The sequence below is a fragment of the Streptomyces sp. R33 genome (genome assembly GCF_041200175.1).
Classification (GTDB): domain Bacteria; phylum Actinomycetota; class Actinomycetes; order Streptomycetales; family Streptomycetaceae; genus Streptomyces; species Streptomyces katrae_B.
The window spans coordinates 3,114,006-3,341,046 of sequence record NZ_CP165727.1 but is presented as its reverse complement, the minus strand read 5'-3'; the positions used below and the strand labels follow the sequence as shown (position 1 = coordinate 3,341,046).

207 protein-coding genes, 1 tRNA gene, 1 pseudogene and 1 riboswitch (2 of these 210 only partly in view) are annotated in these 227,041 nt (G+C 71.9%); of the genes and pseudogenes, 117 read left to right on the top strand and 92 right to left on the bottom strand.

All coding sequences use genetic code 11. From position 1 onward, the window contains the following. Positions 1-133, top strand: the final stretch of a protein-coding gene (locus AB5J51_RS15030; protein WP_053784603.1) for a TetR/AcrR family transcriptional regulator. The gene continues 440 nt to the left of window position 1, outside the view; only the last 133 of its 573 coding nucleotides appear in the window; its start codon lies off the left edge, out of view; it ends in the stop codon at positions 131-133. Here AB5J51_RS15030 and AB5J51_RS15025 read toward each other — a convergent pair. The 4 genes from AB5J51_RS15025 to AB5J51_RS15010 form a co-directional block, all read right to left on the bottom strand. Continuing rightward, positions 99-422, bottom strand: coding sequence for a multidrug efflux SMR transporter (locus AB5J51_RS15025; protein WP_030291266.1), 324 nt, complete (start codon positions 420-422; stop codon positions 99-101). The two genes, AB5J51_RS15030 and AB5J51_RS15025, sit on opposite strands and share 35 nt — an antisense overlap. 91 nt (positions 423-513) lie before the next feature. Beyond that, positions 514-1,524 (bottom strand): ribosome small subunit-dependent GTPase A, encoded by a 1,011-nt coding sequence (gene rsgA, locus AB5J51_RS15020; protein ID WP_053784604.1) that lies wholly within the window; start codon positions 1,522-1,524, stop codon positions 514-516. A gap of 9 nt (positions 1,525-1,533) precedes the next feature. Continuing rightward, positions 1,534-2,871 (bottom strand): 3-phosphoshikimate 1-carboxyvinyltransferase, encoded by a 1,338-nt coding sequence (gene aroA, locus AB5J51_RS15015; protein WP_133896931.1) that lies wholly within the window; start codon positions 2,869-2,871, stop codon positions 1,534-1,536. A 75-nt stretch (positions 2,872-2,946) separates the two neighbouring features. Continuing rightward, positions 2,947-3,660, bottom strand: coding sequence for a M50 family metallopeptidase (locus AB5J51_RS15010; RefSeq protein WP_053784606.1), 714 nt, complete (start codon positions 3,658-3,660; stop codon positions 2,947-2,949). A gap of 80 nt (positions 3,661-3,740) precedes the next feature. Here AB5J51_RS15010 and AB5J51_RS15005 point away from each other — a divergent pair, with 80 nt between their 5' ends. From AB5J51_RS15005 to def, 8 genes are all read left to right on the top strand, one after another. Then, positions 3,741-4,556, top strand: coding sequence for an SOS response-associated peptidase (locus AB5J51_RS15005; protein ID WP_136224909.1), 816 nt, complete (start codon positions 3,741-3,743; stop codon positions 4,554-4,556). A gap of 18 nt (positions 4,557-4,574) precedes the next feature. After that, positions 4,575-5,231, top strand: coding sequence for an alpha/beta family hydrolase (locus AB5J51_RS15000; protein ID WP_136224910.1), 657 nt, complete (start codon positions 4,575-4,577; stop codon positions 5,229-5,231). A 291-nt stretch (positions 5,232-5,522) separates the two neighbouring features. Then, positions 5,523-6,167 (top strand): sigma-70 family RNA polymerase sigma factor, encoded by a 645-nt coding sequence (locus AB5J51_RS14995; protein ID WP_008741505.1) that lies wholly within the window; start codon positions 5,523-5,525, stop codon positions 6,165-6,167. Next, a complete protein-coding gene (gene rsrA, locus AB5J51_RS14990; protein WP_053784609.1) occupies positions 6,164-6,466 on the top strand; it encodes a mycothiol system anti-sigma-R factor in 303 nt (100 codons plus the stop codon). Before AB5J51_RS14995 ends, rsrA begins: the two co-directional genes overlap by 4 nt. A 178-nt stretch (positions 6,467-6,644) precedes the next feature. Continuing rightward, positions 6,645-8,231, top strand: coding sequence for an HD-GYP domain-containing protein (locus tag AB5J51_RS14985; RefSeq protein WP_369777881.1), 1,587 nt, complete (start codon positions 6,645-6,647; stop codon positions 8,229-8,231). Beyond that, positions 8,228-9,517 carry an HD-GYP domain-containing protein gene (locus AB5J51_RS14980; protein WP_369777880.1) on the top strand — a complete coding sequence of 430 codons (1,290 nt, stop codon included), beginning with the start codon at positions 8,228-8,230 and terminating at the stop codon, positions 9,515-9,517. Before AB5J51_RS14985 ends, AB5J51_RS14980 begins: the two co-directional genes overlap by 4 nt. Positions 9,518-9,622: 105 nt before the next feature. After that, complete coding sequence (locus AB5J51_RS14975; protein ID WP_053784612.1) at positions 9,623-10,624, top strand: hypothetical protein; 1,002 nt, start codon at positions 9,623-9,625, stop codon at positions 10,622-10,624. Positions 10,625-10,690: 66 nt separating this feature from the next. Further along, positions 10,691-11,326 (top strand): peptide deformylase, encoded by a 636-nt coding sequence (gene def / locus AB5J51_RS14970; RefSeq protein WP_030291282.1) that lies wholly within the window; start codon positions 10,691-10,693, stop codon positions 11,324-11,326. Between the two features lie 46 nt (positions 11,327-11,372). On the opposite strand, the gene AB5J51_RS14965 is transcribed toward def, so the two are convergent. The 6 genes from AB5J51_RS14965 to AB5J51_RS14940 form a co-directional block, all read right to left on the bottom strand. Further along, positions 11,373-12,341, bottom strand: coding sequence for a helix-turn-helix domain-containing protein (locus AB5J51_RS14965; protein WP_369777879.1), 969 nt, complete (start codon positions 12,339-12,341; stop codon positions 11,373-11,375). A 183-nt stretch (positions 12,342-12,524) separates the two neighbouring features. Continuing rightward, positions 12,525-12,911 (bottom strand): DUF3703 domain-containing protein, encoded by a 387-nt coding sequence (locus AB5J51_RS14960; protein WP_369777878.1) that lies wholly within the window; start codon positions 12,909-12,911, stop codon positions 12,525-12,527. A gap of 65 nt (positions 12,912-12,976) precedes the next feature. After that, entirely contained in the window at positions 12,977-13,687 is a 711-nt protein-coding gene (locus AB5J51_RS14955) for a helix-turn-helix domain-containing protein (RefSeq protein WP_136224913.1), read from the bottom strand. Positions 13,688-13,773: 86 nt separating this feature from the next. Further along, complete coding sequence (locus AB5J51_RS14950) at positions 13,774-14,787, bottom strand: ribonucleotide-diphosphate reductase subunit beta (RefSeq protein ID WP_053691818.1); 1,014 nt, start codon at positions 14,785-14,787, stop codon at positions 13,774-13,776. Next, positions 14,787-17,186 (bottom strand): ribonucleoside-diphosphate reductase subunit alpha, encoded by a 2,400-nt coding sequence (locus AB5J51_RS14945; protein WP_053784615.1) that lies wholly within the window; start codon positions 17,184-17,186, stop codon positions 14,787-14,789. Before AB5J51_RS14945 ends, AB5J51_RS14950 begins: the two co-directional genes overlap by 1 nt. 142 nt (positions 17,187-17,328) lie before the next feature. Continuing rightward, positions 17,329-17,460: riboswitch (cobalamin riboswitch) on the bottom strand. Between the two features lie 44 nt (positions 17,461-17,504). After that, positions 17,505-18,005 (bottom strand): GNAT family N-acetyltransferase, encoded by a 501-nt coding sequence (locus tag AB5J51_RS14940; protein WP_136224914.1) that lies wholly within the window; start codon positions 18,003-18,005, stop codon positions 17,505-17,507. 78 nt (positions 18,006-18,083) lie between these two features. On the opposite strand from AB5J51_RS14940, the gene AB5J51_RS14935 reads away from it, so the two are divergent. Then, positions 18,084-18,668 carry a Uma2 family endonuclease gene (locus AB5J51_RS14935; RefSeq protein ID WP_369777877.1) on the top strand — a complete coding sequence of 195 codons (585 nt, stop codon included), beginning with the start codon at positions 18,084-18,086 and terminating at the stop codon, positions 18,666-18,668. Positions 18,669-18,719: 51 nt separating this feature from the next. On the opposite strand, the gene AB5J51_RS14930 is transcribed toward AB5J51_RS14935, so the two are convergent. The 3 genes from AB5J51_RS14930 to AB5J51_RS14920 all read right to left on the bottom strand — a co-directional run bounded on the left by AB5J51_RS14930 (position 18,720) and on the right by AB5J51_RS14920 (position 22,429). Further along, entirely contained in the window at positions 18,720-18,917 is a 198-nt protein-coding gene (locus AB5J51_RS14930) for a YbdD/YjiX family protein (protein WP_030153574.1), read from the bottom strand. Next, positions 18,914-21,067 carry a carbon starvation CstA family protein gene (locus AB5J51_RS14925; RefSeq protein WP_369777876.1) on the bottom strand — a complete coding sequence of 718 codons (2,154 nt, stop codon included), beginning with the start codon at positions 21,065-21,067 and terminating at the stop codon, positions 18,914-18,916. Before AB5J51_RS14925 ends, AB5J51_RS14930 begins: the two co-directional genes overlap by 4 nt. Positions 21,068-21,664: 597 nt before the next feature. Next, a complete protein-coding gene (locus AB5J51_RS14920; RefSeq protein ID WP_030153577.1) occupies positions 21,665-22,429 on the bottom strand; it encodes a GntR family transcriptional regulator in 765 nt (254 codons plus the stop codon). A gap of 291 nt (positions 22,430-22,720) precedes the next feature. Here AB5J51_RS14920 and AB5J51_RS14915 point away from each other — a divergent pair, with 291 nt between their 5' ends. The 4 genes from AB5J51_RS14915 (at position 22,721) to AB5J51_RS14900 (ending at position 27,541) form a co-directional block, all read left to right on the top strand. After that, complete coding sequence (locus AB5J51_RS14915) at positions 22,721-24,004, top strand: extracellular solute-binding protein (protein WP_369777875.1); 1,284 nt, start codon at positions 22,721-22,723, stop codon at positions 24,002-24,004. A gap of 103 nt (positions 24,005-24,107) precedes the next feature. Continuing rightward, complete coding sequence (locus AB5J51_RS14910; RefSeq protein WP_369777874.1) at positions 24,108-25,124, top strand: carbohydrate ABC transporter permease; 1,017 nt, start codon at positions 24,108-24,110, stop codon at positions 25,122-25,124. 62 nt (positions 25,125-25,186) lie between these two features. Next, the gene (locus tag AB5J51_RS14905) at positions 25,187-26,023 is read left to right on the top strand and encodes a carbohydrate ABC transporter permease (RefSeq protein WP_053784790.1); all 837 of its coding nucleotides are present in this window, start codon (positions 25,187-25,189) and stop codon (positions 26,021-26,023) included. A 6-nt stretch (positions 26,024-26,029) separates the two neighbouring features. Next, entirely contained in the window at positions 26,030-27,541 is a 1,512-nt protein-coding gene (locus tag AB5J51_RS14900; RefSeq protein ID WP_133896920.1) for a glycoside hydrolase family 3 protein, read from the top strand. 105 nt (positions 27,542-27,646) lie between these two features. On the opposite strand, the gene nagB is transcribed toward AB5J51_RS14900, so the two are convergent. Both nagB and AB5J51_RS14890 read right to left on the bottom strand, forming a co-directional pair. After that, positions 27,647-28,432, bottom strand: coding sequence for a glucosamine-6-phosphate deaminase (nagB, locus tag AB5J51_RS14895; protein WP_053784621.1), 786 nt, complete (start codon positions 28,430-28,432; stop codon positions 27,647-27,649). A gap of 138 nt (positions 28,433-28,570) precedes the next feature. Continuing rightward, entirely contained in the window at positions 28,571-29,332 is a 762-nt protein-coding gene (locus AB5J51_RS14890) for an SDR family NAD(P)-dependent oxidoreductase (RefSeq protein ID WP_369777873.1), read from the bottom strand. Positions 29,333-29,417: 85 nt separating this feature from the next. On the opposite strand from AB5J51_RS14890, the gene AB5J51_RS14885 reads away from it, so the two are divergent. Together AB5J51_RS14885 and AB5J51_RS14880 are read left to right on the top strand one after the other, a co-directional pair. Further along, positions 29,418-30,011: a TetR/AcrR family transcriptional regulator gene (locus AB5J51_RS14885; protein ID WP_136224919.1), complete on the top strand. Its 594-nt coding sequence runs from the start codon at positions 29,418-29,420 to the stop codon at positions 30,009-30,011. 409 nt (positions 30,012-30,420) lie between these two features. Next, on the top strand, positions 30,421-31,890 hold the full coding sequence (locus tag AB5J51_RS14880) for a PAS domain-containing sensor histidine kinase (RefSeq protein WP_365952757.1): 1,470 nt from the start codon (positions 30,421-30,423) through the stop codon (positions 31,888-31,890). Between the two features lie 137 nt (positions 31,891-32,027). Here AB5J51_RS14880 and AB5J51_RS14875 read toward each other — a convergent pair whose 3' ends face one another. Beyond that, entirely contained in the window at positions 32,028-32,285 is a 258-nt protein-coding gene (locus AB5J51_RS14875) for a WhiB family transcriptional regulator (RefSeq protein ID WP_004937597.1), read from the bottom strand. A gap of 321 nt (positions 32,286-32,606) precedes the next feature. Further along, complete coding sequence (locus AB5J51_RS14870) at positions 32,607-33,572, bottom strand: diacylglycerol kinase family protein (RefSeq protein WP_053784624.1); 966 nt, start codon at positions 33,570-33,572, stop codon at positions 32,607-32,609. A gap of 84 nt (positions 33,573-33,656) precedes the next feature. Between AB5J51_RS14870 and AB5J51_RS14865 the strand changes: the two genes are divergently transcribed. After that, positions 33,657-34,094 carry a hypothetical protein gene (locus AB5J51_RS14865; protein ID WP_369777872.1) on the top strand — a complete coding sequence of 146 codons (438 nt, stop codon included), beginning with the start codon at positions 33,657-33,659 and terminating at the stop codon, positions 34,092-34,094. Between the two features lie 96 nt (positions 34,095-34,190). On the opposite strand, the gene AB5J51_RS14860 is transcribed toward AB5J51_RS14865, so the two are convergent. The 3 genes from AB5J51_RS14860 to AB5J51_RS14850 form a co-directional block, all read right to left on the bottom strand. Then, positions 34,191-35,213: a SigB/SigF/SigG family RNA polymerase sigma factor gene (locus AB5J51_RS14860; protein WP_078987089.1), complete on the bottom strand. Its 1,023-nt coding sequence runs from the start codon at positions 35,211-35,213 to the stop codon at positions 34,191-34,193. 17 nt (positions 35,214-35,230) lie between these two features. Continuing rightward, complete coding sequence (locus tag AB5J51_RS14855; protein WP_030291315.1) at positions 35,231-35,644, bottom strand: anti-sigma regulatory factor; 414 nt, start codon at positions 35,642-35,644, stop codon at positions 35,231-35,233. A gap of 205 nt (positions 35,645-35,849) precedes the next feature. Beyond that, positions 35,850-36,110: a UBP-type zinc finger domain-containing protein gene (locus AB5J51_RS14850; protein WP_053784626.1), complete on the bottom strand. Its 261-nt coding sequence runs from the start codon at positions 36,108-36,110 to the stop codon at positions 35,850-35,852. Positions 36,111-36,185: 75 nt separating this feature from the next. On the opposite strand from AB5J51_RS14850, the gene AB5J51_RS14845 reads away from it, so the two are divergent. After that, positions 36,186-37,763: a Na+/H+ antiporter gene (locus AB5J51_RS14845; RefSeq protein ID WP_136224920.1), complete on the top strand. Its 1,578-nt coding sequence runs from the start codon at positions 36,186-36,188 to the stop codon at positions 37,761-37,763. A 118-nt stretch (positions 37,764-37,881) separates the two neighbouring features. Here the strand turns inward: AB5J51_RS14845 and AB5J51_RS14840 are convergent, their stop codons facing one another. The 4 genes from AB5J51_RS14840 to AB5J51_RS14825 all read right to left on the bottom strand — a co-directional run bounded on the left by AB5J51_RS14840 (position 37,882) and on the right by AB5J51_RS14825 (position 41,469). Continuing rightward, entirely contained in the window at positions 37,882-38,790 is a 909-nt protein-coding gene (locus AB5J51_RS14840) for a 1-aminocyclopropane-1-carboxylate deaminase/D-cysteine desulfhydrase (protein ID WP_369777870.1), read from the bottom strand. Positions 38,791-38,928: 138 nt separating this feature from the next. Beyond that, positions 38,929-39,519 (bottom strand): N-acetylmuramoyl-L-alanine amidase, encoded by a 591-nt coding sequence (locus tag AB5J51_RS14835; RefSeq protein WP_206310721.1) that lies wholly within the window; start codon positions 39,517-39,519, stop codon positions 38,929-38,931. Between the two features lie 152 nt (positions 39,520-39,671). Then, a complete protein-coding gene (locus AB5J51_RS14830) occupies positions 39,672-40,892 on the bottom strand; it encodes a globin domain-containing protein (protein WP_369777869.1) in 1,221 nt (406 codons plus the stop codon). Positions 40,893-41,013: 121 nt separating this feature from the next. Further along, positions 41,014-41,469: an Rrf2 family transcriptional regulator gene (locus AB5J51_RS14825; protein ID WP_136224923.1), complete on the bottom strand. Its 456-nt coding sequence runs from the start codon at positions 41,467-41,469 to the stop codon at positions 41,014-41,016. Between the two features lie 250 nt (positions 41,470-41,719). Between AB5J51_RS14825 and AB5J51_RS14820 the strand changes: the two genes are divergently transcribed. From AB5J51_RS14820 to AB5J51_RS14805, 4 genes are all read left to right on the top strand, one after another. Then, the gene (locus AB5J51_RS14820) at positions 41,720-43,126 is read left to right on the top strand and encodes a family 2B encapsulin nanocompartment shell protein (RefSeq protein WP_369777868.1); all 1,407 of its coding nucleotides are present in this window, start codon (positions 41,720-41,722) and stop codon (positions 43,124-43,126) included. A gap of 42 nt (positions 43,127-43,168) precedes the next feature. After that, positions 43,169-44,221, top strand: a complete 1,053-nt coding sequence (locus AB5J51_RS14815) for a family 2 encapsulin nanocompartment cargo protein polyprenyl transferase (RefSeq protein WP_136224924.1) — start codon at positions 43,169-43,171, stop codon at positions 44,219-44,221. A gap of 186 nt (positions 44,222-44,407) precedes the next feature. After that, on the top strand, positions 44,408-45,031 hold the full coding sequence (locus AB5J51_RS14810) for a GNAT family N-acetyltransferase (RefSeq protein ID WP_053784633.1): 624 nt from the start codon (positions 44,408-44,410) through the stop codon (positions 45,029-45,031). Positions 45,032-45,102: 71 nt separating this feature from the next. Then, the gene (locus AB5J51_RS14805; RefSeq protein ID WP_053784634.1) at positions 45,103-45,333 is read left to right on the top strand and encodes a hypothetical protein; all 231 of its coding nucleotides are present in this window, start codon (positions 45,103-45,105) and stop codon (positions 45,331-45,333) included. Between the two features lie 4 nt (positions 45,334-45,337). Here AB5J51_RS14805 and snpA read toward each other — a convergent pair whose 3' ends face one another. Continuing rightward, positions 45,338-46,009 carry a snapalysin gene (snpA, locus tag AB5J51_RS14800; RefSeq protein ID WP_053784635.1) on the bottom strand — a complete coding sequence of 224 codons (672 nt, stop codon included), beginning with the start codon at positions 46,007-46,009 and terminating at the stop codon, positions 45,338-45,340. A 206-nt stretch (positions 46,010-46,215) separates the two neighbouring features. Between snpA and AB5J51_RS14795 the strand changes: the two genes are divergently transcribed. The 3 genes from AB5J51_RS14795 (at position 46,216) to AB5J51_RS14785 (ending at position 49,312) form a co-directional block, all read left to right on the top strand. Continuing rightward, positions 46,216-47,148 (top strand): LysR substrate-binding domain-containing protein, encoded by a 933-nt coding sequence (locus AB5J51_RS14795; RefSeq protein WP_369777867.1) that lies wholly within the window; start codon positions 46,216-46,218, stop codon positions 47,146-47,148. A 300-nt stretch (positions 47,149-47,448) separates the two neighbouring features. Continuing rightward, positions 47,449-48,363, top strand: coding sequence for a DUF4097 family beta strand repeat-containing protein (locus AB5J51_RS14790; RefSeq protein ID WP_053784637.1), 915 nt, complete (start codon positions 47,449-47,451; stop codon positions 48,361-48,363). A 1-nt stretch (position 48,364) separates the two neighbouring features. Next, a complete protein-coding gene (locus AB5J51_RS14785; protein WP_369777866.1) occupies positions 48,365-49,312 on the top strand; it encodes a helix-turn-helix transcriptional regulator in 948 nt (315 codons plus the stop codon). A gap of 40 nt (positions 49,313-49,352) precedes the next feature. Here the strand turns inward: AB5J51_RS14785 and AB5J51_RS14780 are convergent, their stop codons facing one another. The 3 genes from AB5J51_RS14780 to AB5J51_RS14770 all read right to left on the bottom strand — a co-directional run bounded on the left by AB5J51_RS14780 (position 49,353) and on the right by AB5J51_RS14770 (position 52,253). Further along, on the bottom strand, positions 49,353-49,562 hold the full coding sequence (locus AB5J51_RS14780; protein WP_008741547.1) for a helix-turn-helix domain-containing protein: 210 nt from the start codon (positions 49,560-49,562) through the stop codon (positions 49,353-49,355). Positions 49,563-49,620: 58 nt separating this feature from the next. Then, positions 49,621-50,583, bottom strand: coding sequence for a quinone oxidoreductase (locus tag AB5J51_RS14775; protein ID WP_053784639.1), 963 nt, complete (start codon positions 50,581-50,583; stop codon positions 49,621-49,623). A gap of 467 nt (positions 50,584-51,050) precedes the next feature. Continuing rightward, entirely contained in the window at positions 51,051-52,253 is a 1,203-nt protein-coding gene (locus tag AB5J51_RS14770; protein WP_030291341.1) for an NADP-dependent malic enzyme, read from the bottom strand. 523 nt (positions 52,254-52,776) lie between these two features. Here AB5J51_RS14770 and AB5J51_RS14765 point away from each other — a divergent pair. From AB5J51_RS14765 to AB5J51_RS14755, 3 genes are read left to right on the top strand one after another with little or no spacing between them, the layout of a single operon-like run. After that, positions 52,777-53,736, top strand: coding sequence for an ABC transporter substrate-binding protein (locus AB5J51_RS14765; protein WP_053784641.1), 960 nt, complete (start codon positions 52,777-52,779; stop codon positions 53,734-53,736). Positions 53,737-53,775: 39 nt separating this feature from the next. Next, positions 53,776-54,717, top strand: a complete 942-nt coding sequence (locus tag AB5J51_RS14760) for an amino acid ABC transporter permease (RefSeq protein WP_053784642.1) — start codon at positions 53,776-53,778, stop codon at positions 54,715-54,717. Further along, the gene (locus tag AB5J51_RS14755) at positions 54,717-55,481 is read left to right on the top strand and encodes an amino acid ABC transporter ATP-binding protein (protein WP_166663123.1); all 765 of its coding nucleotides are present in this window, start codon (positions 54,717-54,719) and stop codon (positions 55,479-55,481) included. Before AB5J51_RS14760 ends, AB5J51_RS14755 begins: the two co-directional genes overlap by 1 nt. 99 nt (positions 55,482-55,580) lie before the next feature. Here AB5J51_RS14755 and AB5J51_RS14750 read toward each other — a convergent pair whose 3' ends face one another. Then, positions 55,581-56,336 (bottom strand): trans-aconitate 2-methyltransferase, encoded by a 756-nt coding sequence (locus AB5J51_RS14750; protein WP_136224927.1) that lies wholly within the window; start codon positions 56,334-56,336, stop codon positions 55,581-55,583. 81 nt (positions 56,337-56,417) lie between these two features. Between AB5J51_RS14750 and AB5J51_RS14745 the strand changes: the two genes are divergently transcribed. Further along, positions 56,418-57,047 (top strand): CGNR zinc finger domain-containing protein, encoded by a 630-nt coding sequence (locus AB5J51_RS14745; RefSeq protein WP_053784645.1) that lies wholly within the window; start codon positions 56,418-56,420, stop codon positions 57,045-57,047. Here the strand turns inward: AB5J51_RS14745 and AB5J51_RS14740 are convergent. Next, the gene (locus tag AB5J51_RS14740) at positions 56,951-57,310 is read right to left on the bottom strand and encodes a S24 family peptidase (protein WP_106974973.1); all 360 of its coding nucleotides are present in this window, start codon (positions 57,308-57,310) and stop codon (positions 56,951-56,953) included. The genes AB5J51_RS14745 and AB5J51_RS14740 overlap by 97 nt on opposite strands. A 243-nt stretch (positions 57,311-57,553) precedes the next feature. Between AB5J51_RS14740 and sodN the strand changes: the two genes are divergently transcribed. Further along, a complete protein-coding gene (sodN, locus tag AB5J51_RS14735; RefSeq protein ID WP_008741558.1) occupies positions 57,554-57,949 on the top strand; it encodes a superoxide dismutase, Ni in 396 nt (131 codons plus the stop codon). A gap of 115 nt (positions 57,950-58,064) precedes the next feature. Here sodN and AB5J51_RS14730 read toward each other — a convergent pair whose 3' ends face one another. Continuing rightward, positions 58,065-58,250, bottom strand: a complete 186-nt coding sequence (locus AB5J51_RS14730) for a DUF6104 family protein (protein ID WP_010061466.1) — start codon at positions 58,248-58,250, stop codon at positions 58,065-58,067. A 132-nt stretch (positions 58,251-58,382) separates the two neighbouring features. Between AB5J51_RS14730 and AB5J51_RS14725 the strand changes: the two genes are divergently transcribed. From AB5J51_RS14725 to fxsT, 7 genes are all read left to right on the top strand, one after another. Then, entirely contained in the window at positions 58,383-60,464 is a 2,082-nt protein-coding gene (locus tag AB5J51_RS14725; RefSeq protein ID WP_369777864.1) for a trypsin-like peptidase domain-containing protein, read from the top strand. A gap of 25 nt (positions 60,465-60,489) precedes the next feature. Further along, a complete protein-coding gene (locus tag AB5J51_RS14720; protein WP_136224928.1) occupies positions 60,490-61,548 on the top strand; it encodes a MoxR family ATPase in 1,059 nt (352 codons plus the stop codon). A 6-nt stretch (positions 61,549-61,554) separates the two neighbouring features. After that, positions 61,555-64,800 carry an SAV_2336 N-terminal domain-related protein gene (locus tag AB5J51_RS14715; protein WP_369777863.1) on the top strand — a complete coding sequence of 1,082 codons (3,246 nt, stop codon included), beginning with the start codon at positions 61,555-61,557 and terminating at the stop codon, positions 64,798-64,800. Between the two features lie 94 nt (positions 64,801-64,894). Continuing rightward, entirely contained in the window at positions 64,895-65,089 is a 195-nt protein-coding gene (gene fxsA / locus AB5J51_RS14710; protein WP_030291354.1) for an FxSxx-COOH cyclophane-containing RiPP peptide, read from the top strand. A 126-nt stretch (positions 65,090-65,215) separates the two neighbouring features. Next, positions 65,216-66,622: an FxsB family cyclophane-forming radical SAM/SPASM peptide maturase gene (locus AB5J51_RS14705; RefSeq protein ID WP_369777862.1), complete on the top strand. Its 1,407-nt coding sequence runs from the start codon at positions 65,216-65,218 to the stop codon at positions 66,620-66,622. After that, complete coding sequence (locus tag AB5J51_RS14700) at positions 66,619-67,875, top strand: HEXXH motif domain-containing protein (RefSeq protein WP_369777860.1); 1,257 nt, start codon at positions 66,619-66,621, stop codon at positions 67,873-67,875. Before AB5J51_RS14705 ends, AB5J51_RS14700 begins: the two co-directional genes overlap by 4 nt. Positions 67,876-67,939: 64 nt before the next feature. Further along, complete coding sequence (gene fxsT / locus AB5J51_RS14695) at positions 67,940-70,948, top strand: FxSxx-COOH system tetratricopeptide repeat protein (protein ID WP_136224932.1); 3,009 nt, start codon at positions 67,940-67,942, stop codon at positions 70,946-70,948. Between the two features lie 11 nt (positions 70,949-70,959). Here the strand turns inward: fxsT and AB5J51_RS14690 are convergent, their stop codons facing one another. From AB5J51_RS14690 to AB5J51_RS14675, 4 genes are all read right to left on the bottom strand, one after another. Then, entirely contained in the window at positions 70,960-71,634 is a 675-nt protein-coding gene (locus AB5J51_RS14690) for a CPCC family cysteine-rich protein (RefSeq protein ID WP_078987111.1), read from the bottom strand. Further along, positions 71,634-71,864 (bottom strand): hypothetical protein, encoded by a 231-nt coding sequence (locus AB5J51_RS14685; protein WP_369777859.1) that lies wholly within the window; start codon positions 71,862-71,864, stop codon positions 71,634-71,636. The genes AB5J51_RS14690 and AB5J51_RS14685 overlap by 1 nt, the downstream gene beginning before the upstream one ends. 165 nt (positions 71,865-72,029) lie before the next feature. Further along, positions 72,030-72,746 carry a hypothetical protein gene (locus tag AB5J51_RS14680; RefSeq protein ID WP_053784651.1) on the bottom strand — a complete coding sequence of 239 codons (717 nt, stop codon included), beginning with the start codon at positions 72,744-72,746 and terminating at the stop codon, positions 72,030-72,032. 183 nt (positions 72,747-72,929) lie between these two features. Beyond that, entirely contained in the window at positions 72,930-73,283 is a 354-nt protein-coding gene (locus tag AB5J51_RS14675) for an HD domain-containing protein (protein WP_369777858.1), read from the bottom strand. A gap of 113 nt (positions 73,284-73,396) precedes the next feature. On the opposite strand from AB5J51_RS14675, the gene AB5J51_RS14670 reads away from it, so the two are divergent. From AB5J51_RS14670 to AB5J51_RS14660, 3 genes are all read left to right on the top strand, one after another. Further along, positions 73,397-74,359, top strand: a complete 963-nt coding sequence (locus AB5J51_RS14670) for an XRE family transcriptional regulator (protein WP_369777857.1) — start codon at positions 73,397-73,399, stop codon at positions 74,357-74,359. 93 nt (positions 74,360-74,452) lie between these two features. Further along, positions 74,453-74,674, top strand: a complete 222-nt coding sequence (locus AB5J51_RS14665; RefSeq protein WP_136224936.1) for a hypothetical protein — start codon at positions 74,453-74,455, stop codon at positions 74,672-74,674. Continuing rightward, positions 74,674-74,844, top strand: a complete 171-nt coding sequence (locus AB5J51_RS14660; RefSeq protein ID WP_166663122.1) for a hypothetical protein — start codon at positions 74,674-74,676, stop codon at positions 74,842-74,844. The genes AB5J51_RS14665 and AB5J51_RS14660 overlap by 1 nt, the downstream gene beginning before the upstream one ends. 16 nt (positions 74,845-74,860) lie before the next feature. Here the strand turns inward: AB5J51_RS14660 and AB5J51_RS14655 are convergent, their stop codons facing one another. The 5 genes from AB5J51_RS14655 to AB5J51_RS14635 form a co-directional block, all read right to left on the bottom strand. After that, on the bottom strand, positions 74,861-75,223 hold the full coding sequence (locus AB5J51_RS14655) for a hypothetical protein (RefSeq protein WP_369777855.1): 363 nt from the start codon (positions 75,221-75,223) through the stop codon (positions 74,861-74,863). Between the two features lie 245 nt (positions 75,224-75,468). Continuing rightward, positions 75,469-79,368, bottom strand: coding sequence for a multifunctional oxoglutarate decarboxylase/oxoglutarate dehydrogenase thiamine pyrophosphate-binding subunit/dihydrolipoyllysine-residue succinyltransferase subunit (locus tag AB5J51_RS14650; RefSeq protein ID WP_369777854.1), 3,900 nt, complete (start codon positions 79,366-79,368; stop codon positions 75,469-75,471). 259 nt (positions 79,369-79,627) lie between these two features. Next, on the bottom strand, positions 79,628-80,707 hold the full coding sequence (locus AB5J51_RS14645; protein WP_369777853.1) for an ATP-binding protein: 1,080 nt from the start codon (positions 80,705-80,707) through the stop codon (positions 79,628-79,630). After that, positions 80,704-81,444, bottom strand: coding sequence for a response regulator transcription factor (locus tag AB5J51_RS14640; RefSeq protein ID WP_030303523.1), 741 nt, complete (start codon positions 81,442-81,444; stop codon positions 80,704-80,706). Before AB5J51_RS14640 ends, AB5J51_RS14645 begins: the two co-directional genes overlap by 4 nt. 214 nt (positions 81,445-81,658) lie before the next feature. After that, a complete protein-coding gene (locus AB5J51_RS14635) occupies positions 81,659-83,428 on the bottom strand; it encodes a glycoside hydrolase family 3 protein (protein ID WP_369777852.1) in 1,770 nt (589 codons plus the stop codon). 138 nt (positions 83,429-83,566) lie between these two features. Between AB5J51_RS14635 and AB5J51_RS14630 the strand changes: the two genes are divergently transcribed. Further along, a complete protein-coding gene (locus AB5J51_RS14630; protein WP_053784656.1) occupies positions 83,567-84,229 on the top strand; it encodes a TetR/AcrR family transcriptional regulator in 663 nt (220 codons plus the stop codon). Positions 84,230-84,698: 469 nt separating this feature from the next. Here the strand turns inward: AB5J51_RS14630 and AB5J51_RS14625 are convergent, their stop codons facing one another. After that, positions 84,699-85,067 (bottom strand): hypothetical protein, encoded by a 369-nt coding sequence (locus AB5J51_RS14625; protein ID WP_053784657.1) that lies wholly within the window; start codon positions 85,065-85,067, stop codon positions 84,699-84,701. A gap of 16 nt (positions 85,068-85,083) precedes the next feature. Here AB5J51_RS14625 and AB5J51_RS14620 point away from each other — a divergent pair, with 16 nt between their 5' ends. Then, a complete protein-coding gene (locus AB5J51_RS14620) occupies positions 85,084-86,757 on the top strand; it encodes a hypothetical protein (RefSeq protein ID WP_369777851.1) in 1,674 nt (557 codons plus the stop codon). 102 nt (positions 86,758-86,859) lie between these two features. On the opposite strand, the gene AB5J51_RS14615 is transcribed toward AB5J51_RS14620, so the two are convergent. Together AB5J51_RS14615 and AB5J51_RS14610 are read right to left on the bottom strand one after the other, a co-directional pair. Further along, the gene (locus tag AB5J51_RS14615; protein ID WP_136224939.1) at positions 86,860-87,387 is read right to left on the bottom strand and encodes a GNAT family N-acetyltransferase; all 528 of its coding nucleotides are present in this window, start codon (positions 87,385-87,387) and stop codon (positions 86,860-86,862) included. A 9-nt stretch (positions 87,388-87,396) separates the two neighbouring features. Next, positions 87,397-87,816 (bottom strand): hypothetical protein, encoded by a 420-nt coding sequence (locus tag AB5J51_RS14610; RefSeq protein ID WP_369777850.1) that lies wholly within the window; start codon positions 87,814-87,816, stop codon positions 87,397-87,399. Positions 87,817-87,900: 84 nt separating this feature from the next. Here AB5J51_RS14610 and AB5J51_RS14605 point away from each other — a divergent pair. Further along, positions 87,901-88,746 (top strand): annotated as a pseudogene (locus AB5J51_RS14605) (sulfurtransferase); the annotation flags it as partial. Beyond that, the gene (locus AB5J51_RS14600; RefSeq protein ID WP_240805378.1) at positions 88,738-89,280 is read left to right on the top strand and encodes a DinB family protein; all 543 of its coding nucleotides are present in this window, start codon (positions 88,738-88,740) and stop codon (positions 89,278-89,280) included. The pseudogene AB5J51_RS14605 and the gene AB5J51_RS14600, both read left to right, overlap by 9 nt. 179 nt (positions 89,281-89,459) lie before the next feature. On the opposite strand, the gene AB5J51_RS14595 is transcribed toward AB5J51_RS14600, so the two are convergent. Then, a complete protein-coding gene (locus tag AB5J51_RS14595) occupies positions 89,460-89,603 on the bottom strand; it encodes a hypothetical protein (protein WP_369777849.1) in 144 nt (47 codons plus the stop codon). Positions 89,604-89,806: 203 nt separating this feature from the next. Here AB5J51_RS14595 and lon point away from each other — a divergent pair, with 203 nt between their 5' ends. The 3 genes from lon (at position 89,807) to AB5J51_RS14580 (ending at position 94,251) form a co-directional block, all read left to right on the top strand. Continuing rightward, positions 89,807-92,203 carry an endopeptidase La gene (gene lon, locus AB5J51_RS14590; protein WP_053784659.1) on the top strand — a complete coding sequence of 799 codons (2,397 nt, stop codon included), beginning with the start codon at positions 89,807-89,809 and terminating at the stop codon, positions 92,201-92,203. A gap of 114 nt (positions 92,204-92,317) precedes the next feature. Further along, positions 92,318-92,770, top strand: a complete 453-nt coding sequence (locus AB5J51_RS14585; protein ID WP_030303537.1) for a MarR family winged helix-turn-helix transcriptional regulator — start codon at positions 92,318-92,320, stop codon at positions 92,768-92,770. 266 nt (positions 92,771-93,036) lie between these two features. Next, entirely contained in the window at positions 93,037-94,251 is a 1,215-nt protein-coding gene (locus AB5J51_RS14580) for an IS110 family transposase (protein ID WP_369776508.1), read from the top strand. Between the two features lie 74 nt (positions 94,252-94,325). On the opposite strand, the gene AB5J51_RS14575 is transcribed toward AB5J51_RS14580, so the two are convergent. Beyond that, positions 94,326-95,099, bottom strand: a complete 774-nt coding sequence (locus tag AB5J51_RS14575; RefSeq protein ID WP_053784660.1) for a protein phosphatase 2C domain-containing protein — start codon at positions 95,097-95,099, stop codon at positions 94,326-94,328. 472 nt (positions 95,100-95,571) lie between these two features. On the opposite strand from AB5J51_RS14575, the gene AB5J51_RS14570 reads away from it, so the two are divergent. From AB5J51_RS14570 to AB5J51_RS14550, 5 genes are all read left to right on the top strand, one after another. Continuing rightward, positions 95,572-98,724, top strand: a complete 3,153-nt coding sequence (locus AB5J51_RS14570; protein ID WP_369777848.1) for a nitrate- and nitrite sensing domain-containing protein — start codon at positions 95,572-95,574, stop codon at positions 98,722-98,724. After that, positions 98,721-99,200 (top strand): roadblock/LC7 domain-containing protein, encoded by a 480-nt coding sequence (locus AB5J51_RS14565; RefSeq protein WP_030303544.1) that lies wholly within the window; start codon positions 98,721-98,723, stop codon positions 99,198-99,200. The genes AB5J51_RS14570 and AB5J51_RS14565 overlap by 4 nt, the downstream gene beginning before the upstream one ends. Further along, complete coding sequence (locus tag AB5J51_RS14560; RefSeq protein ID WP_053784662.1) at positions 99,197-99,673, top strand: DUF742 domain-containing protein; 477 nt, start codon at positions 99,197-99,199, stop codon at positions 99,671-99,673. The genes AB5J51_RS14565 and AB5J51_RS14560 overlap by 4 nt, the downstream gene beginning before the upstream one ends. Beyond that, positions 99,654-100,277, top strand: a complete 624-nt coding sequence (locus tag AB5J51_RS14555) for an ATP/GTP-binding protein (protein ID WP_369777847.1) — start codon at positions 99,654-99,656, stop codon at positions 100,275-100,277. Before AB5J51_RS14560 ends, AB5J51_RS14555 begins: the two co-directional genes overlap by 20 nt. A 63-nt stretch (positions 100,278-100,340) precedes the next feature. Then, the gene (locus tag AB5J51_RS14550) at positions 100,341-101,615 is read left to right on the top strand and encodes a styrene monooxygenase/indole monooxygenase family protein (RefSeq protein WP_053784664.1); all 1,275 of its coding nucleotides are present in this window, start codon (positions 100,341-100,343) and stop codon (positions 101,613-101,615) included. On the opposite strand, the gene AB5J51_RS14545 is transcribed toward AB5J51_RS14550, so the two are convergent. From AB5J51_RS14545 to AB5J51_RS14535, 3 genes are all read right to left on the bottom strand, one after another. Further along, the gene (locus AB5J51_RS14545; RefSeq protein WP_369777846.1) at positions 101,552-103,195 is read right to left on the bottom strand and encodes an NlpC/P60 family protein; all 1,644 of its coding nucleotides are present in this window, start codon (positions 103,193-103,195) and stop codon (positions 101,552-101,554) included. The two genes, AB5J51_RS14550 and AB5J51_RS14545, sit on opposite strands and share 64 nt — an antisense overlap. 607 nt (positions 103,196-103,802) lie before the next feature. Beyond that, positions 103,803-104,150, bottom strand: a complete 348-nt coding sequence (locus AB5J51_RS14540; protein ID WP_369777845.1) for an SHOCT domain-containing protein — start codon at positions 104,148-104,150, stop codon at positions 103,803-103,805. Then, entirely contained in the window at positions 104,150-104,539 is a 390-nt protein-coding gene (locus AB5J51_RS14535; RefSeq protein WP_053784666.1) for a DUF6325 family protein, read from the bottom strand. Before AB5J51_RS14535 ends, AB5J51_RS14540 begins: the two co-directional genes overlap by 1 nt. Positions 104,540-104,676: 137 nt before the next feature. Between AB5J51_RS14535 and AB5J51_RS14530 the strand changes: the two genes are divergently transcribed. Further along, complete coding sequence (locus AB5J51_RS14530) at positions 104,677-106,077, top strand: FtsW/RodA/SpoVE family cell cycle protein (protein WP_369777844.1); 1,401 nt, start codon at positions 104,677-104,679, stop codon at positions 106,075-106,077. Continuing rightward, on the top strand, positions 106,074-107,552 hold the full coding sequence (locus AB5J51_RS14525; RefSeq protein WP_136224947.1) for a penicillin-binding transpeptidase domain-containing protein: 1,479 nt from the start codon (positions 106,074-106,076) through the stop codon (positions 107,550-107,552). The genes AB5J51_RS14530 and AB5J51_RS14525 overlap by 4 nt, the downstream gene beginning before the upstream one ends. A 70-nt stretch (positions 107,553-107,622) precedes the next feature. Here AB5J51_RS14525 and AB5J51_RS14520 read toward each other — a convergent pair whose 3' ends face one another. Continuing rightward, positions 107,623-108,777, bottom strand: coding sequence for a ferritin-like domain-containing protein (locus AB5J51_RS14520; protein ID WP_053784669.1), 1,155 nt, complete (start codon positions 108,775-108,777; stop codon positions 107,623-107,625). 169 nt (positions 108,778-108,946) lie between these two features. Between AB5J51_RS14520 and AB5J51_RS14515 the strand changes: the two genes are divergently transcribed. From AB5J51_RS14515 to AB5J51_RS14505, 3 genes are read left to right on the top strand one after another with little or no spacing between them, the layout of a single operon-like run. Next, positions 108,947-109,876: a diiron oxygenase gene (locus AB5J51_RS14515; RefSeq protein ID WP_053784799.1), complete on the top strand. Its 930-nt coding sequence runs from the start codon at positions 108,947-108,949 to the stop codon at positions 109,874-109,876. Between the two features lie 29 nt (positions 109,877-109,905). Continuing rightward, positions 109,906-110,622 carry a TetR/AcrR family transcriptional regulator gene (locus AB5J51_RS14510; RefSeq protein WP_053784670.1) on the top strand — a complete coding sequence of 239 codons (717 nt, stop codon included), beginning with the start codon at positions 109,906-109,908 and terminating at the stop codon, positions 110,620-110,622. Between the two features lie 10 nt (positions 110,623-110,632). Further along, the gene (locus tag AB5J51_RS14505) at positions 110,633-110,908 is read left to right on the top strand and encodes a hypothetical protein (RefSeq protein ID WP_053784671.1); all 276 of its coding nucleotides are present in this window, start codon (positions 110,633-110,635) and stop codon (positions 110,906-110,908) included. A 20-nt stretch (positions 110,909-110,928) separates the two neighbouring features. On the opposite strand, the gene AB5J51_RS14500 is transcribed toward AB5J51_RS14505, so the two are convergent. The 3 genes from AB5J51_RS14500 to AB5J51_RS14490 all read right to left on the bottom strand — a co-directional run bounded on the left by AB5J51_RS14500 (position 110,929) and on the right by AB5J51_RS14490 (position 113,682). Beyond that, complete coding sequence (locus AB5J51_RS14500) at positions 110,929-112,197, bottom strand: HAMP domain-containing sensor histidine kinase (protein WP_133896881.1); 1,269 nt, start codon at positions 112,195-112,197, stop codon at positions 110,929-110,931. Next, positions 112,197-112,967, bottom strand: coding sequence for a hypothetical protein (locus tag AB5J51_RS14495; protein WP_369777843.1), 771 nt, complete (start codon positions 112,965-112,967; stop codon positions 112,197-112,199). Before AB5J51_RS14495 ends, AB5J51_RS14500 begins: the two co-directional genes overlap by 1 nt. Before the next feature lie 112 nt (positions 112,968-113,079). Then, positions 113,080-113,682, bottom strand: coding sequence for a hypothetical protein (locus tag AB5J51_RS14490; protein WP_369777842.1), 603 nt, complete (start codon positions 113,680-113,682; stop codon positions 113,080-113,082). A 182-nt stretch (positions 113,683-113,864) separates the two neighbouring features. On the opposite strand from AB5J51_RS14490, the gene AB5J51_RS14485 reads away from it, so the two are divergent. Next, on the top strand, positions 113,865-114,749 hold the full coding sequence (locus tag AB5J51_RS14485; protein WP_369777841.1) for a nuclease-related domain-containing protein: 885 nt from the start codon (positions 113,865-113,867) through the stop codon (positions 114,747-114,749). A 206-nt stretch (positions 114,750-114,955) separates the two neighbouring features. Here AB5J51_RS14485 and AB5J51_RS14480 read toward each other — a convergent pair whose 3' ends face one another. Continuing rightward, entirely contained in the window at positions 114,956-116,050 is a 1,095-nt protein-coding gene (locus AB5J51_RS14480; RefSeq protein WP_136224952.1) for a Ku protein, read from the bottom strand. A 31-nt stretch (positions 116,051-116,081) separates the two neighbouring features. Here AB5J51_RS14480 and ligD point away from each other — a divergent pair, with 31 nt between their 5' ends. Next, the gene (ligD, locus tag AB5J51_RS14475; RefSeq protein WP_369777840.1) at positions 116,082-116,981 is read left to right on the top strand and encodes a non-homologous end-joining DNA ligase; all 900 of its coding nucleotides are present in this window, start codon (positions 116,082-116,084) and stop codon (positions 116,979-116,981) included. Continuing rightward, entirely contained in the window at positions 116,981-117,895 is a 915-nt protein-coding gene (locus tag AB5J51_RS14470; protein ID WP_053784800.1) for a hypothetical protein, read from the top strand. The genes ligD and AB5J51_RS14470 overlap by 1 nt, the downstream gene beginning before the upstream one ends. A gap of 94 nt (positions 117,896-117,989) precedes the next feature. Here AB5J51_RS14470 and AB5J51_RS14465 read toward each other — a convergent pair whose 3' ends face one another. Continuing rightward, a complete protein-coding gene (locus AB5J51_RS14465; protein WP_053784677.1) occupies positions 117,990-118,391 on the bottom strand; it encodes a DUF6479 family protein in 402 nt (133 codons plus the stop codon). Positions 118,392-118,531: 140 nt separating this feature from the next. Between AB5J51_RS14465 and AB5J51_RS14460 the strand changes: the two genes are divergently transcribed. Then, positions 118,532-118,855: a plasmid stabilization protein gene (locus AB5J51_RS14460; RefSeq protein ID WP_136224954.1), complete on the top strand. Its 324-nt coding sequence runs from the start codon at positions 118,532-118,534 to the stop codon at positions 118,853-118,855. Positions 118,856-118,889: 34 nt separating this feature from the next. Here AB5J51_RS14460 and AB5J51_RS14455 read toward each other — a convergent pair whose 3' ends face one another. Beyond that, on the bottom strand, positions 118,890-119,870 hold the full coding sequence (locus tag AB5J51_RS14455; protein ID WP_369777839.1) for an XdhC family protein: 981 nt from the start codon (positions 119,868-119,870) through the stop codon (positions 118,890-118,892). A gap of 250 nt (positions 119,871-120,120) precedes the next feature. Between AB5J51_RS14455 and AB5J51_RS14450 the strand changes: the two genes are divergently transcribed. After that, a complete protein-coding gene (locus tag AB5J51_RS14450) occupies positions 120,121-121,386 on the top strand; it encodes an alpha/beta family hydrolase (protein WP_369777838.1) in 1,266 nt (421 codons plus the stop codon). A 273-nt stretch (positions 121,387-121,659) separates the two neighbouring features. Beyond that, complete coding sequence (locus AB5J51_RS14445; protein WP_369777837.1) at positions 121,660-122,292, top strand: hypothetical protein; 633 nt, start codon at positions 121,660-121,662, stop codon at positions 122,290-122,292. Positions 122,293-122,360: 68 nt separating this feature from the next. Here the strand turns inward: AB5J51_RS14445 and AB5J51_RS14440 are convergent, their stop codons facing one another. The 3 genes from AB5J51_RS14440 to AB5J51_RS14430 form a co-directional block, all read right to left on the bottom strand. Then, on the bottom strand, positions 122,361-123,635 hold the full coding sequence (locus tag AB5J51_RS14440; RefSeq protein WP_369777836.1) for a glycosyltransferase: 1,275 nt from the start codon (positions 123,633-123,635) through the stop codon (positions 122,361-122,363). Continuing rightward, positions 123,632-124,087, bottom strand: a complete 456-nt coding sequence (locus tag AB5J51_RS14435; protein WP_369777835.1) for a tetratricopeptide repeat protein — start codon at positions 124,085-124,087, stop codon at positions 123,632-123,634. Before AB5J51_RS14435 ends, AB5J51_RS14440 begins: the two co-directional genes overlap by 4 nt. Positions 124,088-124,670: 583 nt before the next feature. Beyond that, a tRNA-Arg gene (locus tag AB5J51_RS14430) sits at positions 124,671-124,742 on the bottom strand. Positions 124,743-124,841: 99 nt separating this feature from the next. Between AB5J51_RS14430 and AB5J51_RS14425 the strand changes: the two genes are divergently transcribed. From AB5J51_RS14425 to AB5J51_RS14305, 25 genes are all read left to right on the top strand, one after another. Next, the gene (locus tag AB5J51_RS14425; RefSeq protein WP_369777834.1) at positions 124,842-125,318 is read left to right on the top strand and encodes a response regulator; all 477 of its coding nucleotides are present in this window, start codon (positions 124,842-124,844) and stop codon (positions 125,316-125,318) included. Between the two features lie 68 nt (positions 125,319-125,386). Further along, positions 125,387-126,388, top strand: coding sequence for an ArgS-related anticodon-binding protein NrtL (gene nrtL / locus AB5J51_RS14420; RefSeq protein WP_136224959.1), 1,002 nt, complete (start codon positions 125,387-125,389; stop codon positions 126,386-126,388). A gap of 19 nt (positions 126,389-126,407) precedes the next feature. After that, complete coding sequence (lysA, locus tag AB5J51_RS14415; protein WP_369777833.1) at positions 126,408-127,799, top strand: diaminopimelate decarboxylase; 1,392 nt, start codon at positions 126,408-126,410, stop codon at positions 127,797-127,799. Between the two features lie 125 nt (positions 127,800-127,924). Further along, a complete protein-coding gene (locus AB5J51_RS14410) occupies positions 127,925-129,217 on the top strand; it encodes a homoserine dehydrogenase (protein WP_053784687.1) in 1,293 nt (430 codons plus the stop codon). 6 nt (positions 129,218-129,223) lie between these two features. Continuing rightward, positions 129,224-130,294 carry a threonine synthase gene (thrC, locus tag AB5J51_RS14405; protein WP_053784688.1) on the top strand — a complete coding sequence of 357 codons (1,071 nt, stop codon included), beginning with the start codon at positions 129,224-129,226 and terminating at the stop codon, positions 130,292-130,294. A 321-nt stretch (positions 130,295-130,615) separates the two neighbouring features. Next, positions 130,616-131,542, top strand: coding sequence for a homoserine kinase (gene thrB, locus AB5J51_RS14400; RefSeq protein ID WP_030295292.1), 927 nt, complete (start codon positions 130,616-130,618; stop codon positions 131,540-131,542). A gap of 422 nt (positions 131,543-131,964) precedes the next feature. Next, positions 131,965-134,055 (top strand): transcription termination factor Rho, encoded by a 2,091-nt coding sequence (gene rho / locus AB5J51_RS14395; RefSeq protein WP_369777832.1) that lies wholly within the window; start codon positions 131,965-131,967, stop codon positions 134,053-134,055. Positions 134,056-134,406: 351 nt separating this feature from the next. After that, entirely contained in the window at positions 134,407-135,513 is a 1,107-nt protein-coding gene (locus tag AB5J51_RS14390) for an LCP family protein (RefSeq protein WP_030295289.1), read from the top strand. Between the two features lie 183 nt (positions 135,514-135,696). Then, on the top strand, positions 135,697-135,915 hold the full coding sequence (gene rpmE / locus AB5J51_RS14385) for a 50S ribosomal protein L31 (protein ID WP_030153765.1): 219 nt from the start codon (positions 135,697-135,699) through the stop codon (positions 135,913-135,915). Between the two features lie 111 nt (positions 135,916-136,026). Beyond that, a complete protein-coding gene (prfA, locus tag AB5J51_RS14380; RefSeq protein WP_053784690.1) occupies positions 136,027-137,106 on the top strand; it encodes a peptide chain release factor 1 in 1,080 nt (359 codons plus the stop codon). 77 nt (positions 137,107-137,183) lie between these two features. Further along, on the top strand, positions 137,184-138,029 hold the full coding sequence (prmC, locus tag AB5J51_RS14375) for a peptide chain release factor N(5)-glutamine methyltransferase (protein ID WP_053784691.1): 846 nt from the start codon (positions 137,184-137,186) through the stop codon (positions 138,027-138,029). A gap of 49 nt (positions 138,030-138,078) precedes the next feature. Continuing rightward, positions 138,079-138,726: an L-threonylcarbamoyladenylate synthase gene (locus AB5J51_RS14370; protein ID WP_053784692.1), complete on the top strand. Its 648-nt coding sequence runs from the start codon at positions 138,079-138,081 to the stop codon at positions 138,724-138,726. After that, positions 138,723-139,412, top strand: a complete 690-nt coding sequence (locus tag AB5J51_RS14365) for a protein-tyrosine-phosphatase (RefSeq protein WP_369777831.1) — start codon at positions 138,723-138,725, stop codon at positions 139,410-139,412. Before AB5J51_RS14370 ends, AB5J51_RS14365 begins: the two co-directional genes overlap by 4 nt. Positions 139,413-139,598: 186 nt before the next feature. After that, entirely contained in the window at positions 139,599-140,828 is a 1,230-nt protein-coding gene (gene glyA / locus AB5J51_RS14360) for a serine hydroxymethyltransferase (RefSeq protein WP_369777830.1), read from the top strand. Between the two features lie 104 nt (positions 140,829-140,932). After that, positions 140,933-142,267, top strand: a complete 1,335-nt coding sequence (locus AB5J51_RS14355; RefSeq protein WP_199827952.1) for an MraY family glycosyltransferase — start codon at positions 140,933-140,935, stop codon at positions 142,265-142,267. Positions 142,268-142,540: 273 nt separating this feature from the next. Next, positions 142,541-142,978, top strand: coding sequence for a hypothetical protein (locus AB5J51_RS14350; protein ID WP_053784694.1), 438 nt, complete (start codon positions 142,541-142,543; stop codon positions 142,976-142,978). A gap of 225 nt (positions 142,979-143,203) precedes the next feature. Further along, the gene (atpB, locus tag AB5J51_RS14345) at positions 143,204-144,028 is read left to right on the top strand and encodes a F0F1 ATP synthase subunit A (RefSeq protein ID WP_133896869.1); all 825 of its coding nucleotides are present in this window, start codon (positions 143,204-143,206) and stop codon (positions 144,026-144,028) included. Positions 144,029-144,104: 76 nt separating this feature from the next. Then, positions 144,105-144,341: an ATP synthase subunit C gene (locus AB5J51_RS14340; protein ID WP_030295275.1), complete on the top strand. Its 237-nt coding sequence runs from the start codon at positions 144,105-144,107 to the stop codon at positions 144,339-144,341. Positions 144,342-144,382: 41 nt separating this feature from the next. Next, positions 144,383-144,922 (top strand): F0F1 ATP synthase subunit B, encoded by a 540-nt coding sequence (locus AB5J51_RS14335; RefSeq protein ID WP_053784696.1) that lies wholly within the window; start codon positions 144,383-144,385, stop codon positions 144,920-144,922. Further along, positions 144,919-145,734 carry a F0F1 ATP synthase subunit delta gene (locus tag AB5J51_RS14330; protein WP_053784697.1) on the top strand — a complete coding sequence of 272 codons (816 nt, stop codon included), beginning with the start codon at positions 144,919-144,921 and terminating at the stop codon, positions 145,732-145,734. The genes AB5J51_RS14335 and AB5J51_RS14330 overlap by 4 nt, the downstream gene beginning before the upstream one ends. 129 nt (positions 145,735-145,863) lie before the next feature. Next, positions 145,864-147,459 carry a F0F1 ATP synthase subunit alpha gene (gene atpA, locus AB5J51_RS14325; protein ID WP_136224962.1) on the top strand — a complete coding sequence of 532 codons (1,596 nt, stop codon included), beginning with the start codon at positions 145,864-145,866 and terminating at the stop codon, positions 147,457-147,459. Between the two features lie 20 nt (positions 147,460-147,479). Continuing rightward, positions 147,480-148,397, top strand: a complete 918-nt coding sequence (locus AB5J51_RS14320; RefSeq protein WP_136224963.1) for a F0F1 ATP synthase subunit gamma — start codon at positions 147,480-147,482, stop codon at positions 148,395-148,397. Then, positions 148,397-149,839: a F0F1 ATP synthase subunit beta gene (gene atpD, locus AB5J51_RS14315; RefSeq protein WP_136224964.1), complete on the top strand. Its 1,443-nt coding sequence runs from the start codon at positions 148,397-148,399 to the stop codon at positions 149,837-149,839. Before AB5J51_RS14320 ends, atpD begins: the two co-directional genes overlap by 1 nt. A gap of 128 nt (positions 149,840-149,967) precedes the next feature. Continuing rightward, a complete protein-coding gene (locus tag AB5J51_RS14310; protein WP_008738187.1) occupies positions 149,968-150,342 on the top strand; it encodes a F0F1 ATP synthase subunit epsilon in 375 nt (124 codons plus the stop codon). A 130-nt stretch (positions 150,343-150,472) separates the two neighbouring features. Beyond that, positions 150,473-150,919, top strand: a complete 447-nt coding sequence (locus AB5J51_RS14305; protein ID WP_030295266.1) for a DUF2550 domain-containing protein — start codon at positions 150,473-150,475, stop codon at positions 150,917-150,919. Positions 150,920-150,986: 67 nt separating this feature from the next. On the opposite strand, the gene AB5J51_RS14300 is transcribed toward AB5J51_RS14305, so the two are convergent. From AB5J51_RS14300 to AB5J51_RS14290, 3 genes are all read right to left on the bottom strand, one after another. Beyond that, entirely contained in the window at positions 150,987-152,831 is a 1,845-nt protein-coding gene (locus AB5J51_RS14300; protein ID WP_369777829.1) for a glycosyl hydrolase family 18 protein, read from the bottom strand. 168 nt (positions 152,832-152,999) lie between these two features. Next, positions 153,000-153,653 (bottom strand): response regulator transcription factor, encoded by a 654-nt coding sequence (locus AB5J51_RS14295; RefSeq protein ID WP_053784700.1) that lies wholly within the window; start codon positions 153,651-153,653, stop codon positions 153,000-153,002. Next, positions 153,650-154,879: a sensor histidine kinase gene (locus AB5J51_RS14290; RefSeq protein WP_369777828.1), complete on the bottom strand. Its 1,230-nt coding sequence runs from the start codon at positions 154,877-154,879 to the stop codon at positions 153,650-153,652. Before AB5J51_RS14290 ends, AB5J51_RS14295 begins: the two co-directional genes overlap by 4 nt. 178 nt (positions 154,880-155,057) lie before the next feature. Here AB5J51_RS14290 and AB5J51_RS14285 point away from each other — a divergent pair, with 178 nt between their 5' ends. Next, positions 155,058-155,627, top strand: a complete 570-nt coding sequence (locus tag AB5J51_RS14285; protein WP_369777827.1) for a hypothetical protein — start codon at positions 155,058-155,060, stop codon at positions 155,625-155,627. On the opposite strand, the gene AB5J51_RS14280 is transcribed toward AB5J51_RS14285, so the two are convergent. Continuing rightward, positions 155,624-156,196, bottom strand: a complete 573-nt coding sequence (locus tag AB5J51_RS14280) for a cob(I)yrinic acid a,c-diamide adenosyltransferase (RefSeq protein WP_369777826.1) — start codon at positions 156,194-156,196, stop codon at positions 155,624-155,626. The genes AB5J51_RS14285 and AB5J51_RS14280 overlap by 4 nt on opposite strands. Positions 156,197-156,475: 279 nt before the next feature. On the opposite strand from AB5J51_RS14280, the gene AB5J51_RS14275 reads away from it, so the two are divergent. The 3 genes from AB5J51_RS14275 (at position 156,476) to AB5J51_RS14265 (ending at position 160,460) form a co-directional block, all read left to right on the top strand. After that, a complete protein-coding gene (locus tag AB5J51_RS14275; RefSeq protein WP_030295254.1) occupies positions 156,476-157,324 on the top strand; it encodes a 3-hydroxyacyl-CoA dehydrogenase family protein in 849 nt (282 codons plus the stop codon). Positions 157,325-157,511: 187 nt separating this feature from the next. Then, entirely contained in the window at positions 157,512-157,835 is a 324-nt protein-coding gene (locus AB5J51_RS14270; RefSeq protein WP_030153791.1) for an STAS domain-containing protein, read from the top strand. A gap of 189 nt (positions 157,836-158,024) precedes the next feature. Continuing rightward, positions 158,025-160,460, top strand: a complete 2,436-nt coding sequence (locus tag AB5J51_RS14265; protein ID WP_369777825.1) for an ATP-binding protein — start codon at positions 158,025-158,027, stop codon at positions 160,458-160,460. 25 nt (positions 160,461-160,485) lie between these two features. Here the strand turns inward: AB5J51_RS14265 and AB5J51_RS14260 are convergent, their stop codons facing one another. Next, on the bottom strand, positions 160,486-161,307 hold the full coding sequence (locus AB5J51_RS14260; RefSeq protein WP_168724282.1) for a DUF4190 domain-containing protein: 822 nt from the start codon (positions 161,305-161,307) through the stop codon (positions 160,486-160,488). Positions 161,308-161,490: 183 nt separating this feature from the next. Then, a complete protein-coding gene (gene nucS / locus AB5J51_RS14255) occupies positions 161,491-162,162 on the bottom strand; it encodes an endonuclease NucS (protein ID WP_030295252.1) in 672 nt (223 codons plus the stop codon). Positions 162,163-162,382: 220 nt separating this feature from the next. Here nucS and AB5J51_RS14250 point away from each other — a divergent pair, with 220 nt between their 5' ends. Continuing rightward, positions 162,383-162,775: an SCO5389 family protein gene (locus AB5J51_RS14250; RefSeq protein ID WP_030153794.1), complete on the top strand. Its 393-nt coding sequence runs from the start codon at positions 162,383-162,385 to the stop codon at positions 162,773-162,775. Positions 162,776-162,872: 97 nt separating this feature from the next. On the opposite strand, the gene AB5J51_RS14245 is transcribed toward AB5J51_RS14250, so the two are convergent. Further along, positions 162,873-163,892 (bottom strand): LLM class flavin-dependent oxidoreductase, encoded by a 1,020-nt coding sequence (locus tag AB5J51_RS14245; RefSeq protein WP_133896863.1) that lies wholly within the window; start codon positions 163,890-163,892, stop codon positions 162,873-162,875. A gap of 229 nt (positions 163,893-164,121) precedes the next feature. On the opposite strand from AB5J51_RS14245, the gene AB5J51_RS14240 reads away from it, so the two are divergent. After that, a complete protein-coding gene (locus tag AB5J51_RS14240; RefSeq protein ID WP_053784706.1) occupies positions 164,122-164,448 on the top strand; it encodes a hypothetical protein in 327 nt (108 codons plus the stop codon). 12 nt (positions 164,449-164,460) lie between these two features. Here AB5J51_RS14240 and AB5J51_RS14235 read toward each other — a convergent pair whose 3' ends face one another. From AB5J51_RS14235 to mce, 7 genes are all read right to left on the bottom strand, one after another. After that, a complete protein-coding gene (locus AB5J51_RS14235) occupies positions 164,461-165,294 on the bottom strand; it encodes an ABC transporter permease (protein WP_136224970.1) in 834 nt (277 codons plus the stop codon). Then, the gene (locus AB5J51_RS14230) at positions 165,291-166,418 is read right to left on the bottom strand and encodes an ABC transporter ATP-binding protein (protein ID WP_136224971.1); all 1,128 of its coding nucleotides are present in this window, start codon (positions 166,416-166,418) and stop codon (positions 165,291-165,293) included. The genes AB5J51_RS14235 and AB5J51_RS14230 overlap by 4 nt, the downstream gene beginning before the upstream one ends. A 179-nt stretch (positions 166,419-166,597) precedes the next feature. After that, entirely contained in the window at positions 166,598-167,368 is a 771-nt protein-coding gene (locus AB5J51_RS14225; protein ID WP_369777824.1) for an ABC transporter permease subunit, read from the bottom strand. 2 nt (positions 167,369-167,370) lie between these two features. Next, on the bottom strand, positions 167,371-168,393 hold the full coding sequence (locus AB5J51_RS14220; RefSeq protein ID WP_369777823.1) for an ABC transporter ATP-binding protein: 1,023 nt from the start codon (positions 168,391-168,393) through the stop codon (positions 167,371-167,373). A gap of 137 nt (positions 168,394-168,530) precedes the next feature. Further along, a complete protein-coding gene (locus AB5J51_RS14215; RefSeq protein WP_030153801.1) occupies positions 168,531-169,469 on the bottom strand; it encodes a cellulose-binding protein in 939 nt (312 codons plus the stop codon). A gap of 193 nt (positions 169,470-169,662) precedes the next feature. Further along, a complete protein-coding gene (scy, locus tag AB5J51_RS14210; protein WP_369777822.1) occupies positions 169,663-174,198 on the bottom strand; it encodes a polarized growth protein Scy in 4,536 nt (1,511 codons plus the stop codon). Between the two features lie 193 nt (positions 174,199-174,391). After that, entirely contained in the window at positions 174,392-174,820 is a 429-nt protein-coding gene (mce, locus tag AB5J51_RS14205) for a methylmalonyl-CoA epimerase (RefSeq protein WP_053784712.1), read from the bottom strand. Positions 174,821-174,957: 137 nt separating this feature from the next. Here mce and AB5J51_RS14200 point away from each other — a divergent pair, with 137 nt between their 5' ends. Together AB5J51_RS14200 and meaB are read left to right on the top strand one after the other, a co-directional pair. Continuing rightward, a complete protein-coding gene (locus AB5J51_RS14200) occupies positions 174,958-176,160 on the top strand; it encodes an acetyl-CoA C-acetyltransferase (RefSeq protein WP_053784713.1) in 1,203 nt (400 codons plus the stop codon). 53 nt (positions 176,161-176,213) lie between these two features. Continuing rightward, entirely contained in the window at positions 176,214-177,173 is a 960-nt protein-coding gene (gene meaB / locus AB5J51_RS14195) for a methylmalonyl Co-A mutase-associated GTPase MeaB (RefSeq protein WP_053784714.1), read from the top strand. Positions 177,174-177,285: 112 nt separating this feature from the next. Here meaB and AB5J51_RS14190 read toward each other — a convergent pair whose 3' ends face one another. The 6 genes from AB5J51_RS14190 to AB5J51_RS14165 all read right to left on the bottom strand — a co-directional run bounded on the left by AB5J51_RS14190 (position 177,286) and on the right by AB5J51_RS14165 (position 180,820). Beyond that, positions 177,286-177,360: a 50S ribosomal protein bL37 gene (locus tag AB5J51_RS14190; protein ID WP_099895366.1), complete on the bottom strand. Its 75-nt coding sequence runs from the start codon at positions 177,358-177,360 to the stop codon at positions 177,286-177,288. Between the two features lie 94 nt (positions 177,361-177,454). Continuing rightward, positions 177,455-178,024 carry a PepSY domain-containing protein gene (locus AB5J51_RS14185; RefSeq protein ID WP_136224973.1) on the bottom strand — a complete coding sequence of 190 codons (570 nt, stop codon included), beginning with the start codon at positions 178,022-178,024 and terminating at the stop codon, positions 177,455-177,457. A 140-nt stretch (positions 178,025-178,164) separates the two neighbouring features. Continuing rightward, the gene (locus AB5J51_RS14180) at positions 178,165-178,641 is read right to left on the bottom strand and encodes a MarR family winged helix-turn-helix transcriptional regulator (RefSeq protein ID WP_053784716.1); all 477 of its coding nucleotides are present in this window, start codon (positions 178,639-178,641) and stop codon (positions 178,165-178,167) included. Positions 178,642-178,704: 63 nt separating this feature from the next. Continuing rightward, complete coding sequence (locus tag AB5J51_RS14175) at positions 178,705-179,517, bottom strand: AIM24 family protein (RefSeq protein ID WP_133899710.1); 813 nt, start codon at positions 179,515-179,517, stop codon at positions 178,705-178,707. 14 nt (positions 179,518-179,531) lie between these two features. Beyond that, complete coding sequence (locus tag AB5J51_RS14170) at positions 179,532-180,182, bottom strand: AIM24 family protein (protein WP_053784718.1); 651 nt, start codon at positions 180,180-180,182, stop codon at positions 179,532-179,534. Then, complete coding sequence (locus AB5J51_RS14165) at positions 180,182-180,820, bottom strand: AIM24 family protein (protein WP_078987099.1); 639 nt, start codon at positions 180,818-180,820, stop codon at positions 180,182-180,184. Before AB5J51_RS14165 ends, AB5J51_RS14170 begins: the two co-directional genes overlap by 1 nt. A 202-nt stretch (positions 180,821-181,022) precedes the next feature. Between AB5J51_RS14165 and AB5J51_RS14160 the strand changes: the two genes are divergently transcribed. The 4 genes from AB5J51_RS14160 to AB5J51_RS14145 all read left to right on the top strand — a co-directional run bounded on the left by AB5J51_RS14160 (position 181,023) and on the right by AB5J51_RS14145 (position 185,534). After that, positions 181,023-181,373: a DUF3817 domain-containing protein gene (locus AB5J51_RS14160; RefSeq protein WP_030295226.1), complete on the top strand. Its 351-nt coding sequence runs from the start codon at positions 181,023-181,025 to the stop codon at positions 181,371-181,373. Continuing rightward, positions 181,370-181,663, top strand: a complete 294-nt coding sequence (locus AB5J51_RS14155) for an MTH1187 family thiamine-binding protein (protein WP_053784721.1) — start codon at positions 181,370-181,372, stop codon at positions 181,661-181,663. The genes AB5J51_RS14160 and AB5J51_RS14155 overlap by 4 nt, the downstream gene beginning before the upstream one ends. A gap of 88 nt (positions 181,664-181,751) precedes the next feature. Then, a complete protein-coding gene (locus tag AB5J51_RS14150; RefSeq protein ID WP_136224974.1) occupies positions 181,752-183,527 on the top strand; it encodes a glycosyltransferase family 2 protein in 1,776 nt (591 codons plus the stop codon). A gap of 3 nt (positions 183,528-183,530) precedes the next feature. After that, positions 183,531-185,534, top strand: coding sequence for a galactose oxidase-like domain-containing protein (locus tag AB5J51_RS14145; RefSeq protein ID WP_369777821.1), 2,004 nt, complete (start codon positions 183,531-183,533; stop codon positions 185,532-185,534). Positions 185,535-185,544: 10 nt separating this feature from the next. Here AB5J51_RS14145 and AB5J51_RS14140 read toward each other — a convergent pair whose 3' ends face one another. Beyond that, on the bottom strand, positions 185,545-186,570 hold the full coding sequence (locus AB5J51_RS14140) for a glycoside hydrolase family 6 protein (RefSeq protein WP_053784724.1): 1,026 nt from the start codon (positions 186,568-186,570) through the stop codon (positions 185,545-185,547). 128 nt (positions 186,571-186,698) lie between these two features. Beyond that, on the bottom strand, positions 186,699-187,694 hold the full coding sequence (locus AB5J51_RS14135) for a DUF5937 family protein (protein WP_369777820.1): 996 nt from the start codon (positions 187,692-187,694) through the stop codon (positions 186,699-186,701). A gap of 248 nt (positions 187,695-187,942) precedes the next feature. Between AB5J51_RS14135 and AB5J51_RS14130 the strand changes: the two genes are divergently transcribed. From AB5J51_RS14130 to AB5J51_RS14115, 4 genes are all read left to right on the top strand, one after another. Next, a complete protein-coding gene (locus AB5J51_RS14130; protein ID WP_369777819.1) occupies positions 187,943-189,196 on the top strand; it encodes an MFS transporter in 1,254 nt (417 codons plus the stop codon). 21 nt (positions 189,197-189,217) lie between these two features. Beyond that, complete coding sequence (locus AB5J51_RS14125; RefSeq protein WP_030295217.1) at positions 189,218-189,727, top strand: MarR family winged helix-turn-helix transcriptional regulator; 510 nt, start codon at positions 189,218-189,220, stop codon at positions 189,725-189,727. Between the two features lie 71 nt (positions 189,728-189,798). Then, positions 189,799-190,128, top strand: a complete 330-nt coding sequence (locus AB5J51_RS14120) for a DUF3817 domain-containing protein (protein ID WP_053784726.1) — start codon at positions 189,799-189,801, stop codon at positions 190,126-190,128. 87 nt (positions 190,129-190,215) lie between these two features. Then, positions 190,216-191,916, top strand: coding sequence for a methylmalonyl-CoA mutase (locus AB5J51_RS14115; protein ID WP_030295213.1), 1,701 nt, complete (start codon positions 190,216-190,218; stop codon positions 191,914-191,916). A 100-nt stretch (positions 191,917-192,016) separates the two neighbouring features. On the opposite strand, the gene AB5J51_RS14110 is transcribed toward AB5J51_RS14115, so the two are convergent. Beyond that, on the bottom strand, positions 192,017-192,643 hold the full coding sequence (locus AB5J51_RS14110) for a TetR/AcrR family transcriptional regulator (protein WP_133896851.1): 627 nt from the start codon (positions 192,641-192,643) through the stop codon (positions 192,017-192,019). Positions 192,644-192,903: 260 nt separating this feature from the next. Here AB5J51_RS14110 and AB5J51_RS14105 point away from each other — a divergent pair, with 260 nt between their 5' ends. The 4 genes from AB5J51_RS14105 to AB5J51_RS14090 all read left to right on the top strand — a co-directional run bounded on the left by AB5J51_RS14105 (position 192,904) and on the right by AB5J51_RS14090 (position 197,118). Beyond that, complete coding sequence (locus AB5J51_RS14105) at positions 192,904-193,908, top strand: tetratricopeptide repeat protein (RefSeq protein WP_053784727.1); 1,005 nt, start codon at positions 192,904-192,906, stop codon at positions 193,906-193,908. A gap of 608 nt (positions 193,909-194,516) precedes the next feature. Continuing rightward, the gene (locus tag AB5J51_RS14100) at positions 194,517-195,155 is read left to right on the top strand and encodes a DUF6230 family protein (protein WP_053784728.1); all 639 of its coding nucleotides are present in this window, start codon (positions 194,517-194,519) and stop codon (positions 195,153-195,155) included. Between the two features lie 114 nt (positions 195,156-195,269). Beyond that, complete coding sequence (locus tag AB5J51_RS14095; RefSeq protein ID WP_133896849.1) at positions 195,270-195,851, top strand: DUF6114 domain-containing protein; 582 nt, start codon at positions 195,270-195,272, stop codon at positions 195,849-195,851. Then, positions 195,841-197,118, top strand: a complete 1,278-nt coding sequence (locus tag AB5J51_RS14090; protein WP_053784730.1) for a hypothetical protein — start codon at positions 195,841-195,843, stop codon at positions 197,116-197,118. The genes AB5J51_RS14095 and AB5J51_RS14090 overlap by 11 nt, the downstream gene beginning before the upstream one ends. Positions 197,119-197,245: 127 nt before the next feature. Here AB5J51_RS14090 and pyk read toward each other — a convergent pair whose 3' ends face one another. The 3 genes from pyk to pta form a co-directional block, all read right to left on the bottom strand. Then, a complete protein-coding gene (pyk, locus tag AB5J51_RS14085) occupies positions 197,246-198,676 on the bottom strand; it encodes a pyruvate kinase (protein ID WP_053784731.1) in 1,431 nt (476 codons plus the stop codon). Between the two features lie 61 nt (positions 198,677-198,737). Then, entirely contained in the window at positions 198,738-199,955 is a 1,218-nt protein-coding gene (locus AB5J51_RS14080; protein ID WP_369777818.1) for an acetate kinase, read from the bottom strand. A gap of 61 nt (positions 199,956-200,016) precedes the next feature. Then, the gene (pta, locus tag AB5J51_RS14075; RefSeq protein WP_136226149.1) at positions 200,017-202,101 is read right to left on the bottom strand and encodes a phosphate acetyltransferase; all 2,085 of its coding nucleotides are present in this window, start codon (positions 202,099-202,101) and stop codon (positions 200,017-200,019) included. Between the two features lie 308 nt (positions 202,102-202,409). Between pta and AB5J51_RS14070 the strand changes: the two genes are divergently transcribed. After that, positions 202,410-203,435 (top strand): ATP-dependent 6-phosphofructokinase, encoded by a 1,026-nt coding sequence (locus AB5J51_RS14070; RefSeq protein WP_053784734.1) that lies wholly within the window; start codon positions 202,410-202,412, stop codon positions 203,433-203,435. Between the two features lie 22 nt (positions 203,436-203,457). Here AB5J51_RS14070 and AB5J51_RS14065 read toward each other — a convergent pair whose 3' ends face one another. Continuing rightward, on the bottom strand, positions 203,458-204,141 hold the full coding sequence (locus tag AB5J51_RS14065) for a helix-turn-helix transcriptional regulator (RefSeq protein WP_199920433.1): 684 nt from the start codon (positions 204,139-204,141) through the stop codon (positions 203,458-203,460). A 359-nt stretch (positions 204,142-204,500) separates the two neighbouring features. Here AB5J51_RS14065 and AB5J51_RS14060 point away from each other — a divergent pair, with 359 nt between their 5' ends. Together AB5J51_RS14060 and AB5J51_RS14055 are read left to right on the top strand one after the other, a co-directional pair. Next, a complete protein-coding gene (locus AB5J51_RS14060; protein ID WP_369777817.1) occupies positions 204,501-204,896 on the top strand; it encodes a MerR family transcriptional regulator in 396 nt (131 codons plus the stop codon). 17 nt (positions 204,897-204,913) lie between these two features. Next, the gene (locus AB5J51_RS14055) at positions 204,914-205,210 is read left to right on the top strand and encodes a thioredoxin family protein (protein ID WP_369777816.1); all 297 of its coding nucleotides are present in this window, start codon (positions 204,914-204,916) and stop codon (positions 205,208-205,210) included. On the opposite strand, the gene glgB is transcribed toward AB5J51_RS14055, so the two are convergent. The 4 genes from glgB to AB5J51_RS14035 form a co-directional block, all read right to left on the bottom strand. Then, positions 205,200-207,527: a 1,4-alpha-glucan branching enzyme gene (gene glgB, locus AB5J51_RS14050; RefSeq protein WP_369777815.1), complete on the bottom strand. Its 2,328-nt coding sequence runs from the start codon at positions 207,525-207,527 to the stop codon at positions 205,200-205,202. The two genes, AB5J51_RS14055 and glgB, sit on opposite strands and share 11 nt — an antisense overlap. Then, positions 207,524-209,047 carry a phosphotransferase gene (locus AB5J51_RS14045; protein WP_369777814.1) on the bottom strand — a complete coding sequence of 508 codons (1,524 nt, stop codon included), beginning with the start codon at positions 209,045-209,047 and terminating at the stop codon, positions 207,524-207,526. The genes glgB and AB5J51_RS14045 overlap by 4 nt, the downstream gene beginning before the upstream one ends. Before the next feature lie 153 nt (positions 209,048-209,200). Beyond that, positions 209,201-210,895 carry a maltose alpha-D-glucosyltransferase gene (treS, locus tag AB5J51_RS14040; RefSeq protein ID WP_053784738.1) on the bottom strand — a complete coding sequence of 565 codons (1,695 nt, stop codon included), beginning with the start codon at positions 210,893-210,895 and terminating at the stop codon, positions 209,201-209,203. Further along, positions 210,892-212,886, bottom strand: coding sequence for a maltotransferase domain-containing protein (locus tag AB5J51_RS14035; protein ID WP_369777813.1), 1,995 nt, complete (start codon positions 212,884-212,886; stop codon positions 210,892-210,894). The genes treS and AB5J51_RS14035 overlap by 4 nt, the downstream gene beginning before the upstream one ends. Before the next feature lie 750 nt (positions 212,887-213,636). On the opposite strand from AB5J51_RS14035, the gene glgP reads away from it, so the two are divergent. Continuing rightward, entirely contained in the window at positions 213,637-216,291 is a 2,655-nt protein-coding gene (gene glgP, locus AB5J51_RS14030) for an alpha-glucan family phosphorylase (protein WP_053784739.1), read from the top strand. Between the two features lie 19 nt (positions 216,292-216,310). Here glgP and AB5J51_RS14025 read toward each other — a convergent pair whose 3' ends face one another. Then, positions 216,311-217,315: an Lrp/AsnC family transcriptional regulator gene (locus AB5J51_RS14025; RefSeq protein ID WP_369777812.1), complete on the bottom strand. Its 1,005-nt coding sequence runs from the start codon at positions 217,313-217,315 to the stop codon at positions 216,311-216,313. A 158-nt stretch (positions 217,316-217,473) separates the two neighbouring features. On the opposite strand from AB5J51_RS14025, the gene AB5J51_RS14020 reads away from it, so the two are divergent. Together AB5J51_RS14020 and AB5J51_RS14015 are read left to right on the top strand one after the other, a co-directional pair. Beyond that, entirely contained in the window at positions 217,474-219,027 is a 1,554-nt protein-coding gene (locus AB5J51_RS14020; RefSeq protein WP_369777811.1) for a DHA2 family efflux MFS transporter permease subunit, read from the top strand. Positions 219,028-219,192: 165 nt separating this feature from the next. Next, positions 219,193-219,828 carry a hypothetical protein gene (locus tag AB5J51_RS14015; RefSeq protein WP_136226155.1) on the top strand — a complete coding sequence of 212 codons (636 nt, stop codon included), beginning with the start codon at positions 219,193-219,195 and terminating at the stop codon, positions 219,826-219,828. Between the two features lie 116 nt (positions 219,829-219,944). Here AB5J51_RS14015 and AB5J51_RS14010 read toward each other — a convergent pair whose 3' ends face one another. Continuing rightward, positions 219,945-222,212, bottom strand: a complete 2,268-nt coding sequence (locus AB5J51_RS14010; protein ID WP_136226156.1) for a M4 family metallopeptidase — start codon at positions 222,210-222,212, stop codon at positions 219,945-219,947. A 380-nt stretch (positions 222,213-222,592) separates the two neighbouring features. Here AB5J51_RS14010 and AB5J51_RS14005 point away from each other — a divergent pair, with 380 nt between their 5' ends. Beyond that, the gene (locus AB5J51_RS14005) at positions 222,593-224,080 is read left to right on the top strand and encodes a sugar transferase (protein WP_133896838.1); all 1,488 of its coding nucleotides are present in this window, start codon (positions 222,593-222,595) and stop codon (positions 224,078-224,080) included. 25 nt (positions 224,081-224,105) lie between these two features. On the opposite strand, the gene AB5J51_RS14000 is transcribed toward AB5J51_RS14005, so the two are convergent. Beyond that, complete coding sequence (locus tag AB5J51_RS14000; RefSeq protein WP_369777810.1) at positions 224,106-225,050, bottom strand: GDP-L-fucose synthase family protein; 945 nt, start codon at positions 225,048-225,050, stop codon at positions 224,106-224,108. 285 nt (positions 225,051-225,335) lie between these two features. Between AB5J51_RS14000 and gmd the strand changes: the two genes are divergently transcribed. Beyond that, entirely contained in the window at positions 225,336-226,349 is a 1,014-nt protein-coding gene (gmd, locus tag AB5J51_RS13995; RefSeq protein WP_053784745.1) for a GDP-mannose 4,6-dehydratase, read from the top strand. Between the two features lie 245 nt (positions 226,350-226,594). After that, on the top strand, positions 226,595-227,041 hold the 5' end (the start) of the coding sequence (locus AB5J51_RS13990) for a LamG-like jellyroll fold domain-containing protein (RefSeq protein ID WP_369777809.1). 2,331 nt of this gene lie beyond the right edge of the window; the window shows 447 of its 2,778 coding nt (coding positions 1-447); its start codon is at positions 226,595-226,597; its stop codon lies beyond the right edge, outside the window.

Below are 227,041 nucleotides of genomic sequence, written 5' to 3'. Positions count from 1 at the left end.
ACAGCGGTGCGAGCTCGCCGTGCGCCTCGCGCTGTCGTACGTGATAGCCCCGGGCGAGGAGCCGGGGCTCGGGGAGCTGATGCGGCTGCTGCGCCTGCTCAGTGAGCCGAACCGGACAGCTGGAGACCGATGACGCCCAGGATGACCAGCGAGATCGAGACGAGTTTGAGCGTCGACACCAGATCGCCGAGGAAGACCATGCCGTAGATGGCCGTCCCGGCGGCCCCGATGCCCGTCCACACCGCGTAGGCCGGGCCCACGTCCAGCTTCTTCAGGGCCAGGGTGAGCAGCCCGAAGCTGCCGAGCGCGAACGCGGCGAAGGCGATGGTCGGCCACAGCCGGGTGAACCCGTGGGACAGCTTGAGGCAGACCGCGAAACCGGTCTCCAGCATTCCGGCGACGACCACCAGCAGCCACGCCATGGCGCATGCCTCCCCGCGTCAGGTGACGTCGTGTCACGTGGTGCGATTATGCATTTACCAGACGTGGTACCCGGCAAACCCCGCCGGACGATCAGTCTCCCTCGCGGCGCTCGCGGGTCTGGAGCAGCCGCCGCAGCGAGTACAGGCGCGCCGGATCCGCATGGCCGTCCTCCACCCACTTGTCGAGCGCGCAGTCCTGCTCGTCGTGGCTGCAGGCCCGCGGGCAGCCCTCCGTACCGGGAACCAGTTCCGGGAAGGCCAGGATCACCCGGGACGGGTCCACGTGGTGCAGGCCGAACGAGCGCACGCCCGGGGTGTCGATGACCCAGCCGTCACCGCCCGGCAGCGGCAGTGCGAGCGCGGAGGTGGTGGTGTGCCGGCCGCGGCCGGTCACCGCGTTGACGTGCCCGGTGGCGCGCTGGCGGCCCTCGGCGACCAGCGAGTTCACCAGGGTGGTCTTGCCGACGCCCGAGTGGCCGACGAAGGCGGTGATCCGGCCGTTCAGGCGCTCGCGCACCCGGTCGGCCGCGTCGCCGCTCGCCAGCTCCTCACGGTTGGTGACCACGTAGTTCAGGCCGAACGTGGAGTAGATCTCCAGGATCTTGTCCGGGGAGGTCAGGTCCGACTTCGTGAGCACCAGCAGCGGCTCCAGCCCGGCGTCGTACGCGGCCACCAGACAGCGGTCGATCATCCGGGGCCGCGGCTCCGGGTCGGCCAGCGCCGTGACGATCGCCAGCTGGTCCGCGTTGGCGACGACCACCCGCTCGTACGGATCGTCGTCGTCCGCGGTGCGCCGCAGGACGGACTTGCGCTCCTCGATCCGCACGATCCGCGCGAGGGTGTCCTTCTTGCCCGTCAGGTCGCCCACGATCCAGACCCGGTCGCCGACCACCGCCGCCTTGCGGCCCAGCTCGCGGGCCTTCATGGCGGTGATCGAGCGGCCGTCGACCAGGCAGGTCAGCCGGCCGCGGTCGACGGTCAGGACGAAGCCCTCGGCCGCGTCCTCGTGCTTGGGCCGGATGGTGGTCCGGGGCCGGTTGCCCTTGGGGTTGGGCCGCTGGCGGATGTCGTCCTCGTCGGTGTGCTTGCCGTACCTGCGCATGACGGGGCCCTACGCTCCCGCTCCCGAAAGCATTCGAGCCCACATCTTCGGGAAGTCCGGCAGGGTCTTCGCGGTCGTCGCCACGTTCTCGATCTGCACGCCCTCCACCGCCAGGCCGATCACCGCGCCCGCGGTGGCCATCCGGTGGTCGTCGTACGTGTGGAAGACACCGCCCTGCAGCGGGCGCGGGCGGATGTGCAGGCCGTCCGCCGTCTCGGTGACCTCGCCGCCGAGGCCGTTGATCTCCGCGGTCAGCGCCGCCAGCCGGTCCGTCTCGTGCAGCCGCAGGTGCGCCACCCCGCGCAGGGTGGACGGGGAGTCGGCCAGCGCCGCCACGGCCGCGATGCCGGGGGTGAGCTCGCCGACCTCGCTCAGGTCCACGTCGATGCCGTGGATCTTGCCGCTGCCGCTGAAGACCAGGCCCGCGTCGGTCAGCTCGCAGGAGCCGCCCATCTCGGTGAAGATCCGGCGCAGCTCGTCGCCCGGCTGGGTGGTGCGGCGCGGCCAGTCCGGGATCGTGACCGTGCCGCCGGTGATCAGGGCCGCAGCCAGGAACGGCTGCGCGTTCGACAGGTCCGGTTCCACGACCATGTCGCGGCCCAGCAGCGCGCTCGGCGCGACCCGCCACACGTTCGGCTCGCCGCCCGCCTCGGGGGTGTCGACCTGGGCGCCCGCCGCGCGCAGCATCTCCACGGTCATCCGGATGTGCGGCATCGACGGCAGGGCGGTGCCGGTGTGCCGGACCTCGACGCCCTGGTTGAAGCGCGGGCCGGAGAGCAGCAGCGCCGAGACGAACTGCGAGGAGTTGGAGGCGTCGATCTCGACGACGCCGCCCTCCAGGGCCCCGCCGCCCTGGACCGTCAGCGGCAGCGCGCCCCGGCCGTCGTCGTCGATCCGCGCGCCGAGGGTGCGCAGGGCGCTGATGACCTGGCCGAGCGGGCGCTCGTAGGAACGCGGGTCGCCGTCGAAACGGATGTCGCCGGAGGCCAGGGTGGCGACGGGCGGCAGGAAGCGCATGACCGTGCCCGCGTTGCCGACGTCGACGGTGGCCGGGCCGTGCAGGGCGGCCGGGATGATGCGCCAGGCCTCGCCGCCGGAGCCGTCGCCGGAACTGGAGGATGCCGTCTCCTCGATGCCGACGCCCAGCGCGCGCAGCGCGTCCGCCATCAGCTGGGAGTCGCGCGAGCGCAGCGGGCGGCGCACCCAGCCCGGCTCGGCGGCGAGCGCGGCGAGGACGAGGGCGCGGTTGGTGACCGACTTGGACCCGGGCACGGTGACGGTGGCGTGGACGGTGCCGTCGGCGAGCGGAGCGGGCCAGAGGGCGTGGAGCGCGGGGGTCTCGGTCATGGCCCCCACTTTAGTGGCTCCTCCCGGGCCCAGATCTTGATCGCGCCGCCGCAGCGGGCCCGCGCGGGATCCGTCTCAGAGGTTGAGAAGCCAGCGCCCGCCGCCGATGAGCGAGCACAGCGCGACCGCGTGGAACAGGAGCAGCCAGGCCACCGGGTGGACGTGGGTGAGCCGCCCCAGCTGGTCCGCGTCGGAATCCGGCGCCCCGCCGTGCCGGCGCTGGGCCCCCAGCTCGAAGACCGGCCGTACGGCACCCATCAGCAGGAACCACACCACCAGGTACGCGAAGGCCGCCTGGACCTCGGCCGTGGCGAGCCAGGAGACCAGGACGAACGCGGCGCCGGCCAGCACCACCATCAGGGCCCCGTACGCGTTGCGGATCATCACCAGCATCGCGAGGAGCAGTACGGTGGCCGCCCACAGCAGCAGCGTGATGCGGTGGGCCGACAGCAGTGCGGCCCCGCCGAGCCCGAGCAGCGCGGGCGCCGGGTACCCGGCGGCGGCGGTCAGGATCATCCCGGGCCCGGTCGCCTTGCCGACGCTGACGGTGACGCCGCTGGTGTCGGAGTGCAGCCGGATCCCGTCGAGCTTGCGTCCGGTCAGCCGGGCCACCAGCCCGTGGCCCCCCTCGTGGGCGATGGTCACGGCGTTGCGGGACAGCCGCCACAGCGGGCGCGGCCCCACGGCGGCCAGCGCGACCACGCCCGTCACGATCACCAGCCACAGGGGCGGCGGGGTCTGTATGCCGGTCAGCCGGTCCCACAGGCCGGCGGTCGTGGTGCTGTCCATAGAGTGGCGGACTCCTTGTGGTGGTGGGCTGGGGGTACCCCCAGCGGTAGCCGGGGGAGTGAGATGGCAGTGTGGCAGCCATGTGCGGAAGGTATGCAGCGAGTCGCAGACCCGAGGACCTGGTGGAGGCCTTCGGCATCGAGCGGTGGGAGCCGGAGGAGACGCTGGCCCCCGACTGGAACGTGGCGCCGACGAAGGAGGTCCACGTCGTCCTCGACCGTCCTGTGAAGGACGCTCCGGATCCGCGTCCGGTTCGTCAGCTGCGCACCCTGAGGTGGGGGCTCGTCCCCTCCTGGGCCAAGAACCCCGACGGCGCCGCCCGGATGATCAACGCCCGCTCCGAGACGCTGGCCGAGAAGCCGTCCTTCCGCAGGCCCTTCGCGCAGCGCCGCTGCATCGTCCCCGCCGACGGCTACTACGAGTGGGTCACCGCCCACGACGAACGGCAGCTCGAGGTCGAGGGCAAGAAGAAGCGGGCACGCAAGCAGCCCTACTTCGTGCTCCCCGCCGACGGCTCCGTCTTCGCCATGGCCGGGATATACGAGTTCTGGCGCGACCCGGCCCTCCCCGGCGATCACCCCCAGGCCTGGTGGGCGACCTGCTCGGTGATCACCGCCGAGGCCGAGACCGGGCCGCTGGCCGTGGCTCCCGCCGAGGGCCCGGCCTCGCTCGCCGAGATCCACCCCCGGATGCCGCTGATGCTGACCCCGGACCGCTGGGACGCCTGGCTGGACCCGGCCCGCACCGACACCGGCGAACTCCAGGCCCTGCTCGCGCCGCCGCCGGGCGGGCTGATGCGCGCGTACCCGGTGTCCACGGCCGTCAGCAACGTGCGCAACAACGGGCCCGAGCTGCTCGACGAGCTGGCCGCGCCGGAGGAGTGCACGCTGTTCTGACCCGTGCAGGATGGGTCCATGACCACGCGTACGGAGAGCGTCGACACCCCGGCGGGCGAAGCCCGCATCACCTGGCACCCCGCCCCCGCCCGTACGGCCCGCCTCGTGCTGGCCGTGAGCCACGGCGCCGGCGGCGGGATCGAGGCCCGCGACCTGCGGGCCCTGGCCGCCGCCCTGCCCGCGCAGGGGGTCACCGTGGCGCTGGTCGAGCAGCCGTGGCGGGTCGCCGGGAAGAAGGTGGCCGCCGCGCCCAAGGTGCTCGACGAGGGCTGGCGCGGCCTGTGGCCGGCGCTGGCCGGGCCCGGGCTGCCCGTGGTGGCGGGCGGGCGCAGCGCCGGGGCCCGGGTGGCCTGCCGGACCGCCGCCGAGCTGGGGGCGGCCGGGGTGCTGGCCCTCGCCTTCCCGCTGCACCCGCCGGGCCGGCCCGAGAAGTCCCGGGCCGGGGAACTGACCGGCGCCGGGCGGCCCACCCTGGTCGTCCAGGGCGGCCGGGACCCCTTCGGGCGGCCCGAGGAGTTCCCGCCGCCGACCGCGCAGGCGGCGTACGAACTGGTGGAGGTCCCGCACGCCGATCACGGCTTCGCGGTGCCCAAGAAGGCCGGTCCGACCCAGGAGGAGACCCTCGAGGTGATCACCGGGGCGGTCAGCGCGTGGCTCGCCGGGCTACCCCTCTGATGTGAATCCGATCACCTTTCGGCGGCTGCCCGGCAGAGGCCGCAAACCCCGGGAATGCACGGCCCGGCCCTTCTGTTGTGCCGGATGTCGGAAACGCACGGGAAATCGTCGGAGGAGAGGGAGCGCATGACCCAGGTCATCAGCCAGCACCGTCCGCAGGCGGCAGGCCTGGACTGGACGGTCCTGCCCGGGCCCAAGCGCAGCCAGCTTCAGGCGGCGGAAGGCCGGGATGGTCGACTATTCTCCGATTCGAGCGGGTCCGCTTTCGGAGCCGTCACGCAGTCGGAGGAGGTGGGTCCTGTCGCTGGGACCGACGAAGGCCACGCGGAGGAGACGACCCCGGAGCGCAATGCGCGCTTCGAGAGGGACGCCCTCGGCTACCTCGACCAGATGTACTCGGCCGCACTGCGCATGACGCGCAATCCGGCCGACGCCGAGGACCTGGTCCAGGAGACGTACGCGAAGGCATACGCGTCCTTCCACCAGTTCCGCGAGGGCACCAATCTCAAGGCGTGGCTCTACCGCATTCTGACCAACACGTTCATCAACTCCTACCGCAAGAAGCAGCGTGAGCCGCAGCGCAGCGCGGCGGAGGAGATCGAGGACTGGCAGCTGGCGCGCGCCGAGTCGCACATGTCGACGGGACTGCGTTCCGCCGAATCACAGGCGCTTGACCACCTGCCCGATTCGGATGTGAAGGAAGCGCTTCAGGCCATTCCCGAGGAGTTCCGCATCGCGGTCTATCTTGCCGACGTAGAGGGCTTTGCGTACAAGGAGATCGCGGACATCATGGGTACACCCATCGGTACGGTCATGTCGCGACTGCACCGTGGCCGCCGTCAACTCCGCGGAATGCTGGAGGACTATGCCCGCGAGCGCGGGCTGGTCCCCGCCGGCGCGGGAGAGTCGAACGACCTGAAAGGCTCGGGCTCATGAGCTGCGGAGAGCCGCACGAGACGGAGTGCTCTGAGGTCCTGGACCACCTGTACGAGTTCCTGGACCACGAGATGCCGGACAGCGATTGCACGAAGTTCGAGACGCACTTCGGCGAGTGCAATCCCTGTCTGGAGAAATACGGCCTCGAGCAGGCCGTGAAGAAGCTGGTGAAGCGCTGCTGCGGTTCGGACGACGTGCCGACCGATCTGCGCTCGAAGGTCATGGGCCGGATCGAGCTGATCCGTTCGGGCCAGGCCGTCCCCGATCACGACGTGACCGCGGACCCCGCCACCGGCTGATCGAACAACTGCCCCTGGAAACCCACTTCGTTCACCCGAAGGCGCTAATCCGGGGGCGCCCGTACGGCGCAATACGAAAATGTGGCCCGCTGCACCAGGGGCCACACCTATTCTCCCCAGACGGTGCCGGTGCGATCCGGCGGTACCGGGTGCGCACGGCACAGGGGAGGAGAGCGCCATGCGGGTACTTCCGCCGGCGGCGCGCCCTTCCCTCATGCGGGCCGTCGTCCTGTGCGCCGTCCTCACGGCATGCGCCTGCACCGCCCCGGCCTTCGCCGATTCCGGCACCCCCTGGCCGGTCGTAGGACTGCTCACCCTCCTCTGCCTCGGCTGCGAACTCGTCAAGCTGTGCCCGCTGCCGGGCAGGCGCAGCCGGGTCCCCGAGGGCATCGGCTCCTTCTTCCCCGTGGTGCTCGCCGCCGTCTTCCTGCTGCCGCCGGCCGCCGCCGCGCTCGTCGCGCTGCCCGGCGGGTTCGCCCAGGCCGTGGTCCAGCGGCCCGCCCCGGTGCGCCGGGTGTGGCACGCGGCGCAGCAGGCCACGGCCGCCTGGGCCGCGGGATGGACGTTCGCCCTGCTGGGCGGGCCGGCCGCGCTCGGCGGAAGCCCCTTCGGGGGGTCGTTCGGCGCGGCCTTCGGGGGGTCGGGGCCGCCCGCTGCGGCCGGCCGGCTCGCGGACTTCCCGTACGCGATGCTCCCCGCGGCGGCCGCGGCCGCCGCCTTCTGCCTCGTACTGACCGCCCTCGACGCGGGCATCCTCGCCGCCGCCGAGGGACGGCCCGCGCGGACCGCGTGGCGCGGACTGCTCGCCCTCTCCCTGGCCCCGCACTGCGTGCACGGCCTCGCCGGGCTGATGATGGCCGTCATGTGGCGCAGCCCCTACGGGCTCCCGGCCGCACTGCTCGTCCTGCTGCCGATGTACATCTCCTGCTGGGTCTTCGCCCAGTACCACCGCGAACGGGCCGCCCACCAGGCCACGATCCGGGCGCTCGTCCAGGCCGTCGACCTCAAGGACCGCTACACGCGCGGCCACAGCGAGCGCGTCGGCCAGGCCTCGGCGATGATCGCCCGCGAGCTGGGCATGGCCGGGGACCGCCTCGAGGTCGTCCGGATCGCCGGGATCCTGCACGACGTCGGCAAACTCGGCGTCCCGACCCGGCTGCTGCGCAAGGACGGGCCGCTGACCCCCGAGGAGCGCCGGGTCATCGAGCTGCACCCCGAGTACGGGCACGAGATGGTGCGCGGCATCGGCTTCCTGGGGGAGGCCCGGTCCGCGATCCTGCACCACCACGAGCGGATCGACGGCACCGGCTATCCGTACGGGCTGGCCGGCGAGCAGATCCCGGTGCTGGCCCGGGTGGTGGCAGTGGCCGACGCCTTCGACGCGATGACCTCGACCCGCTCCTACAGCCGGGCGCGGCCGGTGCCGGTGGCCCTGGCCGAGCTGCAACGGTGTGCGGGGGCGCACTTCGACCCGGCGATGGTGCACGCGCTGGTGGAGGCGATCGGCCGGGACGGCTGGCACCCGGTGGTCACCGCGGACGACGACGTGCAGGTGATCCCGGCCGGTTCCGCTTCCGCTCCGGGCCGTGCGGCGGCGGCCGTTGCCGCAGCCGCCGCGGCACCCGTGGCGGCCGTACCTGCCGCGGCCGCGGCGGACCCCGCCGGCTCCGCGCTGTCCGGGCTCCCCGCGCAGGGCGCCCGCCTGGGCGCACGGACCGTGGACCCGCGCGCCGGGCAGGAACCGGACGGCGGGGGCGGGGCATGAGGGTCCCGGTCGTGTGGACGGTGCGCGGGGCCGCGGGGGTGCTCACCCTCGCCGGGCTCGGGCACACCCTGTGGTACGGCGTCGTCGAGCCGGGCACCGCCCTGGCCTTCGGCGTCCTCATCGCCTGCGGAGAGCTCGCCCGCCGCGACACGGGCGACACCCGTGACCGCCCGGCCGACCGGGACGCGGCCGAGGACCGCCAGCCCGCACCGCTGGGCTCCGCCGGCGCCCTCGCGTACGCCCTGCTCGGCCCGAACGCGGCCCAGTCCACCCACCACGGGGTGCTCCAGATCGTCGCGGTCGTCGTCGCCGGGGCGCTCGCCGGGATCGTCCCGCACATCGCCCGGGGCCGCGGCCCCGCCGCCGACCACCTGGCCCGCCGGGTCCTCACCGTCGCCTTCGCCGCCGTCTGCTTCCAGCCGCTCTACAACTCCGGCCGGCTGGAGCACGGCATCGGGCAGGGCCCGTACCTCGTCCTCTTCCTGCTCTTCCTGCTCGGCCTCACCACCCTGTGCGACGCCGTGCTCGCCGCCGCGCCGGCCGGCGCCCGCACGGGGCGGCCGTACGGGCCGCTGCTGCGCGACGAGCTGCGCGCCCGGCTCGGCATCGGCTCGGCGATCTGCGCCACCGGGGTCGTCATGGCCTTCGGCGTGGCCGTCGCCGGCCTGTGGGCGCTGCCCGTCCTCTGCGTGCCGCTGCTGCTGACCCAGCTGTCCTTCCACCGGATCACCGCGATCCGCACCACCTACCGCCAGACCATCACCTCCCTGGCCCGGGCCACCGAGATCGCCGGCTGCACCCGCCCGGGGCACTCCCGCCGCGTCGCCGCGCTGAGCTGCGCCGTCGGCCGGGAGCTCGGCCTGTCGGAGCGGGAGCTCACCGTGCTGGAATACGCCGCCCTCATGCACGACATCGGCCAGCTCTCCCTCGTCGACCCGGTCCGGGCCGGGGCCACCGCCGGGCTGCCCGCCGCCGAGGCCCGCCGGATCGCCGTGCTCGGCGGGGAGGTCGCCCGCCAGACCGGGGTGCCCGCCGAGGTGGCCGTGGTCGTGGAGCGGCAGGCCGACCCGTACCGGGACCAGCCCGTCGCAGCGCGCATCGTACGGGCGGTCAACGCGTACGACGACCTGCTGGGCGGGACCCGTCACCCGGGCGGCTCACTGGCGGTGCTGGAGCAGCTCCGGCTGGGCGCCGGGCGCGACTATCAGCCAGAGGTCGTGGAGTGTCTTGCAAGGGTTCTGGCCAGGGGCGGACGTGACAGAGTCGGTCAAGTCCCACTTGGGTAACCCATGGGTAATGAGCGGCCGTCCGAGTGGGCATGGTTGGATGCCAGTAGGAGTGTCCGTGAGGGTGTCCGCAAGGCTGCACCGTGGGACCGGCAGGCGGGAATCGTGAGGATCTTCGGGAAGGTACGGCATCGGCCCTCCGCTTCGTGGCGGCAGGCCACCGACCGCGCGTTCACGCTGATCGGCGACGGGCGGTACGAGGACGCGGGCGCGCTGCTGACCAGAGCCGCCGACCTGGAGCCCTGGCTGTCCGAGTCCTGGTTCAACCTGGCCCTGCTGCACAAGTTCCGGCACGACTGGGAGCAGGCGCGGGCCGCCGGACTGCGCGCCGTGGCCCTGCTGGACCGCGAGACCGGCGCCCCGGACTGGTGGAACGTCGGCATCGCCGCGACCGCGCTGCAGGACTGGCCGCTGGCCCGCCGGGCCTGGCAGGCGTACGGGCTGAAGGTGCCCGGGGACGCCGCCGTCGGCGGGAAGAAGAACAGCGGCGAACCGGTCGGCATGGAGCTCGGCAGCGCCGCCGTACGGCTGTCCCCCGAGGGGGAGGCCGAGGTGGTCTGGGGCCGCCGGCTGGACCCGGCCCGCATGGAGGTCCTGTCGATCCCGCTGCCCTCCTCGGGACGCCGCTGGGGCGAGGTCGTCCTGCACGACGGGGTCCCGCACGGGGAGCGGGTCACCGCGGCCGGCCCCTCGTACCCGGTCTTCGACGAGATCGAGCTGTGGGCGCCCTCGCCGGTGCCGACCTGGGTGGTGCTGCTCGAGGCGGCCACCGAGGCGGACCGCGACGCCCTGGAGCAGCTGGCCTCGGACGCGGGCTTCGCCGCCGAGGACTGGTCGTCGTCGGTACGGCTGCTGTGCCGGACCTGCTCGGAGAGCGTGATGCCGAGCGGCGAGGGCGACGGCGAGCACCTCGACCCGCACGACCACAGCGAACCGGGGCATCCCGGACCGCTCGGGCACCGTACGAACGGTTCCGGCCCGCTGTGGGTGCCGGAGCGGGAATGCGGCATCGCGGCGCCGGCCGGCCTGGTGCGCGGACTGCTCGACGGCTGGGTCGCGGACAGCCCGGAGACCCGGGAGTGGCGGGATCTCGAGGAAGTCTGCTGACCGGGCACCGTAGGCTGTACCGGCACATTGGTGAACGGGTGGACTTACGGAAGGCGTACGGCGGACATGGCGCAGCAGGAGAACGAGGTCGTCGAGCTTGTGAACGACGGGTACGTCGTGGACACCGAGGACTGTGCGGAGCGCGAGCTCGCCCACCGCGAGCGCGGCACCGCCCGCCCGATCACGGTCGTCGGCAACCCGGTCCTCCACCACGAGTGCAAGGACGTCACCGAGTTCGGCGACGAACTGGCGCAGCTGATCGACGACATGTTCGCCAGCCAGAAGGCCGCCGAGGGCGTGGGCCTGGCCGCGAACCAGATCGGCGTCGACGCCAAGGTCTTCGTCTACGACTGCCCCGACGACGACGGCGTGCGCCACACCGGCGTCGTGGTCAACCCGAAGCTGGTGGAACTGCCGGCCGGCTCCCGCGTGCTCGACGACTCGAACGAGGGCTGCCTGTCGGTCCCGACCGCGTACGCCTCGCTGGCCCGCCCGGACTACGCCGAGGTGACCGGCCAGGACGCGCAGGGCAACCCGATCAAGGTGCGCGGCACGGGCTACTTCGCGCGCTGCCTGCAGCACGAGACGGACCACCTGTACGGGTACCTGTACATCGACCGCCTCTCGAAGCGCGACCGCAAGGACGCCCTGCGCCAGATGGAAGAGGGCACCCCGCGCTACGAAACGGTCCCGAACGCCTGAGCCTTCGTGGCCCGCAGCCCGCGGCCCGCAGCCCGCGGGCTGCGGCCTAAGCCACGGCCTGCGGGCCCCGGAACGTGCGGCGGAAGGCGTTCGGGGTCGTGCCGAGGGCGCGCAGGAAGTGGTGGCGCAGGGCTGCCGCGTTGCCGAAGCCGCTGCGGCCCGCGATCGCGTCGACCGTGTCGTCCGTGGCCTCCAGGAGCTCCTGCGCCAGCAGGACGCGCTGCCGCAGCACCCACTGGTACGGGGTCGTCCCGGTCTCCTGGAGGAAGCGGCGGGCGAAGGTGCGCGGTGACATGTGCGCGCGCTCCGCGAGCTGCTCGACGGCGATCTCCTCGTCCAGGTGGCGGGCCATCCAGCCGATCACCTCGCCCACCGTGTCGCACGCCGTGCGCGGCAGCGGCCGCTGGATGAACTGCGCCTGGCCGCCGTCCCGGTGCGGCGGGACGACCATCCGCCGGGCGATGGTGTTGGCCACCTCGGCGCCGTGCTCCTGGCGGACGACGTGCAGGCACGCGTCGATGCCCGAAGCAGTGCCCGCGGCGGTGATCACCGGGCCCTCGTCCACGTACAGCACGTCGGGGTCCACCCTCGCCTCCGGGAAGCGCCGGGCCAGGGCCGGCGAGTGCATCCAGTGCGTGGTGCAGCGCCGGCCGTCCAGCAGCCCGGCGGCGCCGAGGACGAAGGCCCCGCTGCACACGCTCAGCACCCGCGCACCCCGGTCGACGGCCCGGCGCAGCGCCTCCAGCAGCGGCTCGGGGTACTCCCGGGTCACCGCCGCGCGGTCGGCGGGCACGCAGATCAGGTCCGCGCTCTCCAGCCGCTCCAGCCCGTGCGGGACGACGACGTCGAAGTGCCCGTCGCCGGTGCGGGAGTGCCGGTCCTCCGCCGCGCACACGGCGAAGTCGTACACCGGCAGCCCCATCTCACTGCGGTCGATCCCGAAGACCTCGCAGAAGATCCCCAGTTCGAAGGGGGCGACGCCGTTCACCAGGGCTACGGCCACGTTGTTCAGCATGCCCCCAGTGTGGCAGTAATTCGTACTTCCATGACAGTCCTGCCACTGTCCGGTTTTCGGCGCACTGGCGACAGTGGAGTCATGAACACGTTCCTCGAACTCCTCGTCGTCCTCGCCATCGCCGCCCTGCTGCTGGGGCCCGCGCTCTACGGGGCCCTGCGCGACCGCCGCATCGACCGGCAGCTACGCGCGGCCAAGCAGCGCACGCAGGTCATCCGGGAGGGGCAAGGGAGTGAGCAGCCCCGCCGCCGTACGCCCCGTGTTGCCGTACGGCACGCGCCCGGTCACTGACCCGGCCCCCGCGACCAGGATCCGCACCACCTGCCCCACCGTCTCCGCCCGGTCCCGGCAGCGCACCGCGAGCCGGAACATGTGCCAGTGCGCGCGGGTGTGGGGCCAGGCCCAGGCCTGGGAGATGATGTGGGCCCGTTCCAGGGCGGTCCACATGGCGTCGGTGTCGGGCGCGGCGTCGCGGGCGCGGCGCAACTCGGCCTCGAAGGCCTCGCGCACGGCGGGCGGCATGGTCTTCGGCGAGCACACGGCGACGCATTTCTTCATCATCTTTCGCATGCGTCCACGGTGCGGCCGAGGGCCCCGCCCGCGCTTGAACGAACCTGCTGCATCCCGCGACCCGCTCACATCCACTGGATGGTGCGGGTGAAGTCCGACGGCGGGATCCCGAACATCCGCCGCCACACCCGGCTGAGATGCGCCCCGTCGGCGAAGCCCGCGCCGTGCGCCGCGTCCGTCAGGGAGTGCCCCTGGGAGGCGAGTTCGGCGGCCCGCATCAGCCGCAGCCACAGGACGTAGGGGCGGAACGGCAGCCCGAGCTCCGCCCGGAACAGGTGCGCGAGGCGGCTCTCCGACAGGCATGCCACCGCGGCCGCCTGGGACAGCCGTACGTGCTCCCGCCCGGGCAGCCAGTCCAGCACCCGCACCAGCCCCGGATGCGGCGCCGCACCCGGCAGTGGCCCCTGCGGCAGTACGGAGTCCAGCGCGCAGGCCGCCTCGAAGGGGTCGGCGGGCAGCGCATCCGGTACGAGGTCCCCCGCGTCCCCCGCCAGCGCCGCGAGCCGGCGCCCGGCGGTGGAGAGCGGGTCGTAGTGCAGCACCACCCCACGCGGAACCCCGCCCAGCACGGAATGCCGTACCCCGGACGGGACCACGTACGCCCGGCACCGGAACGGCTCCCCGGCCGGCCCGGCCATCAGCAGCTCGTCCCCGCCGAGCGCGACGATGACCTGCACGGAGTGGTGCGCGTGCGCGGTGGCGGACCCGACGGCGCCCCCGTACACCACGCCCCCCGGCCGCAACCGCGCCCGCCCGGCCCACCCGGTCACGGACACGGCGAAGCGCCCCCGCCCAGGACCTCGGTCACCCGAGTCGTTCTCCCCATGGGCGGGGACGCTATCAAGCCATCGGAGCAGGCGACTTAGAAGTCCTCGTCCAGGTCGACCGTGCCCTCGACCGCGACCTGGTAGGCCGACGGGCGGCGCTCGAAGAAGTTCGTCAGCTCCTGGACGCCCTGGAGCTCCATGAAGGAGAACGGGTTCTGCGAGCCGTACACCGGCGGGAAGCCGAGGCGGACCAGGCGCTGGTCGGCGACGCACTCCAGGTACTCGCGCATCGACTCGGTGTTCATGCCCGGCAGGCCGTCACCGCACAGGTCGCGGCCGAACTGCAGCTCCGCCTCCACGGCCTCCTTCAGCATGTCGGTGACCTGCTGCTGGAGCGCGTCGTCGAAGAGCTCCGGCTCCTCCTTGCGGACCGTGTCCACGACCTCGAACGCGAAGTTCATGTGCATGGTCTCGTCCCGGAACACCCAGTTGGTGCCGGTGGCCAGGCCGTGCAGCAGGCCGCGCGAGCGGAACCAGTAGACGTACGCGAAGGCGCCGTAGAAGAACAGGCCCTCGATACACGCCGCGAAGCAGATCAGGTTCAGCAGGAAGCGGCGGCGGTCGGCCTGCGTCTCCAGCCGGTCGATCTTCTCGACCGAGTCCATCCACTTGAAGCAGAACTGCGCCTTCTCGCGGATCGACGGGATCTCCTCGACCGCGTCGAAGGCGGCCGCGCGGTCGTCCGGGTCGGGCAGGTAGGTGTCGAGCAGCGTCAGATAGAACTGGACGTGCACGGCCTCCTCGAACAGCTGGCGCGACAGGTACAGGCGCGCCTCCGGGGAGTTGATGTGCTTGTAGAGCGTCAGCACCAGGTTGTTCGAGACGATCGAGTCGCCCGTCGCGAAGAACGCGACGAGGCGGCCGATCATGTGCTGCTCGGCGGGCGTGAGCTTCGCGAGGTCGGCGACGTCCGAGTGGAGGTCGACCTCCTCGACGGTCCAGGTGTTCTTGATCGCGTCCCGGTAGCGTTCGTAGAAGTCCGGGTAGCGCATGGGGCGGAGCGTGAGCTCGAAGCCCGGGTCCAGGAGGTTCTTGTCGGTGGAGCTCATTACTGGCAGGCCTCGCAGGACTCGGGGTTCTCAAGGGAGCAGGCCAGCGCCTCGGCATCGGCGACCGCCTGGGGCAGCGCGACGGGGGTGGCCGCCTGCGCGGCGCGGGCGATCTTCGTCGCCGGGCGCGAGCGCAGGTAGTACGTGGTCTTCAGGCCCTGCTTCCAGGCGTACGCGTACATCGACGACAGCTTGCCGATGGTGGGCGTCTCCAGGAACAGGTTCAGCGACTGCGCCTGGTCCAGGAACGGCGTACGGGCCGCCGCCATGTCGATCAGACCGCGCTGCGGGATCTCCCACGCCGTGCGGTACAGCTCGCGCACCTCGGCCGGGATCCAGCCGAAGCCCTGGACGGAACCGGAGGACTCGCGCAGCGCCTCACGGGTCTGCGCGTCCCACACGCCGAGCTTCTTCAGCTCCTCCACCAGGTAGGCGTTGACCTGGAGGAACTCACCGCTCAGCGTCTCGCGCTTGAACAGGTTGGAGACCTGCGGCTCGATGCACTCGTACACGCCGGCGATCGAGGCGATCGTCGCCGTCGGGGCGATGGCCAGGAGCAGCGAGTTGCGCATGCCGGACTTCGCGATCCGGGCGCGCAGGGCGTCCCAGCGCTCGGGCCAGTTCAGCTCCACGTCGAAGTGGTCGGGGTGCAGGACGCCGCGGGCGGTGCGGGTCTGCTCCCAGGCCGGGAGGGGGCCGCTGCGCTCGGCGAGGTCGCAGGAGGCCTCGTACGCGGCCAGCATGATGCGCTCGGAGAGCTTGGTGGACAGGGCCTTCGCCTCGGGGGAGTCGAAGGGCATCTTCATCTTGAAGAAGACGTCCTGGAGGCCCATCGCGCCGAGGCCCACCGGCCGCCACCGGGCGTTGGAGCGGCCCGCCTGCTCGGTCGGGTAGAAGTTGATGTCCACGACGCGGTCGAGGAAGGTCACCGCGGTGCGGACGGTCTCGTCCAGGCGCTCCCAGTCGATGTCGCGACCGTCGGCGGTGTCGATGACGAACGCGCCCATGTTGACCGAACCGAGGTTGCAGACGGCCGTCTCGCCGTCGTTGGTGACCTCGATGATCTCGGTGCACAGGTTGGAGGAGTGGACGACCGTGCCCGGCTCGGCGGTCTGGTTCGCCGTGCGGTTGGAGGCGTCCTTGAAGGTCATCCAGCCCTGGCCGGTCTGCGCGAGGGTGCGCATCATCCGGCCGTAGAGGTCGCGGGCGGGCATGGTCTTGCGGGCCAGGCCGTCCGCCTCGGCCTTGCGGTAGGCGGCGTCGAACTCGTCGCCCCACAGGTCGACCAGCTCGGGCACGTCGGCCGGGGAGAACAGCGACCAGTCGGCGTCCGCGTTGACGCGGCGCATGAACTCGTCCGGGACCCAGTGCGCGAGGTTCAGGTTGTGCGTACGGCGCTGGTCCTCGCCGGTGTTGTCGCGGAGCTCCAGGAACTCCTCGATGTCCGCGTGCCAGGTCTCCAGGTAGACGGCGGCGGCGCCCTTGCGGCGGCCGCCCTGGTTCACGGCCGCGACGGAGGCGTCGAGGGTCTTCAGGAACGGCACGATGCCGTTGGAGTGGCCGTTCGTACCGCGGATCAGCGAACCGCGGGCGCGGATGCGCGAGTACGAGAGGCCGATGCCGCCGGCGTGCTTCGACAGGCGGGCGACCTGGTGGTAGCGGTCGTAGATCGAGTCGAGCTCGTCCAGCGGGGAGTCCAGCAGGTAGCAGGAGGACATCTGCGGGTGCCGGGTGCCGGAGTTGAAGAGCGTGGGGGAGGACGGCAGGTAGTCGAGGCGGCTCATCAGCCGGTAGAGCGAGGCCACTTCCTCGACGGCCTGGACGCTGTCGTTCTCGGCGAGGCCGCAGGCCACGCGCAGCATGAAGTGCTGCGGGGTCTCGACGACCTGGCGGGTGATCGGGTGGCGCAGCAGGTAGCGGCTGTGCAGGGTGCGCAGGCCGAAGAACCCGAAGCGGTCGTCGGCGCCCTCCGCGAGGGTGTGCTCGACCAGTGCGTCCAGGCGGCTCGCGTGCAGCGCGACGAACTCGGCGGTCCGGTCGGCGATCAGGCCCTCGCGGTGGCCGACCGCGACGGAGGCGGAGAACGAGGTGGCCCCCTGGCCGGCGGCCTCCTCGGCGACGGCCAGCGTCAGCAGCCGGGCGGCGAGCCGGGAGTACGCCGGATCCTCGGAGATGAGACCGGCGGCGGCCTCCGTGGCCAGCCCGCGCAGTTCGGCCTCGTCGGCGGCGGCGCTGCGCCCGCGGAGCGCGGCGGCGGCGACCCGGCCCGGGTCGGTGTCGGGGAGGTCGGCCGTCAGCTCGGTGAGGGTACGCAGCAGCGCGGCCCCAGGTCCCCCGGTCTCGATTCCGGTGTCGGACGGGTCGGACTCGGCGCGCGGTGCGGAAGGCGCGATGGTCACGGGGGGAGCTCTCCCTCGCTCGGCTCCGGGACACCTGCGGTGCGGGCACGAGCGGGCGCGCGCGGGCTCGGCCTCGGGGGCACACCGCGCGGCGTCCACCGGCCCAACCGCGGGGCCCGGACGTGTCGGCACCCGGTTCGGTCGAGCCGGGCGCACTGTCGGCAGGTCCTCGGACTTGCGGTGACACCAATGGGTGTACTTCATACCGTTGCGGGACAGTTCCGGATTCGCACCGGATTCCCCTGCGACGACAGCGAGCATGAGCATACATGTGGGGGCCGCTTCCTGTGCGACCCCCTAGATGTTGTGTCGGCGTGGCTACAGGGCGAGACCGTACGTGAGCAGAGTGAGGCCGGGGACGGGCTCCCAGTCCCGTTCGGGCGTGCGGACGAAGCCGAGTCGCTCGTAGATCCGGTGGGCGCCGACCATGTCCTGCGTGGTGGACAGGACGAGGCGCCGCACGCCCTCGATGGCCCGCGCCCGCTCCATGCAGGCCCGTACGAGCGCTTCCCCGGCGCCCCGCCCCCGGCCCTCCCGGGCGACGGCCAGCATCCGGAACTCGGCCTCGCCGGCGCCGGCGATGTCGCACAGCGGGCTCCCGGGCGCGGCGAACGCCACCCCGCCGAGGAGCTGTCCGTCGCTCGCGGCGGCGACGAGTATCACCCCGTCGCGCGCCCGCCCGGCCACGTCCCGCAGCCGCGCGAGGTACGGGTCGTCCTCGCCGAAGGTGAGCAGCCCGTCCCCGAGGTACGCCTGCGCGGTGATCTCCCCGAGCGTCCCGTACTCCGCCGCCAGCGCTTCCCTGATCACGATGTCCATGCGGTCGAGTGTGCCGGACGGCTGTCGGTGCCCGGCGCTATCGTCGTAGACAGCACCGTCGAGAAAGGCGAGCGAGGCATGACCGTGACGACAGACCGGCCCCACATGCTGACAGAGGACTTCGAAGCCGTGGCGCGTATAGCCGCTCGCGAGAGGGTGGGGACACGGCTGGAGTTCATCGACGGAGTCATCAGGAGCAAGGCCATGCCGGACGGCGACCACGGGATGATCATCCAGTGGCTCACTCGGATCTGTATGCAGCACCGCCCCGAGCTGTGGCTGCATTCGGGGCAGGGCATCAAAGCCCAGGAGTACCGGGCCGGTCGGGCGATTCCGGATGCGGTGCTCGCGCCGTCCGAGGCGTTCGTCGGCCAGGGTGACTGGGTCGACCCCGATCGGATCCTCATGGCCGTCGAGGTGACCTCGTGGGACTCGGACACCCACCGGCGGGACCACGTCGAGAAGCCACGCGCCTACGCGGAGACGGGTATCCCCGTCTATCTGCTCATCGACCGGGCCAAATGTGAGATCTCCGTCTACACCCAGCCCAACGGACGAAGGTACGAGAACACCCGCGTCGTGGCGTACGGCAAGGATGTCGAGCTCCCCGACCCCGTCGGCATCACCCTCCAGACCGAGGTCCTCAAGGACTGGGTGCGCTGAGAACGCCCGAGGGCCCCGCCTGATCGGCGGGGCCCTCGGGTGGGTCAGGGCTCAGCAGCAGCGGAAGCCCTCGCGGGGGTCCGCCTCGCGGGAGTCCGTACGGGCGCGTTCGAAGGCGCGGCGGGTCATGACCTCCGCGTCCGGGTCGTGCGTACGGGCGTGGGCCACGTAGCGGTCGTACGCGGCCTCGCCCGAGAACTCCCGTACGAAGAACCGTGCCTTCGCCAGCGCCGCGCGGACGCCGCTCACGCCACCGGCTCCTTCACGCGGCCGCCGCCCGAGTCCAGCCCCGCGGCGGCGAGCTCCGCCCGCTCCTCGGGCGTCGCGATGAGCCCGGCCGGGGCGATGATCTTCGACTCGGTCCACGGGACCTCGGACAGCCTGACCGTCTCGGGGGAGGCGATCGCCTTGAAGCAGGTCCGCGCCGCGTCCAGCAGGACGATGATGATCAGGATCGCGAACAGCGCCGACAGCGCGCCGTCGACCGTGGCGTTGGTGACCACGGTGTGCATCTCGTCCATGTTCTTGGCGGGCGGCAGCACCTTCCCGGCGTCGATCCCGGTCTGGTACTTGTCGCGCTGCGCGAAGAAGCCGACCTTCACGTCGTCGGAGAACACCTTCTGGTAGCTCGCGGTGAGCGTGACCGCCACGTCCCAGGCCAGCGGGACGCCGGTCACCCAGGCCCACTTGAGCCGGCCGGACTTGACGAGCAGCGTGGTGCAGACGGCCAGGGCCACTGCCGCGAGCAGCTGGTTCGCGATCCCGAACAGCGGGAACAGCTGGTTGATGCCGCCCAGCGGGTCCTTGATGCCGACCCACAGGAAGTAGCCCCAGCCGCCGACGACGAGCGCGCTCGCGAGCCACACGCCCGGCTTCCAGCTGACGTCCTTGAAGGACTTGTGCACGTTGCCCAGGGTGTCCTGGAGCATGAACCGGCCGACGCGGGTGCCCGCGTCGAGGGTCGTCAGGATGAACAGCGCCTCGAACATGATCGCGAAGTGGTACCAGAACGCCTTCATCCCGGCGCCGCCGACCACGGAAGAGAAGATCTCCGACATTCCGAGTGCGAACGTCGGCGCGCCGCCCGTACGCGACAGCAGGCTGGCCTCCTCGACGTCCTTCGCGGCCTGCGCGAGGTACTCGGGCGACACGGCGAAGCCGAAGTGGGTCACGGCCTGCGAGGCGCTCTCGACGGTGGTACCGACGATGCCGGCGGGGGAGTTGACCGCGAAGAACAGGCCGGGCTCGATGATGGTGGCCGCGATGATCGCCATGACGGCGACGAAGGACTCCGTCAGCATGGCGCCGTAGCCGATGACCCGGACCTGGGTCTCCTTCTGGATCATCTTCGGGGTGGTGCCCGAGGAGACCAGCGCGTGGAAGCCGGACAGGGCGCCGCAGGCGATGGTGATGAACACGAAGGGGAACATCGACCCGGCGAAGACCGGCCCGTCCCCGCGGGCGGCGAAGTCGGTGACGGCGGGCATCTTCAGCGTCGGCATCGCCAGCACCACGCCCACCGCCATCAGCGCGATGGTGCCGACCTTCATGAAGGTGGACAGGTAGTCGCGGGGCGCGAGCAGCATCCACACCGGCAGCACCGAGGCGACGAAGCCGTACGCGACCATCCAGAGGACGAGCGTCTCCTTCTCCAGCGTGAAGGTGCTCGCCAGCGAGGACTCGGCGACCCAGCCGCCCGCGACGATGGCGAGCAGCAGCAGGGCGACGCCGATGACGGAGATCTCGGTGACCCGGCCCGGCCGCAGGACGCGCAGGTAGAAGCCCATGAAGAGGGCGATCGGGATGGTCATGCCGATGGAGAAGACGCCCCAGGGGGAGTGCGCCAGGGCGTTGACGATGACCAGGGCGAGCACGGCCAGCAGGATGATCATGATGGCGAACACGGCGACCAGGGCGGCGGCTCCGCCGACGGGGCCGATCTCGTCCCGGGCCATCTGGCCCAGGGAGCGGCCGTCGCGGCGGGTGGAGAAGAAGAGGGTGACCATGTCCTGGACGGCGCCGGCGAAGATGACGCCCGCGACGATCCAGATGGTGCCCGGCAGGTAGCCCATCTGTGCGGCGAGCACGGGGCCGACCAGCGGACCGGCGCCGGCCACGGCGGCGAAGTGGTGGCCGAAGAGCACCCGGCGGTCGGTGGGGTGGAAGTCGACACCGTTGTCAAGGCGTTCGGCCGGGGTGGCCCGCGTCTTGTCCACCTTCAGGACCTGGTGGGAGATGAAGCGGGCGTAGAAGCGGTAGCCGATGGCGTACGAGCCCAGCGCGGCGGCGAGCAGCCAGGCGGCCGAGATCTCCTCGCCGCGCGAGAGCGCGAGGATGCCCCAGCCGAGGGCCCCGACGAGACCGACGAGCACCCAGACGGCGACCGCCTTCGGGGTCATGCCCCCCGACGCCGTGCCGCCCGACGCCATGTCCCCTGATGCGGAAGGCGAGTCCGCCGCCGTGCCCGGACTCGCCGCGTTCCGTTCTGTACCTGTTGCTTCCGGTTCCGGCATGATCCTCTTCCCCTCGTTGATCATCTGCTTAAGCGCAGGGAATCTACGGGGGCCGCCCGGTGAACGTAAGCCCCCGTCCGTATAGCGGAACGAGAGTCAAGCACGGACCAGTTGGTCTGGCCCAGAGCCGAGCGACGAACTTTTGACGCGACCCTGGTCCATGCGACCCGAAGAAGGCCCTGAACGCTGCGTCCAGGTCCCGAAGCGACTGCTGGAGCACCACGGCTGACGCGGCCGCGAGCCACGCCCGCGCCTCGGCGCGCTTGGCCTCCGTTAAATGCGGTAGTTGTAGCGCAGTCGCACGTGGGCGACCCTAGAGTCGCCAAATGGGGGCATGCGGGGTAAGGCGACGAGATCGCATGAATGGCACGGAATCGGCCGAATTGAGTCGAATGTGACCGAATGGTGTGGGGGTGGGACTGGACGGACCGGTCCGCCTGTGTCAGGCGGGGCCCGTCCACAAGCACCGTGGTCGCCGCTGCGTCAGACGGCGGGGCGCTGGAGCCGCGCGACGAACTTGTAGCGATCTCCGCGGTACACCGAGCGGACCCACTCCACCGGTTCGCCGTCGGCGTCCAGGGAGTGGCGGGAGAGCATCAGCATCGGCAGGCCGACGTCGGTGCCCAGCAGGCCCGCCTCGCGCGGGGTGGCCAGGGAGGTCTCGATGGTCTCCTCGGCCTCCGCCAGCCGTACGTCGTACACCTCCGCGAGGGCGGTGTAGAGGGAGGTGTACTTGGCCAGTGAGCGGCGCAGTGCGGGGAAGCGCTTGGCCGAGAGGTGGGTGGTCTCGATGGCCATCGGCTCGCCGCTGGCGAGGCGCAGCCGCTCGATGCGCAGTACCCGCCCGCCCGTGGCGATCTTGAGCAGCCCGGCCAGGGTGTCGTCGGCCGTCACGTAGCCGATGTCGAGGAGTTGGGACGTGGGCTCCAGCCCCTGGGCCCGCATGTCCTCGGTGTACGAGGACAGTTGGAGCGGCTGGGAGACCTTCGGCTTCGCGACAAAGGTGCCCTTGCCCTGAATCCGCTCCAGCCGGCCCTCGACGACGAGCTCCTGGAGCGCCTGGCGCACGGTGGTCCGCGAGGTGTCGAATTCGGCCGCGAGCGTGCGCTCCGGCGGTACCGGCGTGCCGGGGGGCAGCGTCTCGGTCATGTCGAGCAAGTGCCGCTTGAGTCGGTAGTACTTGGGCACGCGCGCCGTGCGAGTGGCTGCCCCGCCTTCCGGCTCCGTGGTCGCCCCTTCGGTGGACATCGCCGCCCGCCTTCCCGACTCCAGTTTCGCTGCCGTCACCGGCTCCTCCGATATGTGCGGTCACATCGTGACACGGGTGGGAGGGCAGGCCTCCTCCCTCCCCCAGGTGTCGGTCCGGTAACGGACCGATCACCCGCTCATTAGACCCTTGACACCCCTAAAGGTCTAGGCCAAGCTCCGGTTACTGGTCTAAACCAATATGGATCAGATCCCGGCCCCACGGGCAGTACTTGGTGCATGTCACCGCGGCGGGCGAGGGAAGTTGCAGGCAGCATCCCTGAGGAGGGTGGCGTGAAGCGCAAGCTCATCGCGGCGGTCAGTGTCGCGGGCATGATGGTCGGAGTCGCGGCGTGCGGCAACGGCGGCGACGACAAGGGGAAGACCGACGCGGGCGGCGCCAAGGAGATCACCGTCTGGGTGATGGACGGCTCCGCGCCCAAGGCCTGGATCGACGCGGTCAACGCGGAGTTCTCGGCCAAGCACCCGGGTGTCACCGTCAAGGTCGAAGAGCAGCAGTGGAAGGGCATCCAGGAGAAGGTCACCACGGCCCTCTCCGAGAACACCCCGCCGGACGTCCTCGAGCTCGGCAACACCCAGACCTCCGGCTACGCGGTCACCGGCGGCCTCGCCGACCTGACCAAGGACAAGTCCAAGCTCGGCGCGGACGCCTGGCAGAAGAGCATGCTCGCCTCCGCCGAGTACGACGGCAAGCTGTACTCCGCTCCCTGGTACGCGGCCAACCGCGTCGTCGTGTACGACAAGAAGGCCTTCGCGAAGGCCGGCGTCACCCCGCCGACCACCCGCGACGAGTGGATCGCCGGCCTCGACAAGCTGAAGGCCGCGGACCCGTCCTCGCAGCCGATCTACCTGCCCGGCCAGAGCTGGTACGTCCTCGCCGGCTTCGTCTGGGACGAGGGCGGCGAACTCGCGGTCAAGGACGGCGGCAAGTGGAAGGGCGGCCTCGGCTCCCCCCAGGCCGCGTCCGCGATGGAGTTCTACAAGAAGCTCCAGTCCTACTCCACCGCCCCGAAGGACAAGGACGAGGCCACCCCGCAGCAGTCCACCGACGTCGTTCCCAAGGGCGGCGTCGCCTCCTGGATCGGTCTCGGCTGGGAGGCCGGCGGTGCGGAGAAGGCCCTGAAGGAGGCGGGCAAGGAAGCCGACTTCGGCTACTTCCCGATCCCGGGCAAGACCGCCGACAAGCCGGGCACCGTCTTCCTCGGCGGCTCGAACCTCGCCGTCGCCGAGCGCTCCAAGAACAAGGAGCTCGCCAAGGAGTGGCTGGCCCTCGCCGCCGGCAAGGACCAGATGACGAAGTACGCCGCCGAGACCAAGGGCGCGCTGCTCCCGAACCAGGCCGGCGCGAACTTCACCCCCGCCGCGGGCTCCTTCGCCGAGGCGATGGGCAAGGGCGGCGTCAACGGCCGCATCACCCCGGTCACCCCGGGCTGGGCGAACGTCGAGACCGAGCCCAACCCGCTCAAGGAGTTCATGACCAAGGTCCTGAAGGGTGAGGACGCCGCCAAGGCGGGCGCGGACGCGGACAAGGAAATCGCGAACCGCATCAACAAGTAGCACCCAGCACCGGGGGTGCGGCGGCGCCCACGCGCCCGCCGCACCCCCGGTCGCGCATCGACAGACCTGTGCGACGCCCGACCGCAGCCGAGGTAACCAAGACATGACCGTGCACTCCCAGGGAGCGGCGACCGCTCCACAGGACGCACCACCGAAGTCCGCCGGACGGCAGCAGAAGCCGCCCACCACCACCGGGACCGCTCCCTCGTCTCCGCGCCGGGGCAGAACGTCGCTCCCCTCGGGCTGGCTGCCGTACCTCCTGATCGGGCCGGCGGTCCTCAGCCTGGCCACGCTGCTGCTGTACCCGCTGGCCAAGAACGTGATCCTGTCGTTCCAGAAGGTCGACAAGATCGAGTTCATCCAGCGGAAGGCGCCCTTCAACGGCGTCGAGAACTACACCCAGCTGCTGGGCGACGCGCACTTCTGGACCGTCGTCGTACGCACCTTCGCCTTCACCGCGGCCAACGTCGCGCTGATCATGCTGATCGGCAGCCTCGTCGGCATCCTGCTGAACCGGCTCGGCACGTGGATGCGCCTGGTCCTGTCGATGGCCCTGGTGATGGCCTGGGCCATGCCGATCGTCGCGTCCGTCACCGTCTTCCAGTGGCTGTTCGACGAGCAGTTCGGCGTCATGAACTGGGTCATGCGCACCCTCGGGTTCTCCGGCTACGAGCAGCACAACTGGTTCGAGTCCGGTTTCTCCACCCTGGCGATCGTCACCGTCCTGGTGGTCTGGGGCTCCGTCCCCTTCGTCGCCCTCAACATGTACGCCGGCCTGACCACCGTCAGCGGCGAGCTGTACGAGGCCGCGCGGATGGACGGCGCGAACGGCTGGCAGACGTTCTGGCAGGTCGTCTTCCCGAACCTCAAGCCGTTCTTCCTCGTCACCACGTTCCTCGAGGTGATCTGGGTCTTCAAGGCCTTCACCCAGGTCTACGCGATGAACCGCGGCGGCCCCGACCGCGCCTCCGAGACCCTGCCCGTCTTCGCATTCGTCGAGGGCCAGAGCCAGGGCCACTACGCGCTCGCGGCAGCGATCTCCGTCCTGACGATCATGATGCTCGTGATCGTCATGTCCTTCTACTTCCGCCTGATCCTGAAGCAGGAGGAGGAGCAGTGAGCACCACCACCGCGCCGAAGCCCGCACCCGCCGCGCCCCGGCACCCGAAGCCCGCGCAGCAGCTGCGCACGCGCCGCCCGCTCCGCCCGGGCACGGTGGCGAAGAACCTGGGCGCCCTCGTCCTGGCCGTGGTCTTCGTCTTCCCGGTCTACTGGATGTTCTCCTCGGCCCTCAAGCCGTCCGGGCAGATCCTCTCCAAGGACCCCGTCTTCGTCTTCACCCCGACGCTGGACAACTTCACCAAGGCCACCGGCGTCGAGCTGTTCTGGACGTACGTGACGAACAGCCTGCTCGTCACCGTCGGCGCCGTCGTCCTCGCCCTGGCCGTCGCGCTCGCCGCGAGCTTCGCCATCGCCCGCATGAAGTTCAAGGGCCGCAAGGGCCTCGTACTCGGCGTGATGATGGCGCAGATGGCCCCCTGGGAGGTCATGGTCATCGCGATGTACATGATCGCCCGCGACGCCGAGATGCTGAACAGCCTCCCGCTGCTGACCGCGATCTACTTCGTGATGGTCCTGCCCTTCACCATCTGGACCCTGCGCGGCTTCATCGCCGCCGTCCCGGTGACGCTGGAGGAGGCCGCCCAGATCGACGGCTGCACCCGCGGCCAGGCCTTCCGCAAGGTGATCTTCCCGCTGCTGGCCCCCGGCCTGATGTCCACCTCGCTCTTCGGCTTCATCACCGCCTGGAACGAGTTCGCGATGGTCCTGATCCTCAACAAGGACAAGACCGCCCAGACCCTGCCCCTGTGGCTGACCCAGTTCCAGACCGCCTTCGGCAACGACTGGGGCGCCACCATGGCCGCGTCCTCGCTGTTCGCCGTCCCGGTCCTGGTGATCTTCGTCTTCCTCCAGCGCAAGGCCGTCGGCGGCATGACCGCCGGCGCCGTGAAGGGATAACGGCCCATGACTGTCCTTGCGCACCGCGTCACCGCGTCCGATTCGAACGATCAGCTCACCCGCGACGCCCTCGCGGTCCTCCAGCCCGGCTTCGAGGGCACCACCGCCCCGGCGTGGCTGCTGCGCCGGGTCGGCGAAGGTCTCACCGCCGTCGGCCTCTTCGGCCGCAACATCGCCTCGCCCGAGCAGCTCGCCGCGCTCACCGCGCAGCTGCGCGCCGAGCGCGACGACGTCCTCGTCGCCATCGACGAGGAGGGCGGCGACGTCACCCGTCTGGAGGCCCGCGGCGGCTCGTCCTTCCCCGGCAACCTGGCCCTCGGCGCCGTGGACGACACCGCGCTGACCCGGGACGTCGCCCGCGAGCTCGGCCGGCGCCTCGCCGAGTGCGGGGTCAACCTCAACTGGGCCCCGTCCGCCGACGTCAACTCCGACCCGGACAACCCGGTCATCGGCGTGCGGTCCTTCGGCGCCGACACCCACCTCGCCGCCCGGCACACCGCCGCCTACGTCGAGGGTCTGCAGGCCGCCGGCGTCGCCGCGTGCACCAAGCACTTCCCGGGCCACGGCGACACCAACGTCGACTCGCACCACGCCCTGCCGCGCATCGACGTGGACCTGGACACGCTGGTGGCCCGCGAGCTGGTCCCGTTCAAGGCGGCCATCGCGGCCGGCACCAAGGCCGTGATGAGCGCGCACATCCTGGTGCCCGCCCTCGACCCGACCCGCCCGGCCACGCTCAGCCCGCAGATCCTGACCGGACTGCTGCGCAAGGAGCTCGGCTACGAGGGCCTGATCGTCACCGACGGCATGGAGATGAACGCCATCGCCGGGACGTACGGCATCGAGCGCGGCTCGGTCCTCGCCATCGCGGCCGGCGCCGACGCGATCTGCGTGGGCGGAGGGCTCGCCGACGAGGCCACCGTGCTGCGGCTGCGCGACGCGCTGGTCGCGGCCGTACGGGAGGGCACGATTCCGGCGGAGCGGCTCGCCGACGCCGCTGCCCGGGTACGGGCGCTGGCCGCATGGACCCGGCAGGCCCGGGCCGCCGCCGCGCCGGGCGCGCCGCAGGAGGGGAGCGCGCCCGGCATCGGCCTGGCGGCGGCCCGCCGCGCCGTGGTCGTGTCCGGCACCGCCGCGCCCGTGTCCGCCGCCCCGTACGTCGCCACGCTCGCGCCCGTCGCGAACATCGCCGTGGGGGACGAGACCCCGTGGGGCGTGGCCGCCGAACTGGCCGCGCTGGTACCGGGGACGGGGTCCGGGGTGTTCCCGGAGGGCGCCACGGCCACGGACATCCTGACGGCGGCAGGCGGACGCACCGTCGTGGCGGTGGTCCGCGACGCGCACCGCCACCCGTGGATGGCGCAGGCCCTGGACGCGCTGGTCGCTGCGCGGCCGGACACGGTCGTGGTGGAGATGGGCGTACCGCAGGCTGCGCCGCGGGGTGCACTGTACATCGCAACGCACGGCGCTTCCCGGGTCTGCGGTGCCGCTGCCGCGGAGATCATCGCGGGGGCTTAGCCGCCGTTCGGGAGGCTCCGCGCAGCGGCCACCGTGCGGCGACAACGAAGGGCCGGGCCCCCTGGACGGGAGCCCGGCCCTTCGTGCGCGTGGGGGAGGTGCCGCCTAAAGCCCCTGCCACGCGGGCTTGTTGGCGTAGGCGTGGCGGAAGTAGTCCGCCAGCTTCAGCTTGGACGCCGCGGCCTCGTCCACGACCACCGTCGCATGCCGGTGCAGCTGCAGCGCAGACGCCGGGACCAGCGCCGACAACGGCCCCTCGACGGTCTGCGCGACGGCCTCCGCCTTGCCCTCGCCGGTGGCGAGCAGGACCAGGTGGCGGGCGTCCAGGATCGTGCCGATGCCCTGGGTGATGACGTGGTGCGGGACCTGGGCCATGTCGTCGTCGAAGAAGCGCGCGTTGTCGACGCGCGTCTGCTCCGTCAGCGTCTTGATGCGGGTGCGGGAGGCCAGCGAGGAGCAGGGCTCGTTGAAGCCGATGTGACCGTCGGTGCCGATGCCGAGCAGCTGGAGGTCCACGCCGCCGGCCTCCGCCAGTGCGCGGTCATACGCCTCGCACGCCGCGACGACGTCCGCCGCGGAGCCGTCGGGGCCCATGAAGGCGGCCTCCGACAGGCCGAGCGGCTCGACGACCTCGCGGAGCACGACGGCACGGTACGACTCCGGGTGCCCGGCCGGCAGGCCGACGTACTCGTCGAGCTGGCAGATGCGGGCCCGGGAGGCGTCGACCTCACCGGCCTTCACCTTGGCGGCCAGGGCTTCGTAGACGGGCAGCGGGGTGGAGCCGGTCGCCACGCCGAGCAGGGCGTCGGGCTTGCGCCGGACCAGGGCGGCCATGGCCTCCGCGATGAGCTCGCCGCCTGCTTTGGCGTCCGGGACGATGACAACTTCCACGCGGGGCCTGCCGATCTGGAGTGGGACGGTGTGGTATAGACCAATCTAGCAGAGCCGGGCCCGCCCCAGGCCGGTCTCCGCCCACTCCCCTCCCTCCCATGGTGATCCGGTTCCCCGCCCCCGGCCCGTCGGCTCCGCTCAGAGCAGCGCGAGCTGCAGCCCGCCGGTGGCGTCCAGATGCTGACCGGTCACCCAGCGGGAGTCCGCCGAGGCCAGGAACGCCACCACGTCGGCGACTTCACCGGCCGTGCCCACCCGCCCGAAGACCGAGCGCGAAGACGCGTGCGCCCGCGCCGCCGGGTCCGCCAGCCAGCCCGCGTTGAGGTCGGTGTCCGTGATGCCGGGGCCCACCGAGTTCACGGTGATCCCGCGCGGGGCCAGCTCGGCCGCCAGGGACCGGGTCAGCGCGTTCACCGCGCCCTTGGCCGTGATCGTGGCCAGGATCGCGGGCAGGGCGATCTCCGGGGTGCCGGTCACGTTGACGATCCGGCCCCCGTCCCCCATCCGCGCCAGCCCGTGCCTGATCACGAAGAACGGCGCCTTCGCGTTGAGCGCGTGCACCCGGTCGTACGTCTCCTCGTCGGTGTCCGCGATGCCGGCGAACGTGGCGGCGCCCGCGTTGTTCACCAGGATGTCGACCGTGTCGGTGTGCAGCGGGTGCGCCTCGTACGCCGCCCACAGGGCCTGCGCGTCACCCGGAACCCCGAGCTCGGCCCCGATGGCGAACGCCCGTCCGCCGGCCGCCCCGATGGCCGCGACCGTTTCGTTCGCCGCCTCCGCGTTCCGCCCGTAGTGCACGGCGACCAGCGCCCCGTCCCGGGCCAGCCGCTCGGCCACCGCCCGCCCGATGCCCCGGCTGCCGCCCGTGACCAGTGCCGTCTTCCCCTTGAGCACGCCCATGACGCGCCCCCCTTCAGAATTTGATAGCGGTCGCTACAAAAAGGGACCGTACCAGATTCCATAGCGGCCGCTATAGAATGAGCGCATGGTGACCGGACAGCGCGGCAGGCCCCGCTCCTTCGACCGCGGCGCCGCCCTCGACAAGGCGATGCTCGCTTTCTGGGAGCGTGGCTACGAGGCGACGTCGATCTCCGACCTGACCGCCTCGCTCGGCATCAGCGCGCCCAGCCTGTACGCCGCCTTCGGCGACAAGCGCAAGCTGTTCGACGAGGTCGTGGTGGTCTATGGCGGCCGCTACGCCGACTTCGCGGGCGCGGCCCTGGCCGAGGAGCCCACCGCCCGGGCCGGCCTGCGGCGCGTTCTGCGCGAGGCGGCCGAGATCTACACGGACCCGGCCCACCCGCCGGGCTGCCTGGTGATCAGCGCGGCCGTCAACACCACCTCGCAGGAGGTGGCCCAGGCCCTGCGTGAGCGCCGCAACGCCAGCCTGGAGATGTTCGAGCGCAGGATCCGGGCGGACGTCGCCTCCGGCGCACTGCCGGCCGGCACGGACCCGCAGGCGCTGGCCCGCTACGCCCTGGCGGTGCTCGTGGGGATGTCCCAGCAGTCGCGCGACGGGGCGAGCCGGGAAGAACTGGAAGCGGTGGCGGAAGTGGCGATGGAGGCCTGGCCGCAGTAAGCGGTCGCGGAGAGCGGGCGAACACGCCCGGGGGCTGCGCCCCGAAAGGAATTCCGCTCGAAAATTCCTCTGGGCCACGGTGCCGGGACGGGACCCTCAGCCCGTCCGGCACCGTAGCCCGGAGTACTTACGGCCACAGGGTGTGCGGTTCCCGGCGGCCGGTGGGAGGTGCCTGCGCAGTCAGGGCAGAGTGCGCGGCTTACCTCGATCCGTCCTCCTGTGCGGGGAGGGCGGAAGCTTACGCCAATTGTGGACTAGACCATTCTGTTCTGTCCATCCAATGTCGGGCTCTGCCATCCCGTCACTTCCTCCAACAGTACGCGGACGGAGCCCCTCCTGGATACTCCTGAGTAGTCGCCGTGGGGAAAGTCATGGCCCCTACCCGGGGTACGCTCGCCCCGTGCCCTCCATGAACGACCTCGTACGCCAGCACACCGCTCTCAGTGAAACCGACCTGGAGTGGCTCCACCTGCTGGTATCGGAGTGGCAGCTGCTCTCCGACCTCTCCTTCGCCGACCTCGTGCTGTGGGTTCCCACCCTCGACGGCACCCGGTACGTCTCGGTCGCGCAGATGCGCCCCAACACGGGCCCCACCTCGTACCAGGACGACATGGTCGGCCACCTGGTGCCGCGCGGCCGCCGCCCGCTGCTGGACGCCGCGCTCGACGAGGGCCGGATCGTGCGCGAGGGCGACCCGGAGTGGCGCGAGGAGGTGCCCGTACGCGTGGAGTCCATCCCGGTGCGCCGCGAGGGCCGGGTACTCGGAGTGATCGCCCGGAACACCAACCTGCTCACTGTGCGTACACCAAGCCGGCTGGAGCTCACCTACCTCCAGTCCGCCTCGGACCTGGCCCAGATGATCGCCGCCGGAACCTTCCCGTACCCCGGCCAGCAGGTGGACATGGACGCCTCCCCGCGGGCGGGTGACGGCCTGATCCGGCTCGACGCCGACGGCGTGGTCACGTACGCCTCCCCGAACGCGCTCTCCGCCTACCACCGGCTCGGCCTCGCCGCCGACCTCGTCGGCCAGCACCTCGGCACCACGACCGCCGAACTCGCCCCCTCCCGCGGCCCCGTGGACGAGGCGATCGTCAAGCTCGCCAGCGGCTGGGCCCCGCGCGAGACCGAGATCGAGGGCAACAGCGGGGTCATCCAGCTGCGCGCCATCCCGCTCAAGCCCAAGGGCATCCGGATCGGCTCCCTCGTCCTGTGCCGGGACGTCACGGAACTGCGCCGTCGCGAACGCGAATTGATCACCAAGGACGCGACCATCCGGGAGATCCACCACCGGGTGAAGAACAACCTGCAGACCGTGGCCGCGCTGCTGCGGCTGCAGGCCCGCCGGATGGATTCCGAGGGCGGCCGCGAGGCGCTCAACGAGGCCGTGCGCCGTGTCGGTTCGATCGCGATCGTGCACGAGACGCTCTCTCAGAACCTGGACGAGCGCGTCGAGTTCGACGAGATCGCCGACCGCGTCATCGCGATGGTCGCCGAGATCTCGCCGGGCAAGGTGGAATGCCGGCGTACCGGCCGGTTCGGGATCCTGGACGCGGAGGTCGCCACCCCGCTGTCGATGGTGCTGACCGAGATCCTCCAGAACGCCCTGGAGCACGCCTTCACCCAGGGGGAGGGCGGCCGGGTGGAGGTGTCCGCGACCCGCACCGGCACCGGCCGCGCCGACGGCCGGCTGCTGATCACGGTGCTCGACGACGGCTCCGGTCTGCCCGAGGGCTTCGACCCGCAGCGTGCCGGCAACCTCGGCCTGCAGATCGTACGGACCCTCGTGGAGGGCGAGCTCGGCGGCACGTTCGACATGCTCCGGGCCGAGCCGCGCGGCACCAAGGTCGTCCTCGACGTACCGGTCAGCCCGCAGAAGTAGTCACGCTGTGTGACGGGCTGTGCCCCGGACAGCACTGAGCCCCGGACCGAAGGTTCTCGGTCCGGGGCTCAAGAGCACGTTGCTGAGCGCTTGTCAGGTGTTGCTACGCGCTGCGGCTCGAGGCTCGAAAGTCGATGTCAGGCGGTGGCGTTGCGCGCCCGATTGCGAGCGGCGCGGCGCTTCATCGCGCGGCGCTCGTCCTCGCTGAGACCGCCCCAGACGCCGGAGTCCTGACCGGACTCGAGCGCCCACTGCAGGCACTGCTCCATGACGGGGCAGCGGCGGCAGACGGCCTTGGCTTCCTCGATCTGCAGCAGCGCAGGACCGGTGTTGCCGATGGGGAAGAAGAGTTCCGGGTCTTCCTCGCGGCAAACGGCGTTGTGACGCCAGTCCATGGCTGCTCCATCTCCTTGTATTGCGGGCAGGTTGCTTGTGAATGTGAACGCTTTCACGAATCCCCCCGTGAGGGAAGGGCGACCGGCCAGTTTCCTGGAAGGTCAGTCAGGGACTCGTGAGGGGTTCTGGCGGTCTGTGTGGGTGCCGGGTTCTGCGGGCTGTCCCGATCGCCATGAAGAGATTCGCAAACCTCGGACGGGGATACAACCCCTTCCGGAAAGTTTTTTTTGATTCGTCGGTGTCTACTAGGTCACAGCCCTACATCGTGAGGGTGGACCGGCGTGTAAACGTTCGAGTGAAAGGACTTTAGGCCCTTCTACTCACACAATCACACGCAGTGCACGGCGTACGCCTGTGAACCGAACGCTGGTCCGCAGACCGAGGTGGTCTCCGTCCATCTGGAACGGAAGGGGAACCTTCGAATGCAAGGTGAAGTCGGTCAGATCGTGCAGAGACACCGCGTGCTTGCCGTGCGGACCGCGCTCAGGAGTCGAGGTCAGGAGCTGTGTGGCGTAGCGGGCGACGGCCGGAGTTGACAAACGGTTGAGTGCCAATACGTCAAGCGCAGTATCGAACGACGCCTCCGGAGAGGCGTAAAGCGGACGATTGCCCAGATACGTCCACGGCGAGGTGTTGCAGACTATCGACAGGACCAGACCGGTGACGGGATCCGCGCCGGGGCGCTCCAGCGTCACCGTCCCGTGGCGCCGGTTCGGGTCGTCCCAGAACTGACGCATCAGCTGTCGTACGTACAGGGCGTGCGTCGAACGCTTGCCGCGCTCGCGCTGCTGTTCGACGCGGCCCACCACCCCCGCGTCGAAACCGAAGCCCGCGCAGAACGTGAACCAGCGCGCCGGAACCGACTCGTCCTCCGTCCCCGGGGTGCCGGCCGCCAGGCCGAGGCCCACCGTCCGCTCGCGCTGCTCCCGCAGCGCGTCCAGCAGGGCGCCGGTCGCCTCGACCGCGTCGTTGGGCAGCCCGAGCGCGCGGGCGAACACATTGGTCGAGCCACCGGGCACCACCGCCAGCCGGGGCAGCCGCTCCGGATCCGGCCCGTTGTGCAGCAGCCCGTTCACGACCTCGTTGACCGTGCCGTCGCCGCCGAGCGCCACGACGAGATCGATGCCGTTCTCGGCAGCCGTGCGGCCCAGGTCCCGGGCGTGCCCGCGGTACTCGGTGGTCACCGCCTCCAGCTTCATCTCGCTGGCCAGGGCGTGGGTCAGGACGTCGCGCGTGCGCGCACTGGTGGTCGTCGCTGCTGGATTGGCCACGAGAAGTGCACGCATGACCGCCAGCCTACCGACCCGTTCATATGCAGCCCATACTGCCCGTCCCCTCCGGGGCTGCGGGCGCGCGGCTACCCTGCTGTGGTGAGTACGAAGCCCACCCCCGCCACGCCCCAGCCCGCCGCCCCGCTGCCCCGGCGGCTCACCGCCGCCGCCGCGCTGACCGCCCTGGAGGGCCTGGCGCTTGCCGGCCTCGGCGTCTACATGCTGTTCGTGGGCATCGCCGGCGACCCCGACTCCCCGCAGCAGGCCGAGACCGGCGGGATCACCCTGTTCGCGCTGGCCGCGCTGCCGCTGATCGCGGCCCGCGGGCTCCGCCTGGGCCGCCGCTGGAGTCGCGGGCCCGCGCTGATCACCCAGCTGATGGCGCTGCCGGTGGCGTGGACCCTGTACTCCACGGGCGGGGCGATGATCGCCGCCGCCGTGGCGCTGGCCGTGGCCGCGGTGGCCGTCGTGGCCCTGCTGGTGAACCCGGCGGCGACCGAGGCGCTGGGAATCGGGCCCGGCGAGCAGACCCGATAGCCCCGGCAGGCCCGATGGCCCCGATGGACCGGGCAGTCCGTGCGGGCGCCCCGGGCCCAGCGGCCCGTACGCGTACCCGTACCCGTACTCCCGCTCCTACTCCTCGACCAGGAGCTTCTCGCGCAGCTGGGCCAGGGTGCGGGCCAGCAGGCGGGAGACGTGCATCTGCGAGATGCCGACCTCCTGCGCGATCTGCGACTGGGTCATGTTGCCGAAGAACCGCAGCAGCAGGATCCGCTTCTCCCGCGGAGGCAGCCCCTCCAGCAGCGGCTTGAGCGACTCGCGGTACTCGACGCCCTCCAGCGCCTCGTCCTCCGCGCCCAGCGTGTCCGCGACGGCCGGCGACTCGTCGTCGGTGTCCGGGACGTCCAGCGAGAGCGTGCTGTAGGCATTGGCCGATTCCAGCCCCTCCAGCACCTCCTCCTCGGAGATCCCGAGCCGCTCGGCGAGCTCGTGGACCGTGGGGGAGCGGCCGTGCTGCTGGGACAGCTCCGCCGTGGCCGTGGTCAGCGAGAGCCGCAGCTCCTGCAGGCGCCGCGGTACGCGCACCGCCCAGCCCTTGTCGCGGAAGTGCCGCTTGATCTCGCCGACCACGGTGGGCGTCGCGTACGTGGAGAACTCGACCCCGCGGTCGGGGTCGAACCGGTCCACCGACTTGATCAGGCCGATCGTGGCGACCTGCGTCAGATCGTCCAGCGGCTCACCGCGGTTGCGGAACCGCCGGGCGAGGTGCTCGACCAGCGGCAGGTGCATCCGCACGAGCCGGTTGCGCAGCTCCGCCTTCTCCGCCGAGCCGTCGGGCAGCGCCCGCAGCTCGATGAACAGTGCCCGCGCCCCGCTGCGGTCGCGCGGATCGGGCAGGGCCGTGGGCACCGGCAGGACCGGCAGCGCCGGCGCCGGTTCCGGTTCCGTCTCCGGGGCCGTGGCAGCGGCCCCGGGTGGCTGTGAGGATTGTGGTTCTTCGTGCTGGTTCTCGCTCATAGGGCCCGCCCGTCGCTCCGCCGAGTCCAAAAAGCCGTCTTCCGCATCCGCGTCAGCCGGGTGCGGCCGGGCGTGCTGCTGCTCCGGGATGCCGCCGTCGACCTCGTGCCGTACCCGGCGCCGATCCCCGCCCCGCACCGGGATCTCCCCGCCGCTCACGCCGGGCCTGGACCCGCGCCGCGCTGTTTGTAGAGGCTGATGCTCACCGTCTTGTCCTCCTCGACGGTCGACTCGACCTTGCCGGCCAGCGCCGACAGGACGGTCCAGGCGAACGTGTCGCGCTCGGGCGCACGCCCGTCCGTGGTCGGCGCCGAGACGGTCACCTCGAGCGAGTCGTCGACCAGCCGGAACACGCAGCTGAGGACGGAGCCCGGCACGGCCTGCTGAAGCAGGATCGCGCAGGCCTCGTCCACCGCGATGCGGAGGTCCTCGATCTCGTCGAGGGTGAAGTCCAAACGTGCCGCGAGGCCGGCCGTGGCCGTCCGCAGCACCGACAGGTAGGCACCCGCAGCGGGCAGCCGGACTTCCACGAAGTCCTGGGTCCCGGGCTCGCCTGCGATCTGGGACACCCTCACCTCCAAGGTGGTACGAGCTCTGTTCGCCGGTGACGCTACCGCGATCCGGGCGATCGTGTCGCGGCACCCCTGATGACGCCCGTTACCGGACACCCCCACCCACGGCCAGTGACTGATGGTAAGCCTATGGGTACGCACAGTGGCTAGGGGTCTGCGGGCCCAAATAAGGGGAACCGGCGGAGGGTTGACCTACCCCGCTTCAGACGATCGAACCGTCGACATAACACCACCGCCACGTCTCGCCCGGCTCGAAGCTTCGCATGATCGGATGGCCGGTGCTCTGATGGTGCGCCGTGGCGTGCCGGTGCGGCGAGGAGTCGCAGCACGCGACGTACCCGCACCCCAGGCACATCCGCAACTGCACGGGATGACTTCCGAGCACCTGACATTCAGGGCAGGTCAGGGCAGTCGGGACGGGCTCGGGGCGCGGCAGTTCGGGAACGTGGGTGCACTCGCTCATGATGGCCAGCGTACTGACGTGCGGGCGCCGCAGGACGAATGCCGATCAGCGACGACGAGCGAGGGTGGATCTTCGATGGAGGTATTGCCGCTGGTGGCGCTGGTGGCGGTCAGCGCGGTCGTCGCGGGCGCCGCCCGCTGGACCCGGGTGCCCGCGCCCCTGCTGCTGGTCGCCGCCGGGCTGCTGGCCTCGTACGTCCCGGGCGTGCCCTCGTACGCCCTCGACCCGCACATCGTGCTGCCGCTGCTGCTCCCGCCGTTGCTGTACACGGCCGCGGTGGACAGCTCGTACCTGGACCTGCGGGCGAACGTACGGCCCGTCGCGCTGCTGTCGGTCGGTTACGTGCTCTTCGCGACGCTCGCCGTGGGGTACGCGGCGTACCTGGTGGTGCCGGGGCTGTCGCTGCCGGTGGCGCTGGTGCTGGGCGCGGTGATCGCGCCGCCCGACGCGGTGGCCGCGACGGCGATCGCCCGCAAGCTGGGGCTGCCGAACCGGATCACCACCATCCTCCAGGGTGAGTCGCTGGTGAACGACGCCACCGCGATCACCGCGTACAAGGTGGCACTGGCCGCGGCGATCGGGGTCAGCGCCGGCTGGGCGGGCGGGATCGCGGAGTTCCTGCTGGCCTCGGTGGGGGGCGTGGGGGTGGGCCTGGTGCTGATGGTGCCGATCCACCACCTGCGCAAGCGGCTGCGGGAGCCGCTGCTCCAGAACACGCTGTCGCTGCTGATCCCGTTCGTTGCGTACGCGGCGGCCGAGCGGGTGCACGCCTCGGGCGTGCTCGCGGTGGTCGTGGTGGCGCTGTACCTCGGGCACCGCAACTGGCAGGTCGACTTCGCGACCCGGCTCCAGGAGGAGGCGGTGTGGAAGATGGTCGCCTTCATCCTCGAGTCGGTGGTCTTCCTGCTGATCGGCCTCCAGCTGCCGGTGGTCCTGAAGGGGCTCGAGGAGTACGAGGGCTGGCACGCGGCCTGGTACGCGCTGGCGGTGTTCCTGGCGGTGGTGGTGGCCCGCTTCGTGTGGGTGTTCCCGGCCACCTTCGTGCCGCGGCTCTCGGAGCGGATCCGGAACCGGGAGCCGGACACCACCTGGAAGGCGCCGGTGATCGTGGGCTGGGCCGGGATGCGGGGGGTGGTCTCGCTGGCGATCGCCTTCTCGGTCCCGATGGGCGTGCCGCACCGGAACCTGATCCTCTTCCTGACCTTCACGACGGTGATCGGCACGCTGGTGGTGCAGGGCCTGACGCTGCCGCCGCTGATCCGGCTGCTGCGGCTGCCGCCGCGGGACCTGCAGGCGGAGACCCTGGCGGAGGCGCAGGCCCAGAGCGAGGCCTCGCGGTCGGCGGAGGACCGGCTGGCGGAGCTGCTGACGGAGCCGGAGAACGCGCTGCCGCCGCCGCTGGCGGAGCGGCTGCGCACGGTCATGGAACGGCGGCGCAACGCGGTGTGGGAGCGGCTGGGGGAGGTCAACCCGGTCACCGGCGAATCGGCGGACGACGTCTACCGGCGCCTCGCGCGGGAGATGATCGCGGCCGAACGCGAGGTGTTCGTGACCCTCCGGGACCACCGCCGGATCGACGACGAGATGCTCCGGGGGCTGCTCCGCAGACTGGACCTGGAGGAAGCGGCGGCCTACCGCGAGGACGCGGCCTGACCGCGCACCATCGGCCCCGCCGGCGTTCGGGGCGCGGGGGTCCGGGGGCGCAGCCCCGGGGAACGGGGGAAGGGCGGGCGGGGAGGGGCTCCGCGCAGCGGGAGCAGCCGGCGGCGGACTACGGACGGCCGGTCACGACGGCGGTCAGGGCCGTGCCCGGGGGAAAGGCGCCCGACTCCGTCAGGGCCGCCAGGGCCCAGAGCAGCTTCGCCACATAGATCCGCTCCACCGCAAACCCGTGCCGCTCCCCGAAATCCGCGGCGAACGCCTCCAGCAGCGCCGGCACCCGCGCATACCCCCCGTGGTGGAAGCCCTCCGCCAGGCTCCAGACCCCGGCCGGCCCCCCGAAGCCCGCCTCCTGGAGGGAACGTATCTCCGCCTCCAGGAACCCACCCGCCAGGACCGGCACGCCCAGCGCCCGCTGCCCCGGGCCCAGCCCCGCAGCCAGCCCGGCCAGGGTGCCGCCCGTCCCGCAGGCCACCGCGACCACGTCGGACATGTCCCGCAGCTCCCGCCCGAGCTCCGCACACCCCTGCAGGGCGAGGGCGTTGCTGCCGCCCTCGGGGACGACGTACGAGCCGGCCGCGCCGGCCCCCGCCAGCAGCCGGGCCAGCACCTCGGGCTCGGCCTTGCGGCGGTACTCCGAGCGCGTGACGAAGTGCAGCCGCATCCCGTCCGCCGCGCACCGGGCCAGCGAGTCGTTGAGGGGCCGGCCGGCGAGCTCGTCGCCGCGGACGATCCCGGCGGTCGGCATCCCCAGCAGCCGCCCGGCCGCCGCGGTGGCCCGCAGGTGGTTCGAGTACGCCCCGCCGAAGGTCACCACCCCGGGGAAGCCCCCCTCTACGGCAGCCCGCAGATTCGGCGCGAGCTTGCGCCACTTGTTGCCGGGCAGCTCGGGATGCACGAGGTCGTCGCGCTTCAGCAGCAGCCGCACCCCGTACTGCCCGAACCGCTCGTCGTGAACCTCCAGCAGCGGGGAGGGCGGTCGGGGCTGCAGGACGACGCCGGGGTCGGGGGAGCGGTTCACCCACCCATTGTCCGCCGCCCGCCGCCCGCCGCCCGCCGTGTCCGCCGTCCGCCGGCCCAGGGTCGGACCGGCGGGTTCCTGCCCGCAGGGCGCGGGCAGGGGTGACGGGGTGCCGGTCGTGGGGCGGCTGTCCCGCGGCTATTCCAGGCGTTCGCCGACGCGGGCGCGGAACGCGTCCATCGTGAAGCCCCTCGGGTCGGGCTTGCCGGGCTGCCATTCGAGGTGGCCGATCACCGAGCGTTCGGTCCAGCCGTGGACCCGGCAGACGGCCGCCGCCGCGCGGGCCATGGCGTCGAGTTGAACCTCCGGCCAGGGGTCGTTGCCGTCGCCGAGGTTCTCGCACTCGAAGCCGTAGAAGTGCCGGTTGCCGTCGGTGTTCGCGCGGCGGTCCGGCGGGAGCCGCTTTTCGGCGATCACCGCCGCCAGGACGTCGGAGTCGCCCGCTCCGGCGTGGTTGGCGCGGCCGTAGCCGACCAGGTGGACCCGGCCGTCCTTGGTGATCACGCCGTGGCAGAGCGGCCCCGGGAGGGCGTCGTCGCCGTCGCGGCAGAGCTCGACGGTGAACTTCGTGCCGTGCGTGACGGTGTGGTGGATCATCACCCCGTTCACCGGGCCCCACGGGCCCTTGTGGTTGCGGTTGTGGGTGCGCCAGGCGCCGACCTCGACGACGGTCAGACCCTCGTTCCGCAGTGCGCCGATGAACCGGTCCGCGGACATGGGTGCGGACATGGCCGCCTCCTCTCCGGGTGCGCGGTGGTCACCTTGCGTGTCCACCTCGTTGCTCTCCGGTGTAGTGGAGGCTGCCCCTCCGGGCTAGTGCCTTCGTACAGTGAGCGAGCCGATCCGGACACTCGTCCCGACCGGCCCACCCGTCACGGCAGTTATGCAGAGGCCTCGGCAGTGGCCGAGGCCGACGCCAGCCACAGGTCCGGGCCGAACACCTCGTAGTGGATGTCCGCGGCGGGCACCCCCTTGGCCAGCAGCTGTGCGCGGACGGACCGCATGAACGGGAGCGGCCCGCACAGGTACGCCGTGGTGCCCGGGGCCACCGGGACGTCCGACAGGTCGAGGCGGCCTTCGCCGTCGCCCGGCTCGGCGCCGGCCTCGTACCAGAAGCGGGCAGAGGCGTCGGGCAGCTTGTGCGTCAGCGCCCGGTGGTCGCCGCGCAGCGCGTGGTCGGCGGGGGAGCGGTCGGCGTGCAGGACGGTCACCGGGGCCGGGTGCCCGGTGTCGGCGAGGTGGGCCAGCATCGACAGCATCGGGGTGCAGCCGATCCCGGCCGAGGCGAGCAGGACCGGGGCGGCGCAGTCGCGCAGGACCAGATCGCCGTACGGGGCCGAGACCCGCAGGGTGTCGCCGGTTCCGATCCGGGTGTGGAGGTGGTGGGAGACCTCGCCGTCGGGCCCCGTGGCGGCCGGGCCGTGGACCCGCTTGACGGTGATCGAGCGGACCGGGGCGCCGGGCGCGCCGGAGAGGCTGTACTGGCGTATCTGGCGGGCCCCGTCGGGCAGTTCGACCTGGACCGAGACGTATTGGCCGGGCTTGGGGGAGGGGGCCGGGGAGCCGTCCGCCGGCGTCAGGTGGAAGGTGGTGCAGTCGGCGGTCTCCTCGACGCGGGCGGCGACCGTCCAGGTGCGCCAGACGTCGCCGGCGAGGACCTGCTGCTCGGCGTAGAGCCGCTCCTCGATGGCGATCAGGGCGTTGGCCATCAGCCAGTAGACCTCGTCCCAGGCCTCGGCCACCTCGGGGGTGACCGCCTCGCCGAGGACCTCGGCGATCGCCGCGAAGAGGTGGCGGTGGACGACCGCGTACTGCTCGCGGGTGACGCCGAGGGAGGCGTGCTTGTGCGCGATGCGGTGCAGCATCGCGTCGGGGCGGGTGTCCGGGTGGGCGACGAGGTGGGTCGCGAAGGCCGCGACGGATCCGGCGAGGGCCTGCTTCTGGAGGCCGGCGTTCTGGTTGCCGCGGTTGAACAGGTCGCGCAGCAGCTCCGGGTGGGCCGCGAACAGCTTCGCGTAGAAGAGTTCCGCGATGTCGCCGATGGCCGCGCCGACGGCGGGCAGGGTGGCGCGTACGGTCTCGGTCGACTTCTCGGACAGCATCCGGGGCTCCTCGCAGGTCGTTCTCGTTGAATTGGTATCTGAGATACGTATTTTTGGACGTGGGTACACCCGTTCGGGCCGTTGGCGGCCCGTGGCGGGAACCGGCCATCCGGCCGTCGGGTCAGGGGGTTTCGGTCCGCCCCGGCGGGCCGCCCGCGATGCCCAGCAGCAGCGGGCCGGTGGGCGCCGCGACCAGGTCGTCCACCGTCAGCGGGTCCAGTGCGGCGAAGAAGGCCTCCTGGGCCCGGCGCAGCGCGCCCCGCAGGACGCAGGCCCCGCGCAGCGGGCAGGGGGTGGTGCCGTCGCAGTCCACGACGTCGCCCGCACCCTCCAGCTCGCGGACCACTCCGCCCACCGATGCGGCCCGCCCGGCGGTGGTCAGGGCGAGCCCGCCGCCGCGGCCGCGGCGCGCCTCGACCAGGCCGAGGTGCTGCAGCCTGGCGACCACTTTCGCCGTGTGCGTGTACGGGACCTCCATCGTCGCCGCCACGTCGCGCGTGGTCGGGAGGTCCGCCTCCGCGACGGCCAGGCGCATCAGGACGCGCAGCGCCAGGTCGGTGAATCGGGTCAGCCGCATGGCCCCCACCCTAGAAAATTCGCATCTTGCATGCAAATTAAACGGGGCTCCGCCGACGCGTTCCGGGGCGCCGCATGGCCCGATGGCCGGAACCAGTGGGATGGGAGAGGCCTCGAGTGAAAGGAGATGAACTCCAAAGAGTGCCCACGCCCTGACGGAGTAGTCCCACCCTTTTGTGTAATGGTCCCACCACGTTCCGTACTGGAAGGCTGCATCCCGCAGATCCATGGAGTGATCGAAAGGGAAATACATGTCGGTCCAGGCAGGTTCCGAACCCGAGGTCCAGACACCGCAGCGGAGTCTTGCGACATCGGCCGCGCGGAACTTGGCAACCACGACCAAGTCCGCGCCGCAGATGCAGGAGATCACCTCGCGGTGGCTCCTGAAGATGCTCCCGTGGGTGTCCGTCCAGGGCGGCACCTACCGGGTGAACCGGCGGCTGAGCTACTCGGTCGGCGACGGACGCGTGGAGTTCATCAAGACCGGGACCCAGGTCCAGGTCATCCCGGCCGAGCTCGGCGAGCTCCCGCTGCTGCGCAGCTACGAGGACCTGGACGTGCTCTCCGAGCTCGCCCAGCGGTGCCGGCAGGTCGACTTCGAGGCCGGCCAGGAGCTGACCTCCTTCGGGAGCGCCTCCGACCAGGTGTTCCTGCTCGCCCATGGACGCATCGACCAGGTCGGCCCCGGCCCCTACGGCGAGGACGCGGTCCTGCGGACCGTCGCGGACGGCGCCTACTTCGGCGAGGACTCCCTCGTCGACGGGGAGGCGATCTGGGAGTACACCGCCCGCGCCGTCACCTCCGGCACCGCGCTCGTCCTGTCCCGCCAGGACTTCCAGCTCCTCGCCGACCGGGTCGACTCGCTGCGCGCGCACGTGGAGGCGCAGCGGTCCCTGCCGGCCCAGCGCACCAACAAGTACGGCGAGGCCGCGATCGACCTCTCCGCCGGCCACCAGGGCGAGGCCGTCCTGCCCGGCACCTTCGTGGACTACGAGGCCAAGCCGCGCGAGTACGAACTCTCCATTGCACAAACGGTCCTGCGGGTGCACACGCGCGTCGCCGACCTCTACAACCAGCCGATGAACCAGACCGAGCAGCAGTTGCGGCTCACGGTCGAGGCGCTGCGCGAGCGCCAGGAGCACGAGATGCTCAACAACCGCGACTTCGGCCTGCTCCACAACGCCGACTACGACCAGCGCATCCAGCCGCACGACGGCGGGCCCAGCCCCGACGACATGGACCAGCTGCTCAGCATGCGCCGCGGCTCCAAGCTGTTCCTCGCCCATCCCAAGGCCATCGCCGCCTTCGGCCGCGAGTGCAACAAGCGGGGTCTGTACCCGGAGTCGATCGACGTCGACGGGCACCGGGTGCCTTCCTGGCGCGGGGTGCCGATCTTCCCGTCGAACAAGATCCCGATCAGCGACGCCCGCACCACGTCCATCCTCTGCATGCGCACCGGCGAGGACGAGTCCGGCGTCATCGGCCTCCACCAGCCGGGGATCCCGGACGAGATCGAGCCGAGCATGTCGGTGCGCTTCATGGGGATCAGCGAACAGGCGATCATCTCGTACCTGGTCACGGCCTACTTCTCCGCCGCGGTGCTCGTGCCGGACGCGCTCGGCATCCTGGAGAACGTCGAGATCGCGCGCTGGCGCTGAGCGGCCTGCCGAGCACGACGACCCGGGATCGGGGGACACGCCATGGGCACCACTGAGGCGATCACGACCGGCGAGGGGCAGGAGGCCGCGGCCCTGCTGGAGCGGACAAGAGAAACGGTCAACCCGGAACTGCGCCGCACGGTCGAGAACCTCCCGGGATCGATGCGGCGCGTGGCGATGTACCACTTCGGCTGGCAGCACGCGGACGGCACCCCGGCCGCGGGCAACGCGGGCAAGGCCATCCGCCCCGCCCTCGTGCTCGCCGCGGCCCGGGCCCTGCGGGGCCCGGACGCCAAGACGGCCGAGGGCGCGGTACGGGCGGCGGTGGCCGTGGAGCTCGCCCACAACTTCACGCTGCTGCACGACGACGTCATCGACAAGGACACGAAGCGCCGGGGCAGGCCCACGGCCTGGACCGTCTTCGGGATACCGGACGCGATCATCACCGGCGACGCCATGATGGCGCTCGCGCTGCGGCTGCTGGCGGAGGATCCGCACCCCGCATCGGCCCAGGCCTCGGCGCGGCTCGCGGCCTGCGTCATCGAGCTGTGCGCCGGCCAGCAGGCGGACTGCGCTTTCGAGCAGCGGCCGTACGTCTCGCTCGACGAGTGCCTGACCATGGCGACGGCCAAGACCGGGGCCCTGCTGGGCTGCGCCTGTGCGCTCGGCGCGCTCTACGCCGGCGCCGGGCCGGACGAGGTCGACGCGATGGACGCCTTCGGGCGCGAGGCCGGGCTGGCCTTCCAGCTGATCGACGACCTGATCGGCATCTGGGGGGATCCGGGGCACACCGGCAAACCCGCCGGGGCCGATCTGATCGCCCGCAAGAAGTCCCTCCCGGTCGTCGCCGCCCTCACCTCGGGCACCGCGGCGGGGGAGGAGCTGGCGGCCCTGTACGCGGGTCCCATGGCCGAGGAGGACGTACGGAAGGCCGCCGACGCGGTGGACCGGGCCGGCGGCCGGGACTGGGCGCAGGCCCATGCCGCGGACCGGATGGGCCGGGCGGTGCAGCTGCTGTCCCGGGCCGTGCCGGACCTCGGGGCGGCGGGCGGGCTGCTGGCGCTGGCGGAGTTCGTCACCCGGCGGACCCGGTGAGCCCGTAGCGCGGCGAAGGCCGCACCCGGGCCCCGCACCCGGGCCCCCGTACGCAGGCCCGTACCCGAGCCCCGTGCGCAAGCCCTGTTCCGGCACTGCATCCTGCCGGAACAGGGCTTTCCGGTGTTCCGGCGCCAACTCTAGGATCGCCCGCGGCAGTTGAAACGTGAGCGAAGGGTGTGACCAGTGGCGCTGGAGATACGTCAGGCGGATCAGTCGGACCGGGACGCGGTGGCGCGGCTGCTCGACGAGGCCTTCCGCACCGACCCGGTGAGCAGCTGGGTCTTCCCGGATCCGGAGCACCGGGCCGCGGTGCACGGAAGGTTCCTGGGCGTCTTCGTGGACGTGGCGCTGGCCGAGGGCCGGATCGACTACGCGGTGGACGGCTCGGCGGCGGCGCTGTGGCTGCGGATCCCGGCCGGCGAGCCGGAGGGGGAAGCCGCCGAGGACGACGTTCCGGCGAGGATGCGTGCGGTCGCCGATCCCGGCAACGAGAGGTGCGAGCTGGTCGGCCGGCTGACGGGCGCGGTGCACCCGACCGCCGAGGAGCACGAGTACCTGCTGATGATCGCGGTCGCCCCGGGCCGGCAGGGCGAGGGGCTCGGGACCGAGCTGATGCGGCCGGTGCTCGAGCGCTGCGACCGCGAGGGCGTGCCGGCGTACCTGGAGGCGAGCAGCGAGCGCAGCAAGGGGCTGTACGAGCGGCTCGGCTGGGAGTTCACGGGCGAGGCGGTGCAGCTGCCGCAGGGGCCGCTGATGTGGCCGATGTGGCGCAAGCCGCAGGGGACGGCCTCGTCGCCTGCGCGCTGATCACTGCGAGCGCAGCACTTTCGCAAGCGGTGAAACCGGCCGAACGCGCAGAACCGGCCTACCGTGGAGGTATGGCCGGTGAACAGCACCAACAGCAGGATCGGCGCCACCCGCACGCGCCCGAGCCGGTGGACCCGCAGACCGCGCACGAACAGCTCGCGTGCCCGGTCTGCGGGCGCCCCGTCGAAACCGTCATCCGGCGGCGCAAGGCGCTCGGGATCTTCATTCCGGAGTGGGTACCGGGTCCCTGCCGGAACCCGGACTGCGCGGAATACGTACCCGAGGTGGGGAAGCTGCCCTAGCTCGTCAGCTCTTCGAGCCCAGCCCCGACGCGGCCAGCCCGTTGCGCCACAGCTGGTCCACGCGCGAGCGCTCCGTGCTGTTCGGGGTGGCGTTCTGGCACGAGGTGCCCGGGCCGCCGCCCGACATCAGCTCGGAGCAGGGGCCCGAGTAGTGGTCCGGCAGACCCAGCACGTGGCCGGTCTCGTGCGCGGTCACCCGGGTGGAGTTGTACTGCTGGTTCTGCCGGTAGTCGAGGAAGATGTAGCCCCGGCCGTGGCCGTCCGTGCTCGCGTACGAACCGCGCGAGTCGTTGCCCTCGTAGTACGAGAAGTTCCCGCCGGAGGACACCTCCTGCAGCTTCACGTTCGAGACCGAGCTGTTCCATATCTGCGTCGAGCGGGATATCTGGCTGCGGAAGCTGGGCGCGTTGCGCGTGTTGTAGGTGACGGTCACCGCGAGGGCACCGGGGTTCGCGGCGCGCTGCTCGGCGACCGAGCGCTGCACGGCCTCGAAGAAGGCGCGGTTGGCGTCCTGGTTCTCCTGCGAGTGCTCGTACGCCGCGTACGTCGCGGCATTGCCGACGGGCGCGGGGGCGGAGGCGGCGCTGGCGGTGGGGACCACGCCGAGGGCGGCCGCGAGGCCGAGGCCGACGGTGGTGGCCAGTACGGCCTTTCGGGGCATACGGGAGTGGCGCATGTGGGGGGCTCCTACTCGGATCCGGTGGGGGGTGGGTCGTTCGGTACCGGAGTCTGCGGGAGCGGGAGCGGCCGGCGGATGATGTCAGCCCCCGATAGCGCCGGCCTATCGGGGGATTTCGGAAGGTCAACTTCCATGAGAATGGCGGGATTCGGTGGGGTATCAGTGGCTGGTGCGGTCCGCTGGGACCGGCCTACTCTCGGGTCATGGAGCTCGAGGTGAGGCACCTGCGCGCACTGTGCGCCATTGCCGACGCCGGCAGTCTGCACAAAGCCGCGCGGCAGCTCGGCGTGAGCCAGCCCTCCCTGACGACCCAGCTGCGCCGCATCGAACGCGCCCTGGACGGCGAGCTGTTCCTGCGTGAGCGCACCGGCTGCCGGCCCACCCCGTTCGGCCGCACCGTCCTGGGCCGGGCCCGCCCGCTGCTGGCCGAGATGGCCGCCCTCGTCGCCGAGGCCCGGGCGCTGGCCCGCGGGCCGCGGCTGAACATCGGCTCCACCGCCAGCCGCGCGATACCGGGGTGGCTGCGCCGGATCCACCGCCGGATGCCGGACTTCGAGACCTCGCTGATGGTGGACGTGTCCGCCAACGCGCTGCTGCGCATGGTGGCTTCGGGGCAGCTGGACGTGGCGTTCGTCCACGAGGTGGAGGGCAGCCCGCTGCGGGTGCCGGCCGGGCTGGAGCTGCGGGTCCTGATGGAGCGGGAGCCGCAGTTCGTGTCGATGTCCCGGGACCATCCGGCGGCTCGCCGGCCGGTGGTGGAGTTACAGGACCTGGCGGCCGACCGGTGGACGGTCGACCCCTCCGTGGACGGCGAATGGGACGGCCTGCGCCGGGTGTTCGCCGGTGCCGGGCTGGACCCGCCCGTCCTGCACGCCGACTACCACACCGCGACCTCGCTGATCATCTCCGGCGAGGCGGTGGCCCCCTGCCAGCCGACCTCCGGGCCGCGCGACGACATGGCCATACGGCCGCTGTCCGGCGACCCCCTGGCGGTCCGGCTGCTGCTGGCCACGCGACCCGGTGCGCATGCCGAGGTCTTCGAAGACCTCCGGGCGGCCTACCGCGAGGCCGCCCTCCGCACACCCCCGTACCGCGCCTGGCTCCACCACCACGCCAGCCCCCTCCTGGCCGCGTAGCCCCTGCCGGGGCTCGACCCCGATCACCCGCGCCCGGAACGTCTGCGGGGCCGGAGTCCGCCGGCTCCGCCGCCACCGTCTCCGGGCCCGCAGCCCCGTGTCCGCGCCGTGGCGGGGCCGAGCCCTGCGCTCGCGCGCGGCGCCGCTGTCGGGGGCCGGCCCCGTAATCCACGCGCCTCGAAACGCCGGCGGGGCCGGGTTGCGGCAGGCGCTTGACTTCGAGCATCCGCGATATATCGTGTTATCCAGAAGACGCGATATGTTGCGTGCCGTGTCCGTACGCCGAGGAGGATCAGCACCATGGCAGAGCAGAAGACGTGGTCGGTCGCCGAACCGCAGAAGCTCACCTTCGAGGAGCCGGTGACCGAGCTCCGCGTCCGCCTCGTCGGCGGCACGGTGAACGTCGTCGCCGACGAGGGTCCGGCCCGCCTCGAGGTGGCCGCGGTCGACGGGCCGCCGCTGTACGTCGTCCAGGAGGGCGGCACCCTCACCGTGTCCTACGAAGACCTGCCCTGGAACGGTTCCCAGGACCTCAAGAAGTGGTTCGAGGGCAAGCCCTGGAAGGCCTGGTCCCGCTCCGGCCCGGGCCGCAAGGCCTGGGAGCGCAGGGCCACCGTCACCCTCACGGTCCCCGCCGCCACCCACGTGCAGCTGGCAACGGTCAGCGCCACCTCCGTCGTCTCCGGCATCCGCGCCGACACGGACGTCAACGGGGTCTCCGGCGACGTCACGCTGGTCGGCCTGTCCGGCAAGGTCAACGCGAAGACCGTCTCCGGCAGCGTCGAGGCCCAGTCCCTCACCGGCGGGCTCGGCTTCCACTCCGTCTCCGGAGGCCTGACCGTGGTCGACGGCGCCGGCGGCACCGTACGCGCCGACTCCGTCAGCGGCGACATGCTCATCGACCTGGCCCTCGACGCGGCCGAGCCGCGGCCGGTGGACATCTCCCTCAACTCCGTGTCCGGGCAGGTCGCGATCCGCCTCCCGCACCCCGCAGACGCGCGGGTGGAGGCCAACACGGCCACCGGCGGCGTCTCCAACGCCTTCGAGGACCTGCGCGTCTCCGGCCAGTTCGCCGCCAAGCGGATCACCGGCACGCTCGGCGCCGGTACCGGCACCCTGCGGGCCACCACCGTCTCGGGCTCCATCGCCCTGCTGCGCCGCCCGGCCGCCGACGCCCCGGCCGCACCCCTCGTGCTCGACAAGAAGGTGCTCTGACATGCCGCCCGTCTTCGCCCACGGCCGCCTCCGCCTCTACCTGCTCAAGCTGCTGGACGAGGCCCCGCGGCACGGCTACGAGGTGATCCGGCTGCTGGAGGAGCGCTTCCAGGGCCTGTACGCGCCCTCCGCGGGCACGGTGTACCCCCGGCTGGCCAAGCTGGAGGCCGAGGGCCTGGTCACGCACGCCACCGAAGGCGGGCGCAAGGTGTACTCCATCACCGACGCGGGCCGCGCCGAGCTGGCCGACCGCGGCGGTGAACTCGCCGACCTGGAGCTGGAGATCCGCGACTCGGTCTCCGAGCTGGCCGCCGAGATCCGCGACGACGTGCGCGGCGCGGCCGGTGCCCTGCGGCGCGAGATGCGGGCCGCGGCCTCCGCGACGGCGACCCCGGTCGAGGACGCGTCCTGGGCGGCGGCCAAGGAGGAGCTGCGCAAGGCCAAACAGGAGTGGAAGGAGCAGGCCCGCCGGGCGAAGGACGAGAGCCGCCGGGCCCGCGAGGAGGCCCAGCAGGCCCGCCGCCAGGCCAGGGAGGCGCAGGAGCGGGCGCGCGAGGAGGTCATGCGGATCGCGGGCCAGCTGCAGGAGCAGTTCGCGAAGTCGGGCGGGGTGCTGGGCAATCTGGCCGGTTCCTGGCTCGGCGGCGGCGCGGGCAGTACGAGCAGCACGAGCGGTGCCGGTGCCGGTACGGGGGCCGGTCCGGGCACGGGTGCCGGTACGGGTGCTGGTACGGCCGGCGCCGCGGCTGCGGACCCGCACTGGGCCGAGGACCTCGCCCCCACTGGCGACCCGGCCCGCGACCTGGACCGCCTGCTGGACCGCTTCCGCGACGACGTCCGCGACGCGGCCCGCGACCACGGGGTGACCCCGGCCAAGCTGGCCGAGGCCCGCGCCCACCTCGCGGCGGCGGCGGACCGCCTCGCGCAGGCGCTCCGGCCGTCGCGATAGGTCGCGAAGCCGTCCGCGTCCTGCGTGGAGCGTTCGAAGGTCAGACCCTCCCGTGCTTCTTGTGCACGGCCTGCCGGCTGACGCCCAGCTCGGCCGCGATCTCCTGCCAGGACCACCCCTGCGCACGGGCGCTGCGCACCTGTACGGCCTCCAGCTGCTCCAGCAGCCTCCGGAGCGCGGCCACGGCACGCAGACCCACGCGCGGGTCGCGGTCCCCGGCCCGCTCGGCGAGATCGGTCGCTTCCGTCATGCCTGGCAACGTAAGTTGACAGGCATGACGGCGTCAACCGGTGTTGACGAACCGGCGCCTACACCGTCAGGACGATCTTCCCGAACAGGTCGCCGGCCTCCAGCTTCTCGAAGCCCTCCCGCGCCCGGTCGAGCGGCAGGACCTCGTCGATCACCGGACGCACCCCGGTCGCCGCGCAGAAGGCGAGGAGGTCCTCCAGCTCGTCCTTCGACCCCATCGTCGAGCCGACCACTTTGAGCTCCAGGAAGAAGATCCGGGTCAGCTCGGCGTGCGCCGGGCGGTCCCCGCTCGTGGCGCCCGAGATCACCAGGGTGCCGCCCGGGCGCAGCGACTTGACCGAGTGCGACCAGGTGGCCGCTCCGACGGTCTCGATCACCGCGTCCACCCGCTGCGGCAGCCGCGCTCCCGGCTCGTACGCCTCCACCGCGCCGAGCTCCACCGCCCGCTTGCGCTTGGCCTCGTCCCGGCTGGTGGCGAAGACCCGCAGTCCGGCGGCCTTGCCGAGGACGATCGCGGCCGTCGCGACTCCGCCGCCCGCGCCCTGCACCAGTACCGAGTCGCCGGGGCGCACGCCCGCGTTCGTGAACAGCATCCGGTACGCCGTCAGCCATGCCGTCGGCAGGCACGCGGCCTCCTCGAACGACAGCTCGGCGGGTTTGCGCAGCACGTTCCAGGCGGGGACGGTCACCTGCTCCGCGAACGTGCCCTGGTAGCGCTCGGTCAGGATCGAGCGCGGCTCGTCGGGGCCGACCCCGTGGCCGGTCTGGCCGATCACGGAGTGCAGGACGACCTCGTTGCCGTCCTGGTCGATGCCGGCGGCGTCGCAGCCGAGGATCATCGGGAGTTTGTCCTCGCCGAGGCCGACCCCGCGCAGCGACCACAGGTCGTGGTGGTTGAGGGAGGCGGCCTTGACGTTCACGGTCACCCAGCCGGGGCGTGCCTCGGGGGCCGGGCGCTCGCCCAGCACGAGGCCGCTCAGCGGCTGGTCACGGTCGATTCGGGCGGCGTAGGCAGCGAACATGCCGCGACGCTACCGCCCGGTAGCGTCGCGGACCAGCCCTGTCGGGGCTCTGTGGGTGAGGCCTTCGTCGCACGGCCGCCCGTACGGCCCGGTGACCGTCGGCGGGAACCGGGCAGGGGTGTTCCTGCGTCCGTAATGGGCTCGCGCGGAGGTGTGGCCGAGACCGAGCGGAATTGTTCGTTGCGTGCTCAACTAAGCACGCCACGTGCGGTCTTGTGTGGCCGGAAGGGGCAAGCGGAACGTCAGGATCAAGCCTTGAGGGGCGGTAATATTCACGCCATGCCGCCCGGCTCGTCATGAGCCTGCCACCTTGTGGCCGCATTCTCATTGACGAAGCGTCAGCTTCGTCGAGGCGCTGTGGCGGAGCATCCCCTCCCGGTTCGGGGGCGGGGAGGGTGTGCCCAACAGAAGAGGGGCCCGGCCGGATGTTCATCCGGCCGGGCCCCTCTTCTGCTGCTGTCGCCGGGTCAGACCAGGCGGGCCACGCCGTCGGCCTTGGCCGCCGCGGCGACCGCGGCCGCGACGGCCTCGGCGACGCGCGCGTCGAACGGCGACGGGATCACGTAGTCGGCGGCGAGCTCGTCACCCACGACGCCGGCGATGGCGTCGGCGGCGGCGATCTTCATGCCCTCGGTGATCCGGCTGGCGCGGACCTTCAGGGCACCCGCGAAGATGCCCGGGAACGCCAGCACGTTGTTGATCTGGTTCGGGAAGTCCGAGCGGCCCGTGGCCACGACCGCCGCGTACTTGTGCGCGACGTCCGGGTGGACCTCCGGGTTCGGGTTGGCCATGGCGAAGACGAAGGCGTCCTTCGCCATCGAGGCCACCGCCTCCTCGGGCACCGTGCCGCCGGAGACGCCGATGAACACGTCCGCGCCGTTCAGGGCCGCTTCCAGGGAGCCGGTCTGGCCGGTCTTGTTCGTCAGGCCCGCGATCTCCGCCTTGACGTCCGTCAAGTCGGAGCGGTCCGCGGAGACGACGCCCTTGCGGTCGGTGACGCAGACGTCGCCGATGCCCGCGTCCACGAGGATCTTGGCGATGGCGATGCCCGCCGCGCCCGCACCCGAGATCACGGCGCGCAGGTCACCGAGCGTGCGCCCGGTCAGCTTCGCGGCGTTGCGCAGGGCGGCCAGCGTCACGATCGCCGTGCCGTGCTGGTCGTCGTGGAAGATCGGGATGTCCAGGGCTTCCTGGAGCCGGCGCTCGATCTCGAAGCAGCGGGGGGCGGAGATGTCCTCCAGGTTGACCCCGCCGAAGGACGGCGCGAGGCGGATGACCGTCTCGATGATCTCGTCCGTGTCCTTGGTGGCGAGCGCGATCGGCACCGCGTCCACACCACCGAACTGCTTGAACAGGATGGCCTTGCCCTCCATCACGGGGAGGGAGGCCTCGGGACCGATGTCACCGAGTCCGAGCACGGCCGTGCCGTCGGTGACGACGGCGACCACGTTGGACTTCCAGGTGTACTCGTTCACCAGCTCGGGCTGCTCCGCGATGGCGCTGCAGACCTTCGCCACGCCGGGCGTGTACGCGAGGGACAGGTCATCCTTGTTCTGGACCGGCACCGTGGCCTGGATGGCCATCTTGCCGCCCCGGTGCAGCGCGAACACCGCGTCCGGGTTGTTGTCCGTCGCGCTGTCGCTGCGAGGATTGACGATCTCCGCTGCCACTTTCTTGGCCCCTTAAGTCTTTGAATCGTTGAGGGTGACCACACCTGGTTAAGGGGTGGGCGGGCACCGCGTCCGTACTCCGCATCGACGGTTGGCCCGTCTCCGCGAAGGGGAGGTTCGTACGCGCGGGCGCGCCGCACGCGCGCCCTGAGCCCCGGATGAGGGGTGTAAGGATCCGTTGTACCCGAAGAACGCTCACCCAGACGAGTCGATTCCGACTCGACAGTAGACCCCTTGTCCTGTTTTTGGCGAAAGGTCCAAACCCCTCTGTCCAACGGGCGAGACGGACCGCAAATAGTCCGTCAAAAAGGCCAGGTCGCAGCGGTTCCTGCGGCTCTGAAGCCCTCATTCCGCAGTCCTGTTGGGTACCCCCACCCACCCGTTATCCGATTTTGACCTGACGAACTGCCTGAATGCATCAGTCCGAATGGCAAGATGCCGTAATCACACGAGGTCGCGACACTCGAAGGTGCGTGCCCGACCGTTCTCGGATGCTCCACCAGCCAGCCGGAGGAACCAGCTCATGACCGCAAGCACCACCCGTCGTACGACCGCCGCCCGGTCCCGGATCGCCGCGGTCGGCGCGATCGCGGTCGCCGGCGCCCTGATCCTCACCGGTTGTGGAGACCAGACGGACAAGGCTTCCACCAGCCCGTCGGGTGCGGCGAACAGCAGCGCTCCGCTCTTCTCGAAGCTCCCGAAGAAGATCCAGGACGCCGGTGTCATCAAGGTCGGCACCGACGCGACCTACGCGCCGATGGAATTCACCGAGGGTGGCAAGATCGTCGGCGTCGACCCCGACGTCGCGGCGGCCCTGGCCAAGCAGCTCGGTGTGCAGTTCAAGTTCGAGTCCGGCACCTTCGACACCCTGATCGGCAGCATGCAGACGGGTCGCAGCGACCTGGTCATGTCCTCGCTCACCGACACCAAGGCCCGCCAGGAGGGCCTGGACGACAAGGGCGCCAAGACCGGTGCCGGCGTCGACTTCGTCGACTACTTCTCCGCCTCGACCGGCATCCTGGTCAAGAAGGGCAACCCGCAGGGCATCAAGACCCTCGACGACCTGTGCGGCAAGACGGTCGCCGTGCAGCGCGGCACCACGTACGAGGAGTCCGCGAAGACCCAGGCCGAGAAGTGCAAGACGGACGGCAAGGGCGAGCTCAAGATCGAGTCCTTCCCGACCGACGCCGAGGCCCAGACCCGCGTGAAGGCCGGTGGCGCCGCCGCCGACCTGAACGACTCCCCGGTCGCCGCGTACATCGCGCAGACCGCCGGCGGCGGCAACGACTTCGAGGCCATCGCCAACCCGACCGACGCCGGCCTCTTCGGCATCGCGGTCGACAAGAAGAACACCGAGCTGCGCGACGCGCTCAAGGAAGCCCTCGACGCGGTCATCAAGGACGGCACCTACAAGGCCGCCCTGGACAAGTGGAACGCGGGCTCCGGCGCCGTGACCGAGGCCAAGATCAACGCCGGTTCCTGACCTCCGCGTACCACCGCAGCACACTGAAGGGCAGTCACTGTGACTGACAAGCTCGACAAGGTCCCGGACCCGGCGGACACCCCGCCGGCCGGGGCCGTCCCCCCCGAGGCGATCCGTGCCATCCCGGTCCGCCACTACGGCCGCTGGATCAGTGCCGTGGTCGTCATCGGCCTGGTCGTGGCGCTCGCCGTCGCCTTCTCGCAGGGCAACGTGCGCTGGGCGACCGTGCCGGAGAAGCTGTTCGACCCCACCATCCTCCGTGGCGTCGGCAACACGATCTGGATCAGCATCACCTCGATGGTCCTGGGCCTGGTGCTCGGTGTCCTCTTCGCGGTGATGCGGCTCTCGAAGAACCCGGTGACCAGCACCATCGCCTGGTTCTACATCTGGCTGTTCCGCGGGACCCCGGTCTACGTCCAGCTGCTCATCTGGTTCAACCTCGCCCTGATCTTCCCGATCCTGAACCTCGGGTTCTACAAGGACGAGATGACCCAGGTCATGACGCCCTTCCTGGCCGCCCTGCTGGGTCTCGGCCTCAACGAGGGCGCGTACATGGCGGAGATCGTCCGCGCCGGCATCCAGTCGGTCGACGAGGGCCAGACCGAGGCTTCGCACGCGCTCGGCATGACCCGTACGCAGACCATGCGCCGGGTCGTGCTGCCGCAGGCCATGCGGGTGATCGTGCCGCCGTCGGGCAACGAGTTCATCAACATGCTCAAGACCTCGTCGCTCGTGGTGGCCGTGCAGTACTTCGACCTGCTGCGCGCCGCCCAGGACATCGCCTCGACCTCGTTCGCGGTGATGGAGATGTTCTTCGTCGCCTCGATCTGGTACCTCGCCCTGACCTCGGTGTTCAGCGTCGGGCAGTACTACCTGGAGCGCCGCTACGCCCGCGGTGCCCTGCGCTCCCTGCCGCCCACGCCGCTGCAGAAGGTCAAGGCGAAACTGTCCAGCTTCTCGAACCGCAAGGCGGTGGCCTGATGACGACTGCCATGGTGAAGGCCGAGGGCGTCCACAAGTCCTACGGTGCGGCGCACATCCTCAAGGGCATCGACCTGGAGGTCGCCCCGCGTGAGGTCTTCTGTCTGGTCGGCCCGTCCGGCTCCGGCAAGTCGACCTTCCTGCGGTGCATCAACCACCTGGAGCAGGTGAACGCCGGACGGCTGTACGTCGACGGGCAGCTCGTCGGCTACCGCCAGAAGGGCGACAAGCTCTACGAGCTGAAGGACAGCGAGGTCGCGGCCCAGCGCCGGGACATCGGCATGGTCTTCCAGCGCTTCAACCTCTTCCCGCACATGACGGCCATAGAGAACGTCATGGAAGCCCCGGTCATGGTCAAGGGCGAGTCCAAGGCCGTGGCACGCGAGCGCGCCGTACGCCTCCTCGACCGCGTGGGCCTCGGCGACAAGGGCGGGAACTACCCCACCCAGCTCTCCGGCGGCCAGCAGCAGCGTGTGGCGATCGCCCGCGCGCTGGCCATGGAGCCGAAGCTGATGCTCTTCGACGAGCCCACCTCGGCGCTCGACCCGGAGCTCGTCGGCGACGTCCTCGACGTCATGCGGGACCTGGCCGAGTCGGGCATGACCATGATCGTGGTGACCCACGAGATGGGCTTCGCCCGCGAGGTCGGCGACAACCTCGTCTTCATGGACGGCGGCGTCGTGGTCGAGTCCGGCCACCCGCGCGAGGTGCTGGGCAACCCGCAGCACGACCGGACGAAGGCGTTCCTGTCCAAGGTGCTGTAGCGGCTTCGAACGCACGAGAGGGGCGGTACGGGATTCCCGTACCGCCCCTCTCACGTGCCACGGCATGTCGTGGAAAGTTCTCACTTTCCTCCAAGCGCACTACTTCAGTGCCAGGACCAGCCCGTCGGAGGGCGACCGCCAGATCGTCCGGGCCTCCGCGAAGCCCGCTTCGCGCAGGGTCCGGGCGTGCCAGGCGTCGTCGGGGGTGTCCCCGTCGGCGTGCTCGCCGTAGATCTCGAACCGGCGCTTCGTCGGCTCGGCGAGCACCGGGTCGGCGGCCGCGAGGGCCCACCAGTCGGCCCAGTCCAGCGCGCCGGCCTCGCGGGCCCGGTCCATCCCGGCGTGCCGGTGGGCGCGCTCGGCGGCGTTGATCCGCGGGGTCGCCGGGTCGGGCATGTGGTCGGCGTTCATGAAGACCCCGCCCGGCCGCACCAGAGGGGCGAGCTGCCCGTAGAGCACGGCGAGCTCGGGGCTGTGCAGCCAGTGCAGCGCGGTGGCCGTGAGGACGGCGTCGTACGTGTCGTACGGGAGCGTCGAGGTCCAGGCGGGGTCCTTGAGGTCGGCGGTCACGAACGTGACGCGCCGGTCGCCGTGGAAGTGGCCCCGGGCGATGGTCAACAGGGCCGGGTCGAGATCGACGCCCGTAGAGGTGGATTCCGGGAACCGCTTGAGGACGCGGTCCGTAATACTTCCCGTACCGCACGCCAGATCGAGCACCCGGGGGGTGGGGCCCACGAGTGCCTCGACCATGTCCAGCATCACCCGGAAGCGTTCCTCGCGGTCGGGCATGTACCACTCCTGCTGCCGGTCCCAGCTCTCCTGCCAGGCCTGCCAGTCGGTCATGGTCTCCGCCATCACTGACCCCTCCCGTCGTAATACCCTCGAATACGTCTCATCTGTTACCGAGACACTAATCCGCAGCCGTAAGGACTACAAGTGGAACTGGCCCATTACTCGGACTATGCCGTGCGCCTGGTCAACACCGAGGAGCCGGCCCGCAACAAGGATTCGCTCACCTCGGTGGACGCCGTCCGGGGCCTCTTCGGCACCGGGGTCCAGGCCGCCCGCCGGGTCACCGACGCCGACGTCACCCGCTTCCGCAACGTCCGCGGCCGGCTGCGCGCCGTCTTCGAGGCCGCCGACGGCGGCGACCACGTCCTCGCGGTCGACCTGCTGAACTCCCTGCTGATGGAGTTCCCCGTCAGCCCGCAGGTCTCCGGTCACGAATACCTCGACGACGAAGGCCGCCCGAACTGGCACATCCACCTCGCCGACCACCCCTCGAACGCCTCCGCCGGCTACGCCGCGCTCGCGTCCTTCGGCCTGGCCTTCCACCTCACCGAGCACGGCCCCGACCGCCTCGGCCTGTGCCAGGCCGCGCCCTGCCGCAACGCCTACCTCGACACCTCCACCAACCGTTCCCGGCGCTACTGCTCCGACCGCTGCGCCACCCGGGCCAACGTCGCCGCCTACCGCGCCCGCAAACGGCTGGAAGCCGAGGCGTCCGGCCAGAGCGGCCGCAGCGCCGACACCGCCCAGGACAGCCGCGCCCTCAGCGAACTCTGATCCGCCGCGCGCGGCCGGAAGCGCAGCACCGCCGTCGCCAGCACCAGCTCCTCGGGCACCGTCCCGTAGTCGGTGCTGTCGCCGGTCTCGTTGTACGGGTTGTCCCCGAGCACCCACCAGCCGCCCGGCCGCCGCTCCACCGCCCGCTTGACCACCAGCAGGTCCTGCTGGAACGGGTGCCGCAGCACCACCACGTCACCCGGGCGTACGACGGCCCCGTACCGGACCACCAGCCGGTCGCCGTGCAGCAGCGTCGGCACCATCGAGGGCCCCGCCACCTCCAGCACCTCGAACGCCGCCCGCGAGCGCCTTCTCTCCACCGTGCCCGACCTCCTCGCCCGCTCTCGCCTCACTGCGCATGCTGCCGCACACTCCCGTACGTTCGCTCACCGCTCCGCACGCCACCCTGGACTTTTGTCCTAAGCCCACGGGGCCGCTCGCGAAATCCCCTTTCCCACGGAGTAATCTCCCCTCTTGAGAAGACGATCACGAGGAGGACAAACTCCATGCTTTCCCGCCTCTTCGCCCCCAAGGCGAAGGTCTCCGCCCACTGCGATCTTCCGTGCGGCGTGTACGACCCTGCCCAGGCCCGCATCGAGGCCGAGTCCGTCAAGGCCGTACAGGAGAAGTACCAGGCCAACGAGGACGCCGACTTCCGCGCCCGCGCCATCACCATCAAGGAGCAGCGCGCCGAGCTCGCCAAGCACCACGTCTCGGTGCTGTGGAGCGACTACTTCAAGCCCCCGCACTTCGAGAAGTACCCGCAGCTGCACACCCTGGTCAACGACACCCTGAAGGCCCTCTCGGCCGCCAAGGCGTCGAACGACCCGGCGACCGGCCAGAAGGCCCTCGAGCTCATCGCCGAGATCGACCGCATCTTCTGGGAGACCAAGGCCGCCTGATCCAGGCCCGCCCTCCTGCACGAAGGGGCCCGACCGTCACCGGTCGGGCCCCTTCGCCGTGCAGGGAATGTTCGCGGACCACTCGTCCACCGGTGGGACTACGCCACTGGTGGGACTACTCGTCCTCGTCGTCCTCGTCGTCCAGCCGGGCCAGCCACGTGGCCAGGCGTTCCACCGGGACCTCGAAGTCCGGGTTCAGGTCGACGAAGGTGCGCAGCTGCTCGGCGAGCCACTCGAAGGTGACCTCCTCCTCGCCGCGCCGCTTCTCCAGCTCCTCGATGCCGCGATCGGTGAAGTACAAGTCGGGCTCCGTGCCGTGATGAAAGTGTGCAGGGGATGTTTCCCGCCAGGATAATCCGCATGCCCGGCGAGACCTCCCGCCCTACCGGACCCGGCGCTAGCCTGGAGTGCCAGACACCTGAGGGGGCAGGGGATGCAGGACGGGCGCACGGGCGGCACCGCGCGCGCCTACGAGCTCCTCGAACCCCTCGTCCAGGCGGCCACCGTGCGCGTCCACGCGGCCCCGGACGGGTATGCACCCCATGGGACCGGTCCCACCTGGGGGAGTGGCTTCTTCATCGCCCCGGGCTGGGTCCTGACGTGCGCGCACGTCGTCGGTGAAGGGGGTGCAGCGGTGCGTCTCGTGGGGCGTGAGCTCGGCATCACCTTCTCCTCCGGCGCCGACGGCGCCACCGGGACCGTCACCGGCCGCGTCGAGTGCGTCCTGCCCGAGCGGCTCGAGGAGCGCCGCCCCGCCCGCCGCGCCCTGTGGGACCTGCCCGACCTGGCGCTCGTCCGGGTCCTCGCACCGATCACCCACGCCTGCGTACGGCTCACCGACCGCGCCAGACCCCGCCTCGACGAGGTCGCCTACTTCGGCTGCACCGAGGACCTCGGCACCCCCGAGATCACCGGCCGCACCACCCGGCTGCGCGGCACCGCCGGCGGCGGCGCCGCCCTGCGCCTCGGCGGCGACGACGAGATCGAGCCCGGCATGTCCGGCGGCCCGGTCGTGGACCTGGCCCGCGGCGAGGTCGTCGGCGTGGTCAAGGCCCGCCGGCACACCGGCGGCGGCGGACTCGCCGTGTCCGTCGTGCAGTTGCGCACCCTGCCGCTGGCCGCCACCGGCCAGGTCGGGCTCTACCGCCGCGTCATGCAGGCCCACGACCTCTACCACTACGACCAGCACCTGAGCGATCTGCGCAGCCGCCGCACCTGGACCGACGTGCACGACGAACTCCCGGCCTCCGGCGACCCGTACGAGGGCCGCAGACGGCTCACCGCCGCCGAACGCACCACCCTGTGCGGACTGCTCGCCGAACTGCCCCCGCCGCGCTCCTCGGAGGCCGTCCGCGCCCTGGTCGAGGCCGCCCGCGGCGAGGAACCGGACCCGGGCCTGCCCGCCCCGCTCAGCTGGCGCGACGGGCTCGGCATGCTGCACGACCCGCCGGGCGGCTCCGGCGAGGCCGCCGCGATGCTCCGGTACGCGACCGACGTGAGCGTGGCCGACCACCGCGAGCCGCCCTCCCCGGGCTCCGACGAAGAGCTGTGGGACTGGGTGCGGGCGACCGCCGAACGGCTGTGGCGGCCCCTGCGGCGGGAGCTGGGCGAGCGCCACGAACAGGGCCTGGCGCAGCGGGACCGGCGCCGGCGCGCCCGGGCCGCCGGCCACACGAACGGCCACGCCCGCTCCGCCGACGGGCTGATCCGCGGGCCGTCGGTGCTGGTGGAGGCGTGGGCGCACGGCTGGGAGGACGTCTACGACTGGCGCGTCTCGGTGCTGGCCGGGCCCGCCCACCCGGGGCGGCTGACCCCGGTGGACTCCGGCGTACGGGCCACTCGCGCGGGCCTCGCGGAGGCGCTGCGGGTCCCGCTCGCCGAGGCCTTCCGGCGCTGCGACACCCATGAGGCGGCAGCCCTCCTCGAAGTCGCCGTGGCGCCCGAGCTGTTCGGCCTGCCCGTGGACACCTGGACGGTGGCGGGCCGGGTGCCGCTCGGCGTCCAGCGGCCGGTGGTGTTCCGCTACCCGGCCGGCAGTGGCGACACCCCGCCCGACGGCGAGGCCGTCCACCGCCGGGCCGACCGCTGGGCGCGCGTCCAGGCCGGGCCGCTGGCCGACGAGCGGGCCGACTGCGCGCGCGGGCGCCCCCGGAGCCCGGCCCCGGAATGGCTCGGCGCCCTGCCGGACAACACCGTGCCCGTGCACTGCCGGGCCGCCGACGCGGAGCCCACCCGCGGCTCCCTGCACGCCGTCCACGACGCCGGATACGGGGTGGCCGTCACCCGGCGGCCCCCGGCCGACCCGGCGGCCGACTGCGCGCCGTTCCACCGCGGACTGCGCGAGGAACTGACCGAGGCGGGGCGGGGAGCGCCGCTGCCGGTCCGGCTCCAGGCATTACGGGCCCGCGCGCACGGGGCCGACCCCGACGCGTACTGGGCGGACGGGATGGCCCTCGTATGGGACGACCCGACCCGCGCGCTGCCCGAAGACGAGCCGCTGCAGGGCGACCTGTGACGGGCGGGAGGGGGAGGGAGCAGCCGTGAACGAGGAATGGCTCATTTACCGGGGGGTCGGCGAACCCCACGACGGGATCGAGGCCCTGCCCGATCCGCCGCCGTGGCGGGACTTCGACGGCGGCCCCGTAGGCGAGCCCGGGGGACTGGCGGACACGGCCGACGGGAACGTGGCGCGCCGCCTCGGTGCGCACCGGCAGGCCGCCGAGCTGCACCGGCCCGAACCCGAGGAGCTCGAGGCCATCAACGCGGCCCTGTACCTGCGCCGGCCGCTGCTCGTGACCGGCTACCCCGGAACCGGGAAGTCCACCCTCGCGCACGCCGTCGCCCACGAGCTGAAACTCGGCCGGGTGCTGCGCTGGCCCGTGGTCTCGCGGACCGTGCTCCAGGAGGGCCTGTACCGCTACGACGCCATCGCCCGGCTCCAGGACGTCCAGATCGCCGCGAGCGGGGGCCTGTCCGGTGCGGCCCCCGGCACCGGCACCGGCGCCGGCACACCGCCCGGCACCGGCCGGGCCCCCGGCATCGGGAAGTACATCCGGCTCGGACCGCTGGGGACGGCCCTGCTGCCCACCGAACGCCCCCGCGTCCTGCTCATCGACGAGCTCGACAAGAGCGACATCGACCTGCCCAACGACCTCCTGAACGTCCTGGAGGAGGGCGAGTTCGCCCTGCCCGAGCTCGAGCGCGTCGCCGACACCGAGCCCGAGGTGCAGGTGCTCACCGACGACGGGGCGAAGGTCACCGTCCAGGGCGGCCGGGTGCGCTGCCGGGCCTTCCCCTTCATCATCCTGACCAGCAACGGCGAACGGGACTTCCCGGCCGCGCTGCTGCGCCGCTGCATCCAGCTCAAGCTCGGGCAGCCCGGCGAGAAACGGCTCGCCACCATGGTCCGCGCGCACCTCGGCGAGGAGGCCGCCCAGCTGGGGGCCGACCTGATCCGGGAGTTCCTCAGCCGCTCCCAGTCCGAACTCGTCGCCGCCGACCAGCTGCTGAACGCCATCTACCTCACCCACTACGCCGCGCCGCCCACCCGGGAGGACCTCGCCGACCTGCTCATCCAGCGCCTCGACCGCCCGAGGTGAGCGCCCGTGTCCCCCGACCGGCCACCCGTCCCCGAACAGCCACCGGTCCCTGACCGGCCTCCCGCTCCCGGCTCCTTCGCCCCCCTTCCCGGCTCCTTCGACCCGCCGCCCGTCCCCGCCGCCCTGCGCGACCTCGCCGGGCTGCTGCGCGCCGCCGGGCTCGATCCCACCGCCGAGGAGCTCGCCGACGCGCTGTGGCTGGCCGGGCGGATCGGCCCGCCCGTCCCCGCCGCCCCGGACCGGGACCCGACGGCCCCGCGCCGGCGGCCGCGGACCGCGGGCGGTGCACCGCCGCCCGAGGAGGAGCCCGTACGGCCCGAGCCCGAACCCGAGGACCCGGTCAGGCTCTACGCCTCCCGGGTCCTCGGGACCGTCGCGGAGGAGGCCGCCGAGTTCCCGGCAGGCGCCGGAGTGCCCGTACGGGTTCCCGGAGCGGCGGCGCTGCCCCGGATCCTGGAGATCCAGCGGGCCCTGCGCGCCCTCCAGCGGCACCGCCCGCCCGGCCCGCCCACCCGCCTCGTCCTCGACGAGCCGGCCACGGCCGAGGCCAGCGCCCGCGCCCTCGGGCTGGTCATCCCGGTGCTGCGTCCGGAGAGCCGGCGCGAGGCGACCGTACGGCTCGTCATGGACGCCTCGCCGTCGATGGCCGTGTGGCACGACATGTTCGAGGAACTCCGGTCCGTGTGCGAGCGCCTCGGTGCCTTCCGCGACGTACAGGTGCACTACCTGCACCGGCTGGGCGACGGCCGGGCCGCCGTCGGGCGCGGACCCGGCCCCGGCACCCGGCTGCGCTCCGGGGACCAGCTGCGTGACCCGACCGGGCGGGCCCTGACCATGGTCGTCTCCGACTGCGCCGGAGCGCTCTGGCGCGAGGGCGAGGCCCAGCGGCTGCTGCACCGCTGGGCCGAGTGCACGCCCTGCGTCGTCGTCCAGCCGCTGCCGCAGCGGCTGTGGAGCCGCAGCTGGCTGCCGACCGAGCGGGGCACCCTCACCCGCGCCGAGGGCGGCTCCGGGAAGCTGCGGTTCCGGCCCGACCGGCCCGCCCGCGCCGGGCGGCCCACCGGCGGGCTGACCGTCCCCGTCCTGCCCCCCAGCGCCACCGCGCTCGGCGCCTGGGCCCGCCTCGTCGCCGGGCTCGGCACCGGACCCGTCCCCGCCGAGGTGGGCCGGGTGTTCGCCGACCACCCCGCGGCGCCCGTCCCGCCGCCGCGCGCCGTCCGCCCGCCGCGCGAGCTGGTGCGCCGCTTCCGCGCCTCCGCCTCGCCCCGCGCCGTACAGCTCGCCGTGTACCTGTCGGCGGCGCCGCTGACCCTGCCCGTCATGGCCCTCGTGCAGCGCACGATGCTGCCGGACTCCGAGCCCTCCGACCTGGCGGAGGTGCTGCTCAGCGGGCTGCTGCGGCGCGGCCGGTCCGCCGGGCAGTGGTACGAGTTCGTGCCCGGCGTCCAGGACGTCCTGCTCGGGCCGCTCGGCCGGGACGAGGCCGCGCTGGTGCTCAAGCACTGCTCGGAGTACGTCCTCGCGCACTTCGGGCGGGGCGTACGGAACTTCCCCGCGCTGGCCGTCTCCCAGCTCACCGGGGCGCCCGTGGTCGAGGAGGGCGGCGAGGAGCGGGTCCCCGCCGGGCGCCTCCCGCAGGCGTTCGCCGAGGTCTCGGCCCGCGTCGTACGGCGCTACCTGCCAGGGCCGCCCGCCGAGGACCCGGCGGTCGCCGAGCCCGTCGCACCCCCGCCCGGCCGGGCCTGGGCGGTGCGCACGGCCCGCGACCGGCTCGCCGCCCAGGACCGCCAGGGGGGCGACGGCGGGCAGCGCGGACTGTACGAGGCCGTCGCCGTACTGCGCCGGGCCGTCGCCGCACCCGCCGGGCCCGAGGACCCGCCGGGCGAGGCGGAGTGCGAGCTGGCCGCCGTCCTGCTGCGGCTGTGGGCCGGGCAGCGGGACCCGGAACTGCTCGCGGAGGCCGAGCGGACGGTGTCCGGCATCGGGACCCCGGCGGCCCGGGCCGTACTGGGCCGGGTGCTGTACGAGCAGGCCCTGGCCGCCGAGCCGGACACCGAGCTGCTGGCAGCGGCGGAACGGGAGTTCGCGGCCGTCGGCGGCGCCGCAGACCCGGACCTGGACCCGCGGCTGCGCCTCGACTGCGTGGTGCGGCGGGCGCAGACCCTGGTCCGCCTCGGCGAGCTCCGCGAGGACACGGGCGCGCTGCGCGAGGCGAGGTCCGCACTGGAGGCGGAGACCGGCGGCCCGGCCACCGACCCGGCGGTGCGGCCCGCCCTCGGCCGGGTCCTGCTGGCGCTGCTGCCCCGCACCCCCGACCCGCAGGAACGCACCGCCCTGGCCGGGCAGGCCGCCGAGCACCTGGCGGCCGGGCTGGCGGCCGAGCCGTCGGGAGCGGCGGCCGCCCGCGTCCGGGTCGAGCTGGCCACGGCCCTGCGCCACCTGCCCGGGCGGCTGGAGGAGGCCGCCGGCCAGCTGGACCTGGCGCTGGCCGAGTCCACCGGCGATCCGGAGCTGCGGCTGGCCGCCCTGGTCTGCCTGGCGCGGGTGCACCGGGCCCGGTACGCGCGCGACGCGGACGCGGCGGCGCTGGAGGACGCGGCCGAGGCGTACGGCAGGGCCCGCCGGCTGATCCCCCGCGACGGCGAGGCCTACGGGGAGCTGCTGCCCGAGTGGGGCGACGTACTCCTGGACCGGGCACGGGCCGCCGACGGACGGCGGTTCACCTCGACGGCCGTACGGGTGCTGCGCGACAGCCGGGCAGCGGTCCCGCAGTCCGACCCCCGCTCCGCGCAGCGGCTGATGCGGCTCGCAGCGGGACTGCGGCTGCGGCACGGCTACGAGGGCGACGTGGTGGACCTGCGGGAGGCGGAGTACCTGCTGGAGCTGGCCGTCCGGCAGAGCCGCAGTCCGCTGGAGCAGGCCGGCGCCTGGCGCGAGCACGGAGACGTCCAGCAGGAGATCCACGCGCACACCCGGGCGCTGGACCGGCTCGACCGGGCCGCGGACTCCTACCGCCGGGCCTGGCGGTCCGCGCTGGCCGCCGACCGGGAGGCGCGGCGGGACGTGGCGGTGGAACTGGCGGCGCGGGTACAGGAGTTGCGGGGGGAGGTGCTCGAGCGGCTGGCGCGGCCCCGGGCGGCGCTGGACGCGTACCGCTCGGCCGTGGAGTTGTGGATCCGGCTCGGGGAGCCCGCCGCGGACCGGCGCGATGCCCTGCAGTCGCGGGTCCGCACCCTGGAGGCGGGGCTGTGAGCCTTTGCGTGCGCCGCCGTTGTGCAAGTGTCCCCGCGCCTCGAACGCCGGCGGGGCCAGGTTGAATGCGACTCGACAGGGGGACGGGCAGCCCATGGTGACTCGGCAGCAGGAAGCGGAAACGGCGGGCACCGCCTGTTCCGGGCAGTTACCGGACCTCTCCGGGTTCGACCTGGCCGCACTGCGCGGCATCGACCATCCCGTGCTCGCCCGGGTCATCGAAGGCATGGTGCAGCGGGTCACCCACCCCGCCGAGATCCTCAACGCGTTCGACTCCGGAGTGGCCTGACGCGGCCCCCTCACGCACCGCATTCCCAAGGACACGCAGAGCAGCCACAGTTGTCCCGTTTCCGCCGTTAGCCGGTGCCGTCCGCCGGGCAGGGATGCACCGTCCGCGGCGCGGGAGGTACGAACGATGAGGCAGACCAACACGAGCGACGTCGTGCTGCCCTCCCATCGGATCCACGCGCCGTGGCCGTACGCCGCGCTCGACGTGCCCGCCCTGCGCGCCGCAGGCCACCGCCCGCACCCGATACGGCAGTTCGTGCTCAAGACCCGCAGCCGCTGCAACCTCGCCTGCACCTACTGCTACGTGTACGAGATGGCCGACCAGGGCTGGCGCGGCCAGCCGGCCGCGATGTCCCCGGCCACCACCGCACGCGCCGCCGACCGCATCGCCGAGCACGCCGCCGCCCACGACCTGGCCCGCGTCGACCTCGTCCTGCACGGCGGCGAACCCCTGCTCACCGCCCCCGCCGAACTGGCCGCCCCCGTCGACGCCGTACGGGCCGCCCTCGCCCGGACCTCGCCGCGGACCCGGGTCACCGCCACCGTCCAGACCAACGGCACCCTGCTCACCCGCAGCCGGCTCGCGGCGCTCGCCGCCGCCGGGATACGCATCGGCGTCAGCCTCGACGGCGGTCTGCCCGCGCACAACACGCGCCGCGTGGACCACACCGGACGCCCCGGCTTCGGCGCCGCCGCCCGGGGCCTGCGCCTCCTCGCCCGGCACCCCGAGAGCTACGCCGGGGTGCTCTGCGTCGTCGACCTCGACCAGGACCCGGTGGAGACGTACGAGTCCCTGCTCGCCTTCGCCCCGCCGGTCATCGGACTGCTGCTGCCGCTGGCCAACTGGAGCACCCCGCCGCCCGGCCACCATCCGCCCGGCACCCCGTACGCCGACTGGCTCCTCGCCGTCTTCGAACGCTGGTGGCACGACACGGTGCTGCGGACCCGGATCCGGATCTTCGAGGAGATCATCGCCCTGCTGCTCGGACTGCCCGCCGCCACCGAGACCCTCGGCCTCGCCCCCGCCACCACCGCCGTGATCGAGACCGACGGCGCCATCGAGCAGGCCGACTCGCTCAAATCCGCCTACGAGGGTGCCGCCGCCACCGGAATGACCCTGGAGCGCCACAGCTTCGACGCGTTCCTCGACCACCCCGGGCTGGCCGCCCGCCAGCTCGGCCGGCAGGCACTCGCCGACGGCTGCCGCTCCTGCGAGCTCGTCGAGGTCTGCGGCGGCGGCCACTACCCGCACCGCTACCGCGCCGGCGAGGGCTTCCGCCGGCCCTCCGTGTACTGCGCCGACCTCCAGGTCGTCATCCGGCACATCGCGGCGTCGCTCCACAAGGCCGCCGCGCAGGCGGGGGACCGCCAGAACGCCGCCGCCCCGGGCGCCGGCCCCCTCGGCCCGGCAGCCGCCGGCCCGTTGGACGCCGATCCGTCGGACGCCGGCCCAGCTGCCGGCCCGTCGGCCGCCGGCCCGGCAGCCGGCCCGTCGGCCGCCGGCCAGGCGCCGCCCCGGGCGGCCGCCTCATGACCGCCCCCCTGACCGGGTTCGCCGTCACCTCGGCCACCCTGGGCGCCCTCGCCTCCACCGAGCCCTCCGCCGACGGCACCCGCCTGGTCCGCGACATCCGCCGCTCCAAGCGGCTCGTCATCCTGCGCGGAGTGCTCGACGCCGCCCCCGGCGGGCGGGCCGGGGAGGCGGCGGACCACTGGGCCCTGCTGGAGGAGGCCGAACGGCACGACCCCGAGGCCGTCCGCGACGTCCTGCACTACCCGGCCACCGGGGTGTGGGCCGAGGAGACCCTGCGCCGGCTGCACGCCCCGTACGGCCCCCCGGCCGACCTCGGCCACCTCGGGGCCCTCGCCGTCGCCGCGGCCCTGCGCTCCGGGATCGCCTTCAAGGCCACCCTGAAGCCCGTCCACGGCCGGCTCGTCCTGCCCACCCTCGGGCTGCTGCGCCCCGCCCGGCCCGGCCCGCTCGCCCTCACCGAGTGCTCCTGGGACCCCGACGACCCCGCCGCGCTCGCCCTGCACACCCTGCCCGGCGGCCGCACCGCCCTCGACGACCTCGACCCCTACCGGGCCCCCGGCCCCGCCCACCCGGCGCCCGTGCGCCCCGCCCGCCGGCTCACCCCCAAGGGCCACAAACGCTGGGACACCCAGTGGTCCGGCGCGCTCACCCTGCTCGACCGGTACGACACCGCCCGCGCCGAGGAGATCGGCCTGCTGCTGCGCTCCGTCGTCCCGCTCGGCGGCGGCTCCCGCTCCAGTGGCGCCACCCTGCCCGCGGCCGCCGGATCCGTGCTCGCCCGCACCCAGGCGCCGCCCGCGCTCGCCGCGACCCTCGTCCACGAGGTCCAGCACGGCAAGCTCACCGCCCTCGCCGACGTCCTGACCCTGCACACCGCCGACCGCACGCCCCGGCACTGGGCCCCCTGGCGCAGCGACCCCCGCCCGCTCGAGGGACTCCTGCACGGCGCGTACGCCCACCTGGCCCTGGCCGGGTACTGGCAGCGCGCCGCCCTCTACGGCGCCCGCGGCGCCTGGGCCCAGCACGCGCGGATCCGCGCCCAGGTCGCCGCCGTCCTCCCCGTGCTGCACCAGAACCCGCAACTCACCACCGCCGGACGGGAGTTCACCGCCGCCATGGCCGCGGCCGAACGGGCCATGGACGAGCTGCCGCCGCCGGGGGACCAGCACGCCGTCGCCCGCCGGGCCGTCGACCGGGAACGCCGCGCCTGGTGCGCGCAGCACCCCGAACTCGCCCCGTTCGCACAGGGGTGACGGGCCGTCCGCTGCGCTACCGTTTCAACCCCGTCCATCGCCCGGATTCCAGGGAGACGGCCGCATGACCACCGGACTTCGGCAGGACCGAGACCGCGACGGAGCCGCGCAGCCGCAGCGCTTCGTCATCAGCTTCGCCGGGTTCAACCGGCCCTGGGCCGTGTGGATCGCCCACCGCCTGGAGGAGCACGGCCACCGGGTCGCCCTCGCACGCTGGGACCCGCAGTCCAGCCCCGGCCTCACCCCCGCCCTCGACGACCTCGCCCGCAGCGGCAGCCGGGTCCTGCTCATCCTCAGCGAGCGCTACTTCTCCGCCGGCACCCACACCGACGAGGAGTGGAACACCGCCCTGCGCACCGTCACCGACCACCACCCCGACCGGTTCGCCGCCGTCTGCCTCACCGACGCACCGCTGCCCAGCGCCGTCGCCGTGCTGGAGAAGACCGACCTGTGGGGCCTGGACGCGTACGAGGCCGAGTACCGGGTGCTGCGCCGGCTCGAGCTGCCCACCGACCGGATCGGCACCGAGACCGGCCGCCGCGGCCCCCGCTTCCCCAACGACCCGCCCGAGATCTGGGGCCGGGTCCCGCGCCGCAACCCGCGCTTCACCGGCCGCAACGACGTCATCGGCCGGCTGCGCGCCGCCCTCGCCGACGCCCCGCCCGGCGCCTCGACCGTCACCCTGCTGGGGCTGTCCGGGGTGGGCAAGACACAGGTCGCCACCGAGTACGCGTACCGCTTCGCCTCCGAGTACGACGTCGTGTGGTGGGTCCCCGCCGAGGACCGGCCCACCCTGCGCGAGCGGCTCGCCGACCTGGCCCCCGCGATGGGCCTGCCGCGCGGCGCCGGCAGCTACGGCGAGCAGATCCGGGCCGTCCTGGAGGCACTGCGGCGCGGATCCCCGTACAGCCGCTGGCTGGTGGTCTTCGACGGCTGCGACAACCCCGACGACCTCACCGACCTGCTGCCCTCGGGCGCGGGCGACGTCATCATCACCTCCCGCAACCGCGAATGGGCCTCCCGGCACACCAGCCTCCTCGAGGTCCCGCTGTACGCCCGGCCCGAGTCGATCACCTTCATCCGCCGCCGGGCCCGCCGGCTCACCGGCGAGGAGGCCGACCAGCTCGCCGAGGCCCTGGAGGACTACCCCCTCGCCCTCGACCAGACCGCCGGCTGGCTCGCCGACTCCCCGCTGACGGTGGGCGACTACCTGGCCCTGCTCCAGCGCAGACTGGACTCCCGCGAGGCCGTCACCGTCTCCGACGACTACCCGCTGCCTTTCCCGACCGCCCTCGCGATACTGCTGAACAACGTCCGGGAGAACTTCCCCGACGCGCTCGCCCTGCTGCGGCTGTTCGTGTTCTTCGCACCCGGGCCGGTGCCGCTGCGGCTGCTGCGCGAATTCCCCGCCGCCGACGTGCCCGAGCAGCTCGCCGGGCTGATCAACGACCAGATCCGGTGGAACGCCGCCCTCAACAAGCTCGTCCAGTTCTCCGTCGTCCGCCTCGAGTACTCCGACCTGTCCGTGGAGGAGGGCGGCGGCGGGCTGGAGACCGTACAGCTGCACCGCATGGTGCACGGGATCGTCCGCGAGAACCTCTCCGAGGAGGAGGCCGAACCGCTCTCCCGCGCCGTCCGGCAGGTCCTCGCCGGCGCCGACCCGGGCCGGCCCTCCGACTCCCGGCTGTGGCCGCGCTACGCCGAGCTGATCCCGCACCTGGAGAGCGCCGGCGTCCTGGCCAGCAGCAACCCGCGGATCCAGACCTTCCTGCTGCACTGCCTGCGCTACCTGATCCTCGCCGGGGAGTACCGCACCTGCCTGCGGCTCGCCGAGCAGACCGACGCGGAGTGGCGCACGATGCTCGGCGACGACCACGACCAGGTCCGCGAGCTCAGCTACCACTACGGCGGCGCCCTGCGGATGCTCGGGCACTTCAAGCGCGCCGAGACCCTCGCCAAGTCGGTCGCCGACCGGCTGCTCGCCGAGCGGGGCGACCGGGACCTGGAGACCCTGCGCGCCACCAGCACGTACGCCGGGGTGCTGCTCAGCACCGCCAAGTTCGAGCAGGCCCGCGAGCTCCTCGAGCACGCCTTCGCCCGCTACCGCGAGCTGCTCGGCGAGGACGACTCCACGACGCTGAACGCCGAGAACAACGTCGCGGTCGCCCTGCGGCTGCTGGGCCGCTACCAGGAGGCGTACGACGCCGACCTCGACACCCTGCGCCGGCGCGAGCGGGTACTGCGCGTACGGCACATCGCGACGCTCTCCTCCGGCATCGGCTGCGCGATGGGGCTGCGGCTGATGGGCCGCTACCGGGAGGCCCTCGCCCGCCAGGAACAGGGACTCAAGCTCAACTCCCAGGTGCTGGGCATCAACCACCCCCAGACCCTGCGCGCCGAGCACAACCTCGGCATGTGCCTGCGCCGCTCCGGCGACATCCCCGGCGCCGGGGCCCGGCTGCGCAGCGTCCTGGAACGCTCCACGCGGGTGTTCGGCGCGGAGTTCCCGTGGACCCTGATGGTCGCCTCGGACTACGCGACGTACCTGCGGGAGTACGGGGACATCGGCGAGGCCCGCCGGATCTCGGAGGAGGTGGTCCGGGGCTACCAGACGCAGCTGGGGCTGGCCCACCCGTACAGCATCGGCACGGTCGGCAACCTCGGCCTCGTCCTGCGCGCCCAGGGCGAACGGGTCGAGGCCCTCAACCTGGCGGAACAGGCCCTGGTCGGCATGCGCGGCGCGGTCGGGGACCGCCACCCGTGGACGCTGGGCTGCGCCCTGAACGCCACCGGGCACCGCAACATCACCGGGCACTTCGAGGACGCGGTGTCCCTGAGCCGTGAGACCCTCCGAAACTGCGAACAGGTCCTGGGCCCGGACCATCCGATGACCCTGAGCGCCCAGATCGCCCTGGCCGCCGACCTCCGCTCGGTCCGGGAGGACACGGAGGCCCAGAAACACGAGGACGCGGGCCTCAAGGCCCTGACCCGCACCCTGGGCCCCCAACACGTCCACACGGTCTCGGCCCGCCAACAGAACCGCCCGTACTGGGACTTCGAACCCCAGCCGTAGGCGGCGGACGATCAGTCCCGTCGATGCGCCGTCACCTCGTGGATCCGCGCCCCGTCGGCGTTCACCCTCGCGCGGAACCGGCCGGCTTCCAGGGACAGGGCCACGGCTGTGCGGGCGCCGGCGCCGAGCGTGATGCGTCCGACCGGGTCGCAGTCCTGGGAGGCCTCCAGCGCGGCGGCCGCACCGATCAGTCGGAGTTGCACCCGGACGGTGTCGAATCCGCTTTCGGCCCAGAGGCGGGGTGGATCGGCCGGGTAGACCGGCAGGTCGAAACTGATCAGCAGCTCCGGTCCGCCTCCGACGCGCCACACGACCTCCCGTACGGCGACCCCTTCGAGCTCCGGGACGGGCTGCGCCCCGTACACCGTCCGCACCGCTTCGGGGTTGTCGACGAAATCGAGCCAGCCGGGAACCAGGTCGGCCGCTTCCGCCTGCGGAGCCGCAACCTCCTCGGGGAGCGGGGGCCTGACCCGGTCGATCCGCCGGCGCTCACTGGCGCCGAACGCCCGGTAGTTCTCCCGGGCCTCCCGCAGCGTGACGTGGTTCGGGCCGCCCACGTACCGGTCGGGATCACGGTAGTCCCCGCCGTCGTCCTGCCATCCGCAGACGGGGCAGATCTCATGGTTCCCCGGCACGCCGACGGTGAGGTTCCCGCAGACGATGCAGGGAAATACGTGCCTGGTCACTACTGCTCCAGTCCTTGTTGCTCGTTCCAATAGCGCTCGGCGTTGGCGTTCGTGGCCGAACCGTCCCGGCGAATGGAACTGTCGAAATCGACCTTGCCCTCCAGCCAGGATTCCTTCTCCCGCACTCCCGGCGGCCTCGGGCCGGACATGAGGTCGTGCGCTCCCCTCGCGTAGTCGTCCTCGTCGTAGTGTCCGAGGTCCCGCCCGTGGTCGCCTAGTGCCGCGTCCACACGGTCTCGGCCCGCCAACAGAACCGCCCGTACTGGGACTTCGAACCCCGGCCGTAGACGGCGGACGCGGTACGACCGCGTTGCGCCCGGCGCCCGGTCTCGTCGTGGCACTGGCCAGGAGACCGGGCGGCCTTCGTCTCTATCTCGGCGGTTCGGGGGCGGTCGTCAGACCTCGCATCGGTGCTGTTCGGCCTGCCGTGCGATCTCGCTGCGCTCCCGGCGGGCCGCGTCCGCCTCCTCGCGTACGCCGTCGAGTCGCTCCTCCAACTGGGCGACCCGCTCGCGGTAACGCTCCAGCTCGGCCCGCACGAACGCCACGTCCGCCACCTGCTGCGCGGCCTCCTCGCGGATCTTGTCCGCGTCCTCCTCGAACCGGTGCTTGGCCACGTCCAGTTGGGCGACGGCCATGTCCGCGGCCTCCTCCGCCAGCGCGGTGCGCTGTTCGGCGTCCAGGATCCGCTGGGCCGCGGCCTGGGTCACGGTCCGGATGCGCTCCTCGGCGGCGGCCGAGTCCGTGATGATGGCCAGTTCCTCGATGTAGCCCGGCAGGTCCGTGGACAGCTGGGAGATGAGCGCCACGAGGTCGGCGCGAGGGCCGGATCCGCCCATGCCCGGCATCGCCGCTTCCCTCGCGGACTCCATCGTCCGCTCGACGGGAAGGGCGTCCGCGGCGGGCGCCGCCCCGGCCGCCTTCTTGGCCTCGGCCGCCTGGCGCTTCTCGTCCTTGCGCTGCTGCCGCTTGGCCCGGAACTTGCGGAACGCGCCCAGCGCGTTGTGGTCGGGGTGCGCGCAGTACCGGGGCTCGGGATTACCGGGCGTCGGCGCCTCGGGGTGGTTGGTGCACTCCGGGTAAGCGCAGAGGGGAAGCGTCTCGACCGTCATTTTTCCGCCTTCTCGTGAAATTTCGGGCTTCCCCGGAGTCGAACCGTCATCGGGTGCGGCTTGCGCCGACCGGTCGCACTCGGGGATGTACGAACACGCTAAAGGCGACAGGGGACTTGTGAGCGTCCCCAGAGGGGGGCGTCAGGAATCGGTAAGATCATCGGCCGCCCCGGGGGCAGCGTGTCAGGCCTTCTCGCCGAGGGCGTTCCGCAGCCAGTCCAACGGCCCTTGCGCGAGCAGTTCGCCGGCCAGCCGCCGCCCTGTCCCGTTCGTGAGCCGCGCCCGGCTGTTGTCGATCCACCGCTGCGCGTTCTCGTAGCCCTGGGCCTTGTACTCGACGCCCTGGAGCATGCACTCCACGGGGTCGGCGCCCTCCAGCTTCGCGATGACCGACGCGATGAGCGACGTCCGCCACGAGTGCTCGGCGACGCTCTCGGGGTCGTTGACGCCGGCCATCCACCAGCCGGTACGCCGGGTGTGCTTGAGCGTGCCCGCTTCGTAGAGGAAGCGCGCCACCGCGGACAGGTCGTCAGCCACTGTCTTTCCTTCTCACGCCTCGACGCTCTCCCAGCACGTGTCTCGACCTCAGGACCAGGCTGCATTCGTGCGCTATCGATCACACAGAACCGGCCCTGCCCCATACCCTGTCAGTGTCGAGCTGCAAGGAGGCACTCAACGCGCTTCAGCTCGGTGACAGTCGGGAAGCACCGCCGGACGCGCACCTGACCGCCCGCCTCGCCCGCGCATGGTCGGCCCGGCACTCGGCGCCCAATCACCGCGACGTCGTCGGGGCCCTGCTGCCGGATCTGGTCCACGACGCGCAGTCCGCAGTCCGACAGGCCGAGACAGTGGCCGACCGCAAGGCGGCTCAAGCGCGGCTGGCGGAGGTTTACTTCCTCGCGCAGTTCTTCTGCGCCTACCAGCCGGACGCACCGCTGGTATGGCGGGTGGCGGAGCGCGGCATGATGGCTGCACAGGACTCCGAGGACCCGCATGCGATCGGCCTCGCCGCGTGGCTCACCACGCAGGCCCACCGGGAGAGCGCGCACCTCGACGCGGCCGACGCCGTCACCCTGGAGACCCTCCGCTACCTGGAGCCCCTCCTCCCCGACGCCGGAACGGACGTCCGCGCGGTTGCCGGGGCCCTCACCGTCGAGGCAGGACTGACGGCCGCCCGCCGCGGGGAGACCGGCTCCGCCTGGCGGTACTGGGACGACGCCCGGGCCCTGGCCGAGTCCCTGCCCCGCGGGTACTTCCACCCCGTGACGAGCTTCTCGCACGCCGTCATCGGCGCGCACGCGGTCACCGTCGCAGTCGAGCTGCGCGCCGGCGGGGAGTCGGCACGCCAAGCCGCCCGGGCGGAGTCGGAGGCGATCCCGTCGCGGCCGCGGCGAGCCCGGCACCGGATCGAGCAGGCCCGCGCGTACCACCTCGACGCGCAGCCGGACGTGGCGCTGGCGACGCTGGCGCAAGCTCATGAAGCAGCGCCGGAGACCGTGCAGTACAACGGGTACGCGAAGCGGATCGTTCTGGAGGAGGCCGAGTCGAAGAGCCCTGCACGTCGCCGGCGAGCGTCCGAACTCGCCTCCCTGCTAGGGCTGCTGACGGCCTGAAGGAAGGGGCACAAACTGTGCCTCTGCCGATGCCGGACCGCCCCTACCGTCGTCACACCACCCGGTGACGATGGCAGGGAGTGAGACCCCGTGATGCATGAAGCAGTACCCCGCCCCTTCGAGGACGTCCCTCACGCGCTGCTCCACAAGCGGGTGCGGGACATCGCGTCCGGCGTCGAGGGGGAGCTCATGGCGGTGGTCCGGGAAGACGTCTCCGACACCCCCGCCCGTGAGCACTGGGTGAAGCTGGCCTACGTCCGGGGTCCGTCCGGGCGGGAGATCTCCACGGCCGTGGCCGACATCGAGGCCGTGTAGTGGAAGCCGCCGACCTGTTCCCGCGGCTGCCGGTCCCTCCGGACTCCTGCGCCGAGTGCGCCGCCCACGTCGCAGCCCGCTTCCAGGCCCACGTGGACCGTGACCGCTCGCGCGTCAGCGACATGAACGTCCTGATCATGCGTCACCACCCCGAACTGCGAGCCCGTTGAGCCGGTGCGCTGTCCGTCAGTGCGACTCGACCGCCGTCGGTGAGTGCGGGAGGGGCTGTTGCCTCGGCTCGGAAAGTGCTCCGGCGAGGATGAGTCCGAAGCCGACCAGGTGGAAGGGCAGGGTCAGCGCCGTGAGCACATGGCCGGCCATGGAGGTCCCGACAGCGCGCATGAGGGGTTCCAAGCCCACGGTCGTGCCGAGAACGGCCACGATCGGCCCGGGCAGCATGACCAGGCAGCCCGCCATGGCGAGGCGGGCACCGCGTCCTCGCCGGCGGATCGCGAGGGCTGCCGCCACGGCTCCTGCCACGGGTGCGAGGACCTCGACGGCAACGAGGAGCAGACCGACGAGGCCGGCGGCAATCTGATCGTCTTGCAAGGGACTCCGTCCGGGTTCGTGCACGTCAAACGATGTGCGGGCGCGAAGATACCCGCCTGTGGCGACCTGCACAAAGGATTACCCGGCAGGCCTCGGCCGCCGGCCGATCCAGGGCGGCCCATGTCCAGCCGTAGTCGGCCGCCGGGCGCTGTCCGGGACGAGCCCCGCCCCCCCCGCTCCCCCCGGACGGCCGGAAGGCCCGGCACCCCATCGGGGTGCCGGGCCTTCCGGCGGTGCGGTGAGGCCTACGCCTCGAACACCTCGTTCAGCAGCAGCTGCTGCTCCGCCTGGTGGCGCTTCGCCGAGCCCACCGCGGGGGAGGAGCCGTGCGGGCGCGAGATGCGCCGCAGGCGCTCGCCCGCCGGAACGTCCGCGCCGACCGCCAGGTCGAGGTGGTCGATCAGGTTGAGGGCGATGAACGGCCATGCACCCTGGTTCGCCGGCTCCTCCTGCGCCCAGATGTACTTCGCCGCGTTCGTGAACTTCGCGATCTCCGCCTGGAGCTCCGCACCCGGCAGCGGGTACAGCCGCTCGATGCGGATGATGGCGGTGTCCGTGATGCCGCGCTTCTCCCGCTCGGCCTCCAGGTCGTAGTAGACCTTGCCCGCGCAGAAGACGACCTTGCGGACCGCGTTCGCGTCCACCGTGGAGTCACCGATGACCGGACGGAACGAACCGGTGGTGAACTCCTCCGCCTTCGACGCCGCCGCCTTCAGACGCAGCATCGACTTCGGGGTGAAGACGATCAGCGGCTTGTGGTGCGGGTTGTGCACCTGCCAGCGCAGCAGGTGGAAGTAGTTCGACGGCAGGGTCGGCATCGCGACCGTCATGTTGTTCTGCGCGCAGAGCTGCAGGAAGCGCTCCGGGCGGGCGGACGAGTGGTCCGGGCCCTGGCCCTCGTAGCCGTGCGGCAGGAGCAGCGTGACACCGCTGGTCTGGCCCCACTTCTGCTCGGCCGAGGAGATGAACTCGTCGACGACCGTCTGCGCGCCGTTGACGAAGTCACCGAACTGGGCCTCCCACAGCACCAGCGCGTCCGGGCGGGCCAGCGAGTAGCCGTACTCGAAGCCCATGGCCGCGTACTCGGAGAGCAGCGAGTCGTAGACGTTGAAGCGGGCCTGCTCGTCCGACAGGTACTGCAGCGGGGTGTAGTCCTCGCCGGTCTCCCGGTCGATGAGGACCGCGTGGCGCTGGCCGAACGTACCGCGGCGGGAGTCCTGGCCGGACAGCCGGACCGGGGTGCCCTCCATCAGCAGCGAGCCGAAGGCGAGGGTCTCGCCCATGCCCCAGTCGATGGTGCCCTCGTCGATCATCGCCGCGCGGCGCTGCAGCTGCGGCAGCAGGCGCGGGTGCACGGTGACGTGGTCCGGGATGTTGACCTGGGACTCGGCGATCCGCTTGACGACGTCCTGCGAGACCGCGGTGGTCACCGCGACCGGGAAGTCGGCCTGCGAGGCCGGGGCGACCGGCGGGGCGACCGCGGGCTGCGTGGCGGCCTCGCGGACCTCCGCGAAGACCTTCTCCAGCTGGCCCTGGAAGTCCTGGAGCGCCTGCTCCGCCTCTTCCAGCGTGATGTCGCCGCGACCGATGAGCGATTCGGTGTACAGCTTGCGCACCGAGCGCTTCTTGTCGATCAGGTCGTACATCAGCGGCTGCGTGAACGCCGGGTTGTCCGACTCGTTGTGACCGCGGCGGCGGTAGCAGATGAGGTCGATGACGACGTCCTTGTTGAACGCCTGGCGGAACTCGAAGGCGAGCCGCGCGATGCGGACCACGGCCTCCGGGTCGTCACCGTTCACGTGGAAGATCGGCGCCTCGATCATGCGGGCCACGTCGGTCGCGTACATCGAGGAACGCGAGGACTCCGGGGCGGCGGTGAAGCCGACCTGGTTGTTGATCACGACGTGGACGGTGCCGCCGGTGCGGTAGCCGCGCAGCTGCGACATGTTCAGCGTCTCGGCGACGACGCCCTGGCCGGCGAAGGCCGCGTCACCGTGCAGGGCGACGGGCAGGACGGTGAAGTCCGTGCCGCCCTTGTTGATGACGTCCTGCTTGGCGCGGACGACGCCCTCCAGGACCGGGTCCACGGCCTCCAGGTGCGAGGGGTTGGCGACGAGCGAGACCTTGATCTGCTCCCCGTCCAGGCCCGTGAAGGTGCCCTCGGCGCCCAGGTGGTACTTGACGTCGCCGGAGCCGTGCATGGACTTCGGGTCGAGGTTGCCCTCGAACTCGCGGAAGATCTGCGCGTACGACTTGCCGACGATGTTCGCGAGGACGTTCAGGCGGCCGCGGTGGGCCATGCCGATCGCGACCTCGTCGAGGCGGGCCTCGGCGGCCGAGTCGATGACGGCGTCGAGCAGCGGGATGACGGACTCGCCGCCCTCCAGGGAGAAGCGCTTCTGGCCGACGTACTTCGTCTGCAGGAAGGTCTCGAAGGCCTCCGCCGCGTTCAGACGGCGCAGGATGCGCAGCTGCTCCTCGCGCTCCGGCTTGGAGTGCGGGCGCTCGATGCGGTCCTGGATCCAGCGGCGCTGCTTCGGGTCCTGGATGTGCATGAACTCGACGCCGGTGGTGCGGCAGTACGAGTCGCGCAGCACGCCGAGGATGTCGCGCAGCTTCATCATCGACTTGCCGGAGAAGCCGCCGACCGCGAACTCCCGCTCCAGGTCCCACAGGGTGAGGCCGTGCTCGGTGATGTCGAGGTCGGGGTGCTTGCGCTGCTTGTACTCCAGCGGGTCGGTGTCGGCCATGACGTGGCCGCGGACCCGGTAGGAGTGGATCAGCTCGAAGACGCGGGCGGCCTTCGTGACGTCGTCGTCGTGCGAGGCGTCGATGTCGCGGTTCCAGCGGACCGGCTCGTACGGGATGCGCAGGGCCTCGAAGACGTCGTCGTAGAAGCCGCTCTCGCCGAGCAGCAGGTTCGAGACGATGCGCAGGAACTCGCCGGAGGCCGCGCCCTGGATGACCCGGTGGTCGTAGGTCGAGGTCAGGGTCATGACCTTGGAGATGCCCAGCTTGTTCAGGGTGTCCTGCGAGGTGCCCTGGAACTCGGCGGGGTAGTCCATGGAGCCGACGCCCATGATGACCGACTGTCCGGGCATCAGGCGGGGCACGGAGTGGACGGTGCCCAGGCCGCCGGGGTTGGTCAGCGAGACGGTGACGCCGGTGAAGTCGTCCATCGTCAGCTTGCCCACGCGGGCGCGGCGGACGATGTCCTCGTAGGCCATCCAGAACTCGAAGAAGTTGAGGGTCTCGGCCTTCTTGATGCCGGCGACGACGAGCTGGCGGTCGCCGTTCGGCTTCACCAGGTCGATCGCGAGGCCGAAGTTCACGTGCTCCGGCTTGACCAGGGTGGGCTTGCCGTCCTTCTCCGCGAAGGAGTAGTTCATCGACGGCATGGCCTTGATGGCCTGCACCATCGCGTAACCGATGAGGTGGGTGAAGGAGATCTTCCCGCCCCGGGCGCGCTTCAGGTGGTTGTTGATGACGATGCGGTTGTCGAACAGCAGCTTCACCGGGACGGCGCGGACGGACGTGGCCGTCGGGACGTCGAGGGAGGCGTTCATGTTCTTGGCGACCGCGGCGGCCGGGCCGCGGAGCGTCACCAGCTCGGGGCCCGCAGGGGCCTCGGCGGCGGGCGCGGCAGCGGGCGCGGGCTTCTGGGCGGCGACGGGGGCTGCGGCCGGAGCCGGGGCCGGGGCCTGAGGGGCGGCGGCGGCCGGTGCGGCGGCCTGGGCCTGGGAGGTGACAGTCACAGCAGGGGCACCAGAGGGGGTGGCAGGAGCAGGGGCAGGAGCTGACACAGGCGTGGGCGCGGCGGCAGGAGAGGGCGCGGCGGCGCTCGCCGCCCCCGTGGCGGCGGCGTCGGAGACCTGCGGGGCGACGGCAGGGGCGGCCTGTGCGGAGGCGCCGTCCGTCGTCGGGGACTTCTTGGGCTCGTCCGGCTTCACCGGAGACGCAGTGCCCCCCGGCTTGTAGTCGGCGAAGAAGTCCCACCAGGCCCGGTCGACCGAATTCGGGTCCTGGAGGTACTGCTGATAGATCTCGTCGACGAGCCACTCATTGGCGCCGAAGCCTGAGGCAGGGGTCTTCCCGCCCTCTGCTTCGGTCGTGGTGCTCGAGTTACTGGGGGACTGTGGCGACACGGCGGCAACCGCCCTCTTCCGCTTCACAAGGTATGGACAGCGGGAATAAAGGCTACGCCTCCCTGGCCGCTGGATGCAGACCGGGCGGGACTTACGTCATGTAGGTCACACCGAACGGCGGGTTTCGCCGCTCTGAATGGCGGGAAACCAGCCTGGTTCGGGTAGGGGGCACCGTGGTTGCGGCCCCCATGGCTTCGCACCCCTGACGGACCCCGGGCACGTGTGGCCGAGATCATGTCCTACCCACTCGAACCCTACGTCAATGTGACGCCTGGGAGCTGCCCGGAAGCGTGACGAGGATCCGGCAGCCGCGTGACGATTCGGCCACTCCGATATGCCCTCCGTGCAGGCCGACGGCCCAGCGGGCGATGGCCAGGCCCAGTCCGGTGCCGCCGTCGCCGCCGGTGGCGCTGCCCCGGTTGAACCGCTCGAAGACCCGGTGCCGCTCCGCCTCCGGGATGCCGGGGCCTTCGTCCCGTACCTCCAGCGCGAGACTGCCGGGTGCGTCGCCGGCCCGGGCACGGACGGTGACCCGGCCGTGCGGCGGGCTGTGCTTGACCGCGTTGTCGATCAGGTTCGCCACCACCTGGTGCAGGCGCTCGGCGTCCGCGTACGCCGTGAGCTCGGGCGGGAACACGTCCAGGTGCAGGTGCACGTCGTTGCGGGTGTGCCCGCCGGAGCCGGAGAGCAGGCCCGGTCGGCCGGCGGCCGCGAGGCCCGATTCCTTCAGGACCCCCGACAGGTACGGCCACACCTCGAAGCGGCGGGCCTTCAGCGGGACCACCCCGTTGTCCACCCGGGACAGGTCCAGCAGGGTCTCCACGAGCCGGCCGAGGCGCTCGGTCTGCTTCAGCATCGTCCGCATGGTCTCCGGATCGGCCTCGGAGACCCCGTCCACCACGTTTTCCAGCACCGCCCGCAGCGCCGCGATCGGCGTGCGCAGCTCGTGCGAGACGTTGGCGACCAGCTCCTTGCGGTGCCGGTCCACGGCCTCCAGGTCGTCCGCCATCAGGTTGATCGTGGACGCCAGGTCGCCCAGCTCGTCGCGGCGCCCGGCCCCGCGCACCCGGCGCGTGTAGTCCCCGTGGGATATCGCCCGGGCCACCCGGGTCATGTCGTCCAGCGGCGCCGTCAGGCTGTGCGCCACGAACTGGGTGATCAGCATCGAGGCGATCACCGAGAACACCGTGATGAACCGCAGCTCGGTGTCCGTGCGCAGGGCCACCAGCAGCAGCCCCGTCGTGATGAAGACCGAGACCACGACGAGCGTGCCCAGCTTGGTCTTGATCGAGAACGGGGAGAACGGCCTCAGCCCTCCCGGCGGGCGCCCGCCGCTCATGCCTGGGCCGGGGTCTCCAGGGCGTACCCGACGCCGTGGACCGTACGGATCCGCTCCGCCCCGATCTTGCGGCGCAGGGCCTTGATGTGGCTGTCGACCGTACGGGTCCCGGACGCGTCGGCCCAGTCCCACACCTCCGCGAGCAGCTGCTCCCGGGAGAGCACCGCCCGGGGGGTGCCGGCCAGGCACACCAGCAGGTCGAACTCCGTCGGCGTCAGGTGTACGTCCTCGGCCTGCACCCGGACCCGGCGCTGCGCGTGGTCGATCTCCAGATCGCCCAGGCGCAGGGTGGCCCCGCGCGGGGCGGTGGCGGCCAGGGTGGCCCGCTCCACGCGCCGCAGCAGGACGTGGACCCGCGCCGCGAGCTCGCGCATCGAGAACGGCTTCGTCATGTAGTCGTCCGCGCCGACCCCGAGCCCGACCAGCATGTCGGTCTCGTCGTCGCGCGCGGTGAGCATCAGCACCGGTACCGGCCGCTGCGCCTGGACCCGCCGGCAGACCTCGAGGCCGTCGAAGCCGGGCAGCATCACGTCGAGGACCAGCAGCTCGGGCTGCCAGCTCTCGGCCGCGGCGACGGCGGCCGGACCGTCGAAGGCGGCCTGCACCTGGAAGCCCTCGGCGCGCAGCCGGGCGGCGATGGCGTCGGCGATGGTGCGGTCGTCCTCGACCACGAGCACGCGCCGCTGAGCGCCTGGGGTGGCCGCGGCGCCGCTGTGGGTGGTGTGTGTCTGTTCCATTTCCCGCCCCTGAAGATCCGCGTGGTAGGGGTGCAGCGTAGAGGAGCCACCGGCCTGCGGCTATGCGGGGTTCAGACAGGGAAAACGGCGGAAGCGGCGGTTCCGATTACGGCGGGAATGGGGATATGGGCGGTGATGCCGGGTGGCCGTCCCCCCACGGCACGGCCACCCGGTGCGCGGTGATCGTCGGTCACCGCGCGCTTTTGTCGACCCCCTACAGGGCCAGCCCGTGTCCGTGTTCGAACACGGGGTCGAGGGTGTCGTTCGGCACATCGGGCCGTGAGGCCTCCACCGCCGCCATCGACCGCGGCAGTTCGAAGGGGAGCCGCCCCTCGGGCACGGCCCGGCCGAACGCCACGTCCAGCAGCGCGGCGTCCTCGGCGCCGTAGTCCGCGATCAGCGCCGCCGCCCGCTCGGCGATCTCCGGGATGACCGCGGCCCGCTCCAGGTTGATGCAGACCAGCGTCGGTACGGCGGCCAGGAGCGCCAGGATCCGGGACAGCTCCGGTTCCGCGAACGCGAGCGAGCCCGAGTGGAAGTACGACTCGAAGACGTTCTCCCGCGGCTCGTACGGGGTGCGCAGCCGCAGCACGGCAAGATCCGCCGCCCCCGGGTCGGACACCACCTCGCCGTACGCGGCGGCGACCGCCCCGTCCACGCCCTCCACGTACAGCTTCGGGCGCCCGGAGACCGGCAGGAGGGGGCCGGGGTTGGTCAGCACCGTGAGCGAGCGGCGCTGGGCCGCCGCCCCGGCGGCCGCGAAATCGGCCCGGCCGACGGTCTGCGCCGCCGCGTCGGGGTCCACGTACGGGTTCTCGAACAGGCCCAGCACGAACTTCTCCCGCAGCAGCCGGGCCACCGACACGTCGATCCGGGACTCCGGGATCCGGCCCGAGCGGACCAGGTCCACGATCACCTCGGGGCACTGCTCCCCGCCGAACTGGTCGGATCCGGCGTCCAGTGCGCGGGCCGCCCGCTCGGCGACCGTCAGGTGCTCCAGGCCCCAGGCCCGCGCGGGGTGGACCTCGCCGAAGATCGACGAGTCGTTGAGCAGCCCCCAGTCGGTGCAGACGATCCCGTGGAAGCCCAGCTCCTCCCGGAGCAGGCCCGTGACCACGCCCTTGCTGAAGCCGAAGCCGACCTCCTCCCAGTCCGTGCCGATCGGCTGGCCGTAGTACGGCATCATCTGCGCGCAGCCCGCGGCGATAGCCGCCTTGAACGGCTCCAGGTGGTGCTCGCGCATCCCGCCCGGGTAGACCTGCTCCTTGCCGTGCGCGAAGTGCGGGTCCTCGCCGTCCTTCTGGGGGCCGCCGCCCGGGAAGTGCTTGACCATCGCCGAGACCGACTCGGGGCCGAGCTCCGGGCCCTGGAGCCCGCGGACGTACGCCTGCACCAGCTCGCCCGTCAGCCGGGCGTCCGAGCCGAACGTGCCGGTCTGGCGGGCCCAGCGCGGCTCGGTCGCCAGGTCGATCTGCGGGTGCAGGGCGACCCGGAAGCCGACGGCCAGGTACTCGCGGCGGACGGTGTCCGCGAAGCGGAAGACCAGCTCCGGGTCTCCGATCGCGGCCAGGCCCAGCGCCTCCGGCCAGGCGGAGAAGGCGCCGGCGTTGAAGGAGGCGCCGACGTTGTCGGTGAAGGCGTGCCGCGGGTCGGTCGAGAGCGTGACCGGGATGCCGAGCCGGGTGGCCGCGGCCATCTCCTGCACCGCGTTCTGCCACTGCGCCATCTCGCGGGCGCCGTACGTGCCGAGCAGGTTGAAGTGGCTGATGAAGCGGTCCCGGACCAGCTCGGGCGTGGTGAACGGGAGCATCGAGCCGTCGGTCTCGGTGACCGGGGTGCCGTCCGGATTCATCATCAGCATGGAGTGGAAGAGCTGGCCTGCCTTCTCCTCCAGCGTCATCCGGGAGAGCAGGTCCGCCACGCGCAGGTCCACCGGGAGGGCGGCGTCCTTGTACGGGGGGATGGCGTCGGGCGTGGCGTTCATCGGCGTACGGCTCCTGGGTGCGGTCCGGCGGAGGGTGCTCACCGTAAGCGCGAAAACCGTGCACCCACTAGGTTTTGGAAAAGTGACCTGAATCACCCCCTCCGGAGGCGGTGAGAGGCACCCCCTAGGGTGGGCCGCATGGCACAGGACAAGGAGCGCAGCGCCCCGAAGGCCGCCGGCCGCGGGACCTACGCGGTGGGCGACGCCCGCCGCGCGAAGATCCTCGACACCGCGGTGGAACACTTCGCGCAGTGGGGCTTCCACGCCTCCTCGCTCGCCCGCATCGCCAACGACTGCGGGATCACCCAGGGCGGGCTGCTGCACCACTTCCGCAGCAAGGAGGACCTGCTCCTGTCGGTGCTGGCACAGAGCGAGCAGCACGACGTGGAGCGCCTGTTCAGCGGGCCGGAGACGTCCGTCGCCGCGTACTACGCCACCGTCGTCGCCCTGGCCGCCGACAACGCCCGCCGGCCCGGCCTCGTACGGATGTACAACACGCTGGTCGGCGAGTCCGGCAACCCCGGCCACCCCGCACACGAGTACTTCACGCAGCGCTACGCCCGGGTGCTCGCCCACAACGTCCGGCTGCTGGAGGCGGGCGTCGCCCGCGGCGAGCTGCTGCCCGGCACCGACTGCGAGGCCGTCGCCCGCGAGACCCTCGCCGTCATGGACGGCCTGCAGATCCAGTGGGTCCTGGCCCCCGAGGCCGTGGACATGCCGGCCCGGCTGCACGGATACCTCGACCGGCAGCTGCGCGGGATCTCGACGTCGGGAACGGGCCTGCCGGCCGACACCCCCTAGGACCGCTCCGGCTGCTCCGTCATCGGGTGTGCCGGTGTCCATGGGTGCCCGGCGGCACCTGCGGGGTCGGCGGCACCTGCGGGGTCGGCGGCACCTGCGGGGTCGGCGGTACCTGCGGGGCCGGCGGATCGTCGGGGATCGGCCGGAGCGGAGGACAACCCTCGCTCCTTCCCTTGCGGCAGTCATGCCCATGAGGGCCGTCGCCGGCGGGGCAGGTGAAAACAGGAGCGGCCGCAGCCTCGGCCGGAGGCGGTGAGGCCTGGGCGGTGAATCCCCCCACGGCGAGGACCTGGGACAACGCGAGCGCGGCCAGAACGGGCGCCGTGCGCGCAACCCCATGCGAACGTCTGCGATACATGGGCCGCGACCTTTCTCGCGGGGCGTCCCGGCGTACCTCTGCTGCCGTGGTCGCTCTTCCTTCAGTCAACGGCGGGGCCCGGGCAAAGTCAAAGCGCTCGGCCGGGCCCGGCTACCCCGCCTCGAACGGGGGCAGCTCGTCCAGCACGCCCTGCAGGCCGGGCGTCAGCGACCCCTGCTCGGCGGCCACCTCGTAGCCTCCGTGCACGAAGGCGTAGGAGAACCCGTCGAAGATCGTCGCCCCGCCCTTCGGCACCCGCGGCAGGTGTGCGAAGTCCGCCTTCCGGAGCGCGGCGCGCAGCTTCTCGACCCGGTCCGCCGACAGCTTCCCGGTGCCGGCCGGCCGCGCCTGCCCGTCCAGCCGGGTCCACGAGCCGTCGCCCTTGACCAGCAGACTGCTCGTCCTCCCCGCGAACCCCCCGCTCCGTGTGACCGTGACCAGGCGCTCCAGCGCCGAGGACGGCGCCGGGGGAACGGGCACGGACGGGGCCGCCGGCGTGCTCGTCGGTCCCTGCCCCGGCGGCTCGGCGCTCCCGCTCGAACCGGGTCCGGGAGAGGGCTGCGCCGACGCCGACGCAGTACCGCTGCTGCTCCCGCCACCGGACGAGGGACCCGCGGTCGGCTTGTCGTCCGACCCGTCACCCCCCGAACCGCACCCGGTCAGGGCCACCGCACTCAGCAGCACCGCCGCCACCGCCCGTAACGCGCGCACACCCCACCTCCGCAGGTTTTCGTGCCGACCCCGAGTATGGAGTCGGCACCACTCGCACGGAAAGCACCAGGAGGACGACATCCGCCGCACCGCCGCCTGGCGCTGGCTGCCGCCGCTGCTCGCCGTCCTCCTCGGCCTCTGGGGCCTGGAGCGCGCCGGAGCGGACGGCCGCGGCGGCATGTGGCGCGACGAGTCCGTCACCTGGCAGGTCGCGCACCGGCCGCTCGGCTCGATCTGGGAACTGCTCGGACAGGTCGACGCCGTGCACGGGCTGTACTACCTGCTGATGCACGCGGTCTTCCAGGTCTGGGACGGCGGCGGGCCGGCGACCGGCGGCCTGTGGGCGCTGCGGCTGCCCTCCGTCGCCGCCACCGCCCTCGCGGCCGCCGGGGTGGCCGCCGTCGCCCACCGCCTCGTGGGGGAGCGGGCCGCACTGTGCTCCGGCGTGGCCTACGCCGTACTGCCGCCCGTGCAGATGTACGCCCAGGAGGGCCGCTCGTACGCCCTCGTCGCGGCGGCCGTGGTCTGGGCGACGTACCTGATGCTGCGCGAGCACTGGGTCGCGTACGCAACGGTGCTGCTGCTCGGCTGCTGGCTGCACGAGTTCGCCGTACTGGCCCTGCTCGCGCACGGGGTCAGCGCCTGGCGCTCGCGCGGCTGGCGGTGGAGCGCCGCGGTGGTGGTGGTCCTGCTGCTGCCGCTGGCCGTGGTGAGCGCCCGCCAGGCGGAGCAGCAGCTGGGCTGGCTCGGGCGGCCGGGCTGGCAGGACTGGGCGGCGTACGGGGTGGTCGCGGTGGCGGTGCTGCTGCTCGCGCGGGGCGCCGCGGTCCCGCGGGAGCTCGTACGGGTGGCGGTGCCGCTGGCCCTGCTGCCGCCCGGACTGCTCATGGCGGTCTCGCTCGTCCACCCCTGGTACGTCGACCGGTACGTGCTCTACGCCCTGGCCGGGCTCGCCCTGCTCGCGGGGACCCGGCTGGCGGCGGCGCGGGGATGGTGGCCCTGGCTGCTGGTGGCGGCCCTGCTGGCGCCGTTCGGGTGGTGGTCGGTGTGGCTGCGGACCCCGGAGAGCCGCAAGGACGACGTGCTCGCGGTGGCCGCCGCGGTCCGGGAACGGGCCCGGCCGGGGGACCCCGTGCTGTTCATGCCGTCGCGGCGGCGCGAGTGGCTGCTGTCCTCGCCGGAGCTGTACGGGACCCTGCGCGACCTGGCCCTCGCGCGCACCCCGGCGGCTTCGCACAGCCTCCAGGGCACGGAGCTCCCGACCGAGGAGATCTGGACCCGCCTGGTGGACGCGCCCCGGGTGGTGGCCCTGCTGGATCCCGCGGGCCAGCCGCTGGACCCGTACCCCCGGGAAGCGGTCAAACGCCAGACGCTGGCCTCGCACTTCGACCTCTGCTCGGTCGACGAGGTCCGGGGCGCCCGCATCGCGCTCTATGCGCAGCCGGGGCGTTGCCCGTAAGGGGCCGCTTTTCCGTATGCGCCGGACCGGGGTACCCCGCCGCCCCCTGCCTGGCCGTGGCCCCCACCGCCCGGGCGGATTCCACGGCCTGGGCCAAACAGGCTAGCCGCGTAGGTCCTGCATGGAGAACACCTTGTCGTAGCGGCGGTCCCCGACGGCAACGAAGTCGCGCAGGCGCCCGTACTCGGTGAAGCCCAGTGAGCGGTAGAGGCCCAGGGCGTGGGTGTTGTCGCCCCGGGCGTCCAGGGTGAGGACCTCGATGCCCGCGGACCGGGCGTCCTCGATCAACGCGGCGGTCAGCGCCCGGCCGATGCCGCGCCCCTGGGCCGCGGCGTCCACCGCGAGCTTCTCCAGATCGGCGTGCGGGCGGTGCGTCGGCCGGGCGTAGCGCAGCCAGTAGCCCAGTCCGACGAGGCGGTCGCCCAGGCAGGCGACGCGCAGGGCCGCGTCCCCGGACCGGGCCGCCGACAGCACCTGGTCGAGCAGCTGCGCGACCTCGTCCGGGGAGGGCGGGTCGAGCCAGCCGAGCGCGGCGCCCCGGGTGACCAGGTCCGCCAGGATCCGGTGGACCGGCTCCGGGTCGGGGGTCCACTCGCGGGCGTCCAGGACAGTGATCGTTTCCGGATCCATGGCCGCACCCTAGACGGATGCGGCGGCCCCCCACATGCCGAAGAGTGCCAGCACCCGGCGGACCGCCTCGGCCACGGGGAGCCCGACCTCGCCGACCAGCCGGGCGAGCCCGGAGATGCTCCCGAGGGCCCGGCGGAACGCGCCGCGCTCCGCGGCGTCCTCCGTGAGGGTGTCCAGGGACTCGTCCAGGACCGCCCGGTCGTCCTCCTGGACGCGTCCCCGCAGGACCTGGACCAGGCTGATCAGCTCGTGGAGGGCCGCCTGCGGGTCCTGCGGCGCATTGTTCTGCGTGCCGATCTTGCCGACGTTGTTCGTTCCGTAGACCCGGAAGTTGTCGCCGACCTGCCCGATCCGGCTTGGCCATGAGGCTCCCCCATGCCCTGATGTAAGGCACAGGGATCCTCGTGAACTCCCCTCCCGGCAAGGCACTTTGCACGGATGCTCGGGCCTCGTAGGAGGATGGGCGACGAGCCGCTCCGTCGGGGGGACGGCCGACTCCTCCGGAGGTGCCGCATGACCTTGTCCCGCTCAGCCGCCGCCCTGCCCGGACCGCTGGTCGGAGTCGACTGGCTGGCCGCCCGGCTGGGCGATCCGGGCCTCGTCGTGTTCGACGCCTCCATCGGCGCCCACCGCGGCGCGGACCGGCGGATCCCGGGTGCGCGGCCCTTCGACCTCGACGGCGCCCTGTCCGACCACGACGCCCCCGCCCCGCACACCATGCCGTCCGCCGCCGCGTTCGAGGAGGCGATACGCGCGCTCGGCGTCGACGACACCGACGCCGTCGTCGTCTACGACGGCGCCGGCATCTACTCCAGTGCGCGGGCCTGGTGGATGCTGCAGGCCATGGGCTTCGACCGGGTCGCCGTCCTGGACGGCGGGCTGCCCGCCTGGACCGCCGCCGGGCTGCCCGTGGAAGCGTGCGGTCCGGCGTACGAGGGCCCGCGCGGCTCGTTCACGGCCCGGCCGCGGACGGGGCTGCTGGTGGACGCCGATGCGGTCGGGGCGGCCCTCGCCGATCCGGCCGCGGTCGTACTGGACGCCCGTACGCGCGAACGCTTCACTGGCACCGCCCCGGAACCGCGGGCGGGGCTGCGCGGGGGCCACATGCCGGGCGCGGTGAACCTGCCGTTCGGGGACCTCCAGCGTGGCGGCGGCCTGATGCGGCCCGCCGGGGAACTCCGCGAGGCCTTCGCCGCGTTGACCGGCGACCGGGAGCGGCTGTACTTCAGCTGCGGCTCGGGAGTGACGGCGTGCGTCCTGGCCCTCGGGGCCACGCTGGCCGGCTACTCCTCCCTGGCGGTGTACGACGGCTCGTGGACGGACTGGGCGATGCGCCCGGAGCGGCCTGCGGTGACGGGCCGGCGGGGGCAGCTCTTCGGAGCCTCGGAGGACCGCTTCACAGGACCCGCGACGGGCGACGAGCGGTTCCTGCTCACGGACGTCCTGGCGGCGCAGCGCGCGACGCTGGAGCTGAAGTGCGCCGGCCTCGAGGCGGAGCCCCTGGCCCGCCGCTCCGTGGAGCCGTCCACGCTCTCGCTGCTCGGCCTGGTCCGGCACCTCGCGGACGTGGAGCGCCGCTGGTTCCGCCTGGTCCTGGCGGGGCAGGAGGCGCCGGCCCTGTTCTCGTCGGAGGCGGACCCGGACGGCGACTTCGACGGTGCGGCGTCCGGGCCGGGGGCCGTCGCTGCGGCGTGGGAGGCCTGGCGGGAGGAGGTGGCGTTCGCGGAGTCGTTCACGGCCGCCGCGCCCGACCTGGACGTGGAGGCCGAGGACGAGTGGCGCGGGAAGGTGTCGCTGCGCTGGGTGCTGATCCACATGATCGAGGAGTACGCCCGCCACAACGGCCACGCTGACCTGCTGCGCGAGCGGATCGACGGAGCGATCGGCGTCTGAATCCGGTGCGTCCGGTGGAGGGGGCTGGGGGCTGGGGGGCTACCCCCACCCCGAGGCCGGGTACGGCCCCCACCGGCAGCGGCCCGGCTGCGCACCAGAGTGGTTCGCATGCCTTCCCACATCACGTCATTCCGCTTCAGCCGGACGGTGGTTGTCGCCCTCGCCGCCGGACTGCTGCTCTACGGCTGCTCCTTCGAGGACACCGGGAAGAAGACGGCGACCGCCGACGCCACGGTCGCCGAGCCCGTCACGTCGGTCGACGTGAAGGACGCGCGGCGCGGCTCCATCGAGGTGGCCCCCGGCACCGGCCCGGGGGTCACCATCCACCGACGCCCGCCTGGCCTTCGCGAAGCCCCCGACGTCGGTGACGGCGAAAACCCCCGCGGGCCGAGCGGCGCTGCGCGCCCTCCGGGTGCAGCCGCCGTCGGAATCCGTGTTCGCCGGAGGCGAACGGGGGTTGGGGAACATTGGGGGGCGCACATGCATTGAGTCGGCATAGCTCAACTTCACTGCCGGAGGGAAGATCATGGCTTCGACGTCCGTAACGCTCACTCTGCCCGTGCTGCCGCTCGACGACGAGGTCGTGCTGCCTGGGATGGTCGTTCCGCTGGACCTGTCCGACGCCGAGGTACGGGGGGCCGTCGAGGCCGCCCAGGCGGCGGTCCGGAGCGGGAAGCCCCGGGTGCTGCTCGTGCCGCGGGTCGACGGGAAGTACGCCGGCACCGGTGTGCTCGGGACCGTCGAGCAGGTGGGGCGGCTCTCCGACGGGGACCCCGGGGCGCTCATCCGCGGAGTCGGCCGCGTCAGGATCGGGGCCGGGACCACCGGGCCCGGGGCGGCGCTCTGGGTCGAGGGCGAGAGCGTCGACGAGAGGCTGGCCGATCCGCTGCCCGGGTCCGTCACCGAGCTCGTCAAGGAGTACAAGGCGCTCGCCACCAGCTGGCTCAAGAAGCGCGGGGCCTGGCAGGTCGTCGACCGGGTCCAGCAGATCGAGGGGGTGTCCGCGCTCGCGGACAACTCCGGGTACTCGCCCTTCCTGACCGTGGCCCAGAAGGTCGAACTGCTCGAGACCGCCGACCCCGTGGCACGCCTCAAGCTGGCCGTCTCCTGGCTCCGCGACCACCTCGCCGAGCAGGACGTCGCCGAGTCCATCGCCAAGGACGTCCAGGACGGCGTCGAGAAGCAGCAGCGCGAGTTCCTGTTGCGCCGCCAGCTGGAAGCCGTGCGCAAGGAACTGCGCGAGCTGAACGGGGAGAAGGACGGAGAGGAGTCCGACGACTACCGGGCGCGCGTCGAGGGCGCCGACCTCCCCGAGAAGGTGCGGGAGGCCGCGCTCAAGGAGGTCGACAAGCTGGAGCGGTCCAGCGACCAGTCCCCGGAGGGCTCCTGGATCCGCACCTGGCTGGACACCGTGCTGGAACTGCCCTGGAACGAGCGCACCGAGGACGAGTACGACATCCGCGGGGCCCGCGCCGTCCTCGACGCCGAGCACGCCGGGCTGAGCGACGTGAAGGACCGCATCACCGAGTACCTCGCCGTGCGCAAGCGGCGTTCCGAGCGCGGCATGGGCGTCATCGGCGGCCGCCGCGGCGGAGCCGTACTGGCGCTCGTCGGGCCGCCCGGCGTCGGCAAGACCTCCCTCGGGGAGTCCGTCGCACACGCCATGGGGCGCAAGTTCGTACGCGTCGCCCTCGGCGGCGTCCGCGACGAGGCCGAGATCCGCGGCCACCGCCGTACGTACGTCGGCGCGCTGCCCGGCCGGATCGTACGGGCCATCAAGGAAGCCGGGTCCATGAACCCCGTCGTCCTGCTCGACGAGATCGACAAGGTCGGTTCGGACTTCCGGGGCGACCCGGCGGCCGCCCTGCTGGAGGTCCTCGACCCCGCGCAGAACCACACCTTCCGGGACCACTACCTGGAGGTCGAGCTGGACCTGAGCGACGTCGTCTTCCTGGCCACCGCCAACGTCCTGGAAGCCATCCCGGAGGCGCTCGCCGACCGCATGGAGCTCGTCCGTCTCGACGGCTACACCGAGGACGAGAAGGTCGTCATCGCCCGGGACCACCTGCTGCCCCGGCAGCTGGAGCGGGCCGGCCTCGGCACCGAGGAAGTCGTCCTGGAGGAGGACGCGCTGCGCAAGCTGGCCGGCGAGTACACCCGGGAGGCGGGCGTCCGCACCCTGGAGCGGTCCCTCGCGCGGCTGCTGCGCAAGGTCGCCTCCCAGCACGAGCTGGGGGAGCGGGAGTTGCCGCTGAGCATCGGCGCCGACGACCTGCGGGGGCTCATCGGGCGCCCGCACCACGTCCCGGAGTCCGCACAGGACCCCGCCGAGCGGCGCACCGCCGTCCCCGGCGTGGCCACCGGGCTCGCGGTGACCGGCGCGGGCGGCGACGTCCTCTTCGTCGAGGCCTCGCTGGCCGACCCCGAGACGGGGGCGGCCGGTCTCACCCTGACCGGGCAGCTCGGCGACGTGATGAAGGAGTCCGCGCAGATCGCGCTCAGCTTCCTGCGCTCGCACGGCGCGGAGCTCGAGCTCCCGGTCGCCGATCTGAAGGACCGGGGCGTGCACATCCACTTCCCGGCCGGCGCGGTCCCGAAGGACGGGCCGAGTGCGGGTATCACGATGACGACGGCGCTGGCCTCGCTGCTGTCGGGCCGGCAGGTCCGGACCGACGTGGCCATGACCGGCGAGGTCTCGCTGACCGGGCGCGTCCTGCCCATCGGCGGCGTCAAGCAGAAGCTGCTCGCCGCACACCGGGCCGGGCTGACCACCGTGATCATCCCGAAGCGGAACGAGGCCGATCTGGACGACGTGCCGTCCGAGGTGCTGGAGGGGCTGGAGGTGCACCCGGTGACGGACGTGCGCCAGGTCCTGGAACTGGCGCTCAGCCAGGCGGAGGCCGTGGTCACCGCGGCCGCCTGATCCCCGCCTGATCCCCGCCCCGCGCACGCGCGTACGGCCCGGGTCCCTGCTCCGGCGGGGCCCCGGGCCGTCGCCGCACCCGCTGCGAAATACTGGTGCCTCAGGACACCACCGATGGGAGCGGACGTGCAGGGTAGTGAAGACCAGGAGTTCCTCGCCCTGGAGCGGGAGCTGTCCGTCTTCCTCCGGCGTGCCAGGGCCTCCTCCGGGGAGATGGCCCGTGCCCTGCACCCCGAGCTGGAGCCCGCCGCGTACGGGCTGCTCGTCCGCCTGGAGGCCGCGGGCCGCCAGCGGGCCACCGAGCTCGCCGCGTACTTCGGGGTCGGCAAGGCCACCATGAGCCGGCAGCTGCGGGCCCTTGAGGTGCTGGGCCTGGTGGCCCGCGAACCGGACCCGGCGGACGGCCGGGCCTTCCTGGTCGGGCTGACGGACGAGGGACGGGAGCGGTTCCTGCGGGTGCGGGGGGCTCGGCGCGAGCAGTACATGCGCAAGCTCGCCGACTGGGACCGCGGGGAGGTCGCGGAACTGGCGCGGCTGCTCAACCAGTTGAACCAGGGCGAGGAGTAGCCCCCGTTATCTTTTTCGCGGTCCTGCAATGGGGCCGCTGGCCTCCGGGCCCGGTATGGCTGTGTCCCCTCTGTCGAAGGCATGACCTGGGGGGTGGTGTCGCCGGGTCCGTGGGGTGCCGTCGGAGACGCTGATGAGAGACCCGGCCACCGCCCGGCCTGGCGCAATGCCGGGCAGTTCGCGGGCGGCAGGTCTGCATAACGTGGATGCGCGAGCACGGTGCCGCCGCCGAGGCCGGCAGGATCCAACCACCCTGGAGGGGTGCGATGTTAGACACCGGCGATGTGGCCGTCTTCCTGGGTATGGACGTCGGCAAGAGCGCCCATCACGGTCACGGGCTGACGCCGGCGGGCAAGAAAGTCTTCGACAAGCCGATGCCCAACAGCGAACCGAAACTGCGGGCCGTCTTCGACAAGCTGATCGCGAAGTTCGGCACGGTGCTGGTGATCGTGGACCAGCCGGCCTCAATCGGCGCTCTGCCGCTGACCGTCGCCCGCGACGCCGGCTGCGAGGTCGCCTACCTGCCCGGACTCGCAATGCGGCGGATCGCTGACCTGTATCCGGGCGAGGCGAAAACCGACGCGAAGGACGCGGCGGTGATCGCGGACGCCGCTCGCACCATGCCGCACGTCCTGCGGTCGCTGGAACTGACCGACGAGATCACCGCCGAGCTCACGGTGCTGACCGGCTTCGACCAGGACCTCGCCGCCGAAGCCACCCGCACCAGCAACCGGATACGCGGCCTGCTGACCCAGTTCCACCCGTCGCTGGAGCGCGTGCTCGGGCCCCGGCTGGACCACCCGGCCGTCACCTGGCTCCTCGAACGCTACGGATCCCCGGCCACACTGCGGAAAGCCGGCCGCCGCAGACTCGTCGACCTCATCCGCCCGAAAGCCCCGCGGATGGCCGCCCGGCTGATCGACGAGGTCTTCGACGCCCTGGACGAACAGACCGTCGTGGTCCCGGGAACCGGCACCCTCGACATCGTGATCCCGTCACTGGCCGCCTCGCTCACCGCGGTCCACGACCAGCGCCGGGCGCTCGAAGCCCAGATCAGCACCCTGCTGGAGGCCCACCCTCTTCACCAGGTCCTGACCTCGATGCCCGGAGTTGGGGTCAGGACCGCCGCCGTCCTGCTGGTAACCGTCGGCGACGGCACCAGCTTCCCCAGCGCTGCCCACCTCGCCTCCTACGCTGGCCTCGCCCCCACGACCAGATCCTCGGGGACCTCGATCCACGGCGAACACGCACCACGAGGCGGAAACCGGCAGCTCAAACGCGCCATGTTCCTCTCCGCCTTCGCCTGCATGAACGCCGACCCCGCCTCCCGCACCTACTACGACCGCCAACGCGCCCGCGGGAAAACCCACACCCAGGCGCTCCTCCGCCTCGCCCGCCAACGCATCAGCGTCCTGTTCGCCATGCTCCGCGACGGCACCTTCTACGAGTCCAGAGTCCCCGCCGTCACCCTCGCTGCATGACCATCCCAAACAGCCTCATACCTGGCATCACGTCCTTGACGAAAGACATAGAGACACCCCCCGGGGCCGGATCGCTACAGCTCCGCGTACGCCACCGAGGCGTCGTCGTGGCGTTTGCCGCGGGTGAGGGGGCGGGCCGGGTCGGATTCCAGGGTGCGGACCCGGCCGATCAGTCCCTGCGCGCCCTCCTTCCGGAGCACCGCCAGGCACTGCGCCCAGTCGCCCTCCCGGAACGTGTCCGTCCAGCGGCTCGCCCCGTCCGTGAGCGCCGCCAGCGCCCGCACCCGCCCGCGGGGGGTCCGGCCCGTGACCGCGCGGGCGGCCACCGCCGGGTCCGCGGCCGCCGTGAAGAAGCCGCCCTCCGCATTGCGCAGCGCGTCCGCCGAGGCCTGCGTGCGCAGCAGCTCGCGCGGGATCCGGTCCAGCCGGTCGTCGAGCACCGGCGTCACCTCGCCCCCCGGCGCCTCGAGGAGCAGTACGGAGTCCGAGAGCACGAGGTGCTCCACGGACGCCTCGTCCCAGCGCACCATCACCACCGTCGCCTGCGGGGTCCGCACGTGAGAAAGGTCACAGGTGTCGCGGTGTGCGTCGGCGGTGTCGCGGATCGCCTCCGCCAGGATCCGGTCCAGCGGCATGTCCCGTCGCGATCCGGACAGTTCGGTCAATCGGCCCCCGAGCCGGGCCGCGAACCAGGGCACGCCGTGCGTACACCCCACCTCGCCGCTCGGCGGGGTGACCCCGTCCAGGGCGACCAGGACTCCGCCGCCCGCAGCGGGCATCGCCGCCGATAGCCAGTCCTCGTTGGGGCGTTCCGGGTTGCCGGGGGCCGAGGCGAGGTCGATGCGCATGCGGACATTCTGCCCGCCCGGGATGTGACGGCCGGCCGCGATGCGCCGAAAAGTCCGTACCAATGCGGAACCGGCGGGACCGCCGCCGTCCGGCCGCCCTCCGAGGCGCTCCACGGCCCCCCGGCGGGATGTGGGCGGGCATATTGCCAAAGCCCCCATCGATCTTTCAACCACCCGCCCATGACGACCCTCTGACGAGGCCCTGCCGAGTTGGTTGCCAACTCATCCGTGATGTTCACTCGTTCGAGTGGCCGGGTGGGCGATGTCAGGCTCTCTCCCCAACACGCTGCAAAGGTCTGAGGCGGTACGAGGGGGCAGGGGGCGTTTACTTGTTGACCGGCCGTTACCTCGGCCACACGAGTAGACGAGCACGAGCACACGTACAGGATTGCGAGCACCGGTGCAGAAGAAGCGGTCTCGGAAGAACGGCACCGCCACCGACGGACCCGCCCCCGCAGGACGTCCCGTCCGCGTGCGCAGCAGGCTCGTCATCGGCGTCGCCGTCGCCGGCCTCACCGTCCTCGCGGCCGGCACACCAGCCGTGGTCTCCGCGACACGGGAGCTGAACGACTCCCAGCAGCTGGTCACGCTCGCCGAGCAGACCCAGCACACCCTCACCCTCGCGCACCTCCTCGGTGACGAGCGCGACGCCGTCGTCGAGTACGTGGCCAAGGGCCGCCCCGGCGCACAGGCGAAGGTCCCCGTCCAGGAGCGCACCGCGCTCACCGACCGCCAGCTCGCCGAGGTCCGCAGCGAGGCCGACGAGCCGCTCGCCCTCGCCCTCGGCCGCGTCCAGGCCGTCCGCACCGAGGCCGTCGACGGCAAGGGCAGCGCCCTCGCCGCCCACCAGGCGTACGCGGGCGTCATCGCGCAACTGCTCGCCCCGGGCGACCGGCTCGCCGAGCTGACCCCGCCGCGGGCCGGCGCCGCCCTCGCCACCAACCGCCCGCTGGCCCCCCTCGGCCAGGCCGTGGAACAGGCCTCGGCCACCCGTGGACTGCTGCTCGCCGCGCTGGCCGTCCCCCGCGGTGAGCAGCTCCCCAACTCCGCGGTCGTGGACGAACTGACCACCGCCGCCCAGCGGGCCCGCGTCCGGGAGCAGGCCGCCCTCGACGACTTCACCCGGGTCGCGCGGCCCGACGTACGCCAGACCCTCGCCGCCACCGTCACCGGCCCCGAGGTCAAGACGGCCGACGACTACCTCAAGCGGCTCACCGAGCGACCCACGCTGTCCTCCGCCGACCGCAAGCTCGACGGCGCCACCGTCGCGCCCGCGCTCACCGCCCGCATCGACCGCATGCGGTCCGTCGAGTCCACCCTCGCCGGGCAGCGGGCCACTGTGCTCGCCACCCTGCGCGACGACGACGTGACCCGGCTGGAGATGCTGGTCGCCGTCCTCGGCCTGCTGTTCCTGGTCGCCGTCGGCTTCTCGACGGCCGTCGCGCGCTCGCTGACCCGGCCGCTGTCCGTCCTGCGCCGCGGCGCGGCACGGCTGGCGACCCCGGAGGGCTCGGTGGAGCCGGTCCGCTTCACGGGCCGCAACGACGAGTTCGCCGAGGTCGTACGCCACCTCAACGCGGTCCGCGACCAGACGGTCTCCCTGCACACCCGGATCGCCGGCCTCGACGCCGACGCGCGCCGGCTCATCGGCCGCAACGAGGCGCTCGGCTCGGGCCGGGAGGCGCTGGAGGCGGAGCTGACGGAGCTGCGGGCCGGCCTCGAGGAGCACCGCCGCATCATGTCGACGACCTCGGTCTCGCTGTCGCTGCGCACGCTCGGGCTGGTCGAGCGCCAGCTCGCCGTCATCGAGGAGCTGGAGTCCAAGGAGCAGGACCCGGACCGGCTGGCGACCCTGTTCAAGATGGACCACCTGGCGACGGTCATGCGCCGCCACAACGAGAACCTGCTGGTCCTGGCCGGACAGGAGCACGGCCACGGCGCCGGGGCCCCCGTCCCGCTGGTGGACGTCATGCGGGCCGCGGTCAGCGAGATCGAGCGCTACGAGCGCGTCGAGCTGGCGGCGCTGCCCCCGTTCACCCAGGTCGCGGGGCACGCGGCCGACGACATCTCGCACGTGCTCGCCGAGCTGCTGGAGAACGCGACGACGTTCTCGCCGCCCGAGGCCAAGGTGAGGGTCTCCGGGTGGCTGCTCGACTCGGGCGACGTGGTGCTGTCCGTCGTGGACCAGGGCATCGGCGTCACCGGCGACCGGCTGGAGGCGCTGAACGCCCGGCTGGCCACGCCCGAGTCGTACGACGAGGAGCCGGAAGCGGAACACGGCCTGGGCCTCGGCCTGTACGTGGCGGGGCGCCTCGCGGCCCGGCACGGGGTCACCGCGGAGCTGCGCGCGGGGCGGCACGGCGGCACGGAGGCCCTGGTGGTCGTGCCGGCGTCGCTGCTCCCGGCCACCCCGCCGAGCTCGCCGGTGCACACCTTCGCCACGCCGGGCGTACCGGAGCTCCGGCTGCCGGGCGTGATCGCCGAGGCGAACGAGAACACCATCCCGCCCCGCCGGGTGCCTCCGGCGGCGGAACGGGACGCGGAGCCCCGGGCCGGGGCCGCCCCCACCCCCGAGCCCTTCCGGGACCCGGGCCCCGAGGCGGACGCGGAACTCCTGCGCAGCATGGAATGGGACACCGCCGAGCCGACCGCCGCGGACGAGCCCCTGGGCCCGGACTTCGGACCGGACCCGGCCGGGGGGCCGGAGCCGGACGCGGACGCGTATCCGGAGCCGGACGCGGAGGCGCTGCTCGGTGAGGCCGCGGCCGAGGCCTCGGCCGCCGCCGAGGTTTCGGGTGCGGACCTGGCTCCGGACTTCGGGCCGGATCTGGCCGGGGGGCTCGAGCCCGACGCGGAGGCGCACGGCCCGGCCGCGGACGGCGGGCTGCCCCCCGCCGAGCAGGTGTTCACGGTCCAGGCCGAGGCGCCCGAGACGGAGCCCGCCCCGGGCGGCCATGCCTTCGCCGGCCCGGAGGGCGTACTGCCTCCGGCCGACCAGGTCTTCACCGCGGCGAGCGGATCCGCCGATGAGCTGCCGGCGCGCGTGGTGCCGGCGGAGCCCGGGCCGGAGCCCGAGCTGCCCGGCGCCGGGCAGGGGTTCACCGTCGCCGGCCCGGCCGCAGAGGTCCCGGTCGAGCGGGATCCCGGCGACGAGCTCCTCGCGCGGGTCGTCCCCGACGCGGGACCCGAGGCCTTCGCGGGGTCCGACCCCGACCCGGAGTCCGCCGACCGGCTGCCCGATGCCGGCCCGCGGGCCGACGTACCGGAACAAGGACTGCCGCACCCCGGGCAGACCGCCACCGCCGTCGCCCCCGACGGCCCGGCGGAGCCCCACCGGCACGCACCCGACGAGGCCGACTGGATCCCCCGCCAGGGGAGCCACCCCGACGCGGGACCCGAGACCGTCACCGACAAGGGGCTGCCCAAGCGGACCCCGCGCACGGTGGCAGCACGTCGCCCCGAGGCCGCACGGCCGCCCGAGCAGGCGCGCCGTGTCGACGCGGAGGAGCTGCGCCGCCGGCTCGGCGGCTTCTACCAGGGGACGCGGGACGGACGGCGCGTCGTGGCCGCCGAGCTCGCACAGGACACCGACCAGGGGGACACCGCACAGGAGGCACGCACATGACCGCGCCCAGTACGTACGGACTGAGCACCCAGGCCCGCAACCTGCAGTGGCTGCTGACCGACCTGGTCGAGGAGGTGCCCGGCGTCAACTCCGTCGCCGTCGTGTCCTCGGACGGGCTCCTGCTGCTGTCCTCCGACCCCGGAGGAGCCGCCGGCGAGAGCCCCGCGCGCACCAAGGGCCCGCGCGGCGCCTCCGCCGACCTTGCCACCATCGTCTCCGGCCTCGGCAGCCTCACCACCGGCGCCGCCGAGCTCATGGACGGCGGCGCGGTCAAGCAGACGATGGTGGCGATGGAGCACGGCTCCGTCTTCGTCATGGCCATCAGCGACGGCTCGCTCCTCGGCGTGCACGCCACCCCCGACTGCGACATGAGCGTGGTGGCGTACCACATGGCCCTGTTCGTCGGCCGCGCCGGCCACGTCCTGACCCCCGAAGTCCGCAGCGAGCTGCGCCAGTCGATGGAGAAGACCCCGTGAGAGGTACGGCCTCGGAGCCCGCGTCGGCGTCCGCGTCCGGCCGGCTGCCGATACGCGGAGCCGACCGCCGGCCCGCCCGCGTCCGCCCGTACTCCCTCACGGGCGGCCGCACCCGCTTCACGCAGGTCCTGCACGTGGAGACGTTCGTCGCGGCCCTCGACACCAGGGCATCGCAGCCGCAGATACCCGCCGACGGCGAACAGGGCGATCGCATACCCGGCGACCGCGTGGTCGGCGACCGGGTGGCCGACGACCGCATGCCCGAGATGCCGGCCATCGTCGAGGTCTGTCGCCGCATGCGGACCATCGCCGAGATATCGGCGCTGCTCAAGCTGCCGCTCGGGGTGGTCCGCGTCCTGGTCAGCGACCTCGCCGACCAAGGACGGATACGCGTCTACGGGACGGGGCACGGCCCCGGGCGCCCCGAACGCGCGCTGCTGGAAAGGGTGCTCAGTGGTCTTCGCAGTCTCTGACCCGGTCACCTCGGTGGACGACGATCCCGTCCAGCCCTGGCAGTACGACCGCTCCCGCGCCCCCGTCGCCGTCAAGGTGCTGGTGGCGGGCGGCTTCGGCGTCGGCAAGACCACCTTCGTGTCGTCCGTCTCCGAGATCACCCCGCTGCGCACCGAGGCGGTGATGACCCAGGCCAGCCTTCCGACGGACGACCTGTCGGCCACGCCGGACAAGAGCACCACCACCGTCGCGATGGACTTCGGCCGCATCACCCTCGCCGACGACCTCGTGCTGTACGTGTACGGGACCCCGGGCCAGGAGCGGTTCTGGTTCATGTGGGACGACCTGGTGCGCGGCGCCATCGGCGGGATCGTGCTGGCCGACACGCGCCGGCTGCGCGACTGCTTCCCGGCCCTCGACTACTTCGAGAGCTGCGGGCTGCCGTACGCCGTCGCCGTCAACCACTTCGAGGGCTCGCACGCGTACGAGCCGGAAGACGTGCGCGAGGCGCTGACCATCCCGCCGCAGGTGCCGGTGGTGATCATGGACGCGCGGCGCCGGGACACGGTCGTCGCCTCCCTGCTGACGCTGGTGGGCCACGCGCTGGACGCGACCCCCGAATAACCCCTCGCCCCTCGCGAAGCCCCGTCGTACTGCCGAACCGCTCACCCGAATCGAGAACGTGAGATGCGCAAGATACTCGTCGTGGGGGCCGGCCAGTCCGGTCTCCAGCTCGCCCTCGGCCTCCAGGCCAAGGGGTACGAGATCACCCTCATGTCCAACCGGACGGCGGACGAGATCCGCACCGGGCGGATCATGTCCACGCAGGTCATGTTCGACACGGCGCTCCAGCACGAGCGCGACCTCGGGCTGAACTTCTGGGAGCGGCAGGCCCCGCGGATCGAGGGCATCGGCGTCTCGGTCGCCGCCCCGGACGGCACCCGCCCCATCGACTGGCTCGGCCGCCTCAAGGGGTACGCACAGTCCGTCGACCAGCGCCTGAAGATGGCCGGCTGGCTCGACGTCTTCGTGCAGCGCGGCGGGCAGCTGGTGATCCACGGCGCGTCCGTCGCCGACCTGGACTACTTCTCCCGTACGTACGACCTGGTGCTGGTCGCCGCGGGCAAGGGCGAGCTGGTGTCGATGTTCGGGCGGGACGCGGCGCGCTCCCCGTACGACGCGCCGCAGCGCGCGCTGGCCGTCTCGTACGTGCACGGGCTCGAGCCGCGGCCCGAGCACCCGGAGACGGAGGCGGTGCGCTGCAACCTGGTCCCGGGGGTGGGCGAGCTGTTCGTGATGCCCGCGCTGACCACGTCGGGGCGGGCGGACATCCTGTTCTGGGAGGGGCTCCCGGGCGGTCCGCTGGACGTGTTCCGCGGGGTGAACGACCCGGCGGAGCACCTCGCGCTCACGCTGGAGCTGATGGAGAAGTTCACGCCCTGGGAGTACGCGCGGGCGAAGAAGACGGAACTGACGGACGCGGGCGGCACGCTGGCCGGCCGGTACGCGCCGGTGGTCCGCAACCCGGTCGGGCGGCTGCCGGGCGGCGGGCTGGTGCTGGGTGTCGCGGACGTGGTCGTCGCGAACGACCCGATCACCGGCCAGGGTTCGAACTCGGCGTCGAAGTGCGCGGCCTCGTACCTGTCGTCGATCCTGATGCACGGGGACAAGCCGTTCGACGAGGCGTGGATGAAGGCGACCTTCGACAAGTTCTGGTTCACGACGGGCAAGCCGGTCACCCAGTGGACGAACGCGATGCTGGGCGTCCCGCCGGAGCACGTACTGAACCTGATCGGCGCGGCCGGGCAGCTGCAGCCGGTGGCGGACCGTTTCGCCAACGGCTTCGACAACCCGGCCGACTTCGACGCGTACTTCTACGACCCGCAGGACGCGGCGGACTACGTGGCGGAGGTCGCGTCGGCGTCGTCGGCGTCCTCGGCCGGCGCAGACTCGGCGGAGTAGCCGCTGTCGTCGCCGCCTTCGGCCTCGGGGATCGGCGGCGGGGTGAACGCGGCGAGCGGGGCCCCGTCCGGATCGGGCCGTACGGCTCCGAGCAGCGGATTGGCCGCGATGGGCGAGACCTTGACCTTCGCGCCGGGCCGCGGGGCCTGGATCACCTTCCCGTCGCCGACGTACAGGGCCACGTGGGTGGCGGTGGGGAAGTAGACCACGAGATCGCCGGGGCGCAGCTCGTCCAGGGGCACCTTGGGGAGCTGCGCCCACTGTTCCTGGCTGGTCCGGGGGATGGACCGGCCGGCGTGCGCCCAGGCCTGTGAGGTGAGCCCGGAGCAGTCGAAGGATCCCGGCCCCTCGGCCCCCCAGACGTAGGGTTTGCCGATCTGCTCGGTGGCGTAGGTCAGGGCGGCGCCGCCGGCGGCCGTGGGCGTACGGGGGGTCGTGGCGAGCCGGCCGGAGTCGAGCAGCCTCCGCTGCGCGGTGGCGGTGTCGGCGGCCTCGCGGGTGCCGAGCTGGGTGAGCTGCTCGGGGCTGAGCGAGGCGAGCATCCGCTCGACCTGTTTGAGTTTGAGGTCGACCTGTTGCTTTTGCCGCTTGCGCTGCTCGGTGAGGGACTGCTGGGTGTCGAGGGACTTGCGGGCGGCGGTGGCGAGGACATCGGCCTGGTGCTCGCCGCGGGTGAGGCGGGCCAGCACCCTCGCCCGGCGGGCACCCTCACGGGCGGTGAGCCGGCGCTGGTCCTGGGCGGCCTGAGGGTCGCCGGTGAGCAGCATCCGGGCGTACGGGGAGAACCCGCGCGCCCCCTGGTACTGCGCCCGCGCCATCCGCCCGGCGGCGGCCTTCTCCGCCCCGAGGGCGGTACGGGCCTTCCCGAGCGCGGCACTGAGCCGCCGCTCCTCGTCCTGCCCGGCCTTGAGCGCGACCTCGGTGGCGTTGTACGCCTCGGCGGCCTCTTCGGCCTGCCGGTAGAGCCCCCGCAACTCGGCCAGCAACCCCCCGACCCCGAGCGCCGCGGGGGCGCCTGCGGCGCCCTGGACGGCGGAGGCCCGGGGGCCGGTGGCACCGGCCTCCGCCGAGCCGGTGGCCTGCGGGGCGGCGGTCTGCGGGGCGGCGGTCTGCGGGGCGGCGGTGCCGGGAGCCCGGCTGGCGGAGCCATCTCCGGCGCCGGTGGCCCGGGATCCGGTGGTGCCTCCGGCATCGCTACTCCGCCGGGGAGTGGCGCCTCCGGAGCCGGGGGACTGCTGGGGGGTGGCGTTCGTGGCGCCGTCGGCACCGGCGGCCCGCGGGGTGACCGCGTCCAGCGCCTCGATCCCCTGCGGGGCGGTGCGACCTCTGGAGCCAGGATTCTGCCGAGGGGCGGGGCCAGGAGCCTGCCGGCCGGAGCCGCCCGCGGCGCCCGCGCCGGTGGGGCTCGGCCTCGGCCGGGGGGCGGCGCTCGCCGCACGGTCCGCCGCACCGGGGGACTGGCGGGCGGTGGCAGGGGCTGACGGGGTGCCGGGGGCGGGCTTGGCGTGGGTGGTGGGGTACGGCCCGGCCGTGACGACCACGGCGGCGATGCAGGCGGCACGGAGCAGGCGGCGTGACATGTGATCACCTCCAGGCGGCCGATGCTGCCACGCCCGGTATGACAAATCCCCCACCCGGGACGGCCAGTTCCCCACTCTCACCCCTCCGGCCCAGCGCCCACCCGCTGCCTGCCAATCGCCGAGGGGCTGGACACGGCTCCGTTGCCGCTGCGCGGGGCCGTCCCCTACCCGCCCTTCTCCCGTTCACCGGGCGCTGCCCGGACCCGGTCCTCAAACGCCGGACGGCGGCAAATGCCGCTGCGCGGCACCCACCCGCCGGACGGGTCCGCGCCGCTCGCCCATAGGCACGGGATCCGGGCGAAGCCCGCGTCACCCGGCGCCGATCAGCCCCGCCGGCGTTTGGGGCGCGGGGGTTCGGGGCCGGCTCCTGGCAGTGGTGCTGCATGGGTGGGGTGTGGGCGAGTCCGGGGTCTGCCGATCAGCCCCGCCGGCGTTTGGGGCGCGGGGGTTCGGGGGCGGGCACCGGACAGCGGCGCCGCACCGGCGGGGGTCCGGGCGGAGCCCGGGGAACGGGGGAAGGGCGGGTAGGGGAGACGGCTCCGCGCAGCGGGCCCGCACCGGCGGAGCGCCGGGCCCGGGGGCTGGGCGGGCCCGGGCGGGCCACCGCTCAGGGGTGGAGGAGGCGGGCCTTGGCCTCCTTGAACTCCTGCGGGGTCAGGAGGCCCTCCCGGGCCAGCTTCGCCAGCTCCGCCAACTCGGCGGCCAGCCCCCCGAGTGGTGCCCCCGGCCCCGCCGCCGGGCCGCCGGGCGGGGCGCCGGGCTCGGCCGCTGCTTCGGAGCCCGGCTCCGACCCCGGCACGGGCCCCGGCTCCGTCCCCGGCACGGGCCCCGGCTCCGCCCCCGGGACGGCCCCCGGCACCGGCCCCGCGGCTCGGGTCAGGAGGCCGCGGAGCAGCGGGTGGCCCGAGGGGCGGCGGGCCGGTTCGATTCTCACCCCGACCGGGCGGATGAACATCAGGCCGCCCCCGTCCGCTCCGGCGGGATCCGGACCGAGCCGACGATCCGCCCGCCCGCCGCCCGTACGGCGATCGCCGCGTCCTCGGCCCACACGTGCTCCACCACCAGCAGCAGCGCGCAGCTGCCCCGCTCCAGCAGCTCCGCCGCCTCCTCGACGTCCTCCGCCCCGATCAGCTGCGCGGCCTCACGGTGCCTCAGCAGCCCCTGGAGCTCCATGAACTCGTCGAACTCCGCCGCCAGCACCTCACCCGCCGCCGTCTTCGACACCACGAGCCCGTCGATGAGCCGGACCACCCCCGCCTTGCGCAGCCCCATCACGGCCTCGACCGCCGGAACGCGCAGCTGCTCCTCCGGGAAGGCGAGGACGATGAATTCCACAGGTCCCATGTGCCGCGGCTCCCATTCGTGCCCTCGTGACCGTTTCTGGCGGCTCTTTGACGGCTCTCCGACGACTCTTCTGACGACTCTTCGGCACTCTATGACATAAGGGGACATACCATCCGTCCACTTGCTACGTTTCCCATATGACCGCTCTGACGGCAGAGGTGGCGGAGCCCGCCCCGCCCCCGCCCCCCGACGGCTCCGCGTCCAAACGCAGGGGCGTCGAGCTGACGCTCCTCGCCGGCGCCGTCCTCATCTCCGTCCTCGGCCACCACTACGTCGGCCTCGCCACCACCGGCCGCACCCCCCTGCCGGCCGGCCAGTACGCCGCCGGCCTCGCCGCCGCCGCCCTGATCGCGCACCTCGCCGTCCGCTTCCGGGCCCCGTACGCCGACCCGCTCGTCCTCCCCATCGCCGTCCTGCTCAACGGCCTCGGGCTCGTCCTCATCCAGCGCCTCGACGTCACCACCCCCGCCCACCTCACCGCCGGGGACCAACTGCGCTGGTCCGCGCTGGGCGTGGCCCTCTTCGTCCTCGTCGTCGTCCTGCTGCGCGACCACCGCGTGCTCCAGAAGTACGCCTACCTCTCCGTGGCCGCCGCCCTCGCGCTGATGCTCGTCCCCGTGTTCTTCCCGGCCGTCAACGGCGCCCACATCTGGATCCGGTTCGCCGGACTCTCCTTCCAGCCCGGCGAGTTCGCCAAGATCCTGCTCGCCGTCTTCTTCGCCGCCTACCTCGCCGCGAACCGCACCGCGCTCGCCCTCACCGGCCGCCGGCTCTTCTGGAAGCTGCGCCTCCTGCCCGGCCGGGTCCTCGGCCCGATCCTCGCGATCTGGCTGCTCAGCGTCGGCGTGCTCGTCCTCGAACGCGACCTCGGGACCTCGCTGCTCTTCTTCGGCCTCTTCGTCGTCATGCTGTTCACCGCCACCGGCCGGATCGGCTGGATCGCGATCGGGCTGCTGCTGGCCGCCCTGGGGGCGTACGCCGTCGGCACCTTGGAGCCGCACGTGCACAGCCGCGTCGAGGACTGGCTGAATCCTTTCGCCTCCGTCGAGCGCGGCGAGGGGCCCGGCCAGCTCGCCCAGTCCCTCTTCGCCTTCGGGGCCGGCGGACTCCTCGGCTCCGGGCTCGGCCACGGCCAGTCCTTCCTCATCGGCTTCGCCGCCAAGTCCGACTTCATCCTCGCCACCGCCGGCGAGGAGCTCGGCCTCGTCGGCCTCACCGCGATCCTGCTCCTCTACGGTCTCCTCGTGGACCGCGGATTCCGCGCCGGGCTCGCCCTGCGCGACCCCTTCGGGCGCCTCCTCGCCACCGGGCTCGCCTCGATCGTCGCGCTCCAGGTCTTCGTCATCGCCGGGGGAGTCACCGGGCTGATCCCGCTCACCGGCATGGCCATGCCCTTCCTCGCCCAGGGCGGCTCCTCCGTCGTCACCAACTGGATCATCGTCGCGCTGCTCGTCCGCCTCGGTGACAGCGCCCGCCGGCCCCGCCCGGCCGGAGCCGGGGCCGCCGAAGTCGCCGAGGCCCGAGGGGCCGCCGAGTGATCAGGTACATCCGCTGGTGCGCGTACTTCTGCGCGCTGCTGCTCGTCGCCCTGCTCGTCAACGTGGCCCGGGTGCAGGTTTGGGAGGCCGCCGCGTACGGGGCGAACCCGGCCAACAAGCGCCCCGCCATCGAGCGCTACGCCCAGCCCCGCGGGGACATCCTGGTCGACGGGCGGCCCGTCACCGGCTCCCGGGACAGCGGCCAGCTGCTGCGCTACGAGCGGACGTACGCGGACGGCCCGCTGTACGCGCCGGTCACCGGGTTCTCCTCGCAGACGTACGGGACCAGCCTCCTCGAGCGCGCCGAGGACGCGATCCTCTCGGGCACCGACCCGGGGCTCTCGGCCTTCCCGCTCTGGTACGACCTCGCCCGCGGCCGCCCGGCCGGCGGGAACGCGGAGACCACCGTCCGGGCCGGCCTGCAGCGGGCCGCGTACACCGGGCTGGCGGGCCGGCGCGGCGCGGTGGCCGCGCTCGACCCCGCCACCGGGAGGATCCTCGCGCTGGTCAGCAGCCCCTCGTACGATCCGGCGGTGCTCTCCGGCACGGGCGCGGGCGTCAAGGCGGCCTGGGAGCGGCTGAACGCGGACCCCGCGCGGCCGATGCTGAACCGGGCGCTGCGCGAGACGTACCCGCCGGGCTCCACCTTCAAGATCGTGACGGCGGCGGCGGCCCTGGACGCGGGCGTGGTCACCGACGTGGACGCACCCACGCAGACCCCCGACCCCTACCCGCTGCCCGGCACCAGCACCCTCCTGCCGAACGTGGCCACCGGCTGCCAGGACGCCTCGATGGCGGAGGCGGTGCAGTGGTCCTGCAACACGGTGATGGCGAAGATCGGGGTCCAGGTCGGGCTGCGCGGGATGGTGGACGCGGCCCGCCGGTTCGGCTTCGACGACGACGGGCTGCGGGTGCCGGCCTGGGTGTCGCGGTCGAACTTCGACACCGACATGAGCCCGGACCAGCTGGCGCTGTCCTCCATCGGGCAGTTCAACACGACGGCGACGCCGCTGCAGATGGCGATGGTGGCGGCGGCGGTCGCCAACGGCGGCGAGCTCAAGTCCCCCTACCTGGTGGACCGGACCACCCAGGACGACGGGGACCGGGTCCGCAGCGGGCAGCAGCGAAGCCTGGGCCGGGCGATGAACCCGGCGACGGCGCTGCGCCTGCAGGAGTTGATGGTGCAGGTGGTGGAGAACGGCACGGGGCCGGGCGCCGCGGTGCCGGGCGCGGTGGTCGGCGGCAAGACCGGCACCGCCCAGCACGGCGTCGGCAACGCGGGGACCCCGTACGCCTGGTTCATCGGCTGGGCCAAGGCCGAGGACGCGCCGCTGCCGGGGGTCGCGGTCGCCGTGGTGGTCGAGGACGCGGAGGCGCGCCGCGGGGACATCAGCGGCAACGGCGCGGCGGCGCCCATCGCCCGCGCGGTGATGGAGGCCGCGCTGTACGGGCCGCCGCCCCCGTCCACCCGGTGAAACGCCCTGCGGGGGAGCCGGCGCGGCTGCGCACGTCGTTCCCGCCGGAGCCGTCGGCGCAGCGCCCGCCCTACCGGGTTTCGTTCCCGGCGGCGGTCTCGGCATCGGCGCCCTCCGCGATGGCCGCCTCGACCTCCGCCACCCGGTCCGCCTCCTCCGCGGCGAACCGTTCGCGGTCCAGCTCCTCCGCGATCTCCTCGTCCTGGCTCATCAGCAGGTCCAGGTTGGAGTCGCCCATCTCGAAGACGCCCATGTCGAGGTACGCCTTCTGCAGCCGTTCGCCCCACAGCCCGATGTCCTTCACGCACGGCACGATCCGGCTGAACAGCAGCTTCCGGAACAGGTGCAGGAACTCCGACTGCTCGCTGAACTCCTCGGCCTCCTTGCGCGGGATGCCGAAGTTCTCCAGCACCTCCACCCCGCGCAGCCGGTCCCGCATCAGGTAGCAGCCCTCGATCACGAACTCCTCGCGCTCACGCAGCTCGGCGTCCGTCAACTGCTTGTAGTAGTCGCGCAGCGCCATCCGCCCGAACGCCACGTGCCGGGCCTCGTCCTGCATCACGTACGCCAGGATCTGCTTCGGCAGCGGCTGGTCGGTCGTATCGCGGATCATCCCGAACGCGGCCAGCGCCAGCCCCTCGATGAGCACCTGCATGCCCAGGTACGGCATGTCCCAGCGGGAGTCGCGCAGCGTGTCGCCGAGCAGGGCCCGCAGGTTGTCGTTGATCGGGTAGAGCATCCCGACCTTCTCGTGCAGGAAGCGGCCGAAGATCTCGGCGTGCCGGGCCTCGTCCATCGTCTGGGTCGCGGAGTAGAACTTCGCGTCCAGGTCCGGCACCGACTCCACGATCCGTGCCGCGCACACCATCGCGCCCTGCTCGCCGTGCAGGAACTGGCTGAAGTTCCAGGCGGTGTAGTGCCGGCGCAGCTCGCCCTTGTCCTTCTCGGTGAGTCTCGACCAGTGCCGGGTGCCGTAGAGGGTCAGCGCCTCGTCCGGGGTGCCGAGGGGGTTGTACGGGTCCACCTCCAGCTCCCAGTCGATGCGCTTGGCACCGTCCCACTGCTTGTCCTTGCCCTTCTGGTAGAGCGCGAGGAGCCGTTCGCGCCCCGAGCCGTTCTCCTGGCCGACGAACATGGCCTCCCAGCTGAAGCGGGCCGCGCCGGAGGCCGGAACCTGCCAGACGTCCGCGCCCGGGTCCTTGGTGTAGAGCTCGTGCGTCGACACTGACGCCCCCTCGGCTCGTGTACTTCCGTACAGGACTGGATGGTTGGCAGCGTCACACGTTGGTAGACGCGGGGTCAACAAGTCGTGCGCAGGGGATTGACGGTCTTGCTGACAAGCAGTCTCATAAGTGATGACCGCCGGTAACCCGATGAGCGAGGTATCCGAAGCCATGACGACCGTGACCGATCGAGGCGCGCTGCAGGACGCGCTCGGCCTCCTCAAGGACCGCGAAGAGATCGCCGCACGACTGCTCGAATCCTCGGCCAAGCACTCGTTCGACCCCGACAAGGAACTCGACTGGGACGCCCCGCCCATCGACGGCAAGTACTACTGGCCGCCCGAGCTGCTCTCCCTCTACGACACCCCGCTGTGGAAGAAGATGGGCGAGGAGCAGCGCATCGACCTCTCCCGCCACGAGGCGGCGGCGCTCGGCTCGCTCGGCATCTGGTTCGAGATCATCCTGATGCAGCTGATGGTCCGGCACATCTACGACAAGTCCCTGACCAGCAACCACGTCCGTTACGCGCTCACCGAAATAGCCGACGAGTGCCGCCACTCGATGATGTTCGCCCGCATGATCCAGAAGGCCGGCGCCCCCGCCTACCCGGTCTCCCGCCTCAACCACAACCTCGCCCGCATCCTCAAGACGGTCTCCACGACCCCGGGTTCCTTCGCCTGCACCCTGCTCGGCGAGGAGATCCTCGACTGGATGCAACGCCTCACCTTCCCCGACGAGCGCATCCAGCCCCTCGTACGCGGCGTCACCCGCATCCACGTCATCGAGGAGGCCCGGCACGTCCGCTACGCCCGCGAGGAACTGCGCCGCCAGATGCTGACCGCCCCGCGCTGGGAACAGGAACTCACGCGCATCAGCTGCGGCGAGGCCGCCCGCGTCTTCTCCCTGGCCTTCGTCAACCCCCAGGTCTACGAGAACGTCGGCCTCGACCGGCGCGAAGCCGTGGCCCAGGTCCGGGCGAGCGGCCACCGCCGCGAGGTCATGCAGACGGGCGCCAAGCGGCTCACGGACTTCCTCGACGACATCGGCGTGCTGCGCGGGGTCGGCCGCAGGCTCTGGAAGAGCTCCGGACTCCTCGCCTGAACCGGCTCTTCCGGGGCTACCCTGCGGGCATGACGACCGTACGCGCGTACCGCAGGCTGAGCGTCGAGGAGCGGCGGGCCCAGCTCCTCGACGCCGCCTTGTCGCTGTTCGCGCACCGGGCCCCGGAGGAGGTCTCGCTCGACGACGTCGCCGAGGCGGCGGGCGTCTCGCGGCCCCTGGTCTACCGCTACTTCCCCGGCGGCAAGCAGCAGCTGTACGAGGCCGCCCTGCGCTCGGCGGCGGACCTCCTCGAGCAGTGCTTCGCCGAACCGCAGGCCGGCCCCCTGACCCAGCGCCTCTCCCGGGCGCTGGACCGCTACCTGGCCTTCGTGGACGAGCACGACGCGGGCTTCTCGGCGCTCCTCCAGGGCGGCAGCGTCGTCGAGACCTCCCGTACGACGGCGACGGTGGACGGCATCCGCCGGGCGGCGGCGCAGCAGATCCTCTACCACCTGGCCGTCCCGGCCCCCGGCCCACGGCTGCGGATGATGGTCCGCACCTGGATCACGGCCGTCGAGGCGGCCTCCCTCATCTGGATCGACGAGGGCAAGCAGCCGGGCGTCTCGGTCCTGCGCGACTGGCTCGTCGACCAGTTCATAGCCCTCCTGACGGCGACGGCCGCCACCGACCCGGAGACGGCGGCCGCGGCTCGGGCCGCGCTCGCCCTCGAATCGGCGGACGGCCCGGTCGGGGTCCTGGCCCGACGCGTGATCCCCGTGGTCTCCGAGGCCGCACACCTGCTGTGACACTGGTGGGGTGAGAAGCGAACCGACCCCCTTCGAGGGCGGCCCGATGGACGGCCGTGTCCTCCCGATCCTCGTCGGCCCGACCGGCCACCCGCCGAAGTGGTACGAGATCCCGGTCCCGTCGGCCGACGGCGGCCCTGCGACGGTCCTGCTGTACGAGCGGGTCCCGTCGGGCTATTCGAAGCGGCTGCACCTCCAGAAGGGCTGGAAGTACACGTACGCCCCGTCCGGCCGGAAGCCCAAGCTCCGCTGGCCCTGGACCAAGCCGACCCCGCCGCCGGCCTGACGGGACTTCGACGACACCCCCTAAGCCCCCGGGGGCGAGGCCGGGTCCGGGTACTCCGGAAGGGTCAGGACGGCCAGCGCCCCGCCGCCCTCCGCGGCCCGGAACACCAGCCGCGCACCGATGACCTCCGCCTGCCCCACCGCGATGGTCAGCCCCAGCCCGTGCCCCTTGCCCGTCCCCGCGCCCCCCGTCCGGAACCGCTGCGGGCCGTGCGCCATCAGGTACTCCGGGAACCCGTCCCCGTGGTCCCGCACGGTCACCACCGGCCCGTCGACGGTCATCACCACCGGCGGCCGGCCGTGCTTGTGCGCATTGGCCACCAGGTTGCCCAGCACCCGTTCGAGCCTGCGCCGGTCCGTCTCCACGTGCGCGTCCCGGACGACCACGACCTCCGTCTGCGTCCCGGACGCCCGCACCACCCGCCGCGCGAGGCGCCCCAGCTGGTGCAGATCCGTCTCCACCACCTCGTGCCCCGAGTCCAGCCGCGAGATCTCCAGCAGGTCCTCCGTCAGCCCCCGCATCGTCCGTACCCGCTCCTGCACCAGCTGCGTCGCCCGCCCCTCCGGGAGCAGCTCCGACGCCGCCTGCAACCCGGTCAGCGGCGTGCGCAGCTCGTGCGCGACGTCCGCGGTGAACCGCTGCTCGCTCAGCAGCTTCGCCTGCAGCGTCCCGGCCATCGTGTCGAGCGCGCCGGCCACGGTCGCCACCTCGTCCTGGTGCCGGGAGGGGTCCTTGGTCCGCGGATCGTCCACGCGCGCGTCCAGATCGCCCTGCGTGATCCGCCGGGCCACGGTCGCCGTCTGGTGCAGCCGCCGCGTCACCCGGGTCACCGCGAAGGCGCCCACCAGCAGCGTCCCTCCGATCGCCAGCACGGACGACCCGATGATCGCGTTGTCCAGGCCCTGGATCGTCCGCGCGCTCTGCGCGTAGTCGACCGCCGTGGCCAGGGCCCGCCCGTCCGCCGGGGCAGCCGCCCACATCGTCGGGCGGCCCTCGTACTCGGCCACCATCGTCGCGCGCTGCCCGGACACCGCGAGCGCCCGCAGGGCCGGCGGCAGCCCCGCCGGGTCGAGTCCCGAGTCGGGCGGGAGGGCCTCGCCGGCCTCGTACTCCCGTGCGACGCCGGCCAGTTTGTCGAGGGCCTTCCCGCGCGCCGTCGCGACCGTCTGCCGGGTCACCTCCACGTGCACCAGCGCACCCAGCACGGCCGCGAGGGAGCAGCACATCACGACGATGAAGCACCCCGCCTTCCACGTCAGCGTGGCCGTCCAGGCGGGGAGCCGCCGCATCACGGCGTCCCCTCCAGGGACGGCTGCAGCGGCTTCGGCGGGGACGGGGAGGCGGAGGGGACGGTCCCGGGCAGCCGTACGATCTGCTCGCGCGTCGGCAGCATCGTGTGCTGCTTCCCGTCCCAGGACCACGCGGTGATCAGCTCGTAGCCCGGATTGCCGCTCGGCACCCGCAGGATCACGTCCTGCCCGGCCAGCTCGACACCGACCACGGTCTGGGTCGTCGCCATGATCCGGTTGAGGCGCCCGTCGGGGTCCGCCGTGTACGCCCGTACGGACATCATCCGGTCCGGCAACTCGATGCCGACGACGAGCTCGTCCCGGCCGTTGCCCGTCAGGTCCCGGTAGTACGGCGTCAGCACCGGGCACTTCCCCGGCGGCTGCCCCTCCTGCCCGCACGCCTCGATCGCGGCGACGGTCTGCGGGGGCATCCCGGCGGGGCCGACGCCGGTGTCCGGGCCGGCGCGCAGCTCCGCCTGGACGAGGGCCACCGGATCGACCTCGTGCACGTTCTGGTCCCGCACGGGCGCCAGCCCCTGCACGTACACCGGCGGCGCGCCTTCCGGATCGGCGGGCGGTACGGAGGCCCCCTTGCGGTCCGGCCAGAGCTGTACGGGCCCGCTCGCGGTCGGGGTCGCACCGGCACCCACCGGCCCGCCGGCGTCGCCGCAGCCCGCGAGCAGGGGCAGCAGCGCCAGGGCGATCAGGGCGGCGGGGACGGCGGCCGGGAAGGAAGCGCAGACGGCGGCCGGGAAGGAAAACGCACGCAAGCCGACCGGGCCTCCTCTGCAACGGGTCCACAGGCACGACGCCCAGGGGCGCCGTGCAACCTTATGCGGATGTTTGCCCGTTTTCCGAGGGGATCTTCGGGGCGTCGGCGGATCAGCCCTCGGTGCGCCCGCGGCGCAGCATGGCGAAGCCGAGCCCGGCGGCGCCCACGGCCGCGATACCGCCGCCCGCGGCGAGCAGCAGCACACCGTCACCCGGCCCGTCGGCCAGCGTGTCCAGGGTCCCGGAGGCGACCGAGCGGGCATGCGAGGCCGAGGCCTGGACGACCCGCCCGTCCCGGGTGCCGGTCTTGTGGCCGTCGGCGACGGGCGTACCGCTGCCGGCGCCGGTCTCGGCCGTGTCGCCGACCCAGGAGGACAGCCGGCCGTCGGGCCGGAGCGCCACGTGCAGCGGGCCGGAGCCGCCGAAGCCGGCGGCGCCGTCGCCGCTGGTCAGGGTGGCCGCCCTGGCGCCGTCGGCGGCCAGGATGTCAGCCTGGAAGCCGCCCTTGGCGGTGCGGTAGACGTTCGCCTTGGACACGCCGTCCGCGAGGGCGAGGCTCTTGACCAGGGTCCGGGGCGCACCGGCGGAGTGCGCGGCCGAAGCGGCGGGCACCCCTTCGGCGAGGGCGGCCGCGGCGGGCAGCCCGAGGAGGGTTCCGGCGCAGACGGTCACTGCGGCGGCTCGTACGAGAGTGCGGCGGTTGACGGTGCTCACGGGAAATCCTTAGGTCCGGTCCAGATGCGACAAACCTAGGAGCCCGCTGTGTCAGTCCGGCGATGGGCGTGTAACAGGTACCCGGCGGAATCCCGTAGAACCTGTTACCTGACCGAGAACTCCACCGGGGGATTGCCGCCGGGCGCCCGGGCTGCTCCCATGTACGGCGGGGGGTGAGGTCCATGCGGGGACTCAAGGTGCTGCCGAGCGGCCGCCCCGGCCGCGGCCGGCTCTACGTCAGCATGCCCGACGGCCAGGCGGTGGCCTGGTACGACCGGCAGACCAACCGGATCAGCGTGCTCGCCGACCAGCACCGCGAGGCGGTCCTGGCGGCGTTGCGCCCGTACCTGGCCGGACCGTACACGGTCGGGCCGCCGCCGGTGCCCACACCCGCGGACCTGCGCAGACTCGCCCTCCTGCCGGACGAGGACCTGGCCCCGAACCGGCCGGGCGAAGCCCTGCTGGGCGAACTGGAACACGGCTCGGCGGGCAGCCGGGCCCGGCACCGGCTCCGCCAGGACCTGACGGCCCAGCAGCGCATGGGCGACCTCCTCGACTCCCTCGAGCCGGACGACTGGCGGGTCCTGCACTCCGTGCCGCTCCCGGGGCTGGGCCGCATCGACCACCTGCTCATAGGCCCGGCGGGGATCTTCTGCATCCGGACGCTCCCGGGCCGCCGGCAGCGCGCGGCCGTCGGTGACCTGCTGCTGACGGTGGGCCGCGCCGAGCCGCGCCCGGACCCGCGCTGGATCCGCCGTGGCGCCGCCGCGGCCACCCGGGCCCTGGCGGCCCCGGTGCTCCCGGCGCTGGCGCTGGTCGACGCCTCCCGCATCGAGGTGGCCCCGACGGTCCGCGACATCCGCATCCTCGAACCGGCGACGGCGGCGGCGCACCTCGCTGCGGCCCCGACCACCCTCAAACCCCCGGACATCGAAGCCCTCTTCACCCAGGCCCGCACCACCCGAACCTGGCTTCCCCCACACCTCCACGGCCCACACCTCCACGGCCCACACCGAAGCAGCCGACGCACTGCACCAGCGGGCCGGCGGGACAAGAACGGCGCGTAGCGGGGCTCCTCCCGGCCCGCCCGCCCTTCCAGCCCGTCCGGCGCCTGAGGGCGGGTCCGGGGTTCCCCGGAGCGGCGCGCAGCACGCGCGGTCCCTCCAGCCCGTCCGGCGTTCGAGGACCGGGGTCCGGGGCGGAGCCCCGGGGAACGGGGGAAGGGCGGGGCGGGGAGTGGCGCCGCAGGCTCCGCTCCACCCCGCAGGGCCCCTCAGGCCGACGTCCGCTTCCGCGGAGCCGCCTTCTTCGCCGACGCCCCGGCCCCGGCCGCGGTCGACTTCTTCGCCGAAGTCCCGCCCCCGGCAGCCTTCTTCGCCGAAGCCGTCTTCGAAGTGGACTTCGTCGCGGCCGACTTGCGCGACGTGGTCTTCTTCGTACCCGAAGCCGTCTTCTTCGCCGCAGCCGTCGACGCGGTCGACTTCTTCCCGCCCACCGCCTTCGGTGCGGCCGCAGCCGCCTTCCTCCCGCTCCCACCGCTCCGCCGCATCGGCGTAACCTCGGCGGCCCCGGCCGCCCCCGCCTCCCCCCGGGACTCCTTCGCCGCCCGCACGCTCTTCTCCAGCGCCGCCATCAGGTCGATGACCTTCCCGCCCGCCGGCTCCACCTCCGCCTCCGCCGGAGGCTCGAACGCCCCCTCCGACTTCGCCGAGATCATCGCCTCCACGGCCTCCCGGTACTCGTCCGTCAGCGAGGACATCTCCACCTCCCCCAACGTCGCCATCAGCGCGTCCGCCAAGTCCAGTTCGGCCTCCCGAACCGACACCTTCCCCTCCGGGGCCACCCCCTCCGGCGCCCGGATCTCGTCCGGCCAGAGCAGCCCGTGCATCGCGATCACGTCGTCGACGACCCGCAGCATGCCCAGCCGCTCACGCCCCCGCAGCGCGTACTTGGCGACCGCGACCCGCCGGCTCCGCTTCAGCGCCTCCCGCAGCAGCGTGTACGGCTTCGCCGCCGTCGGCCCGTTCGCCGCGAGGTAGTACGCCGCGTCCATCTGCAGCGGATCGATCTCGTCCGCCGGCACGAACGACACGATCTCGATCGTCTTCGCCGTCGCGATCGGCAGCTGCGCCAGGTCCTCGTCCGTGATCGGGATGATCGACCCGTCCGCCTCCTCGTACCCCTTGCCGATCTCGGCAGTCGCCACCTCCTCCCCGTCCAGCTCGCACACCTTGCGGTAGCGGATCCGTCCGCCGTCGCTCAGGTGGATCTGGCGAAAGGAGATCGAGTGGCTCTCGGTGGCGTTCACCAGCTTGATCGGAATGCTGACCAAGCCGAAGGAGATCGCCCCGTTCCAGATGGATCGCACGGTTCCTCCCGTTTCATGGCAATCTCATCGTATGACGCCGATCACCATGGTGGAGGGGCGTCGCATCCCGCTCTCCAACCTCGACAAGGTCCTGTACCCCGAGACCGGATTCACCAAGGGCGAGGTGCTGCACTACTACGCCACCGTCGCGGGTTCGCTGCTGGCCCACATCCACAACCGGCCGGTGTCGTTCCTGCGCTATCCCGACGGCCCGGACGGCCAGCTCTTCTTCACGAAGAACCCGCCGCCCGGCACACCCGCCTGGGTGAAAACCACCCCGGTGCCCCGCTCCGAGGACCTCTCCGCCGAACAGGTGGTCATCGCCGACCTGCCCTCCCTCATGTGGGCCGCCAACCTCGTCGTCGAGTTCCACACCCCCCAGTGGCCGGCGGGCAGCCCGGCCGTCGCCGACCGGCTGATCATCGACCTCGACCCTGGCGCGCCCGCGACCGTCGTCGAGTGCTGTGCCGTCGCCCTGTGGCTGCGCGAGCGCCTCGCCGCCAACGGCCTGTACGCGTACGCCAAGACCTCCGGCTCCAAGGGCATGCACCTGGCCGTCCCCCTCGAGCCGACCCCGTCCGACCGCGTGTCGGCGTACGCGAAGGCCCTCGCGCAGGAAGCCGAACGCGAGCTCCCCGACCTCGTCCTGCACCGCATGGCCAAGGCCCTGCGCCCGGGCAAGGTCTTCGTCGACCACAGCCAGAACGCCGCTGCCAAGACCACCGCCGCCCCGTACACGCTGCGGGCGCGGGCCCGGCAGACCGTCTCCGCACCCGTGTCCTGGGAGGAGGTCGCGGCCTGCCGCACCCCCTCCGACCTGGTGTTCCTCGCCGATGACATCCCGCCGCGGCTGGAGCGCGACGGAGACCTGTTCGGGCCCTTGACCGACCCCGACCGGGCCCACCGGCTGCCGAAGAAGGCCGGGCCGTGATCCGCGTCGCCCTCGCCGCCACCGTCCGCACCCTGCCGCGCGGCGCGGGCCTGGCGTACGAGCCCAAGTTCGACGGCCACCGCCTCGTGGTGGTGCGCACCGCCGAGGACGTCGTGCTGCAGGCGCGATCCGGCCGCATCGTGACCGCGGCCTTCCCCGATCTGGCCTCCGCCGCCCTGCAGTTGCCCGCCGGGACCGTCCTCGACGGGGAGGTGGTGGTCTGGCACGCGGGCCGTACGGACTTCGCCCTCGTCCAGCGGCGGGCCGCGGCCACGGCCGCGCGGGCCGCCGTGCTCGCCCAGAGCCTGCCAGCCTCGTACGCGGCGTTCGACGTGCTGGAACTGGCCGGGCTGGACCTGCGCGGGCGTACCTACGAGCGGCGCCGCGCGCTCCTGGTCGACCTGCTGCTCCCGCTGGGCCCGCCGCTGCAGCCGGTCCCGATGACGACCGACCCGGAACTGGCCGCCACCTGGTACGAGACCCTGCCCGCCAGCGGGATCGAGGGCCTGGTCGTCAAACGGCTGGACCAGACGTACCCGGCGGGCCGGCGCGGCTGGCAGAAGCTGCGGCACACGGAGGTGCGGGACGCGGCGGTGGTCGGCTACACCGGCACGCCGCGCCGCCCCCTCGCGCTGGTCCTGGTGCTGCCGGTCGGGGACGAGACCCCGCTGGTGTCGAGCCCGCTGACGGCCGCGCTGCGCGCGGACGTGGCGGCGGCGCTGGCCTCACGCGAAGCCCCGGCGGGCGCGGCGGCGCGGGCCGCAGCCGCGGCGGGCGGGGGCACGGTGACCGCGATCGGACTCGGCGAGATCCCCTTCCGCCCGCTCGACCCGCCGCTGACGGCGGAGGTCCGGCACCCTTCGACCGCCCGGCACCCGCCGCCGGAGGTGCTCAGGCTGCGGACGGAGCCCTGACCCCGCTCCCACACCTCTGACCGGCCTCTCTCATGCCTCTGACCTGCGCCGTGGGGTGGCGCAGGTCAGAGGTGCCATGACGCCTCGGGCCGGGTCAGGCGTTCCCGCTCGGCTTGTACACCGGAGGCTCGCCGTGCGGGGGCTGCTGCGGCCCCGGGTACTGCGGCGGGTTCCGGTACCCGGACTCCCGCTCGGCCCTGACGTCTTCGGGATGGCTGGAGGTGGTGGAGCCGAAGTTGCCGTAGCCCTGCATCTCGTGCGGGCGCAGGCCGCCCTCGGGGATCTCCACGCTGTCGCGCTCCTCGCGGACCTCGTGGACCGCGCCGCCGTCCGGCAGGTGGGGCTGGCTCTCGGCGGTCGGCGGCGGGGGCTCTTTGGCCCGGACCCGCTGGCCCAGCTTGAACGCGCCGAGCAGGAAGCCGACCACGGCGATCCCGACGACCAGGAACCACGCGATGTGGGTCAGCGTCTGGTCCAGACTCAAGGTCATGTCCATACGTACTAGTTTCCCGCACTGGTTCTGGTTTCACCCGAAAGCCGGGAAGATCCTCCGATTTGCGTACCGGGCGACTACCGTGCGGAATCAAGGGCAGGCGCAGTGGCGACCGCCCCGAGAGGCCCGGAAGGAGCACGAAAATGCCCCGCGGATCTTCACCCAAACGAGAACGCCAGTACGAGCACATCAAGGAGAGCGCCGAGGAGCGCGGCGTGCCCGAGAAGCGGGCCGAGGAGATCGCCGCCCGGACCGTCAACAAGGAACGGGCCCGGGCCGGCGAGTCCGAGACCGCGAGCAGGCTGTCGCTGGAGGACATGTCCTCCAGCCGGCGCGGCGGCCTGCACTCCCACTCGGGCGCGCAGGGGCCGACGTACGAACAGCTCTACGCGGAGGCCAGGCGCCGCAACATCCGCGGCCGCTCCGACATGAACAAGACGCAGCTCAAGCGCGCCCTCGGCGCCTGAGACCAGGCCGTGCCCGGGGCGGGACCGACACCGTCTAGCGCAGCGGCCCGTCGGAATCCCGCAGCGCGCGGGCCTCGTGGCCCCCGAGCACGGCCAGGATCTCCGCACAGATGGCCAGCGCCGTCTCCGCGGGTGTCCGGGCCCCCAGGTCCAGCCCGATCGGCCCGTGCACCCGCGCCAGTTCCCCTTCGGACACCCCGGAGGCGATCAGCCCCTCGCGCCGCCGTGCGGTGGTCTTGCGGGACCCGAGGGTGCCGACGTACGGGATCCCGAGCGCGAGCGCGCTGCGTACGGTCGGCACGTCGAACTCCGGGTCGTGGCTCAGCATCACCAGGCAGGCGGCGTCCCGGCGCGCGGTCAGCAGTTTCTCGGCCTCGGCGACGGTGCCGACGAGTCCGGCGCCCCATCCGAGCAGCAGGGCCTGCGCCTCGATGATCTCGGCGAGCTCGCCGCCCCCGCCGATGACGACGTACGGCGCGGAGGGGTACGCCTCCACGAACACCAGCCCGTGCTCCCCGTACAGCGCGTCCCGCCCCGGCCGGCGCGTGGCCAGCAGCTCGCCGGCCCGCCGCTCGGCGTCGTTGGAGGGCACGTCGACGGCCCGTACGACCTCGCTCACGGCGTGCTGCGCCTGCTCGTCGAGTCGGGTCACGAGCGCCACCCCGACGCCCTCCCCGAGCAGGTCCCACCACTCGGCGGGTACGGCCGTCAGCGGCTGCAGCAGGATCTCGGCCCGCCCGCCGCAGGTCAGCTTCGCGTCGACCGCCTCGGCCGCCCCCACTGAGACGTCGCACACCCGGGCGGTGGTCCCGGCGGCCATGGCTCCCGCCTCCGCCACCAGCTCGGCGTCGAAGACCCCGCGGTACAGGGCCCCGACGCACTCCCCCCGCGCATCGACGAGCAGGGCACCGGCGGGATCCCGCGGCCCGAACCCCTGCTCGGCCACCGGCCGGGCCAGGAACCCGGCCCGCCCCTCGGCCACCCACTGCCGCGCCGTCTCCACCAGCTCACGCATCGCGCCGCCCCATCCTCGTCGTCACAGCCCGCCCCAAAGCGCCAGGTCAGCGGCGCAACGCGGCCTCGCAGCCAACCTATGCACGCACCCCACCCCTACCCATCCCCCAAAACCCACAGACCCGGACCCACCTCCCTCGTACAGACCACCGGACCGGGCCTCCGGACCGGACCACCCGTCGCCGACTTGCACGCGGGCGCCGGGAGGCGTTGTTTCGAAGTACGGCAGAGAACGTTGGGGATGACCCGGAATGCTCTTCACAGACCGCGACGACGCAGGACGACGACTCGGAACGGCGCTGCTGACGTACGCGGCGGACGGGCCCGTCGTCCTGGGGCTGCCCCGGGGCGGGGTCCCGGTGGCCTTCCACGTGGCGCACGCCCTCGGCGCCCCCCTCGACGTGATCGTCGTCCGCAAGCTCGGGGTCCCGTACCAGCCCGAGCTGGCGTTCGGCGCGATCGGCGAAGGCGGGGTACGCGTGATCAGCGACGACATCGTCCGCCGCGGCCGGATCAGCCCGCAGGACATCGCCTCAGTCGAGCAGGCGGAGCAGGCGGAACTGACCCGCCGGGCCGCCCGCTACCGTGCGGGGAGACCGCAACAGGACCTCCACGGCCGGACGGTGATCGTCGTGGACGACGGCATCGCGACCGGTGCCACCGCTGCGGCGGCCTGCCAGGTGGTACGGGCGCAGGGCGCGACCCGGGTCGTCATGGCGGCCCCGGTGGCCCCGCCGGACGCGCTGGCCCGGGTGGCCGCGGTGGCCGACGAGGTGGTCTGCCTCTCCACGCCGCCGGGCTTCTCCGCGGTCGGCCAGTGGTACCGGGACTTCTCCCAGACCCCGGACGAGGAGGTCGTCTCCCTCCTTGCCCAGGCCGTCCGGCAACCGCCCGCCACGACGGAGGAGGTCGCGGTCTCGGCGGCAGGGCTGAGCCTCCCGGGCGACCTCACCCTCCCTCCGGCGGCGAAGGCGGTGGTCGTCTTCGCGCACGGCTCGGGCAGCAGCCGCCACAGCCCCCGCAACCGGCAGGTGGCGACGAGCCTGAACCGGGCCGGCCTGGGCACCCTGCTGTTCGACCTGCTCACCCCTGCCGAGGAGGGGAACCGCGCCAACGTCTTCGACATCGAGACCCTGGCCGCCCGCCTCGCCGAGGCCACCACCTGGCTCGGAACCCGTACCTCGGTCCCGGTCGCCTACTTCGGCGCGAGCACGGGCGCAGCAGCGGCCCTGGCCGCCGCGGCGGCCCCGGATTCACCCGTCTACGCGGTGGTCTCCCGCGGCGGCCGCCCGGACCTGGCGGGCCATCACCTCGCAGCGGTCCGCGCCCCGACCCTGCTCGTGGTCGGCTCGGAGGACTCCCTGGTCCTCGACCTCAACCGCGAGGCGCAGGCCCGGCTGCGCTGTGAGAACCGCCTGGAAATCGTCGAGGGCGCCACCCATCTTTTCGAGGAGCCGGGAGCCCTCCACGAGGTGTCCGTACTCGCCGAGCAGTGGTTCACCACTCATCAGCGGTAGCCCGCATGCGAAATCGGAATGCGTCGGACGGACAGCAGCGCTTTCCGGCCGGAGTTCCCGGAGTTCCCGGAGATGCCGGCCTTCATGAATGCCGCGTATTGAGGCCGCCCGGGTGATCCTCGCGGAGACATGCGTCATGGTGTGATGAATTGATGACTCAGAGCCAACAATGGCTTCGTTCGTAGCCAGAGGCGAGGCGCGGCGCATTCGAATGACGCGCAAAGACCATGCGCGCTTGCGGCGTGACCCTCCAAGTCCGTGAGGAAGATTCTCTTGAGTCATCGAACGACCCGAACTACGCGCCTGAAGACCGCCACGATGGTGGGTGCCGGTGTGCTCGCCGTGGCGCTCAACGTCGTACCGACCACGACGGCCATCGCGGACGCGATCCACCGGTCCGGTACCACCGACAGCTCTGTGGCCCTGCCCGGCCCGGCCGGCGTCGTCGCGGGCGGCGACCACGACAAGCGTGGCCCGCAGGGCCCGCAGGGCAAGCAGGGCAGGCCGGGCCACCCGGGCCGGCCGGGTGCCCAGGGGCCGCAGGGCGCCCAGGGAGCTCAGGGCGCTCAGGGAGCCCAGGGCGCTCAGGGTGCCCAGGGCTCGGGTGCTCAGGGTGCTCAGGGCGCCCAGGGCGCCCAGGGCGCTCAAGGTGCCCAGGGAGCTCAGGGCGCCCAGGGCGCTGGGGGCGTGGTCGTCACCTACGTCAACACCGCCAGCGACGACGACGGCAGCGTGATCGCCACGTGCAACCCGGGCGACCTCGCCACCGGCGGCGGAATCACGACCAACACGGGCACCATCCGCACCAGCCGCCCCGTCGGCTCCCCGCCCAACGGGTGGCAGGCGGAAATCACGGCCAACCAGGACGTGTCCGCCTACGTGGTGTGCGTCGACTCGACCCCGTAAGCCCCTGACCGAACGACGGTGCCCCGGGGCTTCGGCCCCGGGGCACCGTCATTTTCGTTGGCGCACGGCTAGACCAGCAGCGGCCCGCCGCACCGCGCGGCGCCTTCCTTCATCGCGATGAGGTTGGCGACCACGTACGAGATGTCGTTCTTGGAGTGCCAGTCGGACGGGAAGTACGTGACCAGCCGCGACGACTGGAACCGGGCCTCGATGCTGGGCACGAAGGCCCGGTACTGCTCGTCCGTGTAGTACCAGAACGAGTTCTCGTTGTAGTACGCCACGTGCGTCGGGTCCTGGTAGGCGCCGCGGCCGTCCGAGCTGGGCGTCATGGTGAGGAGCATCCCGCCGGGCGCCAGCAGCCGGTACATCTCGTTGATCAGCGGCACCTTCGCGGGCACGTGCTCGAGGAAGTCCACCGCCCGCATCAGGCCGACGGAACCGTCCGGCAGGTCCAGCTTCCCGGGCAGCGTCGCGACGATGTCGACGCCCTTCCCCGGGTGCTGGTCGACGCCGAGGTAGCCGGGGGGCTTGCGGTGGGCCGCGCCGAGGTCCAGTGCGAGCAGTCCGCGCCGGTGGGTCCAGGCGAGGGCGTTGGCCTCGATGTACTTGTCGTACAGGGCGACCGTCTCGCGCTGGATGTGCGCGTTGATCTCCGGGTCGCTCTGGGTGTTCGCGGGGTGCACCCGCTGGAGGTACAGGCAACGGTTGATGTGGTGGAAGTCGCCCACATGGAAGAGGCGGCACATCAGGTCCTGGTCGTCCAGGACCGTGCGGGCGGCGTCGTACCCGCAGGCCTGCTCGTAGGCGTCCTTGCGGAAGGCCCGTACGTGGTTGGGGGCGTACCAGATGTAAGCGACGTTGTGCGGGGTCGGCGCCAGGGAGACGGCCTGGAGCAGCGTGCGGCCGTCGACGTCGACCTCCTCGTACTTCCAGCCGCACGCCTCGTCCCACCGCGTGTCGTCCCGGCCCCCGTCCTCGGTGATCTGCGCGGTGTTGCTGTAGACGAAGACGGCCTCGGGGTTCTCGTCGAACGCCGTGGCGAGCTCGGCCAGACACGTCTTCGCCAGCAGGTCGTCGTGGTCGAGCTCCACGAGGATCTCGCCGCGCGCCAGCTCACAGGCCCTGCGCTTCGCGGCCCCGACGCCCCGGAGATCGTCCGCGATCTCCACACGGACCCTCTCGTCCGGCTGCTCCGGCCGCCACCGGGCGCCGTTGTTGAGCAGGACGACCCACTCCCAGTCCGGACACGTCTGCGCCTGCAGGGTCGCCAGGCACTCGTCGAGGAAACGAGGCCGGTGGCTGGGGGTGAAAACGGAGAACCTCGGGGTCGCGGTCGACGTCATCTGGTGCTCCCTGCTGGGGTCGATGTCGGTGAGGGGCTTGCGAATTCCCGGAACTGCTCCGGTACTTGGGAGCGGAGCGAGGGATCGGCCGCGACGGCGCGACGGAACGCCCCGCCGGCCTCGTCGGAACGTCCCTGGTCCGCCAGGATGAGTCCGAGGTGCAGATGGGCCGTGGCCGCCTTCGGATCGGCGGCGATGGCGCGCCTGAGGAGTCCGGCGGCCCGGTCGGGCTCGGTCGGCTTCAGCAGGACCGCCTCGTTGAAGAGGGCCGACGTGAACGACGGGTCGATCTTCAGGGCCTTGTCGTAGGACGCGAGGGCGTCGTCCGCCTTGCCGTCCTGCTGCGCGATGACCCCCAGGTTGTACCAGCCGAGCTTGTTGCGGGGATCCAGGTCCACCACGCGCCGGAAGGTACGGGCCGCCCCTTCGGAGTCGCCCTGGCTCTCCTGCATAAAGGCGCCCTGTAGCAGTGCATTTGCCTGTTGGGTCTTCAGGTTCACCGACGGGCTCTTGGATTCCGGGGCCGCCGTCGAATGGGACTGGACCGCCCAGACGGCCACCCCCGCACAAACCGCAGCCACGCCGGCGATTCCGGCCCACCATCGCCTTCGTTTCACTCTGTCACATCTCGTGGAATCGGGAGGGACGGAGATGCGGGCACCGCCCCCGACAGCGCCGAAGGCCGAACCCCCATCATTTCCGCCGACGTTACGAGCCCGCCCGGGTGATGCCGCCGTATGGCAGGCAATTGGGATGCAAGACCACTCGAATGTACGCATGAAGGAACCGGTTCGACGAAATGAATTCCGTGAATTGTCTTCTGGGATAAGGCCGTTGGACCCACCACTCGCCGACCCGGTGGCCACGCCGGGGTCCCGCGCACCGCCCCGTGCCCACGCAAGCCCCGGCCGACCCCGCGCCGGGCGCAGCGCATGGGCCCCGGACCCGGGAAGCGCCCGCAGGACGGCAGGCGCAAAAAGACCCCGTCCTCAGCGTTGCCGCTGATGGCGGGGTCTTCGGGCACTTCCTGCGAAGTGCCCCCGGCAGGATTCGAACCTGCGCACACGGCTCCGGAGGCCGTTGCTCTATCCCCTGAGCTACGGGGGCGCGTCGTCCGCGTTGCGGCGACGGGTTGAACACTACCAGCTTCCGTGGGGTGATCAGAAACGAGTTCCGGGGGAGGGGGAGGCGGGTCGCCCGGAGGGGGTGGAAGTGGCAAAAACCCGGACGCGGAAGCTTAGGCGGACCTACTCTCGAGTTGTGCCAGGCGCCTCGGGCCGGGTGCTTGTTGTCGACGACAACAAGGTCATCCGGCAGCTGATCAAGGTCAATCTCGAGCTGGAGGGCTTCGAGGTAGTGACCGCGAACGATGGTGCCGAGTGTCTGGACGTCGTGCACCGCGTGTGCCCCGACGTGATCACCCTTGATGTGGTCATGCCCCGGCTGGACGGGTTCGGGACGGCCGCGCAGCTGCGCGCCGATCCGCGGACGCGGCACGTGCCCGTCGCCATCGTGAGCGCCTCTACGCAGCACGAGGTGGAGGCCGGGATCGAGGCCGGGGTGGATGCGTTCCTCGCCAAGCCCTTCGAGCCCGCCGAGCTCGTACGGGTCGTCCGCCGGCTCGTCGAGCGCAAGGACCGGCGGGAGCGGAAGGGAGCCCCCGCGGGCCGGGGGAGAGGGTAGCTGCGGTCGGCTGTTCACATGGCGAAACCCTTCGCGGGATGAGTGGGCTTCTCGCCTAGGCTGGTCCCGTGACCCCCGCCGACCTCTCCCGTACCGTCGTACGCGCCGTGCGCTGCGCCGTCGAGGAGGGGGAGCTGCCCGCCGAGGCGGGTGTGCCCGAGCGGGTCGTCGTCGAACGGACCCGGCCCGGTGGGGTGGGGGACTACGCGACCCCCGTCGCCTTCCAGGTGGCCAAGCCGGCCGGATGCCCGCCCCGGGACGTGGCGGGCGTGCTGGCCCGACGGCTCGGCGCGGAGCCCGGCATCGAGCGCGTCGAGGTCACCGGAGCCGGGTTCCTCAACTTCGTGCTGCCTCCGCCCTCCGCCCCCGCCGTCGTCCGGGACGCCATCGTCCGCGACATCGTGATCCGGGACGTACGGGGCGGGGCCATGTTCGCCGCCCCGGTTCCCGCCCCCGCCGACGAGACCGGGACGGGGCTGCGCGAGTGCGTCGTGCGGTGCAGTGTCCTGCGGCTCGTGTGCGCCCGGGGCGGCGCCGGGCGCGACCTGCCGCAGGACCGGCCCGGGGACCTGCCCGTCGCGCCCCTCGCCAAGCGGGACGGCGACGTCGTCGCCCGTTACGGCCGCGACGCCGCCCACTGGGCGATGCTCGCCGTGCCCGCCCGGGAGACCCCGGCCTTCTCCGACACCCTGCTCGTGCAGGGGGAGGCCAGCGAGTTCTTCCGCGTGCGATACGCCCACGCGCGCAGCCGGGCCCTGGTACGGAACGCCGGTCAACTGGGCTTCCACCCCGAGCCGGGCGACGTCGACGCGCCCGCCCTGCTGCGCCTCCTCGCCGACCACGACCTCGTCCTGGAGGCCGCCGCGCACCACCGCGCGCCCGAGCGGCTCACCCGGCACCTCGTCGAGCTGGCCGGCGAGCTGCTCGATTTCCAGTACGGCGTCCTGCCCAAGGGCGACGAGAAACCCTCGGCCGCCCACCGTGCCCGGCTGGCCCTTGCCGAAGCCGCCGGGACGGTGCTGGCCGGTGGCCTGGCCCTGCTCGGCATAGACGCACCTGACTGCCTGTGATCTGCGAAGAGAGATACCGATGAGCCGTTCCGCCCACCCCGCCGGGCCCCGCCACGCCGACGTCCTGCCCGAGGGGCACTACTCCCCGCCGCCCGCCGACCTCAACGCGCTCGACGAGAAGGTCTGGGCCCGGACCGTGGGACGGAACCCCGACGGTGTCGTGACGGTGGGCGGCATCCCCGTCACCACCCTCGCGGAGGAGTTCGGGACGCCCGCCTACTTCCTCGACGAGGAGGACTTCCGGGCCCGGTGCCGGGCCTGGGCGCACGCCTTCGGGCCGGACGCCGACGTCTTCTACGCCGGCAAGGCGTTCCTCTCCAAGGCCGTCGTGAAGTGGCTGCGGGAAGAGGGGCTGAACCTCGACGTGTGTTCCGGCGGGGAGCTGGCCACCGCCCTCGCCGCCGGGATGCCCGCCGAGCGGATCGCCTTCCACGGCAACAACAAGTCCGCCCGGGAGATCACCCGGGCCGTCGAGGCCCGGGTCGGTCGCATCGTCCTCGACTCCTTCCAGGAGATCGCTCGAGTCGCGCACATCGCGCGTGAGCTCGGCGTGCGCCAGCCCGTCCAGATCCGCGTGACCGTCGGCGTCGAGGCGCACACGCACGAGTTCATCGCGACCGCGCACGAGGACCAGAAGTTCGGCATCGCCGTCGCCGACGGCGCCGCCGCGGAGGCCGTCCGGCGCGCGCTCGGGCACGACAGCCTCGAGCTGCTCGGCGTCCACTCCCACATCGGCTCGCAGATCTTCGACATGGCCGGCTTCGAGGTGTCCGCCAAGCGGGTGGTGCAGCTGCTGGCCGCCGTACGCGACGAGCACGGCGTCGAGCTGCCCGAGATCGACCTCGGCGGCGGCCTCGGCATCGCGTACACCTCCTCCGACGACCCGCGCGAGCCCCACGAGATCGCCAAGGCCCTGCACGAGATCGTCGCCCGCGAATGCGAGTCCGCCGGGCTGCGCGCGCCCCGCATCTCCGTCGAGCCCGGCCGGGCCATCGTCGGGCCCACCGCCTTCACGCTGTACGAGGTCGGCACGGTCAAGCCGCTCGAGGGGCTCCGTACGTACGTCTCCGTCGACGGCGGCATGTCCGACAACATCCGCACCGCCCTCTACGACGCCGAGTACTCCGTCACCCTCGTCTCCCGCGTCTCCGACGCCGAGCCCATGCTCGTCCGCGTCGTCGGCAAGCACTGCGAGAGCGGTGACATCGTGGTGAAGGACGCCTTCCTGCCGGCCGACCTGGCCCCGGGGGACCTCCTCGCCGTACCCGCCACCGGGGCCTACTGCCGCTCCATGGCCAGCAACTACAACCACGCGCTCCGCCCGCCGGTCGTGGCCGTGCGCGACGGGGAGGCTCGAGTGATCGTCCGGCGGGAGACGGAGGAAGATCTCCTGCGTCTCGACCTCGGATGATGAAATAGGCATCTCACCCAATGGACCGAGGGTGGAAAGTGTTGTCCATTGAGTGAGACTGGTTCAGACCTGGCGCGCAATCCGGCGCGCCGGGTGGTGATGGAAGATCGAAAGGCGTAGGTCGAATGATGCGTACGCGTCCGCTGAAGGTGGCGCTGCTGGGCTGTGGAGTGGTCGGCTCAGAGGTGGCGCGCATCATGACGACGCACGCCGACGACCTGACGGCCAGGATCGGTGCGCCCGTCGAGCTCGCCGGCGTGGCCGTGCGCCGCCCCTCCAAGGTGCGCGAGGGCATCGACCCGGCGCTGGTTACCACCGATGCGACCGCCCTCCTCAAACGCGGCGACATCGACGTCGCCATCGAGGTCATCGGCGGCATCGAGCCCGCCCGCACCCTCATCACCACCGCCTTCGAGCACGGCATCTCCGTCGTCTCGGCGAACAAGGCGCTGCTCGCCCAGGACGGTGCCGCCCTGCACGCCGCGGCCCAGCAGCACGGGCTGGACCTGTACTACGAGGCCGCCGTCGCCGGCGCCATCCCGCTGGTCCGCCCGATGCGAGAGTCCCTCGCGGGCGACAAGATCAACCGGGTGATGGGCATCGTCAACGGCACGACGAACTTCATCCTCGACAAGATGGACTCCACGGGCGCCGGGTACCAGGAGGCGCTCGACGAGGCCACCGCCCTCGGGTACGCCGAGGCCGACCCGACCGCCGACGTCGAGGGCTACGACGCCGCCGCCAAGGCCGCGATCCTGGCCGGCATCGCGTTCCACACCCGGGTCCGTCTCGACGACGTCTACCGCGAGGGGATGACCGAGGTCAGCGCCGCGGACTTCGCCTCCGCCAAGCGCATGGGCTGCACCATCAAGCTCCTCGCGATCCTGGAGCGCGCCGCGGACGGGCAGTCCGTCACCGCTCGAGTGCACCCGGCGATGATCCCGCTCAGCCACCCGCTGGCGTCCGTGCGCGAGGCGTACAACGCCGTCTTCGTCGAGGCGGAGGCCGCCGGGCGGCTCATGTTCTACGGGCCCGGCGCGGGCGGTTCTCCGACCGCCTCGGCGGTCCTGGGCGACCTCGTCGCCGTCTGCCGCAACAAGCTCGCCGAGGCAACGGGGCCCGGCGAGTCGGCGTACACCCAGCTGCCGGTCAGCCCCATGGGCGACGTCGTCACGCGGTACCACATCAGCCTCGATGTGGCCGACAAGCCGGGCGTCCTCGCCCAGGTGGCGACGACGTTCGCGGAGCACGGTGTCTCGATCGACACCGTCCGCCAGCAGGGCAAGGACGGCGAGGCCTCCCTCGTCGTCGTCACCCACCGCGCACCCGACGCCGCCCTCTCCGGGACCGTCGAGGCGCTGCGGAAGCTGGACACCGTGCGCGGTGTCGCCAGCATCATGCGTGTTGAAGGGGAGTAAGGACCCATGAGCAGCAATCGCACCCACCAGTGGCGCGGCATCATCGAGGAGTACCGGGACCGCCTGCCGGTGACGGACACGACTCCCGTGGTCACGCTCCGCGAGGGCGGCACTCCCCTCGTCCCCGCGCAGGTGCTCTCCGAGCGCACCGGCTGCGAGGTGCACCTGAAGGTCGAGGGCGCGAACCCCACCGGGTCCTTCAAGGACCGCGGCATGACCATGGCCATCACCAAGGCCAAGGAGGACGGCGCCAAGGCCGTCATCTGCGCCTCCACGGGCAACACCTCGGCCTCCGCCGCCGCGTACGCGGTGCGCGCCGGGATGGTCTCGGCCGTCCTCGTGCCCCGCGGCAAGATCGCGCTCGGCAAGATGGGCCAGGCCCTCGTGCACGGCGCCAAGATCCTCCAGGTGGACGGCAACTTCGACGACTGCCTGGACCTGGCGCGCGCGCTGTCCGACAACTACCCGGTCGCGCTGGTCAATTCCGTCAACCCGGTGCGCATCGAGGGCCAGAAGACCGCCGCGTTCGAGATCGTCGACGCGCTCGGCGACGCCCCCGACATCCACGTGCTGCCCGTCGGCAACGCCGGCAACATCACCGCGTACTGGAAGGGCTTCAAGGAGTACAAGGCCGACGGACTGGCCTCCCGTACGCCCCGCGTGTGGGGTTTCCAGGCCTCCGGTTCCGCGCCGATCGTGCGCGGCGAGATCGTCAAGGAACCGCACACCATCGCAACCGCGATCCGCATCGGCAACCCGGCCTCGTGGGACTACGCGCTCGCCGCGCGCGACGAGTCGGGCGGCTTCATCGACGAGGTGACGGACCGCCAGATCCTGGCCGCCTACCGCCTGTTGGCCGCGCAGGAGGGCGTCTTCGTCGAGCCCGCCTCGGCCGCGTCCGTGGCCGGCCTGCTCAAGGCCGCCGAGCTGGGCCTGGTCGACCCCGGCCAGACGATCGTATGCACCGTCACCGGAAACGGACTCAAGGACCCCGACTGGGCCGTCGCCGGCGCCCCGCAGCCGGTCACCGTCCCGGTCGACGCCGAAGCGGCGGCCGTCCGCCTCGGCCTGGTCTGACCCGGTCCGACCACCCCGTGGCAGCACCCTGAGTTGCCGGGTTCCGGAACGCCTCCGGAACCCGGCAACTCAGGTCGTACGGCACAAAAGTGAACGGCAGCCGGCGGAATCCACCGGAAGACACCGACACGCATCGTGCGCCTCCTGTGCGCCCTATGTCGCGAGAGAACCTTCCTTCGATACGCTGTACTTACATCCGCCACCGCGCATATGACCGTGGTGCTGCCCAGAGGGCCTTCGGGTGTCGTACGTTCTCCAGTACATTCGCAGCGAGCCAGCGAAGATCTCGTCTCGCACAGTCACAAGGAGTGTCATCGGACGATGGCCGGTCCAGCGTTCCGCGCCGCCGCCGTACGGGTGCGCGTCCCCGCCAGCAGTGCCAACCTCGGCCCGGGCTTCGACGCCCTCGGCCTGGCCCTGGGGCTCTACGACGACGTAGTCGTCCGGGTGGCCGACTCCGGCCTGAACATCGACATCGCGGGCGAGGGCGCCGACACCCTCCCGCGGGACGAGAGCCACCTGCTCGTACGCTCCATGCGCACCGCCTTCGACCTGCTGGGCGGGCAGCCGCGCGGCCTCGAGGTCGTCTGCGCCAACCGCATCCCGCACGGCCGCGGCCTCGGGTCCTCCTCGGCCGCCATCTGCGCCGGGATCGTCGCCGCCCGCGCCGTGACCATAGGCGGAGAGGCCAAGCTCGACGACGCGGCCCTGCTCGAACTCGCCACCGAGATCGAGGGCCACCCCGACAACGTCGCCGCCTGTCTCCTCGGCGGTTTCACCCTCGCCTGGATGGACGGCGGCAGCGCCAAGGCGATCCGTATGGAGCCCGCCGATTCCATCGTTCCGGTGGTCTTCGTCCCCTCCAAGCCGGTCCTGACGGAGACCGCGCGCGGCCTGCTGCCGCGCAACGTCCCGCACGTGGACGCGGCCGTCAACGCAGGTCGTGCAGCCCTGCTCGTCGAAGCCCTGACCAGGCGTCCCGAGTTGCTGCTGCCGGCCACCGAAGACCGGCTCCACCAGGAGTACCGGTCCCCGGCGATGCCCGAGAGCGTGGCACTCGTCAACCGGCTGCGGGCGGACGGCATCCCCGCGGTCATCTCCGGCGCGGGCCCCACGGTCCTCGCGCTGGTCGACAACGGCGCGGCCGACAAGGTCGCGCAGCTCGCGGGCGAGGGATGGGCGGCGAACCGGCTCGCCCTCGACGCCGCGGGCGCGAGCGTACTTCCGCTGGGCACCCAGGGCGGCTAGGCCGTATGGGCATACCCGCCAGGGGCGGGCGGTCAGGGCAGGCCGCCCGCGCGGAAGGCGCGATTGCCGGTGATTGAGAGGGGGAATATCTGTTGGATCCGGTAGTGTTACTCTCAAGTGTGCAGCCGAAGCCGCCATGGCTCGGTGCTCAGTGTCCCCATTCGGGACCACCTTTCTTCCGGGAGCCTCCCCGACTGCTTTGATCGCTTCCAGCAGTTTCGAGCACGCTCCGGAATCGGCGTGACATTCCCACGCTTCCAGCTCGGGGGCTTCTCGCCGGAACCACCCATGCACGTTCTCTCCGCCGTATCTCTATCGGCGGACCACCGCCCCGGCACGGTCTACACCTAGGACCGTTGTCGGACAGCACAACCGGTCGCCGAGCCAGACAGGCCGACGTCCGCTCCAGGGAAGGACCCTTCGTGAGCGACACCACCGATCTGATGGGCGCTGCCGACACCAATGTCGACACCAGTGCCCCCGCCGCGGGCGCCGCGGCGACCACTGCCGGACGGCGGCGCCGCTCCGGCACCGGCCTCGAGGGCATGGTCCTGGCCGAGCTGCAGCAGGTCGCGTCGGGCCTCGGCATCAGGGGCACCGCGCGGATGCGCAAGAGCCAGCTGATCGAGGTCATCAAGGAGGCGCAGGCGGGCAGTGGTGCCCCCAAGGCCGCGGCTCCCGCCGCCGACGCCGCCGAGGCCAAGCCGAAGCGCCGCGCCACCAGCAAGGCCCGTACGGGTGAGGCCGCCGCCGAGGCGCCCGCCGAGAAGCCTGCCGCGCAGGCGCAGATCGAGATCCCGGGCCAGCCGGCCAGCGACGACGCGCCGGTCGGCGAGCGCCGCCGCCGTCGGGCCACGGCCCCCTCCGGCAGCCCGGAGACCGCGGCCCCCGCCGCCGTGCAGGTCGAGGCGAAGACCGAGACCGCCACCACCACCGCCACCGCGCCCGCCGAGGTCAAGGCCGAGGCCGCGACCGCCGTCTCCGCGCCCGCCCAGGAGGGCGAGGGCCGCGGCCGGCGCGACCGCCGCGACCGCGGGGACCGTGCCGAGCGCGGCGACGGCCGGCGCGACCGCCGTGACCGCGGTGCCAAGACCGACGAGCCGGGCCAGGGTGCCCAGGGCCAGGGCCAGGGCCAGGGTCAGGGCGGCCAGGGCGGCGGCCGTGCGGACCGTCAGGACCGCCAGCAGCAGGGCGGCCGTCAGGACCGTCAGCAGCAGGGCCGTCAGGACCGTCAGGGCCCCCAGGACAACGGCCCGCAGGACGACTTCGACGATGAAGGCGGTCGCCGTGGCCGTCGCGGCCGCTACCGCGACCGCCGGGGCCGTCGTGGCCGCGACGAGTTCGCGCCGAACGAGCCGCAGGTCGCCGACGACGACGTCCTGATCCCCGTCGCGGGCATCCTGGACATCCTCGACAACTACGCGTTCATCCGGACCTCGGGCTACCTGCCCGGCCCCAACGACGTGTACGTCTCCCTCGCCCAGGTCCGCAAGGCGGGTCTGCGCAAGGGCGACCACACCACCGGTGCCGTGCGCCAGCCCAAGGACGGCGAGCGCCGCGAGAAGTTCAACGCCCTCGTGCGTCTGGACTCCGTGAACGGCATGGCGCCCGAATCCGGCCGCGGCCGACCGGAGTTCCAGAAGCTGACCCCGCTGTACCCCCAGGACCGGCTCCGTCTGGAGACCGACCCGGGCGTGCTGACGACCCGCATCATCGACCTCGTGTCGCCGATCGGAAAGGGCCAGCGAGGCCTGATCGTGGCCCCGCCGAAGACCGGCAAGACCATGATCATGCAGGCGATCGCCAACGCGATCACCACGAACAACCCCGAGTGCCACCTGATGGTCGTCCTGGTCGACGAGCGTCCGGAAGAGGTCACCGACATGCAGCGGTCGGTCAAGGGCGAGGTCATCTCCTCGACCTTCGACCGCCCCGCGGAGGACCACACCACCGTCGCCGAGCTGGCCATCGAGCGCGCCAAGCGCCTCGTCGAGCTGGGTCACGACGTGGTCGTCCTGCTGGACTCCATCACCCGTCTGGGCCGCGCGTACAACCTCGCGGCGCCCGCCTCCGGCCGCATCCTGTCCGGTGGTGTCGACTCGACCGCGCTGTACCCGCCGAAGCGCTTCTTCGGTGCCGCGCGCAACATCGAGGACGGCGGCTCGCTGACCATCCTGGCCACCGCGCTGGTCGACACCGGCTCGCGCATGGACGAGGTGATCTTCGAGGAGTTCAAGGGCACCGGCAACATGGAGCTCAAGCTCGACCGGAAGCTCGCCGACAAGCGCATCTTCCCGGCCGTCGACGTCGACCCGTCGGGCACCCGCAAGGAGGAGATCCTCCTCAACAGCGAGGAGCTCGCCATCGTCTGGAAGCTGCGCCGGGTGCTGCACGCGCTCGACTCGCAGCAGGCCATCGAGCTCCTGCTCGACAAGATGAAGCAGACGAAGTCGAACGCCGAGTTCCTGATGCAGATCGCCAAGACGACCCCGTCCGGCAAGAACGACGACTGACCGTCGCCGCACCGCATCACCGAGACCGCCCCCACCGCACACGCGGTGGGGGCGGTCCCGTGTTTTCAGCGGTTTTCGGGCATTTTCTCGCGTTTTCCTCAGGTGCGAGCTTCGCCACACTCGCGGTTTTCGTGAACCTCGCAGCCGCGCCGTGCGTCCCCCCGGGAAACCGCAGGTGGGCGCGGCGCGGCGGCGCGCTGCTCCCGCCCCGGCCACCGCGGTGCACCTGGCACGGGGCCCGCGCCGGCCGTGGAACCCTGGACCGCGTTCGGCCGTCTGTGTCAGAGGGCAGTGCGGGCAAACCCCTGGGCCGGACACACGGCCGGGAACGCATTGAGGACTGAGGAGAGCATGAGCGAGGACAGCAGGGGCAGCGGCCGGCGCGCCGCGGGCCGACGCCGACGGAAACCCTCGAAGCGGCGCAAGGCCCTCGTCATCGCCGCGTGGAGCGCCGCCGGCGTGGTCCTCCTGGGCGGGGCGGGTCTCGGCTGGTTCTACTTCCACCTGAACGGGAACCTGAAGACGGTCGACATCGACCAGGCGCTCGGCACCGACCGCCCGCAGAACGTGGACAACGGCTCGATGGACATCCTCGTCCTCGGCTCCGACTCCCGCGGCGGCGCGAATTCCGAGTACGGCCAGGACGACGGCGGCTCGGCCCGCTCCGACACGGCGATGATCGTCCACCTGAACGAGGGCCACAAGCAGGCCACCGTCGTCTCGATCCCGCGCGACACCATGGTCAACCGGCCGCCGTGCACGCTGGGCAACGGCAAGACCGACCGCGGCAGCTCGCGCTCGCAGTTCAACGAGTCGTTCACCATCGGCGGGGCCGCCTGCGCGGTCAAGACCGTCGAGAAGATGTCGGGGATCCGCATGGACCACTACATCGAGGTCGACTTCACCGGCTTCAAGAAGATCATCGACAACCTCGGCGGCGTCCAGCTCACCACCACCAAGCCCATCAAGGACGGCTCGAGCCACCTCGACCTCCCGGCCGGCCCCAACAAGCTGAACGGCGAGCAGGCCCTGGGCCTCGTACGGACCCGCAAGAGCGTCGGCGACGGCAGCGACCTGGGCCGAATACAACTCCAGCAGGCGTTCATGAAGGCCCTGATCAAGCAGGTCAGGGGCATCGGCATCTTCGACAACCCGAAGCGCCTGCTCGACCTCGCCGACACCGGCACCAAGGCGCTCACCACCGACAAGTCGCTCGGCGACGTGAAGTCCCTCATGGGCTTCGCCCAGAGCCTCCAGGGCATCGACGCCCAGGACATGAAGATGATCACGCTGCCCGTGGGTCCGGACGCCCGCGACGCCGACCGGGTCGCCCCGCTGGCCAAGGAGTGCCAGCTGGTCTGGAGCGCCCTCCTGGCCGACCAGCCGGTCCCCGCCGAGGCCACCGCGAACTCGATGGGTGACAAGGGAACGGCCGGCGCGATCGTCCAGCAGCCGTGAAAAGCCTGCTCAGGGACGTTCTGCACGACCCCGGAATAGATGCCGCCCCCGCCCCGTTGAGGGAGGCGTCCTCAGAATTTTGACAGGCAGCCCGGTCCTGGCAGACTGGTCTGTCGGCCCCGGTTCACGCAGTGCGCAATTCGGCTCCTGCGACCCGGCGCCCTCCCGAATCTAGGAGACACCTTGAAGCGCGATGTTCACCCCGAGTACGTCGAGACCCAGGTCAGCTGCACCTGTGGCGCGTCGTTCACCACCCGTAGCACCCTGACCGAGGGCACCATCCGTGCCGAGGTCTGCTCCGAGTGCCACCCGTTCTACACGGGCAAGCAGAAGATCCTCGACACCGGTGGCCGTGTCGCCCGCTTCGAGGCCCGCTTCGGCAAGGCTGCCGGCTCGAAGTAGCGAGCCCCCGGCGCCGGACCCCGGCTGCACCCTGTCCACACGGGGGCAGCCGGACCGGCGCCTTTGTCGTCCCGCAGCCCTTTTTCGTACTTTTCACCCCAGGAGCCCCCGATGTTCGAGGCGGTCGAGGAACTGGTCGGCGAGCACGCCGACCTTGAGAAGAAGCTCGCCGACCCTTCGGTCCACTCGGATCAGGCCAACGCGCGCAAGCTCAACAAGCGCTATGCGGAACTGACCCCGATCGTCGCGACCTTCCGTGCCTGGAAGCAGTCCGCCGAGGACATCGAGACGGCGAAGGAGTTCGCGGCCGACGACCCGGACTTCGTTGCCGAGGTGAAGGAACTGAGCGCGCAGCGCGAGGAGCTCACCGAGAAGCTCCGCCTGCTGCTCGTCCCGCGCGACCCCAGCGACGACAAGGACGTGCTCCTGGAGATCAAGGCGGGCGCGGGCGGCGACGAGTCCGCCCTGTTCGCCGGCGACCTGCTGCGCATGTACCTGCGCTACGCCGAGCGGGTGGGCTGGAAGACCGAGATCATCGACTCCACCGAGTCCGAGCTCGGCGGCTACAAGGACGTCCAGGTCTCCGTCCGAACCAAGGGCGGCAACGGTGCCACCGAGCCCGGCCAGGGCGTCTGGGCCCGTATGAAGTACGAGGGCGGCGTGCACCGCGTCCAGCGTGTTCCGGCCACCGAGTCGCAGGGCCGCATCCACACCTCCGCCGCCGGCGTGCTCGTCACCCCGGAGGCCGAGGAGGTCGAGGTCGAGATCAACCCGAACGACCTCCGCATCGACGTGTACCGCTCGTCGGGCCCCGGCGGCCAGTCCGTCAACACCACCGACTCCGCCGTGCGCATCACGCACATCCCGACCGGTGTGGTCGCCTCCTGCCAGAACGAGAAGAGCCAGCTCCAGAACAAGGAGCAGGCGATGCGCATCCTGCGGTCGCGCCTGCTGGCCGCGGCCCAGGAGGCCGCCGAGCAGGAGGCCTCCGACGTGCGCCGCAGCCAGGTGCGCTCGGTGGACCGCTCCGAGAAGATCCGTACGTACAACTTCCCGGAAAACCGGATCTCGGACCACCGGACCGGGTTCAAGGCGTACAACTTGGACCAGGTGCTCGACGGCGACCTCGATTCGATGATCCAGGCCTGCGTCGACGCGGACTCGGCCGCCAAGCTGGCGTCCGCGCACTGACCCCCGCCTGACCTGCTCGACCTCGCCGACACCGGCACCCGCTCCACCCCCGTACGACAGCAGCCCGGAGGACCAGCGTGAACTTGCTGCTTGCCGAGGTGGCCCAGGCCACCCAGCGGCTGGCCGCCGCCGGCGTGCCCTCACCGCGCTTCGACGCGGAGGAGCTCGCGGCCTTCGTGCACGGCGTCAAGCGGGGGGAACTGCACCACGTCAAGGACACGGACTTCGACGCCCGCTACTGGGAGGCCGTCGCCCGCCGCGAGGCGCGCGAGCCGCTCCAGCACATCACCGGCCGCGCCTTCTTCCGCTACCTGGAGCTCCAGGTCGGGCCCGGGGTCTTCGTGCCCCGGCCCGAGACCGAGTCGGTCGTGGACTGGGCCATACACGCCGTCCGGGCGATGGACGTCGTCGAGCCGATGATCGTGGACCTGTGCACCGGGTCCGGCGCCATCGCACTGGCCATGGCGCAGGAGGTGCCGCGCTCGCGCGTGCACGCGGTCGAGCTGTCCGAGGACGCCCTGCGGTGGACCCGCAAGAACGCCGAGGGCTCCCGGGTCACCGTCCACCAGGGCGACGCGCTGAGCGCGCTGCCCGAGCTGGACGGGCAGGTCGACCTGGTGATCTCCAACCCGCCGTACATCCCGCTCACCGAGTGGGAGTACGTGGCCCCCGAGGCCCGCGACCACGATCCGGAGATGGCCCTCTTCTCCGGAGAGGACGGCCTCGACACCATCCGCGGCATCGAGCGCACCGCGCACCGGCTGCTGCGGCCCGGCGGCATCGTCGTCATCGAGCACGCCGACACCCAGGGCGGCCAGGTGCCGTGGATCTTCGCGGAGGAGCGCGGCTGGGCCGACGCCGCCGACCACCCCGACCTGAACAACCGCCCCCGCTTCGCCACCGCCCGCAAGGCCCTGCCGTGACGGGCGCGACCCACCCCTCCACCCCCCTGCTGCACGAGGAGTCCCGCTGATGGCCCGGCGATACGACTGCAACGACGCGACGGACCGCAAGACGGGTCTGCGTGAAGCCGCATCCGCCGTGCGCCGCGGCGAGCTTGTCGTGCTGCCCACCGACACCCTGTACGGGATCGGCGCGGACGCCTTCAGCGCGGAGGCCGTCGGCGACCTGCTCGCCGCCAAGGGGCGCGGCCGCAACATGCCGACCCCCGTGCTCATCGGCTCCCCGAACACCCTGCACGGCCTCGTCACGGACTTCTCCGAGCAGGCCTGGGAGCTCGTCGACGCCTTCTGGCCGGGCGCGCTGACGCTGGTCGCCAAGCACCAGCCGTCGCTCGCCTGGGACCTGGGGGAGACCCGCGGCACCGTGGCCGTCCGCATGCCGCTGCACCCCGTCGCCATCGAGCTGCTCACCGAGGTCGGCCCGATGGCCGTGTCCTCGGCGAACCTGACCGGGCACCCGGCGCCGGAGGACTGCGACGCGGCGCGCGAGATGCTGGGCGACTCCGTGTCCGTGTACCTGGACGGCGGTCCGACGCCGGGGATGCAGCCCTCGTCGATCGTCGACGTCACCGGCAAGGTTCCCGTCCTGCTGCGCGAGGGGGCGCTGACCGCCGCGCAGCTGCGGGAGGTCGTACCCGACCTCGAGGTGGCCCCGTGAGCCCTCAGGGGCGTGGCATAGCAAGCGGGCACACCCCCGGCGGCAGCCACGGCTGGGGGGACCCCCACCCGGCGGCAGCCGGAGGGGACACCTTCCGCATCCTCCACGTCAGCACCGGCAACGTGTGCCGCTCGCCCATCACCGAGCGGCTGACCCGGCATGCGCTGGCGCACCGGCTGGGGGGCATCCCGGCGAGCGACCTGATCGTGGAGAGCGCGGGGACGTGGGGCCACGAGGGCGCCCCGATGGAGGCGAACGCGGCGGCCGTGCTCGCGGACTTCGGCGCGGACGCCTCCGGGTTCACCGGGCGGGAGCTGCTCGACGAGCACGTCATACGCGCCGACCTCGTGCTGACCGCCACGCGCGACCACCGTGCGCAGGTCATCTCGATGGGGCACTCGGCGGGGCTGCGCACGTTCACCCTGAAGGAGTTCACGCGGCTGGTGCGGGCCATAGATCCGGCCACGCTGCCGCCGCTGGACGACGGCGTCGCGGAGCGGGCCCGTGCGCTGGTACGGGCCGCGGCCGCGCTGCGCGGCTGGCTGCTGGCGCCGTCGCCCGACGCGGACGAGGTGTACGACCCGTACGGGGCGCCGATCACCTTCTTCCGCTCGATCGGCGACGAGATCAACCAGGCCCTGGACCCGGTGGTCACAGCCCTGACGGGCGTCACGGCCCGCCGCTGAGGGCTGCCGCTGCGCCGAGCCTCCTGTCCGCCCCGCCCCTTCTCCCCATGCCGGGCTCTGCCCGGACCCGCGCCTCGAACGCCGGCGTGGCCGGATCTCGCCGGGCGGCGCCGGAAGGTCCGCAGGGCGGGATCAGGGCCCCGGGCCTAGAGTGGGCCTATCCGGGACCGGCCACTGGGAGTCGCCATGAGCGTCATCACCCCGCCCACGGACCTGCTGCGGCAGCAGGACCCGCAGATGGCCGACGTGCTCGCAGGAGAGGCGCAGCGCCAGGCCGCCACCCTGCAGCTGAGCGCCGCCGAGAACTTCACCTCGCCCGCCGTGCTCGCCGCGCTCGGCTCGGCGCTCGCCAACAAGTACGCCGAGGGGTATCCGGGCCATCGGTACCACGGCGGCTGCGAGTACGCCGACCTCGCCGAAGGACTGGCCGTCGAACGGGCCCGCGCACTGTTCGGCGTCGAGCACGCCAACGTGCAGCCGCATTCCGGTTCCTCCGCCGTGCTGGCCGCGTACGCCGCGCTGCTGCGGCCCGGGGACACCGTGCTGGCAATGGGCCTCCCGTACGGCGGGCACCTCACCCACGGTTCGCCGGCCAACTTCTCCGGACGCTGGTTCGACTTCGTCGGGTACGGCGTCGACGCCGAGAGCGGCCTCATCGACTACCGGCAGGTGCAGGAGCTGGCGCGGGCGCACCGGCCCAAGGCGATCGTCTGCGGGTCGATCTCCTACTCGCGGCACCCGGAGTACTCGGTGTTCCGGGAGATCGCCGACGAGGTCGGGGCCTACCTCATCGCGGACGCCGCCCATCCCATCGGGCTCGTCGCCGGCGGGGCCGCGCCCAGCCCCGTCCCGTACGCCGACGTCGTCTGCGCGACGACCCACAAGGTGCTGCGCGGCCCGCGCGGCGGGATGGTCCTGTGCGGCGCCGAGTTCGCCGAGCGGATCGACCGGGCGGTGTTCCCCTTCACCCAGGGCGGCGCCCAGATGCACACCATCGCCGCCAAGGCGGTGGCCTTCGGCGAGGCCGCTGCGCCCGCGTTCACCACGTACGCCCACCGGGTGGTGGCCAATGCCCGGGTGCTGGCCGAAGCGCTCGCGGCCAACGGGTTCGCGGTGACGACGGGCGGCACCGACACCCATCTGATCACCGCCGACCCGGCGCCGCTCGGCCTCGACGGCCCGACCGCCCGCGGCCGGCTCGCCGCCGCCGGGATCGTGCTGGACACCTGCGCCCTCCCGTACGGGGACCAGCGCGGGATCCGGCTCGGCACGGCCGCCGTCACCACCCAGGGCATGCGGGAGCCGGAGATGGCCCGGATCGCCGCCCTGTTCACCGCCGCATTGCGCGCGGAAGCGGCGAACACCCGCGCGGAAGTGAGCGAGCTGACGCGTGGATTTCCCCCGTACGGGGTGTAAGGCGGACAAGCGGGGCGTACCGCAACCGGGATACCGCCCCCTCGCGTCCTCGGTGAGGGGTACATCGCAGCTAATGTGTGGGGCTGAGATGGCCGGCGATACATCTGGGGCAGCCCGTGCGTGAATATCTGCTGACGCTTTGCGTCACGGTCGCGGTGACCTACCTGCTCACCGGGCCCGTGCGGAAGTTCGCGATCGCGGCCGGTGCGATGCCGGAGATCCGCGCCCGCGACGTGCACCGCGAGCCCACTCCGCGGCTCGGCGGCATCGCCATGTTCGGCGGACTGTGCGCGGGGCTGCTGGTCGCGGACCACCTGCGCAACCTCAACGGCGTCTTCGAGCTGTCGAACGAACCGCGGGCGCTGCTCTCCGGAGCGGCCCTGATCTGGCTGATCGGCGTGCTCGACGACAAGTTCGAGATCGACGCCCTGATCAAGCTCGGCGCGCAGATGATCGCCGCCGGTGTGATGGTCATGCAGGGTCTGACCATCCTGTGGATCCCCGTCCCGGGCATCGGGACGGTCGCGCTGACCCAGTGGCAGGGCAACCTGCTCACGGTGGCCCTCGTGGTGATCACCATCAACGCGGTGAACTTCGTGGACGGGCTCGACGGCCTGGCCGCCGGCATGGTCTGCATCGCCGCCGCCGCGTTCTTCCTCTACTCGTACCGGATCTGGTTCGGGTACGGCATCGAGGCGGCCGCGCCCGCGACGCTGTTCGCGGCGATCCTGATGGGCATGTGCCTCGGCTTCCTGCCGCACAACATGCACCCGGCCCGGATCTTCATGGGCGATTCCGGATCGATGCTCATCGGCCTGGTGCTGGCCGCCGCCGCGATTTCGATCACCGGGCAGGTGGACCCGGACACCATGGCCCTGTTCGCCGGCGGTGAGCGCAACGCGGTGCACGCGATGATCCCGGTCTTCATTCCGCTTCTGCTGCCGCTGACGATCATCGCCATCCCGATGGCGGACCTGATCCTGGCCATCGTGCGGCGTACGTGGAAGGGCCAGTCGCCGTTCGCGGCCGACCGCGGGCACCTGCACCACCGGCTGCTGGAACTCGGGCATTCGCACAGCCGCGCGGTGCTGATCATGTACTTCTGGTCAGGGCTGATCGCCTTCGGCGCGGTGGCCTATTCGGTGCATTCCGCCTCGATGTGGATCGTGCTCGCCATCGTCGCGCTGAGCGCGGTGGGCCTGGTCCTGCTGCTCCTGCCGCGCTTCACCCCGCGTGCCCCGCGGTGGGCCGAGGGCCTGGTCCCGCCGCGCTACCGGCACGCGGAGCGCGCCGCGGAGGCGGCCGCGCAGGATGCCTCGGGCCGCGAGCCGGAGCCGGCCAGGCCGGTCAGGGTCGGCGTCTCGGGCGTCAACGGAGCGACCGCGGTAGGCCCCCGTTCGCGCTTCCCCGACCGGCGTAAGGCGGAGTCGACGCGCTGACGGCCGCAGCACATGTCCGACATGGGCGGCCTTTACCACACACAACCACGGCTTGTCGTGCACACACGGGCGGGTTAGCTCTCATGTGTGACAGTCAGCACACTCCGCAGGTAAAGCTCTCATCAAATAGTTTGTGATACCGTTCACTAAACCCGGCGACAGAGCCGAAGGACCGTAGTGCGACGGCCCATCGGCCCGAGGATCCATCTCGGACCGGGCTTACGCTCGTCCCGTACGAGTCCGTGCCCCCACCACCACGCGGAGCAACCCGCCATGCGGTCAGATGACGTCCGATCCCTCCTGCAATGTGCTGTCCCCACGGCTGCCGCCGGCGCTCTTGCCGCCGTCATCAGCGCCGTTGTGGCCGGCGGCAAGGGGGCTCTTGGCGCTGTCATCGCCACTCTGCTGGTGATGCTGTTCATGGGCATCGGATTCGTCGTTCTGCAACGCACCGCGAAATCGCTGCCGCACTTGTTCCAGGCCATGGGGCTGATGCTCTACACGGCCCAGATCCTGCTGCTCTTCGTCTTTCTCGCCGTGTTCAAGAACACGACGTTGTTCCACCCCAAGGCCTTCGCGATCACGCTCGTCGCCACCACCCTCGTGTGGATCGGCGCTCAGACGCGTGCTCACATGAAGGCCAAGATCCTCTACGTCGAACCGGACTCGACGAAGGGCGACAAGCCCGAGAATTCGGGGCCGAAGTCGTGAGGGGTAGGGCCGGGATAAGCGAGCGTTCGAGATGCTGCTATCGTCCGGTTCCAACTGCGGCATTGCGGGCGCGGGCATCTGAGCTGACGCCTGTTCCATCGCGAGGCTCGATGCCTGATCGCCGCCCCCACACCCGTAACACCAGTCCAGTGCCGAACAGCGGCTGTGCGCCGCGCCGACACAACGAGGTTGCCGTACCTATGCGCCACGCTGAAGGAGCCCGCGGTGAGTGCTGACCTGACGCAGGTGCTCGCTTTCGAGACCGACTGTCACATCTTCGACGGATGTGGCTTCCCCGGCCCGGGCCTGCACTCGTTCCTCTTCGAGCCGCTGTGGGGCGAAGCCGGCACCACCAGTGCGTACTTCAACAAGCCGATGCTGCTGGCCCTCCTGGGCTCGGTGATCATCGTCGCCTTCTTCTGGGCCGCGTTCCGGAAGCCGAAGGTCGTACCGGGCAAGCTGCAGATGGTCGCCGAGGCCGGTTACGACTTCGTGCGCCGCGGCATCGTGTACGAGACGCTGGGCAAGAAGGAGGGCGAGAAGTACGTCCCCTTCATGGTGTCGCTGTTCTTCTTCGTCTGGGTCCTGAACGTCTGGTCGATCGTCCCCGTGGCCCAGTTCCCGGTGACCGCGATCATCGCGTACCCGGCGGCCCTCGCGGCGATCGTCTACTTCATCTGGATGTCGGTGACGTTCAAGCGTCACGGCTTCGTCGGCGGACTCAAGAACCTGACGGGCTACGACAAGTCGCTCGGCGGCGTCCTGCCCCTGGTCATGGTCATCGAGTTCTTCTCGAACGTCCTGGTGCGCCCGTTCACCCACGCGGTCCGACTGTTCGCGAACATGTTCGCCGGTCACACCCTGCTGCTGCTGTTCACCATCGCCAGCTGGTACCTGCTGAACGGGATCGGGATCGCCTACGCGGGCGTCTCTTTCATCATGGTCATCGTGATGACGGCCTTCGAGCTCTTCATCCAGGCTGTCCAGGCCTACGTCTTCGTACTGCTGGCCTGCAGCTTCATCCAGGGCGCACTCGCCGAGCACCACTGAGTCCCGCCCTCCCCCAAACCCCCTGTCGTCCGGTGGCCAACCCCCACCGGTCCGTGAAAGAGAAGGAAGAACTGGCATGTCCCAGATCCTCGCTGCCGCCGAAGGCGTCACCGGCTCCCTCAGCTCCGTTGGTTACGGTCTCGCGGCCATCGGCCCGGGTGTCGGCGTCGGCATCATCTTCGGTAACGGCACGCAGGCTCTCGCCCGTCAGCCCGAGGCTGCCGGTCTGATCCGCGCCAACCAGATCCTCGGCTTCGCCTTCTGTGAGGCGCTCGCCCTCATCGGTCTGGTCATGCCGTTCGTCTACAGCTGACGAACCGCGACCACTAGTCCGATTAGACGAAAGGCACTGATGTGAACCTCCTGGTTCTCGCGGCCGAGACGGAAAACCCGCTCGTCCCGCCGATCCCCGAGCTCGTCATCGGTCTGATCGCCTTCGTCATCGTCTTCGGTTTCCTCGCGAAGAAGCTCCTCCCGAACATCAACAAGGTTCTGGACGAGCGTCGCGAGCAGATCGAGGGCGGTATCGAGAAGGCTGAGGCCGCTCAGACCGAGGCCCAGAGCGTGCTGGAGCAGTACAAGGCCCAGCTCGCCGAAGCCCGGCACGAGGCCGCGCGCCTGCGCCAGGAAGCGCTGGAGCAGGGCACTGCGCTCAAGGAAGAACTGCGCGCAGAGGGCCAGCGGCAGCGTGAGGAGATCATCGCTGCCGGCCACGCCCAGATCGCGGCCGACCGCAAGGCCGCCTCGCAGGCACTGCGTCAGGACGTGGGCAAGCTCGCCACCGACCTGGCCGGAAAGCTCGTCGGTGAGTCCCTCGAGGACCACGCCCGGCAGAGCCGCACCATCGACCGCTTCCTCAGCGAGCTCGAGGAGAAGGCCGAGGCGGCCCGATGAACGGAGCGAGCCGCGAGGCGCTGGCCTCCGCGCGCGAGCGTCTCGACGCGCTGACGGACAACACGTCCGTCGACGCGGCGAAGCTCGCCGGTGAGCTGGCTGCCGTCACCGCGCTGCTCGACCGTGAGGTCTCGCTGCGTCGGGTCATCACGGACCCGGCGCAGTCCGGCGAGGCCAAGGCCGAGCTGGTCGGCCGTCTGCTGTCCGGCCAGGTGGGCGGGGAAGCCCTCGACCTGGTGTCGGGCATGGCCCGGTCCCGCTGGTCGCAGTCCCGCGACCTGGTGGACTCGCTCGAGGAGCTGGCGGCCACCGCCGACCTCACGGCGGCCCAGCAGGCAGGCGCGCTCGACAACGTCGAGGACGAGCTGTTCCGCTTCGGCCGGATCGTCGCCTCGAACACCGAGCTGCGCGCCGCGCTGACCGACCGGGCGGCCACCGCCGCCGCCAAGAGCACGCTGCTCGGCAGCCTGCTCGGCGGCAAGGCGAACGCCGTCACCGAGCGTCTCGTCACGCGTCTCGTCACGCACCCGCGTGGACGTAGCCTGGAAGCGGGACTCGAGTCCCTCTCCAAGCTCGCCGCCGAGCGCCGTGACCGCATGGTCGCCACCGTGACCACCGCGGTTCCGCTCAGCGACGTGCAGAAGCAGCGTCTCGGCGCGGTCCTGGCCAAGCTGTACGGCCGCCAGATGCACCTGAACCTCGACGTGGACCCCGCGGTCCTCGGCGGGATCACCGTGCGGGTCGGCGACGAGGTCATCGACGGCAGCATCGCGGACCGCCTCGCCGAGGCGTCGCGCCGCATGGCCGGCTGACCGGCCACCAATAGAACAACGCATTTCCAGCGGCCCGGTTGGGCCGTGCAGAACTTGCAGAAGATTCCTGGGGGTCGCCCCCAGACCCCTAAGAAGCTTCAGGCCCAACAAGGAGAGCAGGGAACCCAGATGGCGGAGCTCACGATCCGGCCGGAGGAGATCCGGGACGCACTGGAGAACTTTGTCCAGTCGTACCAGCCGGACGCGGCCTCGCGCGAGGAGGTCGGAACGGTCAGCGTTGCCGGCGACGGCATCGCGAAGGTGGAGGGCCTGCCCTCCGCCATGGCGAACGAGCTGCTGAAGTTCGAGGACGGCACCCTCGGTCTCGCCCTCAACCTCGAGGAGCGCGAGATCGGTGCGATCGTCCTCGGCGAGTTCAGCGGTATCGAGGAGGGCCAGCCGGTGCAGCGCACCGGTGAGGTTCTCTCCGTAGGTGTCGGCGAGGGCTACCTCGGCCGCGTCGTCGACCCGCTCGGCAACCCGATCGACGGCCTCGGCGAGATCGCGACCGAAGGCCGCCGCGCCCTCGAGCTGCAGGCCCCGGGCGTCATGGTCCGTAAGTCGGTGCACGAGCCCATGCAGACCGGCTACAAGGCCGTCGACGCGATGGTGCCGATCGGCCGTGGCCAGCGTCAGCTGATCATTGGTGACCGTCAGACCGGCAAGACCGCTCTGGCCGTCGACACGATCATCAACCAGCGCGACAACTGGCGCTCCGGCGACGTGAACAAGCAGGTCCGCTGCATCTACGTCGCCATCGGCCAGAAGGGCTCGACCATCGCGTCCGTTCGCGGCGCCCTGGAAGAGGCCGGCGCGCTCGAGTACACGACGATCGTCGCCGCCCCGGCGTCCGACCCGGCCGGCTTCAAGTACCTGGCGCCGTACACCGGTTCCGCCATCGGCCAGCACTGGATGTACGCCGGCAAGCACGTCCTGATCATCTTCGACGACCTGTCGAAGCAGGCCGACGCCTACCGCGCCGTGTCGCTGCTGCTGCGCCGTCCGCCGGGCCGTGAGGCCTACCCGGGTGACGTCTTCTACCTGCACTCGCGTCTGCTGGAGCGCTGCGCCAAGCTCTCCGACGAGATGGGTGCCGGTTCGATGACCGGTCTGCCGATCGTCGAGACCAAGGCGAACGACGTGTCGGCGTTCATCCCGACCAACGTCATCTCCATCACCGACGGCCAGTGCTTCCTGGAGTCCGACCTGTTCAACGCGGGCCAGCGCCCGGCGCTGAACGTCGGTATCTCGGTCTCCCGCGTCGGTGGCTCGGCCCAGCACAAGGCGATGAAGCAGGTCTCCGGCCGTCTTCGCGTCGACCTGGCCCAGTACCGCGAGCTGGAGGCGTTCGCCGCCTTCGGTTCCGACCTGGACGCCGCGTCGAAGGCTTCGCTGGAGCGCGGCAAGCGCATGGTCGAGCTGCTGAAGCAGGGCCAGTACCAGCCGATGCCCGTCGAGGAGCAGGTCGTCTCCGTCTGGGCCGGTACCACCGGCAAGATGGACGACGTCCCGGTCGCCGACATCCGCCGCTTCGAGTCGGAGCTGCTGGAGCACCTGCGCCGCGAGCGCAAGGACCTCCTCACCTCGATCGCCGAGGGCGGCAAGATGTCGGACGACACCCTGACGTCGATCGCGGACGCCATCGCTGCCTTCAAGCAGCAGTTCGAGACGTCTGACGGCAAGCTCCTGGGCGAGGACGCTCCGGCCGTCAACGTCTCCAAGTGACGACGGAAGGGACCTGACTCATGGGAGCGCAGCTCCGGGTCTACAAGCGTCGCATCCGTGCCGTCACGGCGACCAAGAAGATCACCAAGGCGATGGAGATGATCGCCGCCTCGCGCATCGTCAAGGCGCAGCGCAAGGTGGCGGCATCGATGCCGTACGCGACCGAGCTCACCCGTGCGGTGACCGCGGTGGCGACCGGCTCGAACACCAAGCACGCCCTGACCACCGAGGTCGAGGCGCCGACCCGTGCCGCGGTCCTGCTCATCACGAGCGACCGCGGTCTGGCCGGCGGCTACTCCTCGAACGCCATCAAGCAGGCCGACCGGCTCACCGAGCGGCTGCGCGCTGAGGGCAAGGAGGTCGACAGCTACATCGTCGGCCGCAAGGGTGTCGCCTACTACGGCTTCCGCGAGCGCAAGGTCGCGGACTCGTGGACCGGCTTCACCGACAGCCCGGCCTACGCCGACGCCAAGCGCGTCGCGGCGCCGCTGATCGAGGCCATCCAGACGGAGACGGCCGAGGGCGGCGTGGACGAGCTGCACATCGTCTACACGGAATTCGTGTCGATGATGACGCAGAACGCGGTGGACAGCCGGATGCTGCCGCTCAGCCTCGACCAGGCTCAGGAGGAGACCAGCACGAAGGGCGAGATCCTTCCGCTGTTCGACTTCGAGCCGTCGGCGGAGGACGTCCTCGACGCCCTGCTGCCGCGCTACGTCGAGAGCCGTATCTACAACGCACTGCTGCAGTCGGCTGCTTCCGAGCACGCCGCCCGCCGCCGCGCGATGAAGTCGGCGACCGACAACGCCGGGGATCTCATCAAGAGCCTCTCCCGGCTTGCCAACGCGGCCCGCCAGGCCGAAATCACCCAGGAAATCAGCGAGATCGTCGGTGGCGCGAGCGCCATGGCTGACGCGACCGCGGGGAGTGACAAGTAATGACGACCACTGTTGAGACGGCCGCCGCCACGGGCCGCGTCGCCCGGGTCATCGGCCCGGTCGTCGACGTGGAGTTCCCCGTCGACGCCATGCCCGAGATCTACAACGCCCTCAAGGTCCAGGTCGCCGACCCGGCCGAGGACGGCAAGCTCAAGACCCTGACCCTCGAGGTCGCGCAGCACCTGGGTGACGGCCTCGTCCGTACCATCTCGATGCAGCCGACCGACGGCCTGGTCCGCCAGGCCCCGGTGACCGACACGGGCGAGGGCATCACCGTCCCCGTTGGTGACTTCACCAAGGGCAAGGTCTTCAACACCCTGGGCGAGGTGCTCAACTACCCCGAGGCGAACGCCGAGGTCACCGAGCGCTGGCCCATCCACCGCAAGGCCCCGAGCTTCGACGAGCTCGAGTCCAAGACGGAGATGTTCGAGACCGGCGTCAAGGTCATCGACCTTCTCACCCCGTACGTCAAGGGTGGAAAGATCGGTCTGTTCGGTGGTGCCGGTGTCGGCAAGACCGTTCTGATCCAGGAAATGATCTACCGCGTCGCCAACAACCACGACGGTGTGTCGGTGTTCGCGGGCGTCGGTGAGCGTACCCGTGAGGGCAACGACCTCATCGAGGAAATGGGCGACTCGGGCGTCATCGACAAGACGGCGCTCGTCTTCGGCCAGATGGACGAGCCCCCGGGCACCCGTCTGCGCGTCGCGCTTGCCGGTCTGACCATGGCGGAGTACTTCCGCGATGTGCAGAAGCAGGACGTGCTCTTCTTCATCGACAACATCTTCCGTTACACCCAGGCCGGTTCCGAGGTCTCCACGCTGCTCGGCCGCATGCCGTCCGCAGTGGGTTACCAGCCGAACCTGGCTGACGAGATGGGTCTGCTGCAGGAGCGCATCACCTCGACCCGCGGTCACTCGATCACCTCGATGCAGGCGATCTACGTCCCCGCGGACGACCTGACCGACCCGGCGCCGGCCACCACGTTCGCCCACCTCGACGCGACGACGGTTCTCTCCCGTCCGATCTCCGAGAAGGGCATCTACCCGGCCGTGGACCCGCTGGACTCGACGTCCCGCATCCTCGACCCGCGGTACATCGCGGCGGACCACTACGCGGCCGCCATGCGTGTCAAGGGGATCCTCCAGAAGTACAAGGACCTCCAGGACATCATCGCGATCCTCGGTATCGACGAGCTGGGCGAGGAGGACAAGCTCGTTGTCCACCGTGCCCGTCGCGTCGAGCGCTTCCTGTCGCAGAACACCCACGTCGCCAAGCAGTTCACCGGCGTGGACGGTTCGGACGTTCCGCTCGACGAGTCGATCACCGCGTTCAACGCGATCTGCGACGGTGACTACGACCACTTCCCCGAGCAGGCGTTCTTCATGTGCGGTGGCATCGAGGACCTCAAGGCCAACGCCAAGGAGCTGGGCGTCTCCTGAAGCCGCGCTCCTCGCGAGCACAGCTGACTGACGGAGAGGGGCGGGTGTGTCCCGTCCCTCTCCCCACGCCCATTAGAATTTGACCCAACACCCGGCTGACCCGCCGGGTGGTGACCCGAGGAGCCACCTTGGCTGCTGAGCTGCACGTCGAGCTGGTCGCGGCGGACCGCAATGTCTGGTCCGGCGAGGCCACCCTTGTTGTCGCCCGCACCACGTCCGGCGACATCGGCGTCATGCCCGGTCACCAGCCGCTTCTCGGTGTGCTGGAATCGGGCCCGGTGACCATCCGCACCAGCGAGGGCAACACTGTCGTCGCCGCGGTGCACGGCGGATTCATCTCGTTCGCGGACAACAAGCTGTCCCTGCTGGCCGAGATCGCCGAGCTCGCTGACGAGATTGACGTCCAGCGGGCGGAGCGGGCACTGGAGCGCGCGAAGTCGGAGGCCGATGCGGCCGCCGAGCGTCGCGCCGATGTCCGGCTGCGCGCGGTAACGGGGCACTGAGCCCCGTTCCGCAGAGTGTGCGACCTCAGCCGCGGTCCGTGCTGGAATTTTCCAGACCGGGTCGCGGCTGAGGCGATGTACGTCCGTTTTTCGTTGGTGCGGGATTCGATGAGCGAGGAGGTCGGTGAAGATGCTCCTCGCTCTGCTTGTGAGCGGCCTGGTCGTAGCCCTGGTGGTGATCGGGCTGTTTGTCTTCGGACTGCGCCGCAGACTCATCCAGCGTTCCGGCGGCACCTTCGACTGCAGCCTGCGGTGGGGCGTGTCCGAGGAACCCGACATCTCCGGCAAGGGCTGGGTGTACGGGGTCGCCCGCTACAGCGGTGACCGCATCGAGTGGTTCCGCGTCTTCTCGTACTCCCCGCGGCCGCGCCGGCTGCTGGAGCGCTCCTCCATCGAGGTGGTCGCCCGCCGCGCCCCCGAGGGCGAGGAGGAGCTGGCGCTGCTGTCCGACGCCGTCGTGCTCGGGTGTGTCCACCGCGGGACCCGCCTGGAGCTCGCGATGAGCGAGGACGCACTGACCGGTTTCCTGGCCTGGCTGGAGGCCGCGCCTCCCGGGCAGAGGGTGAACGTGGCCTGAGTGCCCGCATGACATGAAGAAGCCGGGGAGACGGGGGGCGGACCCCGTCTCCCCGGCTTCGTTCGTGTTACTGGAGCCCGGTGTGGACCGCGGACGCGAGCTCGCCGTTCGCCGTGTCGCCGCTGAACTCCCAGTAGAAGGCGCCCCTGAGGCCCTGCTGCTTGGTCCAGTTCATCTTCCCGGCGATGGTGGCGGGGGTGTCGTAGCTCCACCAGTTGCTGCCGCACTTGGCGTAGGCCGTGCCGGCGACGGTCCCGGTGGCCGGGCAGCTGCCCTTCAGCACCTTGTAGTCCTCGATGCCCTGCTCGTACGTGCCCTGCGCGGGGCCGCTGGCGGTGCCGCCGGGGGCGGCCTGGGTGACTCCGGTCCAGCCGCGGCCGTAGAAGCCGATGCCGAGGTTGAGCTTGGAACCGGCGATGCCCTTGCCCTTGAGCTTGGTGATCGCGGCCTCGGAGTTGAAGCCGGCGGTCGGGATGCCGGCGTACGAGGTGAGCGGGGAGTGCGGGGCCGTGGGGCCCTGCGCCGCCCACGCTCCGAAGAAGTCGTACGTCATGACGTTGTAGAAGTCGACGTACGGAGAGGCGCCCGCGTAGTCGGCGGCGTCGAGCTTGCCGCCGTTGGAGCCGTCGGCGGAGATCGCGGCGGTCACCAGGTTGCTGCTGCCGAACTTGGTGCGCAGCGCGGACAGGACGTTCTTCAGGGAGGCAGCGCCGCTGGTGTCGCAGGACAGGCCGCAGGCGTTCGGGTACTCCCAGTCGATGTCGATGCCGTCGAAGACGTCCGCCCAGCGCGGGTCCTCGACCAGGCTGTAGCAGGAGTCGGCGAAGGCGGCCGGGTTCGCCGCGGCCTGGCCGAAGCCGCCGGACCAGGTCCAGCCGCCGAAGGACCACAGCACCTTGATGTTCGGGTACTTCGCCTTGAGCTTGCGCAGCTGGTTGAAGTTGCCGCGCAGCGGCTGGTCCCAGTTGTCGGCGACGCCGTCGACGCTCTGGTCGGCGGTGTAGGCCTTGTCGTAGTCGGCGTAGGCGTCACCGATGGTGCACTTGCCGCCCTGGACGTTGCCGAACGCGTAGTTGATGTGGGTGATCTTCGCGGCGGAGCCGGAGGTGTCCAGGTTCTTCACGTGGTAGTTGCGCCCGTAGACCCCCCACTCGGTGAAGTAGCCGAGCTTGACCTTGCCGCCCGGGTCCGGGGGATTGGTACCGCCGGTCGTGGTGACCGAGACGGAGCCGGAGGCGGGGCCCGTCTGGTCGGCGGTGTCGCGGGCGACGACGCTGTACGTGTACGTCGTGCCCTTGGTGAGGCCGGAGTCGGCGTAGCTCGTGCCCGTGACGGTCGCGACCTTGGCGCCGCCGCGGTAGACGTCGTAGTTCTTGACGCCCTTGTCGTCGGTGGCCGCGGACCAGCCGATGGTCAGCGAGGTGTTGGTGACCCCGCTCGCGGTGGGGGTCCCGGGAGCCGACGGCGGACTGTCGGTGGGGTTCGAGCCGCCGTCGCAGGAGCCGCCGTTGACCTTGCAGCCACTGGGGGCACCGGAGCCGGCGCCGTTGAAGCCGAAGCTGATCGTGGCACCGGGGGCGAGGGTGCCGTTCCAGCCGACGTTCTTGCCGGTCCAGTGGGTGCCTGAGCTGGTGACGGTGGCGTCCCAGGCGGAGGTGACCGTCGTGCCGGAGGGGTAGTCCCACTCCACGGTCCAGCTGGTGAGGGTGGTGGTGCCGGTGTTCTTCACCGTCCACTTGCCCTCGAAGCCGGTGCCCCAGTCGGAGACCTTCGTGTACGTGGCCGTCGCGGAGGCGGCGGCCTGGGCGGGGCCGGCCAGGGCCACGAGTCCGGCGATCGGCAGGGCGAAGGCCGCCACGGTCGCGGCGAGCCTTCTGAAGAGACGGATGCGGGGTGGGGGTGCTGTGCTCAAGGGTGCTCCTCCGTAGGTCCGTCGCGGTCGTGGGGCCGACCGAGACTGGGGATGGGACCTGCGCCGCCCGTGAGCACGCTTGTCATGGCACGCTCACCACAGTTGCCGCGAGCGTAGAAAGGTCTGGACCAACCGTCAAGAGGTCCAGACCTTCCCTCCAGGAGTCCGCTAGAGACCCAACTCCTGGGCCAGTACGGCCGCCTGGACCCGGCTGCGCAGCTCGAGCTTCCCCAGCAGCCTGCTGACGTGCGTCTTCACCGTCGCCTCCGCCATCTCCAGCCGCAGCGCGATCTCCGCGTTCGACAGCCCCTCGCCCAGACAGCCGAGCACCTCCCGCTCCCGCCGCGTCAGCGAGGCCACCGCCGCGGCCGTCTCCGGAGCCACGGGGGCCTTCACGGGCCGCGGAGCCGCGAACTCGGCGATCAGCCGCCGGGTCACCGCCGGGGCGATCAGACCCTCCCCGCGCGCGACCGTCCGTACCGCATCGATCAGCTCCGCCGCGTCCGCGTTCTTCAGCAGGAAGCCCGCGGCCCCCGCGCGCAGCGCGCCGAACACGTACTCGTCCAGGTCGAAGGTGGTCAGCACCAGGACGTCGGCCAGCCCCTCCGCGACCACCTGGCGGGTCGCCGACACCCCGTCGAGCCGCGGCATCTGCACGTCCATGAGGACGAGATCCGGCCGCAGCTCCCGCGCCAGGCGCACCGCCTCCTCCCCGTCCGCCGCCTCGCCCGCGACCTCGATGTCGCCCGCGCTGCGCAGGATCAGCACCAGGCCCGCCCGTACCGCGCTCTGGTCCTCCGCCACCACGACCCGGATGCTCATTCCGCCACCGCCTTCTCGTCCGCGGGCAGATCCGCCCGCACCACCCACACCGATCCGTCCCGGCCCGCCGTGAACTCCCCGCCCAGCAGTTCAGTGCGCTCCCGCATGCCGATCAGCCCGGCTCCCGAGCCGGGGGCGCGGGGGCCCGGGCGCTCCCCGTACGGGGAGTCCACCCGTACGGTCAGCAGCCCCCCGGCCGCGCCGTCGCGGCTCACGCGGACCCGGACCGTGCCCGGGGCGGCGTGCTTGAGGGCGTTCGTCAGCGACTCCTGGACGATCCGGTACGCCGCCAGCTCCACGGGGGCCGGCAGCGGCTCCCCGGACGGCCGGCCGCCCTGGAGCACGAAGTCCAGCCCGCTCGCGGCGCCGTTGACACGGGCCTGTGCCAGCAGGGCGTCGAGCCCGTCGAGGGAGGGCGTGGCGGCCGCCGCCTGCTCCGCGCCGGCGTCCCGCAGCAGCCCGATCAGCCGGCGCATCTCGGCCAGCCCCTGCACGCTGTTCTCTCGGATCACCCCGAGGGCCTCGCGGCTCGTCGCGGGGGAGTCGATGGAGAGCGCGGCGGTGGAGTGGATGGCGATGGCGGACAGGTGGTTGGCCACCATGTCGTGCAGCTCGCGGGCCATCCGGGCGCGCTCGGCGACGACGGCCTGGCTGCGGTCCATTTCGGCCAGCAGCGCGGTCTGCTCGGCGCGCAGCCGGGCGGCCTCGGCGGCCTCGCGGTGGTTGCGCAGGGTGGCGCCGGTCAGGGCCGGGCCGAAGCTCACGATGCCGGTGATCACGCCGATCATCAGGGCCTGCGGGCTGCGCAGCCAGGCCACGGAGGCGACGGTGACGGCGATGGTGATCAGGCCGGTGGAGACCGGGAGCCGCCGGGCCATGGCGGGCTTGCCGTAGACGACGGCCGCGTACATCAGGTCCGTGAAGATCAGGACGGTGCCGAGGTTCCCCACGGTGAACTGGTCGGCGACCACCCCGAGGGTGCCGACGGCCAGGGTGACGCGGGGCGCGGTGCGGCGCAGCAGCTCCATCGAGCCGAGCACGAGGAGCGGGACCAGGGCCGCCCAGGCGGGGAAGAAGTGCCGGTTGTTGGTGCTGTAGATGCCGAGCGACCAGAGCAGCAGGCCCGCGAGCACGCTGAGCACCGCGAGGAGGACGTCGTCGCGGTGGGGGCGGAAGGCGCCGGCGGGCGCCGTGGCGGTGAGGGGCGGGGTCACGGTCCCATCCAACAGGGTGCGGGAGCGCCGGGCGTCGCCGCCGGGGCGGAGGCCGGACGGCGTGCCACTACACCCAACGATGCAGTCGGGGTTCGTCACCGGCGACGACGAAGGGGCGCGGATCGGACGGGAGTCTGGATGCAGTGGTCGTCGCCCCGGACGTGCCGACCGGAACGGAGAGGGGATTCCCGTGCTCGTCGCCCTGATCATCGCCTGCGAGGTCGGCTTCTGGGTGCTGCTGGCCGGCGGGCTGGCGCTGCGCTACCTCGCGAAGATGCCGAGGCTGGGGGCGGCCGTGCTGTTGTGCGAGCCGCTGCTGGAACTGGTCCTGCTGGTGGTCACCACCCTGGACCTGAAGAACGGCGGCGAGCCGAGCTGGACGCACGGCCTGGCCGCGCTGTACATCGGCTACACCGTCGGCTACGGCCACTACACGGTGAAGTGGCTCGACCGGCACGCGGCGTACCGCTTCGGCGGGGGGCCGAAGCCCCCCGGCCCGAAGTACGGCAAGGCCAGGGCGGTCCACGAGTGGAAGCTGTGGACCCGGACCCTGGCGGGCGTGGCCGTCGCGCTCGGGCTGCTGCAGGCCGCGATCTGGTACGTGGGCGACGCGGCCGACACCGGCAGCCTGCAGAGCTGGCAGTACGCCGCCCTGCGGGTCCTCGGCATCCAGGCCCTGATCGCCGCGACGTACACGCTGTGGCCGCGCAAGGCCCCGGCGGTGGAGCAGCGGGAGGAGCCCGTGGAGGTCGAGCGCTAGCGCTCGCCGCCCGGCACCCACAGCACGTCCCCGACCTCCTTGTTGGCCGTACGGGCCAGAATGAAGAGGAGGTCGGAGAGGCGGTTCAGGTAGGTCGCGGTCAGCGGGTTCATCACCTCGCCGTGCACCTCCAGGGCCGCCCAGGTGGAGCGCTCGGCGCGGCGGACCACGGTGCAGGCCTGGTGGAGGAGGGCCGCGCCGGGGGTGCCGCCGGGGAGGATGAAGCTGCGCAGCTTCTCCAGCTGCTCGTTGAAGTGGTCGCAGTCCGCCTCGAGCTTGTCGATGTAGAACTGCTCGACGCGCAACGGCGGGTACTCGGGGTTCTCGACGACCGGGGTGCAGAGGTCGGCGCCGACGTCGAACAGGTCGTTCTGCACCCGTACCAGGACCTTCGCGACATCCGCCGACAGGCTGCCGAGCGCGATCGCCGTGCCGATGGCCGCGTTGGCCTCGTTGGCGTCGGCGTAGGCGGAGATCCGCAGGTCGGTCTTGGCCGTACGGCTCATGTCGCCGAGGGCGGTCGTGCCCTTGTCGCCGGTACGGGTGTAGATGCGCGTGAGGTTCACCATGCAGTCAGCGTAGTGAGCCACGGCGCGGTGTGCCGCTCCGCCCCGGCCCCGGGGCTCCCGCCACGGGATCCCCGCCGCGGGGCCGGTGGCGCGGGTGCTGCGCGACTGCGGGCGATCGGGGCGTGGTTGACGGGCGGCGGCGGCTCGGCCGGACCGGTGTGATGTCCGTCAGTTGAGACGTGACGCGTGTTACTTCGCGGTCACACGACCCCGCGCGAGCGCTAGTCTCCGCCGGAGAGGCTACGAAGCTGGGCCGAATTGAAGAACGTGGGGTGTGCAGTGGCTGGGAAGCTCGCCGTCATCGGTGCCGGACTGATGGGTTCCGGAATTGCTCAGGTCTCCGCTCAGGCGGGGTGGGACGTCGTACTGCGTGATGTCACCGATGCCGCGCTGACCCGCGGTACCGACGGGATCAAGGCCTCGTACGACAAGTTCGTCTCCAAGGGCAAGATGACGGCCGAGGACGCCGAGGCCGCGCTCGCCCGCATCACGACGACCACCGACCTCGACGCCGTCGCCGACGTCGACATCGTCGTCGAGGCCGTCTTCGAGAAGCTCGAGGTCAAGCACGAGATCTTCCGCACGCTCGACAAGCTCGTACGGGACGACGCGATCCTCGCGTCCAACACCTCCGCCATCCCGATCACCAAGATCGCGGCCGTGACGGAGCGTCCGGAGCGGGTCGTCGGCGCGCACTTCTTCTCGCCCGTCCCGATGATGCAGCTCTGCGAGCTCGTCCGCGGCTACAAGACGAGCGACGAGACCCTCGCCGCCACGCGGGCGTTCGCCGAGTCCGTCGGCAAGACCTGCATCGTCGTCAACCGCGACGTCGCCGGTTTCGTGACGACCCGTCTGATCTCCGCCCTCGTCGTGGAAGCCGCGAAGCTGTACGAATCGGGCGTGGCCTCCGCCGAGGACATCGACATCGCCTGCAAGCTGGGCTTCGGCCACGCCATGGGGCCGCTCGCCACCGCCGACCTCACCGGGGTCGACATCCTGCTGCACGCCACCAGCAACATCTACACCGAGTCCCAGGACGAGAAGTTCGCACCGCCGGAGCTGATGCGCCGCATGGTGGACGCTGGTGACATCGGCCGCAAGAGCGGGCAGGGCTTCTACAAGCACTGAGCCGCCGAGCCGTCCGGGCGTCGAGTTCTTGGGCGCCAGTTCGAATATCTGCACCCGCACGGGTGAATTAGGTATCGGTTCGCTCACGGTCGGCAACTTCCCTGCCCGCACGGCAGTCAGTTGCAGTGAGAGTTGCCGACCACGGACCAGTCGGATTCCTACGTACCCAGGACTGCCGGGAGCGCATATGCACATCAGGGGCGACCACGCCGAACTCGCTGTCGGGGGCCGCCTCGACGTGCGCAGCGCGGCGGACGCCCGTACGGCCCTGCACACCGCCCTCGACGACGGCCACGGCGATCTCGTGCTCGACCTCACCGGGCTCGACTCCTGGGACGCGACCGGGCTCGGCGTGATCATGGGAGCCCACCGGCGGGCCGGCCGGACCGGCCGCCGCCTCGTCCTGCGCGGGGTGCCGCCGCAGATGCAGCGGCTCCTCGTCGCCACCCGGCTGCACCGCATCCTCGCGATCGAGGGCGGTCTGGAAGCGGAATCCCTCCCGCGGGTCTGACGGTCCGCCGCTCACGCTTCCTGCGGAAACGTAACGGTCCGGTGGTGAAGGCACCCCTGCGGTTCCCCGCACGACCGGGCACCGTCTAGGGTTCGGGCGGAAACCGGACCCGTAGCGACAGCGGAATGTGCGAAGGCCGGACGGTACGACACGACGGCTATGGCGCAGAGCGCGATCGGGGGACCAGTCATGGACCGCACACAGGGGCAGGCCGAACCGGTGGAGCAGCCCACGGCGGCGTCCGCGCCTCCCGCGGCGGCATCCGAGGCAGCCGGACCGGCGGCCTCCGGCTCCGCTCCCGCCCCCGTCGCGCGGATCGTCACGCTCACCGCCGGGGACTTCACGCTGACCGTGAACCCCGTCGACGGCAGCGAGATCGAGCCGCGCCGCCCCGGCACCGGCGCCGCCGTACCCGTCAAGCGCGACGCCGCCGACCGCAGCGCCCGGGACGCCGCCGCACGGCCGCCCGTCCTGCCCGGACCCGCCGCCCCTGCCCCGCCGCTCCTCGCGCGCGAGGAGGAACGGGAGCGGCTCGTACGGCTGCTGGGCCGCGGCCGCTCCGTACGGCTGACCGGACCCGCCGGATCCGGCCGCAGCGCCCTGCTCGACGCGGTCGCCGCGGACTGCACGGGCCTGGCGCCCGACGGCGTCGTACGGCTCAGCGGGTACGGGCACCAGCAGCCGGGCGAGCTGCTGCACGCGCTGTACGCCGCCGTGTACCAGGCCTCGGCGGAGCGGCCCGAACGGACCCAACTCCTGGCCCGCGTACGGGACATCGGCGCCATCGTGCTCCTCGACGACCTGGAGATGGGCGGCACCGCCCTCGACGAGCTGCTGCGTGCCACGCCGGAGTGCGCCTACCTGCTGGCCGCCACCCCCGACACCCGCGCCCCCTCCGACGACTCGCACCTGGAGGAGGTCTTCCTCGGCGGCCTCGGCCGTGCCGACTGCGTCGAGCTGCTCGAGGCGGGCACAGGACGGCCGCTGACCGAGGAGGAGACCGCCTGGGCGGGAGACCTGCGGTTCGCGTCCGAGGGGCTGCCGCTGCGCTTCGTGCAGGCCGCGGCACTGCTGCGCCAGCGCGACGAGCGCAACCTGTCCTGCGCCGAGGACGACGACGATGAGCCCGGGGTCTTCGAGGAGCGGCCGCGCGACGCCGCGTTCGTGGCGCTGCCGACGCTGGCCGAGGGCGCGGCCCCCGCCGAACTGCTGGCCTCCAGGGTCAGCGAGTCGGCGCGGGCGGCGCTGCGGATCGCGTGCGCGCTGGGCGGGGAGATGCCGCACCACGCCCACCTGCCGGCGCTCGTGGGGGACACCCACGCCGACGCGGCGGTCGCGGAACTCCTGGGCTGCGGACTGCTCACCCCGGTCGGCACGCGCTACCGGCTGGCCGCCGGGGTCGCGCGGCAGCTGGAGGAGGCCGGGTTCGGGGACACCGCGGCGGAGGAGGCCCGTACCGCCGCCCGCCACTACGCCTGGTGGACCGGACACGCCTCGGTGACCCCGGAGCGGGTCGCCTCGGAGGCCGACGCGGTGCTGGCGGCACTGGCCGGCGCCGATGTGGTGGCCGCCGTACTGCTGGCCCGGACCGCGGCCCCGGCGTTCGCGGCCTCGCGGCACTGGGAGGCGTGGGAGCGGGTGCTGCGCTCCGGGGCCGAGGCCGCGCGGAAGGCGGGCGAGGTCGCGGAGCAGGCGTACTTCCACCACGAGCTCGGCGTGCTCGCGCTGTGCGAGGGGCGGTTGGACCGGGCGCGGGCCGAGCTGGAGGCGTCCATAGGCCTGAAGGGTGCGCTCGCCGACAAGCGGGGCACGGTGGCCGGGCGGCGGGCGCTCGCGCTGGTCACGGACCGCGAGAAGGCGGGCGTGGAGGTGTCGCCGCCGCTGCGGCTGGAGCCGCCGGCAGCGGCGTCCGAGGCGGTGACGACGGCGGTCCCGGCGGTGCGGGCGCCGAAGACGGCGCCGGCTGCTCCCGTGGCTGCGGTGACCGCGGTGACCGCGGTGACCGCGGTGACCCCGGTCGTGCCGGTGATCGGGCGGGCGGCGGCGCCGACGACGCTGTCGGAGGTGTTCGAGGAGGCCTTCCCCCTCGACCCGAAGCCGGCGGTGGTGGCCGCGCCGGCCGTCCCCGCGCCGGTGCGGGCCGCGCAGCCGCGCCGGAAGCCGGTGCTGCTGGCGGCGGCGGGAGCGCTGACGGTGGTGGTGCTGGGCACGGTGGTGAGCCTGGCGATGTCGGGCTCGGATTCCGGGACCCCGGCGGACGGGGTCGGCCCGGCGGTGTTGTCGACGCCGACGGCCGGGACGACGGGCGGTGCGGGCGTGCCGGGGACGGGCGGGAACGATCCTGCACCGGATCCGGGGACGACGGCTCCGGACGCCTCGGATCCGGCCGCTCCGGAACCGGGCCTCAGCCCGGACCCGAACCAGTCGTCCCGCGCCCCGTCACGCAAGCCGTCCACGGGGCCGACGCCCCCGTCCCGTACGCCGTCTACGACGAACCCGACTCCGCCGTCGACGCCGACGAGCCCGGACCCGAAGCCGACGCCGTCCACGGACCCGACGACCCAGGCACCCCCGACCACGCCGCCGCCCACGACGGGCCCGGTCGGCAGCCCGTCGAGCACGTAGCGACGGGGAGCCCCGCGACAGCGGCTCAGGAAGCGGTGGCGCGGACCGAGCCGGTGCTCGAACCGCCGGGGTCGGCCACGAAGCAGGTGACCTTGTGGTGGCCGACGTCCCAGCTGCTGGACTGCGGGACGGAGTAGTAGGGCTCCAGCGATTCCGGGAGCTCCGCGCCCGCGCCCATGTAGTCGGCGAGCGCCGTGTTGTCGCACTTCTCCTCGGCGGTCGAGTGGACCTCGTCCTTGCCCGGGAACGGCCCGTCCTCCAACTCGAAGACGGCGTACGCCTCCCCCTTGTGAGGCTGGTCGCAGGGCACGATCGTCACCGAGAGGGAGGCCTCGGCGTCCTTCTGGCCCTCCGGCATCGTGTCGTCCGTGTTGAAGCAGTCCCCCATCCGGATGTCCTGAAGTTCGCCGGAGCCGGGGGCGGTCACCTGGCCGGTGGTGTCGCGCTCCGGCCCGTCGTCCAGCACTCCGGAGAACCCGAACGCCAGCACGGCCGCGTAGAACACGAGGGTCAGGCCGTGGATGACGATGGCCGCGATGGCGAAGCCCTTCCCCTTCTCGCCGCGGTCGCGGATCTGGGTGAGGGCGATGATGCCGAGGATCAGCGGGACCAGCGGTATGGCGCAGAGGATCGACATGACGAACGCCACGACGGCCAGCGTGTTCGTCTTCGGCGCCGGCGGCGCCTGCCAGCCCTGCTGCCCGCTGTGGGGTCCGGGCGGCGGCCCGGGTGGCGGGGGCGGCGGCCCAGGCGGCGGTGGCGGCGCCGCGGGGTGCCCGGGCTGCGCCTGCTGTCCCCACTGCGGGTGGGGCTCGGGCGATGACGGCGGTTGCGGTGGTGTGGACATGCGTGTGGCCCTCCTTGTGCAGAAGGTGGGACGCATCCGACAGCGGCAACCCCGGCGGAGCGGACCGCATGCGTCGTACCACGCCGACGCATGCCCGCCGATGGAGAGTTGTGCCACTTCCACGCTACTGCCGGGCCCTCCGCCCGGCGAGCCGAGGACTCGGAGGAGGGCGCGGAAGAAGGCTCAGAAGAGACGGAGTTTGTCGTCCTCGATGCCGCGGAGGGCGTTGTAGTCCAGGACCACGCAGTCCATGCCGCGGTCCGTGGCCAGGACGCGGGCCTGGGGTTTGATCTCCTGGGCCGCGAAGACGCCCCGCACCGGCGCCAGGTGCGGATCCCGGTTCAGGAGCTCCAGGTAGCGGGTCAGCTGCTCGACGCCGTCGATCTCGCCGCGGCGCTTGATCTCCACCGCCACCGTCCCGCCGGAGGCGTCCCGGCACAGGATGTCCACTGGGCCGATCGCCGTCATGTACTCGCGCCGGATCAGCGTGTAGCCGTCGCCCAGCGTTTCGATCCGGTCCGCCAGGAGCTCCTGGAGGTGTGCTTCCACGCCGTCCTTGATCAGACCCGGGTCGACGCCCAGCTCGTGGGAGGAGTCGTGGAGGACTTCCTCCATGGTGATGATGAGCTTCTCACCCGCCTTGTTGACGACCGTCCAGACGCCGGCCTCGTCCCCGGTCCCCTCCTTGAGGGTGCAGGGGGGCGACATCCAGTTGAGCGGTTTGTACGCCCGGTCGTCCGCGTGGATCGAGACACTGCCGTCGGCCTTCACGAGGATCAGACGGGGTGCCGAGGGCAGGTGGGCGGTGAGCCGGCCCGCGTAGTCGACGGAGCAGCGGGCAATGACGAGACGCATGGTCGGCAACGCTACTCGACCGACGGGCCTCCACGCGATTCGCCCCTGAAAGCCCCGTTCGCCGATGGCGCGTTGTATGCGCATTCTCCTGGTGCGCCACCCATGGGGCGCCTACCGTGGTGAGCAGGAGGTTGCGGAGCGTGCACGCTGCGTCGCCATCTCCGTCCCTGCCCGTAAGACTCCGGCAACCCAAACCGCCGGGGTCGCGAGAGGAGAACCCATGTCGCTCGACGTCTCACCGGCCCTACTCGAACAGGCCGAGCGAGGCGAGGTCGACGAAGCCGCTTTCGTCGACTGCGTCCGGACCTCCCTGCCCTTCGCGTGGGAGATGATCAGCTCGCTGGTGGCACAGCTGAAGGTGGACGGTGGAGAGTTCGCCGACAACCAGACGCCGCCGCCCGACGAGCAGGCGCGTGGCCAGCTGCTTCGCGCTCTCGCGAGTGACGCGATACGTGGTGCGCTGCAGCGGCACTTCGGGGTGCGCCTGGCCTTCCAGAACTGCCACCGTGTGGCCGTGTTCCCGCTGGATCCTTCCTCGGACGACCGGCTGGCCAAGTTCACTTCGATCCGCGGCCAGCTGCTCAACCAGTCGCCCGAGCTCCGGGACTGCTGACCCGCCGTACGACCCGCATGACATGCACGACCCGCACGACCGTACTCAGCTGCCGCTCCGTATCGCGGGAGGTGCCATTGATACCGGAGCGGCAGCCTCAGCCGAGGCGGGGCAGGACCTCGGCGCCGAGGCGCCGTACGTTCTCCTCCGTCGCGGCGAGATCTCCGGACCCCTCCGTCAGCAGGGCGAACCGGGTGATCCCCGTCCGCTCGGAGGTGGCCGCGAGCCGGTTCGCCGCCAGCCGCGGGGTGCCCACGGGGTGCAGATCACAGAGCAGCTCGGTGTAGGCGACGGGGTCCCGCATCGCGCGCTCCCGGCCGTCGACCGTCACGTGCGCGTCCAGCCCCTGCTTCAGCCAGCCCGGCATGGCCTTCAGCAGGGCCTCGCGGGCGTCGGCCGTCCGGTCCGCCAGCTGGCACACGCCCGCCGACACGTGCGGGGCGTCCGGGCAGTGGCCCGCCGCCGAGGCCGTACGCCGGTACAGCGCGACCATGGCCGCCTTTTCCTCGTCCCCGCAGTGCATGCCCAGCAGCATCGGCAGCCCCCGCTCGGCGGCCAGCCGCACCGACGCGGGGGAGGTGCAGGCGACGATCACTTCCGGCCCTGATCCGTCCCCGTCCAGCGCCTCCGACGGCCGCGGTACGACGGCCACTTCGCGGAACCCGTACCGCTCGCCGGCAGCCGCCACCCGCGGCTCGGTGAGCCAGCGGCGCAGCAGGTCCAGGCTTTCCGGGAACTCCTTCTCGTAGGCGTCCAGGCCACCGCCGAACACCTCCAGGTCCACCCAGGGCCCGCCCCGGCCCACCCCCAGCGTGAACCGGCCGCCCGAGGTCAGGTGCAGCAGCGCTGCCTGCTCCCCGAGGGCCACCGGGTGCGTGCTCGGCAGCACGCTCACCGCCGTTCCCACCCGCAGCCGCCGCGTCCGTCCCAGCAGCAGCGCCGCCAGGGTCACCGCCGACGGGCAGACCCCGTACGGGACGAAGTGGTGCTCGGCGAGCCAGACCGAGTCGAGCCCGGCCTCCTCGGCCACCTCGGCGGTCCGCACCGCCCGGTGCAGAGCCTCCCCCTGTCCCTGGCCCGGGAACTGGGCCGCCAGTACAAACGCTCCTACGCGCATCGCCTTTGCCCTCCTCGTGGCTGACGCGGCCTCCCCCAGGTGGACCGGTTCATCTGATGGCAACAACGTCTGACACGTGCCAAAGGCACGGCCTGACAGGAAAGTTATTGGGATAGTCAGGCCAGTCGACGTCACCGCGCCGCCTCTGTCAGCCACCCTGCGGGTACCCGCCCCCGCTGCGCGTAGTCTGGGAGAAAGTCACTTCCGTCCGCCCATCCGTGAGGTATACGTGTCACCGCGCCACAACCGCCCCAGGGGCGGCGAGACTCCGGACGAACGCCCCAGCACCGGCCTCGACCGGTTCGGGCTGGAGCGCACGGAGGAGTACCAGGGCGAGGAGTGGAAGGTCCGGCACGTGGCGGGCGCGAGCGCGGCGGGCAAGCGCTACCGCTGCCCGGGCTGCGACCAGGAGATCCCCTCCGGCACCCCGCACCTGGTCGCCTGGCCGGAGTACGGCGGCGTGGACGACCGCCGGCACTGGCACAAGGCCTGCTGGAACGCGAAGGACCGCCGCACCTCGCGGGTGCAGCGGTCCAGGAACGCTCCCAAGTACTAGGAGCGCAGGGGCTCAGACGTCGCGGCGGCCGACCAGCACGAACGAGCCGGCCACCGCGGCCCCCGTCACCAGCAGGATCAGCAACAGCTGCGCCGCGTTGCCCGGCAGGTTGGCGGTGTCGTTGTTCGGCAGGCCGAACAACTGCATGAGGGCGACCGGGGCGTTGAACTGGAGCACGGCCCGGCCGAGCGAGGCCATGGTCTCCCACATGCTGAGCATCCCGCCTATCACCGGCGGCAGCGTGACGAGCCCCAGCATCACGGCGATCGCCCCGGCGGAATGCCGCAGCATCGCCCCGACCGCCAGGCCCAGCACGCCGAGCAGGGTGACGTACAGGCAGCCGATCAGGGCGTTGACCCATTCCCGGCCGCCGTGTGAGCCGGCGGCCGTGCCACCCCGCAGGATCGCGGAAGCCAGCCCGACCACCGCCACCGAACCGGTGACGGTCAGGAAGGCGACGGTGGAGAAGACGAGGTACTTGGCGGTCAGCACCCGGGCCCGGTCGGGGGCGGCGGTGAAGGTCGTACGGATCAGCCCCGTGCCGTACTCGGAGGTGATCGTCAGGATCCCGAGCACCATCACGGAGACCTGGCCCACCAGCAGCCCGAACAGCGCGGGCGCAGTGAGCGGCACGTCCTGGTAGTCGGCCGAGCGGGTCTCGGAGACGGCGAGCAGCCCGACACCGACGACGAGCAGCACCAGCGAGCCGAGCGTCCACACCGTCGAGCGCACCGAGATCATCTTCGTCCACTCCGAGGCCACGGCGTGCCCGAGGTGCGGCCGGGGCGTCGGCAGCGGCGAGGTGTAGCTCTTCGGCTGGTCCGCGGTGCTCGTGGGGCCGGTCATCGGGTGTCCTTGCGGGTGTCCGTCGGGGTGTTCTGGGGGGCGCCGGCGAGCTCGCCGGGGCTGCTGGGCATCAGGAAGGGCTGCCCGCCCGCCCCGGGCGGCGGGGGAGCGAAGAAGCCGGTCTGCGGCACCTCCGGGGTGGGCAGCTCGTCCTCCCAGGCGGGGACGCTCAGCGGCTCCGGCTCCCACAGTTCGGCGCGCGGGTCGTCGGTGGAGGTGTACTCCACGGCGGGCTGCGTCATCCGCATGTAGGCCTCCTCGAGCGAGGCCCGGTGCGGGGACAGCTCCCAGAGCCGTACGCCGGCCTCGTGCGCGAGGTCGGAGATGCGGGGCAGCTCCAGACCGGTCACGCGCAGTGCCCCGTCGGGCTCCTGGAGGACCCGGCCACCCGCCTTGGTCAGCGCCGTACCCAGTGCATACCGGCCATCGTGATCATTGTCGGCCGCGCGCACCCGCGCGAATCCGGCCGAGTTGTGCGCGATGAACTCCTGGGTTCCCATGTCGGCCAGCAGCCGCCCCCGGCCGATCACGATCAGGTGGTCGGCCGTCAGCGCCATCTCGCTCATCAGGTGTGAGGAAACGAACACCGTGCGGCCCTCGGCGGCGAGCCGGCGCATCAGGGTGCGGACCCAGAGGATGCCCTCGGGGTCGAGCCCGTTGACCGGCTCGTCGAACAGCAGCACCTGGGGGTCGCCGAGGAGGGCGGCGGCGATGCCGAGCCGCTGGCCCATGCCGAGCGAGAAGCCCTTCGTGCGCTGCCCGGCGACGTCCTGGAGGCCGACCACGCCGAGCACCTCGTCCACCCGCTTCTCCGGGATGCCGGAGAGCTGGGCGACGGAGAGCAGGTGCTTGCGGGCCCGGCGGCCGCCGTGCACGGCTTTGGCGTCGAGCAGGGCCCCGACGTGCCGCTGGGCGTTCGGCAGCTGCCGGAAGGGCACGCCGTTGATCGTCACGTGGCCCGCCGTGGGCCGGTCCAGGCCGAGGATCATGCGCATGGTGGTGGACTTCCCGGAGCCGTTCGGCCCCAGGAATCCCGTCACGTGTCCCGGCCTGACCTGGAAGGACAGCTGGTCGACGGCGGTCTTGGCGCCGTAGCGCTTGGTCAGGCCGACAGCCTCGATCATTGCTCTGCCCCTGCTCTGCCCCTTGTCAGGACCGGACGGCTTTCGTCCGCGTAAGGGTTAAGAGGATATCGAGTCGCCCACGGTTCCATCCCGGACCGGATCCCTGAACTGTCCCTGATCCGACCCGGGGATGACCCGTACTACTTGCGGCGTCCGTCCCGCGAGGGACGGAGCCTCGCTCAGGCGTCGCGCTTCTTCAGCACCAGGTAGCCCCCGAGTACGGCGGCCAGCACCCAGAGCACCATGATGCCGAGACCGCCCCACGGTCCGTAGGGCACGTCCGAGCTGCCCGCGGGCACGGTCTGCATGATCGCGGCGCCGGATTGGCTGGGCAGGTAGTAGGCGACCTTGCGGGTGGCGTCGACCACGCTCAGGACGATGGGAAGGATCAGGATGAAGGTGATCAGGATCGCGATCGAGGCGGCCGTGTTGCGCAGCATCATCGACGCGCCGATGGCGAACAGGGCGAGCAGCGCCATGTAGAGGCCGACGCCGATCACCGCGCGCAGGACGTTCTCCCCGCCCAGCCCGATGCTGTGGTCGCCGAGGATCGCCTGGCCGAGGAAGAAGGAGACGAAGCCGGTGGCCAGGCCCGCCACCAGCGCCAGGGCGGTGGCGGCGGTGATCTTCCCGAGCATCAGGCTGCTGCGCCGGGGCACGGCGGCGAGGGAGGTGCGGATCATGCCCGTGCTGTACTCGCTGCCGACCACCATCGCCCCGAAGACGAGGATCGCCAGCTGGCCCAGGAGCATCCCGGAGAAGCTCATCTGGGTGGCGTCGAAGGTGATCTGCTGCTCCTTGGGCAGATCCTCGAAGGTCGCGTTGACCGCGGCGCACAGTCCGGCGCCCATGGCGACGGTGATCAGGAAGGCGGTGGCCAGGGTCCAGGCGGTGGAGGGGACCGTGCGGATCTTGGTCCACTCGGACTTGAGGACGGCATTGAAGGCCATGGTCACTCGCCACCCTTGCGCGTCGCCTCGTAACCGGCGCCCCACGCGGGGACGTCGGCTGGCCGGGCCGGATTGTCGGCGGCCTGGACGGGCCCGGGCAGCATGCCCGGTGCGCCCGGTGCGTGGGCGTGGTACTCGACGGAGTCGGCCGTCATGCGCATGAACGCTTCCTCCAGTGAAGCCCGTTGCGGGCTGAGTTCGTGCAGCACGATCTGGTGCTGGGCGGCCAGCTCGCCGAGCTGCTCCGCGGCCACCCCGTCGATCTCCAGCGTGCCGGTGGCCGGGACGCTGATGGCGTCGATCCCGGCCCCGTGCAGGACGTCCTTGAGCCGCTCCTGCTGCGGCGAGCGCACCCGGACGTAGCTGCGCGAGTTATGGTGAATGAAATCAGCCATGGACATGTCGGCCAGAAGCTTTCCCTGGCCGATAACGATCAAATGGTCTGCGGTCAGCGCCATTTCGCTCATCAAGTGGGACGAGACGAAGATCGTCCTTCCCTCGGCCGCCAACCCCTTCATAAGATTCCTGATCCAGAGAATTCCCTCCGGGTCCAGACCATTGACGGGTTCGTCGAACATGAGGATCTCCGGGTCGCCCAGCAGCGCAGAGGCGATTCCCAGCCGCTGGCCCATGCCCAGCGAAAATCCTTTCGACTTCTTCTTCGCCACGGCCGTCAGCCCGACAAGATCCAGCACCTCGGCCACCCGGCCCTGCGGGATCCGGTTCGACTGGGCAAGGCAGAGAAGGTTGTTGTACGCGCTGCGGCCGCCGTGCATGGCCTTCGCGTCCAGCAGCGCCCCGATGTGCTTCAACGGCTCCTGCAGGTCCCGGTAGCGCTTCCCGTCGATCCGGACCGTGCCGCTGGTCGGGTTGTCGAGGTCGAGCATCATGCGCATGGTCGTGGACTTCCCTGCCCCGTTGGGGCCGAGGAAGCCCGTCACCACCCCCGGTCTGACCTGGAAGCTGAGGTGGTCCACGGCGGTCTTCGCGCCGAAACGTTTGGTAAGGCCCTCAAGCTCGATCATGCGGCTCACGCTAGAACGCCCGAGGGCCCCACGCCACCTCAAACAGGTGACACAGGGCCCTCGGGCAGGACATTTCGCTACCGGCGAGTATCCGGTGGGTGGCCGACAGGCCGACCGCCGGTGAACTGCCGGGCGTACTAGCGGCTCTGCTGCGCCGGGACGCCGCGGGTGACGGGCTCGTCGTCGACGATCGGGTTGGCCGCTGCGACAGCCGCACCGGTCAGCGTCGCCAGCATCTCGCGGACGTTGGTCAGCTGGGCGTTGATGGAGTCGCGGCGGTTGGTGAGCGCCGCCAGCTCGCGCTCGGACTCGCTGCGGATGCGGTCGGCCTTCGCGTTGGCGTCGGCGACGATGTCCTCGGCCTGGCGCTGCGCGGTCTCCACGGTCTGGCGGGCGCGGCGTTCGGCGTCCGTACGCAGCTTCTCGGCCTCCAGGCGCAGCTGCTCGGCGCGGTGCTCGATCTCCGCGAGGCGCTTCTCGGCCTTGGCCTGACGCGAGGCCAGGTCGCGCTCGGACTGCTCGCGGCGCTTGGCCAGGTTGGTCTCGAAGTCCGCGGCGGCCTGAGCGGCCTTGGCGCGGGTCTCCTCGAACAGGGCGTCGGCCTCCTCGCGCTTGGAGGCGGCGTCCTTCTGGGCCTCGGCGCGCAGGGTGGAGGCGTCGCCCTTGGCCTTCTCGACGATGCGGACGCCCTCGTCCTCCGCCTTCGACTTGCGGTCGGCGGCGAACGACTCGGCGTCGTTGCGGACCTGCTGGGCAGCCGACTCGGCGAGCTCACGGTGCTGCTCGGCCGCGCGACGGGCCTCCTCGCGCAGGTCCTTCGCCTCCTCCTCGGCCAGGCGCAGGATCTTCTCGACCCGGGCGCCGAGGCCGGCGTACGACGGCTCGGCGTCGCTCACCTGGGCCTGGGCGTTCTGCGTCTCGAGGTGCAGCTCCTCGATCCGCTTTTCCAGAGAGTTGATACGTCCAAGGGCGCTGTCGCGGTCGGAGACCAGCTTGGTAATGCGGTCGTCCACCTGACCGCGGTCGTAACCACGCCGCACGAGCTCGAAGCCGAAGGGGGAGGAAGTGTCGCTCATGGGGTTCCTGTCGAATGAGACCGATGAGGTGCTACGTGAGGTGTTAGGGGAATCCTAGGCGCCGAAGCGGCGTGTCTTCGAGTCAATCGGCGATTGATCTGGACAATGACACCCCTTTTGAGTGGCAAGGCGGCAGAATGCTTGTCACTCGTTCGCCTGAACCTTCATCAGGAACACACATCTCGCTCGCTGACTAGCCCTCCGACGACTTGCCACCCGAACGAGTGGAACCCGCAGCAGCCCCGGCCTTCACGCCCCCCGCGCCCTGGCCGCCGACCGCGGGCTTTCCGCCACCCGAAGGCGCCTCGAATGATTCCAACGCCTCGAGAACGTCCTGGACACGGGAGATCTCCGCCTGAATGTCCTCGCGCCTGCGCACCAGGACCTCCAGCTCACGGCGCCCCTCGTCGACGAGCCGCTCCGCCTCCGCCTTCGCCTGCGCGAGGGCGTTCTCGGCCTCGCGGGCCAGCTCGGCCTTCTTCTGCTCGGCCTCCTTGAGCAGCGCCTCGGCCTTGCGCACTGCCGCGATCCGGACCTTGCTCGCCTCGCTGCTCGCGTCCGACACCAGCGCCTTGGCCTTCGCCTCGGCCTCGACGCTCTGCTCGGTCGCCGCCCGGACCAGCTTGTCCACGCGCTCGCCGGCCGACTTCATCTGCTCGGCCGACTCCCGGCGGGCCCGCTCGTGCAGCTCCTCGACCTCGCCCTCGACGCGGGAGCGCAGCTCCTCCGCCCGCTCCCTTATGGCAGCGGCGTCGCTGCGCGCGCCGACCAGCAGCTCGTCCGCGTCCGTACGGGCCTTCTCCACCAGGGAGTTGCCCTCGACGGTCGCCTCCGAGGAGATCCGCGCGGCCTCCTTGCGGGCCGCGTCGACCATCGCGTCGGCCTGCTCCTCGGCCGCCGTCGTCGCGGCCAGGGCCTTGGCCTGGGCGTCGGAGGCGAGCTTGTCCGCCTCCGCCGCGGCCTCGGTGATGAGCCGGTCCACCTGCTCCGCAGCCTCGCTGCGCCGCTTGTTCGCCTCCTCGCGGGCCTCGTCCAGCAGCCGCTCCGACTCCGCGCGGGCCTCCGTACGGGTGCGCTCCGCCTCGGTCGCCGCCTCGGCCTTGACGCGCTCGGCCTCCGAGCGGGTACGGGTCGCGTGCTCCTGCGCCGAGGCCAGGGCCTCCGAGGCCTCCGCACGCAGCCGCTCGGCCTCGGCCTGGGCCTCGCCGACCGTGCGCTCGTTGTCCTTGCGGGTCTGCTCGGTGAGCTTGTCCGCCTCGGACGCGGCCTCGGTGATGAGCCGGTCCGCCTGCTCGGCGGCCTCGCTGCGCAGCCGCCCCGCCTCCGCGCGCGCCTCGTCGAGGGTCCGCTCGGACTCCCGCTCGGCGCTCGCGAGCGTCTCGTTCGCAGCGACCGTGACCCGGTCCGCCTCCGCGGTGGCCTCGCCGATGATCCGGCCGCCCTCCGCACGGGCGTCGTCCAGGGTCTGCGCCGCCTCCGTGCGCAGCCGCTCGGCCTCCGCCGCGGCCTCGCCGACGGTGGCCTCGTTGGCCGCACGCGTCTCGTCGACCAGCCGGTCGCCCTCGTTGCGGGCGTCGACCAGGATCCGCGTCGCGTCCCGCTCGGCCGCGGCCAGCATGTCGGACGCCTGCCGGGTGAGCCGCTCGGCCTTCGCCGTCGCCTCGCCGACCGTCGCCTCGTTCGCGGCGCGCGTCTCCTCCGTGAGCCGCTCCGCCTCGGACGCGGCCTCGGTGACGAGCCGGTCCGCCTGCTCCGCGGCCTCGGTACGCAGCCGGTTGGCCTCCGCGCGCGCCTCGTCCAGCGTGCCCGCCGCCTCGGTGCGGGTGGCGTCGGCCGCCTCGGCCGCCTCGGCGGTGATCCGCTCCGCCTCCGCGGTGGCCTCGCCGACGGTGGCCGCGTTCGCCGCCAGGGTCTCCTCGGTGAGCCGCTCGGCCTCCGCCGTCGCCTCGGCGACGATCCGGCCGCCCTCGGCGCGCGAGGACTCCAGGGAGTCCGCCGCCTCGCCGCGGATCCGGTTCGCGTCGTCACGGGCATCGGCCCGGGTCCGGGCCGCGTCGCGCTCGGCCGCGGCCAGCGCGTCCGTCGCCTCCGTACGCACCCGCTGCGCGTACTCGGCGGTGTCGCTGCGCAGCTGCTCCGCCTCGGCGATCGCGTCGCCGACCGTGCGCTCGGCCAGGGCCTTCGCCGCGTCCGTCTCCGAACGCGCCTCGGTGCGGATCCGGTTGGCGTCCTCCGTGGCCCGCTCGCGCTCGTCGTAGGCGTCCGCGCGGACGCGCGCAGCCTCCTCCTCGGCCTCCGTCTTCGTACGCTCCGCCGCGTGCTCGGCGGCGCTGCGCAGCCCGGTGATCTCCTCCTCGGCCTGCTCGTGCAGACCGGCCACGGAGTCCCGTACCTGCTGGGCGGTGGCCTCCGCCGCCGACACCAGCTCCGCGGCGCGCCGCTCCGCCTCCTCGGTCAGGCGGGCCGCCTCGGCCTGCGCCTCCTCGGAGCGCTTGCGGGCCGAAGCCAGCAGTTCCTCGCTCTGCTCGCGGGCCTGGGCCCGCTCGCTCTCCGCGTCCGTCCGGGCCGACGCGAGGGTCTCCTCGGCCTCCCGGCGGCGCCGGGCGGCCTCCTCCTGCGCGGCGGCCAGCGCCTCGGCGGCCTCCGCGGCGACCCGCTCGGCGGCGGCCTTGGCCTCCGCACGCAGCCGGTCCGCGGTCTCCTGCGCCTCGGTGCGCACCCGCTCCGCCTCGGACTCCGCCTCGCTGCGCAGCCGTACGGCGACCTGCTCGGCCTCCGCACGAGCCCGCCCGGCGTCGTCCGCCGCGTCGGTGCGCAGCTGGTCGGCCTCGGCCTCCGCCTGTGCCTGGAGGCTGCGGATCCGCTCCGCCGCCTCGGCGCGCAGCCGGTCGGCCTCCTCGCTGGTCTCCCGGCGGATGTTCTCCGCCGCCCCGCGGGCGTCGCGCAGCGTCTGCTCGGCCGTGCCCAGCCGGCTCTCGGCCTCCGCGTGCAGGCGTACGAGCTCCTCGTCGGCCTCCGCCCGCTTCGCCGCGATGGCCTGCTCGGTCTCCTCGCGCCGCGCACGGGCCGCCGCGTCGGCCTCGGCCCGTACGGCCTCCGCCTGCTCCTCGGCCTCGGCGCGCAGCCGCTCCGCCTCGGCGCGGGTCCGCTCGAGGGTCTCCTCGGCCTGCTTGCGCAGTGTGGTGGCCCGCTCGACGGCCTCGGCGCGGACCCGCTCGCTCTCGGCGCTCGCCCCGCCGCGCAGCTCGTCCGCGTCCGACTTGGCCTTGCCCAGCAGCTCCTCGGCGGTCCGGGCCGCCTCCTCGATCTGCTGGACCGCCTCGCGGCGGGCCTCGCCGCGGATCCGCTCGCCCTCGGCGACCGCCTCGGCGCGCAGCTGCTCGGCCTCGCCGCGCAGCCGCCGGGCCTCCGCCTGGAGTTCGACGGTCCGGGCCCGGTACTCCTCGGTGTCGTCCTTCGCGGCGCCCTTGAGCTCGTCGGCCGTGGCCGCCGCCTGGACGCGCAGCCGCTCCGCCTCGGACTCGGCCTCGCGGCGGATCCGCTCCGCCTCCTCGGACGCGGCACGGGTGGTGGCCCGCGCGTCCTCCGAGGCCTTGTTCAGTACGTCCTCCGCCGTGCGGGCCGCCTTCGCCAGCTGGGCGGCCGTGTCCTCGGCCGCCGCCGCGCGGGCCTGCTCCGCGGCCTCCGCGCGCAGCCGCTCGACGCCGGCGCGGGCGTCGGCGAGGGTCTGCTCGGCCTCGGCCTTGAGGACCTCCGCCTCCTTGGTGGCCTCGCCGACCAGCCGGGCCACCTGCTCCTTGGCGGTGCGGGTGCGCTGCTCGTTGACGGACTCCGCAGAGGCGAGCTGCCGTGCGGCGCTCTCCTTGGCGTCCGCGAGGAGCTTCTCGGCCTCGGCGCGCGCCGAGCGCAGGGCTGCGTCGGCCTCCTGGGCCCGCTGCTCGGCCACCCGGCCGAGGTCGAGGGTCTGCTGCCGGGTCTGCTCGGCCTCGGCGGTGGTGCTGCTGCGCAGCCGCTCGGCGTGCTCGGTGGCCTCCTGGGCCTGCGCGGAGGCGGCGGTCAGCAGCCGCTCGGCCTCCTTGCGGGCGCGCAGCAGGGTGGCTTCGGTCTCCGCACGGGCGGCCTCGGCATCGGCGGCCAGCCGGCGCCGGGTCTCCTCGGTGACGCGGGCGGCCTCGGCGCGGGCCGCGTTCAGGGACTGCTCGGCCTCGGCGCGGGACTCGTCCATGAGCCGGCGGGCCTGGGACTCCGTACGGGCGCGCAGCTGCTCGGCCCAGGCCACGTTCTCGTTGACGTGCGCCTCGACGGTCTGGCGGCGCTCGTTGAGCTCCTGGTCCAGGCGCTGGCGGCGGTTGACGGCCTCGGCGTGCAGCTCGGCCTGCAGGCGCGCCTGGTGCTCGGCGTGCTCCTGCAGGATGCGCTGGGTCTGCGCCCGGGCGTCGCGCAGCTCGCGCTCGGCGTCCGAGCGCATCTGGTCGGCCTGGATCTGGGCATTGCGGAGCAGCTGCTCCGCCTGGTAGCCCATGTCCGCACTGTCGTAGGCAGGGCGGGACGCCAGATTGCGGCGCACCTCGTGGAGCTTGGCGCGCAGCACTTCGACCTGGTACCCGAGGTCTTCGGCGTGCTGGACGGCCTTCCCGCGCTCCTTCTTCAGCCGCTCCATCTCGGCTTCGAAGCGCGAGAGGTGGTCGGCTTCAGCCTGATGGCTCTCCTGGCTTTCGTAGCCCCGCACAGCGCGGTCCCATCCGTCCCCTGGTCGCAAGCTCACTCCCAATTGAGCATCGCTCGCCCGCTGAACGACGCCCCCGGGGGAATGGTGTCAGATACCGGGGCAGGGGTCACAGGCCCCGACCCCGTCTCCGCACCGAACCCCGGCCGAGCCATGGCCACTCTACCGGCCGGGGAATCGGGCCATCAGTGGTCCATCAATGGTCGGGGTTGGAGGTGACCAGTTCGGTGAGGACTCCGTGGCAGTCCTTGGGGTGGAGGAAGGTGATCGAGGAGCCCATCGAGCCCGTGCGGGGCTGGTCGTAGAGGACCCGGACGCCCTTGCCGCGGATGGCCTCCGAGTCGCCCAGGACGTCCTCGGTGCCGAAGGCGATGTGGTGCACGCCCTCGCCGTTCTTGGCCAGCCACTTGCCCACCGCGGAGTCCTCGCGGGTGGGCTCGAGGAGCTGGAGGTAGGAGGCGCCGCCGTCGGAGGTCTCGTTGATCTTGAGCATGGCCTCGCGCACGCCCTGCTCCTCGTTGACCTCGGAGTGGAACACCTCGAAACCGTACGTGGCACGGTAGAACTCGACGGTCTTGTCCAGGTCGAAGCAGGCGATCCCGATGTGGTCGATTCTTGTCAGCATGGGACCAGTGCACCGCCGAGGAGGCCCGTCACGCAACGTGCCAGCGATCACACCGACTGCCCGGTGACGGCGCGGGTACTGCTCAGTACATTCAGGTAAACCCTCGTTCACTCCTCATCCTCAAGGGGCTGTGCTCCATGTCCGGAACGAACAACACCACGTCAGTGATCGTCGCCGGGGCCCGCACGCCCATGGGGCGGCTGCTCGGCTCGCTGAAGTCCTTCTCGGGCGCCGACCTCGGCGGGTTCGCCATCAAGTCCGCGCTGGAACGGGCCGGCATCGCCGGTGACCAGGTGCAATACGTGATCATGGGCCAGGTGCTGCAGGCCGGCGCGGGCCAGATCCCCGCCCGCCAGGCCGCCGTCAAGGCCGGCATCCCCATGAACGTGCCGGCGCTCACCATCAACAAGGTGTGCCTCTCCGGCCTCGACGCGATCGCGCTGGCGGACCAGCTCATCCGCGCCGGCGAGTTCGACATCGTGGTCGCGGGCGGCCAGGAGTCCATGACCAACGCCCCGCACCTGCTGCCGAAGTCTCGAGAGGGCTTCAAGTACGGCGCGATCGAGATGCTGGACGCGATGGCCTACGACGGCCTCACCGACGCCTTCGAGAACATCGCGATGGGCGAGTCCACCGAGAAGCACAACACCCGCCTCGGCATCGAGCGCGCCCCGCAGGACGAGTTCGCCGCCGCCTCGCACCAGCGTGCCGCCGCCGCGCAGAAGAACGGCGTCTTCGAGGCCGAGATCACCCCGGTCGAGATCCCGCAGCGCAAGGGCGACCCGGTCGTCTTCTCCCAGGACGAGGGCATCCGCCCGGAGACCACGGTGGAGTCCCTCGGCAAGCTGCGCCCGGCCTTCGCGAAGGACGGCACGATCACCGCCGGCACCTCCTCGCAGATCTCCGACGGCGCCGCCGCCGTGGTCGTGATGAGCAAGGCGAAGGCCGAGGAGCTGGGCCTGGAGTGGATCGCCGAGATCGGCGCCCACGGCAACGTGGCCGGTCCCGACAACTCCCTGCAGTCGCAGCCGTCGAACGCGATCCTGCACGCCCTGAAGAAGGAGGGCCTCGAGGTCTCCGACCTGGACCTCATCGAGATCAACGAGGCCTTCGCGGCGGTCGCCGTGCAGTCAATGAAGGACCTCGGCGTGACCCCGGAAAGGGTGAACGTCAACGGTGGCGCCATTGCCCTGGGCCACCCGATCGGCATGTCCGGCGCCCGCGTGGTGCTGCACCTGGCGCTGGAGCTGAAGCGCCGGGGCGGCGGGGTCGGCGCGGCCGCACTGTGCGGCGGCGGCGGCCAGGGCGACGCCCTGATCGTCCGGGTCCCGCAGAAGTAGGACCTCCGTACCCGAAGCCGTATCCGCAGCGAGAACCGAGGAGCGCAGCACGCATGACGGTGGACGTCCCCCAGCTGGTGGCCCAGGCGCGTGAGGGCAGGCCCAGGGCCGTGGCCCGGCTGATCTCGCTGGTCGAGGGGGCGTCCCCGCAGCTGCGCGAGGTGATGGCGGCACTGGCCCCGCTGACGGGCGGGGCGTACGTGGTGGGCCTGACCGGATCCCCGGGCGTCGGCAAGTCGACGTCGACCTCGGCGCTGGTCTCCGCGTACCGCAAGGCCGGCAAGCGGGTCGGCGTCCTCGCCGTCGACCCGTCGTCGCCGTTCTCCGGCGGTGCGCTGCTCGGCGACCGGGTCCGGATGTCGGACCACGCCTCCGACCCGGGGGTCTACATCCGCTCCATGGCCACCCGCGGCCACCTGGGCGGCCTCGCCTGGGCCGCCCCGCAGGCGATCCGGGTGCTGGACGCGGCCGGCTGCGAGGTGATCCTGGTCGAGACGGTCGGGGTCGGGCAGTCGGAGGTGGAGATCGCCTCGCAGGCCGACACCTCGGTGGTGCTGCTGGCCCCCGGGATGGGCGACGGGATCCAGGCCGCGAAGGCGGGCATCCTGGAGATCGGCGACGTGTACGTGGTGAACAAGGCGGACCGGGACGGCGCGGACGCGACCGCCCGGGAGCTGAACCACATGCTGGGCCTGGGCGAGGCACGGGGCCGGGACGACTGGCGGCCGCCGATCGTCAAGACGGTAGCGGCCCGCGGCCAGGGCATCGACGAGCTGGTCGAAGCCCTGGAGAAGCACCGGGCGTGGATGGACGAGCGCGGGGTGCTGGCCGAGCGCCGTACGGCCCGGGCCGCGCGCGAGGTGGAGACCATCGCGGTGACGTCCCTGCGGGCCCGGATGGCCGACGTGCACGGGGACGCACACCTCGACGCCCTGGCGGCCCGGGTCGCGGCCGGCGAGCTGGACCCCTACGCGGCCGCGGACACGCTCCTGGCGACGCTGACGGAGGCCTGAGCGGCCGTACGGCCCGCACAACCGGCTTCCGTACGCCGTACGCCGTACGCACGCGAGAGCCGCGCCCCGATCGATCGGGGCGCGGCTCTCGTACGTCGGCGGGGCGGACCGGTCAGGCGTTGGGACGCTTGCCGTGGTTCGCCTTCTTCTTCTTGCGTGCTCGCTTCTTGTTGCCGCGCTTGGCCATGACGCCACTCCCTCGAAGATCGGGGTAATCCGGGCGCTCGCCAGTCTAGGGGCGCCCGGTCCGGTCCGCATCGGAACCCGCGGACCGGCGCGTGTCAGTCGTCGTTGTCGTCGCCGTCCGAGTCCGACCCGGACACCGTGGCCTTGCCCGTCGTGGCGTCCACGTGGACGTCGGTGGTCTTGTCGCCGGACTTGACCTCGACGTTCCAGTAGCGGGAGCCGTTGTCGTCATCGTCGTCCCATTGCACCGACCAGACCTGGCCGGGGTGGGCGGCGACGGCTGCCTTCATCGCCTGCTGGGCGGTGACCTTCGCGGCGAGCAGCTCCTTGTTCCCGCCGCCGTCGCCGCTGTCGTCGTCCGCGTTGTCGGTGAACACGTTGCCGCTGCGGGAGTCGACCGTCAGCTCCGCGTGCTTGCCGTCCTTGCCGATGACGTCGACGTGCCAGACGGCGTCGTCCCTCTCGAGGGACTCCACGACACCCGGGTACTTCTTCAGCGCGGCGGCCGCGGCGCCCTCGGCGTCCACGTCGGCGCGTGCCGAAGCGGCCGCGGGGGCGGTTCTCGCCGCGCCGGCCGTGTGCGCGGCGGCGGCCGTCACCGGGCCCCCGAACGCCAGGACCACGGCCGCGGCCGCCGCGACGTACGCCTTGTGCTTGCTGTGCATGGCTGACCTCCTCGGGCCGGCCATGCGCTTACGGTTGCTCGGCGGGCGGCCGGCGAGCGAGCGTTACCACCCATTCTCCGGGCTGCCGCCGGGGACGGCACCCCGGATGGGGCGCCGTCCGGGGTGCCGTCCGGCCGGTGTCAGGCCTTGCCGCGCTGGTCGCGCAGGTGGCTCGCGACCGGCTCCAGCGAGGCGCGCAGCGCCGCCAGGGCCTCCGGCGGCAGCAGGTCGATGAAGTGCCGGCGGACGGACGCCACGTGGTGCGGGGCGACCTTCCGCATGAGCTCCATGCCCTCGCCCGTCAGCACGGCGTACAGCCCCCGGCGGTCGGACTCGCAGTTCACACGGACGACGAGGCCGGCCGTCTCCATGCGGGTGATCTGGTGGGACAGCCGGCTCTTGGACTGCAGCGTCGACGTGGCGAGATCGCTCATGCGCATCCGGTGGTCCTCGGACTCCGAGAGGTTCACGAGGATCTCGTAGTCGTTGTTGGTGAGTCCGAAAGGCTGGAGATCCTTTTCCAGCTGGTGCATCAGCAGTCTGCTGACGTCCAGGTGGGTGCGCCAGGTGCACTGCTCGGCGTCGGTCAGCCAGCGCGTGGCCGTCTCGGTCTCCATGGTCTCCATGAGTGAACTCTACCTAAGAAGTTGAATTACGTACAAAAAATGGAAAGCCGAAGATCACAGTCCGAGGCGCCGCTGGATGTCACCCAGCTGTCCCGGCATCCGCGGCACGCCCAGCTGTCCCAGCGGGCCCTGCTGACCGTGGCCGCCGCCGTACCCGGCTCCGGGAACGCCCGCCGATTCCGCGCCGGTGCCGACCGCTCCGACGGCCTTCTCCGCCATCAGCATCTCCGACGACTGCAGCAGCACCGTCCCGGCGCCGACGAACTCGAACTGGTGCTCCTCGCCGGAGCTGCCGCCGATGCCGGTCAGCGAGCGCAGTCCGCCGATGACCCCCGACATGTAGCCGTGGTCGTAGTGGTGGCAGGGGGACGGGCAGTCCGCCCAGCCCACCAGCGCCTGCGGGTCCACGCGCAGCGGCGGCTCCATGAACACCACCGGCCCGTTGGACGCCGCCACGAACTTGCCCGTTCCGATCAGGGTCAGGAAGCCCGGCACGATCGACTGCTTCAGGGCGAGCGAGGGCTGGTAGGCCAGCAGGTTGCCCGACCGGATCGTCAGGTTCCCATTGTCCAGGTCGTACGAGTTCACGTCGAAGGCCCGGTCGGCCAGCAGCATCTTGCCCGAGCCCTCGGCCACCACCCAGTCGGCGGCGTGCATCGGCGAGTGGAAGCTGGTGCGCAGCAGCCGGTCGAAGCGGCCGTTGCCGACGCCGTTGAACTCCATGCGCCCGTAGTAGGCGATCATCTTGCCCTTCTGCAGGAACCACTGGCTCCCCTTGAGCTCCACGCAGAAGGTGTAGGCGTTCACGTTGTCGTCGGAGGGCAGCGTGTGCGGGTCGAAGACCGTCGGGGCGCCCGGCCCGCCCATCACAGGACCAAAGTTCACAGCTTCTCCTCCGAGGCCTGCACGTACACCGCTCCCTGGCCCGAGAGTTCCAGCTGGAACGCCTCGCCCGAGCCGCGCCCCACCATGTCGCGCCAGCCGAGCGCGGTGGAGAGCTTGTTCCTGACGTCCCCGTGGTGGGCCACGTACGCCTGCGGGTCGACGTGGACCGGGCGGTTCGGGGTGATGGGGAGTTCGATGACCCCGCCGTGGGCCATCACCGCGACCGAGCCGTGCCCCTTGAGGGTGGTGGTGAACAGGCCCTGGCCGGTGACCTGGCCGCGGACCATGCCCATGACACCGCCCTGCGAGCCCATGAACATCGTGCCCTGCTGCAGGGTGCCGTCGAAGGCGAGCAGCCGGTCGGCCTCGACGTACAGGGTCTCCCCGGTCAGGCCGATCACCTGGATGTGGTGGCCGCCGTGGCCGAACATCACGGTGCCGCTGCCCTCGACCGTCATCAGCGGGGTCTGCTCGTTCGCCACCCGGCGCCCGATCATGCCCATCACCCCGCCCTGACCGCCGGTCAGGCTCGGGGTGAAGGAGACCTCGCCGCGGTACGCGAGCATCGCGCCGCGCTGGCTGTACATCTTCTGCCCCGGGATCACCTGGGCCTCGACCATCTTCGAGTTGATCTCGCGGAACGGCATCAGATGTCGCCCCCGATGGTGTTGCGCTCGCTGGGCTGCACGTAGACCAGGCCCTCGCCCTCGAAGCGGATCTGGAACGCCTCGCCGGAGCCCTCGCCGATCAGCGTCCGGAAGTTCACCCCGGACTGGAAGGACTGCTGGAGGTTGCCCGTGTGCGCGATGTACGCCCCCGGGTCGACGGAGAGCGGGTACTGGCCGCTGACGCGCAGCACGACCGCCGGGCCGTCGGACATGATCGCCGCCTGGCCGGAGCCCTCGACGGTCGTCGTGAACAGGCCGTTGCCCGTCGTCGCGCCGCGCAGCCCGGTGAAGGTCGTGCCGGTGCGCAGGCCCGCGTCGGTGCACAGCAGGTTGCTGGATTCGACGTAGAGCTTCTCACCGCGCAGGTTCACCAGGTTGATCTCGCTCGCGCGGTCGGCGAAGAAGCAGGTGCCGTGCCCCTGCACTTCCATCACGGTCATCTGCTCACCCGTCAGTCGACGGGTCACCATGCCCCGGAGGCCTTCGCCGCCGCCGGTCATCTTCTTGAAGGTCATCTGGCCGTCGTACGCAACCATGGAGCCGTTTTTCGCTTTCACGGCATCCCCGGTCAGGTCGACGGCGAGCACCTTGCTGCCTTGGAGTCGGAACTGAGCCACGGGATGACGTTATCGGCAGCGGGCGAAGGCGAACAGGGCCCCGTGGCCCATATCCGGCGACTGCGGCATCTCGCACACCCCCGACTCACCCGCCGCACACCCGCGCCGGGCCCGCCGGACCCCTGTGGACCCCCGGTCAAGATCCCGCAAAGCGGCTGAGACACTGGGACGGACCCCCGGCCACCACCCCGAAGGTTCACACGTGGACATCAAGACCGCCTCCGCCCTGCACCGCCTCCGCCTCGTCTCCGTCCCGGAGGCGCTGTCGTTCCCGGCGCTGCTGATCTTCGGCTCGCTGCTGAGCCGGATCTCCGACATCGACTACCTGATGATGCCGCTCGGTGGCCTGCACGGGATCCTGTTCCTCATCTACCTGGTCTTCCTGGCCGACGTCTGGAACAAGGCGAAGTGGCCGGCCAAGAAGGCGGCCCTGTTCTTCGTGCTCGCGCTGGTGCCCTTCGGCGGCCTGTACGGGGACAAGCTGCTCAAGCGCGAGGAGGCCGACAGCGTGCTGGCGGCCCGCGCCCGGCGCGAGGCGGCGAACGCCGCATGATCGTCGCGTTCTCGGTGACCCCGCTGGGGGTCGGCGAAGAGGTCGGCGAGTACGTGGCCGATGCGGTGCGCGTCGTACGGGAGTCGGGTCTGCCGAACCGCACGGACGCGATGTTCACCTCGATCGAAGGCGAGTCCTGGGACGAGGTGATGGACGTGGTCAAGCGTGCGGTGGCGGCTGTGGAGGAGCGGGCGCCGCGGGTGTCGCTCGTCCTGAAGGCCGACATCCGGCCCGGGGTGGTGGACGGGCTGACGTCGAAGGTGGAAACGGTGGAACGCCACCTGGCGTAGCCCTTTCGGCCGAGTCCAGTTCGACATGCTCATGGTTTGTCAGCTTTTGTGGTGAGAGAGACCCTGGGCGTCGAGCACTGGAGGGGCCGTGCGGCCGGAAGGCTTCGACTACGAGACCCACAGCCGCCTCGCCGGACCGTTCGCGGAGCCGGACCGCACCGCCTACCGGGTGGGCTACCGCTCCCTCCTCGCGGGCGAGGAGCTCCGCACCCGAATACGCGCCGTGCTCCTCATGGCGCTGGCCCCCCTCGCCGCGGCCGGACTGCTGCTCTACCTCGTCTGGCCCACGCACCGGACCGTCCGGGAGGGCGGCGAGCGCTGGCTCGTCCTGTGCGATACCGCGATGCTCGTGTGCATCGCCTTGATCATGCTGTTCATGCTGGTCAACGTCGTGTCGGTGGCCCACGCCACGCTGGTCGCCCGCGACCCGGTCCCCGTACCGCCCGAACCCGGCACCAGGGTCGCGTTCCTGACGACGTTCGTCCCCGGCAAAGAGCCGCTCACCCTGGTGCGGGGCACCTTGCTGGGCGCGGTCGCCCTGCGGCACGACGGTCCCCTCGACGTGTGGCTGCTGGACGAGGGGGACGACCCCGAGGCCCGGGCCCTGTGCGCGGAGCTCGGCGTACGGCACTTCACCCGCAAGGGCAAGGCCGGCTGGAACACCCGCAAGGGCCCCCACCGGGAGCGGACCAAGCACGGCAACTACAACGCCTGGCTCGTCGCACACGGCGACGACTACGAGTTCTTCGCCTCCGTCGACACCGACCACGTCCCGCTGGCGAACTTCCTGGAGCGGATGCTCGGCTTCTTCCGCGACCCGGACATCGCCTTCGTCGTCGGCCCGCAGGTGTACGGCAACTACACCTCGTCCGTCACCAAGGCGGCCGAGTCCCAGCAGTACCTCTTCCACGCCCTGATCCAGCGCGCGGGCAACCGCTACGGCGCCCCCATGTTCGTCGGCACCAACAACGCCGTGCGGATCAGTGCCCTCAAGCAGGTGGGCGGGCTGTACGACTCCCTCACCGAGGACATGGCCACCGGCTTCGAGCTGCACCGCCGGCGCAATCCGGCCACCGGGCGGTTCTGGAGGTCCGTCTACACCCCCGACGTCCTCGCCGTCGGGGAGGGGCCGGCCTCGTGGACCGACTTCTTCACGCAGCAGCTGCGCTGGTCGAGGGGTACGTACGAAACCCTCTTCCGGCAGTACTGGAAAGGCCTGTTCCGGATGCCCCCGGGGCGGGCCCTCAACTACACCCTGATGCTCGTCTACTACCCGATGACGGCCGTCAACTGGCTGCTCGGCATCCTCAGCTGCGTCCTGTTCCTGTGGCTGGGCGCCTCCGGCACCCAGGTCTCCTCCGAGGTGTGGCTCATGCTCTACACCGACGCGGCCGCCCTCCAGGTGGGCCTGTACCTGTGGAACCGCCGCCACAACATCTCCCCCCACGAGCCCGAGGGCTCCGGCGGCCTGGCCGGCATGGCGATGTCCGCGATCTGCGCGCCCGTCTACCTGATGTCCCTCGGCTCGGCCCTGCTGCGCACCCGGGGCCGGTTCGTCGTCACCCCCAAGGGCGCAGGCGCCAGCCCCGACCGGCTCATGACCTTCCGGATCCACCTGTTCTGGGCCGCCGTCCTGGCCCTCTCCCTCGCCGCCTCCGTCCGCCTCGGCCACACGCACGCGGCGATGCGCACCTGGGCGGTGCTCGCCCTGCTCATCGCCCTCGCGCCGGTCGCCGTGTGGGGCTGGACCCTGCTGCGCGAGCGCCGGGCCCCGGCCCGGGCGGGGTCCCTCGACATTGGGCTCGGCCACGGGCCGGGAGAGGAGCCGGAGCCGGCCTTCGCCGCACCGACGGGAGGGAACTGAGCCATGGCGTACCGGCCTTCGAAGCAGTTCAAGAACACCGTTCTGGGCACCGGAGCCGTGGTGGTGCTGGCCGCGCTCAACGCGCCCGCCGCGCTCACCTTCGCGCAGGAGCGCTACCACGCGTACAAGATCGGCCAGTCCAGCTACAAGATCCAGTACGGCTCGTGGGAGCAGGTCCGGCTCCCGGAGGAGTACCGGATCAACGCCATGCACGCGGCCCTGCTGCACACGGGCAAGGTGCTGCTGATCGCCGGGTCCGGCAACAGCCAGAAGAAGTTCGACCAGGGCACCTTCGACACCGTCCTGTGGGACCCGCAGGACGACAGCTTCAAGAAGATCCCCACGCCGGAGGACTTCTTCTGCTCGGGCCACAGCCAACTGCCCGACGGACGGCTGCTCGTGGCGGGCGGGACCGCCCGGTACGAGGTCCTCGACGGCAAGGTCACCCGCGCGGGCGGCGGCATGCGGGTCAAGAACGAGAGCCCCGACAAGCTGGCCCGGCTGAAGAAGGGCACCCGGTTCCGGTCCCCGTCCGGGGTGGAGTACGTGTCGAAGTTCGACGTCACCGTTCCGAAGGCCAAGCGCGAGTTCGAGATCACGTACGGACGCGCCGGGCAGGTGAAGCCCTGGCGGACCAAGGTGGTCGCCGCGGAGGCACGGGTCTTCGTCGAGGCGGTGAAGGCGGGCGCCGAGGGGCTGACGACCGAGGTCGCGCAGTACCGGGTCGTCGGGCTCAGGGGGAAGGACGCCGACAACGTCTACGGGCTCGCCGAGCGGCTGAGCGTCGAGAAGCAGGACTTCCAGGGCATCAAGTCGGCGTACGAGTTCGACCCGAAGGCGGAGAAGTACGTCCCGGTCGACCCGATGAAGGACGCCCGCTGGTACCCGACGCTGGTGGCGCTGCAGGACGGGCGGGTGCTCGCGGTGTCCGGACTCAACGACGTGGGCGACGTCGTCCCCGGCGACAACGAGTACTACGACCCGAGGACGAAGCAGTGGACCCGGGGCCCCTTCCGGTACTTCCCCACGTACCCCGCGCTCTTCCTCCTGCAGGGCGGCAAGCTGCTCTACACCGGGTCCAACGCGGGCTACGGCCCCAAGGGCAAGGGGCGCGAGCCCGGTGTGTGGGACCTGAAGACCGACAAGTTCACCGAGGTCGCGGGCCTGGAGGACCCGGACCGGCTGGAGACCTCGTCCTCGGTCCTGCTGGCGCCGGCCCAGGACCAGAGGGTGATGGTGCTGGGCGGCGGCGGGGTCGGCGAGTCGAAGCTGTCCTCGAGCCGGACCGCGATCGTGGACCTCAAGGAGGACGACCCGGTCTTCCGCTCCTCCGCGCGGCTGCCTCAGGGCACCCGGTACCTGAGCAGCGTGCTGCTGCCGGACGACTCCGTGTTCACCACCGGCGGCTCCCGTGACTACCGGGGCCGGGGCGCCAGCGACATCCACAAGGCGCAGTTCTACTACCCGCGCACCGATTCCTTCGTGGCGGCCGCCGATCCGTCGGTCGGCCGCAACTACCACTCCGAGGCGCTGCTGCTGCCCGACGGGCGGGTCGCGACCTTCGGCTCCGACCCGCTCTTCGCGGACAAGGACAACACCCGCCTCGGGAAGTTCGAGCACCGGCTGGAGGTGTACTCGCCGCCGTACCTGTACCGGGACCCGGCGCGGCGGCCGGTCCTGGGGGCCGGGCCGGCCGAGGTGGGCCCGGACGGGCGGGCCACCTTCGAGGCGGCGCACCCGGAGCGGATCCGGCGCGCCCGGCTGATGCGGCCGAGCGCGGTCACGCACACCACGGACGTGGAGCAGCGGTCGATCGAGCTCGGGCTGACCAGGGCGGCCGGCTCGGTGACGGTCGAGGTGCCGAAGGACCCGACGCTGGTGCCGCCGGGCTGGTACATGCTGTTCGTGACGGACGCGGACGGGACGCCCTCGGTGGCGAAGTGGCTCCGGGTCGGGGCACCGAAGCCGGATCCGGATCCGGCACCCGCGCCGGAGCCCGAGGAGTAGGCCGCGGCTCCTACTCCTTGCTGCGGCTGGCCAGGCCGAGTGCGTAGTCCGCCCACCACTTGCCGGCCCCCGGGCCGCCGCGGCAGGGACCGTCGGATTCGCCGGGCCGCTTGATCCAGAGGTACGCGTCGACGAGCGGGTCGCCCGTCCGGTCGCTCGGCGGGACGCCAAGGGCTCGGCCCGGCGGATTGCACCAGGCCTCGTGGCCGTCGCCGGGGAGCGGCCCTGCGCCGTTGCGGCTGGTGTCGATGACGAAGTGCTTGCCCTGGGCGGCCCGGGAGATGCTGTGGCCGTACTCCCGGCCGGCCGCGTCGGGCTGGAAGTTGGAGACGTTGAGCGCGAAGCCGTCGGCCTCCCCGAGCCCGGCCTTGTAGAGGGGACCGACCAGTTTCATCGGGTCCGGGATCCAGGCCGGATTGCCGGCGTCCAGGTAGACCTTGGTGTTCCGGTTCTTCTTCAGCCGGGTGACGGCCTCGGCGAGGAGCCGCAGGCGCTCGTCGTGGCGGTCGGCCCGGGTGCAGCCGTCCACGATGTGCGGGATGGCGTCCGGTTCCAGGACGACCACGGCCTTGGCATCGCCGATGCCGTCGGCGAAGGCGCCGATCCACTTGCGGTAGGCGGTGGCGTCCTTCGCCCCGCCGGCCGAGTGCCGGCCGCAGTCGCGGTACGGGATGTTGTACGCGGTGAGCACCAGGACCCGCCCCGCCGACTTGGCGCTCTTCGCGGCCCGGCGGATCTCGGGACCGGGGTCGTCGCCGGGTCCCCACAGGGCCATGGGCCGTTCCGAGATCCGGCGCAGCACCTGGGCGTCGCTGTTGCGGCCCTGGGCCTCCCAGGCGGCGACCTGCCGGGCGGCGTCGCTCTGCGGGTCCACCCAGAACGGGGATGCGTCGGGCGCGGCCCGGCCCGTTGCCTCCGGCGGAGCCTGCGCGGGGGCGGATTCCGGACTGCCGCAGGCGGGGGCCGCGGCGAGCAGCAGCGCGAGGCCGAGTGCGGCGGTCAGGGGTCTGGGGCGTGGACGGGGTCGGCCTGGCATCCGGGTTCCTCGGGGCGAAGGGTCGGTACGCGGAATCAAGGACCGGCATATCGTGACATGACGGCCAGTCAGCCCTGCCCCGCGACACCGCGGGTGCCGCCGCCTGGAGGCACCGGAACCGGAACCGGCTACGCCGGCGGGGCGCCCGTCGCCAGGGCGATGCCGAGCGGGGTGCGTTCGTACAGGATCCGGTGGCCGTGGCGGGCCGAGATCAGCAGGCCCGCCCCGTGCAGGGCCTTCAGGTGCGCCGAGACCGTGGCGGGTGCCAGGCCGAGCCGGCGGGCCAGCGCCGTCGTGGAGGCCGGCTCGTCCAGCGTGCACAGCACGTCCGCCCGGCCCCGGCCCAGCAGCCGCGCCAGCGCCAGCGGGGTCGGGCCCGGCGACGCCGTCCACAGGGCGCCGATGCCGCGGGCCGGGTAGACCAGCGTCGGCTGCCAGGGCGGGTCGTACCCCCCGACCACTTCCGGCCACATGAACGCGCTCGGCATGAGGAGCAGCCCCTGCCCGTCCAGGGAGCGGTCGTGGTGGGCCGGGCGGTCGATGGTGAGCGTGCCGTCCGCCCACCGCAGGTCCGGGTGGAGGCCGTCGAACAGCGCCTCCAGCCCGCCCGCCGCCAGCCGGCGCGTGTGGAAGAGGATGTCCGCCTCCAGCAGCTCACGCAGCCGCGGCCAGTGCGGGGCGATCAGCGCGGCCCACGCCTGCTCGTACAGATCGGCCAGCTCGTGTACGGCCCGGGCCGGATCCGCGAGCATCCGCCGCCCGAGGTCGCTCCCGGCGGCGCCCGGGGTGCAGACGAGGGCGCGCCGCAGGTCCTCGCGCAGGGCCTGCGGATCGGCGGCCGAGGACCGTACGCGGGCCAGCTCCTCCTCGAACGTGACGGAGGGGCCGAGCGGGGGCGGGCTCAGGAAGTCGGGGTTGTGGCCGGTGCGCGGCATCAGCAGCCACAGCGGCCGCAGGTCCAGGCCGTCGGCGGCCGCGCGGATCTGCCGCAGCCAGGGCAGGTGGTACGCCTGCCGGGCGGGTGTCCTCAGGGTCCGGACCGCCTCCTGGGTCTCCCAGCGGGCGGAGATCGAGAACCGGCAGCGGAGGAGGTCGGCGGGGCCGAAGCGGAAGTGGAACGCCATGCCTTCTCCCTCCGGGGTGGTCTGCGGGTTCCGGGGGTCCTCTGCGCGGGGGCTTCTCCCCGCCCCGCCCTTTCTCCGTATCCCGGGGCCGGGCCCCGGACCCCGCGTCCCGGTGCGGCGCCGTGGCGGGGGCGCTGCCCCCGGACCCTCGCGCCTCAAACGCCGGCGGGGCTGGTTCCGGGGCCGGATTTGATTCGGTTCGGAGCGAATCACTGTCGGGCCCCACCGTAGCCCCGCAGGGTCACCCCATGGCAACCGTCAACCAGGCCACCTCTCCGACCGCCGGCGGCTACCGGGCCGTTTTCCGGGTGCGGGAGTTCCGGGCCGTTTTCGCCGCGCACCTGCTGTCCGTCCTCGGCATCGTCGTCGCCGAGATCGCCCTCACCGTCCTCGTCTTCCGCACCACCGGCTCGCCCCTGATGAGCGCGCTCACCTTCGCCCTCGGCTTCCTCCCGTACGCCCTCGGCGGCACCCTCCTCGCCGGGATCGCCGATCGCAGGCCCGCCCGCCGGGTGCTCGTCGGGTGCGACCTCGTCTGCGCCGCCTGCGCGGCGTCCATGGTCCTGCCCGGCACCCCCGTCGCGGGGCTCCTCGCCCTGCGCTGCGCCATGGCCTTCGTCGCACCGCTGTTCCAGGGCACGCGCAACGCCTCCCTCGCCGACATCCTCGGCCCCGGCGACGCCTTCGTCCTCGGCCGCTCGCTGATGCGCATGGTGGCCCAGAGCGCCCAGCTCATCGGCTTCGGCCTCGGCGGCCTGCTGCTCACCGTCCTCGCCCCGCGCGCGGCCATCGCGCTGACCGCCGCCGGGTTCCTGTGCTCGGCCCTGCTGCTGCGCTTCGGCACGCGGGCCCGGCCGGCCCGCGCCGGCGCCGACCGCACCTCGCCGCTCGCCGGGCTGCGCGCCGTCCTCGGCGACCGCCGTCTGCGGGTGCTCACGCTGCTGTTCTGGCTGCCGCCCGTCTTCGTCATCGCCCCCGAGGCGCTGCTCGTCCCGTACGCCGACGGCATCGGTGCGGGCACCGCCGCGCTGGGAGTGATGATGTGCGCCCTGCCCGTCGGCACCATCGCGGGTGAACTGTGGGCCGGTTCGGCGCTCGGCCCCCGTACCCGCTCCCGGCTCGTGGCCCCGCTCGCGGCCGCCGGCATGCTCCCGCTGCTCGTGTACGCCGTCCGGCCCGGGGTGGTGACCGTCCTCGCCGCCCTGCTGCTGGCCGGGCTGGCGCACGCGTACACCCTCGGCCTCGACCAGTGGTACGTCGACGCCGTCCCCGACGAGCTGCGCGGCCGGGCCATGACCCTGCTGAGCACCGGCCTGATGACCCTCCAGGGCGTCGGCATGGCGCTGGCCGGGCTGGCCGCCGAGTTCCTGCCGGTGCACGGGGTCGTCACCGGCGCCGCGGTGCTCGGCACGGCGGTGGTCCTGCTCCTCCTCGCCGAACTGCGGTCGGCGAACCGGCGGGAGGGCGGACCGAAGGATGAGACGGGGCCCACGGTCAAATGACCGCCCGGTAGGGTCGGGTACGTGTCCAAGCCGCTCAGCCTCCCGTTCGACCCCATCGCCCGCGCCGACGAACTGTGGCAGCGCCGCTGGGGACCGGTGCCCTCGATGGCAGCGATCACCTCGATCATGCGCGCGCACCAGATCCTGCTCGGCGAGGTCGACGCGGTGGTCAAGCCGTACGGGCTGACCTTCGCGCGCTACGAGGCGCTGGTCCTGCTCACCTTCTCCAAGGCCGGCGAGCTGCCGATGTCGAAGATCGGCGAGCGGCTGATGGTCCACCCGACGTCGGTGACGAACACGGTGGACCGGCTCGTGCGGTCCGGGCTGGTGGCCAAGCGGCCGAACCCGAACGACGGCCGCGGCACGCTCGCCTCCATCACGGACAGGGGCCGCGAGGTCGTCGAGGCGGCGACGAAGGACCTGATGGCGGTCGACTTCGGGCTGCGCGCGTACGACGCCGAGGAGTGCCAGGAGATCTTCGCGCTCCTGCGCCCGCTGCGGATCGCCGCCGCGGACTTCGAGGAGCAGTAGCCGTCCTCGGCCGGGCCCCGTCACCGGGCCCCGGTCAAGATCGCGCAAAACGGATGGTTACGCTCGTAGCCATGAAACGAAGCGTGCTGACCCGCTACCGCGTCATGGCCTACCTGACCGCGGTCATGCTGTTGATCCTCTGCACCTGCATGGTTTTCAAGTACGGCTTCGACACCGGCGCCGACCTGACCCTGGCGGTCTCCCAGGTACACGGTGTGCTGTTCATGATCTACCTGGTGTTCGCCTTCGACCTGGGCTCCAAGGCCAGGTGGCCGTTCCCGAAGCTGCTCTGGGTCCTCGTCTCCGGCACGATCCCGCTGGCGGCCTTCTTCGTCGAGCGCACGGTCCGCGCCGAGGTCGAGCCGCTGGTCGCGGACGCCGTGGCCACCGTCGACGCCTAGAGGACCGCTCCTCCATCGGGCACCCCGGGGATACTCCCCGGGGTTTCCCATCGACATTTACTAGGACGTCCTAGTAAATTCGTGGGTATGGACGCAGACGCCATCGAGGAGGGCCGCCGCCGCTGGCAGGCCCGTTACGACAAGGCCCGCAAGCGCGAGGCCGATTTCACCACGCTCTCCGGGGATGACGTCGATCCCGTCTACGGGCCCCGGCCCGGTGACTCGTACGAGGGATTCGAGCGCATCGGCTGGCCGGGGGAGTACCCCTACACCCGCGGCCTGCACGCCACCGGATACCGCGGCCGGACCTGGACCATCCGGCAGTTCGCCGGGTTCGGCAACGCCGAGCAGACCAACGAGCGCTACAAGATGATCCTGGCCGCCGGCGGCGGCGGGCTCTCCGTGGCCTTCGACATGCCGACCCTCATGGGGCGCGACTCCGACGACCCCCGCTCGCTCGGCGAGGTCGGCCACTGCGGAGTCGCCATAGACTCCGCCGCCGACATGGAGGTCCTGTTCAAGGACATCCCGCTCGGCGACGTGACCACGTCGATGACGATCTCCGGCCCGGCCGTGCCCGCCTTCTGCATGTACCTGGTCGCCGCCGAACGGCAGGGCGTGGACCCGGCACTGCTCAACGGCACGCTGCAGACGGACATCTTCAAGGAGTACATCGCCCAGAAGGAGTGGCTCTTCGAACCCGAGCCGCACCTGCGCCTCATCGGCGACCTCATGGAGTACTGCGCGAAGGGCATCCCGGCGTACAAGCCGCTGTCCGTCTCCGGCTACCACATCCGCGAGGCCGGGGCCACGGCCGCGCAGGAGCTCGCGTACACCCTGGCCGACGGCTTCGGCTACGTGGAACTGGGCCTCTCCCGGGGCCTGGACGTGGACCACTTCGCGTCCGGCCTCTCCTTCTTCTTCGACGCGCACCTCGACTTCTTCGAGGAGATCGCCAAGTTCCGCGCCGCCCGCCGGATCTGGGCGCGCTGGATGAAGGAGGTGTACGGGGCGCAGAGCGAGAAGTCGATGTGGCTGCGCTTCCACACCCAGACGGCCGGCGTCTCGCTGACCGCGCAGCAGCCTTACAACAACGTCGTGCGCACCGCCGTCGAGGCCCTCGCGGCCGTCCTCGGCGGCACCAACTCCCTGCACACCAACGCCCTCGACGAGACCCTCGCGCTGCCGAGCGAGCAGGCAGCCGAGATCGCCCTGCGCACGCAGCAGGTGCTGATGGAGGAGACCGGGGTGGCCAACGTGGCCGACCCGCTGGGCGGTTCCTGGTACGTGGAGCAGCTCACCGACCGCATCGAGGCCGACGCCGAGAAGATCTTCGAGCAGATCAAGGAGCGCGGCCTGCGCGCCCACCCGGACGGGCAACACCCGATCGGGCCGATCACCTCGGGCATCCTGCGCGGCATCGAGGACGGCTGGTTCACCGGGGAGATCGCCGAGTCGGCCTTCCAGTACCAGCGGTCGCTGGAGAAGGGCGACAAGCGGGTCGTCGGCGTCAACGTGCACCACGGGTCGGTGACCGGGGACCTGGAGATCCTGCGCGTCAGCCACGAGGTCGAGCGCGTGCAGGTGCAGCAGCTGGCCGCGCGCAAGGAGCGGCGCGACGACGCCAAGGTGAAGTCCTCGCTGGACGCCATGCTGGCCGCCGCCCGCGACGGGTCGAACATGATCCCGGCGATGCTGGACGCGGTGCGCGCCGAGGCCACGCTCGGCGAGATCTGCAACGTGCTGCGCGACGAGTGGGGCACGTACACGGAGCCGCCGGGCTTCTGATCGCCCGGTCCCCGTCCGTGCGGTGGAAGGCCGGTCGTGGGCGCCCCTGTGCCGGGGTGGCCGCGGCCGGCCTTCGCCGTGCCCGGGCGCGGGGCTCGGGTCAGGCGGGGGCCGGGCCCTGGAGGCCGTGCATCAGCAGGGCCGTGAAGGTGGCCACCCACAGCTCGTCCACCGGTTCCGAGCTGACCAGCGCCCGGTGCACCACCGTTCCGGCGATCACGTCGAAGATCAGGTCCGTGGTGCGGCAGGCGAGGTCCTCGTCCTCCTCGTACGGGAGTTCGCCCCGGGCCTGGGCCCGTTCGCGACCCAGTACGACGAGACGTTTCTGCCGGTCCACGATCGCCGACCGGATCCGGTCGCGCAGGGCCTCGTCCCGGGTGGACTCGGCGACGACGGCCATCAGGGCCGTACGGGCCTCCGGCCGCCGCAGCAGCGCCGCGAACTGGAGGACCACGTTCTCTATGTCGGCTTCGAGGGAGCCCCGGTCGGGGAGCTCGAGGGAGTCGAAGAGCTCCGCGACGGCGTCCACGACCAGCTCGTTCTTGCCCGCCCATCGGCGGTAGAGGGTGGTCTTGGCGACCCCGGCCCGGGCGGACACGTCGCCCATCGTCAGCTTCGACCAGCCCAGCTCGACCAGCGCGTCCCGCGTCGCGGCGAGGATCGCCGCGTCCGCGGCGGCGCTGCGGGGGCGGCCGGTGCGTCCGGTCGGGGGGCTGGGCTTGCGCATGGCGCAGACCATACCCGTCGGTAGCGGAACCGGCGGCCCTCGAAATGCTGTGCTTGAGATCACGGGGCGCGAACGGCCGCGAGGAGTTACGCTACGGCTCGTAGCGTAAGAGCGACGACCACGCGAAGAGCTACCGGCGCCAGGTGGGGACCCGGCGCCACACCACACGAGCCCCGCACAACCGATCGGTTCGACGCGGGCAAGAAGGCATTTCGGCCGATCTTTTTCGTCGGCGCGCGCACACGGGGGAGGATGTACGCATGCAGCCCAGAAACATGTCCATGAGCGGCGTCGTCGACCTTGCCGCGGTGAAGGCGGCCGGCGAGGCCAAGGCGAAGGCCGAGCAGGCCCGTGCCGCAGCGGCCCGGCAGGCCGCCCAGGGTGGCGCGCCCGCGTCCGCGGGCGCCGTGCCGCCGTCCGCGCTCGTGATCGACGTCGACGAGGCCGGCTTCGAACGCGACGTCCTCCAGCTCTCCGCCGAGGTCCCGGTCGTCCTGGACTTCTGGGCCGAGTGGTGCGAACCGTGCAAGCAGCTCAGCCCGCTGCTGGAGCGCCTGACGATCGAGGCGAACGGCCGCCTCCTCCTCGCCAAGGTCGACGTCGACTCCAACCAGATGCTGATGCAGCAGTTCGGCATCCAGGGCATCCCGGCCGTGTTCGCCGTGGTCGCGGGCCAGGTGCTGCCGCTGTTCCAGGGCGTGGCGCCCGAGCAGGAGATCCGCGCGACCCTGGCGCAGCTGGTCCAGGTCGCCGAGGAGCGCTTCGGGATCATCGGCATCGAGGTGGACCCGAACGCCGAGGGCGTCCCCGCGGCCGCCCCGGCCGCGGAGGCCGCGGCCCCGGAAGGCCCGTACGACGCGCTGCTCGAGGCGGCGGTCGTGGCGCTCGACGCCGGTGACCTGGGCGGCGCGGTGCAGGCGTACAAGAACGTACTGGCGGACGACCCGGCCAACACCGAAGCCAAGCTGGGCCTGGCCCAGGCCGAGCTGCTCACCCGGGTCAAGGACATGAACCCGCAGGCGGTGCGCGCCGCGGCGGCCGAGAACCCGAAGGACCCGGCGGCCCAGATCGCCGCCGCGGACCTGGATCTGGTCGGCGGCCACGTGGAGGACGCCTTCGGGCGCCTGGTGGACACGGTCCGGGTGACGGCCGGCGCCGACCGCGACGCGGTACGGGTGCGGCTGCTGGAGCTGTTCGAGGTCATCGGGGCGGACGATCCCCGGGTGGCGGCGGCGCGTACGGCGCTCGCACGGGTGCTGTTCTAGAGCCCGCTCCGTGTCCCTTCCGGGGGACTCCGGCAGGCCGCCGGACCACCGGCGATTTGTTGACACGTAGATAAACAGCGGCCGCACTTTGCCAAAACTTGGCAATTGCGGCCGCTGTTACTCGCAGTAAGTGGAACCCCGTGATCTGTCCGGTGTGTTCATAAATCCGCCGCTCTGTCGTGGCCCTTGGTGACACCCTGCGTCGTCACCCGATGGCGCCGGGTCGATCCCCGGTTATCTTGCCGTTACCCGCCAGTAACGAACCCCCTTGTGCCCCGGCCTGGAATGGACCACGATCGGCGACGCTCGGTCCTTCCCGCAGAGCCGCTCATCCGGAGCCGCGGTGGAGGGTCCCCACCGGGCCGGTCGGTGGCAGTGGCACCGGCCGTGGGACAGGGGGGTCTTCGCCGCACCGGCGGAGCCTGTCCTCCTGGTTGCGCGAACGCGTGACCCAGTGGTTGTCGCTCGGGGGTGAACGCCGGTGTACCGGACGCGGCTCTGTCGCGGCTCGGCCGCCTGCGCTCCTTCCCGAGGACGTAGCACTTCTCCCATCCCAGGACGGGTACGGCCCGGACCGGAGATGTACGTCCGAGAAGGAGGAACGAATAATGAGTTCTCAGGTTCGTGGCGGGACCAGATGGAAGCGCTTCGCGCTCGTCATGGTGCCGAGCATCGCGGCAACCGCCGCGGTCGGTGTGGGTCTGGCGCAGGGTGCCCTCGCGGCGTCCTTCAGCGTCTCCGGCCAGGACTTCAAGGTCTCGGCCGACAAGCTCGACGGTGACAACCTCATTCAGTACGGCGGTATCGCCGAGGGTCACGACCTCAAGGGCAACGCTGCGCACCACCCGGTCACCATCTCCGGGTTCAGCCACGCCGAGATCACCAACATGTGCCAGTCGCTGGTGACCCCGACCCCGCTGGGCAACATCACGCTGCAGCTGCGGACGGGCCACAAGGGCAAGCCGGCCGTCGCCGACAACATCTACCTGGATGTTGCGGAGCTCGACACCGACGCCGAGTTCAAGAACCTGGACATCGGTGTCGCCGTGGGCGACTCGAGCCACAAGACCAAGCCGCAGGCCGGTACGGTCGCGAGCCCCTACGCGTTCTCCCAGCGCGCCGACAAGGCGATCCTGACGAACGTGCGCCAGAAGGCGTGGGCGACGACGGCGGGCACGTTCAAGCTGCCCGACCTCAAGCTCCGTCTGATGGGCGGCGACCAGCCGTGCTACCAGGACGAGAAGTAATCCGTCCCGGAGCGTGACCGGAGGGGCGGTCGGCGCCGGCTGCAGCCGATTCCGCCCGCCCGTCCGGGGCTCCACCTAGTTCTCCGTACCACCGTTTCCAGGGAGCTGTAGTCCATGAACCACCAGGCCCCGGTCTACGTTCGCCGCTCTGATGATGCTCTGCTCACCGTGGCGTATTACCACTTCTACGCCTGGCGCGGCCGCCGTCCCTTCTGGGCAGGCCTGTTCATGCTCCTCGGTGGTGTCCCGATCGTGTACTTCCCGTACGCGGACATGCGATTGGGCAACGTCACTCTCGCGATGGCGACGACGACCGGATCCGGCTCGCTGATCATCGGCATCCTGCTGATGACGCTGGGCCTGGCCCTCTGGTTCCAGCAGAGCATCCGCGTCTTCGCCGGGGTCGCCTCGATCCTGCTGGCCCTGGTGTCCCTGCCGGTGTCCAACCTGGGCGGGTTCTTCCTGGGCTTCATCTTCTCCATGGTCGGCGGCGCCCTCGCACTGTCGTGGGTTCCCGGCAGCCCGGAGGCAGAGGCCGCCGTCCCGGACGACGGCACGGGCAAGTCGGCGGCGATGGCGGACAACTCCCAGAGCAACTCGGGCATTCCGGGCATCCCGGCGCCCCGTGAGACGGAAACGGCATACGCGAGCGAGACGACTGCCCACGCCGATGGCGGGAGGAACAGTGCGGGGTGACGAGACGCAGCGGGGCGTGGCCCCGAGCGCAGAGTCCCGTGAAAGAAGGGGCCCGCGGCACGCCGCGCCCCGGAAGTCGCTGCTGAACAAGATCCAGATACCCGTCGGCAAGACGATGGCGCTGGCGGCCATGCCGACCGCGGTCTTCGTCGGGATGGGCGTGGCCCCGAAGCTGGCCCTCGCCGACGACCAGGAGATCCCCTTCGCGCCCGGCCCGTGCGTGACGCGGTCCGACGAGCCCGCGGAGTCGGCCTCTCCGAGCCCCTCCACGTCGCCCTCGCCGAGTTCGTCGCCCACCGCGACCCCCTCGCCCGGTGCGTCCAAGGCCCCGCAGCCCGGCGTCACCCCGCCGGCTCCGAAGCCTTCCGCCAGCAAGCCGGCCGGTCCCACCACCGCGTCGAAGCAGACCGAGCCGTCGGCCCCGGCCGCCGCGCCGTCCGCGTCCAAGACCCCGAACCCGCTGGACCCGCTGGGCGTCGGAGACGCGCTCAAGGGCATCGTCGACGGGATCACCAAGCCGCTCGAGACAGCGAAGCCGTCGGCGACCCCGACGCCCACGCCGTCCAAGACCGCCACGGCGACGCCGACTCCGGCCAAGCCCGCACCGGACCCGGCCACGGACGCCATCCGCGACGCGGCGAAGAAGGCCGGCGTCGACGTCAAGGAGCTGTCGCAGGACGTCAAGGACACCGCGGCGAAGCCGAAGGACGAGACGGGCAAGACGGCGGACGAGGACGAGCCGAAGCCCGAGGAGACGAAGAACGCGGACGGGAAGCAACCCTTCCCCTGCCCGACGTACGACGCCAAGGCGCTGGCCGACGCCGAGCTGGAGCCGGGCATCCCGCTCCTGCCGGACGAGCCGTGGTACCTCGACAGCTCGCTGCTGACCCTCTACGGCCTGGACTACCACGGCATCGTCGAGGTGAAGACGGCCGGCGGCAAGACGAAGAAGGTCCTGAAGTTCACGGCGGACTCGCTGGACATCAAGGACCTCTACCAGACGGTCGGCAAGAGCGGGAACGTCGCCCACCTGAAGTCCCGCTCCGGCTCCACGTCCAAGATCCGCGGCGGCACGGTGACGATGTACACCGAGAGCCTCAAGGGGAACCTGTTCGGCCTGATCCCGATCGAGTTCACCCCGAACAGCCCGCCGCCCCTGAACGTCCCGTTCGCGTTCTTCACGAACGTCAAGGTCGTCCAGGCCGGCCAGTTCGGCGGCACGCTCACCGTCCCGGGCCTCAAGAACTACATCGGCCCGCCGGAGTAGTCCCGTACGGGGCGGTCCCGCACGGCCCCGCGCACCGCGTGCACGCACCGAGGGCGGCACCCCGGATCCCTCTTGGGATCGGGGTGCCGCCCTCGGTCTCTGTGCGGCAGAGTCACACCGTGCGGTGTCAGCCCTGAGACTGGCCGCCCAGGTGGTGGACGCGGACCATGTTGGTCGTGCCCGGGACGCCGGGGGGCGAGCCGGCGGTGATGACCATGGTGTCGCCCTCGTTGTAGCGGCCCAGCTTCAGCAGCTCGCCGTCCACCAGGTCGACCATCGCGTCGGTGGTGTCCACGTGCGGGACGATGTAGGAGTCGACGCCCCAGCTCAGCGTGAGCTGGTTGCGGGTGTTGACGTCGGTGGTGAAGGCCAGGATCGGCTGGGTCACGCGGTAGCGCGACAGGCGGCGGGCCGTGTCGCCGGACTGGGTGAAGGCGATGAGTGCCTTGCCGTCGAGGAAGTCCGCGATCTCGCAGGCCGCGCGGGCGACGGAGCCGCCCTGGGTACGGGGCTTCTTGCCCGGGACCAGCGGCTGGAGGCCCTTGGAGAGGAGCTCCTCCTCGGCCGCCGTGACGATCTTCGACATCGTCTTGACGGTCTCGATCGGGTAGGCGCCGACCGAGGACTCGGCCGACAGCATGACCGCGTCCGCGCCGTCGAGGATCGCGTTGGCGACGTCGGAGGCCTCCGCGCGCGTCGGGCGCGAGTTGGTGATCATCGACTCCATCATCTGGGTCGCGACGATCACCGGCTTGGCGTTGCGGCGGCACATCTCGATGAGCCGCTTCTGGACCATCGGGACCTTCTCGAGCGGGTACTCGACGGCCAGGTCGCCACGGGCCACCATGACCGCGTCGAAGGCGTCGACCACGGCCGCCATGTTCTCGACGGCCTGCGGCTTCTCCACCTTGGCGATGACGGGGACCCGGCGGCCCTCCTCGTCCATGACCTTGTGGACGTCCTTGACGTCGTTGGCGTCGCGGACGAAGGACAGGGCGACCATGTCGCAGCCCATCCGCAGGGCGAAGCGGAGGTCGTCGACGTCCTTCTCCGACAGGGCGGGGACGTTCACGGCGGCACCCGGCAGGTTGATGCCCTTGTGGTCCGAGATGACACCGCCCTCGATGACGATGGTCTTGACCCGCGGGCCCTCGACCTCGGTCACCCGCAGCTCGACGTTGCCGTCGTTGATCAGGACCTGGTCGCCCTTGGCCACGTCGCCGGGCAGGCCCTTGTAGGTGGTGCCGCAGATGGACTTGTCACCCGGGACGTCCTCGGTGGTGATGGTGAACTCGTCACCGCGCACCAGCTCGACGGGGCCCTCGGCGAAGGTCTCCAGACGGATCTTCGGACCCTGGAGGTCGGCGAGGACGCCGACCGCACGCCCGGTGTCCTCGGAGACCTTCCGGACGCGGTCGTACCGCTCCTGGTGTTCTGCCTGGGACCCGTGGCTGAAGTTGAATCGGGCCACGTTCATACCTGCCTCGATGAGCGCTTTCAGCTGCTCATACGAGTCGACGGCGGGGCCCAGCGTGCAGACGATTTTGGAACGGCGCATGACTGGATCCTATCGGTTTGTTTCGTAGCGGAATATTCCGTCTGGTGGAAAGTCCAAGTGACTACTGAGTAACGAGGGCGTACGCCTGGGTGGCGATCTCCAGTTCCTCATCCGTCGGGACCACGGCCACCGCCACCCGTGCGTACTCCGGCGACACCAGCCGCGGCTCCGGGGAGCGCACGGCATTGGCCTCCGGGTCCAGGGCGAGCCCCAGCTCCGCGAGGCCCTCCACCGCAGCTTCCCGGACCTGGTGCGCGTTCTCGCCGACCCCGGCCGTGAACACCACCGCGTCCACCCGGCCGAGCACCGCCGAGTAGGCGCCTATGTACTTCTTCAGGCGGTGGACGTACGCCGCGAAGGCGAGCCGCGCCGACTCGTCGCCCTCGCCCGCCCGCCGCAGCACCTCGCGCATGTCGTTGTCGCCGCACAGGCCCAGCAGACCGCTCTTCTTGTTCAGGAGCGAATCGATCTCATCCACCGAGAAGCCGCCCACCCGCGCCAGGTGGAAGACGACCGCCGGATCCAGGTCGCCCGAACGGGTGCCCATGACCAGTCCCTCCAGCGGGGTCAGGCCCATGGACGTCTCCACGCACACCCCGCCCCGGACCGCGGAGGCCGAGGCCCCGTTGCCCAGGTGCAGCACGATCACGTTCACGTCCTCCACCGGCCGGCGCAGCAGCCCCGCCGTCGCCCGCGAGACGTACGCGTGGGAGGTCCCGTGGAACCCGTACCGCCGGATGGCGTACTTGTCCGCCGTCGCGGCGTCGATCGCGTACCGCGCCACGTACTCCGGCATCGTCGAGTGGAACGCCGTGTCGAACACCGCCACCTGCGGGAGCTCCGGGCGCAGCGCGCGGGCCACCTCGATGCCGGTGACGTTCGCCGGGTTGTGCAGCGGGGCCAGCGGGATCAGGCTCCGGATCTCCGCCAGCACCTCGTCGTCGATCACCGTCGGCTGCGTGAACCGGGTCCCGCCGTGCACCACCCGGTGCCCGACGGCGGCCAGCTCGGGGGAGTCCAGGCCCAGACCGTCGGCGGCGAGCTCCGCCGCGACGGCCCGGAGCGCGGCCCCGTGGTCCGCGATCGCGCCGAGCCGCTCGCGCTTGCCGCCGCCCGCGCCCGGACCGGTGAGCGGCTCGTGCACGAGCCGCGAGGTCTCTTCGCCGATCCGCTCCACCAGGCCGACGGCGAGGCGGATGGAGTCCGCCATGTCGAGCAGCTGGTACTTCACCGACGAGGAGCCGGAGTTGAGGACGAGTACGCGCGATGCGGTGGTCACGATGAGGGTCTTTCCTTCGGGGTGAGGGCTCGGCGGCTGGGCCGGGCGGGCTGTGCGGGGGTCAGGCGGTGGGGGCCGGCGCACCCTGTGCCTGGATCGCGGTGATCGCCACGGTGGTGACGATGTCCTGCACCAGCGCGCCGCGCGAGAGGTCGTTGACCGGCTTGCGCAGCCCCTGGAGCACCGGGCCGACCGCGACGGCGCCCGCCGAGCGCTGTACGGCCTTGTACGTGTTGTTGCCCGTGTTGAGGTCGGGGAAGATCAGCACGCTCGCCCGGCCGGCCACGTCGGAACCGGGCAGCTTGGTCGCGGCGACCGAGGGCTCCACGGCCGCGTCGTACTGGATCGGGCCCTCGACGGCCAGGTCGGGGCGCTGCTCACGGACGATCTCGGTGGCCTTGCGGACCTTGTCCACGTCCGCGCCGGAGCCCGAGGTGCCGGTCGAGTACGAGAGCATCGCGATCCGCGGCTCGACGCCGAAGGCGGCCGCGGTCGCCGCCGACTGGATGGCGATGTCGGCGAGCTGCTCGGCGCCCGGGTCCGGGTTGACCGCGCAGTCGCCGTAGACGAGGACCTGGTCGGCGAGGCACATGAAGAAGACCGAGGAGACGATCGAGGCGTCGGGCTTCGTCTTGATGATCTCGAACGCGGGCCGGATGGTCGCGGCGGTGGAGTGCACCGAGCCCGAGACCATGCCGTCGGCGAGACCTTCCTGGACCATCAGGGTGCCGAAGTAGTTGACGTCGGTGACCACGTCGAGGGCCAGCTCGACGGTCATGCCCTTGTGGGCGCGGGCCTGGGCGTAGAACTCGGCGAAACGTTCCCGCAGCGGGGAGGTCGCCGGGTCGATGAGCTGGGCGCCGGAGATGTCGACGCCCAGGGCGGCGGCCTTCTTCAGGATCGCCTGCTCCTCGCCGAGCAGGGTCAGGTCACAGACCCCGCGGCGCAGCACCACGTCCGCGGCACGCAGCACGCGCTCCTCGCCGCCCTCGGGCAGCACCACGCGGCGGCGCTCGGAGCGGGCCCGCTCCAGCAGCTCGTGCTCGAACATCATCGGCGTGACGCGCTCGGAGCGGGCCACCGACAGCAGCCCGCGCAGCTCGGCGGTGTCCACGTGCCGCTCGAACAGGCCGAGCGCGGTCTCCAGCTTGCGCGGGGTCGCGGAGTTCAACCGGCTCTGCAGCGAGAACAGTTCGGCGGCCGTCGGGAAGCTGTTGCCGGCCACCGAGACCACCGGGGTGCCCGGCGCCAGCTTCGAGGCCAGCGTCAGGATGTCGGGGCCCGGACGCTCGTTCAGCGTCAGCAGCACACCGGCGATCGGCGGGGTGCCGGAGGCGTGCGCGGCCAGCGCTCCGATGACTAGGTCTGCACGGTCCCCGGGGGTGACGACCAGGCAGCCGGGGGTCAGGGCGTTCAGGAAGTTCGGCAGCATGGCGCCGCCGAAGACGAAGTCCACGGCGTCGCGGGCCAGCCCGGCGTCGTCGCCGAGGAGCACCTCGCCGCCGAGCGCCCGGGTGATCTGGGCGACGGTCGGGGCGGAGAGCGACTTGTCGTCCGGCAGTACGTAGCAGGGGACCGGCAGGCGGGCGGCCAGCCGCTCGGCTATGGCGTCCCGGTCCTCGGCGGCCACCCGGTTGACCACCATCGCGACGACGTGGCAGCCCAGGCTCTCGTACGCGCGGAACGCGCTCTGGGCCTCGGCGCGCACGGCCTCGGCGGGCTGCTTGGTGCCGCCGACGACGGGCACCATCACGGCCCCCAGCTCGTTGGCGAGGCGGGCGTTCAGCGCCAGCTCGTCGGGGAGGTTCGTATCGGCGTAGTCGGTGCCGAGGACGAGCATGACCTCGTAGTCGCGGGCCACCCGGTGGTAGCCGTCCACCAGGCGGGAGACGAGCTCGTCGGTGCCCTTCTCGGCCAGGATGGCGGAGGCCTCGTGGTACTCCATGCCGTACGCCGCCCGGGCGTCCTGGTCGATCCGGTAGCGGGCCTTGAGGAGGTCGAAGAGCCGGTCCGGTCCGTCGTGCAGCAACGGGCGGTAGACGCCGACCCGCGCCGTCTGCCGGGTCAGCAGCTCCATGATCCCCAGCTCGACGACCTGCCGGCCGTCCCCCCGATCGATACCGGTCACGTACACGCTGCGCGTCACGCGTGCTCTCCGTCCCATGGTCTGGATGTGGGTGCCGCCCGCCGGGCCGGCGGGCGGATCCGAGTCGAATTCCCCCGATGGGGTGGCCTTGACCTCTTGACAATACCTCGGCGGGCAGATAGGGCGCCCGCCGGGAAAGGTCTGGCGGGAGGGGCCGAAAGGCCTGGTCGGCGGAGCGCCACAGGACGCGCCGCATCCCCGGCCCGTGGAACAATCGGACAGGGCTTCACCAATACGCCCTTCAGATGTACGGCTGTCCGCCCGCACGCGTACGGCCCGGTACGACCAGGAGCAGGAGACACAGCACGATGCGTATCGGAGTTCTCACCGCAGGCGGCGACTGCCCGGGCCTGAACGCTGTCATCCGTTCGGTCGTGCACCGCGCCGTGGTCGGCCACGGCGACGAAGTCATCGGCTTCGAGGACGGCTTCAAGGGCCTCCTGGACGGCCACCACCGGCCCCTCGACATCAACGCCGTCAGCGGCATCCTCGCCCGCGGCGGCACCATCCTCGGCTCGGCCCGCATGGAGCGCGCACGGCTGCACGAAGCCGCCGAGAACGCGCAGGAATTGGCGACGCGCTACGGTATCGACGCCCTCATTCCGATCGGCGGCGAGGGCACCCTGACCGCCGCCCGGATGCTGTCGGACGCCGGGATGCCGGTCGTCGGCGTGCCGAAGACCATCGACAACGACATCTCCTCCACCGACCGCACCTTCGGTTTCGACACCGCCGTCATGGTCGCCACCGAGGCCATCGACCGCCTCAAGACCACCGCCGAATCGCACCAGCGCGTGATGGTCGTCGAGGTCATGGGCCGGCACGCGGGCTGGATCGCCCTGGAGTCCGGCATGGCCGGCGGCGCCCACGGGATCTGCCTGCCGGAGCGCCACTTCGAGGTGGACGACCTGGTGAAGATGGTGGAGGAACGATTCTCCCGCGGTAAGAAGTTCGCCGTCATCTGCGTCGCCGAGGGCGCGCACCCCGCCGAGGGCTCCATGCCGTACGAGCGCGGCGCGATCGACGCCTACGGCCACGAGCGCTTCGCCGGCATCGGCAACCGCCTCGCCACCGAGCTGGAGCACCGCCTCGGCAAGGAGGCCCGCCCCGTCATCCTCGGCCACGTCCAGCGCGGCGGCGTCCCCACCGCGTACGACCGGGTCCTGGCCACCCGCTTCGGCTGGCACGCCGTGGAGGCCGTCCACCGCGGCGACTTCGGCAACATGACCGCCCTGCGCGGCACCGACATCGTGATGGCCCCGCTGGCCCAGGCGGTCACCGAACTGAAGACGGTCCCGGAGGAGCGCATGTACGAGGCCGAGTCCGTCTTCTGACCCGCCCCGCCGACGACACCCCCTAGCGGGCGCCGCCCGCGAAGGCCCAGAAGTGGGCCACGATGTCGGCCAGGAACTCCCGGCCGGCGTCCCCCGCGCCGGCCGCGCCCGAGGCGCCGCCCCAGCTCAAGGTGGCCACCATCTTCGACTGGTAGTCCGCGTGCAGCCGCTCCAGCACCGGCTCCAGGTGCTGCTTCGGCACCGGGAGCAGCTTGGCCAGCGGCTTCACGTACGCCTGCCAGCGCGTGGTCACCGCGTTGCGCAGCAGCTCGGCGAGCTCGTCCTGCTTGCCGGTCGCCGCCACGAACTGGGCCAGCGAAAGCCCGAGCACCTGCGCCAGGGCCACGGACTGCCGTTCGTTGCCCTTCCAGCGCCCGGTGTCCTCCATCTTCTGGTATGCGGTCGTCTCCAGCCCGATCCGCCGGGCCAGCTCGTCCGCGGCCAGGCCGCGGGCCATCCGGTGCTCCCGCAAGGTCACGGGCTCCGCGAGCAGCTCGCCGGGGGCGCACCAGAGCACGCCCGCGAGCGCCGTGAGCTCCGCGGAATTCGGCGATATCTCGCCACGCTCCCAGGCCATCACGGTCTCGGGCTCGACGATCAGTCCGTACTGGGCACGCAGGCCATAGGCGACATGACCGGGAGCCATGCCCAGGGCTGCGCGGAGGCGACGCGCTGCGGGGGCATTGAAGGGAGGGCTGGAGTGCACAGGGCACACCGTAGGAGTGCCCAAGGGGCGGCGACTACAGACCGTTCAAACAAGCCCAGAACTCGTAGGAACGTCCTATGGAGTTCGACGCTTTGGCCGGGTTTCTCGGCGACCGTCCGGTAATCGGATCGTTTCTAGATCCATTGGCAAGCGTACGGTTCCCCCCTGCCGTTGCGATACCCCTGCGCACGATCTCCACGGATCTCCACGCGATCTCCCGCTCCCCCTCCTGAACCGAGCTCCCGCCCGGTGCGTGATCCATGTCGGGGGCCCTCGCATACGGGGGTGGCGAGGGCCCCACCCCTCACCCCGAAGCCGCTCCTTGCCTTGACGTCGGCGTCAAGGACTACCGTCGGCGCATGCGCATCGGCGAACTGGCGGAGCAGGCGGGGACCACCACGCGGACCCTGCGGTACTACGAGTCGCGCGGACTGCTGCCCGCGCGCCGCACCGGCAACGGCTACCGCGCCTACGACGAGGACGACCTGCGGCTGCTGCGCCAGATCCGCATGCTCCAGGACTTCGGCTTCGAGCTGGAGGAGACCCGCCCGTTCGTCGACTGCCTGCGCGCCGGCCATCCCGCGGGGGACTCTTGTCCCGCGTCCCTGGCCGTGTACCGGCGCAAGCTCGCCGAGCTCGACGGGCTGATCGGCCAGCTGGCCGACGTACGGGAGCAGGTCGCGCGGCAGCTCACCGCCGCCGAGGAGGCCGCCGGCGAGGCGGCGTCGCCGCGCTGTGAAATGACCGGACCGTGAGAAGGGGAAGGGAAGAGATGATCCACGCCAAGGGTGTCGCCGAAGTGACCGACCTGGACTTCGAGGCGGAGGTGCTCGCCGAGCGGGGCCGGCCCGTCCTCGTGGAGTTCACCGCGGACTGGTGCGGGCCCTGCCGGCAGCTCGCGCCCGTGCTGTCCGCCGTCGCCGCCGAGCAGGCCGACCGCCTCAAGGTCGTGCAGATCGACGCGGACGGCAACCCCGCCACCGTCGTCCGGTACGGGGTGCTGTCCATGCCGACCCTGCTCGTCTTCCGCGATGGCGAGCCCGTCAAGCAGATGGCCGTCACGGCCTGAGCCAGACCGTCGCCAGGGGCGGGAGGGTCATGCGCAGGCTCGCCGGACGGCCCTGCGCGGGCACGGGCTCGGGCCGCAGGGGCTGCAGATGGCGCACGCCGCTGCCGCCGTACTGCTCCAGGTCCGTGTTCAGGACCTCCCGCCACCACGGCACCTCCTCCGGGACGCCGATCCGGTAGCCGTGCCGCACCACCGGCGAGAAGTTCGACACGCACAGCAGCGGCGAGCCGTCCTGTGCGTAGCGCAGGAACGCGAAGACGTTGTCCTCCACCGCGTCCGCTTCCACCCAGGCGAAGCCCTCCGGCACCGTGTCCTGCTCCCACAGCGCGGGCGCCGCCGCGTACGTGTGGTTCAGGTCGCGCACGAGGTCGCGTACGCCCCGGTGGTCGCCGGCCGCCGAGTACGAGGAGTCCAGCAGCCACCAGTCCGGCCCGTGCGACTCCGACCACTCCGAGCCCTGGGCGAACTCCTGGCCCATGAACAGCAGTTGCTTGCCCGGGTGGGCCCACATGAAGCCCAGGTACGCGCGGTGTATGGCCCGCTGCTGCCACCAGTCCCCGGGGATCTTCGACACCAGCGAGCCCTTGCCGTGCACCACCTCGTCGTGCGAGATCGGCAGCACGTAGTTCTCGCTGTACGCGTAGATCATCCCGAACGTCATGTCGTGGTGGTGGTACTTGCGGTGCACCGGATCCTTCGTCGCGTACCGCAGGGTGTCGTGCATCCAGCCCATGTTCCACTTCAGCCCGAAGCCGAGCCCGCCCGCGTCCGTCGGCCGGGTCACGCCCTCCCAGGCCGTGGACTCCTCCGCGATCGTCACCACGCCCGGACAGCGCCGGTACACCGTCGCGTTCATCTCCTGGAGCAGTGCCACCGCGTCCCAGTTCTCCCGCCCGCCGTGCTCGTTCGGCGCCCACTCGCCCTCGCCCCGCGAGTAGTCCAGGTAGAGCATCGAGGCCACCGCGTCCACCCGCAGCCCGTCCACGTGGAACTCCTGGCACCAGTACACGGCGTTGGCGACGAGGAAGTTGCGGACCTCCTTGCGGCCGTAGTCGAACTCCAGCGTCCCCCAGTCCGGGTGCGCGGCCCGCCGCGGGTCGTGGTGCTCGTACAGCGGCCGCCCGTCGAACTCCGCGAGCGCCCACTCGTCGCGCGGGAAGTGCGCGGGAACCCAGTCGACGATCACCCCGATCCCCGCCTGGTGCAGCGCGTCCACCAGCATCCGGAAATCGTCCGGGCTGCCCATTCTCGACGTCGGCGCGTAGAACCCGGTGACCTGGTAGCCCCACGAGCCGCCGAAGGGGTGCTCGGCGACCGGCATGAACTCCACGTGCGTGAAGCCGAGCTCCTTCACGTACGGCGGGAGCTGCTCGGCCAGCTGCCGGTACGAGAGCCCCGGCCGCCAGGACGCCAGGTGCACCTCGTACACCGAGAACGGTGCCTGGTGCGTGGGGCGGGCGCCGCGCCGCGCCATCCACTGCGCGTCCTGCCACTCGTACCGGGACGCGGTCACCACCGAGGCGGTGGCCGGCGGGACCTCCGTGTGCCGGGCCATCGGGTCGGCGCGCAGGGTGTGGCTGCCGTCCGGGCGGGTGATGTCGTACTTGTAGAGCGTGCCCTCGCCCACCCCCGGCAGGAACAGCTCCCACACCCCGGAGGCGCCCAGCGAGCGCATCGGGTACGCGACCGGGTTCCAGTACGAGAAGTCCCCGGTGACCCGCACCCCCTGGGCGTTCGGCGCCCACACCGTGAACCGGGTGCCGGCCACGCCCTGGTGCTCCATCGGGCGGGCCCCGAGCGCGTTCCACAGCTCCTCGTGCCGGCCCTCGCCGATCAGGTGCAGGTCCAGCTCGCCGACCGCGGGCAGGAACCGGTACGGGTCGTGCACCTCGAGCTCGTCGCCGTCGTACGTGACCAGCAGCCGGTAGTCCGGCACGCCGGTCAGCGGCAGCAGCCCCGAGAACAGCCCGTCGCCGTCGTCGAGGAGCTCGGCCCGCAGCCCCTTGGCGACGACCGTGACCGACTTGGCGTACGGGCGCAGCACACGGAAGACCACCCCGTCCCGCCGGGTCCGGGCGCCCAGCACCCCGTGTGGGTCGTGGTGGCGGCCCTCCAGCAGCCGGGCCCGTTCCTCGGCGCCGAGCGCGGGCGCCGGCCGCACCCCGTGCGCGGGAGCCCGCCGGGCGCGCGGTGTCTGGGCCTTGCGCGGCGCTGACGCGGCCGGTGCTCCGCGGCCCTGGGCGGCGGCCGGAGCCGGAGCCTTGGCCGGGGCCGCGGACGGCGGGGTGGTGGACGGTGACTGACGGGCGGGGCTCACGTGTGCGGCCTCCTAGGCGGCTGCGGGCGGGGGTGGGGGGAGAGCGAGGAGAAGCCTTCGCCGGGGCCGGGCCCGGCGCCCGGGCCGGGTCCCGCGGCGGGGCCGGGGCCGGGCCGGTGGGACTGCCCCGGGCGGGCTGTGGAGCCCGGGCCCGGCAGCGCCCGGCCGAATCCCCGGTCCGTGCCGGAGGCGAGCCGCCGGATCGCGGCCATGGGGACGTGCAGCCAGTCGGGGCGGTGCCGGGACTCGTAACGCGCTTCGTACACCGCCTTGTCGGTCTCGTACGCGCGCAGCAGTACGGGGTCCTCGCGCGGGTCGCGGCCGGTGGTGCGGGCGTAGCCCTCGCAGAAGGCGGCCCGGCAGGCGTCCGCCCAGGCGGGGGCGAAGGGGCGGTGGGAGCGGGCCGCGTAGTCGAACGAGCGCAGTATCCCGGCGATGTCGCGCACGGCGGGTTCGGGGCGGCGGCGGTCGGCCAGCGGCCGGGCCGGCTCGCCCTCGAAGTCGATCAGCGCCCAGCTGCCGTCGGCGGTCCGCAGCGTCTGGCCAAGGTGCAGGTCCCCGTGGATCCGCTGGGCGGGCACCCCGGCCCCGCGGGAGGCGGCCAGCGCGTCGAACGCCCCGCGCAGCCCGGCCTCGTAGGGCCGCAGCGCGGGCACCTCGCGGGCGGTGGCCGCCAGCCGGGCCGTCATCCCGGAGGCGAGCCGGGCGGTCTGCTCCGGGCCCAGCGCGACCGTGGGCAGGGCGGCGGCGAGCGCACTGTGCACCTCGGCGGTGGCCCGGCCCAGCGCATGCGCCTCGGCGGTGAAGTCGGCCCCGGCGCCGAGCCGGCGCAGCGCGAGCTGCCAGCCGTCGTCGGAGCCGCGCAGATAGGGCTGGAGCACGCCCAGGGTCAGCGGCTCCGCGCCGGGCAGCTCGGCCTCGTACCAGGCGACCGGCGCGGGCACGCGGGCGCATCCGGCGGCGGCCAGCGCCCGGGGCAGCTCCAGGTCCGGATTGACCCCGGGGCCGACCCGGCGGAACACCTTCAGGATGTGCGAATCCCCGTAGATCAGCGAGGAGTTGGTCTGTTCCCCGGACAGGGGCCGGGGGGTGAGCGCCGCCGGGATCAGCGCCATCGGGTCGCGGTCGAACCGCAGCGGGCCGAGGGTGCCGGGTGCGCGCAATCGTTCCAGCAGCAGGGCCGCCAGCCGCGGGTCACCCAGACCCTCGTACACGTACTGGCCGGCGTACGGGCCCTGCTCGGCGCGCCCGATCAGGGCGGGCGCCAGGGCCGGCGGCAGCGCGGGGCGGACGCCGAGCAGCAGTTGGTAGCAGTCGCCGTCGACGTCGAGGAGCAGGTGGACCAGCCGTGGGGAGGAACCCGGCGGCAGCAGATCGGCCGCCGAGATCATCCGGAGCCGGCCGATGCGCCGGCCCTTGCCGGCGAACCAGCGCTGGACCGGCAGCCAGTCCCGCAGCATCGGCTCCAGCGGACTGAGTCCGGTCGTGCTCGTCGTCCCGGCGGATGCAGCCTCCGACATGGCGTCGCGTCCTTTCCCCGGGCCGTCACAGAATGCGGAGAGTGTCCCGGATGGCGTCAGTGCTTCTCCGGTGGTGTACGAGTGTCGGGTCAGGATGATCCGTACAGGGGCGGGCGATTGACCCATTCGCGCCGCCCACCCCGTACTCGGCGGCTACTCGTTGCGCAGGCGGAACCAGTAGAAGCCGTGCCCCGCGAGCGTGAGCAGGTACGGCCACTCGCCGATCGGCGGGAAGCGCACGTCACCCGTGAGCTCCACCGGGACCCGCCCGTTGAACGACCGCAGATCCAGCTCGGTGGGCTGCGCGAAGCGCGAGAAGTTGTGCACGCACAGCACCAGGTCGTCCCCGTACTCGCGCAGGAAGGCGAGCACCGCCGGGTTGGACGAGGGCAGTTCGGTGTACGAGCCGAGGCCGAAGGCCGGGTTCGCCTTGCGGACCTCGATGAGCCTGCGGGTCCAGTGCAGCAGCGACGAGGGCGATGCCATCGCGGCCTCGACACTGGTGACCTGGTACCCGTAGACCGGGTCCATGATGACCGGCAGGTTCAGCCTGCCCGGATCGCAGGAGGAGAAACCGGCGTTGCGGTCCGGGGTCCACTGCATCGGCGTGCGGACGCCGTCGCGGTCGCCGAGCCAGATGTTGTCGCCCATGCCGATCTCGTCGCCGTAGTAGAGCACCGGCGAACCGGGCAGCGACAGCAGCAGGGCGGTGAACAGCTCCATCTGGTTGCGGTCGTTGTCGAGGAGCGGGGCGAGTCGGCGCCGGATGCCGATGTTGGCCCGCATCCGCGGGTCCTTGGCGTACTCGGCGTACATGTAGTCGCGCTCTTCGTCGGTGACCATCTCGAGGGTGAGCTCGTCGTGGTTGCGCAGGAAGATGCCCCACTGGCAGCGGTCCGGGATCGCCGGGGTCTTGGCCAGGATTTCGGAGACGGGGTAGCGCGACTCTCTTCGCACGGCCATGAAGATGCGCGGCATGACGGGGAAGTGGAAGGCCATGTGGCACTCGTCCCCGCCCTTCGCGAAGTCGCCGAAGTAGTCGACGACGTCCTCGGGCCACTGGTTGGCCTCGGCGAGCAGCACGGTGTCGGGGTAGTGCGCGTCGATCTCGGCGCGGACCCGCTTGAGGAGCTGGTGGGTGCGCGGCAGGTTCTCGCAGTTGGTGCCCTCCTCCGCGTACAGGTAGGGAACCGCGTCGAGTCTGAACCCGTCGATCCCGAGGTCCAGCCAGAAGCGGAGGGCGGAGACGATCTCCTCCACGACGGCCGGGTTCTCGTAGTTGAGGTCGGGCTGGTGCGAGAAGAACCGGTGCCAGTAGTACTGCTTGCGGACCGGGTCGTACGTCCAGTTCGAGGTCTCGGTGTCGATGAAGATGATGCGGGCGTCCTGGTACTGCTTGTCGTTGTCGGCCCACATGTAGTAGTCGCCGTAGGGCCCGTCCGGGTCCTTGCGCGACTGCTGGAACCACTCGTGCTGGTCGCTCGTGTGGTTCATGACGAAGTCGATGATCACCCGCATGCCGCGCTGGTGCGCGGCGTCCACGAACTCCACGAAGTCGGCGAGGTCGCCGAACTCGGGGAGCACCGAGGTGTAGTCGGCCACGTCGTAGCCCCCGTCGCGGAGCGGCGAGGCGAAGAACGGCGGCAGCCAGAGGCAGTCGACGCCCAGCCACTGGAGGTAGTCGAGCTTGGCGGTGAGCCCCTTCAGGTCCCCTACGCCGTCGCCGTTGCTGTCGTGGAAGGACCGTACGAGCACCTCGTAGAAGACCGCCCGCTTGAACCAGTCGGGGTCGCGGTCCTTCGCGGGGGTGTCCTCGAACGTGTCGTGGACGGGATCGTTGATCATCATGTGGTGGGTGACCCTCCGGTGGGCGGGGACGGTCGCAGGGCCGCCAGTACGTGGGCGGGCGTGCGGCCCGGTTCCAGGCGCACGTAGTTGGCCCTGCCCCAGTGGTAGGTCTCGCCGGTGAGCTCGTCGCGCACCGCGAGGGACCCGTGCCAGTCGAGGCCGAGTACCGGCATGTCCAACGAGACCGTCGCCTCCTGGGTGTGGTGCGGATCGAGGTTGACGACCACCAGTACGGAATTGGCGCCGGCATGCTTCGAATAGGCGATCACCTGGTCGTTGTCGGTCGTGTGGAAATGGATGTCGCGCAGCTGCTGGAGCGCCGGGTTGCGGCGGCGCATCCGGTTGAGGGCGGTGATCAGCGGGGCGATGGTGCGGCCCTCGCGGTCCGCGGCCGCCCAGTCGCGCGGCCGGAACTCGTACTTCTCGGAGTTCAGGTACTCCTCGCTGCCCTCCCGGACCGGGGTGTTCTCGCACAGCTCGTAGCCGGCGTAGACGCCCCAGGTGGGGGAGAGGGTGGCGGCCAGGACGGCGCGCACCTCGAAGGCCGGACGGCCGCCGTGCTGGAGGTACTCGTGGAGGATGTCGGGCGTGTTGACGAAGAAGTTCGGCCGCATGACGGCGGCGGAGCGGGTGTCCGCGAGCTCGGTCAGGTACTCGGTCAGCTCGGCCTTGGTGTTGCGCCAGGTGAAGTACGTGTACGACTGCTGGAAGCCGATCGCGGCGAGCGCGCGCATCATGGCGGGCCGGGTGAAGGCCTCCGCCAGGAAGATCACGTCGGGGTCGGACTTGTTGATGTCCGCGATCACCTTCTGCCAGAAGACGACCGGCTTCGTGTGCGGATTGTCCACCCGGAAGATGCGGACGCCGTGGTCCATCCAGTACCGCAGGATCCGGACCGTCTCCTCGACGATCCCGGCCATGTCGGTGTCGAAGTGGATCGGGTAGATGTCCTGGTACTTCTTCGGCGGGTTCTCCGCGTACGCGATCGTCCCGTCGGCCCGGTGGCGGAACCACTCGGGGTGCTTCTCCACCCACGGGTGGTCCGGGGAGCACTGGAGTGCGAAGTCGAGCGCGATCTCCATGCGCAGCTCGCGGGCGCGGGCGACGAAGGCGTCGAAGTCCTCGATCGTGCCGAGCTCGGGGTGGACCGCGTCGTGGCCGCCCTCGGTGGAGCCGATGGCCCACGGCACACCGGGATCCCAACTTCCAGCCGAAAGAGTGTTGTTCGGCCCCTTGCGATACGTACTCCCAATGGGGTGGATCGGTGGCAGGTACACCACGTCGAAGCCCATCGCGGCGATGGCCGGCAGCCGGTCGGCGGCGCTGCGGAACGTGCCGCTCACGGGCTGCTCGCCGGGCTCGACGACGGCCCCCTCGGAGCGCGGGAACATCTCGTACCAGGAGCCGAAGAGGGCCCGCTTGCGCTCCACGACCAGCGGCAGGGCCTTGGAGGCGGAGACCAGCTCGCGGTACGGGCGCCGGGCGAGGGCGGCCTGCACCGGGGGCGCGAGGGCGGCGGAGTAGCGCAGCGACACCGCGCGGTCCTCGTCGCGCATCGCCTCGGCGGCGGCCAGCACGTGCTCGCGCCCGTCCTTCTTCGGGATCCTGGAGCCGGCCCGCTCGTAGAGCTCGGCGCCCTCGAGCAGGGTCAGCCCGGTGTCGATCCCCGCGGGGATCTTGATGGCGGCGTGGGCCTGCCAGGTGGCGACGGGGTCGCTCCAGGCCTCGACGGTGTACGTCCACCTCCCCTCGACCTCGGCGGAGACCCGCGCCCCCCACCGGTCGGTGCCGGGCGCCAGCTCGCGCATCGGCACGGGGGGCCGCAGCCGCCCGCTCGGGTCGCGGAGCACGACATGGGCGGCGACGGCGTCGTGGCCCTCGCGGAACACGGTGGCGGAGATCTCGAAGACCTCGTCCACGACCGCCTTGGCGGGTCTGGCACCGCAGTCGACGGCGGGGCGGACGTCCAGCACGGGAATGCGACCGATCATGATGGGCTCACCTGGGGGCAGTTCGCAGGGCTCGGTGACAACAGCCCAGCCGGAGCACCGGCTGGTCGTGCACGCTCTGTTCGCTCTGTTTCTAGCCGCTCAGAAGACGGCTGGGCTGCGGGCATGGCCGCTCCTGTCCGCGTTCACTCGGGTGGCGGGAGAGGTGGTAGGGCGGGGGTGCCGTGCGTGTACGCGGGGAGCCCTGCCCACTCTCGCCCCGCCCAATCAGTGCTCTTGGTTAACTACTCGTACGTAGTGACGCGGCCCGGACCAAGCCCCTGGCCGACATCCGCTGAGGCTCAGTCAAGTCGGTCACGACTAACGGATGTACGTCGTGACACCTCCGTCCCACGAGCACCAGAGGCACCATCCGTGACCGGTGATTTGGGGTGGTGAAAGCTGAATGTCCGGAGTGACGGCGCTCTCCGGAGGAGGCGTCAAGAGGCCCGTCCCGGTGGATTCGCGTGCCGGTGCGCCCGCCGGAACGTCCTGAATCCGCCTCGTCTTTTTTCCGGGAACATTCCCGTTGCGTGCCACTCGTACGGTGGTTCCGCTCACCGCGGGCCCCATCACCCTTCCCGGTGACCCGGACCGGACGGACGGCTCACGGGGCACGGGGGCGACCGGGTTCTGCGCACGAGGCACCGTGGCAGGGCGGGGCGCGGGGAAGCTAGCCTTCCCGGGGTGATGCGCGGACGCACAGCGTGGTGCGGCCGCTTCGATCCGCAATCGCCTGCGAAGGTAGAACGTGTGAAGGCTATCCGTCGATTCACCGTGCGCCCCGTTCTCCCGGAACCATTGCTGCCGCTGGCCGACCTCGCGCGCAATCTGCGCTGGTCGTGGCATGCCGAGACCCGTGAACTCTTCCAATCCGTCGACCCCGAGGGCTGGCAGGCCGCCGGCGGCGATCCCGTCCGGCTGCTCGGCGCAGTCTCCGCCCCCCGGCTCGAGGAACTGGCCGGCGACCGGCGCTTCCTGCGCCGGCTCGCCGTCGTCGCCGCCGACCTCGACGACTACGTCCACGGCGGGAGGTGGTACCAGAGCCATGAGAACGGCCCCGAGCTGCCCGCCGGGATCGCCTACTTCTCTCCCGAGTTCGGGATCACCGCCGCCCTGCCGCAGTACTCCGGCGGGCTCGGGATCCTCGCCGGGGACCACCTCAAGGCCGCCAGCGACCTCGGCGTCCCGCTGATCGGCGTGGGACTGCTTTACCGGCACGGGTACTTCCGCCAGTCCCTTTCCCGTGACGGCTGGCAGCAGGAGCACTATCCCGTCCTCGACCCCAACGAGCTCCCCGTGTCCCTGCTGCGGGACACCGACGGGGCACCGGCCCGGGTGTCCCTGAGCCTGCCGGGCGGCCGGGCCCTGCACGCGCACATCTGGCAGGCCCGCGTCGGCCGGGTGCCGCTGCTGCTCCTGGACTCCGACGTCGAGGACAACGACGCCGGCGCCAGGGAGGTGACCGACCGGCTCTACGGAGGCGGCAGCGACCACCGCCTCCTCCAGGAGATGCTGCTCGGCATCGGAGGCGTGCGCGCGGTGCGCACGTACTGCCGGATCGCCGGGCACCCCGACCCCGAGGTGTTCCACACGAACGAGGGCCACGCCGGGTTCCTCGGACTCGAACGCATAAGGGAACTGGAAGGGGAGCAGGGACTCGGCTTCGACGCCGCCGTCGAGGCGGTGCGCGCCGGGACCGTGTTCACCACGCACACACCGGTCCCCGCCGGCATCGACCGCTTCGAGCGGGCCCTGGTCGCCCGGCACTTCGGGCCCGGCGCGGAGCTGGCCGCCCTCCCGGTCGACCGGATCATGGAACTGGGCGCCGAGTCCTATCCCGGCGGCGACCCCGGGGTGTTCAACATGGCGGTGATGGGCCTGCGCCTGGCCCAGCGCGCCAACGGGGTCTCGACCCTGCACGGGGCGGTCAGCCGGGGCATGTTCGCCGGGCTCTGGCCGGGCTTCGACCCGGCCGACGTGCCCATCACCTCCGTGACCAACGGTGTGCACGCCCCGACCTGGGTGGCCCCCGAGGTCGTCCGCCTCGGAGCCCGCCAGATCGGCGCCGGGCGGACCGAGGACGCCCTGTCGGTGGGCGGCTCCCAGCGCTGGGACGCGGTCGCCGACATCGCCGACCAGGACATCTGGGACCTGCGGCGCGGGCTGCGCGAGCAGCTGGTGCAGGAGGTGCGCGACCGGCTGCGGGCCTCGTGGCTCCAGCGCGGGGCCGCCGAAGCCGAACTCGGCTGGGTGGACTCCGTACTCGACCCGGACGTGCTCACCATCGGGTTCGCCCGGCGCGTGCCCTCGTACAAGCGGCTCACGCTGATGCTGCGCGACCCCGAGCGGCTGCGCAGGCTGCTGCTCGACCCCGAGCGGCCCGTCCAGATCGTCGTCGCGGGCAAGGCGCACCCGGCCGACGACGGGGGCAAGCGGCTCGTGCAGGAGCTGGTGCGGTTCGCGGACGACCCGCGGGTGCGGCACCGGATCGTCTTCCTGCCCGACTACGGCATGGCCATGGCGCAGAAGCTCTACCCGGGCTGCGACGTCTGGCTGAACAACCCGCTGCGCCCGCTGGAGGCCTGCGGGACGAGCGGGATGAAGGCGGCGCTCAACGGCTGCCTCAACCTGTCCGTGCTGGACGGCTGGTGGGACGAGTGGTTCGAGCCGGACTTCGGCTGGGCCATCCCGACGGCCGACGGGCTCGGGACGGACGAGGACCGGCGCGACGACCTGGAGGCGGGCGCCCTCTACGAGTTGATCGAGGGCCGGGTCGCGCCGCGGTTCTACGACCGGGTGGGCCGCACCGGACTGCCGGTGCGGTGGATCGAGATGGTCCGGCGCACCCTCGTCTCGCTGGGGCCGAAGGTGCTCGCGGGGCGCATGGTGCGGGAGTACGTGGAGCGGCTGTACGTGCCGGCCGCGCGCGCCCACCGGGCCCTGAACCCGGACGCGGCACGGGACCTGGCCTGGTGGAAGGGCCGGGTCCGGGCGGCCTGGCCGCGGGTCGCCGTCGAGCACGTGGAGGCGCTGGCCGCGGCTCCCGTGAACGGCACCGCCGAGCTCGGGGCCACCCTCACGCTGCGGGTACGGGTGGCGCTGGACGCGCTCACCCCCGAGGACGTGGAGGTGCAGGCCGTCGCCGGCCGGGTGGATCCGCACGACGTGATCCGCGACGGGCGGACCTTCCCGCTCAAGCCGGCCGCCGGGCCCGACCTGGAGGGCCGCTGGATGTACGAGGGCCCGCTCGCCCTCGACCGCACGGGGCCCTACGGCTACACCGTGCGCATCCTGCCCGCGCACCCGCTGCTGGCCACGCCGGCCGAACTGGGGCTGGTCGCGGCCCCGGTGGAGGCCGACGCAGCCGGTGACACGGGCGCGGGGGGCGGCGTGGTGCTGCGCTAGGCCGTCGGAGACGGCCCGGTCAGGGGGCGGGCGGCGGGTCCACCAGCCGCCCGCCCTCCACCAGCATCCCGGCCCGCTTGATGTTGCGCAGGGTCGGGATCAGCTCCACGTGCCGGATGCCGGGCACCGAGCCGATCCGCTCGGTCAGGTACGTGTACAGCGCGTCGGTGTCCCGGCACACCACCGTGGCCATCAGGTTGGCCGTGCCGGACACCGCGGCCGCGAACGGCACTTCCGGGTGGCCGGCGAGCGCGGCGCCCGCCTCCGCCAGCCGAGCCGGCTCCGCGGTCAGCATCAGCGTCGCCTCCGCCTCGAAGCCCAGGGTCGACGGAACGAGCTCCAGATCGAAGTGCAGCGCCCGCAGCTCCCGCAGCCGGTCCAGCCGGCGGCGCGCGGTGGACTCCGACAGGCCGGAGGCGCGGGCCAGCTCGGGATAGCCCGCCCGGCCGTCCTGGGCGAGCACCGCCAGCAGTGCGAGCTCGGACTCGTCCAGGGTGTACCGCTCCTGCCCGGGCGCCACGGGGGGCCGCGTCAACGCCGCGACCTGCCCGGGCCGCAGGGTGTCCAGGCCGCACCACCCCGCTGAGCCCCGGGTGTGCACCCGCAGGATGGTCTGGGCGCTGACCCCGGTCACCCGCCGGGTGCGCGGGAGCTTCTCCAGCAGCAGGCCGTCGCGGTCCTGCCGGGTGCGGGCCTTGGTCAGACAGCTGATCTCGGTACCGCCGGATCCGAGTTTCACCCAGGAGATGTCCGGCCGCCGGGCCAGCGCCCCGGCCACCGCGAGAGCGGCGTCGGGCGTGCACTGCACCCGCAGCCAGGACTCGAACAGGCCGACGCGGCTGCCCAGCGGCAGCCCGACCACCCGGATCAGGCCCGAGGTCCGCAGCCTGCGGTAGCGGCGCACCACCGTCTGGTCGGAGACCTCGAGCACCTCGGCGATCCGGCTGAAGGGGGCCCGGCCGTCGAGCATCAGGGCCTGCATCAGCCCCTTGTCGAGGGCGTCCAGTTCTACGGGTGCGGTCATGGAATCCATCATGACAGGGGCCGCGATGGGTGAAATCCGGCAGCCGGGGGCGTGTGGATGGGGGATCGGCCGTGCGGCTGAGAGTTTGGAGCCACCGCCAACCCCCTGCCGGCCCTGCCGGCCCCTGCCGGGCCTTCGGGTCCCCGAGGAGAACCCACATGCGTAAATGGCTCCCGCTGACCGCGGTGTGCCTCGGGGCGTTCATGCTCCTGGTCGACGTCACGATCGTGATGGTCGCCCTGCCCGACATGACCGCCGACATGCACACTTCCTTCTCCGCACTCCAGTGGGTCATGGACGGCTACGCCCTGGCCCTCGCCGCCCTGCTGCTCGGCGCCGGCTCCCTCGCCGACCGGATCGGCCGCCGCAGCGTCTACCTCGGCGGGCTCGGGCTCTTCGCCGCCGCCTCCCTCGCCTGCGGGCTGGCCACCGGACCGGCCGCGCTGATCGCCTTCCGCGCCGTCCAGGGCATCGGCGGCGCCGCGATGTTCGCCACCACCATGGCCCTGCTCAGCAGTGCCTACCAGGGGCGCGACCGCGGGATCGCCTTCGGCGTCTGGGGTGCGGTCAACGGCGCGGCCGCCGCGGCCGGACCGATCATCGGCGGGCTGCTGACCGAGCACTTCGGCTGGCGCTGGATCTTCTTCATCAACCTGCCGGTCTGCGCCCTGGCCGTGTACGTGACCCTGCGGGCGGTCGCCGAGTCCCGCGATCCGCGCGCCAAGGGGCTCGACCTTCCCGGCATGGCCGCCTTCACCACCGGCGCGGCGGCCGTCACCTACGCCCTGATCCGGGTCGGCGAGAACGGCTGGACCGGCGGAGCCACCCTCGGCCTGTTCGGCCTCGGTGCGGCCGCCATCGCCGCCTTCGTCCTGGTCGAACTGCGCAGCTCCCGACCGATGCTGGACCTCTCGCTGTTCCGCAGCCGCACCTTCGTCGGCGTCATGGCCGGGGCGCTGCTGCTGTCCGGCGCCGCCTTCTCGTACCTGATGTACGTCTCCCTGTGGCTGCAGTCCGCCGAGGGGATGGGCCCGGTCTCCGCCGGACTGGTGCTGGTGCCGCTGAGCCTGGCCGCGTTCGCCGTCTCGGCGGTGGCCGGGCGGCTGCTGCACGGGGCTCCGGCGCGGCTGACCATCGGCGGCGGGCTGCTGCTGATCGGGTCGGGCGCACTGCTCCAGGCCTGGATGACGGATGCCGGGGACGGCTGGCAGGCCCTGGTCCCGGGGCTGGTGGTGACCGGCTTCGGTGTGGGCATGGCAACCCCGGCGCTGGCGGCCGCCGCGATGGGGGCCGTGGCCCCGGCCCGTGCGGGCATGGCCGGCGGGGCCCTCAACACCGCCCGGCAGCTGGGCATGGCGCTCGGCATCGCCGTGCTCGGCGCGGTCTTCCAGGCCGGGCTGAAGGACGGGCTAGCCGGCTCCGGCCAGGGGCCCGCCGCCGCCGAGGCGCTGGCCTCCGGCCGGGCGGGGGAGCTGCTGGCCGCGGGGCCCGCCGCCCGGGTCTGGGTGGAGGAGGCCTTCGCGAGCGGGCTGCGGGGGACGTTCCTGGTCTCCGGGCTGATGGGGCTGGCCGGCGCACTCGTGGTGTTCGTCCTGGTCCGCACGGCGGCGCAGGCTCCGGCGTCCGTCCCGGCTGCGGCTGCGGCTCCCGTACCGGCTCCGGCGGGGCCGGCCGGCGCGGCCGCCCCGGAGTCCGAACGCGCGTCCGCGTGAAGGGCGCGGGGTGGGACCGTACGGGCGCAGGCCGCCGATCCAGGAGGGTGAACCCGCGCACGCGCTGGGCATGCCGAATCGTTTCGGTGCAGGGGGGCGCTCCTACGCTGCCCGCTGGATGCCACCGGACCGGCATTCATTGCCCACAGAACGGACTGCCTCCCCATGCGTCTTCGCCCCACCGCCGCAGCGCTCCTCGGTGCCCTTGCCCTCGTCCTGCCCACCGCCGGCCCGTCGATGGCAGGCGGCGGCGAGGATGACCTCGGCCGGCTGGAGTACATCATCGACAACGACGTGCGCGCGCAGATCCGGCCGGCGGACAACGACACCTGCTACGAGCTGACGGACACCTCGCGCAGCCGCCCCGCGACGGCGGTGCACAACGACACCGAATCACGGGCCGTGCTCTACCCGAACCACGGCTGCAACGGCCGGGTGGAGCGGGAGCTGCAGCCGGGCGACACGGTGCACGACGTTGCGGTCCTCTCGGCGACTTTCGTGCCGGTCCACGTCCGCAATGACGACGACCGCCGTGACGACTGGCGCGACGACCGCCGCACCCACCGCGCGCCCATGGACGGGCCGGAGCAGCAGCAGGCGCGACAGGAGCACGGTCAGGAGGAGGAGCACGGCCGGGAGCAGGAGCAGGGCCGGGAGGAGGAGCACGGCCAGGAGGAAGAGCACGGCCGGGAGCAGGAGCACGGCCAGGAAGAGGAGCACGGCAAGCAGCACGGCGGCCGCGACGAGCACCGCGGGCACGGGCACGACCTCTTCGACTTCATCTTCAAGCACGTGGGCTGACCTTCTGACCCGAAGGCTCCGGCACCACATGGAACAGGGCCGTCCGGGAGGGTCTCTCCCGGACGGCCCCGCGTCTTCATGGGGTCAGCCGCTTCGCATCACCTGCCCCGGTGGGGTCAGAAGGTGAGCTTCCAGCTGTTGATGTAGCCGGTGTCCAGGCTGGCGAGGTCCGCCACGCGGAGCTTCCAGGTGCCCTGGGCCACCTCGGACGAGGCGTTCACGGTGAAGCTCTGGACGATGTTGTCCGCGCTGCCGCCGGAGCGGTTGCGCAGGTTGTAGACGGTGCCGTCGGGGGCGACCAGGTCGACCCGCAGGTCACCGACGTAGGTGTGGACAATGTTCACGTCCACCTTGAGGGTGCTCGGGGCGTTGCCCGTGCGGGTCACGGCGATCGGTGACTCGACGGTCGCGTTGTCCGCGATCTGGTAGTCGTTCGTGTTCTCGAACACGTTCTGCTGGGACGTGCCGACGGTCCAGGTGAAGGCCGCCGTGCCCGTCTGGCTCGCCGAGTCGGTCACCGTCACGGTCACGTTGGACGTGCCCGCGGTGGTCGCCGTGCCCGAGATCAGACCGGTCGAGGAGTTGATCGACAGGCCGGCCGGCAGGCCGGTCGCCGCGTAGCTCAGCGCACCCGGGTTGGTGCTGGTCGCCTGGACCTGAAGGCTCACAGCGGTGTTGATCTGGGTGGTCTGGTTGGCGATCGGGGTGACCGAGACGCCGTTGACGATGCGCGGACCGACGTTGATGCCCGCCCAGGCGTTGGCCACGTTGTTGTACGTGGTCGAGCCGGCGCCGTACAGGTCGGCAGCGGCCTGCAGGGTCGCGGTGCGGGCGGCCGCGTAGTTGGTGTTCGACTTGAAGTAGCCCACCGTCAGCGCGCGGAACCAGATCTTCGAGGCGGCGTCACGGCCGATCGCGGTGACCGGGAGGCCGTCGGAGGTCGGCGAGTTGTAGCTCACCCCGTTGATGACCTTGGCGCCGGAGCCCTCGGATGCCAGGTAGTACCAGTGGTTGGCCGGGCCCGAGGAGTAGTGGACGTCGATGCCGCCGATGCCCGAGTACCACGCGTCCTTGGAGCCGCCGTCCTTGCTCGGCTTGTCCATGTAGCGCAGCGGGGTGCCGTCGCCGTTGATGTCGATCTTCTCGCCGACCAGGTAGTCGCCGACGTCCTGCGGGTTGTTGGCGTAGAACTCGACGGCGGCCGCCATGATGTCGGAGGTCGCCTCGTTCAGGCCGCCGGGCTCACCGCTGTAGGTCATGTTGCCGGTGACCGAGGTGAGGCCGTGGGTCATCTCGTGGGCGGCCACGTCGATGGACGTCAGCGGGTGCGAGTTGCTCGTACCGTCGCCGTACGTCATGCAGAAGCAGGAGTCGTCCCAGAACGCGTTCACGTACGCGTTGCCGTAGTGGACCCGGCTGTACGGGGCCACGCCGTCGTTGCGCAGGCCGTTGCGGCCGTGCACGTTCTTGTAGTAGTCCCACGTCAGCTGTGCACCGTAGTGCGCATCCGCACCGGCGGTCTCCTTGTTGGAGGCGGCGCCGTTGCCGAAGATGTTGGTGGTGTTGCTGAAGAGGGTGCCGGTGCCGGAGCTGCCGCCGTTGAGGTTGTAGGTCTTGTGGCCGCCGCGCGCGGCGTCGGTCAGCGTCCAGTTGCTGCCCGACTGCGAGGTGCCCAGCGTGACCTGGCCGCTGTACATGGTGTTGCCGGTGCCGGTCTCGATGGCCTGCCACTGGGTGATCTTCGCGCCGGTCTTGGCGTTGGTGATCACGTGCAGCTCGCTCGGGGTGCCGTCGTCCTGGAGGCCGCCCACGACGGTCTCGTAGGCGAGGACGGGGGCGCCCTCGGCGGCCCAGATCACCTTGCGGGCGGTCTTGGAGGCCTTGGCGTCCTTGGAGCCCTCGGCGTTCGCCGCGGAGACGGCCTGGCCCTCGGCGGCGGCCGGGGTGACCGTGGCCGTGGTGTCGGCGACCTTGATCTCGTGGTTGGTGGCCTTGGTGATGCTCTTGGTGACGCCGGCCTTGGCATGGACCGTCAGGTCGCCGCCGAGCACGGGGAGTCCGCCGTAGGTGCGCTCGTAGGTGGTGTGCGTGGTGCCGTCGGCGTCCTTGACGACGTCCCGGACGACCAGCTTCTCCTGCTCGCCGAGGCCGAGGGCCTTGGCCGCCTGGACGGTGGTCGAGTTGGCGTCGGCTATGAGCGTCGCACGCTCGGAGGGGCTGAGATTGACGGCGGCCGCACCCGGGTTGGGCTGAGCGGCGTTGCGTGCCTGCGACGCGGTGGCGTCGGCGGTGGCGGTGCCGGCCTGGATGCCGACGGCGAGCAGTGCGGCGGCGGCAACGAGAGCGCCGGCCGCGGTGGCACGCCTGTGGGGGGTGTGACTCAACGCAGACTCCTTCTGCAAGGGGGGTTCCGGACGGCTGGGTGGGCCTCCGGGCAGAGCAGGCTGGTGCGAAGAACGGATCGAAGAGTGCCAGCTGCCGGCTCCAATGTCAGGGCCGCGTCAAAAGGTTGGCTGGAAACGGTTCGTTGACCGATGAGACGTATCCGGTATCCGAACCATTCACCTTCGCGTGCGAAGGGGGGCCCGATATCTGGAACGGTTGGTACCGGTTGCTAACACTTGCGCAACAAGAGGCCCCGTTCCGGCAATCGGCATTTGTCGTACGGGTGTTTGTCGTACTGTTTCCCGGTGCGCCAGTTGTCCGTCGCCAGGGGAAGCCATGGGCACGCGCCACTGTCATAGACCACGTGCCAGGGGGGCCCATGAGGCATGTCCATTTTCCTGCGCAAAGACTGGCCGCAGGAGCCGCCGAATCGGCACGGCTCGCGGCCGCCCCGGCGAGGCGGCTCGGCGACAAGGCCCGTTGGTACCTGCCCGCTGCCCTCACGGCCGACTTCCTCGGCGCCGCGGTCCCCGTAGGGCTGGTCTTCCATGCGGCGCAGCAGGTCCGGCCGGTGTACTGCGCCCTCGGCGCGGCCCTGGCATGGACCGGCGTGCAGGCGGTGCGCCGGCGGTACGCGGCCCGCGTCCTCGGAGAATCACGCGGTGTGCTGCCCGTCGTACACGACTGGCTGATTCTGATCGGTGTCCTGGCCGTGGCCCGCGTGGTGACCGGTGAGAGCACCCCCCGGCTGTCCGCGCTCGGCGCCCTGCTGCCCGCCCTCCTCATCACCGTGGCCTGCCACAAGCTGACCTACCGTCACCTCTCGGCGGCCCGCCGCGAGGCGCACGCCGTCAGCCGGGTCCTGCTGGTCGGTGAACCCGGCGCCGCCGAGTCCGTCATCGAGCACCTGGCCGCGCGCACCGACCACCCGTACGTCGTCGTCGGAGTGGTGCCGGTCGGCCCCGGCCCGCTCGAGGGCGGGGTGCCCGTCGCGGCCCGGCTCGACGCCGCCGCGCCCGAGGCCCCGAACGCGGACTCCGCCGCGGTGCTCGGCGCCGTCCGCAGCCACCACGCCGACCTGGTGCTGGTCGCCCCCGGCGCGCGGATCGCGGGGGAGCGGCTGCGCAGGGTCGCCTGGGCGCTGCACGACGCGGGCCTCGAACTCGCCGTCTTCCCCGGCCTCGTGGAGGTCTCCGTCAAGCGGCTGGAGACGCTGTCCGCGGGCGGGCTCGCCGTACTGCGGGTGGCTCCGCCGGTGAGCCGCGGCGTCCAGACCCTGCTCAAGTCGGTCCTCGACCGCGCGGGGGCCGCGCTCGGACTGCTGCTGCTCTCCCCGGTCTTCCTCGGCATCGTCCTGGCGATCCGGCTCGGCTCGCGCGGCCCGGCGTTCTACCGCCAGCGGCGCATCGGGCGCGACGGGGTGCCGTTCGTCATGTGGAAGTTCCGCACCATGGTCGTGGACGCGGACCGGCTCAAGAACGAGCTGTCCGGGGCCAACGAGAACGACGGCCTGATGTTCAAGATCCGCCGCGACCCCCGGGTGACCCGGGTGGGCCGGCTGCTGCGCCGCACCTCCATGGACGAACTGCCCCAGCTGTTCAACGTGCTGAGCGGGCACATGTCGCTCGTCGGCCCGCGCCCGCCGCTGCCGGAGGAGGTGGCCCAGTACGACGAGGTCGAGCTGCGCCGGCTCACCGTGCGGCCGGGCATGACCGGACTCTGGCAGATCAGCGGACGCTCCGACCTGTCCTGGGACGAGACGATCCAGCTCGACCTGCAGTACGTCGACAACTGGTCCTTCACCAGTGACGTCGACGTCATGGGCCGTACCCTCCGCGCCGTCGTCGACGGTCGCGGAGCGTACTGAGGGGCCGCACCACGTGCCGCTGCGTTCAGCCCTGCTCGCGCCACCACCGGTAGGTGGCGGCGATGCCCTCCCGCAGTCCGATCTCCGGCTTCCAGCCGAGCGAGGTCAGACGGGTGACGTCCAGGAGCTTGCGCGGCGTGCCGTCCGGCTTGGACGTGTCCCAGACGAGCCGGCCGCGGAAGCCGGTCACCTCGGCGACGGTCTCGGCGAGGGCCTTGATGGTGAGGTCCTCTCCGCAGCCGATGTTGACCGGCTCGTCACCGTCGTAACTGCCCAGCAGCACCGCGCAGGCGGCCGCCAGGTCGTCCACGTGCAGGAACTCCCGGCGCGGGGTGCCGCTGCCCCACAGCGTGACCTCGTCGCGGCCCTCGGCGGCCGATTCGTGGAAGCGTCGGATCAGGGCGGGCAGCACGTGCGAGGTCTCGAGGTCGAAGTTGTCGCCCGGCCCGTAGAGGTTCGTGGGCATCGCCGAGATGTACGAGGCCCCGTACTGCTTGCGGTACGACTGGACCTGGACGATGCCGGCGATCTTCGCCAGGGCGTACGCCTCGTTGGTCGGCTCCAGCGGGCCCGTCAGCAGGGCGTCCTCGCTGATGGGCTGCGGGGCGAGCTTCGGATAGATGCACGAGGAGCCCAGGAACAGCAGACGGCCCACGCCGGCCTCGTGCGCACCGGCGATCACGCTGAGCTGGATCTTGAGGTTGTCCTCGAGGAACTGCACCGGGTAGGTGCTGTTGGCCATGATCCCGCCGACCTTGGCGGCGGCCAGCACGACGGCGTCGGGGCGGACGTCCTTCAGGTACGCCCCGGTCGCGGCGGCATCGCGCAGGTCGAGGTCGGCGCGGCCCCGGGTGAGCACCTCGTGGCCGTCGGCGGTGAGCCGGCGGGCGACCGCGGAGCCCACGAGGCCGCGGTGGCCCGCGACGAAGACGCGGGCGTTCGGGGGCAGGAGCGGCAGCGAACTTGTCATACCGCCGATGATGCCAGTCCGCCGCCGCGGGCAGCAGACGAGGTCCGCCGCGGCGCAATCCGCCCGAAGGGGGCGGGGAGATGCCGTGTACGGTACGCATCCAGCCCCTTGGGCCCCGCGGCCGTACGCACGCCGTCAGGTCCGGCGCGAAAACCGGGGCGCAGCCCCCGGCCGGGCGGGCGGGACCCCGTCACCGCGAGGTACGGCCCCACCGGCGGGCCGCACCGCCGCCCCCGAGGCCCTGCCTCACCAGAACAGACCGATACGACCCCCAGGGGGACCCACATGGGCAAGACCGCACTGATAACCGGCGTCACCGGGCAGGACGGCTCCTACCTCTCCGAGCTGCTGCTCTCCAAGGGCTACACGGTGCACGGCCTCGTGCGGCGGTCCTCCAGCTTCAACACCGAGCGCATCGACCACATCTACCAGGACCCGCAGACCGCCAACCGGTCCTTCGTCCTGCACCACGCCGACCTCTCCGACGGTGTGGCGCTCGTGAACCTGCTCCGCGAGATCAGGCCCGACGAGGTCTACAACCTCGGCGCCCAGTCCCATGTGCGGGTGTCCTTCGACGCTCCCCTCTACACCGGCGACGTGACCGGCCTCGGCGCCCTGCGGCTGCTCGAGGCGATCCGGGCCAGCGGCGTGGACACCCGGATCTACCAGGCCTCGTCCTCGGAGATGTTCGGGGCCACCCCGCCGCCGCAGAACGAGAAGACCCCGTTCCACCCGCGCAGCCCGTACGGCGCCGCCAAGGTCTTCGCGTACTGGACCACGGTGAACTACCGCGAGGCGTACGACATGTTCGCCGTCAACGGGATCCTCTTCAACCACGAGTCCCCGCGCCGCGGCGAGACCTTCGTGACCCGCAAGATCACCCGCGCCGTCGCCCGCATCAAGGCCGGTCTGCAGGAGCACCTCTACCTCGGCAACCTCGACGCGGTCCGCGACTGGGGCTACGCCCCCGAGTACGTGGACGCCATGTGGCGGATGCTCCAGCAGGACGAACCGACCGACTACGTCGTCGCCACGGGAGTGGCCGCCACGGTCCGCGAGTTCGTCGAGTCGTCCTTCGCCCACGCGGGCCTCGACTGGGCCGAGCACGTGCGCTACGACCCCAAGTACGAGCGCCCGAGCGAGGTCGACGCCCTCATCGGCGACGCCTCCAAGGCCCATCAACTGCTTGGCTGGAAGCCGACGGTGCTGGTGGCCGAGTTGGCTCGGATCATGGTCGACGCCGACATCCGGCAGGTCGAGGACCAGTTGGCGGGCGTGACGGTCCGCATCGACCGCTGAAAGCCTTATATTTCCCCTACGATTTGCCGTGTCCCGGTCATCTCCACTGGTATCGGTGGATGTGGCCGGGGCAAACCTGTCGTATGTCCGCTGCGCGCCCTCCAACCTGAACCGTTCATTCCAAGTTGGTATGCAATGGGTCAAGGGAGGTGACCGGGTCCTCGCAGGAGCCCTAGTCTGCGCCAGTACATATGGCTGTTCGGATAGTTCAAGCCATCAAACCGGGCAACTGCCCTGGGGGGCTCATGCGTAGATCCAGAGGGCTGACTGCTGCCCTCGTCCTGTCACTGGCCGGCGCCGGCACCGGCATAGGTCTGGTGCTGATGCCCGAGGCGTCCGCCATCACGCCTCCCGTGGCATTCACCGCCGACGAGCTGCCCACCTGGCAGCCCAACGGCATCGTCTTTGCGATGGCCCAGGCGAACGGCACCGTCTTCGCGGGCGGCACCTTCTCGGCCGTCCGTCCGCCCGACGGCACCAGCGGCGCCGAGCAGGAAGCCGTGAACTTCGTGGCGCTGGACGCCGCGACGGGCAAGCCGACCTCGTGCAAGCTCGCCTTCACCATCGGCGACGGCAGCGCGACCGTCCGTGCCCTGGCCGTCTCCAAGGACAAGAAGACCCTGTACGCGGGCGGCTACTTCGGCGCCGTCAACGGCACCCCGGTCTCCAGCGTCGCGGCGATCGACATCGAG

Coding starts and splice junctions, on each gene's coding strand:
- AB5J51_RS15025 (WP_030291266.1), bottom strand. CDS start 422: ATGGCGTGGCTGCTGGTGGTCGTCGCCGGAATGCTGGAGACCGGTTTC.
- rsgA (WP_053784604.1), bottom strand. CDS start 1,524: ATGCGCAGGTACGGCAAGCACACCGACGAGGACGACATCCGCCAGCGG.
- aroA (WP_133896931.1), bottom strand. CDS start 2,871: ATGACCGAGACCCCCGCGCTCCACGCCCTCTGGCCCGCTCCGCTCGCC.
- AB5J51_RS15010 (WP_053784606.1), bottom strand. CDS start 3,660: ATGGACAGCACCACGACCGCCGGCCTGTGGGACCGGCTGACCGGCATA.
- AB5J51_RS15005 (WP_136224909.1), top strand. CDS start 3,741: ATGTGCGGAAGGTATGCAGCGAGTCGCAGACCCGAGGACCTGGTGGAG.
- AB5J51_RS15000 (WP_136224910.1), top strand. CDS start 4,575: ATGACCACGCGTACGGAGAGCGTCGACACCCCGGCGGGCGAAGCCCGC.
- rsrA (WP_053784609.1), top strand. CDS start 6,164: ATGAGCTGCGGAGAGCCGCACGAGACGGAGTGCTCTGAGGTCCTGGAC.
- AB5J51_RS14985 (WP_369777881.1), top strand. CDS start 6,645: ATGCGGGTACTTCCGCCGGCGGCGCGCCCTTCCCTCATGCGGGCCGTC.
- AB5J51_RS14980 (WP_369777880.1), top strand. CDS start 8,228: ATGAGGGTCCCGGTCGTGTGGACGGTGCGCGGGGCCGCGGGGGTGCTC.
- def (WP_030291282.1), top strand. CDS start 10,691: ATGGCGCAGCAGGAGAACGAGGTCGTCGAGCTTGTGAACGACGGGTAC.
- AB5J51_RS14965 (WP_369777879.1), bottom strand. CDS start 12,341: ATGCTGAACAACGTGGCCGTAGCCCTGGTGAACGGCGTCGCCCCCTTC.
- AB5J51_RS14960 (WP_369777878.1), bottom strand. CDS start 12,911: ATGCGAAAGATGATGAAGAAATGCGTCGCCGTGTGCTCGCCGAAGACC.
- AB5J51_RS14950 (WP_053691818.1), bottom strand. CDS start 14,787: ATGAGCTCCACCGACAAGAACCTCCTGGACCCGGGCTTCGAGCTCACG.
- AB5J51_RS14940 (WP_136224914.1), bottom strand. CDS start 18,005: ATGGACATCGTGATCAGGGAAGCGCTGGCGGCGGAGTACGGGACGCTC.
- AB5J51_RS14935 (WP_369777877.1), top strand. CDS start 18,084: ATGACCGTGACGACAGACCGGCCCCACATGCTGACAGAGGACTTCGAA.
- AB5J51_RS14925 (WP_369777876.1), bottom strand. CDS start 21,067: ATGACCCCGAAGGCGGTCGCCGTCTGGGTGCTCGTCGGTCTCGTCGGG.
- AB5J51_RS14920 (WP_030153577.1), bottom strand. CDS start 22,429: ATGTCCACCGAAGGGGCGACCACGGAGCCGGAAGGCGGGGCAGCCACT.
- AB5J51_RS14910 (WP_369777874.1), top strand. CDS start 24,108: ATGACCGTGCACTCCCAGGGAGCGGCGACCGCTCCACAGGACGCACCA.
- AB5J51_RS14900 (WP_133896920.1), top strand. CDS start 26,030: ATGACTGTCCTTGCGCACCGCGTCACCGCGTCCGATTCGAACGATCAG.
- AB5J51_RS14890 (WP_369777873.1), bottom strand. CDS start 29,332: ATGGGCGTGCTCAAGGGGAAGACGGCACTGGTCACGGGCGGCAGCCGG.
- AB5J51_RS14885 (WP_136224919.1), top strand. CDS start 29,418: ATGGTGACCGGACAGCGCGGCAGGCCCCGCTCCTTCGACCGCGGCGCC.
- AB5J51_RS14880 (WP_365952757.1), top strand. CDS start 30,421: ATGAACGACCTCGTACGCCAGCACACCGCTCTCAGTGAAACCGACCTG.
- AB5J51_RS14875 (WP_004937597.1), bottom strand. CDS start 32,285: ATGGACTGGCGTCACAACGCCGTTTGCCGCGAGGAAGACCCGGAACTC.
- AB5J51_RS14870 (WP_053784624.1), bottom strand. CDS start 33,572: ATGCGTGCACTTCTCGTGGCCAATCCAGCAGCGACGACCACCAGTGCG.
- AB5J51_RS14850 (WP_053784626.1), bottom strand. CDS start 36,110: ATGAGCGAGTGCACCCACGTTCCCGAACTGCCGCGCCCCGAGCCCGTC.
- AB5J51_RS14845 (WP_136224920.1), top strand. CDS start 36,186: ATGGAGGTATTGCCGCTGGTGGCGCTGGTGGCGGTCAGCGCGGTCGTC.
- AB5J51_RS14835 (WP_206310721.1), bottom strand. CDS start 39,519: ATGTCCGCACCCATGTCCGCGGACCGGTTCATCGGCGCACTGCGGAAC.
- AB5J51_RS14830 (WP_369777869.1), bottom strand. CDS start 40,892: ATGCTGTCCGAGAAGTCGACCGAGACCGTACGCGCCACCCTGCCCGCC.
- AB5J51_RS14825 (WP_136224923.1), bottom strand. CDS start 41,469: ATGCGGCTGACCCGATTCACCGACCTGGCGCTGCGCGTCCTGATGCGC.
- AB5J51_RS14820 (WP_369777868.1), top strand. CDS start 41,720: ATGTCGGTCCAGGCAGGTTCCGAACCCGAGGTCCAGACACCGCAGCGG.
- AB5J51_RS14815 (WP_136224924.1), top strand. CDS start 43,169: ATGGGCACCACTGAGGCGATCACGACCGGCGAGGGGCAGGAGGCCGCG.
- AB5J51_RS14805 (WP_053784634.1), top strand. CDS start 45,103: ATGGCCGGTGAACAGCACCAACAGCAGGATCGGCGCCACCCGCACGCG.
- snpA (WP_053784635.1), bottom strand. CDS start 46,009: ATGCGCCACTCCCGTATGCCCCGAAAGGCCGTACTGGCCACCACCGTC.
- AB5J51_RS14795 (WP_369777867.1), top strand. CDS start 46,216: ATGGAGCTCGAGGTGAGGCACCTGCGCGCACTGTGCGCCATTGCCGAC.
- AB5J51_RS14790 (WP_053784637.1), top strand. CDS start 47,449: ATGGCAGAGCAGAAGACGTGGTCGGTCGCCGAACCGCAGAAGCTCACC.
- AB5J51_RS14785 (WP_369777866.1), top strand. CDS start 48,365: ATGCCGCCCGTCTTCGCCCACGGCCGCCTCCGCCTCTACCTGCTCAAG.
- AB5J51_RS14780 (WP_008741547.1), bottom strand. CDS start 49,562: ATGACGGAAGCGACCGATCTCGCCGAGCGGGCCGGGGACCGCGACCCG.
- AB5J51_RS14775 (WP_053784639.1), bottom strand. CDS start 50,583: ATGTTCGCTGCCTACGCCGCCCGAATCGACCGTGACCAGCCGCTGAGC.
- AB5J51_RS14765 (WP_053784641.1), top strand. CDS start 52,777: ATGACCGCAAGCACCACCCGTCGTACGACCGCCGCCCGGTCCCGGATC.
- AB5J51_RS14755 (WP_166663123.1), top strand. CDS start 54,717: ATGACGACTGCCATGGTGAAGGCCGAGGGCGTCCACAAGTCCTACGGT.
- AB5J51_RS14750 (WP_136224927.1), bottom strand. CDS start 56,336: ATGGCGGAGACCATGACCGACTGGCAGGCCTGGCAGGAGAGCTGGGAC.
- AB5J51_RS14740 (WP_106974973.1), bottom strand. CDS start 57,310: ATGGTGCCGACGCTGCTGCACGGCGACCGGCTGGTGGTCCGGTACGGG.
- sodN (WP_008741558.1), top strand. CDS start 57,554: ATGCTTTCCCGCCTCTTCGCCCCCAAGGCGAAGGTCTCCGCCCACTGC.
- AB5J51_RS14725 (WP_369777864.1), top strand. CDS start 58,383: ATGCAGGACGGGCGCACGGGCGGCACCGCGCGCGCCTACGAGCTCCTC.
- fxsA (WP_030291354.1), top strand. CDS start 64,895: ATGGTGACTCGGCAGCAGGAAGCGGAAACGGCGGGCACCGCCTGTTCC.
- AB5J51_RS14705 (WP_369777862.1), top strand. CDS start 65,216: ATGAGGCAGACCAACACGAGCGACGTCGTGCTGCCCTCCCATCGGATC.
- AB5J51_RS14700 (WP_369777860.1), top strand. CDS start 66,619: ATGACCGCCCCCCTGACCGGGTTCGCCGTCACCTCGGCCACCCTGGGC.
- fxsT (WP_136224932.1), top strand. CDS start 67,940: ATGACCACCGGACTTCGGCAGGACCGAGACCGCGACGGAGCCGCGCAG.
- AB5J51_RS14680 (WP_053784651.1), bottom strand. CDS start 72,746: ATGACGGTCGAGACGCTTCCCCTCTGCGCTTACCCGGAGTGCACCAAC.
- AB5J51_RS14665 (WP_136224936.1), top strand. CDS start 74,453: ATGCATGAAGCAGTACCCCGCCCCTTCGAGGACGTCCCTCACGCGCTG.
- AB5J51_RS14645 (WP_369777853.1), bottom strand. CDS start 80,707: ATGAGCGGCGGGCGCCCGCCGGGAGGGCTGAGGCCGTTCTCCCCGTTC.
- AB5J51_RS14640 (WP_030303523.1), bottom strand. CDS start 81,444: ATGGAACAGACACACACCACCCACAGCGGCGCCGCGGCCACCCCAGGC.
- AB5J51_RS14635 (WP_369777852.1), bottom strand. CDS start 83,428: ATGAACGCCACGCCCGACGCCATCCCCCCGTACAAGGACGCCGCCCTC.
- AB5J51_RS14630 (WP_053784656.1), top strand. CDS start 83,567: ATGGCACAGGACAAGGAGCGCAGCGCCCCGAAGGCCGCCGGCCGCGGG.
- AB5J51_RS14615 (WP_136224939.1), bottom strand. CDS start 87,387: ATGGATCCGGAAACGATCACTGTCCTGGACGCCCGCGAGTGGACCCCC.
- AB5J51_RS14595 (WP_369777849.1), bottom strand. CDS start 89,603: ATGGTGACCCCCGGGCCGGTGCCGGGGGCCACCTCGATGGAGCCGCGC.
- lon (WP_053784659.1), top strand. CDS start 89,807: ATGGCTTCGACGTCCGTAACGCTCACTCTGCCCGTGCTGCCGCTCGAC.
- AB5J51_RS14585 (WP_030303537.1), top strand. CDS start 92,318: ATGGGAGCGGACGTGCAGGGTAGTGAAGACCAGGAGTTCCTCGCCCTG.
- AB5J51_RS14580 (WP_369776508.1), top strand. CDS start 93,037: ATGTTAGACACCGGCGATGTGGCCGTCTTCCTGGGTATGGACGTCGGC.
- AB5J51_RS14575 (WP_053784660.1), bottom strand. CDS start 95,099: ATGCGCATCGACCTCGCCTCGGCCCCCGGCAACCCGGAACGCCCCAAC.
- AB5J51_RS14565 (WP_030303544.1), top strand. CDS start 98,721: ATGACCGCGCCCAGTACGTACGGACTGAGCACCCAGGCCCGCAACCTG.
- AB5J51_RS14550 (WP_053784664.1), top strand. CDS start 100,341: ATGCGCAAGATACTCGTCGTGGGGGCCGGCCAGTCCGGTCTCCAGCTC.
- AB5J51_RS14545 (WP_369777846.1), bottom strand. CDS start 103,195: ATGTCACGCCGCCTGCTCCGTGCCGCCTGCATCGCCGCCGTGGTCGTC.
- AB5J51_RS14540 (WP_369777845.1), bottom strand. CDS start 104,150: ATGTTCATCCGCCCGGTCGGGGTGAGAATCGAACCGGCCCGCCGCCCC.
- AB5J51_RS14535 (WP_053784666.1), bottom strand. CDS start 104,539: ATGGGACCTGTGGAATTCATCGTCCTCGCCTTCCCGGAGGAGCAGCTG.
- AB5J51_RS14530 (WP_369777844.1), top strand. CDS start 104,677: ATGACCGCTCTGACGGCAGAGGTGGCGGAGCCCGCCCCGCCCCCGCCC.
- AB5J51_RS14515 (WP_053784799.1), top strand. CDS start 108,947: ATGACGACCGTGACCGATCGAGGCGCGCTGCAGGACGCGCTCGGCCTC.
- AB5J51_RS14510 (WP_053784670.1), top strand. CDS start 109,906: ATGACGACCGTACGCGCGTACCGCAGGCTGAGCGTCGAGGAGCGGCGG.
- AB5J51_RS14500 (WP_133896881.1), bottom strand. CDS start 112,197: ATGCGGCGGCTCCCCGCCTGGACGGCCACGCTGACGTGGAAGGCGGGG.
- AB5J51_RS14485 (WP_369777841.1), top strand. CDS start 113,865: ATGCGGGGACTCAAGGTGCTGCCGAGCGGCCGCCCCGGCCGCGGCCGG.
- ligD (WP_369777840.1), top strand. CDS start 116,082: ATGACGCCGATCACCATGGTGGAGGGGCGTCGCATCCCGCTCTCCAAC.
- AB5J51_RS14465 (WP_053784677.1), bottom strand. CDS start 118,391: ATGGACATGACCTTGAGTCTGGACCAGACGCTGACCCACATCGCGTGG.
- AB5J51_RS14460 (WP_136224954.1), top strand. CDS start 118,532: ATGCCCCGCGGATCTTCACCCAAACGAGAACGCCAGTACGAGCACATC.
- AB5J51_RS14455 (WP_369777839.1), bottom strand. CDS start 119,870: ATGCGTGAGCTGGTGGAGACGGCGCGGCAGTGGGTGGCCGAGGGGCGG.
- AB5J51_RS14450 (WP_369777838.1), top strand. CDS start 120,121: ATGCTCTTCACAGACCGCGACGACGCAGGACGACGACTCGGAACGGCG.
- AB5J51_RS14440 (WP_369777836.1), bottom strand. CDS start 123,635: ATGACGTCGACCGCGACCCCGAGGTTCTCCGTTTTCACCCCCAGCCAC.
- AB5J51_RS14435 (WP_369777835.1), bottom strand. CDS start 124,087: ATGCAGGAGAGCCAGGGCGACTCCGAAGGGGCGGCCCGTACCTTCCGG.
- lysA (WP_369777833.1), top strand. CDS start 126,408: ATGAGCCGTTCCGCCCACCCCGCCGGGCCCCGCCACGCCGACGTCCTG.
- AB5J51_RS14410 (WP_053784687.1), top strand. CDS start 127,925: ATGATGCGTACGCGTCCGCTGAAGGTGGCGCTGCTGGGCTGTGGAGTG.
- thrC (WP_053784688.1), top strand. CDS start 129,224: ATGAGCAGCAATCGCACCCACCAGTGGCGCGGCATCATCGAGGAGTAC.
- thrB (WP_030295292.1), top strand. CDS start 130,616: ATGGCCGGTCCAGCGTTCCGCGCCGCCGCCGTACGGGTGCGCGTCCCC.
- AB5J51_RS14390 (WP_030295289.1), top strand. CDS start 134,407: ATGAGCGAGGACAGCAGGGGCAGCGGCCGGCGCGCCGCGGGCCGACGC.
- prfA (WP_053784690.1), top strand. CDS start 136,027: ATGTTCGAGGCGGTCGAGGAACTGGTCGGCGAGCACGCCGACCTTGAG.
- AB5J51_RS14370 (WP_053784692.1), top strand. CDS start 138,079: ATGGCCCGGCGATACGACTGCAACGACGCGACGGACCGCAAGACGGGT.
- glyA (WP_369777830.1), top strand. CDS start 139,599: ATGAGCGTCATCACCCCGCCCACGGACCTGCTGCGGCAGCAGGACCCG.
- AB5J51_RS14350 (WP_053784694.1), top strand. CDS start 142,541: ATGCGGTCAGATGACGTCCGATCCCTCCTGCAATGTGCTGTCCCCACG.
- AB5J51_RS14340 (WP_030295275.1), top strand. CDS start 144,105: ATGTCCCAGATCCTCGCTGCCGCCGAAGGCGTCACCGGCTCCCTCAGC.
- AB5J51_RS14330 (WP_053784697.1), top strand. CDS start 144,919: ATGAACGGAGCGAGCCGCGAGGCGCTGGCCTCCGCGCGCGAGCGTCTC.
- atpA (WP_136224962.1), top strand. CDS start 145,864: ATGGCGGAGCTCACGATCCGGCCGGAGGAGATCCGGGACGCACTGGAG.
- AB5J51_RS14320 (WP_136224963.1), top strand. CDS start 147,480: ATGGGAGCGCAGCTCCGGGTCTACAAGCGTCGCATCCGTGCCGTCACG.
- atpD (WP_136224964.1), top strand. CDS start 148,397: ATGACGACCACTGTTGAGACGGCCGCCGCCACGGGCCGCGTCGCCCGG.
- AB5J51_RS14305 (WP_030295266.1), top strand. CDS start 150,473: ATGCTCCTCGCTCTGCTTGTGAGCGGCCTGGTCGTAGCCCTGGTGGTG.
- AB5J51_RS14295 (WP_053784700.1), bottom strand. CDS start 153,653: ATGAGCATCCGGGTCGTGGTGGCGGAGGACCAGAGCGCGGTACGGGCG.
- AB5J51_RS14280 (WP_369777826.1), bottom strand. CDS start 156,196: ATGGTGAACCTCACGCGCATCTACACCCGTACCGGCGACAAGGGCACG.
- AB5J51_RS14270 (WP_030153791.1), top strand. CDS start 157,512: ATGCACATCAGGGGCGACCACGCCGAACTCGCTGTCGGGGGCCGCCTC.
- AB5J51_RS14265 (WP_369777825.1), top strand. CDS start 158,025: ATGGACCGCACACAGGGGCAGGCCGAACCGGTGGAGCAGCCCACGGCG.
- AB5J51_RS14260 (WP_168724282.1), bottom strand. CDS start 161,307: ATGTCCACACCACCGCAACCGCCGTCATCGCCCGAGCCCCACCCGCAG.
- nucS (WP_030295252.1), bottom strand. CDS start 162,162: ATGCGTCTCGTCATTGCCCGCTGCTCCGTCGACTACGCGGGCCGGCTC.
- AB5J51_RS14250 (WP_030153794.1), top strand. CDS start 162,383: ATGTCGCTCGACGTCTCACCGGCCCTACTCGAACAGGCCGAGCGAGGC.
- AB5J51_RS14245 (WP_133896863.1), bottom strand. CDS start 163,892: ATGCGCGTAGGAGCGTTTGTACTGGCGGCCCAGTTCCCGGGCCAGGGA.
- AB5J51_RS14235 (WP_136224970.1), bottom strand. CDS start 165,294: ATGACCGGCCCCACGAGCACCGCGGACCAGCCGAAGAGCTACACCTCG.
- AB5J51_RS14230 (WP_136224971.1), bottom strand. CDS start 166,418: ATGATCGAGGCTGTCGGCCTGACCAAGCGCTACGGCGCCAAGACCGCC.
- AB5J51_RS14225 (WP_369777824.1), bottom strand. CDS start 167,368: ATGGCCTTCAATGCCGTCCTCAAGTCCGAGTGGACCAAGATCCGCACG.
- AB5J51_RS14220 (WP_369777823.1), bottom strand. CDS start 168,393: ATGATCGAGCTTGAGGGCCTTACCAAACGTTTCGGCGCGAAGACCGCC.
- AB5J51_RS14215 (WP_030153801.1), bottom strand. CDS start 169,469: ATGAGCGACACTTCCTCCCCCTTCGGCTTCGAGCTCGTGCGGCGTGGT.
- mce (WP_053784712.1), bottom strand. CDS start 174,820: ATGCTGACAAGAATCGACCACATCGGGATCGCCTGCTTCGACCTGGAC.
- AB5J51_RS14200 (WP_053784713.1), top strand. CDS start 174,958: ATGTCCGGAACGAACAACACCACGTCAGTGATCGTCGCCGGGGCCCGC.
- meaB (WP_053784714.1), top strand. CDS start 176,214: ATGACGGTGGACGTCCCCCAGCTGGTGGCCCAGGCGCGTGAGGGCAGG.
- AB5J51_RS14185 (WP_136224973.1), bottom strand. CDS start 178,024: ATGCACAGCAAGCACAAGGCGTACGTCGCGGCGGCCGCGGCCGTGGTC.
- AB5J51_RS14180 (WP_053784716.1), bottom strand. CDS start 178,641: ATGGAGACCGAGACGGCCACGCGCTGGCTGACCGACGCCGAGCAGTGC.
- AB5J51_RS14175 (WP_133899710.1), bottom strand. CDS start 179,517: ATGGGCGGGCCGGGCGCCCCGACGGTCTTCGACCCGCACACGCTGCCC.
- AB5J51_RS14170 (WP_053784718.1), bottom strand. CDS start 180,182: ATGCCGTTCCGCGAGATCAACTCGAAGATGGTCGAGGCCCAGGTGATC.
- AB5J51_RS14155 (WP_053784721.1), top strand. CDS start 181,370: ATGATCGTCGCGTTCTCGGTGACCCCGCTGGGGGTCGGCGAAGAGGTC.
- AB5J51_RS14145 (WP_369777821.1), top strand. CDS start 183,531: ATGGCGTACCGGCCTTCGAAGCAGTTCAAGAACACCGTTCTGGGCACC.
- AB5J51_RS14140 (WP_053784724.1), bottom strand. CDS start 186,570: ATGCCAGGCCGACCCCGTCCACGCCCCAGACCCCTGACCGCCGCACTC.
- AB5J51_RS14135 (WP_369777820.1), bottom strand. CDS start 187,694: ATGGCGTTCCACTTCCGCTTCGGCCCCGCCGACCTCCTCCGCTGCCGG.
- AB5J51_RS14130 (WP_369777819.1), top strand. CDS start 187,943: ATGGCAACCGTCAACCAGGCCACCTCTCCGACCGCCGGCGGCTACCGG.
- AB5J51_RS14120 (WP_053784726.1), top strand. CDS start 189,799: ATGAAACGAAGCGTGCTGACCCGCTACCGCGTCATGGCCTACCTGACC.
- AB5J51_RS14115 (WP_030295213.1), top strand. CDS start 190,216: ATGGACGCAGACGCCATCGAGGAGGGCCGCCGCCGCTGGCAGGCCCGT.
- AB5J51_RS14110 (WP_133896851.1), bottom strand. CDS start 192,643: ATGCGCAAGCCCAGCCCCCCGACCGGACGCACCGGCCGCCCCCGCAGC.
- AB5J51_RS14105 (WP_053784727.1), top strand. CDS start 192,904: ATGCAGCCCAGAAACATGTCCATGAGCGGCGTCGTCGACCTTGCCGCG.
- AB5J51_RS14100 (WP_053784728.1), top strand. CDS start 194,517: ATGAGTTCTCAGGTTCGTGGCGGGACCAGATGGAAGCGCTTCGCGCTC.
- AB5J51_RS14095 (WP_133896849.1), top strand. CDS start 195,270: ATGAACCACCAGGCCCCGGTCTACGTTCGCCGCTCTGATGATGCTCTG.
- pyk (WP_053784731.1), bottom strand. CDS start 198,676: ATGCGCCGTTCCAAAATCGTCTGCACGCTGGGCCCCGCCGTCGACTCG.
- AB5J51_RS14070 (WP_053784734.1), top strand. CDS start 202,410: ATGCGTATCGGAGTTCTCACCGCAGGCGGCGACTGCCCGGGCCTGAAC.
- AB5J51_RS14060 (WP_369777817.1), top strand. CDS start 204,501: ATGCGCATCGGCGAACTGGCGGAGCAGGCGGGGACCACCACGCGGACC.
- AB5J51_RS14055 (WP_369777816.1), top strand. CDS start 204,914: ATGATCCACGCCAAGGGTGTCGCCGAAGTGACCGACCTGGACTTCGAG.
- AB5J51_RS14045 (WP_369777814.1), bottom strand. CDS start 209,047: ATGTCGGAGGCTGCATCCGCCGGGACGACGAGCACGACCGGACTCAGT.
- treS (WP_053784738.1), bottom strand. CDS start 210,895: ATGATGATCAACGATCCCGTCCACGACACGTTCGAGGACACCCCCGCG.
- AB5J51_RS14035 (WP_369777813.1), bottom strand. CDS start 212,886: ATGATCGGTCGCATTCCCGTGCTGGACGTCCGCCCCGCCGTCGACTGC.
- AB5J51_RS14025 (WP_369777812.1), bottom strand. CDS start 217,315: ATGACCGCACCCGTAGAACTGGACGCCCTCGACAAGGGGCTGATGCAG.
- AB5J51_RS14020 (WP_369777811.1), top strand. CDS start 217,474: ATGCGTAAATGGCTCCCGCTGACCGCGGTGTGCCTCGGGGCGTTCATG.
- AB5J51_RS14015 (WP_136226155.1), top strand. CDS start 219,193: ATGCGTCTTCGCCCCACCGCCGCAGCGCTCCTCGGTGCCCTTGCCCTC.
- AB5J51_RS14005 (WP_133896838.1), top strand. CDS start 222,593: ATGAGGCATGTCCATTTTCCTGCGCAAAGACTGGCCGCAGGAGCCGCC.
- AB5J51_RS14000 (WP_369777810.1), bottom strand. CDS start 225,050: ATGACAAGTTCGCTGCCGCTCCTGCCCCCGAACGCCCGCGTCTTCGTC.
- gmd (WP_053784745.1), top strand. CDS start 225,336: ATGGGCAAGACCGCACTGATAACCGGCGTCACCGGGCAGGACGGCTCC.